This window comes from Streptomyces lincolnensis, assembly GCF_021173675.1.
Classification (GTDB): domain Bacteria; phylum Actinomycetota; class Actinomycetes; order Streptomycetales; family Streptomycetaceae; genus Streptomyces; species Streptomyces lincolnensis_B.
The window spans coordinates 333,815-564,500 of sequence record NZ_JAIHON010000006.1; the positions used below are offsets into that span (position 1 = coordinate 333,815).

The window sequence follows — 230,686 nt, forward strand, 5'->3', positions numbered from 1 at the left end:
CGCTGCTGCGGCTGGAGGTCGAGGGGCTCATCAAGCTGTACCCGAAAAAGGGAGCCCTCGTCCTGCCCGTCTCCGCCCAGGAGATCGCCGACGTCGTCGAGACCCGGCTACTGGTCGAGGAGCACGCGGCCCGCAAGGCGGTCCCCGCCCCCGCCGGGCTCGTCGAACGCCTGGAGGAACTGCTCGCCAAGCAGAAGCAGCAGGCCGCCGCCGGAGACCTCGCCGGAGCCGCCGTCACCGACCGCTGCTTCCACGCCGAGATCGTCCGCAGCGGCGGCAACGAGATCCTCTCCCGGCTCTACGACCAACTGCGCGACCGCCAGCTGCGCATGGGCGTCGCCGTCCTGCACTCCCACCCCGACCGGATCGCCAAGACCCTCACCGAGCACGAGGAGATCCTCCAGGCGCTGCGCTCCGGGGACGCGGAGGCCGCGGTGGGCATCGTCCACCGGCACGTCAGCTGGTTCTCCCACCTGGCACGGGGTGAGGTCCGATGAGCCGGACCGTGGGCACCACCCTCCCGGGCGACCCTCCGGGCGGACGGCGCGCGGCGGCCGTCTGGGGGATCGGCGTCTCCGTCTACTTCGTCGCGGTCATCTTCCGTACGTCCCTCGGCGTCGCCGGCCTCGACGCGGCCGACCGCTTCCATGTGAACGCCTCCGCGCTGTCGACCTTCTCGATCCTCCAGCTCCTCGTCTACGCCGGCATGCAGATACCCGTGGGCCTGCTGGTCGACCGGCTCGGCACGAAGAAGGTGCTGGGCCTGGGAGTGGTCCTCTTCACCGTGGGCCAGCTCGGCTTCGCCTTCTCCCCGTCGTACGGCATGGCCCTGGCCTCGCGCGCCCTGCTCGGCTGCGGCGACGCGATGACCTTCATCAGCGTGCTGCGGCTGGGCACCCGGTGGTTCCCGGCCCGGCGCGGCCCGCTGATCGCGCAGCTCGCCGGACTGGTCGGCATGGCGGGCAACCTGGTCTCCACCCTCGTCCTGGCCCGGCTGCTGCACGGCATCGGCTGGACGGCGGCCTTCGCGGGCAGCGCGCTCGCCGGTGTCGTCGTCTTCGTCCTGCTCCTGCTGTTCCTGAAGGACCACCCCGAGGGGCACGAACCGGAGCCCTTCCCGCACCGGGGCGCCGCCTACGTACGGCGTCAGATCGTCGCGTCCTGGCGCGAACCGGGGACCCGGCTCGGGCTCTGGGTGCACTTCACCACCCAGTTCCCGGCCATGGTGTTCCTGCTCCTGTGGGGCCTGCCCTTCCTGGTCGAGGCCCAGGGCCTGTCCCGGGCGACCGCGGGCGAACTCCTCACCCTCGTCGTCCTGTCCAACATGGTGATCGGCCTGGTCTACGGCCAGGTCGTCGCCCGGCACCACGAGGCGCGGCTGCCGCTCGCGCTGACCACCGTGGGGGCGACGGCACTGCTGTGGGGCGCCACGCTGGCCTACCCCGGCGACCACGCGCCGATGTGGCTGCTGGTCGTGCTGTGCGTGGTGCTCGGGGCGTGCGGGCCCGCCTCGATGCTCGGCTTCGACTTCGCCCGGCCGGCGAACCCGCCCGAGCGGCAGGGCACCGCCTCCGGCATCACCAACATGGGCGGGTTCGTCGCCTCGATGACCACGCTGTTCGCCGTCGGCGTGCTGCTCGACGCCACGGGCGACGACTACTCCGTCGCCTTCTCCTCCGTCTTCGTCCTCCAGGCCCTCGGGGTCAGCCAGATCCTGCGGCTGCGCAAGCGGGCGATCCGGCGGGAGCGGGAGCGACTGGTGGCGTCGCGGGTGGAGACGGTTCACGTCCCTGCGTGACGTCGCCGTGGGGTTGGGGCGCCGTCCCTGGGGGCTGCCGCCCCCAGACCCCCGCTTCGGCCCTGAAGGGGCCTCGTCCTCAATCGCCGGACGGGCTCAAAATACTCAGGCGACCGGGACCAGCGTGAGGTACGCGTAGCCCAGGACTCCCCGGTACGTCAGCCACTGGGCGCGGTGGCGGTCGAGGCGGGCGCGGGTCTCGGCGGCGAGGGGGTGGCCGGAGTTCGACGCGAGCCATACCTCGGTGTCGGCCTGGTAGCCGGACTCGAACTCCTCCCACTCGTCGAGGTTCGCCGTCTCGGTCCACTCGGGCCGGAAGCCCGCGGCCACGGCGGCGTCGACCAGACGGGCGAGGTCGTAGTGCTCGCCCGCCGAGGCGTCCGGCCACATGCCGGACAGCTCCGCCGGGGTCGGGGTGCGCTGCCAGAAGCCCTCGCCGAACAGGACACGGCCGCCGTCGGTCACCAGGCGGCGCAGCTCCCGCAGGGCCTCGTCGGTGTGGTGGGGCGGCTCGGCCGTGCTCAGGGCCTGGCCGGAGCCCAGGCACAGCACGAGGTCGGCGGGAGCGCGGGTCGTGCCCAGGGCCGACTCCGCCACGAAGTCCGCCCGGTCGGCGAGGCCCCGTGCCGTGGCGTCGCGGCGGCCCCGGGCCAGGTCCTCTTCCCTGAGGTCGAGACCGACGGCGGTCGCCTGCGGTACGGCCTCCAGGACGCGCAGCATGAACTCGCCCCAGCCGCAGCCGATGTCGAGCACGGTGGTGGGTTGTGTGGCCGCGAGTCTCTGGATGAGGGTGGTGGCTCGGGTCTCGGAGAGAGGGCCGTGGAAGGTGAGGCGGGTGAGGTGGGGTGGGGTGTCGGCGTGAGTGTCGGTATGAGTGTTGGTCATGCGGCGGACGGTAATGGGGGGTTGCCTGGGGCGACAGCGAATATCGGGTGCCGGGAGTTCTGGGCGCAGGTCCCTGGGGGCTTCGCCCCCAGACCCCCATCGGCCCTGAAGGGGCCTCGTCCTCAAACGCCGGACGGGCTGAAAGCCCGCCCCCTACCGCGTCACCGTGAAGTTGCGCAGGATCGCCGTCGTCAGGGTCGGGTCGCCCTCCGCCTTCACGCGGTCGGCGGCGGCGTCCACGGTCACGCGGCCGCAGGCGAGGCGGACGTAGGTCTCCCAGTCGAGGGTGAGGGTGGCGGCGGGGCCGAGGGCCGGGGCGGTTTCGAGGGTGCCGCGGCCCTGGATGTCGACGCGGATGGTGCGGAGGAACTCGATGGGGCCGTGCACGTCGAAGACGATCGCCGAGCTGCGCGGGGCGTCGGCCTTGACGGCCACGATCTCGGGGAGCGCGTCGAGCAGCACGTCACGGGCGACGTGCGCGCCGGGGGAGTCGAGGTTGCCGGGACGGCCGAGGGCGGTGCGCAGGTCCTGTTCGTGCACCCAGACGTCGAACGCGTGCTTGCGCATGGATTCCTCGAGCGTCAGTTCGCTGCCGAGCGGTCCGCGTACCTTCGTGCCCGGGTCCCGGGACTCGTTGCGCAGTTGGCGGTTGCGGCGGATGACCGTGTACTCCAGCTCGGAGGTCATCTCGGGCGCCGTGTGGTGGCGGCGGACGTCGACCTGCATCTCCATGTACCGCTGGTGGTCGTTGGTGACGTGGTACAGGTCGCGCGGGAGTGTGTGGATGGGGCGCGGGTCGCCGAGCATCTCGCAGTCCAGGCCGATGACATGGGACACGACGTCACGGACCGACCAGCCGGGGCACGGGGTACGCCGGTTCCACTCTCCCTCCACAAGCGGGGTCACCAGCTCGGATATCGCTTCGATGGAGTGGGTCCAGGCGTCGGCGTAGGGCTGGAGGGTGGGATGCAGACTCACGGAACGGGACCCCTCGGCGGTCGGTGCACGGGCAGGTGGTGGCGGCGTTGCCAGTGGGAGGCGGTGGCTGTCGGCGGGTGTCTTGGAACGCTAAGTTACGCTGCTGTGAGGCACCCCGGCAGTGCTTTCGTGTGACGATCGTAGGCCCGTGTGGACGGCTCGAATGCCAGGACGGTGGTAGTGTGCGCGCCTCTCTGATCCAGATCGCCGTGGAAGAGGGCGAATCCGTCGAATCCCGTCGGCCCCGCGTGGCCTCTCTGGTACGGGAACAGGCCGGTGCCGACCTGGTCGTCCTGCCGGAGTTGTGGACCACCGGAGCCTTCGCCTTCGAGGAGTTCGACGCCGAGGCCGAGCCGCTCCAGGGTCCGACGTACGAGGCGATGGCGAAGGCGGCGAGCGACGCGGGCGTCTGGCTGCACGCGGGCTCGATCCCCGAGCGCACCCCGGACGGGGCCCTCTACAACACCTCCCTCGTCTTCTCACCCTCCGGCGACCTGGCCGCCTCCTACCGCAAGATCCACCGCTTCGGCTTCGACAAGGGCGAGGCCGTGCTGATGGGCGCGGGGCACGAGCTGGTGACGGTCCGTCTGCCGCACACCACGGTGGGCGTGGCCACCTGCTACGACCTCCGTTTCCCCGAGCTGTTCCGCGGTCTCGTCGACGCCGGTGCCGAGACCCTCGTCGTCCCCGCGGGCTGGCCGGAGCGCCGCCGGGCGCACTGGACGCTGCTGGCCCAGGCGCGGGCGGTCGAGAACCAGGCGTTCGTGCTCGCCTGTGGAACGGCCGGGACGCACGCGGGAGTTCCGCAGGCCGGTCACTCGATCGTGGTCGATCCGTGGGGCGAGGTCCTGGCGGAGGCCGGCGCCGACGAGGAGGTCCTCACGGTCGAGTTCGACCCGTCGCGGGTGGCGACGACCCGCGAGCAGTTCCCGGCCCTGAAGGACCGGGTGCTGGGGCTGGAAGCGCCCCGCAGGCTCTAGTCCTCCCCAGTCCTCCCTAGCCATCCCTAGTCCTCCCGTTCCTTCTCCGCCAGGTGGATCACGCACACCGCCACCGCGATCAGCAGCGCCGGGTCCGCGTCCTCGCGGACGATGTCGACGCCGTAGGTCTCGCGGACGTGCAGCCAGCGGCGGGAGACGACGGCCAGCAGTTCGCCGTCGTACTCGACGGCGAACTCGCGGTCGAGGATCTTGCCGCTGACGTCGAGTTCGGTGCCGCCGTCGGCGAGGGAGACGCGGTAGTGGTTGCGCAGCAGCGACAGGCGTTTCCGCCTGATCGTCGCCAGGGGTTCGCCGTTCCGCTCGATGATCATCGTGTCGCGCAGGGCGAACATCTTCTGCCGGATGTCGATCAGGACCCGCCCCTGGCGGTCCTTGAGCTCGAAGGTGTCCCGCAGCCGCATCGCCTTGCCGTCGACGAGGAACACCTTCTCGCCCCGGTCGTCCTCGATCCAGTAGTCGTCACCGATGCCGAGGAGCCGGTCGCGTACGAGGAATCTCATACCCTCACCGCTTCCCCGGCGGCCGGTCCGAAACGCCGCCGGTAGGCCGACGGGCTGAGCCCGGTCTCGCGGCGCACACGCGCGCGGAGGTTCGCGGCCGTCCCCAGCCCGCTGCGGGCCGCCACCACGTCCAGGCGTTCCTCCCCGCGCTCGATCAGCCGGCACGCCAGCGCCACGCGCTCCCCCGTCAGCCAGGCCAGCGGGGTCGTCCCGAGCTGGACACGGAAGCGCCGGTGGAGCGTGGCGGGGGAGACGGCCGCGCGGGTCGCGAGATCGGCCACCGTCAGCGGCTCCCCCAGCCGTTCCTGGGCCCACGCGAGCAGTGGGCCCAGGGACTCGTCCCGTACGTCGGGCACCGGCCGTTCCACGAACTGGCGCTGCCCGCCGTCGCGATGGGCGGCGAACACCAGCCGCCGCGACACGGCGTTGGCGATCTCCGCGCCGTGGTCCCGCCGTACGACGTGCAGGCCGAGGTCGAGCGCGGCGGCGCTCCCGGCGGCGGTCAGGATGCCTCCCTCGTCGAGGAAGAGCACGTCGGCCTCCAGCCGGACCTTCGGGTGCAGCTCGCGGAAGAGGTCGGCCCACATCCAGTGCGTGGTGGCCCGCAGGCCGTCCAGCAGCCCGGCCTCGGCGAGGGCGAAGCTGCCGGTGCACAGGCTCATCACACGGGCCCCGCGCGCGTGGGTGCGCCGGATGGCCTCCAGGACGTCCTCACCGCGCGGGACGACGTTGTCGGGACGGCCCGGTACGACCAGGGTGTCGGCGTCGTCCACCGCCTCCAGACCGGGCACGCCGGACAGGGTGAAGAAGCCGTGGTTCATCCGCACCTCGGGCGTCGGCGTGCACAGCGTCACCTCGTACAGCGGCCCGGGCAGCCCGAGTTCGGGGCGCGGCAGCCCGAACAGCTCGGTGGCGACACCCACCTCGAAGGGGTTGGTGCCCTCGTCGACGATCACGGCGACCCTGTGAGGGCGATACTGAGAGGATCCTTGCGGCATGTGCGATTTCTAGCACTCGTCCGCCCTGTGCGGCGCCCCGCACGATGACCCCATGAATCCGATCTCCCTCTCCGCCGCCCTCGCCTCCTTCAGCGAGCAGTGGAGCCCCCGCATCGTCACCACCGTGAACGACTACGACGTCCGCGTCACGCACGTCGAGGGCGAGCACCTCTGGCACGTCCACGACGACACCGACGAGTTCTTCCTGGTGCTGGAGGGCGAGCTGCGGATCTCCCTGCGCGAGCCCGCGGGGGAGCGCACGGTCACCCTCCCCAAGGGCTCGGTCTTCACCGTCCCCCGCGGTGTCGAGCACAAGCCGTACGCGCCCGTCCCGACCGACATCCTCCTGCTGGAGCCGACCGGTACCTCCACCGTGGGCGATCGCCACGACGAGGTACCGGCCCATGTGGACGCCACGACGGGACACGCGCTGGCGTGACCGTCAGGGCGACCGGGGACGGACGTCAGATGCCGTAACCGTCGCTGTAGCCGTCCCTGCGTGTGGTGTGGCGCCGCTCCTCCTCGACCACCGGGGTGTTGGGCGGCATCACGACCCGCCTGCGCCGCGCGATGCTGCTGAATGTGCTCACGCCGATCAGTCCGACGACCATCAGGATGATGCCGACCAGGTCGAGATTGACCCCCTGCATGTCCCAGTCGGTCGCGAACGTGAGGATGGCTCCCACGGCGATGAGAATGATGCATCCGCCGAGGCCCATGAGTGTCGCCTCCTGTCCGGTCCGGTCGTTCCGGTCCGGAACTGCGGGTACCCCGGCTGTCAACCCCCATGCAGTGGCGGCCCGTTCCGGAACGGAAGCTACCCCTCCAGGAACGCCGTCAGGGCGTTCGCCAGCAGATAGGGGTCCTTGTCGCCGCACAACTCCCGCGCGCTGTGCATCGAAAGGATCGCCACGCCGATGTCGACGGTCCGGATGCCGTGGCGGGCCGCGGTGATCGGGCCGATCGTGGTGCCGCAGGGCATGGAGTTGTTGGAGACGAACGACTGGAAGGGCACGCCCGCCTTCTCGCAGGCGGCGGCGAAGACCGCCCGGCCCGAACCGTCCGTCGCGTAGCGGTTGTTGACGTTGACCTTGAGCAGGGGGCCGCCGTTGACGCGCGGGTGGTGCGTCGGGTCGTGCCGCTCCGCGTAGTTGGGGTGCACCGCGTGGCCGGTGTCGGAGGAGAGGCAGACGGTGCCGGCGAAGGCCCGCGCCCGGTCCTCGTACGCCCCTCCGCGTGCGAACACCGAACGCTCCAGCACGTCGCCGAGGAGCGGCCCGTCCGCGCCGGTGTCCGACTGCGAGCCGTTCTCCTCGTGGTCGAAGGCGGCGACCACGGGGACGTACGGCAGCTCACCGGTCGCGGCGACGGCGGTCAGCGCGGCCGTGGCCGCGTGCACGGACAGCAGGTTGTCCATGCGCGGCCCGGCCACCAGCTCCTGGTCGCGGCCCAGGTAGGCGGGCGGCTCCACGGAGTGCGTCATCAGGTCCCAGCCGGTGACCTGGCCCGCGCCTATCCCGGCCTCCTCCTCCAGGAAGGCGATCAGATCGCCCTCGCGGACGTCGTCGCCGAGTCCCCAGATGGGCTGGAGATGGCGCTGCTTGTCCAGCTTGAGACCCTCCGTGGAGACCGCGCGGTCCAGGTGGATGGCGAGCTGGGGCACCCTGAGCAGCGGCCGGTCCACGTTCACCAGGCGCGTGGAGCCGTCCCGCAGGGTCAGCCGGCCCGCGATGCCCAGGTCGCGGTCGAGCCAGGAGTTCATCAGCGGTCCGCCGTAGATCTCCACGGCGACCTGGCGCCAGCCGTGCGCCCCCGCGTCGGGCATCGGCTTGACCCGCAGGTTGGGCGAGTCGGTGTGGGCGCCCACGATCCGGAACGGGGTGTGCGGCGCGGCCCCCTCGGGGACGTACCAGGCCACGATCGCACCGCCGCGCAGCACGTACTTGCCGCCGGCCGTGCCCTCCCACGCGTCCGTCTCCGAGACCTGCCGGAAACCGGCCTTCTCCAGCCGCTCGGCGGCGCTCGCCACCGCGTGGTACGGCGACGGGCTGGCCGTCAGGAAGGTCATGAGGTCATCGGTGTGGCCGCGGTCGAAGCGGGAGGGTGCGCTCATGGGGTTCACCTTAACGACGTACGAGGGCCCGCTCCGTGTGATGCGGAGCGGGCCCAGGACGAGCGATGCGGGGCTGTACGGGTGTGTCCTAGAACGCGTCCTCGTCCAGCTCCATCACGTCCAGCTCGACACCCTCGGCGACCTTGCGGGCCATCGTCACGCCGGGCAGGACGGTGGCCGCGAAGAACTTCGCCGCCGCGATCTTGCCGGTGTAGAAGGCCTTGTCCTTGGCCGACGCGGTCTCCAGCTTCTCGGCGGCCACGGCGGCGCCCTTGAGCAGCAGGTAGCCGACGACGACGTCACCGGAGGCCATCAGCAGGCGAGTGGTGTTCAGGCCCACCTTGTAGATGTTCTTGACGTCCTGCTCGGTGGCCGCGAGGTCGGTCAGCATCAGGCCGACGATCGCCTCCAGCTCGACGGCCGCCTTGGCCAGGTGCTCACGGGCGCCGGCCAGCTCCTCGCCGCCGGTGCCGAGCGCCAGGAACTTCTTGATGTCCTCGGCGAGGGAGTTCAGCGCAGCACCCTGGTTGCGGACGATCTTCCGGAAGAAGAAGTCCTGGCCCTGGATCGCGGTGGTGCCCTCGTACAGGGTGTCGATCTTGGCGTCGCGGATGTACTGCTCGATCGGGTACTCCTGGAGGAACCCGGAGCCGCCGAAGGTCTGGAGCGACTGGGCGAGCTGCTCGTAGCCCTTCTCGGAGCCGTAGCCCTTGACGATCGGCAGGAGCAGGTCGTTCAGCGCCTCCAGGGCGGAGAAGTCCTCGCCCGCCGCCTCCTTGACCTGGATCTCGTCCTGGACGGACGCGGTGTAGAGGACGAGGGCGCGCATGCCCTCGGCGTACGCCTTCTGCGTCATCAACGAGCGGCGCACGTCGGGGTGGTGGGTGATGGTGACCTTGGGCGCGGTCTTGTCCATGAAGTTCGCCAGGTCCGGGCCCTGGACGCGCTCCTTGGCGTACTCAAGGGCGTTGAGGTAGCCGGTCGACAGCGTCGAGATCGCCTTCGTGCCGACCATCATGCGGGCGAACTCGATGATCCGGAACATCTGGCGGATGCCGTCGTGCTTGTCGCCGATCAGCCAGCCCTTGGCGGGGTGCCGGTCGCCGAAGGTCATCTCGCAGGTGTTGGAGGCCTTCAGGCCCATCTTGTGCTCGACGTTGGTGGCGTAGACGCCGTTGCGCTCGCCCAGCTCGCCGGTCTCGAAGTCGAAGAGGTACTTCGGGACCAGGAAGAGGGACAGGCCCTTGGTGCCGGGGCCGTGGCCCTCGGGGCGGGCGAGGACGTAGTGGAGGATGTTCTCCTCCATGTCGTGCTCACCGGAGGTGATGAAGCGCTTGACGCCCTCGATGTGCCAGGAGCCGTCCTCCTGCTGGACCGCCTTGGCGCGGCCGGCACCGACGTCGGAACCCGCGTCGGGCTCGGTGAGGACCATGGTGGAGCCCCAGGTCTTCTCCACGGCGATCTGGGCGATGCGCTTCTGCACGTCGTTGCCCTCGTCGTAGAGGATGCCGGCGAAGGCCGGGCCGGAGGAGTACATCCACACGGCCGGGTTCGAGCCGAGCAGCAGCTCCGCGTACGACCAGATCAGGGAGCGCGGGGCGGTGGTGCCGCCGATCTCCTCGGGCAGGCCAAGGCGCCAGTACTCCGAGTCCATGAAGGCTTTGTAGCTCTTCTTGAAGGAGGCCGGGACCGGCGCGGTGTTCGTCTCCGGGTCGAAGACCGGCGGGTTGCGGTCGGCGTCCGCGAAGGACTCCGCGAGTTCGTTCTCCGCGAGGCGCGTCAGCTCCTCCAGGATGCTCTTCGCGGTCTCGACGTCCATCTCCTCGAACGGGCCCGTGCCGTACAGCTTGTCGCGTCCGAGTACCTCGAAGAGGTTGAACTCGATGTCGCGGAGATTCGACTTGTAGTGCCCCATGGCGACGGCTCCGTAAGAAAGGGATCGGCGAGGCACTCGTTCCTCGCGCTGGTTCACGTACCAACAAGTAGCTACGATGATGCTACCCGTCGGTAATAAGTCGCAACCCCGATCCCCTCATCTGTGACAGGTCCCACCGGAACGGTTCACACCGGCACGGTCAGGCTCGCGGTGTACCCCCGCCCGACGTCACCGGTGACCTTCGCGAGCTGCTGGTCGTGGCCGTCGCGGAAGACCATGTCCGACTCCAGGGACAGCTCGCCGAGGTTGCGCACGCTCTCGCCGTAGCCGTCGGTGGCGTACACCGTCTCGCTCACGTCCTGCGGCAGCGCGAGCTGCGAGGTGTTCGTGATGGACCGGGCCGCCGTGGCGTCGGCCAGGCTGCCGAAGACCTCGAAGTGGACGTGCGGCCAGCGGCCCGGGTAGCAGCCCGGGAAGATGCTCTTGAACGTGACCCGCCCCTGGTCGTCCGCCTCCTGGACGCCGCGCAGATAGTTCTCGTCCGTCACGCCGTCGTTGTACAGGGAGTACCTGCCCTCCCGGTCGCACTGCCAGATGTAGACGGCGGCGCCCTTCTTGGGAGTGCCGCAGCCGGAGGCGGCGTCCACCACCGTGAGCGTGATCGTCAGCGGCACGCCCTCGGCGGTGCCGCCCGCGGAGTCGCCGAAGCTCCTGGTGACGTCGCTGCGGACGACACCGCTCTCCTTGAGGACGTTCACGCCGTTGGAACCGTCGCCGGGGAAGGGGCCCTCGGTCTCCTCGGGGATCGGAGCGCACTCGGCGGAGCCGGAGGCGGCCGGCGAGGAGGCGCCGCCCGGGGACGTCTGGGAGGAGGACGCCTGGGAGGAGGGCGCCGAAGCGGCCGGCCCGTCCTCCGATGAGCAGCCCACCAACGGAACCAGGCTCGCCCCCGCCATCAGCCGGATCATCCGGCGCCGGGCGAGGACGGGAAGGTCGTAGGAGAGTCCCCTGTCGTGCTCGTGGACCTCGTCGCCGTGATGTCCGTGCATGGCTGTCCCCTTGCCCGTGCGGTGCCGTTCCGGTGCGCTCGGTTCCGGTGCTGTTGTCTGACAACACAGACGTTATGAGCGGGGACGGCTAGAACACCAGGCCAGGGGCTGTCAAGTCACTGTCGATCCCCTGTCGGTTTGCCCGCCCACCCCGTAGCGGCCCGCCCCCCGGCCGCGGTCGGTACGCTTGCGCCCATGTACGGATACGGCCAGCCCATGGACGGTACTGCTGCGCAGCAGCAGTACGCCCCGCCGCAGCAGCCCATGTCCGGCGGCAACGGCTACGGCCAGCAGGCGCCGCTCTACCCCGAGCCGTCCCCGCCCTCGCTCGCGGACGCGGTGCGGGCCTTCACCACCGGGCAGATCACCGCCGAGGACTTCCAGCAGATCTTCGCCACCTCGAAGGTCTACTGCCCGCGCGGCGACAACCCCGGCTTCCTCGCCCTGCACAACACCCAGCAGCCGGTGATCCCCATGTTCACCTCGCTCAAGGAGCTGCGCCGGTACGCGGGCAAGGAGTCCAAGTACTTCGTCATCACCGGCGCCGAGGTCATCGACCTGCTCCCGACCGGCTACGGCTTCGTCCTCGACATGGAGGGCGAGCACCGCATGGTCTTCGACGCGAAGGCCGTGGAGCAGATGGTCGAGTTCGCGATGCGGCGGATGTACGGCTGAGAGCGGATGTACGGCTGAGGGGCCGCCGCTCGGCGGGTCACCGCGGGCGGCGCAGCGCGAGGCCGTCGAGGACGACCTCCAGGCCGTACGCGAACTTCATGTCCCGCAGCTCCGCGGGGTCCCCGGTCGCCTCCGCGTAGCCGGCGGCCAGGTGGGCGTGGCCCGCCGCGGCCTGCTGGGCGGCGGGCAGCAGACGGGCGACGAACTCGGCCTCGGTGGCGCCGGAGCGGGCGACCGTGGTGAGCCAGGCCGCCTCGGTGGTGCTCATGCCCGTGACGTACGCCAGCACCGTCTCGATCGCGCGTTCCGGCTCGGGGAACCCCGCGGCCGTGAACAGGGCGGCCAGGCGCTCGGAGAAGGACATCAGGTTCGGGCCGAGATAGGCGAGCCCGGCCTGCCCGAGCACCGAGGACAGCCAGGGGTGCCGTAGCGCCGTCGTACGGAACGAACCCGCGGCCTCGGTGACGGCGGCCCGCCAGTCGGCGCTGTCCGCGGGCGGTACGTGGATCTCGGCTGCCACCTCGTCCACCGCCAGCTCCATCAGCTCGTCCTTGGTGGCGACGTGCCGGTAGAGGGAGGCGGCGCCGGCGTTCAGCCGGGTCGCCAGCTTGCGCATGCTCAGCGCCTCGACGCCCTCGGCGTCCAGCGTGACGATCGCCTCCCGGACGATCGCGGCGCGGCTGAGGGTGGGCTGGCCGGGCTTGTGCTCCGGGCGGGCCCATACGGACGGAATCGGATGATGCTGTGCGGTCCTGTCTGCCATGACACTCCCCGGGTTCCGTGGTGCGTACGACATTGGTGCGTACGACGTTCGCATCCAGCGTACAGGGATGGCTACTTGCGAACGGTGTTCCGTCATGCGTACAGTGTTCGCATCGTCGGAACGGTGTTCTCGAAGGGGAGTCGAATGCATACCGAAGCGCGCAACCCACGACGTTGGTGGATCCTCGTCGTGCTCTGCCTGAGCACGCTGGTCCTGGTGGTCGACAACATGGCGCTGACCGTCGCGGTGCCCGCGATGACCGCCGACATCGGAGCGAGCGCCCAGGACACCCAGTGGATCCTCGACTCCTACATCCTGGTCTTCGCGGGCCTCCTGCTCACCTCGGGCAGCCTGGGCGACCGCTTCGGCCGGCGGAAGGTGATGCTGATCGGCCTGGTGCTCTTCGGAGCGGCCTCACTGGCCGCGTCCCTCTGCACCGGCCCCGGCGAGGTGATCGCCGTCCGCGTCGCGATGGGCGTCGGCGGCGCGCTGATCATGCCGTCGACCCTCTCGATCCTCATCACCGTCTTCGACGAGGACGAGCGCGGCAAGGCGATGGCGGCCTGGGGCTCGGTGTCGATGCTGGGACTGGTCGGCAGCCCGGTCCTGGGCGGTGTCCTGATCGAGCACTTCTCCTGGCAGGCGATCTTCTTCATCAACGTGCCCGTCGTCGTCCTGGCCCTGGTCGCCGGGGTGACCCTCATGCCGGAGTCGAAGGCGCCCTGGCAGAAGCCGGACCCGCTGGGCGCCGTGCTCTCCGCGGTGGGCATGACCGCGCTGGTGTGGTGGATCATCGAGCTCCCGCAGCACGGGGCCCTCGGCGGCCGTTCCACCCCCACCCTGGTCACCGCGGTGCTGGCTCTGGCCGGCTTCGTGATCTGGGAGAACGTCACCAAGTCGCCCATGGTCCCGCTGGTCCTCTTCAAGCACCGCAACTTCAGCGGGGGGTCGCTCTCGCTGGCCCTCGTCCAGATCGGCAACGGCGGGCTGCTGCTGGTCCTGACCCAGTACCTGCAGTTCGTGCTCGGCTACTCGGCGATCGAGGCGGGCCTGGCGTTCCTGCCGCTGGCGGTGGCGGCGCTGATCGGCAACGGGGTGGGCGTCAAGCTCGCGACCGCCTACGGCAACCGGTGGGTGATCTTCACGGGGATGCTGGTGATGGTGGCCTGCTTCGCCCTGATGACCACGGTCTCGGCCGACTCGGGCTTCACCGTCCCGGCGGTGGCCCTCGGGCTGCTCGGCCTCGGCGCGGGTCTCGCGATGCCGGCCGCGGTGAACGCGCTGATGGGCACGATCCCCGAGGACAAGGCGGGGGTCGGGTCTGCCCTGAACGACACCATCCAGCAGGCCGGTACCGCGCTGGGCATCGCGATCCTCGGCTCGCTGCTGTCGAGCGGCTACACCGCGCGGATGCCGGCGGGGGTGCCGGAGGAGGCGACGGGTTCGATCGCGGGGGCGCTGGCCGTCGCGAACGGTGACAGCGCTCTGGTGCGGGCGGCCCGGGACGCCTTCACCGCCTCGATGTCCACGACCTTCACGGTGAGCGCGATCGGTGTCCTGGTGGCGGCGGTGCTGGCGACGCTGGTGATGCGGGACGGGAAGGGTGGCGGGGGCGGGCGGAGCGAGGCTTCGGCCGACGAGATCGCGGCGAAGGAGCCGGAACTCGTCCCCTGATCCCGTCGGGTCCAGTTGGATGAAGGTCGGGGTTCCTGTGAGGGGGCCCTGACTTTTCTGTGGGAATGCCTCCCGGACTTTCGTCGTTGGGGGTGGCAGAAAGTTCAACGCTCAACTAAACTCGGAGCACGAGGAGGTACCGACATGCCTGCAGTGACCGTCGAGAACCCGCTGACGCTGCCGCGCGTCGCCGCACCCGCCGATGCCGTGGCCCGTCCCGTACTCGCCGTCACGACCGCTCCGAGCGGTTTTGAGGGCGAGGGCTTCCCGGTGCGCCGGGCGTTCGCCGGGATCAACTACCGGCATCTGGATCCGTTCATCATGATGGATCAGATGGGGGAGGTGGACTATGCGCCGGGAACCCCGAAGGGGACTCCGTGGCATCCGCACCGCGGCTTCGAAACCGTCACGTACATCATCGACGGGACCTTCATCCACCAGGACAGCAATGGTGGGGGCGGCACGATCACGAACGGGGATACGCAATGGATGACGGCAGGCTCCGGTCTGCTGCACATCGAGACGCCCCCCGAGTCGCTCGTGATGTCCGGCGGCCTCTTCCATGGCCTCCAGCTCTGGGTGAACCTGCCGGCCAAGGACAAGATGAAGGACCCGCGCTACCAGGACATCCGTGGTGGCCAGGTGCAGCTCCTCACGACACCGGACGGCGGCGCACTGCTGCGTGTGATCGCCGGTGAGTTGGACGGTCACCAGGGTCCTGGCGCCACGCACACACCGATCACGATGATCCACGCGACCGTGGCTCCCGGTGCCGAGATCACAGTCCCGTGGCGTGAGGACTTCAACGGGCTCGCGTACGTCCTGGCCGGCCGTGGTTCGGTGGGCGCCGAGCGGCGTCCCGTGCACCTGGGACAGACTGCGGTGTTCGGTGCGGGCTCCTCGCTGACCGTGCGAGCGGACGAGAAGCAGGACTCGAACGCGCCGGAGCTCGAGGTCGTACTGCTCGGCGGTCGGCCGATCCGTGAGCCAACGGCGCACTACGGCCCCTTCGTGATGAACACCCAGGAGGAACTGCAGCAGGCGTTCGAGGACTTCCAGAAGGGGCGGCTGGGGACGATCCCGGCGGTGCACGGGATGTCCGAGGGTGGACTGTAGTTACTTGGCAGATCGTCGGCCAGCTCGGAGGCCGGCCGACGATCTTCTGCTCTGGGCCGTTGTTCAGTCGGACTCGCGCAGCTTCACGCCGCCTGCCCAGGTGATGCTGACGCGCGACGCGGTGGGCACGCCTTGTCCGGCGTAGCGGTATGCCTTGCGGACCTCCACGTGGTTCAGGAAGATCCGGAAGAAGGCGCGTTTGTCGTCTCGGGTGGCCTGGTCCCACCAGGAGCCTGGACCGATGGGGTCCGAGCCGTCACGCGGTAGCCAGGTGGAGCAAGGTAGTTCGACTTGCCTGCTGTCCCCGAGCTCGGCGATACGGGCGTCAAGTACCTTCATGCGCTCGGCAAGGGCGCGGTCGGCCTTGTCCCACTCGTCTTGTGCCACGGCGTCGATGAATCCGCCTTTCAGCATGGTGCGTTGCTTGTCCGCATGGTGCTTCTGGCGGGAGTGCCGCAGGTTCGCGCGTTCGGTCAAGAGGAGATCCCGCTCTTGCGCGACCTGTGAGGACTCCTGCTGCTCCTGCGTGTGCGCATACCTTGCTGATGCGTGTGCGAGAACGGTCGTGGTCGCTTCATCGTCCTGCGCTGTCGCGATCACAGCGAGAACCCGGCGGGCTAGATACTCCTCGATGCCCTTCGAGCCGATGGACACCGTTCCCATGTGCTGACCCGGCTTCACGACCCGACGGCGGCACCGATAGTGCTTCTTGGAACCGGTTCCGCCGTGCGTCATGTATGACCCGCACTCGCAGTACAGGAGTTTCATCGCGGACAGAACTCCGGAGGGTGCGCCCTGCCAGCCCCCACCCCCGGGGTGACGGTCTGCGACCCACTTCTGAATGCGGTACCAACGCTCAGGGCTGACGATCGGCTCGTACGCCGGCACGGGGGCACCGTTGTCGTCCAGGACAATCCGGTACTCGGCGATGTTCTTGGTCGATGTGCCGTCACTGCGGACGCCATACACGCTTTCGCAAGCGAATCCTGCGATGCGCGGATCAATCAGAATGCGCTTCACGGTGCCCCTGTCCCAGGGCGCGTCTGCAAGCTGTTGCGCGGTCCTCTTGCCGCGCGTCAGGTGCCCTTCGGCTTCGAGATGGCGGGCGAGTTTCCAGCACGAGCCGGACATGCCGCCCGTCGCGATCCACTCTTCGACGATCTCCACCATGCGGCGGACGATCGGTGCTTCGTGCTCTTCGTCAGGTGTGAGGATCTTGAGGCTAATCGGCTTTCCGTCGGCGGACCTGCGTGTCTCGCGGACGAGGGTGAAGCCGAAGGGGGGCTTGCCTGTGTAACCGCCCAGGCTTGCTTCCAGGGCCTTGGCGGCCTTGATCGCGCGGCTCTTGTTCAGGCTCTCTTCGTGGTTGGCCTGAAGCTTGAACAAGAGCTCCATGAGAGCCAGAGGATTGTCGGTGTGGAACTCGCGGTGCTCGCCGACGCTGATGATGCGGACTCGGTTCGTGAGAAGCGGGCGCAGTTCGTCGTATGTCTCTGCGGCGTTCTTCCGGCTGAGCCGGGACATGTAATGCACCATGATCACGTTGATGCGACCGGCTCGTACGTCGCGCAGCAGCCGTTCGTAGGCGGGGCGTCTCACGTTCTTGAAGGCGCTGATTCCCAGGTCCTCGTACACCTCGACATGGGCCGGGGGGATGTCCCATCGGGCTAGGGCCTTCAGGCACTCTTCGTGTTGAGCTGCGGTGCTGGCTTCGCTGCCGGTGGTGCGACGCTCGGATTGGCGTAGGTACACACCCACGTGGGTTGCCATGCCGGTGACGGCTACAGGGCGTGCGGGGGTGGGCAGGGCAGCGCTAGAGTCGCTGTTATCCATGAGATCGGTCCGTTCGATCCTGTGGTGAGACCCCGGCGGGTGCTGGTAACACCCGGCCGGGGTTGTTTGTTACCGCGAACGCTATGTGATCGCAACGGAGTGTCGCAGGCGATTGCGAAAAGTGATCTGCGCTGGTGTATGAGGGAGTTGAAGCGTGGCCAGTGTGAACGGATGGGTGTGGATTGCCCGAACGTTCACCACCGCAGCTACGCGAATCGCCGCCTGGTGTGCCGTCATCTTGCTCGCGACCGAGGTCGCCTGATCAACACCGGGGATCAGATCAGCGCGTCGCTGAAGGACGCGGCGCAGGGAGCTGGCCGATCACTTCGGGTGGTGACCGCCCTCAACGAGCTGATCGACGCGCTGTGTATCACCGTCGGGTTGCTTGTCCTCGATGATCCGAGAGGCCGTGGTGCTGGAGGGGCATGTACTACGGCCTGTGATCCAGAGCCGGACAGTGCAGATGCACACGACGGTGGTCATGGTCGCCATCACCGCAGGGGCGTCGGTCGCGGGGATTCTGGGGATGCTGCTCGCCGTACCGCTCACCGCCGCGGCCTTCGAGGTGGTGCACGAGCGACGGGAGCATTACTCCGGCAGGGACAGGTCCGAAGGATCCGCCGTCGACTCGTAGAGCTCGAACCAGATGGACTTGCCCTCGCCGCGGGGGTCCACGCCCCACGCGTCCGCGAGGAGTTCGATGAGCATCAGACCGCGGCCGGAGGAGGCCAGTTCGCCGGGTCTGCGTTTGTGGGGGAGGTCGTCGCTGGTGTCGGTGACCTCGACGCGCAGGCGGCGGTCGCCGGGGACGCCGCCTCGGAGCTCGGCCAGGAGGAGGGCGTCGGCGTCGGTGTGGACGAGGACGTTGGTCAGGGTCTCGGAGAGGAGGAGGACCGCGGAGTCCACCTGGTCCGCGGAGGCCCAGTCGTGCAGCAGCTCGCGCAGTTGCTGTCGGGCCACCGCCACGCGTTCCGGCTCGGCCTGGGCCACGGAGAGCATCGTGCGGCGGACGGTCGGGCGGACCGTGACCGGCTCGCCGCAGCCGCAGCCCTCCCCCTCCCGGCACAGCAGCAGGACCGCTATGTCGTCCTCGCGGCGGTCCACGAGCGGGCCGGTGGTGTGGTGGGAGGAGGGGCCGTGCACGGCCTGGACCAGGGCGTCGGCCAGTTCCTCCAGATCGCCCTGGTGGTCCTCCAGGATCGCGCGGATGCGCTTCCAGCCGGTCTCGATGTCGTGGCCGCCGGTCTCGATGAGGCCGTCGGTGCACAGCAGGAGGGTCTCGCCGGGTTCGAGGGTGATCCGGGTGGTGGGGTAGTCGGCGTCCGGGTCGATGCCGAGGGGCAGGCCGCCGGCCGTCGGGCGGGTCAGGACCGTGCCGTCCGCCATCCGGATCGCGGGGTCGGGGTGGCCGGCGCGGGCGACGTCCAGGATGCCGGTGGCGGGGTCGGCCTCGATGTAGAGGCAGGTCGCGAAGCGGACGTCGGAGAAGAGGTTGTCCCTGGCGGCTGGGCCGGAGGCCGGGGTACCGGGGCCGGACGTCAGGGCGTCGGTTGCGCTCCGTTCCTTGCTGCCGCCCCGCCCCTCATTGCCGTCAGAGCTGGGAATCGCGGATCCGACGGCCTCCCCCTCCACATACCCGTCCGTCATCCCGTGCAGGAAGCGGGAGGCCCGGGAGAGGACCGCGTCGGGGCGGTGGCCCTCCGAGGCGTAGGCGCGCAGGGCGATGCGGAGCTGGCCCATCAGGCCGGCCGCCCGGACGTCGTGGCCCTGGACGTCGCCGATGACCAGGGCGAAGCGGCCGTTGGGCAGCGGGATCATGTCGTACCAGTCGCCGCCGACCTGGAGACCGCCGCCGGTGGGGACGTAGCGGGCGGCCACGCTCATGCCGGGTATGCGGGGGCCGAGCTTGGGGAGCATGGAGCGCTGGAGGCCGTCGGTCAGCTCCCGTTCCGACTCGGCGACGCCCGCGCGGGACAGGGCCTGCGCGAGCATCCGGGCGACGGTGGTCAGGACGGAGCGCTCGTCGGGGGTGAAGGCCACCGGGTAGGTGAAGGCCGCCATCCAGGCGCCCAGGGTGCGGCCGGCCACGATCAGGGGCAGGAACGCCCAGGACTGCCGGCCGAAGTCCTGGGCGAGGGGCCAGGCCGCCGGGTAGCGGGACTTGTACTCCTCGGGCGAGGAGAGATAGACGGCGCGGCCGGTGCGCACGACCTCGGCGGCCGGGTAGTCGGTGTCCAGCGCCATGTGGGAGAAGGGGCCCACGTCGCCGGGCCGGTGTCCGTGGTGGCCGATGATCGCCAGCCGGTCGCCCTCCAGGCCGAAGACGGCCAGGCCGTCCGGGGAGAACCCGGGCATGGACAGGCCGGCGGCGACCCGCAGCACCTCGGCGGTGGAGCGGGCCTCGGCCAGGGCGCGCCCCGCGTCCAGCAGGAACGCCTCGCGGGAGCGGCGCCAGTCGCCGGTGACCGGGGTGCGGGCCGCGCTGCCCGGGGAGGGCTCGGTGACCTCCTGGAGGGTGCCGAACAGGGCGTACATCCCACTGGCCGGGTCGACGACCGGCTTGGAGCGGCTGCGGACGGTGCGGATCACCCGGCCCCGCTCGTCCATGACCCGCAGCCGGGCCTCGGCGAGGGTGCCCTCGGCGACGGCCAGCTGGACGATGCCGTCGATCTCGTTCCAGTCGACGGGGTGGAAACGGGCGCGGGCCTGCGACTCGGTCAGGGTGGTCGGCTCGGCGGGCAGGCCCATGAGGCGCGCGGCCTCGGCGTCCAGCATGACGAGTTCCGCGTCGTTGTCCCAGCGCCACAGACCGGTCGCGAGGGCGGCGAGTACCTGCCCCACGGCGGGCAGGGGCTCACCAGTGCGCATTGGCCCACTGTAAGAAAGTCTTGTCAGGGACGGCCACCCATGCTCCTGGGGATTAATGGTGAGGACGGCCACCTCTGTTTCTGGAACCGCCCCCGGGATCAAGGGTGGGGAGTCCGGCTTGGGGCGGCCGGTACCCTTGGGAGCGCCGGGCACAGCGGCCCGTTCCCGTCGAGGTGAGCACCCTCGGCAGACCACAAAACGAAGGACGATGAACGACGATGCATCGGTACAGGTCCCACACCTGCGGCGAGCTCCGCGCCTCTGACGTCGGCACCGACGTCCGGCTGAGTGGCTGGCTGCACAATCGGCGCGACCTGGGCGGCATCCTCTTCATCGATCTGCGTGATCACTACGGCATCACGCAGCTGGTCGCCCGCCCCGGCACGCCCGCCTACGAGGCCCTCGACAAGCTCACCAAGGAGTCGACGGTCCGGGTGGACGGCAAGGTTGTTTCACGTGGAACCGAGAACGTGAACCCGGACCTGCCCACCGGTGAGGTCGAGGTCGAGGTCGGCGAGGTCGAGCTGCTCGGCGCCGCCGCCCCGCTGCCGTTCACGATCAACACCGAGGACGGGGTCAACGAGGAGCGGCGTCTGGAGTACCGCTTCCTGGACCTGCGCCGCGAGCGCATGCACCGCAACATCATGCTGCGTACGGCGGTCATCTCCGCGATCCGTCACAAGATGGTGGCCCTCGGCTTCAACGAGATGGCGACCCCGATCCTGACGGCGACCTCCCCCGAGGGCGCTCGTGACTTCGTGGTCCCCTCCCGTCTGCACGCGGGCCGCTTCTACGCGCTCCCCCAGGCCCCGCAGCAGTTCAAGCAGCTGCTGATGATCTCGGGCTTCGACCGCTACTTCCAGATCGCGCCCTGCTTCCGTGACGAGGACGCGCGCGCGGACCGGTCGCCGGGCGAGTTCTACCAGCTCGACGTCGAGATGAGCTTCGTCGAGCAGGAGGACGTCTTCCAGCCGATCGAGAAGCTCATGACCGAGCTGTTCACGGAGTTCGGCGGCGGCCGTGAGGTCACCTCGCCGTTCCCGCGGATCCCGTTCCGCGAGGCGATGCTGAAGTACGGCTCCGACAAGCCGGACCTGCGCGCCCAGCTGGAGCTGGTCGACATCACCGACATCTTCGAGGGCTCGGAGTTCAAGGCGTTCGCCGGCAAGCACGTGCGCGCGCTGCCGGTGCCGGACGTCTCCGGCCAGCCCCGCAAGTTCTTCGACCAGCTCGGCGAGTACGCGGTGGAGCAGGGTGCGAAGGGCCTGGCCTGGGTGCGGGTCGCCGAGGACGGTTCGCTCACCGGCCCGATCGCGAAGTTCCTCACCGAGGAGAACGTCGCCGAGCTGACCAAGCGGCTGTCCCTGACCGCCGGGCACGCCGTGTTCTTCGGCGCGGGCGAGTTCGACGAGGTCTCGAAGATCATGGGCGCGGTCCGGGTCGAGGCCGCCAAGCGCGCCGGGCACTTCGAGGAGAACGTCTTCCGGTTCTGCTGGATCGTCGACTTCCCGATGTTCGAGAAGGACGAGGAGACCGGGCGGATCGACTTCTCGCACAACCCGTTCTCGATGCCCCAGGGCGGCATGGACGCGCTGGAGAACAAGGACCCGCTGGACATCCTGGCCTGGCAGTACGACATCGTCTGCAACGGCGTCGAGCTGTCCTCCGGCGCGATCCGGAACCACGAGCCGGACATCATGCTCAAGGCCTTCGGCATCGCGGGCTACGACGAGGAGACCGTCGAGCGCGAGTTCGCCGGCATGCTGCGCGCCCTCCGCTTCGGCGCCCCGCCGCACGGCGGTATCGCCCCCGGCGTCGACCGCATCGTGATGCTGCTCGCCGACGAGCCGAACATCCGCGAGACCATCGCCTTCCCCCTCAACGGCAACGCCCAGGACCTGATGATGGGCGCCCCGACGGAGCTGGACGAGACCCGGCTCAGGGAGCTGCACCTGACGGTGCGCAAGCCGCAGCCGAAGTAGGCCGAGGCGTGGAGTAGGGCCCCGTACAAGGGAGTCGGCCCCCGGGACGCGGTTCGTCCCGGGGGCTCTCTGCGGTGTGCTCCGGGCCGCTCATTGTCATGTACCCGTTACCAGCGTGATTACGGGAGCGTGACCTTCCGCAAGCGAGGGTGTTCGTCGGCGTGATCACAAACAGAGATGTCGTGATCACAAACAGAGGTGGGGGGAACACCGTATGAACCGCATGACCCGTATGACTCGTATGAAGCGCGTGAAGACCACGGTCGGTCTGCTGACGGGCGCCGCGGCCGCCGTCGTCCTGGCCGCCGGGCCGGCCAACGCCATCAGCATCTGGATGTCCACCTCCGACAACGCGGGCTCGGGCTACTTCCAGAACTACGACGACACCATCGGGGTCTCGGACACGGAGGCCGACGGCATGAGCACGGTCACCCGCTGGGAGACCGACTACGGCCGCTCCGGCACCTGTGTGGACTCCAACGGCGCCGACAACGGCTACAAGGTGTGCGACTACGACTTCGACGAGGACGGCTACGGGCGCATCAAGGTGTGCCTGCGCGACTACAGCAACGACATCGGCTGGATCAACTGCTCCACCTGGAGCGACTGGCACCCGGTCCGCGGTCACGTCCGCTAGGACCCCATCCCGGTCACCTGTCAGGTCGCCTGTCCGCCGACGATTCCGAGCCACCTTCATATACAGGGCTCTTGCCCAGCTCTTACCCATCCCGCTGACAGGTGCCGTCCCTACCTTCGCTGTCCATGACGGAAAACCAGACGGCCGAAGGGCCGCAACACAAACGGGATCTGACGCGCCGCAAGGTCATCATGGCGGGCGGTGCGGCGGTGGCCGCCATGGGTGCCGGCGGTGCCCTGGCCATGACCGCCTCCGCGGACGAGGCGACCTCGACCGCCTCCACCGGCGCACAGGCCTCCGCGTCGAGCACCGCGGAGGTCTGTTACCGGCTCACCTCGGAGACCACCGAGGGCCCCTACTACATCGACGCGGACAAGATCCGCCGGGACATCACCGAGGACAGGGAGGGCATCCCGCTCGTCCTCGACCTCAAGGTCGTCGACTCGGAGACCTGCAAGCCGATCGCCGGTGCGGCCGTGGACATCTGGCACTGCGACGCGCTGGGCATCTACTCCGGCTACGAGGACGCCTCGACCGGAGGCGGCGGCACAGCCCCCACCGACGCTCCGTCGGGTACGCCCACGGGGACTCCCACGGGTGCGCCGCCGTCGGGCGGGCCGGGCGGGGGCACCGGCGGGGTGCACGAGGAGCCCACCGACGACGAGCGCTATCTGCGCGGTACCTGGAAGACCGACCGGCAGGGCCGGGTCTCCTTCAGGACGATCTTCCCGGGCTGGTACCGGGGCCGCTGCGTGCACATCCACACCAAGGTGCATGTGGACGGCGAGTGGACCGACGCCGGCTATGAGGGCGGGCACTCCTGCCACACCGGTCAGTTCTTCTTCGACGAGGCATCCGTGCTGGCCTCCGCCGAGGTCGCGCCGTACTCCACCAACACCACCGAGCGCACCACGCTCACCGAGGACGGCATCTACGACCAGACCGGCGCCACGGGCGGTCTCCTGAAGCTGAAGTACGACAAGAAGAACATCGCCAGGGGTGTCGTCGGCTCCCTCACGATGGGTGTCGACCCGGAGGCGACCAACACCGGCGGAGGCACCTGACCCCCTCCACACGTTCATATATGTGGAGCTTCGCTCAACCCATTGACCCGGAACTTAGGCCTCCGTAAGGTCCCGTGGAGCCCGCGTACGTGATCGCAGTTCACGTACGTGCACCACGAGGGAGACAACGATGTCAGAAGTCGTGATACCGGACGCCGAACGCCAGGCCGTCACCAAGTTCCTCCGCCGTATGCTGCCGATCCTCGTCCTGATGCTGCTGGTCAACCAGATGGACCGGACGAACGTCGGCTTCGTGCAGGACGAACTCAGGGCCGACGTCGGGGTGAGCGCCACCGCCTACGGCCTCGGCGCGGGTCTCTTCTTCATCGGCTACGCGTTGTTCGAGGTGCCGAGCAACATGCTCCTGGAGCGCTTCGGCGCCCGTGTGTGGCTGACCCGCATCATGATCACCTGGGGTCTGGTGATCGTGGCGATGTGCTTCATCCACAACGTCACGATGTTCTACGTCCTGCGCTTCCTGCTCGGTGTCGCGGAAGCCGGCTTCTTCCCCGGTGTGCTGCTCTACTTCACCCAGTGGCTGCCCGACTCCAGCCGCGGCCGGGCCAACGCGATCTTCCTCGGCGGCTCGGCGACGGCGTACATCGTGACGGGTCCCATCACGGGCGCGCTCCTGGAGATGCACGGCGTGGGCGGGTTCGCCGGCTGGCGCTGGATGTTCGTGCTGGAAGGCATCTTCTCGATCGTCGTCGGAGTCGTCGCCGGGTTCTTCCTGGTCTCGCGCATCGAGGAGGCGCGCTGGCTGACGCGGGAGGAGAAGGACGCGCTGACCTCGGCGGTCGCCCGGGACGAGGAGGCCCGCACCCGGGCGCCCAAGGTGTCCCGCCTCAAGCTCATCCTGCACCCGCAGGTCGCCCTGCTGACCGGCGTCTTCTTCGCGATGGCGCTCACCGGATACGCGATCACCTTCTGGCTGCCGAGCCTGGTCGACGACATCGGCGGGCTCTCCTCCTTCCAGGTCGGACTGCTCTCGGCCATCCCGTGGATCTGCGCGGTGATCGCGATGTACACGGTCAGCCACTACACCGACAAGGCCCCCGACCGCCGCCCCTACCTCGCGATCGCCCTGGTCCTGTCGGCCGTCGGCACCTTCCTGGCCACCCTGGGCTCCCCCTGGTTCGGCCTCGCCGCGCTCACCCTCGCCGCCGTAGGCGGAAAGTGCGCGGCCTCCCTGTACTGGCCGATGGCCCAGTCCGGCCTCGACCTCAAGATCGCCGCGCCGGGGCTGGCCGTGGTCAACTCCATAGGAAACCTGGGCGGTTTCGTCTCCCCCTTCCTCTTCGGCTACCTCCAGGACACGACCGGCAGCACCAAGGGGGGCCTGTACACCCTCTCCACCGCCTCGCTGCTCGCCGTCATCGGCGTGATCTACATCAGGAACACGCGGGGGAAGGCCGGGGGGCTGTCGCAGACCGCGGTGGAGGCCGGCGCCCAGCGGCCGGTCGCTTCCTGAAGGGCCTCCGGGGCCTTCTTAAGGGGGCGGCGCCGGTCCGTCAGGCGATCCAGAGGAGGCCGTTGCCGCCGAGGAGCGTGCTGTCGGCCTGTGTGAGCCCGACCGAGGCGGCCGTGAACAGGCGGCTGCCCGTGGCGGTCGGGCGGGAGGTCCCGCCGGGCAGGGCCCACACGGCACCGGTGTAGTTGTTCTCGCCGGGTGCGCCGACGAACAGCTCGGGCCGGCCGTCCTTGTTCACGTCCCCGGCCGAGACCGTCGCGCCGAAGGTGTCGTAGGCCTCGGAGGCGCCCGGGACGCCCGCGGTGTCCTGGGAGAAGGAGTAGGCGCCGGTGCCGAGGGCCCCCGAGCGGCGGCCCGGGACGACGGTCACCTGGCCGGCATCGGTCTTGGCGAGGTCCTCGTTCGGGGAGCCCACCACGATGTCGGCGAGGCCGTCCCGGTTCAGGTCCGTCACGGCCAGCGCGGCGCCGAAGTCGTCGCCCTTCTCGCTCGCGCCCGGGACGCCCGCGGTGTTCTGGGTGATCTGCACGGGCTTCGCGTCGGTCAGGACGCCGTTCCCCGAGCCGTACCAGACGAGGACACGGCCGCCCAGCGCGCCGTCCGCCCCGTCGGCGTCGGGCTCGTCGGGGTCGCCCGCCACGAGGTCGTGGTATCCGTCGCCGTTGATGTCGCCGGCGGCCGCGATCAGGCCGTTGCCCTGCCGGAGTTCGTTGCCGATGAGGGGATCCCCGTAGACCTGGCCGCCGCTCAGTCCGTCGAGACGGGTGGTGACGACGGCGGGATCGGGGACGCCCTGGCGGTCGAAGTCGCCCAGCGCGACGGACTCCACGGAGGGCGTGTTCCGGTTGTACTCGACGGAACCGTAGGAGCCCGTCCGGCGGAACGGCCCGCTGAAGAACACGGATCCGTCGTACCCGGCGACGGCGATCCGTGTCGCGGCGCCGGCACCGAGGCTGAGCGCGGAGACGTCGAGGCCGTAGTACGCGGGATCGTCGGCGGCCGTGGCGGGCGACGGCAGGTCCGTGCCGCTCGTCAGCCCGCTCCGGCTGCCCCAGAGGACCGTCACCGCACCGGAGTCCTTGCCCTTCGGGGTGTCCTCGTACGGCGACGTCACCACCAGGTCGGCGTACCCGTCCCGGTTCAGGTCGGCCGTGGCGGTCGCGGCGCCGAAGCGGTCGTAGGCCTCGGCCGTGCCCGGCACACCGGAGGTGTTCTGGGTGATGGTCTTGCGCCGGGACGCCGCGAGGCCGGACGACGATCCGTACAGCACGACGACGGCACCCGCCGCCTCCTTGCCGGCGACGTTCGCACCGGGCGCCGGCAGGACGGCGTCGCGGTAGCCGTCGCCGTTGAAGTCGCCCGGTACGGCACCGTGCACGGCGGACGCGGTGCCGGTCGGCAGCAGCACGCCCCCTATGAGGCCTACGGCCACGAGCGCGGCGGCGCCCCATCTGACGGTCATGTGCGTCCCCTCCACCCCAGGCGCACCCTTCGTGCGCCGACGTCACGCGGGCAGTGTACGGGCGCGTCCCCGCAGGTGGGGTGGGGATTTCGGCATGGGGTGCTCATGGTCGGCGCACGGGATTCCTGGTCGACGAACGGCTGGTCTACCGGCAGTGTGCGGCCTGCGCCAGCCGTATCCCCGACCTCCCCGCGCATCACGTCCCGACCGAGTGGACACCGTGCCGGACCTGGACCACCAAGAGCCGCGGCCGGAGCCGCCGCAGCCAGGTCCCTGTCGACCAGGGCCGCACCCCGTCGGCAGCCCGGCCTGCCTTGACTGCGACCCGCGCGGCCGCGGGGACCGGGTACCACCAGCAAGGCCCCAGCCGAGGCAGGGAACGCGGTGACGAGCGGAGAGGTACACCGCCGGGAGACGCTCGCTCGGCAGCGCAGGCAGTGGGAGACCGAGACAGCCCTGGACGCCGTGTTGTCGGACCCCGAGATTCAGCGCCTCAAGCAGGAGATCGAGGAGCTGGAGGCCTCCATGGCACGAAGCGGAGTACCCGCACCTGGGGACCAACTCCGAAGGTCAGCCTGTGGCGTGGGTGGGAACCGCTCCGGACGATGACTGCGGCGCTCCGCGGAGCGCCGCAGTGCGGCTGCCGGACTCCTCCCGTTCCCACAGCGGCGTCGAGATGCGTTTCAGCAACTCGTACAGGTCGCCGTCGACTTCGAGGTCTCCGGCCACCCAGGTGCGGGCAAGCCCCAGCTCGCCGGGCCGCCACAGCAGACGCCGCAGGGGCTTCGCGGTTGCCGCCCGCGACATCGCGGGCGGCCTGCTGTCGTCCGGGATCTACTGACTGTCAGCTCTCGTTGGTCGTACGGCGCCTGCGCGCGAAGTAGACCGCGGAGCTGCCGGCCGCCACGACGGCGAGACCGGCACCCGCGAGGACGGGGGTGCTGCTCGACGCGCCGGTTTCGGCGAGGTCTCCGTTCGTGGTCGGCTGGTTCGCCCCCGTGTCGCCGCCCGTGCTGGTGCCGGGCTCGGGCGTGGCCGAATCGTCAGGGGTGGGGGTAGGGGACGGACTCGCACCGGGCACGTCGGTGTCGGCGAGCTGCGCCGCGAAGGCGCCGGCGATCACCTTGTGGCCCTCGGCGTTGGGGTGCGGGTCCTTCATCGTGCACGCCCAGGTCAGCTGGCAGATCTTGGCCACGCTCAACGGCGCCTCGCCCGCGCCGGGCACGTTGACCTGGGTGGTGAAGTCGTCCGAGGAGAACGCACCGGCCACGTCCGCCACCTTGAAGCCGGTGGACTTGTACACCTGGGTGATCCCCGTGTTGGCGGCCCCGACCAGGGGTGCCGACTCCTTGGCGGCCTGCTGCCCCGCTGCGCCCAGCAGCCAGGTCGCCAGGAACGGGTTGTAGTACGTCGAGCCCACGAACTGGGTGTTCTTCGTGCCCGCCTCGCGGAGCGCGCCCGCGATCTGGGCGAGGTTCTTCGCCATGGTCTGGCTCCGGCTGTTCAGGCACGCCCCGTCGGGGGTGCCGGCCGGGCCGACGCAGTTGAGGAGGATGTCGTTCGCGCCCACGCTGAGGGTCACGTAGGCGACCTTGCCGCGGTGCTGGGCCAAGGCCTGCAGAGCGGCGTCCAGTTGGGACTTGGCGTTCGGGTAGTCGCACTTGCCGCCCTTGATCAGAGACTCGGTGGTCTCAGCGGTGCAGCCGAGGCGTATGTGCTTCAGTCCGGGGGTGCGCTGCTTGAGCTGCGCGTAGAGATCGTCGGTGTAGGCGAGGTCGGTGTCCTTGTCGACGTCCGGCTGGTAGCCCGTGGTCAGGGAGTCGCCGAGCGAGATGTAGTACGTGGTGTCCTTGCCGTTGGCCGCCTCGTCGGCGATGGCCGGTCCGGGCGTGCTCAACGCGATCGCCGCAGCAGAGATGGCCAGTCCGGGGCCGAAACGCTGGAGGAATCTCATCACTTGGTGCACTTTCAGTTGTTTGTGGGGGGCCGAAATGCCGAACGGCACGGGGGGAGAGATGGTGGGAAGCAGCGCAACTCAGCCGCCACGTTTCCGGGGCACCTGAAGAAGGCTTAGATGGGATGTATGCCGCCGATGAGATCACGGGTTCTGCCCGGATCCATTTCGGGTGCGGGCGTCAATCTAGGGGGCTGACCACCGGCTTGGCTGTGGGAAGGCCGACAAAGTGACGGGTCCTTTGACTCGTGTAACTGCCAAAATGATCCCACTAATTCGTACTTGGTGACGGGACCCGTTGGTAGCCTGTCTGCCGGTGATCGACTGGGGAGGAAATCTCCTCTCAGCACCAGGCGCCGAGGCTGCCTGGTGCTGGTGCTGGTGCTGGTGCTGGTGCTGCTCCTGGACTGAGAGTCGGCGACGACCACAGGGCCTGCACTACGTCCGCGGCGCCCGGACCGTCCTCGCGCTCGGCCGGCGGCAGCGGTGCCCGCCTGAACCGCCGCCACCGAGTCCCCCGGTTCTACTTCGCGACGTACTGCGTGAGGATCGCCTGCACCTCGTAGATGTCGACGCCCTTGGTGAAGGTCTTCTGGATCGGTACGGAGTTGCCCGAGATCCAGATCTTCAGCTCGGCGTCGAGGTCGAAGGTGCCGGCGGTCTCCACCGCGAAGTGGGTGATGCTGCGGTAGGGGACGGAGTGGTACTCCACCTTCTTGCCGGTGATGCCCTGCTTGTCGACCAGGATCAGGCGGCGGTCGGTGAACAGGATGACGTCGCGGACCAGTTGGTACGCGGCCTGCACCTGCTCGCCGTGGCCCAGCAGACGGGCGTAGTCCTGCTGCGCCTGACCCGGGTCGACGGTGTGCGCGTTGCCGAAAAGTGCCATGGTTGTGGATCCCCCCACTTGTGCCGGTAAGTCACCGGCTTCACATGATCTTCCGGATGTATACCGTCTGCGGGGGAAGTGTGTACAGGGTTGTAGGAGATGTGATCGAGAACGGCAACCCTTCGGTGCCCGGCGGCCACTGACGGGGCGACAGCACGTCACCCCAACACCGTAAGGACCCGTACGTGGCAACCCCCTCGCACCGCCGCTCCCTGCGCAAGCGCCGCGCTCTTCTCACCTCCGTCGCGGCCGTCGCGGTGACCGGACTCGGTGCCTCCTACTTAGTGATGAGCGCCAACGCGAACGCCGTCGACCTGTACCACCAGACGCTCGCCGCCAAGGACGGCTGGGCCTCCTCCGGCACCGGCACGACCGGCGGCGCGAAGGCCGACGCGGCGCACACCTTCACCGTCTCCACCCGCGCCCAGCTGGTGAAGGCCCTCGGCTCGGCCTCCGACACCACCCCGCGGATCATCAAGGTCAAGGGCACCATCGACGCCAACACCGACGACGCGGGCAAGAAGCTGACTTGCGCCAACTACGCGTCCGGGACCGGCTATTCGCTGACGTCGTACCTGAAGGCGTACGACCCGGCGGTCTACGGCCGCTCGAAGCTGCCGTCGGGCGGCCAGGAGACCGCGCGGGCCGCCGCGCAGAAGAAGCAGGCGGCGAACATCGTCTTCAAGGTGCCCGCCAACACCACGCTCGTGGGCGTCCCGGGGACCAAGGCCGGTATCACCGGCGGCATGCTCCAGATCCAGAACGTGGACAACGTCATCGTCCGCAACCTGACCTTCGCCGCCACCGAGGACTGCTTCCCGCAGTGGGACCCGACCGACGGCGACGAAGGCAACTGGAACTCCACCTACGACTCCGTCACCCTGCGCGGCGCGACCCACGTCTGGGCCGACCACAACACCTTCACCGACGCGCCCCGCTTCGACAGCGCCAACCCGGAGTACTTCGGCCGTGAGTACCAGGTCCACGACGGCTCCCTGGACATCACCAAGAGCTCCGACCTGGTGACCGTCTCCCGCAACCAGTTCACCAGCCACGACAAGACGATGCTCATCGGCAGCAGCGACAGCGAGCCCGCCGGGAAGCTGCGCGTCTCCATCCACCACAACGTGTGGAAGGGCATCGTCCAGCGGGCGCCGCTGGGCCGCGTCGGCCAGATCCACATCTACAACAACCTCTACGACGTGACGCCGCTCAACGGCTACGCCGTGCAGTACAGCATCAACTCCCGCGCCAAGGCCCAGGTCGTCGCGGAGAACAACCACTGGAAGGTCCCGGCCGGCGTGAAGGTCGCCAAGCTCCTCAGCGGTGACGGCACGGGTGCGATCAAGGGCACGGGCAATGCCGTCAACAGCACGGTGACGGACCTGGTCGCCGCGTACAACGCCGCGTCCTCCAAGGACCTGAAGACGACGGTCAACTGGACGCCCACCCTCACCGCGGGCATGGAGTCCTCGGCGAAGAACCTGCCGACGTCGCTGGGTACGACGACGGGGGCCGGGGTGCTGTCGTAACGCACACGGTGTGGGGCCGGGGCCCGGGGCTGAACGGTCCCCGGGCCCATGGCATCAGCGGCGTGGGGTCTCAGGCCGGGGCGTCGGTGAACAGGTCCTCCGCGCGCAAGACCGTACCGGCGCGCACGAGCCAGTCGTCCAGGCGGTCGAGGTCGGTGCAGGTGGTGATGCGTTCGCGGACGTCGTCGGAGATCGCCAGACCGCGGACCTCCAGAACACGCAGGACGCCCTTGGCCTCGCCCAGGGCCTTGCCCTCGGCCCTGCCCTCGGTCCTGCCCTCGGTCCTCCCCTCCAGGTACTTCTCCTCGAAGAGCGTCCTGTGCCCCGGGAAGTGGGTGATGACCTTCGACATCAGCTCTCTCCATTTCTCTTTGGCCGGAGTGTCCTCCAGTCCGATCTCCACCACCTCGAACCAGTACGCCGTGGTGGGCGGAGCGAATGACACGAGGCCGCGGGCCACAGCCTCCAGTATGGCGGCCGCCCTCCGGTCCTCGCTATGAACGATGGCCGAGAGCGCGGCCAGCCCCGGCTGCCGGGCCACCAGCGACTCGTCCGTGACCTTCGGAACGGTCTCCGGTCCCAGTACGAACGGACGCGTGACCTGGGTCGTCCAAGGACCCACGGCACACTCGAAGGGCCCGGCCGCCCAGGCCGCCGTATGCCGGTCCTTGCAGACGGCCACCAGCAGCACCGGCATGTCGTACTTCGCCCGCAGGTGTGCGACGTAGTACGCCCAGCTCTTCGCCTTGTCCGGGTGCTTCTTGGTCTGGGCCTCGATGGCGATGAGGAAGCTCTCCCCCATCTCGGGTTCGAACTTGAGCACCGTGTCCACACGACGCTCCAGCGGCCGGACTTCCGTGGCGTCCGGCGAGAGCGTGCCGAAGTCCGACTTCGACGGTGGTGGGATTCCCAGGGCCTCGAAGACGAGACTCAGGGTCTCCGGATGGTCCTGGAAGAGCCGGTGGGAGGCCTCGTGGGTTGATGTGACCATGTGCGCAACCTAGATGGATCAAAAGGCGGCGCCCGGGGTTGACTCGGGAGTGTCCACTCGTTCGGGGTGCGGAGAAACGTTCAGGGCGCGGTGATGCGGGTCAGGTGAGGTAGCGGCCGTCCCAGGGGTCGGCGAATTCGAGGCGGTCCGGGTAGAGCTCGGCCCAGGTCTCGCCCTCGTCCTCGCGGATCACCAGGCCGAACAGGACGTCGTCCACCGTCACTTGGAAGGGGCGGACGGTGATGTCGGTGTAGGCGCGGCGCGGCAGGCTGCGGAGCAGTTTGGCCAGGTGGACGCGGGCGCGGGCGAGGACCGACGCGTCGCCGTCGGGGCCGTGGAGCTGCTCGGCCCAGGTGCCGGCACACCAGATGTCCGAGTCGCGGTAGCGGCCCTCGGTGTCGAAGGTGTGGAGCACGACGTAGAGGCGTTTGTGCGCTTCCCAGCCCTCGTCGAGCTGGAAGCCTTCCGGGAAGGCGTACGTGATCGACGCCAGGAACTGACCGCCCGCATAGCGGCCGATGGTCTCGGTGCGATCCCTCGGCACGTAGGCGATCGGAATGACCTCGGGGACTGCCATGGCGAAAACCATACGGGTTGGCGGGGACATGTCTGTGGGGGGTATGGCAATGGCCGGGGAACCGGGCGCTCCTTACGTATCCGCTGCGCTGTGAGGCGTTGAGCCCAGGGCCCTTCGGTCGTGGGAACGTGTGTACGTATGAAGGTGAAGGTGTGGAGATTCAGTCGAACAGGGCTCCTGCGGAATTCAGCACATAGCTGATTCGGAGTCACATCGCCCCCTATGATGCTCTTCCGATATGCGCAACGGGGGCTCGATGACAGCGCAATCTTCTTCCGATCAGCATGTCTCCAACGAGCGCGAGCTCGTGCTGGACGCTGTTCTGGGGCCGGCGAGCGAGGCGTACTACGCCGAGCGTGTCCGGTCGGGAAGCGGAGCCCGGCTTCGGGCACAGGCGGCGCAATCGACGGTCACTTTGTTCGCCGGTGGTCTTGTCGCCGCGTTGACGTTCACTCAACTCGACAACCGGCCCGAGATCACGCGTTGGGCAGGCGTCGTGGCCGTCGGACTGTGGTTGCTGGCGGCGGTGTTGTATCTCCGCGCCGTGGCGCAGCCGGTGTCGGCTCTGGCCGGGCCGAGCCATGCGCGGGACCGCCTCGATCTGCTCAACGCGGTCCTGAAGCGGGCCGACGACGAGGCCGCTCAGATCGACCGAAGACAGCGGCACGCGAACTGGGTGGTCACGGCGGCGCTGATCGCCAGTCTCGGCACCGTCGTGCTGGCCACAGCCCTCGGTCCCGAGGAGAAGAGGCTCTCAGGTTCCGTTCTCCTGTCCCCCTCGTACGCGAAGAGCGCGCGGACGTTGTGCGGCCTGACCGGGGACCGGATAGCCGGGCGGATCGACAAGGCCTCCCTCTCCGCTGCGTTCGTGCGCATCACGGTCAGCGCCAGGAACTGCGGCGGCGGAACCGGTGAGAGGGAGCTGGCGGTTCCCAGGGCAGCAGTCCGGGCCATCACCATGGAAGGGAATTGATCATCAGAATGAGCGCGGCGTTTCACTTCCTATGCTTCACACCCCTTGTACAGCAGGACGCCGCGCTGCACAGCGTGCGGACACTGCTTGAGGCGGGACATCGGCTCGACGCCGTGTTCGTGCTCGGCACCAGTGCCGTCGAACCGAGACAGGTCACCGCCTCCGACATCGGGGACTTCCTCGACACGGTGATGCTGGAGGGTCTGGAGAGCGGAAACGAGCAACTGACACCCGTGGTGTCCGTTCCGTGGCGGCACGACGCCCATCCCGTCGGACCCGGCCAGGGCATGCTGGCCAAGGCGCTCACCCGCTACTGGGGGGACACCGAGCGAGGCCTGTGGCGAGGCGAGGAGGACGACATCGTCGCGGCCTTGCACGACACGTCCTTCAAGGACTTCGTCGCGTGGTCCGCCGCTCGCACGAACCTTCCGGGCTGGCGGGCGGGCGTACTGCCGGGTGAGGGAGCGGTACGGCTGGAAGGCGGCGGTGCGTCGCTGGGCATCGTCGCGGCGAACACCGTCTTCCGGATGACGGCGTCCGAGGGCATCGCCGATCTGGCGACGTGTACGGTCGACCAGTTGCACAGCGCGGTCGGTGGAGACTTCGTCGAGTGGGCGAGCGGGAACGACCTGTCGGTCGTCCTGGCGGGGCACACCGCCGCGCTGTCGACCTCGATCGCCTCCATACTGCCGCAGACCCTGCTGCTCGCCCCGGAAGGTGACTCCGCCCAGGTCGTGCCCGGTGAGCGGTGGCTCGTCCCGGCCCGTGGCACGACCCGACAGCACCGGCTCCTCCGCATGGAGGTCGGCGGCGGTACGACTCCCAAGATCCGGGACCTCGCGGCGCCCCCGGCCGAACAGCCGGTTCCCCTGCCCAGTCCGCGCAGAGCGGGCAGGGGCTCGGCCAGGCCGGCACTGCCACGGCAACTCGCTTCGGACGACTATGACGAGGCGACCGCAGTCGAGGCGTTCTACCAGCAGGTCAGCACCGGCCGAATGATTCTGGTGGCCGTTTCGGGCATCCACCCCGAGGGCGGGCCGATCGACACCGACGTCCTCACCCAACGGCTGATCGAGGACGTCTACGGTGAGGTGCTCGACCCACCGCCCACCACGTCCGAGATCTGGGACACCGCATCCGAGCGCCTGGGCCCCCGGGGGGTCGAGCCGTATCTCGCCGCACTGCGCATCGGTGAGCAGACATTCGCGCAGGCCGCACACCGCATGCTGCACGCCCCCTGGTGGCGCATCTACGATTTCACCGCCACGGACATCTTCTCCTCGGTCCTCCGGCACGACCCGAAGGTCGCGGACACCAACACGTTCGTCAACGCGATGCTGCGCAATCCCATGGGCGGAAACGCCACGGTGGAAGCCGTCGCGATGCATGGGGATCCCGGTTCCACCACCTCCCTCGCCTTCGGTGTGCCCGCCGATGACGACGTGGCCTCGCGGGCCCTGTGGTTTCGCAAGCTGAAGGCCGAACTGCTCTGCCATCCCACCGTCTTCATGGCCGCATCGCCGAGCAGCCGGTCCTTGTGGCAGGCGCTCGCCCTGGCGCAACCGCAGGCCGAATCGGAGCGTTTCCCCCGCTTCGTCGTCACCGGGCCGGGCAGCGCGGCGGATCGTGCCCGGATTCGCCAGGCGGGACTGATACACATCCAGGCGCTGCCGCACGAGTTCGCGTCCCGGCGACTGGTGCCGGGACTGGAGATCTTGCAGCAGGGCAGGAGACGGCTCGCGGACGTCCAGGTCGGCGCCCGCAAGAACTCGGGCATCAAACTCGTCTCGGCCCTCCTCGACAGTGCGCCTGCCGGCAGTGTCGAGTTCCTCAAGGGCCAGGACCCCACCTGGGGCGACGTCACAGACGGATACGCTGCGAAGCTGTCCATCACCGACCGTATGCGCGTGATGGCGCGACCGGCGGAGGACGGGAAGCACAGCATCGTTCTTGTCGAGGGCCGGGCGGGATCGGGCAAGACCACCGCCCTCATGCAGTACGCGTACGAACTGCACAAGGCCGGACGGACGGTGGCGTGGATCGATCGTGAGGCGACGGATCCTCTGCCGAACCTGAAGGCGCAGGCCCACAGCATGTCGGCCGAAGCCGTCTTCGTCGACGACGTCGACATCTTCGGCAGTCTCGGCGCCTCCCTGCTCAAGGAACTGAGCAACGGTGGGAAGACTCTGGTTGTCGCGGCCATCCGAACCACGCGGGCGGAAGAGCTGGACGCGTCGTTTCGGCCCAGAAACGTGTGGGCGGACGAGCCGCTGAAGGACGAAGACCTCGGGCACATCGTCGACGTCCTGCACGAACACGGCCTGCCCGGCATACTCAAGGGTCACAAACTGCGACAGCAGAAGATCGACAAGCTGCGGGAGCTGTGTGACCGCAGCCTGCTCGCGGCGATGATCCAGGTGGTCACGGGCAAGCGGTTCGAGGACAAGGTCGCCAGCGAGTACCACGACCTGAATGCCGAACAGGTCGCGGTCTACTCGACCGTGTGTGTCTTCGAGTCCGCCATCGTCTTCAAGAAACGCGGTATCGAGCAGGAGGATCTGCTTCAGATCGTCTCCGGGCCCTACGCGCCCAAGCCGTCCCTGCAAGAGGCGATCAACCGGTTGGTGGCCACGCGGTTCCTGACCCGCGCCGCGGACGGAACGATCCGATGCCGGCAGCGGACCATCGCGGACACCGTGGTCGAGACGGTACTGAGGAAGACCCCCGACCGTCTGGGCGACGTCATCGAGTACCTGCTGAACTTCTACGCCCAGTACGCGGCCGGGATCCGCGACAACAACGATCCGTACCGCCGGATCATGATCAGGCTGCTGAACCACTCACTGATGGTGTCGCTCCGACTGGCTCCCCGCCGGGTCCGCGACATCTACGCCACGGTGCACGAACTGTTGAAGGACAACTTCCACTACTGGCTGCAGCGGGGTGAGTTCGAGTTGGAGCGAGGCGATCTGGGTATCGCCGAGAATCACCTGGAGACCGCGCAGGGCTGTGACGGAGGCGGCACCGACCACTTCGTCCTGACGGCCTGGAGCGCCATACGACTGCGGCGCTCGACGATCAACCCCGGCGACGGCAATCTGCGCGACCGGGCGCTGGAAGCCATCGGAGTACTCGAAGGGGTGGCACTGCGCCACGGAGGCGCGTCTCCGCACTCGTACTCGGTGGTCGCCAGAAGGGGAACCGAGTGGGTGGAGGCATGCGAGGCGTCGCTCTCCGCGGATCAGATCGACGACATCCTCCGTCGCATTCTCGGACAGGTCGAGACCGGGCGGCGCTTCTGCCGAGACAATCACGAATTCATGCGCATCGCGGACGAGTTCGAACCACAGATCAAGCGGTTGCTGGAACGCAGCAAAGGGATTCCGCTGTAGCGACGTAAGTGCCTGCCCCGGACGATCGGCCGGGGCAGGCACCCGGGTCGTTTACCGTGATTCGCCGCCGAAGCGCTCCTTGTAGGTCTCCAGGTCCTCGTCCGTCAGCTTGGCGAAGAGGACCGGGGGGACCGTGAAGGGGGTGCCCACGGGGACCGTGGTGAGGGACCTGGCCTCGGTCGGGGAGATCCAGGTGGCGGTGTCGTCCTTGAGGGTGAAGGCCTGGCGCATGGCCGCCGAGGAGGACGGGATGAAGGGTTCCGAGACCACCGAGTAGAGGTGGATCAGGTTCATCGCGGTGCGCAGGGTGAGGGCCGCGCCGTCCTGGTCGGTCTTGATCTGGAGCCAGGGGGCCTTCTCCTCCAGGTAGGAGTTGCCGGCCGACCACAGGGCGCGCAGGGCCGCGGCCGCCTTGCGGAACTGTAGGGCCTCCATCTGGGACTCGTACTCGGCCAGGAGGGACGCGATCTGCTCGCCGAGCCTGGTCTCCGCCTCGCCCGGTTCGCCGCCCGCGGGGACCTCGTCGCCGAAGCGCTTCCTGGAGAAGGACAGCACGCGGTTGACGAAGTTGCCGAGGGTGTCGGCCAGGTCCTTGTTCACCGTGGCCGTGAAGTGCTCCCAGGTGAAGGACGAGTCGTCCGACTCGGGGGCGTTGGCGATGAGGAAGTAGCGCCAGTAGTCGGCCGGGAGGATGGCCAGGGCCTGGTCGGTGAAGACGCCCCGCTTCTGGGACGTGGAGAACTTCCCGCCGTAGTACGTCAGCCAGTTGAAGGCCTTGACGTAGTCGACCTTCTTCCACGGCTCGCGTACGCCGAGCTGCGTGGCCGGGAACATCACCGTGTGGAAGGGGACGTTGTCCTTCGCCATGAACTGGGTGTAGCGGACGGGGTTCTCACCCGCGTCCGCCTCGTACCACCAGGACTTCCAGTCGCGCGTCTCGTCGGCGGTGGCCGCGTCCGCCCACTCCTTCGTCGCGCCGATGTACTCGACCGGGGCGTCGAACCAGACGTAGAACACCTTGCCCTCGGCCGCGAGCTCCGGCCAGGTGTCGGACGGGACCGGGACGCCCCAGTCCAGGTCGCGGGTGATCGCGCGGTCGTGCAGACCTTCGTTCAGCCACTTGCGGGCGATCGAGGACGCCAGCTGCGGCCACTCCTCCTCGTGGGCCGCGACCCACGCCTCGACCTCGTGCTGCAGCGCGGACTGGAGGAGGAAGAGGTGCTTCGTCTCGCGGACCTCGAGGTCGGTGCTGCCCGAGATCGCCGAACGGGGGTTGATCAGGTCGGTCGGGTCCAGGACGCGGGTGCAGTTCTCGCACTGGTCGCCGCGGGCCTTGTCGTAACCGCAGTGGGGGCAGGTGCCCTCGACATAGCGGTCCGGGAGGAAGCGGCCGTCGGTGGGCGAGTAGACCTGGCGGATCGCTCGCTCTTCGATGAAGCCGTTCTCGTTCAGGCGGCGGGCGAAGTGCTGGGTGATCTCGACGTTCTGCGGGGAGGAGCTCCGGCCGAAGTAGTCGAAGGCCAGCGCGAAGCCGTCGTAGACCGCCTTCTGGGCGTCGTGCGCCTGTGCGCAGAAGTCCGCGACGGGGAGGCCCTGCTCCTTCGCCGCGAGTTCGGCCGGGGTGCCGTGTTCGTCCGTCGCGCAGATGTAGAGGACGTCGTGGCCGCGCTGGCGGAGGTACCGGGAGTACACGTCCGCCGGGAGCATGGACCCCACCATGTTGCCCAGGTGCTTGATCCCGTTGATGTACGGAAGGGCGCTGGTGATGAGGTGTCGAGCCATCGGGGGCTGCTCCCAGGTTGCTATGTACGGAACCTTGGAATCGTAGCCGACATGGGTACGCCGCCCGCCTCCCGTTTTACGGGGTGGGAAGCGGGCGGCGTCTTGTGCGGGGTGCGGGGGGTTACGCGGGGTTTACGGGCGCCAGGTCGCCAGGAGGCCCTCGTAGACCTCCGCGTCCGTGAGCTCGCGGGGGGTCTCGCCGGCGAGGAAGTGGGACGTGTTCGGGGTCTTCAGCTTGCGGAGGTAGTCGAATGCCTTGTTCTCCGGGTCGCCGAAGGCGATGAACGAGAAGAACACGTGGGGGTGGCTCTTCGCGGCGTCCGTGAGGGCCTGGGTGGCGGGGGTCTTCGCGTCGGGGGCGCCGTCCGTCTGGAAGACGACGAGTGCGGGGGTGTCGGGGGTGTCTGGGGTCGATGACTTCGTGTGGTGCGCGAGTACTTCTTCTACGGCTGCGTGGTAGCTGGTGCGGCCCATGCGGCCGAGGCCCGCGTGCAGGTCGTCGATCTTGGTGTCGTGGTCGGTGAGGGTGAGCTCGCCGGTGCCGTCCACTTCCGTGGAGAAGAAGACGACGTGGACCTTGGTGTTCTCGGGGCCGGACGGGTCGAGGTGGGCGGCGAGGGCGAGGGTCTGCTCGCCGAGGGCCTGGGCCGAGCCGTCCTTGTAGTACGGGCGCATGCTCGCGGAGCGGTCGAGGACGAGGTAGACCTTGGCGGGGGTGCCGGTGAGGTTCTTGGCGGTGAGGGTGGCTGCGGCGGCCTGGTAGGCGGTGCGGAGGGTTGCGGGGACGGTGTCGGTGTCCTCGGCGGCTGCGGCTGCGGCTGCGGCTGCGGCTGCGGCTGCGGGGGCGGTGGTCGGCTCGGGTGCCTTGGCCGGCTGCGGCTCGGCCGGGACGTCCTCGGCTTCGCCTTCGGACGAGGTGTTCCCACCCGCACCACCCGTGCTGGTTTCGTCGTCGGCTGCGGGTCGCCCCTGTGGGGCGTCCTCGCCGTCGGCGGCCGCGGGAGAGTCGGTCGGTTCGGCCGTCTCGGCCGACGGCTCCGGGCTCGGCTCCTCGGAGGTCGGCGACTCAGCCGCAGGTGCCTCCTCGGCGGCGGGCCTCTCGGCCGCCTCCGGCTCCTTGGCGGCAGGCTCCTTGGCCTCCGGCTCCTCGGCGGTCGGCGTCTCCGCCGTCGGCACCGTCTCCTCGACGACGTGCTCCTCAGCCGCTGCCTCGCTCGCGGGCGTCGGCGTCTTCGCCGCAGGGGCCTCTTCGGTGACGTCCGCCTCGGCCGCCTGATCGTCGGCCTTCGGCGTCTCGGCTACCGGGGTCTCAGCCTCTGGTGTCTCGACAACCGTGGCCTTAGCCTCAGCCTCCGGCGCCTCGGTAACCGCGGTTTCATCCTCCGGCGTCTCGACAACCGCGGCCTCGGCCTTCGGCGCCTCGGCCTTCGGCGCCTCGGCCTTCGGTGTCTCGCCAACCGCGGTTTCATCCTCCGGCGTCTCGACAACCGGGGTCTCGGCCTGCGGCGCCTCCCCCACCGAGGTCTGCGCAGCCGGGGTCTCGGCCTTCGGCGCCTCCCCCACCGAGGTCTGCGCAGCCGGAGTCTCGGCCTGCGGCGTCTCCTCCACCGAGGTCTCCGCAGCCGGGGTCTCCGCAGCCGGGGTCTCGGCCTCCCGAGTCTCGGTCACCGGGGTCTCAGCCTCCGGCGCCTCTCTCACCGGGGTCTCAGCCTCCGTGGCCTCAGCCACCGCCGTCTCCGCAGTCGCGCCCTCGGCGCCCCCGTCGCTCGACGGCGTCGGATCCTCCTTCACCGCACCCCCCACCGACATCGCCCCATCCGCCGGAGGCGACTGCTTGGGGACCGTGACGTTGTCGAAGGCGGCGGCGACGAGGTCGTGTTCCTCCTGGGGGGTGAGGGGGGTGGTGCGGGGTTCGGGGACCTGGGCCTTGGGGGCCGGGGTGGGGTCGGGGGAGGGGGAGGGGACCTTGGGGGTGGTCTCCGGGGTGGTCTCAGAGGAAGAGGAGATCTCCTGCGAAGGAGTCCGTTCCGCACCCTCTGCCTCGGCGGCACGTGCCTTGCGTGACCGGCCGAATGCGTTCCGCAGGAGAGTGAGAATGCCCATGTGCGCAACCCTTCGCGTGAGTTGAAGCCCGTCAATCCCTGGCCAGGACGGACACGTAAGGTTAGCGGCCCCGAATGGCGATCTTGGGCAGGGGCGGGGGAGGCGGGCTCCACAGGAGTCAAGGGCCACATCAGGACTTCGTCGGTGATCAAGGTGGCCGGAGGGTAATCGGCCTACATCCACCCCGGGTTCACCCTCCGTTCATCGGTGCGCTTCGCTCCCGCACAAACGTGCCCCTACCGTCCGTCACGCTGGACTCAAGGGGAAGCAAGGGGAGCGTAAAAGTGCGCAAGCAGTTGCCGTTGATCATGACGTCTTCGTCCGAAACCCATTCTGGCGGCCGGTCCGCCCTGACCTGCCGGTTCCGGTGTGGTGACGCCTGTTTCCACCCGGCGCCCAACACCTCTGACAACGAGTACGTCGGCGATGTCATCGCCGGGGCTCTCAGTCGTCGTTCGATGATGCGTGCCGCGGCCGTCGTCACCGTGGCCGCCGCGGCGGGTGGTGCGGTCGCCGCGCCCCGGGCGCAGGCAGCGGAGGCCGCCGAGCAGGGCGTACAGAAAGCCAAGGCCGGGGCGTCCAAGGGCGCCCGTGGGCTGCGGTTCGCCGCCGTCGCGCCGAACACCGCCGACACCGTGACCATCCCGGACGGGTACGCGCAGAACATCGTCATCCGCTGGGGCGAGCCCATCCTGCGGGGTGCGCCCGCCTTCGACCCGGAGAAGCAGACCGCCGCCGCGCAGGCCGGTCAGTTCGGGTACAACAACGACTTTCTGTCGCTCCTGCCGCTTCCGGGCGAACACAACCGGCAGATCCTCGTCGCCAATCACGAGTACACCGACGAAGTGCTGATGTTCCGGGGGTACGACGCCGCCAACCCGACGCGTGAGCAGGTCGAGATCGCCTGGGCCGCCCATGGGCTGTCCGCCGTGGTCGTGGAGGGGGACCGGAGGAGTGGGAAGCTCACCGCCGTTCCGCGGCATCGGCTGAACCGGCGCGTCACCGCCACCACCGCGTTCCGGCTGACCGGGCCCGCCGCCGGGTCGGACCTGGTCAGGACGTCGGCCGACCCTTCCGGGCGCAAGGTGCTGGGCACGCTCAACAACTGCTCCGGCGGCACCACCCCGTGGGGCACCACCCTGCACGGCGAGGAGAACTTCAACCAGTACTTCGCCAACGCGAGCCGGACCACCGACAAGCGGTACGGCATCGGGACCGGGGCGAGCGAGCGCAAGTGGGAGCGGTTCGACAAGCGGTTCGACGTCGCCCAGGAGCCCAATGAGGCCCATCGGTTCGGGTACGTCGTCGAGCTCGACCCCTACGACCCCGACTCCACGCCCCGCAAGCACACCGCGCTCGGCCGGTTCAAGCACGAGGGCGCGACCGTGCGGCTCACGCGCGACGGGCGGCCGGTCGTCTACACCGGTGACGACGAGCGGTTCGACTACTTCTACAAGTTCGTCGGCAGCAAGCGGATGAAGCACGGCAGCAGCCGGGCCGTGCGCGAGCACAACCTGTCGCTGCTCGACGAGGGCACGCTCTACGTCGCCAAGCTCACCGGCGACTCCCCCGCCATCGAGATCGACGGCACCGGCAAGCTGCCGAGTGACGGTGAGTTCGACGGCAGCGGCGAGTGGATCCCGCTGGTCACCGCGACCGCCAAGGGCGCCGTCTCGCACGTGGACGGGATGACGGCCGAGGAGGTCTGCGTCTTCACGCGGCTCGCCGGTGACAAGGTCGGGGCCACCAAGATGGACCGGCCCGAGGACATCGAGCCGAACCCGCACACCGGCAAGGTGTACGTCGCCCTCACCAACAACTCCAACCGCGGTGTCGGTACGAACGCCAAGGCCGACGAGGCCAACCCGCGCAACGCCAACAAGCACGGGCACGTCCTGGAGCTGACCGAGCGCTGGAACCGGGCCGACAGCACCCGGTTCGCGTGGTCGCTGTTCCTCGTCGCCGGTGACCCGAAGGACCCGGCGACCTACTTCGCCGGCTTCCCCAAGGACAAGGTCAGCCCGATCTCCTGCCCGGACAACGTGGCCTTCGACCCGTACGGCAACCTGTGGATCTCCACCGACGGCGCCCAGCTCGGCTACCACGACGGCCTGTTCGGCGTGGCCACCCGGGGCGAGCGGCGCGGTGAGCTCAAGCAGTTCCTGACCATGCCGAAGGGCGCGGAGACCTGCGGTCCGGTCATCCAGGACCGGCGCGTGCTCGTCGCCGTGCAGCACCCGGGCGAGATCGACGGCGCCACCGTCGAGAAGCCGGCCAGCGCCTGGCCCGACGGGCCGGGCACGTACGTCCGCCCGTCCGTCGTCGCCGTGTGGCGCGCGGACGGCGGTGACATCGGCGTCTGAGCCGGCCGGAAGGGGGCCGACAACAGGCCCTACGGGAGTGCTGGGACCGGTGGGCGGCTCGCCGCACCGTCGTGTTCCAGCCACTCCTGGTACGCCGGCGCCTGCCGCGCCGCCTCCCAGTACGCCTCCTCCAGCGCGGGGCAGACGCCGTCGAGGTCCGTCTCGGTACGGGCCGCGAGGAGCAGGCGGACGCCGAGCGGGTCGCCGTGCAGCCGTCGTACGGCCATGTCGGGGCGGGGCACCCGGGTCGGCTGGCAGACGGTGACGACCTCGCCGGTGGCGACCAGGGCGTCGGCGGTGTGGTAGTCGCCGTGCAGGACATGGGGGTGGACGTCGGCCGCGCGGAACATCCGCTGGACGGCGTCCCACTCCCCGTCGACCGTGGGGTCGATCATCCAGCGGTCACCGGCCAGGTCGGAGAGGTGGACCACCGGGCGGGCCGCCGCCGGGTGGTCGGCCGGCAGGGACACGAACTGCGGTTCGCGCTCGATCAGGACGCGCAGGCGCAGTTCCCGGGGGATGCGCAGGGGGCAGCCCTCGACCTCGTGCACGAAGGCGACGTCGAGCTGGCCGTCGGCGACCATGCGCAGCAGGGCGTTGGCCGAGACGTTCATGTGGAGGGTGGGGTCCTGGCCCCGGGCGCGCAGCCGCCGTAGCCAGCCCGCCAGGGCCTTGCTCGCGGTGGAGCCGACGCGGAGCTCCGGACCGCCGACCGCCGCCGCCCGGGCCTCCGCGACCAGGGAGCGCATGTCGGCCACCAGGGGGCGGGCGCGACTGAGGACGAGCCGCCCCAGGGGTGTGGGACGGCAGCCGGATCTCGCGCGCACGAACAGCGCGCCGCCCAGCTCCTGTTCGATGCGTCTGAGCTGCGTGCTCAACGACGGCTGGGCGACGCCCAGATGACGGGCCGCCCGGTGCAGGCTGCCGGTGTCCGCTATGGCGCACAGCGCGCGCAGGTGCCTCACCTCAAGCTCCATGCCGTCGGAGCGTAAAGCGGAACCCAAGCTTTCACCAGGTGTACAAATCGCACGCGGGCGCAGGCGAACGGGGGCGAACGGGGTGGTGATAGGGCCGGGCTATCACCGGTTGCCATCATCACAGCCGTCGTGCGGAGGCCGACACTCACCGTTGACGACTCACCCCCCACACCTGGAGTCATCGATGCGTCTGTCCAGCTCTCTGTCCTCCTCCGCCCTCGTGGCGGCCATCGGCCTCTCTCTCACAACGGTCGGCGTCGGCGCCGCGGTTCCCGCCGTGGCGGCGCCCGCGCACGCCGGGTACGTCGGCACGTCCGCGGAGTCCGAGGCGAACCGGGCCTTCTTCGAGGCCGTCCTGAAGTCCGTCGCCGAGAAGCGCGCCGCGCAGCCGCGCGCCGCCGCGGCCGTCACCGTCGTCTACGACGCCTCCCGCGCGCCCACGTTCGCCGCGCAGATCGCCCGCAGCACCCAGATATGGAACAGCTCGGTGTCGAACGTGAAGCTCCAGGAGGGCACCAACGCCGACTTCACCTACCGCGAGGGCAACGACTCGCGCGGGTCGTACGCCTCCACGGACGGGCACGGCGGCGGGTACATCTTCCTCGACTACCGGCAGAACCAGCAGTACGACTCCACGCGGGTCACCGCGCACGAGACGGGGCATGTGCTCGGGTTGCCGGACCACTATTCGGGGCCGTGCAGTGAGTTGATGTCCGGGGGCGGGCCGGGGACGTCCTGCACGAATGCCGTTCCGGATGCGAATGAGCGGGCGCGGGTTGATCGGCTGTGGGTGAACGGGTTCGCCGCGGCGATGGACAAGGCCCTGGAGAAAGCGGGCCGTTAGGAGCCACCACCCCCCACGCGGTGCGGCCGCCCCCTTATTTTTAGGGGGCGGCCGTGCCCATGTTCGCCTACTAGCTCGGGGGCTTGTGTTGTCGGGCGGGTGCGGGTTGTCCGTGGCTGGTCGCGCCCACGCGGCGGAGCCGCACATTGATACAGCCCCGCGCCCCTAAGGGGGCGGGGTGGTGATCGCCCTTGCCGCCGCCACCTCCTGCCGCAGCGGCTCCAGGACGCTGCCCGATGGGCCCGTGAGGTCGGTGCGGACCTCGTAGAGGGTGTCGATCTCTCGTAGGCCTTCGGCCAACTCCCTCAGTTGCAGGGCAACTTGGGAGACCTCGGCGTGGGACGGCGGGGGTGCGCCGTGTTTGACCCGTACGCGGGCCGCCGTCGTGGCGTCGACGATGCGTTCGACGGCGACGACCAGGGGCCACCAGGCGGCGGCGCGGCGGCCGGTGGGCGGGGGTTCGGTGAGGGCGCGCTGGAACTCCGTGCGGATGACGGAGAGGTCGCGGTAGAGGCGGCGGCGCATGCGGGCGCGGGCCGGGGGATCGACGGGGGCGGCGTCCGGGGAGCCGAAGGCGTACTCCACGTAGCGCGCGGTGTCGGCGACGGCGTCCGCGAGGCGGTCGCCGACGCGGGTGTGCCAGCTCTCGGGCCAGAGCAGGTAGCCCGCGACGAGGGCGATGGCGCAGCCGATGAGGGAGTCCAGCAGGCGGGGCAGCAGCAGGGCGGTGCCCTGGTGGTTCAGGACGTCGGACAGGAGCAGGATCACCGGGGTGATCGCGGCCGTCTGGTAGCCGTAGCCCCGCGGGGTGAGGGCCGGGATCAGCGGGGCGAGCAGCAGCATCACCGGGACGTCCCACCAGCCTCGGGGGACCTGGGAGAGGACGGCGGCGGCGACGACGAGGCCGGCGACCGTGCCGAGGGCGCGCAGCAGGGCGCGGGAGAAGACCGAGCCGAAGTCGGGCTTGAGGACGAAGGTGATGGTCAGGGCGACCCAGTAGGAGCGGGGCACGGAGACGATCGACACCAGGGCCTGGGCGAGGCCGATGCAGAGGGCGAGGCGCAGGCCGTAGCGCCAGGAGGCGGCGGTCAGGGCGACGTCGCGGGCGGCGCGGGCCGCCCGGCTGCCGAGCGAGGCCGGGCGGCCGAGCCGGTCGTCCAGGCCGCGCGGGTCGACGTCCGGGGAGGCGACCACCTCGGCCGCATGCCGCAGCGCGTGGTCGACGGCACGGGCGGTCTCCGTCACCGGCACGGGGACCTTGAGCCCTATGGGTCCGGTGTAGCCGGTCTCGATGGCCTCGGCGAGGTGGCGTACGGCCGCCGGGACCTCGTCGGGCAGCGGCCGGCCGGAGAGATGGGCGGCGGGGGCGGCCTCCACGACCGGGGTGATGGCGTTCAGCTGGGCCAGCAGCCGGGTCAGCTCGGGACTGCGGCCGTGGTGCCGGGCGCGCCGGGCGAGGACGAGGTCGTACGACTGGTTCAGGGACTGGGTGACGGCGTGCCGGGCGGCGTCGTACTCGTCCCGGCCGCACGCCGCCATCAGTTCCGCGACCGCCCGGTAGGCGTCCGCGACCGCCGTCCGCTCCGGCACCCCCGACCGCAGCGGCCAGGCCAGGAGCGCGAGGGTCAGGACGAGGAGCCCGCCGCCGGTCATCAGGAGCGGGGCGAGCCACCAGTCGCCGGGCATGGCGAGGCCCGCGCCGACCACGGAGTTCAGCAGGAGCAGCAGGCCGGAGACCGAGGCCACCGCGCCGATCGTCGAGATCATCCCGGAGATCAGCGCGATGCCGGTCACCGCCCAGACGGCGACCCAGCCGTGGCCGTGGACCGCCGCACCGACGGTGACCCCGACGGCGCCGAACAGCTGCGGGATCGCGATGTTGAGGATCCGCATGCGGTAGGCGTCGGCGGTGTCGCCGATGACACCGGACAGGGCGCCCATGGAGGCGAGGGCGCCGTAGGCGGTGTGGCCGGTGGCGAGACCGATCGCGAGGGGGATGGTCATCGCGAGGGCGGCCCGGGCCACGGCCGGACGGTTGACGGGCGCCTGCTGGGCCCGGAGGTTCCGGACCAGCCAGTCGGGGGGCGTGAGGCCGACGGGGAACTCGCGTGACATGCGCCTATTACACGGCATCCCCTTACATCGCCTTACGTCATCCCCGTGTCATGGGCGTCTGCCGTCTCATGGCCGCACGAGCCGCCCGGCGGGGTGCCACTGTTTCCGGGGGCTGCCGCCCCCCGGACCCCGGCTTCGGCCTGAACAGCCTCGTCCGCGATCGCCGGACGGGCTGAGATGTCACGGGCCCGCGATCACGCGTGCCCGTCCACCCGCGCCAGGAACTCCCCCAGCGCCGCGTTGAACTCCTCGGGCCGTTCCAGGTTCGGCATGTGGGCCGCCCCGTCGATCACCCGCAGGGTCGAGTCGGGGAGCAGCGCGTGCATGTCCTCGGCGTCGGAGACCGGGGTGAAGGCGTCGTCGGCGCCGACGACGACCAGGGCGGGGACGGTGACGCGGGTCAGCAGGCCGCGGTAGTCGGGGCGTTCGGCACGGCCGCGCAGGGCCGCCGCGGCGCCCTCGGGGGGTGCGGCCGTCATCATGCGGTGGACGTGGGCCCTGACCTCGGGGGCGGCGTAGGGGGCGACCATCCTGTCGAGGACCTCGTCGGCGTAACCGCGCATGCCTTCGCGCAGGAGCCGGTCGGCCATGTCGTTGCGGGCCCTCCTGCCCTCGGGGGTCTCCTCGGCGGGGAAGGTGTCGGCCAGGACGAGCCCGTGAACGCGGTCGCCGAACCGTCCGTAGCAGTCCATGGCGATCTGGCCGCCCATGGAGAGCCCGGCGAGGACGAAGGCGTCCACCTTCAGGTCGTCCAGCAGGGCCTCGATGTCCCGGGCGAAGTCGGAGAGGCGGGTGATGCCCGGGACGACCGGCGAGGCGCCGTATCCGCGCAGGTCGGGGGCTATCACCCGGCGGGCGGCGGAGAACTCCGCGAGCTGCGGGTCCCACATCGTGCGGTCGAAGGGGTGGCCGTGGACGAGGACGAGCGGCACGCGGGAGGTCTCGGTATCCGTGTCGATATCGGTGCCTTTGTCCTCGTACGCGAGAGATATCTCGGAACGGGTCATGTGAGTGACCTTAGATCGGCCCAACAGGTCGGTGCAATAAGATCTTTGCGCTCGGTGCAATGTGATGGGGGAGCTCGTGAACGACTACCGGCGGATCGCCGACCGTCTCGCCGACGACATCGCGGAGGGCCGGCTCAGACCGGGCGAACGGCTGCCGCCGCAAAGGGTGTTCGCCCGGCGGCGCGGGATCGCCGGCTCCACGGCGGGACGGGTCTACGCCGAACTCGTGCGGCGGGGACTGGTCGTCGGGGAGGTCGGCCGGGGAACCTTCGTACGGGCGAGCCCGGCGGGGCCGGGAGGCGGGCGGGGGATCGTGGAGTCGGCGACCGCCGCGCCCGTGAACCTGGAGCTCAACTACCCTTCCGCGCCCGGCCAGTCGGAGCTGCTCGCCCCGGCCCTCGCGCCGCTGCTGCGCCCCGACGTGCTCACCGTGGCGCTGCGCCCGGCCGCCGTCGCCGGCACCCCCGCCGCCCGGGAGGCCGCCGCCGGGCTGCTCGCCACCCCCGGCTGGCGACCGGCGCCCGAGCGGTTCCTGTTCGCGGGCAACGCCCGGCAGGCGATCGCCGCCGCCCTCGCCTCCCTGGTCCGGCCGGGCGGCCGGGTCGGCGTCGAGACGCTGACGTATCCCGTGGTCAAGGAGATCGCGGTCCGGCTCGGCATCACCCTCGTCCCGCTGGTCACCGACGAGGGCGGGGTGTGCCCGGAGGCGGTGGCCGCCGCCCACCGCGCGGCGCCGCTGTCCGCGCTCTACGTCCAGCCGACGCTGCACAACCCGACCTCCCTGACCATGACCGACGAGCGACGGCACCGACTCGCCCGCACGGTCGTGGAGTTGGACCTCCCCGTCGTGGAGGACCGCATCTGGTCCTTCCTCGCCGACCCGTCCGACGCCGAGCCGCTCGCCGCGCTCGCCCCCGGCCTCACCCATGTGGTCGACGGCCTCTCCAAGAGGGTCGCGCCCGGTCTCACCGTCGGGTTCCTCGTCGTACCGCCGCACCGGACCGACACCGTGGCCGCCGCGGTCCGCTCCGGCGGGTGGAGCGCGGGGCGGTTCGCACTGGAGGCGGCCGTGCGGTGGCTGGCGGACGGGACGGTGGACCGGCTGGTCGACGCGAAGCGGGCGGACGCCGGACGGCGGCAGCGGATCGTCGCCGAGGAACTGCACGGGTTCTCCGTACGGTCCGATCCGCGCGCCTACTACGCCTGGTGGGAGCTGCCCGCGCCCTGGCGCGCGGACACCTTCACGGCCGCCGCGGCGGCGCACGGCATCGCCCTCACCCCGGGTCCCGCCTTCGTGGTGGACCCGCACCGCACCCCGGACGCGGTCAGGCTCGGGCTCGCGTCGGTGCCGGAGACGGATCTGCGGCGGGCGCTGCGGACGCTCGCCGACGTAGCGACACGGGGAGCGGACGCCCGGGGCGGCCGGGGCGGTCCTGACGGCCTCGACGGCCTTGGCGGTCGGTGAGCCGGCAGGTCAGGGCCACCGCCAGGCCGAGGGCGACGAGTAGCCAGGAGACCGTGCGCAGGCCGGCCGTCAGGGCGTCGTAGATCGCCCCGGCGGCCGGCTGGTGGGCCGGGTCGGGCAGATCGGCCAGGGTGAGGTACCGGCCGACGGCGACCGCGACGCCGAGGAGCGCGCCGCCCAGCGCCGTGCCGAGCGCGGTCGCGGTGACCGCGCGGCGGCGGCAGGCGGCGACCGAGATCCCGGCGACCGCGAGGGCCGCGGCCGTGACGGGCAGCCAGAAACCGGCGACGTCCAGCACGTCGTACCCCTTCCTGAGCCGGGCCAGGTCCTCGGCCGGGAGCACCGCGACCTCGGTGTGCCGGACCGGGACGCGCCGCGCCAACGGCGCGTTGTCGTCGGCGAGTTCGTCCTTCAGATGTACGGCGACGGGTGCGAGGTCGACGGTCACCGCGTGCTCCCGGCCGCCGTCCCGCACCGCCCGCAGCACCGCGTCGTGGACGGCCCGGTTGCCCGTGTCCCAGGCCGTGCGGAAGGCCTCGGTGCGGGTGAACGAGCGCACGGCGTCGTCGACGAAGGGGCGCGTCGACCCCGGCATTCCGGTCTCGTCGGCGATGCCGGCCCCGACCCGGTCCGCGACCGCGTCCCGCACCGCCGGATCAGCGGCCAGCGGGGCCATCGCGCGGACGTAGCGGCCCGTGTCCGTGAGCCCGTACGACACCCAGGCCGCCAGCGCGCCGAACGGCACGAGGGCGCAGGCGAGGGCGATCAGTACGGCTGACAGGGCGTTTCTCGGGGCAGGGGACGCGAGGCGTGGGGACACCCCTCCAGGCAAGGGCCTGACGAGGGCGTGCGCGAGCCGTGGGAACCGGGGATTCCGCTCTCCGGTGGAGGGTTCACCCGAACGGGTGTTTCCTGGTGCTGGGGAGGTTTGTGGGGGTTCTGGGGGGCTCTGGGGAGAAGGAGGCCGATTTCATGCGCAGCACTCCGGCCCTGCGGATCCTGGCCGCGGCCCTGCTCACCGGCGGAACCCTCGCCGTATCGGCGCTGGGTGGTACGGCGGCGGCAGCCCCGCCCACGTATGCCGAGGGGCGCGGTGGCGGCCATCCGGTCTGGGGCACCATCGTCTCCGGCACCGCCCTCAACGTCAGAGCGGCGCCCACCACGCACTCCGCCGTCGTCGACCGGCTCTCGCCGGGCAGCCAGGACCGTGTCGAGTGCATGGTCCGCGGCCAGAGCGTCAACGGCAACCCGTACTGGTACTGGTTCGTCGGCGCCCGGGGATGGGTGAGCGCCGCGTTCGTCGACACCGGCGGACGCGGGGTGCCGACCTGTGCGGATCCCTGTCCGCAGTGGAAGAACGGCGACTGGCACAACGCCGACCCGAGCGACGCGAACTGGAGCAACGCCTGGGCCGTCTCGGGCGCCGGTTCCTGGAGCGCGTCGGGCTCCGCGTCCTGGAGCGCCTCCGGTTCCTGGAGTTTCAGTGCCTCCGGATCCTCATCGGGCGGCTGGGACTGGGTCCCCGTCGGCTGGTGAGTGGAGGGATGAGGGAGACGCGTGGGCCCCGGCGGTCGTGCCGGGGTCCACGCGCCGTGGTGCGCCTGCCGGTGCACGGCGTGTCGTGCCGCCGCCGATCGGTCAGCGAATGCGGTTTCCGGCGCCGTCCTCGCGCGTGTAGTAGCGGTAGAAGAACACCATGAAGATGCCTGCCGCGATCACCGCACCCATGACCGCCGAGCGCAGCACGCTGGTGCCGGTCTGGCTGTAGAGGAAACCGATCGCCACACCCGCGAACGCGGACTTCACGCCCGAGTGCAGTTCCCGCTGGAGCCGTGGGGCCAGCGTCGCCACGGCGATGCACAGCACGATGAACGCGACCGCGCACGAGAAGCCGAACAGCAGGTTCCAGCCGGTGATGGCCCCGCCGTCGCGCCGGTTGGCCGCGGCCCAGTAGCCGTACACGAGCCCCAGGACCACGGGGATCCCGAACCTCGCCATCCGGTGGGTCCGCTCGCTGAAGACGTCGGGCGTAAGGATCGGCCTGGCCGTCACACGGGTGGCGCGGGTTCGGCGGGTGCCGCGCATACCGCGCATGCCGCCCGGCGTGGGTGCCGCATGAGCCATGAGAGCACTCCTCTCTCCTCGCCCCCGACTACCAGAGCACACCCGGGGACGAGGGCCTGGCAAGTCGGAGTGGCGGAGGCTCGCCGCGGGGCGGGGGGAGAGGCGGGCCGGGACGCCGGCTGGGATACGGGCCGGGATGCGGGGCAGGCACGGGCGTGTTTCGCTGGGCGCGTGAGCGGCCGTGTGCTGAGACCGGTGGGTGGTCGCCGGAGAGGACTTGCCCGGTTGCCCCGGCTGCCCCGTCCCGGGACGCGGGACGTCCTGCAACGCCACCAGATGCTGCGGGTCCGCGGCCGCAGTGTCGCCTGGCTGGCACCGCTGCTCCTGCTGGCCGCCATCGTCGGCATCGACTTCAACACCACCGGCGAGTTCCGGATCATCTCCTGGATCGTGCTGGTGCCCGGCATCGCCGCCGCGATCTGCGGGGTGGGACTCACCGCCGCCTTCGCCGTCGTCTCGCTCGCCGCGTACTTCGTGGTGGACGGCGCCTGGCCGCACCAGTACCGGATCGGCCTCTCCGACTTCATCCTCGTCGGCATCGGCGGCCTCCTGGCCACCCTCGCCTGCGCGGTCCGGGTCCGCGGCGAGCGCCGCATGCTCCACATGCGGGACATCGCCGAGACCGTTCGCCGTACCGTGCTGCGCGAACTGCCGCCCGGCTGGGGCGGTCTCGACCACGCGGCCGTCTATCTCGCCGCCGACACCGAGGCCCGCGTCGGCGGCGACTTCTACGACATCCAGCCCGGCCTGCACGGCACCCGCGTCCTCCTCGGGGACGTCCAGGGCAAGGGGCTCGGCGCGGTCGAGGCGGCGGCCGCGCTGCTCGGCACGTTCCGGGAGGCCGCCTACCACGAGCCGGACCTCGCGACCGTCGCCGAACGCCTGGAGATCCGGATGCTCCGGCACGGCATCCACGGGGCCGCGCTCGGCCGCGAGGACGGCGACCGGTTCGCGACGGCGGTGCTGCTCGGCTTCCCCGCGGGGGAGCCGGACGTGGTGGAGGCCGCCGTCTTCGGCCACGAACCGGCGCTGGCGGTCGGCCCGTCGGGGGTGCGGCCGCTGCCGCCCGGGGACGGACTGCCGCTGGGGCTGGGGGAGTTGGCGGAGGGGCTGCTGCCGCGGGTGCACCGGGTCCGGCTGGGCGCGGACACCACCCTGCTGCTGACCACCGACGGTGTGACCGAGGCCCGGGACGGGGAAGGGTGCTTCTATCCGCTGGCCGAGGAGATCGCCCGGGCCGTCGCCGACGATCCGCGGGTCGCCGAACCCCGGCGGCTGGTCGGCTTCGTTCGCGACGGCACGCTGCGGCACTGCGGTGGGCGGCTGGCCGACGACACGACGGTGTTCGCGGTACGGCGGCTCGGCGGTCCGCTCGGCGGTTCTGACGGCCTGCCGGGTGCCGAAAGCGCCGGAAAGGGACGTTTGCAGTCCTGAGGCAGACCTTTGCAGCCGCAGCGGTTACCGTGCTGACGTACGTGATCGACGGGGGATGGGGAGGGACCGATGCCCGGGACCGTGCTGCTGCTCGCCGCGTCACCGGTGGGCAAGGGCTGTCTGGTGGACGCGGCGTCCGTACTTCCCGTGCTCGCGGCCGTGCCGCCCGCCGTGCTGTCCGGCACGGACACGGCCAACGTCGTCGAGCTCGCGGATCCCCTGGAACCGCAGGCCGTTCTCACGCGGTTGCGGGCCGCGGCGACCGCGCCGGGGCCGTTGACCGTGTACGTCACCGGGCAGTTGCTGCTCGACCGGCGCCAGCATCTGCCCCATCTCGCGCTGGCCCGCACCACGACGGCGACCGTCCGCTACACCGGGTTCCCCTGGCAGTGGATCCGCGAGGAGCTGCGGCTGCGCGCGCCCGGCACCACGACCCTCTTCCTAGACCTCCACGCCGACGCGGAGACCTGGCAGTGGCTGCGGACCCATCCCCTGGACTGCGGACGCAACACGGCCGTGTACGGACGCGTCTCCCCTCCCCCGTCCTCCCGCCGGGCCGTCGCCGTCCCCTCCTACATGAAGGCCGTCGCGACGATCCTCCGCAGCGGGTGGCGTCCGCCGGTGGAACAACTCCACCAACAGGCAGTGAGCCGCCTGGGCAACGAGGCGTACGGAGCGTTGCTGCTGTCGGCACCGGGGTCTGGGGTGCCGGGGGGCATGGTGTCCGGCGTCCCGGTGGCCGTCCCTGGGGGCGCTGCCCCCAGCCTCCCGTATCGGACCGAAGGGCCTCGTCCTCGAACGCCGGACGGGCTGAAGGAAGCCGCGGCTCCGACCCGAACCCCCACCTCGCCCCGGCCCACGGAAGCGCCCCTCCGAGCAGGCAAAGCCGACCCGCTCACCACAGGTACGCCCCTTCCGCCCGAGCCCGACGATTCCCCACTGCCGGAGCCGAGCGGGCCATTGCCTCCCGAGGTGAGCGAGCCCCTTCCGCCGGAGCCGAGGGAACTCCAACTGCCGGATCCGAGCGTGCCGTCGTCCCCCGAGCCCACCACCCCCCACTCACCCCAAACCCCCGCCCCCCGCGACCCCCACGACGACGACCCGCACACCTACATCACCGCAGCCGTTCAGGATGGGCGGCATCGGGACGCGGACGCGCTTGCGGCGGAGCATGAGCGGGCTGCTGTGCGGGCGCATGGGGTGGGGTCGGAGAAGGCGTTGCACTGGGCGGAGGTGCGGGCGGATCTGGCGATGTTCGCGGGGGACTCGGTGCGGAGTTGCCGTACGTGGCTGGCGGTGGCGGACGCGCGGCTGACCTCGGGGCAGGCGGCGGACTCGCCGGCGGTCGAGGCGGCCGTGGACCGGGCCCACCACCAGTGGGGGCAGATCCGGGACGTGGGCAGTGCCCGCGAACTCGGGGCGGTGCTGGCCGAGTTGAGGGGAAGGGTGCCCGGCCGCCGGGAGGGCGCGTTGGATGCCGTGCGGCGGCAACTGAGCGAGTTGTTGCAGACGCAGGGGTAGCCCCGCCACTGCAGGGGCCCCGCTACGACAGCAACGTCAGCGCCCCCGACACCAGCGTGCGCACGCCCGGCGCGACCGTGGACAGGTCCGGGGTGAAGCGGGGGCTGTGGTTGCTGGGGACGGCCGCGAGCTTCTGGTGGAGGTCGTCGCCGGGGGCCGCCGCCCACACGTCGGGCGGGGTGGCGGTGACGAACCAGTAGGCGTAGGGGAGGCCGCCGGTGGCCAGGTGGGAGAAGTCCTCGCTGCCCATCGCGGGCCCGGGGTCGAGAACCGTCGCGGCGCCGAAGACCTCGGCGTGCACCGAGGCCACCCGCCGGTCGGTCTCGGAGTCGTTGACGGTCGCCGGGAAGGTCGAGCCGACCGTGACCTCCGGCTCGCGCGGACAGCCCGCCGCCGCGCACTCACCGGCCGCGATCCGCCGTACCGCTTCGATCATGCGGGTGCGGACGTGCTCGGACTGGGTGCGGATGTTCAGCGACAGGCGCGCCTCGGTCGGGATGATGTTCGGGCGGCTGCCCGCCTCGACGCGGCCCACCGTCAGCACCGCCGACTCCCCCGCCGCCACCTCCCGGGAGACGATCGTCTGCAGGCGGGTGACCAGGAAGCAGGCCGTGACCACCGGGTCGACCGCCGTCTCGGGGCGTGAGCCGTGGCCGCCCACTCCGTGGACCACGATGTCGATGTCCGTGGAGGCGGAGAGGATCAGACCCGGCACGTGGGCGTACAGACCCGCGGGACCGGGCGCCGCGTGCTGGCCGAGCAGGACGTCCGGGCGCGGGACACGCTCGTAGAGGCCGTCGGCCACCATGCGGGCCGCGCCCAGGCCCGTCTCCTCGGCCGGCTGGCCCACCAGCAGCAGGGTCCCGGACCAGGCGTCCCGGCCCGCGGACAGCGCCTCGGCCGCCCCCACCAGCCAGGTCACGTGCAGATCGTGCCCGCAGGCGTGCATCACCCCGGGCGCCTCGGAGGCGTACGGCAGCCCGGTCTCCTCCTGGACCGGCAGCGCGTCCATGTCGGCGCGCAGGAGGACGACAGGCCCGTCGCCGTTGCGCAGGACGCCCGCCACCCCCGTGCCGCCGATGCCGTCGGTGGTCTCGTACCCGGCCCGGCGCAGCCGCTCGGTGAGCCTGGCCGCCGTGCGGTGTTCGTTCAGGGACAGCTCGGGGTGGCGGTGCAGGTCCCGGTAGAAGTCCTCCAGGGCGGACACCGGGAGGTCGGCGGTGAGGTCCAGCGCGGTACGGGCGGCGGGAGACGTCATGAGGGCCAGCGTGTCACCCGTACGGTCCCCTCCACCACGGTCCGCGCCCCGCGCCGCTGCTATCCACGAAGAAGGGGGACGCACACGACACAGCACTCGACGTAGCACTCGACGTAACCGACTAAGGAAGTGCCGCTGATGGCCGGCTCTGTCTCCACCCTCCCCGTCTCCACCCTCTCGATAGATTTCACCCAGGGACTGAACGACGCCTGGTCCAAGGTCGCCCAGTTCGTGCCGAAACTCGTCGCCTTCCTGATCGTCCTGGCCATCGGCTGGTTCGTCTCGAAGCTGATCGCCCGCGTCCTGGACCGGGTGCTCCGCAAGGTCGGCTCCGAACGCCTGTCGGAACGGGCGGGCACGGAGCGGATGCTGCGGGACTCGACGTACGACATGACGGGCATCATCTGCAAGATCGTCTACTACGCGCTGATGCTGATCACCCTCCAACTCGCGCTGGGCGTCTTCGGCACCAACCCCGTCTCCACGATGATCAACGGCATCGTCGCCTGGCTCCCGCGCGGCATCGTCGCCGTCGTGCTCGTCGTGGTCGCCATGGCGATCGCCAACGCGGTGCGGAACATCGTCGCCGGAGCGCTGTCGTCGACGTCGTACGGCCGTACGGTCGCCACCGTCATGTGGGCCTGCGTCCTCGCCCTCGGCGTCATCGCCGCCCTCGGCCAGGCGGGCATCGCCCGGGACGTCACCCGGCCCCTGCTGTACGCGGCGCTCGGCACCGTCGCGGGCATCCTGGTCGTCGGTGTCGGCGGCGGCATGATCCAGCCGATGCGGCAGCGCTGGGAGCGGATGCTGACCAGTGTGGAGACGGAGTCCACCCGCGCGAAGGGCAGCATGGCCGCCTACCAGGCGGGCCGCGAGGACGCGATGCGCAACCAGCCGGTACGGGAGCGGACGGACATGCCGGGCATGCAGGGCGGCACGGGCATGGGTACGGGTACGGGCACGGGCATGGGTACGGGCCCGGACACCGGGATGCCGCCGAGGCCGAACGACATGTGAACCCCGGGCAGGGAAAGGCGGCCGTCGGCGCCAAGGGGGGAGTGTGCGCCGACGGCCGCGTCAGGGGGTCTCACCGCCCGGGACGCCGGAGGGCTTGGCGCCGTCCAGGTAGTGCTGGAAGGTGCCGTCCTTGAGCGGGACGTCACAACGTCTTCCCCGTCCCGCGGGACGACACCCCCGAAGCCGTCTCGGGGACGGGCATCCCCGACGCGGGGTATCGGTAGATCCGCGGGGCCCGAGCGACTTGGTGGAACATTTACTTATGCCCGTCCGTTGGAGCCGGTGAGAGCACTCAGACGAGCACCGAGGTGACGCCACATGGCACTGTTCGACCGGCTCAAGGACCAGGCCAAGAACCTGCAGCAGCAGGCGCAGGGCGGGCGGGGTACGGCCGCGGGGCACGGGACCGCGGGGCACGGCACCACCGGCGGCCACGGCGGCGCGGGCGTCGGCGGCGGCTCGCGCGGCGGCTCCAAGGCCCAGCTGGTCGGGCTGCTGAAGACCCAGCTCGGCTCCCTGAAGACCGAGCTGAAGAGCGGCGCCTACCGGGATGCCAGCATGGCGATGTGCGCCCTGGTCGCGGCGGCCGACGGGCAGGTGGACCCGGCCGAGCGGCAGCAGATGGAGTCGATGATCCTCAGTAACGACGTGCTCCAGAACTTCCCGCCGGACCAGCTCCGCCAGCGCTTCAACAAGCACGCGGACCTGCTCACCCGCAACTTCCCGCAGGGCAAGGCCGAGGCGCTCCAGGAGATCGCCAAGGCCGCCAAGAAGCCCACCGAGGCCCGCGCGGTCGTCCAGACCGGCATCGTCATCGCCGGCGCCGACGGCTACTTCTCCCAGGCCGAGCAGTCGATCCTGCGGGAGGCCTGCGCGACGCTGGGGCTGAACCCCGCGGAGTTCCAGCTGTAGCAGGCGCTCGGCCCTCGGTCCTCGGCGCTCGCCGCGTGCCCCGACTCTCAGACGAGGTCGTGCCGTGTCACCAGCCAGCTGATGGCGGTGAGGCGGCACACCGCGTAGTCGTGCCCCACGGGCTCCCGCCAGTCCATCTCCTCCAGCGCGTCGAGGAAGCCGAGGGCGTAGTCGGCGAGGACCTCGCGGTGCGGGGGCCGGGGGATCAGCCCGGGGTGGTTGGCGTCCAGCCGCTCCCTGAGCTCGGCCACATGCTGGTCCACGGCGGCCAGGAAGGCGGGCTCGAACGCGAACTCCGCGAAGCGGGGCGCGTAGCCGCTGCTGATCCTGGCCAAAGGAGACATTCCTCCACGGTAAATGGGGCCCCTGTGAAGGTGGAGGGGTGCCGGGGATGGCTTCGGTCACACGCGGGCGCGTGAACGATCTTGTTCTAGTCCGCAGCGGTCCCGGCGGTCTCCGTGGCCCGGTGGGTCTGGGTCGTGCCCTCGGCGGGGTGGACCTCCGTGGCTCTGGCCGGTCCCGCGTTCGCCGCCAGGACCAGGGCGGAGACGGCGATGACGGCGGCGATGAGACTCCTGGCGTAACGCCCGGTGGTGCTGGTGCGTTCGAGCACGGCAACCTCGCAGCAGCAGCGGCTTAAACTTGCTTAATACGCGGTTTAACCTAGGGGCTGTCGGAGTCGAACGGCAAGAGGCACCAGGGGAGTTGGCGAATGCCGGAGCGCGACGACCCGGTGACCATCGGGCGCAGGGTGCAGCGACTGCGGGTCGAACGCGGGCTGACCCAGAAGCAGGTGGCCGAACCCGCCTACACCCCGGCCTACATCTCCACCCTGGAGGCCGGCCGCGTCCGCCCCTCCGACGACGCGCTGCGTCATCTGTCCGAACGGCTCGGCATCGGCTTCGAGGAGCTGGCCACCGGCCGCCCCGCCCGGCTCGTCACCGATCTGCGGCTCCGGCTCACCGAGGCCCAGCGCACCCTCGCCACCGGGGAGGCCGAGGCGGCGGCCGAGCAGTACACCCGGCTGCTGGCCGAGGCGGAGGGGCTCGACCTCGGCCAGGAGCGGGCCGCGGCCCTGCTCGGGCTCGGCGAATGCGCCGTGGACACCGGGGAGTTGGAGGAGGCCCGCCAGTACTTCGAGCGGGCGGAGACGGCGTACGGCGACGTGCCGCTGCCGGTCCGGGTGCCCGCCCGGCGCGGCCGCGCCCTGGCCCACTACCTGACGGGCGAACTCCGCTACTCCGTCTACCTGCTGGAATCCACGATCGACGAGCTCAACCGCGGCGGACTGCACGACCCCGACGCGCTGCTCCTGCTCTACGCCAGCGTCATCGCCCCCTACATGGACATGGGCGCGCACGCCCGCGCCGCCCAGGCCGCCGAGCTCGCCCTCGCCCTCGCCCCGCGGGCCGGCGACCCCGCCCTCGTCGCCCGCATGCACCGCTCCGTGGCCCGCACCCTCCTCGCCGAGGGCCGGGTCGCCGAGGCCGACGCCTCCCTGGCCAAGGCGGCCGAGCTCTACCGCCAGCTCCAGATCCGCACCGAACTGGCCAACTGCCACTGGATGCGCGGCTACGTCTACGCGCAGAACGGCGAACTCACCCGCGCCGAGGGCGAGTTGAGGCAGGCCCTGACCATGCTCTCCGCCAAGCGCGCCGCGCTCTACTCCAGCCAGGTCGCCGTCGAACTCGCCGACGTCCTGCACCGGCTCGGCAGATCCGAGGAGGCCGCGGCCCTGCTCCAGGACGTGCTCAGCGACCTCTCCCCCGAGCGCGGCGCCCTGCACTCCGCCGCCGCCCACCGCCTCCTGGGCATCATCGCCGAGGACGCCCGGGACACCGAGACCGCCGAGGAGCACTACGTCCGCGCCCTCAGCCTGCTGGAGCGCGCGGGCGCCGCCGGTGACCTGGCCGACCTGTGCCGGCTGCTGGGCGATCTGCTCCGCCGTACCGGACGGGTCGAGGCCGCGCTGGACGCGTACCGGACGGGCCTGGGCCACCGTACGGCCCCCGGCACCACCACCCTCGGCCCCGCACCCGCACAGCCTCCTCTGTGACGATTCCGGGCCTGCGCTCAGGGGCGTCCCGTTAGCCTGCCGGGAACACCGGAGAGCGGACGAGGCACGTGGAGAACCAGAGAACCGTCCGGAGGACCGTGGGCGACGGACTGCGGATCGCCGTACGCGCGCTCGTGTACGCCGTCCTCGGCGGCGCCGCGCTCCTCGCCCTCGCCACCGTCGCCTCCGTGCTCGGCCCGGTCCTCGCCCTCGACCTCTACACCCCGCCCGTCGCCGCCTGGTGGACGGTCTTCACGGCCGTCACGGTCCAGGGCGTACCGTTCCTGCTGCTCGGTACGGTCGTCTCGGCGGCGATCGGCGCCTTCGTGCCGGAGCGGGTGTTCCGCCGGCTGCTGCCCCGCAACCAGGCCCTCGCGGTGCCCGTGGCGGGCGCGGCGGGGGTCGTCCTGCCGGGGTGCGAGTGCGCGTCGGTGCCGGTGGCCGGGAGCCTGATGCGGCGCGGGGTCGCCCCGGCCGCCGCCCTCGCCTTCCTGCTCTCCGCGCCCGCCATCAACCCGGTGGTGCTGGTCGCGACCTCGGTCGCCTTCCCCGGACAGCCCGAGATGGTCCTCGGCCGGCTGCTCGCCTCCCTGGCGACCGCGGTGGTGATGGGCTGGCTGTGGGCCCGCTTCGGGCGCGAGAAGTGGCTGCGGCTGCCCGAGCGGCGCACCGGGCCCACCGGCTCGGGCCTCGGTGCCTTCGGCACCTTCGGTGCCGGACTCCAGCACGACTTCCTGCACGCGGGCGGCTTCCTCGTGCTCGGCGCGGCGGCCGCGGCGACCTTCGCCGTCGTCGTACCGCGATCCGTCCTGGACCTCTTCACCGGCTCGGCCTGGCTGTCGGTGCTGCTGCTGGCCCTGCTCGCGGTGGTGCTGTGCGTGTGCAGCGAGGCGGACGCGTTCGTCGCCGCCTCGCTCAGCGGCTTCTCGCCCACCGCCCGGCTGGCCTTCATGGTGGTCGGGCCGATGGTCGACCTGAAGCTGATCGCGCTCCAGACCGGCACCTTCGGCCGCGCCTTCGCCGTGCGCTTCTCCTCCGTGACCTGGGTGGTGGCCGTGCTGAGCAGCGTGCTCGTCGGGTGGTGGCTGCTGTGAGGCGCTACGGCCCCAGTCTCCTCCTCCTGTTCGTCGGCGCGGCGATCCTCCGCATCTCCCTCTTCGGCGAGCTGTACCTGCGGTACGTGAAGGAGGGGCTGCGGCCCTACCTGATCGTGTCCGGGGTCGCGCTCGTCCTGCTGGGCCTGGTCATGGCCGTCGTACGACGAACCGCCCACGGCGAGGGCGGGCACGGGCCCGGGGACGAGGCCGACGACGAGCACGGGCACAGTCACGCGCGCAGTCCCCGTGTCGCCTGGCTTCTCACCCTCCCCGCCGTCGCCCTGCTGCTCTTCCCGCCGCCCGCCCTCGGTTCCTACAGCGCCGAGCGCGAGGCCGCCCGGCAGGCCGCGCGGGGTGTGGGCGGCTTCCCGGCGCTGCCCGCCGGGGACCCCGTCGAGCTCACCGTCGCGGAGTTCGGCTCGCGGGCGGTCTACGACAGCGGACGGTCGCTGGAGGGCCGTACCGTCCGCCTGACCGGGTTCGTCACCCACGGCGACGACGGCACCTGGTACGTCACCCGGCTCTCCGTCACCTGCTGCGCCGCCGACGCCACGGCGGGCAAGGCCGAGGTGCGCGGCGCCCCGGACGGGGCCCCGCACGGCGCCCCGCCGGTCGACACCTGGATCACCGTCACCGGCACCTGGCACCCCAAGGGCACCCTCGGCACGGACTCGGCCTGGCCGCCCGTCCTGGACGCGGCGAGGGTCGAGCGGGTGAGGGAACCGGCGGACCCCTACGAACAGCGGTGACCGTCCCCTCGCGATCCCGTCCCCTCGCGATCCCGTCCCCGTCCCCTCGCGAGACCGTCGGCGCCGGAACCGTCTCGGTCCTCCGGGTCCGGGTACTCGGCGTCCGGCCCGCGATTCCGGACGAGGGAGGCTCGTCGTGACGGACGCACTGTCGGACACCACACCCCCCGAGCCGGGGCGCGGCGAGCAGGTCCTGGTCAGGTTGCAGCAGCTGCTGCTGGAGGCGGAGGGGCTGGACGACTTCCTCCGGTCACTGGTGCGCCTCGCCGCGACCGCCCTGCCCGTACCCGTGCACTGCTCGGTCACACTCAGCGCGGAGAACCGCGCGCACCCCTACACCGCGGCCGCCAGCGACGACCTGGTGGACCGGTTCGACCAGAAGCAGTACGAGGTGAACGAGGGCCCCTGCCTGGAGACCCTGCGGACGGGCGCGTCGCACCGCGTCGACGACATCGACGACGAGGAACGTTTCGGCGCCTTCCCCGAGCTGGCCCGGGAGCACGGGCTGCGCAGCGTGTTCGCGCTGCCCCTGGCCCCGCCCCGGCAGCATGTCGCCGGCGTCCTGAACATGTACTCCACCGAGAAGCACACCTTCATCCCGGCCGTACGGGAGGAGGCCGTGGTCTTCGCCGGATACGCCTCGGGCGCGCTCGGGGTCGCCCTGCGGTTCGCGGGAGAGCAGCGGTTCAGCCTGGACCTCCAGAGCGCGATCTCCTCGCGGACCGTCATCGACCAGGCGCTCGGCATCGTCATGGTCCAGCAGTCCTGCTCCTCCGACCGGGCCTTCGAGATCCTCACCCGGGCCTCGCAGCAGCGGAACGTCAAACTCCGTGACCTGGCCGCCGATCTCGTCACGAGGGTCGGCGGGCAGCCGCCCTCCGTACGCCCGCTGTGGCCCCGTCGATCGCCGCTCTCCGGGGAACGGGCGAGCGCGTTTCGCCGGACCGACGAGGGGTAGTCGGGCGGGGCTCGCGGGCGGGCCCGCCATGAGGTGCGACTAGGTGCGACCGAGGTGCGACTGAGTGCGCCGAGTGCCACCGAAGTGCGACTTCTGTGCGAGGCGAGGCCGGCACGAGAGCCCGAGGACGACGATGGCCGCGCTGCGATCGAAGGAGGCGGTGGCCGTGCGGCGGAGGGACGACGGCGAGGGGGTCTCCGGCGGTGCCCCCGGTCCCCCCGATCCCCCCGGCCCGGCCGGTTCTGCCGGTTCGGCCGGTGACGACGTACGCCTGTCCGGACGGGACGCCGAACGCGACAGGGCGCGGGCGACGGATCTGATCACCGAGGGAATTCAGGGCGCCGGGCCCGCGGAGGTGCCCGGGCGGCTGTGCGCGGTGGCGGTGAAACTGCTTCCGGTGACCGGTGCGAGCGTCTCCCTGCGCAGCGACGGCATGCCGGTGCAGCTGACCGCCAGCAACGAGCAGGCCGCTCACGTGGCGGAGATCCAGGCCACCTTGGGCGACGGCCCCTGTATGGAAGCCGCCCACACCGGCGCCCCCGTCCTCGCCGGCGACCTCGACGGCGACCGGGACGCCGGCCGCTGGCCGGTCTTCGCCCAGCAGGCCACGGAAGCCGGGGTGCGGGCGCTCTACTCCATCCCGCTGGGCAGCGACACCGTGTGCGTGGGCACGCTCGACCTGTGCAGCGACACCCCCGGCGACCTCACCAGCGGCGAGCTGAGTACCGCCCGGCTGGTGGCCGGCGTCATGACGGTGGCCCTCATGGCCCTGCCGCGCGAGGAGGAGAACGGCCTGACGGGGAACGGGCCCTGGCTCAGCGGCCTGGCGAGCGACCACGACGAGGTCTACCAGGCGGTCGGCATGATCATGGTCCAACTCGGCGTCGGCGCGGACGAGGCGCTGGCCCGGCTGCGCGGCCATGCCTTCGCCCACGGCCGCACCGCCCTGGAGGTGGCGCACGAGGTGGTCTCCCACCGGAAGAGGTTCGGCCGCGACCGGTGACCCGCCGGGGCTGCCACACTCCCCCTCGTTGAGTCCCGTCCCCTGGGATCTCCGTCAGACCTGCACCCGACCCGTCCTGCGGACCTCCGTCAGCCGCTGTGCTCCCAGCTGTACCGCGGCCTGCGTGATCTCGGGCGAGACCTCGCCCAGGCCGCCGTGGGTGAGGCCGAGCGCGTCGTCGCCGACGCGGACGACCGCGAGATCCATGGTCAGCACGGTGGGTTCGCCGTCCGGTGTCTCACCGGTCAGCACCACCCGCAGACCCTGCCGGGCGTCCCCCACCTCCGGCAGACCCGCGTCGACGACCTGGACGCCCTGCACATAGCCGGGCCCGGTGGTCGCCGTGAACCGCGCGCACTTCTCCGGCAGGGTCCGCAGCCAGGCCAGCGTGCGGTCCAGCTCCGCCGACGGGCGGGTGATGACCTGGTAGCGCAGCTGGGACTCGTTCCACAGGTCGTCGAGGCCGATCACCGCCCTCGCCGGGGCGTCCGCGCCGAAGGGTTCCTCGGCGTAGAGGGTGTCCAGCAGCCGCCGGCAGTCCGGCTTGTCCGTCGTCGCCTTCAGGAGCCCGTCGTGCCAGGTCGCGGCACCCTGCGTCGGCATCCACGGCTCGCCCAGGTCGGCCTCCGTGACGAGCGCGGCCTGCGCCTGCGCGGTGGTCAGGGCGGCGGGGCCGGCCGGAGTGGCGGGCGCCCGCTTGGTGGGCGTGGGCGCGGCGGTCGTCGGGGCGTAGTCCGGTTTGCGGGCGGTGGGCGGGGTGGAGAGGGCGGAGCAGGCGGTGGTGGTGAGCAGGGCGCACAGGGCGAGGCCGGCGGCGAGGGCGGGACCGGCGACGGAGGAGGCGGTGCGGGCGCGGGGCGGGGTCATCGAGGGGGCCTCCTGGAGGTGCTTCAAGGCGGGAGGGTGCTTCAAGGCTGGAGGTGCTCAAGGCTGGAAGGTGCTTCAAGATCGGTGCGCTCTTTTACGGCACCACCGGGACGGGGCCTCCACCAGCGCTCCGGGCCGTCCGGGTTACCCGGGCCCCCGCAAAAGCGTTCGCGCCCGGCCGCGCGCCTCCGCTACCGTCCCCTCCATGCAGCGCGTGCCGTCACCCCACCCGTCTCTCACGACGACGCCGGAGAGTGTCCCGGCGCGCTGACAGCTGACGCAGTCCGAAGCCCCGGGGCGAGTGCCCCGGGGCTTCGTCGTTCCCGCTGCGGTCCCTCGCCCCCGTCATCGAGGAGACCCGCATGAACCCGAACCCCCGGCACGACCACCGCCGGCTCGGCCGAGAACTCGACCTGTTCGACACCGACCCGCTGATGGGAGCGGGGCTGCCGTACTGGCTCCCGGACGGGGCCGTCGTACGCCATGAGCTGGAGGAGTACGTCCGGGAGGCGGAGCGCGCGGCCGGCTACCGGCACGTGTACTCGCCGGTCCTCGGCAAGCGGGAGCTGTACGAGATCTCGGGCCACTGGTCCCACTACAGCGACGACATGTTCCCGCCGATGAAGCTGGGCGCGGAGGAGGTCGTCCTGCGCCCCAGCCTCTGCCCCCACCACGCCCTGATCTACCGCTCCCGCTCCCACAGCTACCGCGAACTACCCCTCCGTATGGCCGAGTTGGGCGGCATGTACCGCTCGGAGCTGTCGGGCGTGCTGGGTGGCCTCACCCGCGTCCGGTCGATCCAGCTCAACGACGCGCACATCTTCTGCACCCTGGAGCAGGCGGTCGAGGAGGCCCGCGCCGCCCTGGACCTCATCCGTCGCGCCTACGACGATCTCGGCATCCGCGCCGCCCGGTACCGCCTGTCGCTGCCGGGCGAGGGCGGCAAGTACGTGGCCGACCCCGAGCTGTGGCGCCGGGCCACCGCGCTGCTCGAAGACGTGCTCCGGGGCGACGTGCTCCAGGGAGTGCCGTACGAGGCCGTCGAGGGCGAGGCCGCCTTCTACGGCCCCAAGATCGACGTACAGATCACCGACCCCGCCGGACGCGAGTCCACCCTGTCCACCGTCCAGATCGACTTCCACCAGCCCGAACGCTTCGACCTGCACTACATCGGCGCCGACGGGGCCAAGCACCGCCCGGTCATGGTGCACCGCAGCATCATCGGCAGCGTCGAGCGGGCGGTGGCGCACCTCATCGAGGAACACGGCGGCGCGTTCCCGGCCTGGCTCGCCCCCGTCCAACTGGTGGTGCTGCCGGTGGCGGACGCCCAGGTGGAACAGGCGGACGAGGTCGTACGGCGGGCTCTGGCGCGCGGGCTGCGGGCGGAACTGCGCACCCCCGGTGACGGCACCCTCGGCGCCCGGATCCGCGCCGCCCGGCTCGTGCCGTACCAGGCGGTGATCGGGGAGCGGGAGGCCGAGGGCGACCAGGCGGCGCTGCGGCTGCGGGACGGTCGTAGGCCGGGAGCGGTCGCCGTGGACGAGCTGCTGCGGCGGATCTCGGCCGTCGCCGGGGCCCGCGGGGCCGAACTGTGGGCGGCTGCGTAAGGTCGCCGGCGGGTCGCCGGCGAAGGTTGTTGAGATGCTTGCCGTGCTTGTTGAGACGCTTGCCGTGCTGTTGAGAGAGGAGCGTGGCCGTGACCGGTCAGCCCATCCCGGTGATCATCGACTGCGACACCGGTGTCGACGACGCCCTGGCCCTGCTGTTCGCCGTACGCCACCCCGGTCTCGACGTGCGCGCGGTGACCTGCGTGGCCGGGAACACCGACGTGGACGGCGTCGTCCGCAACACCCTGACCGTGCTGGAGCAGGCCGGGGCCGGTGACATCCCGGTCGCGCGGGGCGCCGAGCGGCCGTTGATCGAGCCGGTGCGCACCGCGCAGCACGTGCACGGGCGGGACGGGATGGGCGACCTGGGCCTGCCCGCGCCGACCCGGGTGCCGGTCGACGTGGACGCGGTGACCCTGCTGCGGCGCGAGATCCTCGCCTCGCCGCGCCCGGTCACGCTCATCCCCACCGCGCCCCTGACGAACATCGCCCTGCTGCTCCGTACGCACCCCGAGGTCGTACGGAACATCGAGCGGATCGTGTTCATGGGCGGCGCGGTGGCCGTCGGGAACGCCACGCCGGTCGCCGAGTTCAACGTCTGGCACGACCCGGAGGCGGCCGCCGTACTGCTCACCGCCGGCGTGCCGATCACCATGTACGGCCTGGACGTCTTCCAGCGGGTCCTGGTCCCGGCCGCCGACGTCCAGCGGCTGCGCGCCAGTTCGGAACCCGCCCTGCGCATGGCCGGCGAACTCCTCGCCCACCGCGACCCGGCGACCTCCGGCGACCCGACCCCCATGGGCGGTCTCGGCGACGCGGGCGCGGTCTGCGCGGTCGTCGACCCGGAGGGCATCACCACCGAACTGCTGCCGGTCGAGGTCGCCCTCGCCCCCGGCCCGACCCGCGGCCAGACCATCGTCGACCGCCGCCCCGTCCCCGGCGAGTCCGAGATCCACGAGGGCACGCGTGAACAGCCGCTGGTGGATGTGGCGTTGGACGTCGATGTGGAGCGGTACGTGAAGCTGTGGCTGACGGTGGTGGAGGGGGCGTAGGGAGGTGGGGAGCTCTGGCGCCGAGTGCACCGGGGCTCCCTCTTGCACGGGCGGGGCGGGTCGGCCACTGTCAGGGGTGCTGCCACCCACCGATGACTGACCACCATCGGAGCCCCCCGCCCCCCTCGGAGACCCCCCATGCTGCGGGTGCACTTCACCACCGACGACATCGCGCGTGTCCGCGTAGCCGCCGCTCCCGACCCCCTGTGGGAGATAGCCAACAGCGTCCAGGCCCTCGTAGGGGAGGACGGGCCGCTGATGTTCGGGGACTGGCGTCGCCTGGTACGGCCGCGGCTACGCCCGGAACACGGCCTGCTCACCACACTCCTGCCGCCGCGCGGCTACTCACCGGACTTCCTGACCCCGGATCCGGGCGGCGGCGCCGAGGCCGGTCTGGAGGGAGCGGTGGACACCGTGCTCAGCACCCCTCGCACCGTCCTGCGCCGGGACCTGACCAGGTTCGCCGCGTCGCCGCGCCGCTCACGGGCGCCGTTGTCCGGCATCGGGGCGCTGGCGGAGGGCGAGCGGGAGGCCCTGTCCCGCCTGGGCACCGCCCTGCACGACTACCACCGCCAGGCCCTCGCCCCGTTCTGGCCGCACATCAGGGCGCAGGTGGACGCGGACCGTGCCGTGCGCGTCCGGGCGGTCCTCAAGGGCGGCACGGAGGGCCTGCTGGCGAGCTTCCGCCCGGTTCTGCGCTGGCGGCCCCCGGTCCTGGAGGCGGACTACCCGGTGGACCGCGAACTCCACCTCGGCGGCCGCGGCCTGCTCCTCCAACCGTCCTTCTTCTGCTTCCGAAGACCGGTCACGCTCGCGGCCTCCGACCTGCCGCCCGTCCTCGTCTACCCCATCCAGCACACCCTGGGCTGGGCCCGACCTCGGAACGCCTCCGAGGTCGGCCGTCCCACGGGGTTGGGTGCCCTCATCGGCCGCACCCGGGCGGCGATCCTCCAGGAGGCGGTCACCGGCCGCACCACGGGCGAACTCTCCCTCCGCCTGGGCATCTCGGGCGCCGCCGTCAGCCAGCACACCGCGGTCCTGCGCCGGGCGGGCCTGCTGCTGAGCGTCCGCCGCAGCAGGCACGTCCTGCACACGATCACCCCGGCGGGCCTGGCGCTTCTGGAAGGCGCGGCTTCCGTTTAAGCCAGGACTTCAACGTGTGGCGGGGCGCGGAGGGCGCCGACACTGTGGGTCCCGACCAAGGCGCCATCGCTCTCAGGGGGTTGAAAGAATGCGCGACAAACGCTCCGTACGCTCCGTGTTCGGCACGATCGGCACACTGGCCTGTCTGACGGCGGCCATGTTCGCCACGACGGCCCCGGCCCAGGCGGCCACCCCCGCCCCCGCCTCCGTCCAGGCGGCCGCGGCGGAACCGCCCACGATCTTCCCCAAGCCCAACAAGATCGTCCACGTCCCCAACGCCGCCGACATCACCTGCGAGAGCGGCAACCTGTGCGTCGCCGCCTACGACGCCACACAGGGCGACTACGTCGTCTACTACCTCTACTACTGCACCACCTACGAACTCTCCAACTTCGTGGGCAACGGCTCCTACCGCAACCAGCAGACCGGCGGCGCCACCGCCCGCTTCTACGGCCAGACCGGCAACCTCCTGACCTCCGTCCCCGCGGGCGGCAGCAGCAACTCGTACAACTGGAACCCGGTCTGGTCCATCCGGAACTGCTGACACCCTCCTCTTGCCTGCCTGCGCCCTCACCACCATGAACCGCATGGGTGGTGAGGGCGCAGGAGTACCCACCGGCGCGGCCACGAGATGTGGGCCGCGCCGCAGGCATGTCCACACACCGAGCGCGGCTACGGATCGTAGGATCATCGTGACAACGTGAGACTCGCGGTGCCGCAGTGACGTGGCGGAGGTACGGCATGGGCGTGAGCGGAGGCGGTGCGGGCCGGAGCGGTGGCCCGGACCTGCGCGTGTCCGCCGAGGACCTGACCAAGCTCGCCGGTGACCTCGACGACATGCAGGATCACCTGGACAAGCAGGTCAGACGCATGGACGCGATCGTCGACCGGATCGAGACGGGCTGGCGTGGCCCGGCGGCGACGGCGTACCGCGCCTTCCATCGCGCTGCCGCCGAGGACGCCGTACGCATCCGCGAAGTGATGAAGCTTCTGGAGGAGGCCGTCCGCCTCAGCCGGGACGGCTTCAGCCAGGACGATCTGGATGTCCTGGACCGGATGCGGTCGATCCGAGTGAACATCGACAGTGAGGTCGACAGGCTGTCCACGCCCACCACGGATGCCGGAGCGGGGAGCGCCGGGGCCACGTCCCGCAGCAGCCTCGACTCGTTCTGACTGAACCCGAGGCACCAAGCAGACGTCCCACAGCCTCAGTTGCCGACAGTTGCCGTCAGTTGCCGACCCAAGGGGGATCATGTCGACCGGGCCCGCTTCCGCCGACGACCACATATCCGTGTCCTTCTCCACGCTCCAGGAACTCGCCGCCGAGCTGGAGGACATCCTCAAGCACCTGAACGGCAAGCTCGACGACCTCCACGACCGTGCCGTACCCGTCGTCCTCTCCTGGAAGGGCGAGGCCCGCGACGTCTTCGTCGACAAACTCGACGAGTGGGACCGCTCGGCCCAGGACCTCCAGGCTGCCCAGAAGTGGCTGCACGAGTACGTCACCAATGGGCACGCCAACTATGCGGCGGCGCACAAGGCCGTGCTGAGGGGCTGGGGAGCCGGCTGATGGCAGACCGCCCCAGTGACGCCGAGCGCAAGCAGGAACGAGATCAGCTGAGGCCGACGGCGCCCGACGCCAACGGCGGGTTCGACGTACAACCGACGCACTTGTACTACGCGTCGGTGGTGATTCGCGACGGGCAGTTCGACTACGACAAGGGCGCGACCAGACTGGTGAGCGCGCTCAACCAGTACAGCCAGTCGGCGGGCACGGGATGGGGCCCCGACTCCTTCGCCAAGGTCTACATGCAGATCGCCGAGAAGTTCGTCCAGGCCTGGGCGGCCAGCGTGGTGAGCGTCGGCGGTGTGGCGGTCGGCCTGACCACCACCGCCAACAACTATCAAGCGGCGGACTGGGCGGCGCGACGCATGCAGGGACCGACACCCCGCCGTACGCCTCCCGCCGTGATCGACAGGAAGCCGGATTACGGGAAGATCAACGACATCAAGTGGTCGGGGACCGGCGAGGACGCGGACTCGTGGGCCATCTCAGGTGCGCTCGGCGAGATCCCGGACTTCCTTGCGGACGTCGTACGACCGGCCATCGAGTACGGCCTGAATCTGGGTAAGACCCACGAAATCACACCGGGCGCTCGCGATGACGACCTCAAGGGAATGGCCATCGCATGGAGAGAGGCCGCGAGCACCGCGTTGAAGGCCGGGGACGAGTTCACTTCCGCCATCCGCTACATGACGGACCCCAACGGAAACAACGAATGGCAGAGCGCGATGAAGTCGTTCTGCCAGTCGATCTGGGGGACCACGGCCTGGGGCCGTAGTCGAGACGCGCAGGGACAGATCTCCCCGCCCCATCAGGGCGGACGTAGTTGGAAGACCTCGGGGAACGTCGCGCCCGCGCAGCGTCGCCCGATCCTGGAGGTGCTGCACCACACCGCTGACACCATGCAGAAGACCTGTGACGATCTGGCCCAGGTGGCGCGGACCTGCCGGGACACCACCACTGCCCTGGCCAAGGAGGCGGCCAGGGGGATGGTGGTGGACCTGACAGCAGGGCTTGGGGCGTTGGAACTGCTCAAGGGCGGTAGCACCGGCGCATTCTCCACATTGGTGATGACCTTCCGCGAGCACATGGATCGAGAAGCGGCGGACAAGGCTGTCGAGATCTACCAGCAGAAGTTCAGCGATGCCGCCACCGCACTCCTCGCACTGGACTGGGAACTGGACGAGGCACTCAGAAGCGCTCCCACGTTCCTCGCGGAGGAGGCCCGGGCCGAGGCATTCGGCGGACGGTCGATGAACGAGTTCAAGAAGGAGCACAAGCTCCTGAACGGGGAAAACCCGATTCCGTACAAGTACACGATCGACCTCGCGATGGCCGAGGACCTCGGTGGCGGCCACACCATCGACAAACACGTCGGCAAGACCGACGCTCAACTGCTCCAGCGCCTCCGGGACCAGGCCAACAGCTCCGGCGTCCCCAGCATCCCGGCGGCCTCCAGCTTCCCTGACCTGGCTTCCGCCCAGAGATACACCCAGTACTGCATCCGGCAGAGAAGCGCGGAGATCGATGCCTGGCTGGCGACCGGCCGGCCGCCCACTCCGCCATCACCGGTCTTCGAGGTCTCCTCGGTGCGTGCGGACCCGAACAATCCTCTGGCCCCCTCTCAGGTGACGGGTCGTACCTCCGTGGTGGTCAACGGTCAAGCGATCCCGGTGACCGACGCCTACGGCGTGCAGACCCGTCTCAGATACGACGACAGTCTGAATCCGCCCTTCGCCGTGGTCACCTCCATGCCGAAATAGGCTGGAGCTCCGCGATGCTCACGACGCCGACTGATCCACCCTCCCCGGAAGAGCCGATGACAGCACCAGACCCCGCCTCCTGGGCAGACGCCCTGACCATGTACGAGCGGCGGTACTCGATCGTCACTGTGGGACCCCGCCGCCACCAGGACTGGGTGCTGGACGCCGCCGCGATCCTCCGCAAGGAGACGTCGGATCCGCGTTCCTGGAAGTCGCAGGAGTTCTACCAGGAGGACGACGAGGAATGGAGGCCTGACAGGCTTGTGCCCTTCTTGCCGACGGACTCCGGTTGGCGGGCCAGGCTCACAGAGATTCCTCGCTCCTCGGCGGAGCGTCTCCTGGTCGCGATCTCGACCAACTGGCTGGATGTCACCAAAGAGCCCGACTTCGAAGCCCGTCGCCCCGCGCTCGAGGAGAAGGCTCGGGTGCTGCTGGCCCGATTCCCTGCTCCCACAGCCCAGTTCTTCACCAACGGGTCGTACGGGCCAGGTGACCCGCCGGACTTCTACCACCCCATCACCGGCTGTGACCCGTTCAGCGAACATGACTGGGACGTAGGTCTGCTCGCGGTGTCCAAGACCGAACTCGGCATCTTCTGGTCCTTCGACGCCACCTGAGGGGGCTCTCTTGAACAACACTGATGGTACGGAGTCCACCCCGCCCGCCCTCGTCCGTACCCGAGCCGCCACCTACCCCGACCGCGAAACCGCCCAATGGGCCACCCAACAGGTCGTCACCGCCAACGAGCACGTCATCCACCGCTGGCTGGCACAGTCCACTCGCCCCCGTCTGACCATCGAGGCGTCCTGGCCGTCCCGGTCCGAGCCGGTGGGCCGGGTGCTGTTGCAGGCGATGATGCTGGCCGGGCGGGAGCCGGTGGACGTCCGGGCGGCGAGGGTGGTCCTGAGGCGGGACGCTTCCCGGCCGCACGGGTTCGTCGTCCACGCCACCTTCCCCGTCTACTTGTAGAAGGCCGACCGCTGTGCCTCTGAACCCTCTCGAACACGACCGCCGTTACGGCGAGCTGGACCAGGTGCTGCGCGCCTACGCGGGGCAGCCGGCGGACGACACCCCGGACAAGCCGAGCCAAGCCCTGGTCGCCTACCTGCGGCAGACCTGGCACAGCCGCCCCTGGGCGCTCGCCGTCGCCGAACGGCAGGTGCGCCAGTACGCCGACCATCCACCGGGACGGCTGCGGCTGAAGCTGGGCGAGTTCTACGCGATCCCGGACGTCGGCCTGCCCGAGCACGAGATCCAGCAGTGGCTGTACTGCCTCGCCGACCACATCAAACACAGCGTGGAGGAGGGCGAGGTCCCACCTCCGGCCACCCCGGCCACCCACTGGGAGTGGCACGCCCGCTTCCCCGAACTCGGCCAGTTCCTCGGCGGCTGGTTCTCCCAGGACATGCCGGACGAGTTCGACGACCACGAGGCCGCCGTGGCGGACTACCAGGACACCACCGACCCGCACGTCGTCGCGCGGCTGGTCGGCGAGCTGCGTGAGCTCCTCGCCCTGGACATCGATGAGTCCGACTACGCCCTGGCCATCGCCGAACTGGGCACGGAGGTCGACCCGCCGGCGCCGTATTCACCGAGCGGCTGGCTCGCCGTCGTAGCCGACAGCCTGACGACACCGCGCACCGCCCGGTAACTGATGCTGATATCGGTGACGGTTGAGGTGCAACGGGCGGGAGCGAAGCGTCATCGCATCCGCACATCCCGACGGGGCGGTGGAGGAGGCTGAGTCTCACTTCACACGGCCGCGGTGGCCGCATTCTCGTCTCAGCGGGCTCCTTCGATGTGGCCACCGATCAGCGGCCGGTCCGCTCGCCGCAAGGAGCGTGGCCCCCTGGGCTGTTGATCGACATGCACCACGTCTCAATCACCGTGCTCGGGAGCCTCGTTCGGGTCGAGGCCGACCTCGGCCCAGACCGTCAGCCCGCCGCCCGCCTGCTGTGTCCCCCACCGGTCGGCGAGCGCTCCGGTGATCAGCAGTCCGCGTCCGCGTTCCTGCTCCGGTCGTGGTGGTACGGCAGATGCCACCGGCTTGCATGGCCCGGTCCCTGCGTCGGTCACACTGATCACGACCGCATGTGCGGAGAGCGCGCAGCTGACGGTGACGGTCGGACTCCCGCTGTGCTCCAAGGCGTTGGCGACAAGCTCCCCGGTGATCGTTTCCAGGTCGTCCGTCGTGCTGGATGGCAGGCCCCAGGCCCGCGTGGTGTCGCGGACGTGGCGACGGGCGATGCTGGCGGAGGCGCGGTCGTCTCCGGGGAGGGTGAGCAAGGTGAAGGGGCACGCACGGTCACGGTCCTGGAGTGGCTCCCCTTGGTTCTTTCGCCCTCCGCCGGGTCGGAGGACGGGGCGTTCTCCAGTCCTTAGGCGGGTTCTCCGGCAATCGGCGATGAGCAGCGCGTCGTGCAGCGCATCAGCCAACTGCCACGCGAAAACGCCGAGTTCGCCGACGGTCCTTCCGCGCGCCGGAAGCACGTTCCCTACCTGCCCCAGGAGCCGTTCCGCCAGTCCGAGTTGCACGTCCTCGATCCGGTCCGCCAGCCGGGAGACGGTTCCGTCCCCATCGGTGAGAAGCAGGCTGGGTTGCCCCTGACTGCCGGTCCAGGGCAGGAGCCGTACGTGATTCACCTCGCCGCTCACGTGGTTCATGATGCCCCTCCGAGGACGGCATGGATGTCACGGGTGTCGAGGTCGACGCCGTACGCCGCACACCAGAGGGTGTCTCGACGCAGGCGCTGGAGACGGGCCTTCTCCTCATGCTCGTACGCGGTGAGGTAGGGGCGGACGAGGGGGCTTTCCGCGCCGTCGATGGGCTCGTACCAAGGGCGAACCGTTGGGGCGATGGCGGGTGTTCGGCGCGAAGTGGGTGCGGTGCGGTGGACGGAATCCGCAAGTTCTCTCAGCGGCTTCACGCGTGACGGCAGTGCCCTGATGCGGTGCTTTCCGCGTGGGGTGAAGAGGGCGCGGATGCGGTGGAGTACACGACTGATCGCGTAGGACATGTGGTCAACTCCGATCCCGACAGGCTGTTGTCGGCTCTTGTGCCACTCCGGCTCCAACGTCGACTTCGGCCCAGACGGCCGAGCGCTCCATGGTCACGTCATGGCCGTACCGGTCGGCCTCGGCGAGCGCGACGAGGAGGGCGCGTCGGCAGGTGTCAGTGAGGTGGGCGGGAAGGGCGGTCCGGACGCGGATCCGGTCGGTGAACTCTTCGATGAGCGCTGTGTGCCCTGTCAGAACGCTGAGTTGGGCGGCCAATGTGACCGCTTTGGACTTCGCAGAACACACGAAGAAGTCCCCCTGTGACGCGATGAGCACGGAGAGTGGTTCTACTTCAGTAGCTTCCACCTGATGCAGTAGCTTGTCAATGTTGTTGGAAACCCCTGCCGCATCGCCGGAGGAACCGGAGGGCCGCCCATGCCCCGAGAGGCGCCATACCTTGAAGTGGCCGACTCCCTGCGCGCTCGGATCCTTGCGGGAGAGTGGACGGTGGGGTCTCGCCTCCCCTCCAGGGCACAGCTCGCCGATGAGTACGGCGTAGGCCGCAACGTGACACAGCGAGCCATGGATCGCTTGATCATCGAAGGGTTGCTCGAAGGGCGCGCCGGATCAGGTACGTATGTCCGAAAGCCGCGCGAGCGGATGCGCATGGTCCGCTCACGGCACCGCGAACGCCGAGGCGGATCCCCCTTCCGTGCCGACATGAAGGAGAGGGGGCAGGCCGGGACCTGGGAATCACACAGTCAGGCCCGCGTCCCCGCCCCGGCACACATCGCGGAACGACTCGCCATCCGCTCGGGGGACCTCTGCGTAACCACTCGGTACGAGTTCCTGTCGGACGGCAGGCCGGTCCAACTCTCCGAATCCTGGGAGCCGATGGCCATCACGGACGGAACCCCTATCGTGCTGCCCGAAATGGGCCCCCTGGCCGGCATGGGCGTGGTCGAGCGCATGCAGTCCATCGGCGTGCGGGTCGAAACGGCGGTCGAAGTACCGCGCCCTGCCAGGGCAACTCAGGCTCAGGCCAATCTGCTGGGCGTCAGCGTGGGGGCCCTGGTGCTGGAGATCGAGCGGACGTACTACGACACGGATGGCCGTCCCGTGGAAACCGCGGACATCGTGGTGCCGGACGTGCGCTGGGAAGTGGCGTATGAGTTCGGTGTCGACGACGCTTAGGGATCTGAGAGGAGGCCTGTGTGAACGACGACGACATACGCGCGAGTTTTGACGGCCGTGGCCGCGTCGAACTACTGCCCGGCCTGACAACGGCCGCGAGGCAACGCCGGATCGAGGAGATCGGCCACGCTCTCGGCTACCGCCTGCTCGCCACCCAGAACCTCGGCCGCTCCGGCGTCCGGCTCCTCTTCGAACGCGACGACCTCCCGCACGCACGCCGCCGCGCCGAACTGAGCGTTGCCCGGTTGAGGGCGGGCGGTCCCTTGCTGCCAGTGATGGAACCGCCCCCACCCCCTCCACTGGGTCCGCCGCCCCCGGTCTCGTCCCAGCCCCGTCCGCGACAGCCCAGCCGCCCGCCGACACCACCCCCACCACCTTCCCCGGTGGCTCCGCCCCGGCCCCGGGTTCCGCCCCGCCCGGTGGTCCCGCCGCCTCCGCCCCCACCACCCCATGGGGCGACTCAGGAGGACTGAGACTGTGCCGCAGACTCACGACAAGTGTCGGCCTGTTCGCGGGCGCCCGATGGCTTCAGCTGTCGCTTTCATCACAGGCATCACTTCGGCACAGTGAGCCTTCGGCCCAACCTACTGCAGCGACATGGTTCAAGAGCAGATGCAGCGGCGGCGAGAGTAACGAGTGTGCGGGGTGTCATTCGGAAGCCATCCACTTCAGCGCGGGACTCGAAGGTTTATGAGCGCTGCGCTGTGTCGGTGTCTTCCAAGACTTCGTTGCCGGCCTACGCGATGTTCGGGGTAGCTTCGATCTCGTGATCACCTGGCCCATGAGATCACCTAGTGCGACACTTGCCGACTTTGTACGCATGGTCTGTCAGCTGAACCGCAAAATCGGTCAGTGCCTTCCGCAGATCGTTCCCATGTACCCGACTGCCGCCGACGACCCTGACTTCCGTGATCAACGCGTAGCGTTGTAGTGCGTCATCGGCGTTAGCGTCGGGCGGTGTGCAGGCGACGTAGACGGAGGCCAGCCGGTCAAGTGTGAGGGTCTCCATATCGTCCTTGGAGCCTCGCCGGATTTCACCGTAAGTCTCTCCAGACTCCTGCTCGTATCCCGAGAACCAGGTCTCAGTGCTCGCGTCCTGCACATCTGATTCCCCCGAAACGATGTGATCGTCGCTCGTCAACACTCGACAAAAGAAGGTGAAGTCCTTGCCCGGGCTGGTGCCTGTGCCTCGGTCCTTGGCTGATCGTGCGTCAGGAAGGATACTCTTCACTGTGCTTCGCGCCACGGCACCGTCGCAAGGCCGTTCCGGTAGTCGATCGAGCCCCTTCGTGAAGATTTCAAGGTAACCAAGGGCTCCTCCAACTGCAAGAGCGAACGCAGCGGTGGTGACGATCAATGTACGCTTCCCTACGGGAATCTTCTCTCTCACCACGTCATCCATTTCAGATTAAGCGCTCGGCCTTGCGTGAATATCTTCCAAAATCTGATCACTGCGTGACCATCCAGAATTTAGTGACTCGCGAATCAGATTCTGCGTCGCCTCTTCCTTGAGATCTGAATTATGTGCGGCGATTGCATCAGTGGCAGCCCACTGAGTCTGCTGAAGTGCGGAATCCTGGGCTTTGTTGAGGTCTTGGCCGGTCCGGTAAAGTGCGTCATCCAGTGCGCCATCGATCTCTTTCCCTTCCATTAGTCGGTCAATCGCCATTCCTGAAACTCCCCCGAAGAAGCCGCCGACCGCAGCGCTGGTAATGGCACCCGCCGGTGTGGCGGGAACGAGGGCCACGGAGCCGACACCGACACCGGTAGAAATGACAGTTTTGAAGAAATCTCCCTGACTTTTGATCGAGTCGTTGTAGTCTTTTTCTGCCTGTGTAGAATTTTCAATTTCGGCGTCTGCTACTGAATGGCCGACGACACCTTCGATGACGCCAGCATTTTCTGCGACAGCGCGGATAGCATCGGAAGTATTGCCGTCGTAGAGCGAAGGATCGGCGATATGAGCTTCGAGGAGGCTGCTGGTGTAGATACTCTCTCCATAGATGATGGCTGCTCTTCCATCATTGTCTCTGGATACTTCGTACAAGAACCTTGTGACGTCAGCCTTATTCAAGCCGTCAGGGGCTGCACTATCAGTGATAAAGATCGATTCTGCGCCCTTGCCGGCCATCTCAAGGCTGATCTCCGGCATATACGAAGCCGCCATGTGCCCGAAGCTCTCACCCATCCCCTTGGTCACGAGTCCTGCACCCCCGTCGGGCTGTGCGATCGCGTGTGTAATGTTCGCCATGATCGCAACTTGCTCTTCGCTGTGCGGTAGCGCAACGGCCGTCGAGTCGCCCACTACCACACCAGTAACTGCGGCTTCCAGAGCGTGCCCCAATGCTGGACCTCGATCCGTGTACTTGGTAGTTTCCAGCATGTGGTCCAGATCTGACTTGGACTCGAAGGCGTGCACCGCAGCCTCAGGATTATGGGAAAGCCCAACGAAGAGCCCTTCCAGTGGATCTCGTCCGTTGCCATCACCGAAAACGAGGTCCACACCATCGTATCCCTTCACCCACAGGGCATCGGTGTTTGATTCCCCTGCACCCTTGTCGGCTTTGAAGAGCTTATCTCGGTAGTTGTCAAGGAACTCGGTGTCGTACTGGCCCTGGCGCATGAGGCTACTTATCACCTGGGAGCCAAGGGCGCCGATCGGGCTGAGTGACGTGCTGGCGCGGAAGTTTGTATTGCTCTCTGCAATAAGGTTCTTCTTCCACTCTTGCATTGCCTCTGAATCCGAGAAGGATGCGGTCGCCAAGGTTAGACCCAGGTTTTTCTGCAAGCTCTTCATCGCCTCAAGCTCCGAGCCACGGGCGCCGGCGTGCGCGTGGGCCATCTCGGTCCAGAACTGGAGCGTCCCCTTGGGTCCGAGCCCTCTCGCGAACTGCTCTGAGAACAGAGAGTCGTCGCGGTACATCGCCATCGTCCGGTTAAAGTCGGCGATCTCGTCGAGGGTCATCTTGTCCGGATCCTTGGCCATCTTCGCCAGCTTCTCTGCGGCTGCAACTGCCCTGGCCGCAGAGTCGCGATCCCCATACTTGGCATCAGAGAAACCGTACTTGGCCTGGTCGACGAGCAGTTTGAGAACTTTCGCCGCGCTATTGTCACTCTCGGTAGCCTTGCCAAGGATGCGAGTGATGTCGTCGCGGAGTGTCTCGGCCGCCCTCTGATCTCCGGCCATGGTGTTTCCGCTGGGATCGGACGACCAGTCAGGGCGGTGGCTCGTGCTGACCATGAACGTGCCATCGCCGGTGTCCACCACTGTCAGTTGATGCCTAGCACCGCGCTCGATGGCGTCGTTCAACTGCGTGCGGTAGTCGATGAGCTCGCTTCGGGTGTCCTTGAGGATCTTAGCGATGGAGTCGGCCTGGGTATGAGCGTCAGCGAACTCTGCCGCAGTCTTGTCGACGAATTCGCGAGTGACGTTGGCGTTTACCCCGGACCACTTGGCCCTAACTGCCTTGTTCTTCAGGTTGTTCTCCGCGTCCCTCTTAAGGTCGGCGAGTTTCTTCGTCATCTGCTCCCAGTCGGTGATCGCCTCACCCAGCCTGGAGAAGTTGCCGAATCGGAGTGCGTCGAGGTCCATCGGAGTCAGTTGTCCTTCCGGTCGTCGAAGCCGGAATCCAGCAAGGCAATCTTGCTGACAGCACCGGCGATGTACGTCTCGTCGGCCGCATGCTGGTTCTTGGTGAATCGCAGGTGGTTCGAGATGTGTGCGCAGGCGTCCAACAGAGTCTTTGTCTGCTCGCTCCACCGTTCAGCGACGTGCTCAAGAGCGGCTCCCAGCGCGAAGCCCTCACCCTTCAGCCCGCCAGCAGCTGACACCGATGCGACACGTGCGTGACCGCTGTGGTGTTGGAAATCGTCGAACAGGTCATGGGCTGCTTTGCCAACTGCCTCAAGGTCCGCGTGGTCAGCCGTGAGATCACCTTGAGTTGCGTTTCCTCCCTGATCAGCTGGGAGCTGATTGAGCTGCATCTGCGTGGAATGCCGCTCCGCCGCCGATGCTTTGAGCTCGTCCCACTCCTCCCACGCCATGCGTGTTTCCTCCCCGTGTTGGTTTTTACGTCGTGAGGTGGTTGCCAAGCGTCAGGCCATCCTCCTGGGAGGATCAACGTGTGCCACTTAGCCTCTGCCAGGTTTTCTCGTCGCTTTCATATGGCACTGAAGAACCGTGTGCTCGCTTCACCCGGCACCTGGCCCTTGACGGGGCGGGTATCCACCACCCGGCGGGTCAGGGGGTGGGATGAATCCTGGTCCTGGGTAGCCGAATTGACCTGAAGTAGCTGGCGGCAGCGGAGCGCTTGATGGTCTACGGCGGCTGCGCACAAGCAGTGCGATTGTTCCTCCGGCCAGGGCGATACCGCCTGAACCCAGCGCGATCCAGAGAGTGCTGCTGCCGTCCTTCGACGAGGAGACCGTGGCATCTGGGCTTTCCTGACTTCCCGCAGTTTCCGTGCCGTCTGAGCGCTCATTCGCGGAGGTCGCTGGGGTCGGCACGCGTGAGGAGTCGGCCTTCAGGTCGGGAAGGGGATAGACATCAGCCGGGCCGGGATCGCCCGGGTTCTGCAAGGCGATGCGGGGGCGGACGATGCCGTAGCCGATGGCGTCGTTGCGCTTCTTGCCGTCCGTGGGGGCGCCGATGGTGTTCAGCATGACGCGGAGGACCTGGTTGTTGGTCCAGGTGGGGTGCTTGGACCAGATGAGGGCGGCGCTGGCGGAGGCGAGGGCGGTGGCGTCGCTGGTGCCGTGACTCTCACACAGACCGGTCTTGCTTCCGCAGGCGTGGAGCATGTCCTCGCCGGGTGCGGCCATGTCGACCTGGGGCCCGTACTCCGACTCGGCGGTTCTGCGGAGGTCTCTGCCGACCGCTGCCACACCTACTACTCCTGGTGTGGCGGCCGGGTACTCGACCTGATTGGTGGTGGTTCCGCTGTTTCCGACAGCCGCGAAGATCAGTGAGCCTTTGGTCAGGGCGTACTTGACCGCATCTGTCAGCTGAGGTGAACCCGTCGTGTGTCCCAGGGAGATGTTGATGACCTGTGCGCCCGCGTCTGCGGCATAGCGGATGGCTTCCGGGGCGACTTTGTCGAACTGCTTGTCCGCTTCCGCTTGGTTGGCCGAACTATCGGAATCGGGCATGCGGATCGGGAGGATCTTCACGCCGGGGGCGAGACCGAAGGCGCCCTGACCGCCACCGTACGCGCCGGTACCGGCGATCAGACCGGCCATGCCTGTGCCGTGGCCGTCGTAGTCGGTGTGCTCATCGCCCGGCTGGTCCGGTGCGAAGTTCTTGCCGGACAGGACGCGCCCCTTCAGATCGGGGTTGTCCGGGTCGACGCCGCTGTCGACGACGGCGACCGTGATGCCCTCGCCGGTGCTGGTCTTCCACATTTGCTCGGCCTTCATGGCGTCGAGGAACCACTGCTCCTCGCGGGTCGACGCCTGGGCCGGTGTGCCCGAGCCCACCAGCAGCAGGCCGAGGGCCGCCGCTGCCGCGGCACGGCGGCCTCCGTATCGAGTGCTGCTGGTGCGCATGAACGTCGCTCTCTCTGATCCTGCTGTTCCTGGGTGGACCTATTCCTGAGTACGACGGTCGATGACCGGTGGTACAGCTGGGCGCGTGCCCTGCCGCCAGGTCTCCTCGTCCTCGACCACGCCATAGGGGCGCCCGTTGCCGCCGCTTGTTCTCCTCGCGGGGTTCTGGTGAGAGGCCCCGGTTCCGCCGGTACCGTGTCCCTCGCTGTGGCGTCCCGTGCCGGGCGTACTGCCTACGACACCTCGGCCCGCCGTGCCGGGTCCGGCCGCGGTGCCGGGGGCCCCGGGGGTGCCGGGTCTGGCTCCTGTTGCTCCCGTACGTCCCGGCTGCTGGGGGCGGGCATTGGCCACGCCGTCGTTCGGGAGTGGTCGGCCGCCGACGACGCCACCGTTCGAGACCGAAGGCCGACGACCAGGCGTTTGGCCCGTCTGGCCCATCACCCGGCCGCCTGGATTGGTTGATCCGGCGGTCTGGCCCATCGGGCCGCGTGGGGCTGTCCCTTCGCCGCCTACGACGGTTCCGCGCGGGATGCCCATCGACTTGCCCGGGGACTGGGGTACAGGGCGGCCACCGACGATGCCGTTGCCGCTTCCGCCGCCAACCGCGGGCATGCGTGAGGGGTTGGACGTCGCGCTTTGCCCGGGTGGGAAGGGCATCCGTCCCGTGGCAGGGGAACGACCCTGCCCCGCCGGGCCGTTGACCGGGGTGCCGAACACGGGAGGAGCAGTGCCGGTCTGAGGCGTCGGACCGCCTTTCAGCTGGTCCGGGCCAGGCAGGGGGTCCGCCACGGCATGCGGGCCCGGCGCACGGGGAAGCAACGTGTCGACCGAGTCGATGCTCATCCGCGTGGGTTGGTCCACGTCCACCTGCGGACGGCGTTCAGGTGAGGGCACGCCTGACGACTGCCGAGGGTCGGGAACGCCGGACCGTGTGTGCGAGATCGGAGCGTTTACCGATGGGGATGCCTGCTGCCCTGAGACGCCTGGGCGGGCTGTGGCCTCCATCCCGCTGCGTCTATCGCCCCCCGACGGGACGAACGCCGCCGGCGGCGGCGGAAACTTAGGCCTCTCCAGCGCCCCCATCTGCGCAGACGACACCTGATACGACTGCCCCAGCTTCCGCATCTGCGCGGCAGCCTCCAGACGCACCTTCTCCCGGTTCGCCGCCAGGGCTTCCAGTTCGCTACGGGACTTGGCGCTCACCGCTGCCGCGTCCGGATCGTTGCGGGCGGAGTTCGCGGCGGCGAGGTTGGCTGTCGCGCTCGGCATGTCGCGGGGAATGGATGCCTGGGCCGCCGCGATCGCTCCCGATGCCTGGCCCAGCCACTTCGCCGCGTCCTCGCTGAAGTCGCCGAGGCGCAACGTGGAGTTGGCGAGGTCGCCGGTCCAGGTGCGGAAGGCGTCGGCGCCGTCGCCCTTCCATTCCACGTACTGGGGGCGGACCTTCAGCTCGTCGGCGATCTTGCGGATCTCCTTGGCTGCCGCGATCAGGCGGTCGGCCGCGGCCTGGACCGTGCCCGCGTTGGCCTGGTCGAGCCACGCCAGCATCTGTTCGTGGCTCATGTTCTCGAAGGAGGTGCTGCCACCGGGGCCTTGGGTCGGCATCAGATCGAGCCTCCCGCGTCGCCACCGGACGGGGCCTTCGGCGCATCCGCCGTACCGGGTGTACCCGCCGTACCGGCGCCGTTCGCGCTGCCTGTGCGCGCGACCTCGGGGTCGTACGCCCCGCCGTAGTGCTTGGTCGTCTCGGTACTGATCGCGACCATGCGGTCGCGAACGTCCGTGTCGATGTTCTGGTAGCCCTTGTGGGAGGCGAGGACGGCGATGCTCATGCCCTCCATGGAGTCGGACAGGAGCTTCGAGAGCGTCTCCAGTTCCGTGATCACCGTCTCGTACGCGCCGTGCAGGCCGGCCGCCTCCGCCCACGCGCCCTCGCCGCCGCCGAGCTGGTGGCGGACGAGCTGCTCCTGGCCGAGCTTGTCGGGGCCCGCGGGAGAGCCCTTGAGGTCACGGATCAGTTCGTCGACGCGGGCCTGGAACTTGGTGAAGGACGCGTACTCCACCGCGACTTCGTTGGCGGCCGCGGCAGCGGTCCGAGCCGCGTCGAAGATCCCGGACATCCACGACGACGTGTCCGACGACGATCCGTCCTCGCTCGGTAGCACGCTGACCCTCCCCGTACATCATCAGCAGTCGACGATTCAGGGGTAACTGTAGCTAGCAGCTGTGACAGCGAACATTCCGTCCGCCGACAGGTAGGGGACGGATCCAGCCAACCGTGACACCGAAGGGGCCGCCCGCATCACGATCGGCGGGTGGCCCCCAGGGCTAGGAAGACTCAGTACGCGTCAGTCAGGGCTACGGCCGTCAGGACCGCGTCGCCTTCCGGCGTCGCGTCATCACCACGATGCCCGCGCCGCCCGCGAGGAGCACGGCCGCGCCGATGGCGATCGGGCCGGTGGAGCTGTTGGCGCCGGTTTCGGCGAGGTCGCCGCCGCCGCCGTTCGGGCCGGGGGCCGGCGGGGTGGTGGAGGGGGTCGGGGTGGAGGGGGTCTCCGAGGCCGGCGGGGTGGTCTCGTCGGCCGGGGGCGTGGTTTCGGAGGCGGGCGGGGGCGTTTCCGAGGCCGGCGGGGTGGTCTCCGAGGCGGGCGGCGGGGTCGTGGCCGGCGGGGTGGAGGCCGGGGGCGTCTCCGCGGGGGCGCAGAACTTGGTTCCGCCGTTCCAGGCCGCGATCAGCTTGTCCTTGATGACCGGGCGGTCCGGGCCCTTGGGGAGGTCGCCGTGCTGGAAGCCGTCCTGCGCGTCGAGCTTGCCGTCGAACTTCACGGCGCCGCGGTAGAGGTCGATCTGCGCGTAGCAGCCGGCGTCGGGGACGGAGATGTCGAGCGAGTCGGTCTGGCCGGGCTTGACGGTCACGGTGTCGAAGTCGACGAAGACCTGCTCGCCCGAGGTGGCGAAGGTCGGGCCGTGGGCGATGTAGGAGGCGAGCGAGGCGGTGCAGGTGGAGGCGTCACCGGCGGTGCGGACCTTGATGTGGACCTTGCCGTCGTCGGTGGGCTTCAGGTTCTGGTCGTCGACCTTGACCGAGTCGTAGAAGTTCGAGCCGTCCAGGGAGAACTGGCAGCGGTCGGTCACGGTCTCCGTGCCCGCGCCCGTTCCCGGCTTGTAGTGGCCGCCCGACTTCCAGCCGTCGCCGCCTGGGGTGCCGGTCGCCCAGGAGGTGGGGGCGGAGACGGCACAGAGGACGAGTGCCGCGGCGCCCGTCCCCAGCAGGCGGCGCGCGGTGACACGTCTAGCTATGGACATGCGGATCCCATTCGGAGGTGTGAGGGGTGGCGAGGGTGCCACAGAAACACGTGGCTCATTGGTCACATGCGCCACAGTGTTCCGACATCGTGGATCTTTGGTCAGAACACTGTCAACCTGCGGAGATACAGAGGGAGTTCAAGACTCCATCACAATTTCGTCACATGGGGAATGAACCGCTCCGGACGGCGTTCGAGTTCGCTTTCCCGGCAAGGTGGACAGATACCGATGTGGACAGATACCTGACTGCCTTCGATCGCAGCTCCGAGGGAGACCCGTGACCGACCCGCACCCCGACCTCCCCTCCCCCGACCTCTCCTCCCCCGACCTCTCCTCCCGCGACCCCAACTGGTGGCGCCAGGCCGTCGTCTACCAGGTCTACCCCCGCAGCTTCGCCGACGCCGACGGTGACGGACTGGGGGACATCAAGGGGATCACCGCGCGGCTGAGCCATCTCGCCGCCCTCGGCGTGGACGCCCTGTGGCTCAGCCCGTTCTATCCGTCCGAGCTCGCCGACGGCGGGTACGACGTCGCCGACTACCGGGACGTGGACCCACGGCTGGGTACGCTCGGCGACTTCGACGCGATGGTCGTGGAGGCGCACCGGCTGGGGCTGAAGGTGATCGTCGACCTGGTGCCCAACCACACCTCGCACCAGCACGCGTGGTTCCAGGAGGCCCTCGCCGCCGGGCCCGGATCGGCCGCGCGCGAGCGGTACGTCTTCCGTGACGGCCGGGGCGCGCACGGTGAACTGCCGCCCACCGACTGGCAGTCCGTCTTCGGCGGCAGCGCCTGGCGGCGGGTGCCGGACGGGCAGTGGTACCTGCACCTCTTCGCCCCCGAGCAGCCCGACCTGAACTGGGCGCACGAGGAGGTCCGCGCCGACTTCCGCACCACCCTGCGCTTCTGGTCCGACCGTGGCGTCGACGGCTTCCGGGTCGACGTGGCGCACGCGCTCGCCAAGGACCTGAGCGAGCCGCTGCGCGACCTCGGCGACCTCCCGGGCGTGGCGGAGGAGGCCCTGCGGCACCTGCCGCCGGGCAGCCATCCCTTCTACGACCGTGACGAGGTCCACGAGATCTACCGCGACTGGCGCCGGATCCTCGACTCCTACCGCCCACCGCGTACGGCGGTCGCCGAGGCCTGGGTGCCGGGCGCCCGGCGCGCGCTGTACGCCCGCCCGGACGAGCTCGGCCAGGCCTTCAACTTCGAGTATCTGGAGGCTGGTTGGGACGCGGCCGAACTGCGCCAGGTGATCGTCGACTCGCTCGCCACCGCCCGCGCGGCCGGCGCCTCCGCGACCTGGGTGCTGTCCAACCACGACGTCGTACGGCACACCTCCCGGCTCATGCTCCCGCCGGGCACGGACCAGAACGCCTGGCTGCTGTCCGGCGGCCACGCCCCGGCCGTGGACGAGGAAGCGGGGCTACGGCGGGCCCGCGCCGCCACGCTGCTCATGCTGGCGCTGCCGGGATCGTCGTACGTCTATCAGGGCGAGGAGCTGGGTCTGCCCGAGGTCGCCGATCTGCCCGTGGAGGTGCTTCAGGATCCGATCTGGGAGCAGACGGGGCGGGTGCGCAAGGGGCGCGACGGGTGCCGGGTGCCGCTGCCGTGGACGAGCACGGGGCCGTCGTACGGCTTCGGGGCGGCGGGGGCGTGGCTGCCGCAGCCGGAGAGCTTCGCGGGGTACGCCGTCCAGGCCCAGGACGGGGTGGCGGGCTCGACCCTGGAGTTCTACCGCACGGCCCTGCGGCTGCGCCGGAAGCTGTTGGAGGGGGAGTCCCTGACCTGGGCGGACGGCAGCCCGGACGGCGTTCTGGACTTCAGCCGGCACGACGGCTGGCGGTGTGTGGCCAACCTGTCGGGGACGGCCGTACCGCTGCCGGCGGGTGAAGTGCTGCTGACCAGCCGCCCGTTGGAGGACGGGCGGCTCGGGGCGGACACCACCGTGTGGCTGGCGCCCTGACGCCTACGGCGTGATGGTGGGCGTCGCGGTCGCGGTCGGCGGCGGGGTGAGGACGACCATCGGCTCGCCGGGCTGCGGCGGGGGCGGGGTCATGTCCTCCTTGGGCAGCTTCGGCGGGGTGGTCTGCTGGAAGAGGGCCTGGTCGAAGTTGACCAGGCCGGTCTTCTCCATGACCGTGATGTGGTCCAGCACCGTGTTGTTGGCCTGGTCGGCCAGTTGCCGCACCAGCGAGTTCTTGGTGGTGGAGCGGATCTTCGCGATCGTGTTGAAGATCGAACCGTGCGTCACACGCAGGATGTTGGCGAAGTTGGAGTCGAAGGCGTTGCCGGTCGGCGAGGAGTCGATCTGGTTCACGAAGGCCAGCTGCTGCGGGCTCGCCACGTTCGGCAGGGTGATGTTCAGCATCGGGGCGACCTTCCGGCAGCTGGCGTCCAGTGCCGCGTGTCCGTCGACGAGGTGCTCGGAGGCGGTCTTGACCTCCGGGGCCGTCCCCTTCTTCAGACCGATCTGGCCCAGGGGGTACTCCCACAGCCCGGCCGCGCGCACAGCGACCACGAAGGCACGGTCCTGCTCGGTCAGCGGCCCCCACTGCGTCTGGGCGATCACTCTGTCCTGCGCGTTGGAGACGGTGTCCAGCCCGAGCATCGATGGGTAGGCGAGCGCGCCCAGCGTCAGCGTGAGGGCCCCGCCCACGAAAAGGGTTCCCATCGCGTTCCGTGAAAAGCGCACCTTGCCTCCTGCCCGGTCGGGGGTCCGCCGGCTCGGCGGGTCTGACGGACAGGAGTACGGATGAGAGGGCCGTGGGACTCGATGACTTCGGTAAAAAATCCGCCGACCCGGGCGTCACCACCTGAGTTCCTCTCCCAGACTCAAGAAAATCGGGGACGTTGGGGACTCGGAGAACCCGGGGGAGTCGGGGAGCTCGGGGGAGTCGGGGAGCTCGGGGGAATTGGGGAGCCCGGGGGACTCGGGGAAGAGATGTGTCCGGTGACGAGGGGGGGCGGCGTGGCCGCAGTCGTGGAGTTGACGTACTACCCGGTGAAGGGGTGCGCGGGGATCACGGTCGTGGAGGCGGAGGTCGGGGCCGCGGGCCTGGCGCACGACCGGAGCTTCATGGTCGTGAGCGAGGACGGGGTCTACCGCACCCAGCGTCGGCACCCTCGGCTGGCGCTGATCGCGCCGGAGGTGGAGGAGGACGGCGGGCGGCTGGTGCTGCGGGCGCCGGGGGCGGGCGAGGTGTCCGTGACGGTGGACGTCAGCGGGGCGCGGCGGGACGTGACGCTGTTCGGGAACCCGTTCCGGGGCATCGACCAGGGCGACGAGGTGGCCGCGTGGCTGACGGACGTGCTGGGGGAGCCGAGCCGGCTGGTGCGGGTGCCGCCGGAGCACCACCGGGTCACCGACGGCCGCACCCCCGGCACCTCCGGCTACGCCGACAGCTGTCCGCTGCTCGTCGTCTCCCGTGCCAGCCTCGACCTGCTGAACCTGCGGCTCGGCGAGCAGGGCGCGCCCGCGCTCCCCATGGACCGCTTCCGCCCCAACATCGTCATCGGCGGCTGGGACGAGCCCCACACCGAGGACCGCGCCCTCCACCTCACCCTCGGCGGCGCCGAACTCGGCTACGCCAAGCTCGCCGTGCGCTGCGCGGTCACCGTCGTCGACCAGGAGACCGGCCTGCGGACCGGCCCCGAGCCGCTGCGCACCCTGGCGCGCTACCGGCGCTCGCGCGAGAGCGGCGGTGTCGTCTTCGGCGCGAAGTTCGCGGTCCTGCGGTCCGGCAAGGTGTCGGTGGGCGACGAGGCGGTGGTGGGGGAGTGGGGCACCGCCGAGTTGTGACGGGGCTACGGCCGGCCTCGTGTGACGGGGCTACGGCCGGCCTCGGCGGGGTCAGCGCTACGAGCGAGCGCGTTGAGCCCCGGGAAGCCGTGACGGCGGTTCCCGGGGCGGGAGTTGCGGCCGCCGGGGGAGGCGGCGGGGTGTGGGTCAGCCGAATTGGCCGGGCTGGTAGTCGCCGGCGGGCTGCTGGATGGCGACGTTCATGCGGTTGAAGGCGTTGATGAGGGCGATCGTGGTCACCAGGGCGACGAGCTGGTCCTCGTCGTAGTGCTTGGCGGCCCGCTCCCACACCTCGTCCGGGACACCGCCGGCGCCGTCGGCGATACGGGTGGCCTCTTCCGTCAGTTCCAGCGCGGCGCGTTCGGCGTCGGTGAAGACCGTGGCCTCCCGCCAGGCCGCGACCAGGTGCAGACGCTGGTGGGACTCGCCCGCGGCCACCGCGTCCTTGGTGTGCATGTCCGTGCAGAAGCCGCAGCCGTTGATCTGGCTGGCCCGCAGCTTCACCAACTCCTGGGTCGAGACCGGAAGTTCCGATTCGAGGACCGCCCGGCCCGCGCCCACGAGGTGCTTGACGATCTTGCCGGCGAGCGGGTTGCCGAGGAGGTTCAGGCGAGCTTCCATCGTGGACTCCTGTGTCGTCGTTGCTGTTCGCTACACCCCTTTGACGGAATGGCGGGGGGCCGTTGTGACAGGGGCCGAATGTGGCCTGTGTCACACCAGGCTCCCCGACGTGGCGGAAGCCCAGAGCAGGACGGCTCTCGCCCAGAGCAGGACGGCTCTCGCCCAGAGCAGGGCGGCTCTCGCCCAGAGCAGGACGGCTCTCGCTCCGAGCAGTGATGACGCGAGGGTGACCGCCGAGGGCTCAGGTAACGATCGCCATCTGCCGCGAGGCGCCGTTCAGGCGCCGTCCGCCCGTCTCCGTGCACGTCACGACGTCCTCGACGCGGACGCCGAAGCGGCCGGGGAGGTGGATGCCCGCCCCGACGGCGAAGCACATGCCGGGCAGGAGGGGCAGGTCCTCGGCGTCGGTCAGGTCGGGCGGCTCGTGGGTGGTGACGCCGATGCCGTGCCCGGTGCGGGGGTCGGCGCGGTCGCCGTACCCGGCGTCGGTGATCACCGCGCGGGCCGCCCGGTCGATGTCCCGGCACGGCACGTCGGGACGCACCGCCTCGAACGCCGCCTGCTGGGCGTCCTGGACGACCTCGTGCACCCGGCGCTCCTCGGCGGTGGGCTCGCCCACGTGGACCGTGCGGGCGGTGCGGGAGCCGTAGCCGTCCTGCAGGCCGCCGAAGGCCAGGACGACCATGTCGCCGACGGCGATGGCGCGTTCGCCGGTGCGGTGGTGCGGGTCCGCGCCGTCGGGACCGGAGCCGACCACCGTGAAGTCGACCCGGCTGTGGCCGTGTTCGCGCAGCAGCCGGTCGAGGTCGGCGGCCACGTCCGTCTCACGGCGCCCGGCGAACCGTACGGAGAGGATGTCGTCGTACGTCGCGTCCGCCGCCGCTCCGGCCGCCGCGAGCCGGGCCACCTCGTGCTCGTCCTTGACCACCCGGAGCAACGGCAGCGCGGTGCTCAGCGGCCGGTACGTGGTCAGCGGCAGCGCCTCCTGGAGGCCCAGCAGATGCAGCGCCCAGGTCGAGTCGGAGACGCCGTAGCGGCCGTGCGGGCGGAGCAGGCCCGCGGCCGCCGCGTAGGGATCCTGGCCGTCCTTCCACGCGGAGATCCGCACCGCGCCCGGCGCCTCCTCCGCGTCCGGGCGCTCCGACGCGGGGACGAGCAGCCGGGGCTCGGAGTCGGCGGTCAGGACGAGCAGGGTGAGGTGTTCGGTGGCCGCCGCCGGCCGGTAGCCGCACAGCCACACCAGGTCGGGGCCGGGTGTCGCCAGCAGCCCCGCCAGCCCCACGACGGCCGCCTCCCGGGCGGCGCGGTCCATTCGTACGGCGTGGTCCTGCTCGGTGCAGGCGGGTGGTGTCTCAGTCATCGCTCTCACCCATCAGGCCCGCCCCTCGTCTCGTCCGTGGCGTCGTCCCGGTGCCCTCCCCGCTCCTTCCAGTGAAGGACCGCGAGCGGACCCCCGCATGCCGAGCGCTCCCCGTCACCCGAACGGGTCACTCTCCTGGCGAGGGCCCCCACCCCGCCCGAAGGTCGAAGCGCATCTCCGGCCACATGCACCACACACAGGAACGGGATCCGCGATGACCCAGCAGCCGCACGCCACACCGCCGCACGCCACGCCGCCGCACGCCACGCCGCCGCCGACCCAGGACGACACCCGCCGGACGCCCGGCCGGGAGTCCGGGAGGAGCGAGTACGGCTACGCGCCCACGCCCACCGAGACCGCCTGGGCCGCGGGCGGAGTCGTCTTCGCCGGGGTGCTGATGCTGATGAACGGCGTCCTGGCGATCTTCCAGGGGATCTCCGCGCTCGCCGAGGACGACGTCTGGGCCAGTGTCGGGGACTACGTCTACAAGATCAACCTCACCGGGCGGGGCGTCATCCTGCTCTGCCTGGGCGTGGTCGCCGCCGTCACCGGAGCGGGCATCCTCAAGGGCGCCGACTGGGCCCGGACGACCGGTATCTTCCTGGCCTCGCTGAGCATGGTCGCCCAGTTCCTGTTCCTGCCCTACGAACCGGTCTGGTCGGTGATCATGATCGCCGTCAACTTCTTCGTGATCTGGTCCCTCGCCGTGTACCACCCGGCGGACCGGCGACCCTGACGGCGTACGCCACGACCCCGGCGTTTTCCCCGAAGGGCTGGCGTGGGAATCGTGTGTGATACACGCTGGGGAGTCGTATGGCTACGCTGTGCTGATGGCGGGGGCGGCGACGGGGTACGACGGGGGTGCCATGGGATTCGGCTTCGGGTTCGGGCAGCGGCGCGGGGGACAACTCCCCGTGGAACTCACCAGCTTCGTCGGACGGACCGGCGAACTCGCCGTGGTCCATGACGCGTTGGAACGTTCCAGACTGGTCACCCTGGCCGGTCCGGGCGGGGTCGGCAAGAGCCGGCTGGCGCTGCGGGCGGCCGCCGGACTCGCCGGCCGGTTCGAGGACGGCGTCCGGCTGGTGGAGCTCTCCGCGCTGCACGACCCGGAGTTGATCCCGGCGACCCTCGCGGGCGTGCTGGAGCTGCCCGAGCAGTCCGGGATGACACCGCTGGACGCCGTCGTCGAACACCTGCGGACACGGCGGCTGTTGCTCGTGCTCGACACCTGCGAGCACCTCGTCGACGCGTGCGCGATGCTCTGCGACATCCTGCTGCGCGAGGCCGCCGGGCTCAGCGTCCTCGCCACGAGCAGGCAGCCGCTGGACGTCCCCGGCGAGCGCTGCGTGCCGATCGCCCCGCTGCCGACCGAGGACGCCGTGGACCTGTTCGTCCAGCGCGCCTCGGCCGTGAGCACCGGCTTCACCGCCACCGCCGGCGCGACCGTCACGGACGCCGACCGCGAGCGGACCCGGGCCCTGGTCGAGCGCCTCGACGGCATCCCGCTCGCCCTGGAACTGGCCGCCGTACGGCTGCGCGCGGTGCCCCTCGCCGAGCTCGTCGCCCGTCTCGACCGCCGTTTCGAGGTCCTCACCGGCGGTCGGCGCACCGCTCTCACCCGCCACCAGACCCTGCGGACGGCCATCGACTGGTCCCACGACTTGTGCACACCGCGGGAACGGCTGCTGTGGGCGCGGCTGTCGGTGTTCGCCGGCGCCTTCGACCTGCCGGCGGTGGAGCGGGTCTGCGCGGGCGGCGACCTCGTCGGCGAGCAGGTGGTCGAGGCACTGATCGGCCTGGTGGACAAGTCGGTCGTCCAGCGCATCGGCGAGGACGGCGCCCGCTACCGGCTGCTGGACACGATCCGGGAGTACGGCGCCGAGCGGCTGCCCGGCACGGGCGCCGACGCCACCGCCGTACGAGAGCGGCATTTCGCGTACTACGAGGCGCTCGCCGGGCGGTTCTGGGACGAGTTCCTGAGCCCGGCGCAGGTCGGGCTGCACCGGGCGGTCCGGGACGACGTGGCCGATGTGCGGGCCGCGTTGGAGTACGGCCTGGGGGCCGGGGGCCGGACCACCGCCAAGGCGCTGTGGCTGGCGGCGCGGCTCGGGGCGTACTGGCGGGCCGCGGGCACGCTCTCCGAGGGCCGGTACTGGATCGACAAGGGGCTCGACCGCGTCCCGCAGCCCTGTCCCGAGCGGGCCTGGGGCCTGTTCATGACCGGCGTCTTCGCGGTGTGGACGGGTGACCTCGACACCGCGCTGGAACGCTTTCCGCAGGCCAGGGAGGTGGCGCGGGCCGCCGGGGAGAGCCGGGTGGAGGTGTTCGCGGAGGCCTACGTCGGGGCGCTGTCCGCGCTGTGCGGGGCCGTCGAGGAGGGGCTCGCGCAGCTGGAGAGCGCCCGGCTGCGGATCGTCGCCTCCGGGGACGGGCTCGGCATCGGCGTCGTCCACTACGAGGGCGCCCTGCTGCGGGCCGTCCTCGGTGACACGGACGGGGCGCTCCAGCTGTGCGAGACCGGCCTCGCGTTCCTGGAGGGCACCGGCGAGCGCCAGCTGTACGGTTCCACGCTGACCGTCCAGGGCGTGATCCTCTCGCTCGCCAAGGAGCACGGCAGGAGCGAGGCGTTGTTCCGCCGGGGGCTGGAGGCCGCGAGCGAGGTCGGCGAGGTGCTGGTGGCCGCGCTGGCCTGTATGGGGCTGGCCTGGAACGCGGCCCGTCAGGAGCGTTTCGTACGGGCCTGCTGGCTGCTGGGGTACGCCGAACACGCGCGCCGGCTCGGCGGGGATCCGGTGGCGATGCTGCCCCGGCTGCTGGAGGAACAGGAGGCGGTGCAGAAGCGGGTGCGTGCGGAACTGGGCGCGGAGACCTTCACGCGGTGGCACGAGTGGGGGGCCCGGATGTCCGGCCGCGCGGTCCTGGAGGCCGTCCGCGCCGACCTGGACGAACCCCCCTCCCGCGCCCGCCCGTCCGACACCCGGCTGCCCGGGCCCCGGGCCACGGCGAACGCCCTCACCCGCCGCGAGCGCGAGGTCGCCGCGCTGGTGGCGCAAGGGCTGTCCAACCGGGAGATCGCCGAACGCCTGGTGATCTCCAAGCGCACGGTGGACGCCCACGTGGAGCACATCCTCGCCAAGCTGCGGATCACCTCCCGCACGGAGATCCCGGCGGTGGCGGGGCCGTCGTAGAGCGAAGTGATCGTGGAGCGGGGCCGTCGTAGGTACGGCCCTCCGTACGCGGAGTCCCCGGGTGGCGCTCCCGCTAGGTGTACCGATCTTCGTCGAAGCCCGATGCGTGGGTGGTCGCCGGGCGGCAGGCTGATGGGGTCGCCGGGGCGAGGTCGTGCCGGGCGCCGGCAGTGCTGGTCCAACCCCACGGCTGTCATGGCAAGGCGTCCGTCCCGGCGCCCCGGCGACATCCAGTACGGGACCGTTCCCCTCACGGCCCCGTCGCGGGGCTGCCCTGTCGGTGGGGCAGCCCCGCGACTTGTCCGGGCTACGTGTGACCGAGGCCGCCGCTGCCGAAGGAGCCGCTGGAGCCCGGCAGCCAGCGGTGTCGGTGCTGGTCCTTTCCCGTCCTGCTGCCCTGGTGGTGGAGCTGGTACGGCATGAGCCGCTCCCGCCCCACCGCGGAGGGGATCTCGTCCGGCTCCCGCATCTCCCGGATCTCGTGCACCGCGCCCGTCACGGGCAGCTTCGGCTGCTCGTCCGGGCGGGGGTGCGGAAGTTCCTGGTCGAGGACCCGCATGCCCAGTCGCACGGCCCAGATGAGGGCTCCCGCGATGAACAGACCACCCGCGAAGGCGGCGAGCACGTTGAGTACCTCGCCCGACGTGGCCGCCTGTACAAACATCGCCGTACTCATGGTCCCAGTATGGCCGAAATTCGCCGGGGTGAGTGGCTTGAGTCACATGGTCCTGTGACCGGCGGGCGAAGCGAACGGAAGGACCCCCGGGCGGGGTGCGGGGGCGGGCCGTCTCCACGCCGGCCACGCTGTGTACGTTGGCCGATGGTCGGCGCCACCCGTCGAGGCGCCGGCAACGGCCGAGGGAAACGAGCACATGGCACGCGTCGCCGTCATCACCGCGCCCAACATCGGATACCGCAACACCGGAATGCTGACCGTCGACCTGGCCTTCGAGTCCCTGCGACGGCGCATGGGCCCCGGGATCGACCCGACCTGGTACACCCTGCACACACCGGAGACCGTGCCGCTCAGGGAGTGCGCGCGCGGCACGGACCTCCCCTTCCGGTTCCGTTCGCTGATCGAGCACGTCGACGAGCTCCGCGACCACGACGCGGTCGTCTTCTGGGGCGACTTCCTCCACACCCGGCACTATCTGGCCCAGGACGCCACGAACCGCCTGCTCGACTTCGGCTTCGCCGAGGACCGCGCCGCCGCCCGCGCCCTGCTGAACCGCACCCTGCTGCTGTCGGAGCAGCCGGAGGACCTCCTCCCGCGGACCCTCAGCTACGGCGGGACGATCCTGCACAACACCCAGTCCGACTACGAGGACAAGGAGTTCGGGCCCCTCTTCTCCCGGCTCATGACCCGCAGCCACCGCGTCTGGATGCGTGACCCGGTGTCGGCCGCCAGGATCGCGCAGCTGCGCGGGGACCGTACGAACGAGTACTTCGGCTCGGACGCGGCCCTGCTGTCCCGCCCCGGTGACCTGGACCACCTCCCGACCACCGCCTGGTCCGAGGACCTCCCGGACGGCGGCGCGATCGGCGTCTTCCTCGGCGCCCGCACCCGGATTCCCGCCTGGCTCCCCGACTTCTGCCAGGGCCTCGCCGACCGCTTCGGCGCCCCCCTCGAATGGCTCCCCTGGTTCGACCGCGACATCCCCTCCCCGGTCGCCCACATTCCCACCCGCCCCGGTGACCACACCATCGGCGACCTGGTGAACGTCCTGCCGCGCTACCGCCTGGTCATCACCGACACCTACCACCTCTGCGTCAACGCCTGGGGCGCCGGCACCCCGGTGGTCTGCGTCGGCGACCCCGAGCCGGTCCCGACGACCCAGGACGACTACCTCACCCTGAGCGACGTCAAGAAGCACGTCTTCCACATGTCCTACGACGCCGCCGACTTCTACCTCTCCACCCTCCCCGACACCCCCGCCTCCCTCACCCACCGCACCGACCGCCTCGCCCACCTCGTCGACGGCGACGGAGCCACCGCCATCACCACCCGCATCCGCACCCACGCCGACCACTCGGCCACGGCCTTCACCCGGACCCTCACATCGCTCCTGGACGGGTCGCGCGGCTGACGGATGCCGGTCCTGGTGGGGAGGGGGCTCGGAGAGCTGTGTTCGCCGTGGCAGGTATTCCGGTCGGGCCACTAGAGTTACCGTGCGGGCGACCAGGCCTGTGGCGGGCCGTGTTTCGGCGGTTCGCGGGAAGGTGACATGGGCTCGGGAGAGCAGCCGTACGGCGGCGACCGGCTGGACGACGACCACTATCCGGCGTACACGATGGGGCGGGCGGCCGAGTTGGTCGGTGCGACGCCGGGGTTTCTGCGGGCGCTCGGTGACGCGGGTCTGATCGCCCCGACACGTTCCGGCGGGCGGCACCGCCGGTATTCGCGGCACCAGTTGCGGCTGGCCGCGCGTGCCCGGGAGCTGGTCGGGCAGGGGACGCCGATCGAGGCCGCGTGCCGCATCATCGGTCTGGAGGACCAGCTGGAGGAGATGCTCAGCGACAACGAGGAGCTCCGCCGCCCGTCCGAGGAAAACTGACACCGCCGGAACAGAAAAAAGGGCCGGGCCGGGAAATGGTTCCTGGGTGATTCCCCGGGGCTTTTTGCGGCGCCGTTTTCCTTCAATTCGCATCTTGCTGTTTCGTGCTACGGTCGACGTCGTTGCAGTTGTGGTTGCCATTTTGCTGCCGGGGTTTCCGGGCAGGTGATCATCACAGCGATGAAGGGGGCTCACGAAGTGTGGGTCTCCAGCACTGCCTCAGGAGATATGACATGGCCACCGGTACCGTGAAGTGGTTCAACGCGGAAAAGGGCTTCGGCTTCATCGAGCAGGACGGCGGCGGCGCCGACGTCTTCGCCCACTACTCGAACATCGCCACCCAGGGCTTCCGTGAGCTCCAGGAGGGCCAGAAGGTGACGTTCGACGTCACGCAGGGCCAGAAGGGCCCGCAGGCGGAGAACATCGTTCCCGCGTAACCGTCTGACGGTTTCGACAGGGCCCGCACCTTGGGTGCGGGCCCTGTTCGTTTATCCACATTCTTCTCGGACCCTGGTGAGGCACCATGCGCTGTGTGATCGCCCGTTACCCCTTCGACCTGGTCAAATCCGAGGTCGAGTCACAGATGCAGGGTGTACGGCCGGAACCCCTCAGCGGAGCGTGCGTGGTCATCGGGCGCAAGATCTACCCGGTCAAGCAGGTCGGCGAGGTCATCACCCGCCAGGACCGCCGGGACTTCACCGCCTTCGAGGTCACCAGGGCCCTCACCCGCCTCGGCTTCACCTGTCACGAGACGCCGCCCGAGGCCGCGTCGGCGTAGTGTGCCCCGTCCTGCGGGCGTAGGCGCGCGCGGCACGGGCCCGGTCGCCGCAGCGCGTGGAACACCACTGACGTCGGCCGTGCCGGAGCAGGAAACGGTTGCACGGGGGTGACCCGCAGGCCGTGAGCCGCTCGGCGTCCGGACCGGTCAGCAGATCGGCGGCGTCCGCGGCGAGAATCGCCAGCGCGTGGTCCACGATCTGGGTGACGGGATGGGAGGTCGCCCGGTACAGACCCCGCGCCGAGTCCCAGTACAGCAGGGACGCCGAAGGGGCCTTCGTCAGCGCGTCATTGACCGCCGCGAGTGCCTCCGCCGGCGCCGGCAGCCCCTCCATGTGGCAGCCGAGCAGCGCCCTCACCTGTTCGCGCAGAGCCCGCAACCGGGCCGCGCACATCTCCCTGATCCCGGCGTCCGCCGGAGCGAGGCCGCGGTCTGCCAGCCACTGTCCCGCCGCCGCGGGGCTCCCGAGGTAGTCCAGGAACTGGCCCCCGGGCAGCGCGGGCGCACTGTTGGCGAGATCCAGCGCGAGATACCGCTCGGCGCCCGGCGCGGGCTCGATGGGTGCGTCGGGTGAGGGTGCGGTGGGTGCGTCCGGCGCGGGTGCCATGGATGCGTCCGGCGGGGGTGCCATGAGGGCCTCCGGTGCGGGTCGGGGTGCCTCCAGTGTGGGTCGGGCGAGCGTGTCTTTCGGCGATCCGGTCGCCTTCGGGGCCGCGTAGGGCGCGTCGGCCGGATCCGTCGCCGTCGCCGTCTCGGTCCCGGTCCCGGGCTTGGTCCCACTCACCGTCTCGGTCTCTCTCACGGTTCTCATGGTAGGGCTTGCTCTCATCCGTGAGAACTGTGCTAGTTTTTCTCACGGATAGCCATCAACTCATCCGTGAGGTGAATCTTCCCGTGTCCACGATCCCCGTCCGGGTCCTCGGCGGCCCCACCGCCCTCATCGAGTACGGCGGGCTCCGGCTTCTCACCGACCCGACCTTCGACGCCCCCGGCGACTACCCGCGCCCCGGCGGCCCGACCCTGACCAAGACGGCGCCGTCCCAGGTCGCCCCGGCCGAGCTGGGGCCGATCGACGCGGTGCTGCTCTCCCATGACGAGCACGCCGACAACCTCGACGACTCGGGCCGGGCCCTCCTCGCCGACGTACCCCTCACCCTCACCACGCCCGGCGGCGCCGACCGCCTCGGCGGTACCGCGCGCCCGCTGCCGCCCTGGACCTCGGTGCGTCTGGACCGCCCCGACGGCGGCACGCTGACGGTGACCGGCGCGCCCGCCCTGCACGGGCCCGACGACGTCGAGGGGGTGGAGGAGATCACCGGCGAGGTCATCGGTTTCGTCCTGACCTCCGACGACCTGCCCACGGTCTACGTCAGCGGCGACAACGCCTCGCTCACCTTGGTCGGGGAGATCGCCGAGCGGTTCGGGCCGGTCGACACCGCCGTGCTCTTCGCGGGAGCCCCCCGCTTCCCCGTCCTCTTCGACGGGGCGCCGCTCGTCCTCGACAGCGCCCAGGCCGCCGAGGCCGCCAGGATTCTCGGCGCCCGCCGGGTCGTCGCCGCCCACTGCGACAGCTGGGCCCACTTCACCGAGGGCCGGGAGGAGTTCGCGGCCGCGTTCCGCAAGGCGGGGCTGGACGACCGTATCGAGGTGGACGTGTAGGCGCCGGGCCTGCCGTGCTGGGCCCACCGTGCCGTGCCTACCGTTCGAACTTCCAGGTGATCCGGGTGTCCGTCGCGCTGATCACCGTCACCGGGATGTCGATGGTCGCACCGCCGCGTTTGCGGCCCGTGCAGGTCAGGGTGGCACCGGCGACCGCCTTCAGGCCGGTGGGGCAGGACACGTCCACCTCCGTGCCGACCCAGGGCAGCGGGTGGTACAGGGACTCGGTCCGGCCGGCGACGATCCGGGGGGCGAGGGCCTTGTGGCCGTCCACCATCACGGTGTCGAACCGGTCGAGCCGGGTGGTCGACTCCGTGGTGGAGGCCAGCCGGGTGCCGACACCGCCGAGGACCAGCACGGCGGCCGCGCCGGCCACGACACCGGCGAGGAACCTGCTGTCCGGCATGATCCGCTCCTCGTCCGCAGGGCACCCGGGACACGTGTCGCGTCCGGGGGCGGAAAATACCAGGCGGGCCGCGTGCCTCGGCCGTTCGGCCGATCCCGTGGGCGCCGGCGGCGACCTACCGTGATCCCCATGCGATCCCCTTCCCCACGAGGCCTGGCACGCGGTCTCGCCGTGGGTGCCCTCGTCGGGGCGACCTTGCTGGACCTCGATGTCGTGCGGGACGGGGGCTACTCCCCGTGGGCCACGGTGGCCGTCCTCGCGGCCGGCCTGGCCGCCGTGCTGTGGCCCGCCGGGCGCCGGCCCGCCTGGCTGACCCCGCAGCTGCGCACCGGTGTCCCGGCACTGCTGTCGCTGCTGTTCACGCTGTCCGCGGTCGTGCTGAACCGGGACGCCCCGTTCGGGCTCGGTGAGGCCGTGCTCCTGCTGTGCCTGCTCTTCGTGGCGGTACGGAACTGTCCGCCGCGCTGGGCCGTGCTGTGCGGGGTGCTGGACGGGGGCGCCCTGCTGGCCACGCCCGCCCGGTACTACGGGGGACACTCGGACGAGGTGTACGTCTTCAGCCTCGCGGGTCTGGTCCTGGTCGGGGTGGTCGCCGGGCTGGCGGCCTACCTGCGTGCCCTGGACTACCGCCGTACCGTCGCCGTCGCCGAGACCCGGCGGGAGGAGCGGCTGGCGATCGCCGCCGACCTGCACGACTTCGTCGCCCACCACGTCACCGGGATCCTGGTGCAGACGCAGATGGCCCGCATGATGGCGGCGGGACAGGCCCCCCACACCTCTCAGACCGCGCCCGCCCCCACCCCCACGCAGGAACTCGACCCCGTCCTGGCCGGCATCGAACGCGCCGCCACCGAGGCCCTGGCCTCCATGCGCCGCACGGTCGGCGTCCTGCGCGACACCGGCCCCGGCCCCGACACCGAGGCGGCCGACCGGCGTCCCGTCGGCGACCTGGCCGCCCTCACCGAACTGACCGAGGGATTCGCGAGCCCGGGGCAGCAGGTCACGCTGCGCCGCGATCCCGCCGTGACGGACGACCTGCCGCACGAGGTGCAGGCCGCCGCCTTCCGGGTCGTCCAGGAGGCGCTGACGAACGTACGGCGGCACGCGGCCGACGCCACCGAGATCGTCGTAGCCCTGCGGTGTGACGGGAACCGCCTGGAGGTGACGGTGTCCGACGACGGGCGCGGCGGCACCCAGCTCCCGGCCGCCGCGCACGGCGGCGGCTTCGGCCTCGTCGGTCTGACGGAACGCGTCACCGCGCTGGGCGGCCGCCTGCACACGGGGCCCCGGGCCGAACACGGGTGGGAGGTACGGGCGGTGTTCCCGACGCCGTAGACATCCCGGACCGCGGCCGTGCCCCGCGCCTACCATGACGGCATGACGGTCGACCTCTTCGCGGGCATTCCGGTCAACGACTACCGGGCGGCCCTCACCTGGTACGAGCGCCTCCTCGGCGCCCCGCCGGTCTTCTTCCCGAACGACAAGGAAGCGGTGTGGGAACTGGCGGAACACCGGTACGTCTACATCGAGCACCGGCCCGGTCACGGCGGCCACGCCCTGCAGACGCTCTTCGTCGACGACCTGGACGCGCGGATCGCCGCCATCGGCGAGCGGGGGCTGACACCGACCCGGCGGGAGACGTACGCGAACGGCGTCCGCAAGGTCACGTACCACGACCCCGACGGCAACGAGATCGGCTTCGGCGGCGGCCCCGCCTGACGGAAAGGCAACCCCCATGCTGATCGAGCACCGCGGACAGGCACCCGCCGTCCCGGACTCCGCCTATGTCGCTCCCTCCGCCACCCTGTGCGGTGCCGTCGCCCTCGGTGAGGGCGCGCGCGTGCTCCACGGGGCAGTGCTGACGGCCGAGGACGGGGAGGTCCGGGTCGGGGAGAACACGGTCGTCATGGAGCACGCCCTGGTGCGCGGACGCGCGGGACATCCCGCGGTCATCGGCGACGCGGTCATGGTCGGCCCGCACGCCCACGTCAACGGGGCGAGGGTCGAGAGCGAGGCCTTCGTCGCCACCGGTGCCTCCCTGTTCCCCGGCGCGGTCGTCGGCACGGGCGCCGAAGTCCGGATCAACGCCGTCGTCCAGGTCAACTCGCGCCTCGCCCCCGGCGCCGTCGTACCCATCTCCTGGATCGCGGTCGGTGACCCGGCCCGGCTCTTCTCCCCCGACCGCCACGACGAGATCTGGGCCGTGCAAAGGGAGTTGGACTTCCCCGGGACGGTCTACGGGGTTTCCCGCGGTACGCCGATGCGCGAGATCATGGCACGCCAGAGCGAGTTCTTCGGCGCGCACCGTGACGACATCGTCCTGGGGGACCTCCGCCGCAGGTGAGCCGGGGCAGGGGCGTCCTTGGCGTTGCTGTTGCTATCTCGTTAACAAGAACCCTTGACGCTGAACGCGCTTACCGCGTTGGCTTTCACCACCTGGTTGCCAGGTTGCTCTGTTGCCCCGGAAGGCACCTGTTGTGAACGTTTTCCCCCCGCTCAGCTCGGCCGCGCGACGTCTCCCCCACATCGTCGCCGTCTCCCTGTCGACGCTGTTGCTCACCTCGTGCGGCGTCATCGAGGGTGTCGGCGACAGCAGCAGTTCCGCCAGCCCCAAGAAGGGCGACGACATCACGGTCGGTCTGCTCCTGCCCGACCGGGAGACCGGTCGCTTCGAGAGATTCGACTACCCGCTCATCAAGAAGCGCGTCGAGGCCCTGACGAACAACAAGGGCAAGGTCCGTTACGCCAACGCCGGTGCCAGCGCCAAGAAGCAGAGCACGCAGTTCGAGCAGATGATCGCCGCGAAGGTGGACGTGATCCTGGTGGACGCGGTCGACGCCAAGGCGATCGCGAAGGACGTCCAGAAGGCGAAGGACGCGTCCATACCCGTCATCGCCTACGACCGTCTCGCCCAGGGCCCGATCGACGCCTATGTCTCCCACGACAACGAGCTGGTGGGTCAGGTGCAGGGCCGCGCGATCGTCGGCGCCCTCGGCGACAAGGCCAAGACCAGCAAGATCGTCATGATGAACGGCTCGGTCGCCGACCCCAACACGGCCCTGTTCAAGCAGGGCGCGCTCAGCGAGCTGAACGGCAACGTCATCATCGCCAAGCAGTACGACACCCGGGAGTGGCTGCCCCAGGTCGCCAAGGCCAACATGGAGAAGGCGATCAAGGCGATCGGGCTCAGCAACATCGCCGCCGTCTACTCGGCGAACGACGGCATGGCGGGGGCCGTCATCGAGGCGCTCAAGGAGGCGGGGGCCTCCAAGATCCCGCCGGTGACCGGGCAGGACGCGGACCTGGCAGCGCTCCAGCGGATCGTCTCCGGCGAGCAGTACATGACGGTGTACAAGTCGTTCCTGCTGGAGGCGGACAACGCCGCCGAACTGGCCGTCGCCAAGGTCCAGGACCACGGGATCGAGTTCGACGCGCTGACCCCGGACACCATCGACAGCCCGACGCAGCAGGACATCCCCGCCAGCCTGGTGCCGGTGGTCGCCGTCAGGCAGGACAACATCAAGGAGACGGTGATCCAGGACGGCGTCTACACCGTCAAGGAGATCTGCACCCCCGAGTACGCGGCGGACTGCGCGGCCATCGGGCTGAAGTAGGGCGCTCCGGCAGGGAATTCGGGCCCCGCGGCTGTCGCGTCAGTGGCCCAGTCCCGCGCCCCCGTCCACCGGGAGCACCGCTCCCCGCACGTATCCGGCCCCCGCGAGGAACGCCACCGCCTCGGCGACCTCGTCGGGGTGGGCGGCGCGGCCGGCCGGGGCGTGCCGGAGGAGCTCGGACCGCTGGCGGGGGGTGAGGGCGCGGGCCATGTCGGTGTCGGTCAGGCCCGGTGCCACGACGTTGCAGGTGATGTCACGGGGGCCGAACTCCCGGGTGAGGGAGCGGGCCAGGCCCGTCAGCCCGGCCTTCGCGGCGGCGTAGTTGCTCTGCCCGGAGGCGCCGTGCAGGGCGGCCGTGGAGGAGACCAGCACGATACGGCCGTGGCCGCGGTCGAGCATCGCGGGCACCGCGCGCCGGGCGACCCGGAAGGCGCCCGTGAGGTTGGTGTCGACGACCGAGGTGAAGTCCTCCTCGCTCATCAGCGGCAGCAACCGGTCCTGCGTGACGCCCGCGTTGGCGACCAGCACGGTGACCGGCCCGTGGGCCGCCTCGGCCTCCTTGAACGCCCGGTCCACCTGCTGACTGTCCGTCACATCACAGCGTACGGCGAGGAATCCGGCGTCGGCGGGCGGTTCAGCGCCCCGGTGGGTCACCGTGACCCGGTCGCCCGCCCTCGCGAAGCGGCGGGCCGTGGCCAGCCCGATCCCCCGGTTCCCGCCGGTCACGAGCACCGAGCGGGGTGTCGTCGGCGGCGTCCGGTCCATGGTCGACTCCCTTGTCGCTGTCCGGGTTTCGGGTGCGCAGGCCCACGACACACACCGCGAACCCGACGAGGGCGAGGACGGCGGTCCAGAACGTGGCCGCGTACATCGCGTCGAGGAAGGCGCGGTCGGCGGTGGCCGCCAGGTCCGGCAGGCGCAGCGAGTCGGCCAGGGCGCGGGCCGACTCCGCCGAGGTGCGGGCCCGTTCCTCGGCGTCGGGCTGCAGGGATCCGGGGACGGGGGCGTCCGCCATGCGGCCGCGGTAGACCCCGGAGAGGATCGAACCGGCCATCGCCACGCCCAGCGTTCCGCCCACCTGCCGGGTGACGCTGTTGACGGCCGAACCGGCGCCCGCGAGATGCGGGGGCACCGCGCGCATCATCGCCGCCGTGACCGGGGTGCCGACCAGGCCCATGCCGAAGCCCTGGATCCACAGCAGGGCGGCGATGAGCACGAGAGGGGTGCCGGCGTCGAACCACAGGTAGCCGAGGTAGGTGGCCGCCGTGGCCAGCACGCCGGCGGCGACCGTCCACCGGGCCGTCAGGAGCCTGCTCGTGGCCGGGGACAGCTGACTGCCCAGGACGATGCCGACCGCGGCGGCGATCATCACCGTTCCGGCGTCGGCGGGGGAGAGACCGCGCGGGCCCTGGAGGTAGAAGGCCGCGTAGAACAGGTGGCCGGCCAGCGCCATGAACGCGATCAGCAGCACCACGCTGCCCGCCGCGAACCCCGGTTGCCGGAACAGGCGCAGGTCCAGGCTGGGGGTGGGGGATCTGCGCTGGCCCGCCACGAAGGCGGTGAGGAGGGCGGCGCCGAGCGTGAGCGGGAGCAGGACGTGGGGGCCGTACCAGGGCTTTCCGCCGCCGAGTTCGATGATGCCGTAGACCACCGCGCCGAGGCCGAGTACGGAGAGGGTGAGGCCGGGGAGGTCCAGGACGCGGCGGTGCGAGGGGGGCAGCCGGGGGACGACGGCCAGGACGCCGGCCAGGCACAGGGCGACGATCGGCACGTTCACCAGGAACACCGAGCCCCACCAGAAGTGGCTGAGCAGGGCGCCGCCCGCGACGGGGCCGATCGCCACGCCGAGTCCGCTGGAGGAGCTCCAGATGGCTATCGCCCGGGTGCGTTTGTCCTCCGGGGTGCTCTGGACGATGACCGTCAGCGTGGCCGGCATCAGCAGGGCGCTGCCCGCGCCCATGAACGCCCTCGCCGTCACCAGGGCGGGCGGGTTCGGGGCGAACGCGGCCACGGCGGAGGCCGCGCCGAAGAGGGCGAGGCCTGCCAGGAGGGTGGTGCGGGGGCCGTAGCGGTCGGCTAGGGCGCCGCCCGCGAAGAGGGTGCCGGCGAAGACCAGGGTGTAGGCGCTGGAGATCCATTCCAGGTCGGTGGGGGTCGCGCCCAGGCCTTCGGCCGGATCGGCGAGGGTGGTGACGGCGACGTTCAGGATCGAGGTGTCCAGCCAGATCAGCATCTGGGCGGAGACGATGACGAGGAGGGTGGGCCAGGTTCGGGTCGCGTTCATGGTGCGGCTCCGTCGGGGCCGGGGTGGGGGTGGGGACGCTCACCGGCGCCGGCGGGGTGCCGCGCCTTTCTTTGGGCCGGGCGCCGCCCTGGCGGCACGATTGCCCGCAGCTGGGCGGGACGAGGTGCCCGCAGGTGAGGGCGTGGCTCATTCCTTGCCCAGCCCTTCCCGCCAGCTCGGGCGCGCCGGTTTCCAGCCCAGTTCCGTGCGGGCCCTCGCGTTGGACGCGCCGTGGGCCGTGGTGAGTTGGTGGGTGGGGTACCAGCCGAGGAGGCGGGGGGCCAGGGCGGCCGGGATGCGGCGTGGGGGTGGGGCGCCGAGGGTGTGGGCGTAGTGGGGGAGCCAGTGGGCGGCGGGGGCGGGGTCGTCGTCGGTGATGTGGAGGATGCCCGTGGCGGTGGACTCCACGGCCGTCACCGCCGCGCCCACGGCGTCCTCGACGTGCAGGAACGAGGTGATGCCGGTGCCGTCGCCGGGGAGGGGCAGGCGTCCGGCCAGGACCCGCCCGGCCGTCGAGCCGGTACGGGCGTACGCCGTGCCGGGGCCGTACAGGGTGCCGTAGCGCAGGACCAGGCCGCCGTCGGTGGCCGTCACCTGGCGTTCCAGGTCGGCCACCGCGCCCACCGTGGCGGCCCAGCCGGGGTCCGGGGCGTCGACGTACAGCGGCGCGTCCTCGTCGAGGACGGGGGTGGCCGCCGGTGCGCCGGCGAAGGCGATGGACTGGGCGACCAGGCGCCGCGCCCCGGCCGCGCGGGCGGCGGCGACGAGGTTGGCGGTGCCCTCGGTGCGCAGGCGTGCCGTCTGTGCGAAGGCCCCGGCGGGGTCGTCGCGCAGGAGGCGCAGCGCCGACATCTGGTGGACCACGACCTCGGGGCGGGCGGCCGACACCGCCGACAGCAGCGCCTGGCGGTCCAGGGCGTCGGCCACGACGACCGCGTCCGGGTCGGCGGGGCCGGCGGTGTCCCGGACCAGCGCGGTCACCTCGTGTCCCCGTGCCCGCAGTGCTGCCACCAGCGGGCGTCCGATCACGCCGGTGGCTCCGGCGACGAGTACGCGCATGGTCAGGCCTCCCCGTCCGTCGCGACCCGCAGGAGCAGGCGGCAGGCCGGGTCGCCGTCGCGCAGACAGGCGGCGGCCCGGTTCTCCGTGAGGCGGACGCCCAGGCCCTCGGACCAGCCGGCGTGGATGTCGGTGCAGGGGCAGCGGTAGCCGTCCAGGGAGCCGGCCATGCGGACCATGGTGACGGCGAAGTTCCGGCGGAGGGTGAGGACGACGAGGTCGTCGGCCTCGACCTCGGTGGAGGCGTTGCGCAGTTCGCCGGGGAACATGCGCTCGCCGCAGTCGTCGTAGCGGCGGCGGAGCTCGTCCAGGTCCTTGCGGGGGTCGCCGGTGCCGGGCAGGGGGCCGGAGAGGCGGGCGACGCGTCGGCCGACGTGGAGGGCGATCTTGCGCAGGGCCTCGGCGTTGATCTCGTTCGCGACGGACTGCCCGAAGCGGGCGGCCACGCCCTGGTACCAGTGGGCGTCGTGCTGCCACCACAGGCGGTAGGCCTCGACGGTCTTCGCCCGCTCGCCGCCGCTCATGACCGCTCCTCGACCAGGAGGGCGGCGAAGCGGTCCCGCATCACCCGCTTGAGCACCTTGCCGGTGGCGCCCTTGGCCACGTCGTCGGGCGCCATGGGCAGGGCGCGGGCGACCGGGGGGAAGCCGGCGCCGGCCAGGACCGTGTTGACGCGGTCGGTCCAGGACGCCCCCGCGACCTCCACCGGCCCGGCGCTGTCGGTGAGTTGGAGCAGGACGTACGCCTGCGCCACCCCGTCGCCGTCCCAGTCCGCGCGGACCCCGTCGGGGGCGACCGCGACGACCGTGCAGTCCGTGAGCTCGGGCAGCTCGCGCAAAAGCAGCTCCTCGGTGCGCGTGCTGAAGAGGATGCCGTCGGGGGTGCGGATGGCGTCCGGGGCCCGGTCGAGGTGGTAGAAGTTGCCGTCCTCGTCCTGGTGGGCCAGGTCGCCGGTGAGCCAGTAGCCGCCCAGGCGCATCCGGTTCCAGGTCAGGGAGTCGTTCCAGTAACCCGGCGTCAGGGTCGGTGACTTCAGGCCCAGGCGGCCGATCCGGCCGGGCGGCAGCGGGGTGCCGTCCTCGGCGAGCACGGCGGCCTCGGCGAAGCCGATCGGCCGGCCGACGCAGCGGGAGTAGGCGGAGGTGTCCTTGGTGTGCCGGTTGTGGAAGACGGAGTAGCCGGCCTCGGAGGAGCCGAGCCCGTCGACGAACACCGAGCCCTCGACGCGGGTCCGGCGCAGGTCGGCGCCGATCTCGATGTGGTTGCCGTGCCGGACCAGGGCCCGGATGTGCGCCTCGTGGGCCGCGTCGCCGGTGTTGAACCACGCCTGCACACTGGAGAGGTCGCGGGCGGTCAGGTCCTCGGCGGCCATCTCGCCGAACGTGCCGGAGAAGGCGAGCACGGTCGTCGCCCGGAATTCCTCGACGGCGTCCAGGACATCGGTGCCGCGCCGGCTGGAGAGCAGCTTGATGTCGGTGCGCAGCAGCAGGCAGTACAGCAGTGTCGCCACCATCGCGTTGTGCGCGCCGGGCAGCGCCACCAGGGTGCGTGCCATGTCGGTGCCGGTGGAGTAGCGCAGCCGGTGCAACTGCGCGTACATCAGCGTCCGGTGGGTGTGCGGCACCCCCTTGGGCATGCCGGTGGTGCCGGAGGAGTGGGAGATCAGCACCGGGTCGCTGGGGTCGTGGCGGTAGGGGTACGACGGCGGCAGCGCCGCGCGGTGCTCCGGGCGGATGTCGGCGGCGGTGACGTGGAAGCCGAGTTCGGACCCGGGGCCCGCGAGCACCTCGTGGTGCTCCCGGTCGGTGAAGGCGCCGACCGCGCCCTGCCGGCGTACGTACTCCCGGGCGGTCTCGGGCGGGAGGTGGCCGTTGACGAACGACGGGATCGCGCCGAGGTGGGTCAGCGCGAGGAAGTTCAGCGCGAACTCGGTGCTGGAGTGGGAGTGGATCGCGACCGGGTCGCGGGGGCGCACGCCGTGGGCCGCGTACCAGCCCGCGTAGGTCTCGACGGCCTCGGTGAGCGCGCCGAGGGTCAGGGTCGCGGGGTGGTCGCCGTCGGGGGCCCGCCAGGTGCCGTCGGTGTGCAGGACCACCTCGTCGCGGGGGCGGTCGTAGGCCGTGAGGCGGTGCAGGACGTTGCCGGCGCCGAGTTCGGGGTCGGAGCAGATGCGGGCCCGCTCCTGCCTACTGATGCGCATGGGTCTCCGTCATGTCTTGGGTCGAGGGCTCGTTCCGGTGGGCGGCGGCCAGGTCGAAGAGGTGCTGGATGCTGCCGGGGGGCGCGGGTGGGGCGGGGGTGTGCGGTAGGGGGGTGCCGGTGCGGCCGAGCAGCAGGGCCGCCGACCGTCCCGACCCCGCGGGCAGCACCGGGACCGGCAGGCCGCCGTCGGTGGCGAGGTCGCGGTACACGGCGGCCAGCCGCTCGCCGCCGCCCAGCTCCACTCCCACCGCCAGCACGTGCTCCACCTCCGGGTCCTCCAGCAACAGGTCGGCCATGTCGAGGAGTTCGGCCGCCGCGTCGCGGAGGGTGGAGAGGCTGAGCGTCTGGGCGGTGATGCCGAACTCGCGGCTCAGGTGTCCCAGTACGGAGTTGGCGGTGGCCTGCATGAACAGCAGCGGGTTGTGGACCCGTCCGGAGACCATGCGGCGGCTGGCCAGGTCGGCGGTGGTGGTGTCGCCGGTCAGGGCGGCCAGCACCACGGCGGTGCGGGAGCCGTCGCGGGGCCGTGCGGTCAGGCAGCGCGCGGCGACCTCGAAGACCAGCGGGCTGAAGGCCGACTCGACGAAGCCGGGGAGCCGGGGCAGCGGGATGTCGTCGTCCCGGCCGGTGCCGTGGGTCGCGGTGGCGGCGGCGAGGACGGCCAGGGGCGCGCGCGGTGCGGTCCGTTCGCCCGTCGTCATGGCCGCTCCAGGACGAGTGCGGTGTTGGCGCCCCCGAAGGCGGCGTTGATGGTGAGGGCCCGGCGCAGGTCGGCCCGGCGGGGCCGGTTGGGGACGTAGTCGAGGTCGCACTCCGGGTCGGGGTGGTCGTAGCCGGCGGTCGGCGGCAGGACGCCGTCCATCAGGGCCAGCGTCGTGATGACGAACTCCACGACCCCCGCCGCCTCCAGGAGGTGGCCGGTGGTGCTCTTGGTGGAGCTGACCGGGATCTCCTCCGCCCGCCTCGGGAAGGCGGCCCGCAGACCGCGGGTCTCGGCGCCGTCGTTGTACTTCGTGCCGGTGCCGTGCGCGTTGACGTAGCCGACGGCGTCCCCGTCGGGGTCGCCCGCCAGCCGCAGCGCCTGCCGTGCCGCCCGGGTCAGGCCGACGCCCTCGGGGTGCGGCTGGGCGATGTGGTGGGCGTCGGTGGCCGCGCCCCAGCCCGTCACCGCCACCAGCGGCCGGACCCCGCGGCGCCGGGCGTGCCCCGCGGACTCCAGCACCACGGCCGCCACGCCGTCGCCCAGCAGCAGCCCCGTGCGGTGCGCGCTGAACGGCCGCACCCGCCCGTCCCGCGACAGCGCCCGCCCCGAGTCGAACTTGCCGAACGTCTCCTCCTCCACGAGGTAGCCGCCCGCGCACACCGCCAGCTCCGTCCGGCCGGACGCGATCAGCCGGCAGCCGTGGATGATCGCGGCGGCGGACGCGACACAGGCGTTGGTGAAGGCGAGGCGGGGGCCGGTCGACTTCAGCCGCTCGGCGAGGAGTTCGGCGAGATGCGCGGGTACGGCGTCGGCGGCGCGGTGGGTGTCGGGGGCGGGGTGGGTGTCACCGGGCCGGGCGTCCGGGGCGTCCCCGCCGGGACCGGCGCTCCGCCAGTACCGGGTCACGCTCGTGCAGTCCCCGGCCACCCCCAGCAGGACCGCCGCCTCGGTGCCCGGGCCCAGCCCTGCCATGTCGAGGGCCTCGGTGCCGCACTGGGCGAGCGCGTGCCGCAGGGCCCAGTCCTCGACCGCGTCCGGGCCGTCCGGGGCTGCGGCCGCCATCGGGGTGCGGTACGGGCCGGTGTCGAAGCGGGTGGTGGGGGCGAAGGCGGGGACGCCGGAGAAGACCCCGCGCCGGAGCGGCTCGGCCCCCGTCCCGAACGCGGTACGGACACCGAACCCGGTGACCAGGACGTCGGGGCTCATCGCGCCGCCTCCTCCTGGACCCCGCGCAGGTACGCGGTCAGCCGGCGCAGCGAGGTGAGGCCCGCGATGTCCTCGTCGGAGGGCTCGACGATCAGGCCGTGCCGCTCCTCCAGGACGTGCAGCAGCCACACCAACCCCAGGGAGTCCAGGACGAGTTCGGCGTCCTCGTCGAGGTCCTCGGGGACCCCGGGGAAGACCTTGCGGTCGGACAGCAGGGCGCGGACGGTGTCGGTGGTGATGAGGGGGGTGGCCTGGGTGCTCATGCCTTGGCACCGCGCCGGACGACCTCGGTGACCAGCCCGCCGAGGGTCAGCGAGGCCAGGGGCTCGATGTCGGTGTCGGGGATCTCGACGCCGAACCGGGTCTCCAGCCGCAGGGTGAGTTCGATGAGGCTGAGGGAGTCCACCTCCAGACCGCCGACGGTGACGGGGCTGTCGTCGGTGATGCCGTCGCGGTCGGTGAGGATGTTCATCTCGTCGACGACCGAGGTCAGGACGAACTCGCGGATCTCGTCTTCCAGCGAAGTCGAGGTGCTCATGGTCAGGACACTCCCGTTGCAGAGTCGTGGGACAGATGGGCCGCCTGGAGGGCCGCCGCCTGGCGCAGCAGCTTCCCGTTGGAGGTGCGGGGCAGACTCCGGAGCAGCCGGATCACGCGGGGCAGCTTGTAGTCGGCCAGCCGCTCCCGGCACCAGCGCAGCAACTCCTCCGCGCCCGGGCTCTCGACACCGGCGGTGAGCGCGACGTACGCCTCGGTGACGCCGTCGTGGACCAGCACCGCCTGCTCCACCGCCGGGTGCCGGCGCAGCACCTGTTCGACCTCGGTGAGGTCGACCTTCAGGCCGCCGACGACGACCAGGGAGTCGGCGCGGCCGTGCAGGCGTACGGCTCCGTCGGCGTCGACGGTGGCGCGGTCCCGGGTGTGCAGCCAGCCGTCCGTGTACTGGGTGCCGCCCGAGTCGAAGAGGTACGGCGACTCGTCGAGGGCGACGTCGAGTTCGCCGTGGTGGACGCGCAGGACGACCCCGGGGGCGGCCCGTCCGACGGAGGGCCGCAGGGCGCCGCCGACGTCCATGGCGACCACTCCGGACTCGGTGGTGCCGTAGGACTCGCCGACCGGGACGCCGTAGCGCTCGGTGAAGCGGGCGGCGGTCTCCGGGGGCATCAGCTCGCCGCCGGACACGGCGAGGCGGAGGTCGGGCAGGGCGGGCGGGTCGAGGGCGGAGGCGAGCAGGTCGTAGTGCATGGGCACCCCGAACAGGGCGGTGACCCGGTGTTCCACGGCGGTCCGCAGGATGTCGCGGGCGGTGACGCGGGGGGCGAAGACGACGGAGACGCCGGTGGCGAGGGCGTGCAGCAGGCCGCCGATCAGGCCGAAGCTGTGCGCGGTGGAGCTGAGCAGCAGCACCCGGTCGCCCGCGCCCGGCATCCCGGGCACCGCGGCGAACCGGTCCACCTCGGCGGCGAGCGAGCCGACGGTCCGGCCGATCACCTTCGGGCGCCCGGTGGAGCCGGAGCTGAACTGCACCAGCCGGTGCCCGGTGGCGGCCGGGCGCCCGGTCCTGCGGACCTCGGTGGCGACCTCGTACTCGGGCCGGAAACCGAAGGCCGCCCGGACGTTGGTCCCGGCGCCGACCATGAACCGGGGCCGGCAGGTGGCGCACAGGGCCTTCACCTCGGCCGGTTTCAGCCGGAAGTCGAACAGCAGCACCTGCGCGCCGAGCCGCCAGAGCGCGAGCAGCACCTCGACCTGGGTGAAGCTGGGCGGGGTGCGCAGGCCCACCGTGCTGCCGGGGCCGATGCCGTACCCGGCGAACACGGCGGCCTGTCCGGCCACCCGCTCCCGTAACTCGCCCCGGGTGACGGTCTCCTGGCGGTGTGTCAGATACGGCAGGCGGTCGTCCCGCGCGTCGAACCACCGCTGGACGAGCGAGGCCAGATCGTCCTCCATCAGACCTCCTTGCAGAACTCGCCGATGGGCAGGCCCACATGGCGTTTGTCCGCGGCGAGGTAGCCGAGCAGCTCGTCGCCCGTCTGGAGTTCGGTGACGTTGAGGACCTTGCCGCCGGGGCCGAGCACCCGGACGTGCCAGTCGTCCTGCACGGTCAGGCTGACCAGCCGCCCGTCCTCGGCGTGGGTGCGGATCTCCAGCAGCGGCCGGGACTCCAGCTTGGCCCGCCCGACCACCACCCGCCGGGTGCGCCCGTCGGCGCCGACCGCGAGCAGGGGCATGCCGGAGCCCACCTCGCTGAGGTAGTGGGTGCGGTTGTCGGGGCCGAGCGTGTACGAGTGCAGGGCACCGGCGTTGACGCGGAACGGCCTGGTCGGCATGTACGGCAGGGGGTGGGTCTCGGAGCAGCACAGCACGAACCCGGAGGAGTAGGAGCCGACGAGGATGCCCTCGTCCTCCTCGAAGTGGGAGCAGGTGTCCACGCAGACCCGGTCGCCCAGCCCGACGTGCCGGATGCTCTCCACCGTCAGCGTGGACAGGGCGAGTTGGGGCGTCGTGGCCTCCAGCAGGCGGGCCAGCGCGAACACCTCGTCGGCGTTGCGCGGGCCGTAGAGGATGCCGTCCGAGCCGCGTTCCAGCACGTCGAAGACGATCGCCGCCTCCTCCAGGCTCTCCACGACGGTCACCAGCTTGCCCTCGGCCGGTTCGGCCGCCGCGAGCACGATCTCCAGCGGGATCTTGGTCGGGTCGGCGAAGTGGATCACGGTGTACGGCAGCGCGAGGGCGCCCGCGCAGGAGAGCTGGAGGGTGCGGTCGTCCCGTACGTCGATGTGGCCGGCGACGGGGGTGCCGGGGGTGTTGGTGGGGGCGCGGTGGTGGGCGGCGAGGGTGTCGAGGTCGTCCTGGGTGGTGAAGGTGTGCAGGAGGACGTCGGGGGCGGGGTTGGGGGCCTTGGCCTGGGGGGAGTCCTTGGCCTCCTTCTTCGGGGCGGGGGCTGGCGCTGGTCCCGGTGTCGACGCCGGACCCCCGGCCACCAGCACCCGCGTGATCGTCGGCGGCAGCGTCCCCAGCAGGTCCGCGTCCGCGGAGACCACCCCGGCCATCCGGGTGTGGACGGCCGCGTCGACCACCGACTGGAGCTGGGGGCGGGGAACTTCACGGAGATCGATCCACGCGAACCTCATGCGACACCTGCCACGATCGTCGTCGAGTAGGGGGAGCCGACTGCGTCGTCGGTCATGCTCATGTCACCAGAAGAGTCTGTCGGTGGCCCGTGCACCACCGCCGCCAGCCGGGACACCAGCGCCGCGGGGGAGGGCGCCGAGAAGATCCGGCGGCCGACGGCCAGTCCGCGGCAGCCGGAGGCCATCACCGCCGTGCCGTACTCGACGAGGTCGGAGCCGTCGGGCGGGCCGCCGGCCGCGAGGACGGGGATGGGGCTGTGGGCGACCACCTCGGCCATCCGGTCCAGCGGCAGGGCGACGGAGGTCTTCACCATGTCGGCGCCCAGGTCCGCGGCCACGTTGACCAGGTGCGAGAGGAGGACGGGATCGCGCGGGTTGTCGACGCGCGGGCCGCGCGGATAGACCATCGCGATCAGCGGCATCCCCCAGGTGTCGCAGGAACGGGCCACCGCCCCGAGGTCGGCGAGCTGCTGCCGTTCGGTGTCCGAGCCGAGGTTCACATGGACGCTGACCGCGTCCGCGCCGAGGGCGAGGGCCTCCTCGACGTCACCGACCAGCACCTTGGCGTCGGCGTCGGCGGAGCACGCCGTACTGGCGCTCAGGTGCACCACCAGCGCGCAGCCCTTCAGGATCTCCGGGGCCAGGGCGCGGGCGCGGCCCTTGTGGACGATGATCCCGTCGGCGCCCCCGGTCACCAGGGCGCGCAGCAGGTCCTCCCACCGTCCCGGCGGGGTGACCGGGCCGTCCGACACGGTGTGGTCGAGGGGGACGAACAGATGCCGGCCGTCCCCCGCCAGCGAAAGCCTTCGTGAACGTAATAACTTGCCGGTTCTCAGCACCGTCAATGCGCCTTCCCAGCCGAAAAACGATGGTCGTAGAACTTTCAAGTGAGGGCGCGCATCAGCATTCTGGGGTTATTTGTTGCTTGGCAAGGTGGCATCGTCGGGAAATTTTTATGCGTCGCGCCACATGAATATTGACAGCGCTTCGACAGGAACAACCGCCTTGACTCCGGCGGGGATTGAGGGCGGAACAATGGACGCCGTCCCCGTATGCCATCCCGAATTATGACGTGGCCGAAAGTGGGTTCCCCCATGCCCGATTCACCGCCGAAAACCCTCCCCGAGAGCGTCGGCCCGATATCCGGCGGCTTATCGGAAAAGGCCGGGAAGAGCACCGCTCCGAAGGTCGCCGCGGCGAGTCTGATCGGCACCACGATCGAGTACTACGACTTCGCCGTGTACGGGACCGCCTCCGCGCTCGTCCTCGGTCCCGCGTTCTTCCCCTCCGGGAACCCCACCGTCTCCTCGCTGGCCGCGTTCCTCACCTTCACCGCGGCCTTCCTGTCCCGGCCCCTAGGGGTCGTGCTGTTCGGGACGATCGGCGACCGGCTGGGCCGGCGGCGGGCCCTGGTCGCCTCCCTGATGCTGATGGGCGTGGCCACGGCCGGTGTCGGACTGCTGCCGACGTACGAGAGCGCGGGGCTGTTCGCTCCCGTCCTGCTGGTGACGCTCCGGCTGCTCCAGGGCGTGAGCATGGGCGGCGAGTGGGGCGGGGCGGTACTGCTGGCCGCCGAGCACGCGCCGCCCGGCCGCCGGGCGCTGTACGCGGCCGTCCCCAACGTCGGTCCCTCGCTGGGCTTCCTGCTCTCCAGCGCGGTCATCCTGCCCACCCTGCACTACGCCGGCCGCGACGGCTTCGCCGAGGGCGCCTGGCGGATCCCGTTCCTGCTCAGCACCGTGCTCGTGGTGATCGGGCTGTGGGTGCGGTCGACGGTCTCGGAGTCACCGCTGTTCACCGCTCAGCGGCGCGCCCGGACACCGGCGTCCCGCTTCCCGCTCGGCACGCTGGTCACCCGTCATCCCCGGCGGCTGCTGCTCGGCATCGGCGCCGCGATCGGCGGCTCGGCCGTCTACTACCTGACGATCGTCTACAGCCTGTCCTACGGTCCGAAGGAACTCGGCATCCCGCAGAACACCATGCTCACCGCCGCGAGCATCGGCGCGGGCGCCGGGATCCTGCTCACCCTGCCGGTGGCCCGGCTCGCCGACCGGATCGGCCGCCGCCCGGTGATGCTGGCCGGAGCCGCCGGGTCCGTCCTGTGGGCCGTCCCCATGTACGCCTCCCTCGACACCCGCGACGGCGTGGTGATCACCGGCGCCTACACCGTCGGGCTGCTGCTGCTCGCCCTGATGTTCTCCCCGGCGGCGGCCTTCCTGGCCGAGCTGTTCCCCGGGCCGCTGCGCTACTCCGGTGCCTCCACGACGTTCATCCTCGCCAACACCCTCGGCGGCGGCCTCGCCCCGCTCACCGCCACCTGGCTCCACAGCCACTGGGACTCCCCGCTCGTCCTCGGCTTCTACACCGGCGGACTGTGCCTGGTGAGCCTGCTGTGCCTGCTCGCCCTGCCGGAGACCCGGGACGTCGACTTCGACACCTGACGCGCGAGGCGGATCCGTGCGGGTGGAGGCCCGGTGTCAGTCCTGCCTCGGTGCCGCCTGCTGGACCACCTCGAAGGACCACAGCGTCGAGTCCGTCGCGGCCGGCTTCGGGCGCTCGCCCTCCGCGGAGCCACCGCGGTGGGCGGACTGGCCGCGGCCGGTCATCCAGTTCTGGAAGTCCTCCTCCGAGCGCCAGCGCGTGTAGACGAGGTAGGTGTCGGTGCCCTCCACCGGGCGCAGCAGCTCGAACCACTCGAAGCCGTCCGAGCTCTCCACCGCGCCCGCACGGGCGGCGAACCGCTTCTCCAGCGTCTCGCGCTGGTCCTCCGGAACGGTGAGTACGTTGATCTTCACGATAGACATGCGCCCATTGTCCTCACCGGGCCCCGCTCCACGCCCGCCGGGCCCCACGCCCGCCGGGTCCCTCGCTCGCGTCGGTACGGTGGGGCCGTGAGCAACTCCCTCTTCGTCAAGATCTGCGGTCTGAAGACCGAGCGGGACGTCGACACGGCCGTCGAGGCGGGCGCCGACGCGATCGGGTTCGTCTTCTCCGCCAGCCCCCGCCGGATCGACGCCGCCACCGCGGCGCGGCTGGCCCGCCGGGTGCCCGAGCACGTCCTGACCGTCGGCGTCTTCCGCGCCGAACCCCTGGACGAGGTGCGGTCCGTGGCCGAGGCCGCCGGCATCCGCGCCGTCCAGCTGCACGGGCCGGAGGACCGGGACTACTACGACGAGCTCGCCACGGGCGGCTGGACGCTGATCCGTGCCGCCGCCTTCGGCGACGCGGTGCCGCGCTGCGGGGAGCTGGGCGAGGACATGCTCCTCATCGACGCCCCCGTGCCGGGCTCCGGCGTCGCCTGGGACTGGACCGTCAAGCCGCTGGTCGGCCCCGGGGAGAAGTGGCTCCTGGCCGGCGGCCTCACGCCGGACAACGTGCGGGACGCCGTCGACGCCACCCGGCCGTGGGGCGTCGACGTGTCCAGCGGCGTGGAACGCAGCCGGGGGGTCAAGGACCCCGCCCTGATCACCGCGTTCGTCGAGGCCGCCCGCGCCGGGTCCTGACGCGGGCCGCCGCTACGCAGGTACCGCTACGCCGGTCCCTCTCAGCCGGTGCTCGTCCAGCTGTGCGCCACGTCGACCACCAGGCGGTCGGGCAGCTGGATCACCCGGAACGGCAGCCGGGCCCGGACGCCCAGCCCGATCTGGGTCTCGCCCTCGAAGCTGGCGCCGAACCGGGTGTCCCGGAAGGTGGTGTATCCGCTGACGTCCACACCCGGCAGGGGCTGGCCCGCCCGGCCCGGGTACACGGCCCCGCCGCCGTGCGGGTCGTAACTCGGCGCGGCGACCCGCACCTCCAGGATGGCCCCGCCGGCCACGGGTATCTGCTTCCCCGAGGCGAGCTGGTGGAACTCGTCGACGTATCCGACGTAGTGGCCGATCTCGCTGCCGCCGCCGGGAACGTCGAACACCAGGCGGTCGTAGCACTCGTGCTGCCCGGCCCTGACGTCGGTCAGCGGGATGATGCTCGATCCCACCGTGCCCTTGTCCCCGCTGCCCCAGCCCGTCGGGCAGGCGGCCGCGGCCGGTGCGGCGGCGGCGGCGGTGGTCGCCGCCGCGCCCAGTCCGGCTCCCGCCAGAACCAGTGCCGCCAGCGCGGCTGAGATGCGTCGCATGATTCCCCCATGGTGTGTGTGCAGCTGATGTCCGTGCTGCTCCTGTCCGGTGAGACGGCCCGAGGTGCGGGAAGGTTGTGTGTCGGCAGCGTGACCGGCCCCGAGGCTGCCGGATTCCGCACAAGCCGCGGCGGGCCCGGCGGTGACACGATCCGCGCATGACCGAAGTCGGGGAAGCGGGGGAAGCCGGGGGAGTCCGGGAAACCGGGGCAGCCGGGGAAGTCGCGTGCCGTCCCCCGTACGAGCGCGCCCTGTGGTGCTTCGTCGCGCTGGGGACGGCCGGGGCGGGCGCGGGTCTGGTGGGTGCGGCGTACGGGGGCGGGCCCGCGGCCCTGTCCCTGTGGGCGGGCGCCGGGCTGGTGGGCGCCCTGGTGGCGCTGGCGGCTCTGCACGCCGCCAGCGCCCGGGTGTACGCCGACGCCCACGGCCTGCGCTCCCGCACGGTGCTGCGCCGCCGGAGCGTGCCCTGGTCCGGGATCGCCGAGCTGCGCGTACGCCTGACGTACACGCACGGGGCCAGGGCGCGGCAGAGCCGGCGGGTCGTGGTCGTGCCGCGCGACGGACGCCCGTGGCCGTTGCCCCTGCCACGGGACTGGTCCGGCGCGGACTCCGGCTTCGACGCGCGGTTGACCGCCCTGCGGGCGCTGCACCGCCGGTACGGCGACCCGGAGCCGGGTCACCTCGCCGTCGTCTCGTCCCGCACCGCCGGGCGCGGCTGGGCCTGGCCGCTCGCCCTGTGCGCGCTGCTGCTCGCGGGCGCCGGTACGGCCGCCGCGTTCGTGCCGCACACCGCGTCGGACCGGCGGGCGTGGGAAGCGGCCACCCCGTGCGCCGCCGGGGAACACGGGGACTGCCTGAGCACCGTCGAGGCCGTCGTCGCGCGGACCGACGCCCAACGGCCCAAGAAGACCAGCTGGTTGTACTTCACCGACGGCCGGCCCCTGGAGCGCCTCGCCGTCTCCTTCGAGGCCGCGCGGGGCTTCCGTGCCGGTGACGCTGTACGGCTGACCGTGTGGCGGGGCGAGGTGCGGGAGGTCGCCGGGGACCGCCATGTGTGGCGCGAGCACATCCCCGCCGCCGGAGAGGTGGCCGTCCTCGCCGCCGGTCTCGGTCTCGCCGCGGGCTACCCCGGTGCCCGGGTGCTGCTGCGCCTGCGCGGCCGCCGGCTGCCCGACGACGAGGTCCTGCCCTCCGCCCTGCCCTTCGCCGCCGCGCTCACCGGCACGGCCCTGTGGCTGCTGCCCCTGTGCTACGTCCACCCCACGGCCCTGTTCGGCTCGGCGGGTTCGGTCGTCTGGGTGGCGGTGGGCGCGCATGTCACCGTAGGCCTGCTGGTGTGGGCGTGGCGGGCCACCCGGGTGCGTACGCCGGAGGAGACCGGGCGGGTCCGGGACGCCCTGCGCGAGGCCGCGGCCGACGACGACGCCGACGAGGACGTCTTCCTGCCCGCCCGCTTCCTGGACCACACCGACTACAACCCGCACGGCTTCGGCACCCACGTCGTCCTCGGCGGCGGCGCGCTCGCGGTGACCCCCGGGCCGGACCGGTTCGCGGCGCGGGCGGTTCCCGCGGAGCGGCTCACCGTCACGGAGGTGCGGCGCCCCCGGGGCGCGGACGGCGACACCGTCCCCCGCGGCTGGCACATCGCCGAACTCTCCGACGCGGACCGCCCGGACCGCCCGGTCCGCCTGGCGGCGGCCCCGGACGACCTGGCCCGCATCCTGCGGGCCCTGGAGGCGGCGAGGAGCCCGGCCGGGGCCTGACTGCGGTGTCGTCAGCTCTTCGCCCGGGCGGGCTCCTCCCCGCGCCGGTCGACGACCGCTCGCCGCATGATGGCCGTGCTGCCGTAGAGGGTGTCGGACGTGATGCCCTTCGTCGGGTCGTGGGTGATGTAGGAGCGTGAGCCGAGGAAGGCGAGGGTGTCCCGGTCGAAGATCCACTCGTTGCGGGTGGCCGAGCGGGCATCCTCGCGGGTGATGGCGATGCCGTGCCGCCCGGCGGTGTCGACGGCGTCGGAGATCTGCGTCACGCCGGGGATCCGCGCGGCCGCCCGGTACAACGCGGCGGCGTTCGCGGGCGGCATGACCGTCTCGCTCACCAGGTCGCCGATCGTGGTGAAGACGGCCTGTTCCCTGGACTCGCCGTCGGCCACCTTCACCTGGTCGTACAGCAGGTCGAGCAGCGCGCCGGGGTCGGTCGGCAGCGAGGCCAGCCATTTGTAGGTGGGATGGAAGATCCCCGCCGGGACGGCGTCGGTGGTCTCGATGGGGATCGTCTGGCCCGGCATCACCGCGCCCTCGCCGGTCTCCAGGATCCACCCGACCGTCTTGAGGGGGCCCGGGTCCTGCGGCGTCCAGATCCGCCGCTCGTGCGGGGCCTTGGCGAGTCGCACCGGGCCGTCGAAGGTGCCCTCGTTGCCGAGGGTCAGGCTCCTGACGTACACGAACTGGTCGTCGCGCACCGGGGTCGCGTCGGACGCCATGGCCGCGACGGCGATCCGGTCGAGCGTGACGGAGGCGCCGCTCGCGGTGGTGGAGGGAGCGCTCGCCCCGGCCGTCCCGCCCGACCTCGCCCCGGTCGCCGGCGCGGAGCCTTGGCCGCCGCCGGAGAGGGTGACGACCAGCGCCCCGGCCAGCGCCATCGACGCGACGGGCACCAGCACGGCGGGCCGCAGAAGCCGGCGGCGGGGGGCCCGCGGTGCCGGGGCCGCCTCTTCGCCGGTGGCGGGGACATGGACCTGGTCGCGGTCCTGGTCGATCTGCTGCATCAGAACGTCCTTGAAGTGGAGGTGGCGCTCCGGCGGGAGGTCCCACTCCTGGTCCCACCGGGACGGGTGGTCCCACCGGGACGGGTGGTCCCACCGGGACTTGTCGGCGTTCATGAGGTCTCCTCCCGCAGGAACAGGGCCGCGAGCGCGGCCTCACTCTCCTTCTCTCCGTGGCCCGCCGGGGGTTCCGCACCGGCCGGCCCCGATCCCTGCTCCGCGAGCCGGGCCAGCCGGGCCCGGGCGCGCGAGAGCCGGGAGCGCACGGTGCCGACCGGGATGCCGAGCGCCTCGGCGGCCTGCCGGTAGTCCAGGCCGGCCGCCACGCACAGGGCGAACACCTCACGGTCCTGGCGGCGCAGCCTGCCCAACGCCTCATGGACCAGGGCCAGTCGGCGGGCGTCGTCGATCCGGCCGGCCGTCTCCTCCGCGAAGTCCTCCACCGGACGCGGCTTCGGGCTGCGGGCCAGGAAGGCGAGCCGGCGGCGCCGGCCGCGGTTGGCGTTGTGCGCCTTGTGCGTGGCGATGCCGAGCAGCCAGGGCTTGAGCGAGCCGCCCTCCGGATCCACCGACTCCCGGGTGCGCCAGGCGGCGAGGAAGGTCTCGGACATCGCCTCCTCGGCCTCCGACCAGTCGCCGGTCAGCCGCAGGGCGTGGTTGTGGACCGCCCGCGCGTACGCGTCGTACAGGTCGGCGAAGGCCGCGCGGTCCCCGGCCCGGATGCGGGCCCGTAGCGACTCCGCCGGATCTGTGTCCGTCGCTGGTTCTGTCTCCGTCACACCCGTAACTCCCCGCGGGCCGACCGCGGTTCCTGTGGCCTGCGCCACAACCGCCTTCCACGCCTTCAGTCGGGCGCACGACGAAGGCCCGGGCCGATGACGGCCCGGGCCTTCCTCTGTACAGGGGCGGAGTGGATCAGCGCACGCGGCCGACCTTCTCCAGACGGTCGTTCACACCGTTCAGCAGCTCGCCCAGGGTCGTGCCGGACGGCGCCGTCGTCGGCGTCTTGGACGGCGGCTGGGTCTCGTCCGCGCAGGTCGTGCCGCGCGCCGGGACCTTCAGGTCCACCAGGTAGTTCACCACCGCGTCCGTGGCGCAGGCGCTGCGCCCGAAGGCGGTGTGGCCCTCGGCCTTGAACGTCACCAGCCGCCCGTTGTCCAGCTGCCGGGACAGGGCCACCGCGTCCTTGTACGGGGTGTCCGGGTCACCGGTGGTGCCGAGCACCAGGATCGGCGCCGAACCCTTGGCGCGGAAGGAGCCGTCGTAGCGGCTGGTGTGCTCGCCGGTCCACTGGACGCAGGCCGTGGCGTGCTGGTGGTCGTAGGTCGGCGGGCCGTAGGCCATGGCCGGGCCGAGCAGCGGGGCCAGCCGGGCGTTGGTGGTGACCTCGCGCTTCAGCCGCGCCGGGTCGCTCGGGTAGTCCTTGTCGACGCACTCGACGGCCACGTTCGGGTTGAGGAAGTCGAAGCTCGCCGGGGACGGCGGACGCAGCAGGAAGGAGGTGTTGTCCCGCGCCTGCGCCTTGGCCAGCGCCTCACCGAGCGAGGGCCAGATGACCTTGCCCTCGTTGATGTTGAACATCAGCCGGTAGACGAGGGTGTAGCCGTTGGCCTTGCCGCCGCCGGCGGTCGTCACCGGGTTGGCGTCCAGGTCGGCCTTCAGCTTCTGGAACGCGCCCCGGGGGTCGTCGCCGCCGAATCCGCAGGTCGCCTGGTCGGCCTTGCACCAGTCCAGGAAGCGGCTCATCGCGCCGTCCAGCGCCAGGTACTGCGGACGGTCGTAGGCGTAGGGCTGGTTGGTGTAGTGCTGCGGGTCGTACGCCCCGTCGAGCACCAGCGCGCGCACCCGGTCCGGGAACATCGCGGCGTAGACGGTGCCGATGTAGCTGCCGAACGACCGGCCGTAGTACGTCAGTTGGTCCTCGCCCAGCGCCTGCCGCAGCAGGTCGATGTCGCGGGCGACATAGGCGGTGCCGACGTACGGCAGGATCTCACCGGAGTTGGTCTGGCAGGCCTGGTCGAAGTCGGCGGCCTGCTTGACGGCGGGTTCGTAGGCGTCCGGACCGGGCACACCCTTGGCGTTGGTCACCGCCTGGGTGTACGTCGGGTCGTCCCAGCACTGGACCTGGGAACTGCGCCCGACGCCGCGCACGTCGTAGCCGAAGACGTCGAAGCCGTCGCGCATCGCGGCCGGCAGGTCGGCGTAGTTGTTGCGGACGAAGTCCACACCGGAGTTGCCGGGGCCGCCGGGCTGCATGAAGAGCGTGCCCTTGCGCTTCGACGCGTCCGGGGCCTGCTTGCGGATGACCGCCAGCGTGATGGTCCTGCCCTCGGGGTCCCGGTAGTCCAGCGGGACCTGGGCGTTGGCGCACTGGAAGCCGCCCTGACAGTCGGACCAGTCGAGCGTCGGCACGGGCGGCGAGCCCGCCGCGTCCGCCGGCGACTGCGCGGCCCACACCTGGGCCCCCGTCCAGGTGACCGCGAGCGCTGCCACCGCGGCTCCGGCGATTCTCAGTCGCCCGAAGCCCTTTCGTGCGCGTCTGCCGGAACGGCGCGCGACCTGATCTTCCGTACTCACTGCGTGCTCCCCCTCGGGCTGGTGTGCCACATCGACCCCACCGGATCGGACTCGAACTGTCAGATGCCTGTGAAGCGTATGGGGTTCTACGAGGTCCGAGGATTCTCGTGTCGTCCGGAGGGGTGAACGTGTCGATAGGAGCCGTTGTGTCGGTCCTTCCACAAGACCTCTCCACTACCCGGCAGTAGTTGTTCCGCGGGTCATGTCGACTGGTTGCGTCGGCCGAAGGCCGAGCGGAACCCCCCACCGAGAACGAACTCGAAGGAACAACGAACGTGTCGTCGAAGAACCGTCTCCGGGTCGCCCTGGTGGCCCTTGTCGTCGGCCTCACCGGCCTGGCCACGGCGGGCCCCGCCATGGCGGCGACCCAGCCGGCCACCTCGGTGGCCGCCCGCGCCCAGCAGGATCAGGCGCCCCTCATCCCCACCGCTTTCGTGGACCTGCCGACGAGCGACCTCCAGGCCCACTCCGACCGGCACAAGATCAAGGTCACCTACACCAACGACACCGCGGCCGACCTCACGGTCGCCCCCCAGCTCCTGGTCTCGTCCCCGGACGCGGGCCCCTTCCTGGAGCCCACGGACGTCACCGTCCAGCACCGCACCGCCGACGGCTGCTGGGAAACCGTCCAGCTCGGCACCCAGACCGGCACCCTCTTCACCGACCTCCCCACCGCCCAGCGCACCCTGCACCCGGGCGAGACCCTCACCGAGGTCTACCGCCTCACGGTTCTCGACTCGGCGGCGAAGGGCACGGTGCAGCCGCGGATCGCGCTGTACGGCTGAGCATGGGCAGGCCCCGGGGTGGTGGTGCCCCGGGGCCCGTTGCGGGTGATTCCCGTGTTTACGAGGACCTCCCGTTATGAGGATCTCCCGTTATGAGGACAGCCACTCGGTCGCGTTGAGGGCGAGGGCCGCGTTCGTGGCGCCGGTGTCGTTCCAGCCGTCGTAGAGGGTGTTGCCGGACTGGCCGGTGCCGTCGTCGATCGGGGAGCTGTCGCCCCAGAAGGCGATCTTGCCGCTGCCGTAGGTGCTGGTGGCGAAGAAGGCGCCGGTGTTCCCGGAGTAACCGCTGCGGTAGAGCAGGCCCTTGACGGCGGAGTTGTCGGCGGGCTTGAGGGTGGCGGTCGTCCCGCTGGCGATCAGGCTCTTGGTGACCGTGCCGAAGGAGCCGTGCAGCACCGGGTTCGTGCTGTCGCTGATGGCCGCCGGGTAGTCGGAGCTGATGCTGAGCGCGTCGATGGAGAGGCCGAACGGGTCGGTGCTGTCGACGCTGTTGTTCGTCATCAGGTCGTTGAGGATCTCGACCGCGTCCTCGCCGTCGTTGTTGCGGTCGGCGCCGGTGTGGTCGGAGATCATGAACAGCCCGCCGCCGTTCTTCACGAAGTTCATGATCGCGGTCTTCTCGGCGGCGGAGAACAGGGTGTTGGGCTCGGGCAGCACCAGCGTGTCGAACTTCGACAGGTCGGTCGCCGAGGTGCCGCCGTAGGTGAGGCTCGACCCCGAGGGCAGGGTGTCGAGCGCGTAGTCGCCGGTCTTTTGGAGGGCCACGCCCCACGAGGAGAGCGCCCCCGTCCAGTCGGTCTCGGCGGAGGGCGAGGCGTCCTCGCCGGTCGGGTCGGGCTGGCTGGTGGAGACGATCCAGTCCGCGTTGCCCGCCGTCTCGGCGTGGGCGTTGTCGAACAGCACGCGGTGCGTTGTCGCCGCGACGGCCGGGACCGCGGTGGACGCCTGCACGACGGCGCCCGTGGTGAGCAGGCCGAGGACGGTGAGGGTGGTGGTGAGTCTGCGGGGGGACGTGCCGATGCCGAGCATGGGGGAAACCTCCGGATGGTGGGGGTGGGGAGGCGGTGCGGGTGCCGGATCTTCGCGCGTAGAGCGGTGATGGTGATTGGACGGTACATGTCATGCCTGAACCCCCGGGAGGGGCTCCCGGGGGTTCACGTAGTTCTCTTACTCGGGTTCCGGAGGGTGTCCGGCAGGTGCCCGGCTAGAGGGTGACCTGCTTCCCCCCGAGCGTCACGACCAGGCGCCCGTCCGAGGCGAAGGACCAGCCCAGGGCACCGGAGTAGGCGGAGCACCGCGACCCGTTGCTGCCCGACCAGAACTGGTTGGAGCTGTCGGAGTTGCCGATGATCCGGTCGTTCGTCCCGCTCCCGCTGCGGCAGGAGGTGTTGTTGCGGAACACCGACGTACCGCCGTCGAAGGTGAAGTTGCGCTCGGTGTTGTTGATGCTCAGGTTGTTGGAGATCGTCATCGTGCCCGGGTTGCTGTTCCAGGTGAACCCGTGCTTGCCGTTGTGGTACGCGATGCTGCGCCGCACCACGTGGTTGACCGCGATGTCGTCCCCGCCGAGCTTGTAGCCGTTGCGGTCGCCGTTGCCGGCCTGGCCGCCGTTGCTGAGGGTGCCGTTGTCGTAGGCGAGCGAGTCCTCGATGGTCACGGGGCCGATGGCGCCCGTGTCCGGCTTGGTGTACAGATCCCACCCGTCGTCGATGTTGTTGTGCGCGACCGCGTACCGGAAGACGTTGCCCTTCCCGGTCGTCAGCTTCGCCGCGAACCCGTCCGCGTCCTCCCCGTCCGAGTCCACGTTGTCGTGCGACTCCGCGCTCAGGACCAGGTTGTTCGCCGGCCACGCGCTGCTCGGCGTGGAGGAGGAGATCCGGCCGAGCTGGAGCCCGGTGTCCCGGTTGTGGCGGGTCACCGTCCGCTCGATGACGTTGTTGCTGCCGCCGACGTAGATCCCGTTGTCCCCGGCCCGCTCCACGGTGAACCCGCGCAAGTGCCAGTACGAGCCGTACAGCTGGAGCCCCCGGTTCGACGAACTCTCGCTCTGCGCCGAGAAGTTGAGCACCGGCTTCTCGCTGCCGTAGGCGGCCAGCGTGGTGCGCGCGGCGGAGGTCCCGTTGCTGGTCTGCGGGATCGTCACGGTCGAGGAGAAGGAGTACGTCCCTCCGCGCAGGTAGATCGTGTCGCCGGCGGCGGCCCTGCTGATCGCCGTGGTCAGTGTCGTCGGCGCGGAGATGGTGCCGGCCGCGCTCGCGCCGCCGTTCGGCGCCACGTAGATCGTGGTGGCCGTGGGCGCGGCCTGCGCGGCGGGCCCCGACAGCGCGACGAGGGTGCCGGCGACGAGGCCGGCTGCCGCGAGGGCTGTTTCCAGGTGGTTCCGGTGCATGGTGCGTCTCCAAATGGTTTGCGTGCGGGCTGGCCAAGGAGGTTCGCGTGCATGAACATGAAGCCCTGATGGGCATCAGGGGGCGTGCGGGGAAAGCGCTTGCTTCCGGAAGGTAAGCGCTTGCCATGGCCGCGTCAACGTTTATGTACGTGTTGGTTGTCTGTGAATATGAACGACCTTGATCGAGTCGAGCGAGGGGCGGAGCAAGGGTCGGTACACGCGGCCGGGTGAGCTTGCCGTTTCCCTGCCGGGCGGCGACGCCCGTCGGTAGCGTTGTCCCGAGGCGGCGGGGAACGTGCTGAAACACAGCATGGCCGCACGGGGGAGGCCCTCATGGATCCGGCAAGCCTGAGTCTGCTGGCGGTGACGCTGCTCGCGACGAAGTTCGGGGAAGGGATCGCCGTTCAGGCGGGGCAGAACGCCTGGGCGAAGATCCAGGGCGTCACCCAGGCGGTGCGGGAGCGGCTGAGCCGGTCCGAGCCGCAGCGTGAGGCCCTGGCGCAGCTTGACGCGAGCCCCGAGGACAAGGACCGGCGGGCCGCCGTGGCCGCGCACCTGCGGCACGAGCTGGAGCACGACGAGGAGTTCGCGGCCACGATCGAAGCCCTGGTGGCGTCCGCCGACCGCGAGCCCGGAGCGCAGACCCTGATCGCCACCGCCAGGGACAACGCCAGGCAGGCTGTCATCGGGAGAGACAACTTTGGCCCGATCACGTTTTCTTAGGCGGCGGCTGCAGGGGTCCTGGACCTTCGCCGACGCCTCGGGAAACGCCCGGCAGGTCGTCATCCAGGGCGACAATTACGCGTCGGTGTACTTCGAGTCCACCCCCGGTGCGGACCGTCCCGTTCACCAACTCCCGGCCGCCGCACGCGATTTCAGCGGTCGCGACGCCGATGTCGACGAGATCGAGAGCCTGGCCGGTGTCGGTGTGGTGCCCTCCGTCATCGACATCTACGGGGCGCCGGGCGTGGGGAAGTCCGCCCTGGCCGTGCACGTCGCCCACCGGCTCACCCCCTGGTTCGGCGAGGTCCAGCTCTACGCGGACCTGGGCGAGCAGAACGGCGAAGTGCCCACCGCGGCACAGATCCAGCAGCGGTTCGTCGCGGACCTGGACCCGACCACCGCCGCCGTTCCGGTCGGCGCCGGGGAACTCCCGCAGCGCTACCGTTCGCTGCTCTCCCGGAAGAAGTGCCTCATCCTGCTGGACAACGCCCAGAGCGCGGAGCAGGTGGCCGATCTGGTCCCCGGCTCAGGCAGTTGCGCCGTGCTCATCACCTCCCGGGTCCCGCTGGCGACGCTGGACGGGGTGGTCCTGCACCACCTGGACCTGATGAGCCAGGAGGAGGCGCTGACTCTGCTGTCCCAGGTCTCTCGGCGTAACTGGTCCGGTGCGGCTGCGGCTGCGGGTGTCGGCGCTGGTGCCGATGCCGGTGCCGGTGCCGAGGACCTGGAACTGGCCCGGACCCTGGCCGACCAGTGCGGTCGCCTTCCCCTCGCGCTGCGGATCGCGGGCGCCATCCTCAAGAAGAAGCACTACTGGCCCCTGAGCAGACTCGTGGCCGAGTTCGCCGACGAACGAACCAGGCTGGCCAGGCTCGCCGAGGGCTCGCTCGACGTCCGCGGCAGCTTCGAGATCAGCTACCGCGACCTGCCGACGGAGGAGGCGCAGGCGTTCCGCCTCCTGGCCCTCCTCCCGCTCACCCGCTTCGAGGCCCGGCACGCGGCCATCTTCCTGCGGATCCCCGAGGAACGGGCCCTGCGGATCCTGGAGGCGCTGGCCGACGTGCAACTCGTCGAGACGACCGACGGAATCCACTTCAGATATCACGACCTGCTCAGGCTGTTCGCCCGCGAGCACTGCGAGTCGGCGGGCGACGATCCCGACGGAGCGCGCATGGCGCGCTTCCTGGAGATCTTCACCAGTGACTTCCTGGAGTCCTATCGTGCCCGGTTGCTCAACAGCCAGTGGTCCGAGTCGAGCCTGACGGGCTACGAGGCGGGCCTGCCCGGGTCCTCCCACGCCACTCGGCGGATCGCCGGTCCCGACGCCCTCTACGTGCCGCAGTGGCTGACGCGGCAGGACCTACGGCTCACCTGGCAGGACGCCCTCTCCGAGCAGGCTCGGGTTCTCGTGCTCGGCGGGGCGGGCACCGGCAAGACCATCCTGGCGGACCGGATCTGCTACGAGGTCGCCACCCGACGGGAGGACGGCCGGTTCGACGCGGCGTTCACGGCCGCGCTCCGGCGGCGAAGCGACCGACGGCAGAGCCTTGAGCAACTGGTCAGGGACTCGGTCCGGGTCCGTCACGACCTGGAGATGCCCTACGAGACACTCGAACTCCTGCTCCATCAGCGCCGTACGCTGATCGTCTTCGACGGACTCGACGAGCTGACCGTCCCCGAACGCGACCAGGTCCGCACGGACGTGGTCGCGTTCTGCGCCGCCTACCCGCTGGCCACGGTCGTCGTCACCAGCCGGCCCGGCGTGTCCACGGACGGCTTCGACGCGAGCGGGTTCAGCCGTTACGAGATGGCTCGGTTCTCCGGTGCGGACATCCACGCGTACCTGGCCAAATGGGTGGCGGCGATCGACATGCCCGCCCCCATGGGCGACGCGTTCATCGCCGAGGTCATGGCGTCGGCCGCCACCGCCGACTGGCTCTCCACTCCCCTGCTCGTGGCCCAACTGGCCATCATGTACGAGGAGTACGGCTTCCTGCCGCGCACGGTGGGCGAACTGTACGGGCGAACCTTCGAGTTGCTCTTCGAGAGCCGTGACTCGGCCCGTGGCATCGTGCGTTCGGCCGTGCCGTCCCATCTGGTCGGTGAAGTCGTGTGTGCCCTCGCCTTCGAGTTCGTCACCCGGTGGAGCGGCAGGGGGGACATCTCGAGCGAGCAGCTCCTCGACGGCATCCGCTCGGCGGCGCTCCGGTCCGACAGGGAGTGGATGGCCGAGAAGGCGTTCGTACAGGATGTGATCCGCTTGCTGGCCGAGTCGGACTACCCCGTCCGCCCGGTGAAGGACGACAGCGACGGGCAGCTCCGATGGACCTTGGTGCGTGATCCCTTCGGCCAGTACCTGGCCGCACGCTGGATCGTGGGCTACGGCGACGCGGTGGAGGACGTGGTGGAGGCGGTGCACGCATCGGGATTCGTCGAGGGGGCCGTTTTCGTGGCCGAACTGCGGGGGCCGAGGGGTACGGCGGGGCTCGTCGCCGCGTTGCGCAGTGTGCTCGACGGGCGGACGGATCCCGTTGTGCGGGGGAATGTCCTGCAGATCCTCCGGTCGCTGGAGAACGACCGGAGAGCCTGACCGCCCCTACACGCCGCTCGGCCGCAGCAGGATCGCCTGTCCGCCCGCGGTGGCCATCGCCATCTCCAGGACGGTCGACGCGGTGACGTCCCGAGTGCTGACCAGCACCGGAGTTCGGAAGGGGCTGGTGCCCGGTGTGCCGTCGGCGTACACCGTCGCCGTGTAGGTGATGCCGTCGTCCAGGAAGCTCAGCGGAAGCGACAGTGTCCGGGCCGTCTCGTTGGTCATGGCACCGAGGTACCAGGTGTCCCCACTCCGCCGCGCGACCGCGACGTACTCCCCGATCGCGCCGGCGAGGGTCCTGCTCTCGTCCCAGCTCACGGGGACGTCGTTGAACCAGGGGAGACCCGGCCAGTTCGCCGTGTTGGCGTACTTGGACGGCTTGTCGTACCAGAAGAGGAAGTTGAGGGGCTGGTAGTACACCGCCGCCATCGCCATCTGGTGGGCGTTGGTCGTCTTGTCGCGCGACTGGCCGTAGCAGATCGTGTAGTCCATCGGGCCACCGATGTTGCGGGCGAACGGCAGCGTCACGTTGTGCGTGGCGGTCGGGAACTGCTCGTTGCCCCGGACGCCTTCGAGGCTGATGTAGTTCGGGTACGTCCGCTCGAAGCCGAACGGCCGGACGTCGTCGTGCATGTCGATGAGGAGCCGGTGGTGGGCCGCCGTGGCCGCCCACTCGATGATCCGGTCCGTCATCGACCGCGTGCCGTCGTTGATGAACCCGAGCTTGATGCCCGCCGCTCCCCAGCTCCTGTAAAGGGCGAACAGCGCGTCCGCGTCGGTCAGGGCGAGCCGGTTGACGTACAGGAAGACCCCGATGCCCTTGCTCGCGGCGTACGAGATGACCGACGGCATGTCGATCGCGGCGATGGGGCTCGTGGCGTCGACAGTGGTGAACTCCGGGCCGTACCAGCCGGCGTCGTACTCGATGTACTGAAGGCCCCGGGCCACCGCGAAGTCGACTCCCGCCAGTCCGGCGGCGGTGGTGAGTTCACAGCGGAAGACCTTGCCGGGCTTGATCCAGGATGTGTCGTCGAGGACGTTCTCCGGCGCCAGATTGAGGATCAGCTCGGCGTTGTCGACCAGTTCGGCGTGCGTGGAGCCGATGACGACCGCGCGCCAGGGTGTGGCGAAGGGGGTGGTGACGGTCGTGGTCGTCTCGACCGGGCCGGTGCCGCGGGCGGTGTGCTCCATGAGGAAGGCGGAGAGGGTGTTGGGCTGCCCCTCGACCGAACTGAGCATCAGGCGGGGGAAGTTGACCCGGGACGACTCGCAGACGCAGGCGATGAGGCCGCCGGTGCGTTCGTCGGCGAGGGTGGCCGTGAGCGGCAGGTCGGTGAGCGGGCCGTTGTCCGTGGTGGACGTGCCGGTGACGGGGATGGCGTGGGGGGCGACGAGCTCGTAGGCGTTCTCGTCGCGGGCGCTGTAGACGGTGGTGTCGGCAGGGAAGGTGAAGGTGGTCAGTTCGTCGGCGATGGCGACAGTGGTGGGGGTGCCCTTGTCGAGGAGGACGTAGCGCAGGGCGACGCCGGTCCGGTAGGCGCGGATGCGGACGCCGAAGCGGATGCCGGTCGCGTTGTCGCGGAGGTTCCAGCGGTGTTCCTGGTAGTGGTCGGTGACGCGGGCGTTGCGGCCGTACACGGGTTTCCAGGTGCGGTGGATCGTGCCGCGGTGGGTGCTGGTGAGGGTGACGTCGGTGCCGAGGACGGTGCCGTCGGCGAGGCGGAGGCCGAGGGCCGATGTGTCGATCACCGTCCTGCCGTTGCGGTGGGCGGACCAGTGGAGGGTGCCGTCGCGGAGGGTGAGGGTGACGGAGGTGGTGGCGATGCGGGCGGTGGCGCGGGCCGTGGTGGTGGCTGTCGCGTGGGCCGGTCGTGCGGCGCCGAGGCCGGCGGCTGCGGTGAGGGCGCCGGTGAGGGCGGCGTGCTTGAGGATCTTGCGGCGGGATATCGGGCGTTGGTCTCCTACGGCTCTCATGGTGATCGGGCTCCTGGTGATCGGCCTCGGTGGGCGTACGGAATTAGGTAGTAACCGTTTTCTCCGATGGAGAACGCCTGGGAACATACGGTCCGGGGATGCAGGATTCAAGATCCCGGAAAGCCCGAAAACTGTCGGTCGGGATTGCGGTCGTCAGGAGAGCTCAGACGGTTGAGCGGGCCGCGAGCGGAAGGTGCGGCGGTAGGCGTCGGGAGGCACGCCGACCGTGCGGTTGAAGTGCCGCCGCAGGGTGGTCGCCGTACCCATGCCGGTGGCGGCCGCGATGGCGTCGATGCCGCGGTCGGTGTTCTCCAGCAACTCCTGGGCGCGCCGGATCCGTTGGATCAGCAGCCACTGCAAGGGGGTCGTACCGGTGGCCGCCTTGAAGTGCCGGGTCAGGTGCCGCGAACTCATCCCCGCCTGCCGCGCCAGATCCTCCACGGTCAACGGCTGATCGAGGCGCCGCACCGCCCACGGCAGCAGCGCCCCCAGCGGATGGTCGTCCCGCTCGGGCACCGGCGTGGCGACGAACTGCGCCTGCCCGCCGCTCCGATGAGGCGGTACGACGAGCCGCCGCGCGACGGCGTTCGCGACCGAGGACCCGTGATCGAGCCGTACGAGATGCAGGCACAGGTCGAGCGCGGCGGCCTTCCCGGCGGAGGTGAGCACGCTGCCGTTGTCGACGTAGAGCACGTCGGGGTCGACCTCGGTCCCGGGATGACGCTCGGCGAGGACGGCCGTGTGCGCCCAGTGCGTGGTGGCCCGCTTCCCGTCCAGCAACCCGGCCGCGGCCAGTACGAACGCCCCCGTGCAGAGCGAGGCGACCCGGGCCCCGGCCGCGTGGGCCGCGCGCACGGCGTCGACGAGCTCGGTGGGCGGCTCCTCGTCCACGTCCGCCCAGCCCGGGACGACCACGGTGTCGGCGCGGGGGAGCTGGTCGAGCCCGCGATCGGGCTCCAGCCGAAATCGCCCGACCCGCACCGGTCCTGACCCGCACAGGACGAAGTCGTACCAGCTCCGGACGCCGACGCCGTCCGGGGGAGGGGTGCCGAACACCTCGTACGCCACGGAGAGTTCGAAGTGCAGCATGCCGGGGGTGAGGGCGAGGGCGACGGTGGTCATGTCCGGAACTGTATGGGGTGCGTCGTTTCCGACACTCACGGCGGGGTGGGGTGGCTGGCGAGGATGGTGCCGACCGAGCAAGCGGATGGTTGGACTGTGGGGGACTGATGAGCATGGCACCGGGATCGAGAGACCAGGCGGCGACGGCAGGGGAGGTGGTGGCTGTCTTCGGCGCGTACGGCCACACCGGCCGTTTCGTGGTGAGGGAGCTGCTGGACCGGGGCTTGGTCCCGGTGGCAGTAGGCCGAGACGTGGACAAGTTGCGCGAACTCGCGGTGGCTGATGGACCGTTGGAGACGCGCCAGGCATCGGTGGACGATCCGGCGTCGCTCGACCAGGCCCTGTCCGGCGTATCGGCAGTGATCAACTGCGCGGGCCCCTTCGCGACGACGGCAGCGCCGGTCATCGAGGCGGCTCTCCGCGCTCGCATCCCGTACGTCGACGTGGCGGCGGAGATCGAGGCGAACGCCGACACGTTCGCGCACTACACGGACCGGGCCCGCGAGGCCGGAGCGCTGATCGTCCCGGCGATGGCCTTCTACGGCGGCCTCGGCGACCTGCTGACCACGGCCGCGCTGGGCGACTGGACCAAGGCCGACGAGGTCCACATCGCCTACGCCCTGAGCCACTGGCACCCCACGGAGGGCACTCGTGCGGCGGGCCGGATCTCCCGCTCCCGCCGATCAGGCCGCCGAGTCCGCTTCACCCAGGGCCGGTTGGAGTACCGCGACGACGCCCCACCCACGGCCGACTGGACCTTCCCCGACCCGCTGGGCACGCAGCCCGTCATCGCCGAGTTCACGATGGCCGACGTCGTGACGGTCCCCAGCCATGTGCCGGTCCCCGAAGTCCGCACCTACATGACGGCCACGGCCGCCAGGGACGTCGTCTCCTCGGACGCCCCGCCCCCGTCCCCGGTCGACGAGCGGGGCCGCTCCGACCAGACCTTCGTCGTCGACGTCGTAGTCCGCACCGGCGACGAGGAACGACGCGCGTCGGCCAGGGGCCAGGACATCTACGCGGTGACCGCACCGCTCGTCGTCGAGGCGGTCGAGCGCATCCTCTCCGGCCGGGTCCGCGGGGATGCGGTCGGTGTCGTGTCGGCGGGCGCGCTCTTCGACGCGGCGGACTTCCTGTCTGCGCTGAAGGCGAGCGACTGCCTGGAGCTGCTCCAGTGACTGGGGCCTGACCCGGCGGCTGTCACAACTCCCGGGCGGTGGCGTGGCGGCGCTCGTGCTCGGCGTCGAGATCCGCCAGATCCTTCAACGCTTCCGCGCGCTCGTCATCGGTGACAGGACTGTGTTTCTCCTGGGGCTGGTCCACGAGTTCCCGCATACAGCCCCGATCCCGGTCCCGCTTGGAGCGCAGCGCCTCAACGACGTACGCCGACAGGCCCCGCTCAGCTGCTTCGGCGCGGATCTCGTCGAGGAGCTCTTCGGGGAGGGACACCGTCACCCTCTTGGTCGCCATACAAGTCACCATGCTCCTGGTCTCGAGCTTGCTGCCGGTCGGTCGCTGGTCGCGGTCGCCGGTCAAACGACGGTGGCAGGGCGTGCGCTGCCGTGGAACACCTGGCTCGTGTGCCAGGCGCGATGGGCCGACGCTATGGAGGGGATGCCCGGCTGAGGGCCGACGAGCGGACGGCCCGAGAGCGCTATGACCTGCTCCCGGGCGGCAGTGCTGTGGCCGACGAATCGCTGGGAGACCAGGATGCGATGACCGTCGCCGACCCCGAGGACGCCCTTGTCGAAGAGCTTGTGGTGCAGGGAGCACAGGCACAGTCCGTTGTCGACGTCGTCGGGTCCGTCGAACGCCCACCACCGCACGTGCGCGGCCTCCAGCCCGACCGGCGTCGCGCCGATCCGGCCGTCGTAGCCGCAGAAGGCGCACCGGTACTCGTAGGCGGTGAGCACCAGCTCCCGCATCCGACGGTCCCGGCGCCGCCGTACGGCCGAGACCTGCGCGGTCTCGGCCTCCTCCAGCTCCAGGCCGACGGCTTCGCACAGCTCGTCGTGGAGCGAGGACGGGAAGTTCAGATCGAGCAACACCCGCGCCATCCGCCCGAGCAACGACGGCTCCCGCCGCAGCGCCGCCCGCAGCTCGGGCACCAGCCGCCCCGCCGCTCCCGCGTCCCGCAACTCCCGCACCCCGCTCCCAGGACTGCCCGGTCCGCGCTCGGTACGCACCTCCCACACCCCGTCACTCACCAGGTGATGGAACGGGTAGGCCGGCGTCGTCCTGTTGGACGGCCCGTACTCGGACAGCAGCCGCTTGAGGTCCTCCTCCACCGCGCTGTACCGCAGCTCGTCATCCCCACCCTGCTGAAACCGGCCGAGGGCATACAGCAACAGCAGCGGCTTATGCGGAGCACGCGCCCCACTCCTGGCCCACTGCCTCAACTTCGCGGTGCGCTCCAGCCAGTCCATGACGGGATCGTAGTGGCGCGCTCGGACACTGCCCGGGGATCTTCGCGTTGGGAGCGGCAGGCGCTTGGCGATGTGTCCCCCGTAGGGATCGACCTTCCTACAGCACCGGCCACTCCGCCGCGTCAGGCCGCGGCTCCAACTCCGCAGGGGCTCCCGGCATTCGCTCAGGGCCACTTTGATGAACACTCCAGTCCAGAAGCCAGGCGCTTACTCTGTGCCATGCCCACTAGTTGGAAACGCGTGCCAGCGCTTCCTCCAGCTCCTCTCGAAACGAACGCCAAGAAGGTACGTCAGTGACCCGCCCGTTTCTATCCAACTGCTCCAAAAGGCGTTTGCGGTTCTGAGAGAATCTCTTTTGAAAGTCTTTGAGGCGTCGCCCGCTCAGATCGCTAGCTAGGGCTAGGACCTCTTTCAGTTTCTGTTTTGGGTCGGCAATATTCTCTACATGTGCGGCTCGTGGAAGTGAAAGAGGCATTTTGCCCCTCGGGTTCTCCGCCACTTGCCGAATTGCATCCTCGTCAAGGAGTAGCCACGCTTCAGTCATTGTCACCGGGATGAGGCAGACGAAATCCATCTCGGGGCATACCTGGCTAATCGCCTTCTTTATTTCACCTCGTCGTGCATCGGTACCATCTCTGTCTGCGTCTCGATGAATGATTGCGAGATCATAATTTCCGCCAAGCTTTTGAACTGCTTCTAGCTTTCCTGTGACTGTCTTCTCGAATGGCTCGGGGAGGAGGCGGAAATCTGGGATTGACAATACGATGTCAATACCGCACTCGGCAGCGATTTGCTCGATGTGGAAAGAGATGCCCTCATCGCTGGACCCTTCGCACAGATAGACGATGCGGACGGTCACATCGCCTCCCATTGCAGCGTCAACTGCGCGTCCGCAGGAGTAGTCAGATATGGAAGAATATCTGCCTTGGTGACGTAGTTTCCGTTTGCCCTCTCGGCGCGCCACGTTCCGACCAGTGGCCTCAGCCGCAAGCCTCGGGCGATAGTGCCGTCCGATGTGCGGAATGCGGATGTGTCAGCGAAAAGAAGGTCATTTGGGTCGACGAGTTGCACCACGCCTGGGGAATGGGTGTTGATTAGTACCTGTCGAAGCGGGTTATCTTCGTCAGCCTCCTCTGTTGGGTCGACGGCGAGGCCTTGAACCAGCTCCACCATGGGCGGAAGGTTGGCAGGGTGAATTCCATTCTCAGGTTCTTCCATGCACATGAGACCCTGAAATTCTGGATCCTCGAGCAGTACGCAAAGTGCCAGGAAGCGCAGAGTTCCCTCGGACAGGCTGCGGGCTGGCAATGCCAGGCCGCTGGTTTCGTGCAACCTAACGGTCAGCATTTCTCGAACGTCATCTTCGATTACTTCTAGAGTTCTTACTCCGATGCCTGCCAAGTCTGAGAGTCGGCCGGCAACCCTGGCGTAGGTCCGACTTGGATCATCTGGATGCAGACGATGGGCAATTCGGAAGAGGGTGGCTGGGAGATGAAGGCCATCTGGTGTCAGAGACCTAGGCCCGACATATCGGTCACTGCTCCGCAGTGCCGAGGGCTCCAGAGCAATTCTGCGCCATGACTGCATTTCTCGCCGAGCGGCAAGAATGGTTGGGTCATCGCTACTGGTGACAGTGGAAACAACCGTAGCTGGCGCGCGCGACGCGGCCGCAGGCTTTGGTTGGCCGCGGCTCCCGCCATCCTGATGAATGCTGATAATCGGCTCACCATTTTGGTCCGCAGCCGTGGAGATGAAGGCGATCCCGCTGCGCCGCCCCTGGACCACCTTATCTCTGAAGTTCTTCGCGCTGTGTGGGAAGTTCATATGGGCGCGCGCGTCACCCTTGTTAATGTGGCGCAGGCTTTCCGCTAGAAGTGTGAGGCGACCAATCTTCTCAATTCCGGACGGGGGCTGATAGCCCAATTCCAGCTCGTACCTAAGAAACGTAGTCGTAGGCTTGGCTTGCCGTCCGAAATCGTCCTCAACGGCACGTGGCACGATCATTTCGGCGGCGAAGTTCATTCGGTGCGTACCTTGAGAGTATCCATCCCAAAATAGGTCTCGTGGGTCTCCGGTGCGCTCGTCGTGAACACCTCGTACCTGCTGTGCTGCGTCCATCATCGACTTGTCGGCGAGTAGACTAAGGAACTGAATGGCGTCGAAGACGTTCGACTTTCCTGTTCCATTGGTTCCCGCGATGCATGTGAACGGTCCGAGCTCGATGCTCAGGTCGATCAAATTCTTGAATCCAGTGACCTCAAGCTTGGTGAGCATTCATCCTCCTCAGGTGTAGGGTCCCACAGTCCCATCTTCTAGGTCAGGCGACCTACTTGCGTTTTTTGCTTACCTGCTTCAGGAGGAAGGCTGCGAGGGTGGCGGGGTTGGTTGGGTGACACCCTGTTGGGCCGGGGTGAGGCAGGATCAGGTTGCGTCCGCTGGTTGGCAGGTGGGGCATTCCGTGGAGCTGGCCAGCTCATGTCATGGTGTATCCCTCTCTGATATCAGGCGGCTGGCTGCTGTGCGCGGCAGGAGCGCAGGCCCGCCCGGAGTCCGTTCCGTGCAGGGAGCGGAGCGAGCCACCTTGAAATCAGGGAAGAAAGTTGCAAATCGGGCGGCGGCGGGAGCTTCGGCTGAGTAGCCTGCCCCTCATGGGGTGGGGTGAGCTGATCACGGCTGTCGTAGGAGTGTTGCTCGGTGTGGGGGCGACGGAGGCCGTCCACGTGTGGCGGGCTCGGGTTGAGAACCCGGCCATACGACTCACGGTGCGTGCCAGCAGCGGTGAGGGGACATGTGTGCTGAACAACCTTGGTTATGCCAGCGCGCACAAGGTCGGTGTGACAGCGGGTTGGGTCTCACAGCACGGGCGTTATCGGGTCACGCATCCCGTCAAGGCGTGGAACGAGGTGCCTCCCGGTGCGGAGTTGCACTTCACCTTGCCGCAGGATGTCAGTCGTGCCGGCAGCACTGTGCTGATGGTCGCGTGGTACGAGGGTCTCAAGTCGACGGCTCGTCGGCGGCAGCAGCAATGGCCAATTGAGTGAGGCCGGAAGAGCGGAGCGGCCCGTGGATGGTTCCCCCTGCTACCCGAGACGCCACAACGGGGCCTTGATCGTCCCAGTGGAGAATGTTGCAAGTCAGTCCGTCGCGTGGAGACCGTAGGCTGCCCGAGATGATTCAGACCATCGTTCTCGACGTGGGCGAGACCATCACCCGCGATGACCGGTACTGGCACGCGTGGGCCGACTGGCTCGGTATCCCGCGTCACACGCTCTCTGCTCTCGTCGGTGCCGTGGTCGCTCAGGGCCGCGACAACGCCGACGCCGTACGGCTGGCTCGTCCTGGCATTGACGTTGCCGCCGAGTATCACGCTCGCGAGGCGGCCGGGCGCGGGGAGTCTCTTGACGAGACGGATCTGTACGACGACGTTCGCCCCGCGCTGTCCGAACTCCGCAAGCTCGGGGTCCGTGTTGTCATCGCCGGGAACCAGACCTCCCGTGTCGGCGAGCTGCTTCGCGATCTCGACCTGCCCGCGGACCTGATCGTGACGTCGGGGGACTGGGGTGTGGCCAAGCCACAGGCGGAGTTCTTCGAGCGGGTGTTGGAGGTGGCGCGGGCCGTTCCGGAGGCGACGCTGTACGTCGGGGATCACCCGGCCAACGACATCTACCCTGCCAAGGCTGCCGGGCTGCGCACGGCGCACATCCGGCGGGGCCCCTGGGGGCATCTGTGGGCGGACGATCAGGGCGTAAAGGCTGCCGCGGACTGGAGGATCGACAGCCTCACCCAGCTCACGTCGATCATCGTCGGCTGACGGCAGTGCAACGGGTGCACACGGAAGACCCATTGGGCCGTTCTCGTACTCCCGCCGACACGACGCCGGTAGGGTTCATCGTGGATGCCCTGAACTGGAGCCCACATGTCCGCTCTCACCCACGGCGGCTTAGGCAGGCGTATCGCCTACTACCGCAGTGTCGTACGCCCGAAGATGACACAACGGCAGTTGGCCGAGGCCGCCTGTGTCTCGCTCGGCACCATCCGCAAGATCGAACGTGGTGAGCGTGGTGTCACCGATGCCACCCTTGAGGCCATCGCGGGCGCTCTCGGTGTCGATCCCGGTCGGCTCCGAACCGACCGGGGCTCCTCCCACACCGCCGTTCAGGACGCGCTGCCCGCGTTGTCCGCCGCGATCGCGGCCTACGACGTTCCCGACGAGGGGCCGATCCAGCCCCTCTCGGATCTCCGCACGGCCGTAGAGGAAGTCGTGCGCTGGCGACTGGCAGCCCAGTACACGCGCATTGCGCGTAGGGTTCCAGACCTGCTCGTCGAGTTGGCTCGCGCTTACCATCAGTGCCCCGCACATGAACGGCCGGAGCTGGCCCAACTCCTTGTCAGTGCCTACCGATCAGCGGATGCAGTCGCCTACAAGTACGGTGCTTTCGACCTGTCCGCGCGTTTGGTCGAGCTCATGCGATGGGCCGTCCCCGAGGCTGGCGATCCGCTGCTCACTTCCTCTGTCGCCTACGTGAGGACAGAAACGTTCTTCGCCGCGCGCTCCCACGTGTCTGGACTGCGTGCCCTGGAGCAGGCCCTCGACACCGGTCCCTCTCCCGACACTCCGCTCAACGCGGCGATGAGGGGAGCGCTCCACATGCGGGCAGCGGTAATCGCCGGACGAGCATGTGATGTCTCGGCCGCTCGGACTCACCTGGCAGAGGCGCGTACTCTCGCCGATCAAGCGCCCGAAGGCGTCTACTACGGGACAGCCTTCGGGCCCGATTCCGTCCGCATCCACGAGGTGTCGGTTGCGGTGAGTCTCGGAGACGACCATGTGGGCCATGCCCTCGGCATCGCTCGTGAGTGGAAGCCCCCAGGGGATCTGCCGGCCGAGCGGCGCAGTGGCTTCTACATCGAACTCGCTCGTGCCCAGCTCTGGTCCGGGCGCGCGGACCACGCGTTCGAGTCGCTGAAGGTCGCTCGCCGGATCGCACCGCAGCACACTCGCGAGCACCCTTGGGTTCGAGAGGACGCCGCGACGCTGCGTAGGTTGAAGCGCGCCGACTCCGAGAGCCTCACGAATTTCGCCGAGTGGTGTGCGGCCACCTGAGCGAACAACGCCGAGTACCCCTTGCCGGGGTACTTGTGGCCCTTGCTCGCCCTCACCATCTCTCCCACGTGCAGGAATGAGGAGATGGGAGAGAGATGCCGGGCATACTCCCGCTTGGTCCGACGGTCATCAACGTCAGTGTGAGCATCGCTCGGCTGCATGGCGAGGCCTGCTTCGACTGCGGGGCCGTCAGCAAGCCTCTGCGGATAACAGGCGACGTCAACCTCCGGGGCAGTGACCGTGTTTGGAGGATCGCCACATGTGGGTGCCGAGCAGCGGTAGCTGCGACCTGCATGTCGATGACAGCAACGGACACCAATGGACCAGAACCGACCCTGCCGACCGCTGACGGCGGTCCCGGGGCACGGCCAACGCCCGAAGCAGAGAGAAAGAGTGGAGATCATGCAAGTCGCAGCTCCCACAGAATCCGGGACCAGCATGCCGACGGGAGTGCATCGACCGCACCGCGAAGCATGGTCCCCAAGGACCGAGCCAAGGTGAGCGTCCTCCACGGCCAGGAGCCGCTGCCGGACACGCCGAGCGAGACGCCGACCCTCCGTACCGTCTCGATGCGCGCCTCGGCGACCTGGTTCCTCGATCAGCGGACGTTGCCGCGTCACGAGACCGCGAATCGGTTCGCCCAGGACTTCGGCAGGTTCCTCAATCTGCTGATCCCGCACATCGAATGGCTCGCGGGTGGCCGACCCGAGGACGACGTACCCGCGAAGGTGGCCCTGGCCGGGGTTGGGGAGGCGCGTCGGCGTCTCGCTGAAGCCGAGAGTGCGGGGCTGCACGGCGAGGTCGAGCGGGTCAAGCGGCTGGCCCGGTCCGTCGTTGGATTGTGCGACCACTTCGACGCGCTCGCCGGCGTCACGATGTGCCTGGCCTGCGACAAGCGGATCGAGGACGGCGAGGTACTGATGCCGTACGCCTCGGTCAGTCCTTGGAGAGGCGCAGGGTCGGGTCGTATCCACGCCCGGTGCGCGGACGCTGTGCGCCGCTGCTGAATCGGCGTCCCGAGCCCCGGTGAGAAGGGGCCCCATGGCGACCGCAGGGTCAGGGTCGCACTCCGAGCGCTTTTCTCCTCGCGCTTCCCAAAAACGTGCGGCGGGACGGCTCCCCCGAGGTTCCCAGCTCGATCGGGCCCGGAGTACGCCGCTCAGCCGCGAACCAGCCATCTCTGGCCAAGGTCAAGGAGCCACCATGCAGAAAACGACCCCCTCTCCGACCCCCTGGGGCATCCGCCGCATGACCCCCCTACGCAACGCCGAGCCATCGCCCTGGCAGTACGCCGGACTTGACCCGGATACCCAGACCGGCCGTTGGATCGGCGACGACGGGCGGATGACCCCGGCGGAACTGGGCAAGCACGGGACGTCCGTCAATACCTACCCGGCCACGCAGGTCAGCAAGGACGGGCAGATGGATGGCGACTCCGGTCACGATGCCACCCAGGACTAGAAGGGACCTGCTCATGGACGGACGCCCGGTGCTTGTCTCGACGCAGGACGAGGACGCGACCGCGGATCTGGTCATCGCGGAACTGAACCGGCGCCGGGTGCCCGTCCTGCGCCTCGATCCTGGGCGGGATTTTCCCGACTCCGCGGTTCTGGCGGCCCGGTTGTGCCCGGACGGGTGGGGCGGCACGCTCACGGTCGCGGAGCGCACGGCCGATCTGAACGCCGTACGCGCGATCTACCACCGGCGCCCCAACGCGTACACCCGAAGGACCACACGCAGGAAGCGCGTTTCGCCGCACAGGAGAATCGACGTGGTCTGGGTGGGGTTCTCGGGGCATTGCCCTGCTGTCTTTATCTCAGCCATCCGCAGGCCGTCGCACGCGCCGAATACAAGCCCGCGCAGTTGGCTACCGCGCAGCGCGTCGGCCTTGCCGTCCCCGCCACCCTGATCACCAACGATCCGCAAGAGGCCAAGGCCTTCGCGGCCGAACAGCCCACGCTCTACAAGCCGTTGCACGCCGGCCCGTACGACGTGGACGGCGAACCGGCAGGCATCTGGGCCGCCCCGGTCGGGCCGGGGGAGATCGACGGGTCGGTGGGCCGGTGTGCCCATCTCCTCCAGGCCCTCGTGCCCAAGGCGCACGACGTGCGCGTCGTGGTCGTCGGTGAGCGCGTCTTCTGCGCCCGCACCACCGCGCCCACGGGTGTGGTGGACTGGCGGGCCGAGTACCGGAATCTGCGCTACGAGGCGGTGGAGTGCCCGGATGCACATCGCGGGCCGCTCCTGGCCTTCCTGGCGGACTTCGGGCTTCACTTCGGTGCCTTCGACTTCGCTGTGGCCGCCGATGGGACCTGGTGGTTCCTTGAGTGCAACCCCAATGGTCAGTGGGCTTGGCTGGAAGCGGCGGTCGGTCTTCCCATCACCGGGGCGATCGCCGATCTACTGGAGAACGGAGAGTCCTCGCGTGGCTGACACCACCTCCACCGAGCACCTGCGCGCCGACCTCGTCCGGCGGCTCATCAAGGGTGGAGTCCTCCGTACCGCCGTATGGGAAGAGGCTGTGGGGGCGGTGCCTCGGGAGGCGTTCCTGTCGCGGGGCTGGTTCGAGTACGACGGTGACGGCTGGTATCGGCCCGCTTCACCCGGGGACGGGCGGCTGTCGCGGATCTACGAGGACGACAGTCTGGTGACCCAGATCGCCGGGGCCGTGTTTCCCGAGCAGGTCGACGGACGTATCTCCGGCGTCCCGTCCTCGTCCTCGACGTTGCCGAGCCTCGTCGTACGGATGCTGGAGGAGCTGAAGGTCGAGGACGGAAACCGGGTCCTGGAGATCGGTACGGGCACGGGCTACTCGACGGCCCTCCTCGCGCACGTCGTCGGCGACGACAACGTGACGACGGTGGACGTCGATCCGGAGGTGTCAACCCGTGCGGGAGTCGCGCTGGCCGGGTTGGGCTGTCGTCCCTCGCTGGTGGTCGGGGACGGTTTGGACGGGCATCCTGCCGACGCGCCCTACGACCGTGTGATCGCCACCTGTGGTGTGCGCACCATCCCGTCGGCCTGGATCGGGCAGACCCGTCCGGGCGGCACGATCCTCGCCACGGTGGGTGGTTGGATGAACGCCTCCGAACTGGTCTGTCTCACCGTGCACGGCGACGGCACGGCCGGCGGCCCGGTCCTCGGCGGACAGGTCTCCTTCATGCTTGCCCGTCCCCACACCTCACCGTCGCCCGTCCTCCTGCCCGACTTCAAAATGGCAGAAGCGGAGCCCACGGCACTGGGCGCCGACGTGTTGGAGGACTGGCCGGTCCGGTTCGTCGCGCAGTTCGCCGTACCGGACGCCCAGTGGCTCGTCCTCACCCGCAGGGACGGGACCGATCACGTCCTCATCGACAGGGAGACCCGGGCGTGGGCCTGTGTCTCCGAGGAGGGTGGGCATTGGATGGTCCGGCAGGGAGGGCGCGAACGTCTGTGGGACAGGGGCAGGGGGCAGATCACCGGATGGCGGGACGCCGGTGAACCGACCGGTGAAGGGCTGATCCTTCGTGCCACCGCCGAGAAGCAGTCGCTGTCGTGGGACTGAAGCCGACAGTGTCCACGGCAAGTGTGTCGGGTTTCCGTTGAGAGGCAGGCGCGAGCTGTGCTGCGCGTACCCCGTGTCATCTCACCGCATCGACAGCGGCGTGCCGCCTAACCCCCCGACACCGCCCGCAGGTCAAGGTCGGAACCCTCCGTGTCCTCGAACAGGTAGGACTCGTCGTCGCCGAAGTCCGGGGCCTGGAAGGGGTTGGTCGTGGGGGGTGGCAGTTCCGCGCTGGAAGAACGGGTGTGTCCTTCCGGCGCGGAGAACAGCGATGTCGAGTCGATGGGAGGGTCTGCCTTTCGTTACAGGTCGCTGGAGGCGCCGGTGTGCCGTGAGCGGGCACGGCGGTGCTTACAGCTTGGTCATCTTGGTGTACGGGCTCAGGATCCGCATACGCGAGGAACCGAAGTCCACGAGCGCGGCGATTCCGTCCTCGATGCCGATGACCCGGCCGAGGCCGTACATGTCGTGGGTGACCTGGTCGCCCACCGCGAAGTGCTTCGGGGGCGGTGCGACCGGGGCCTTGAAGGGGCTGGTGGGCAGATGGCGCTTCGGAGCAGCGGGCTTAGTCATTGCCTCCAGTATGCGGCCACAACCATCCCGTTCGCTGCGCCCGTCCACAACCGTTGCCCTGTCGGGATCTGGACGGTCACGGCCACTCGGCGGGCCGCGCCGGGCCTCGTGGCGTTGACCAGGGGTTTCGGGGCCGGTTGGGGCGGGCAGTGGTGAAGCTGCGCCGGAGGGGGACAGCACGCCTGACCTGGGCCTCGGCAGGCCGAGCGGCCCTCAGCGATCCGGGGTCGGCTCGGCCGGGGGCGTCCCGGGCTTCGTGTAGAGGACGTCACGGGCCTGTTCCGCGGCCCGCATGATGCTCTCGCCGACGAAGTCCATGAAGCGGGCGATGTTCTCCAGGCGGACGGCTGCCGGGGTGCCGGTGCCGAGGACGCCGATGCCCTGCCGGGCGGTGTCGGCGAGCTGGGTGTTGGAACGGGCGGCGGCGACCATCGAGTCGTACCAGACACCGTCGTTGACGAGGTAGCGCTCGCGGCGGCCCTCGCCGCGCTCCCGGGCGACGAGGCCCTGGGCTTCGAGGAACGCGATCGCCTTGGAGATGGACGCCGGGCTGACCTGGAGATGCCGGACGAGTTCGGCCGCGGTGAGACTGCCCGCGTCGGTCGTCAGCAGGCAGGTCAGCACCTGGGACATCATCTTGGGCAGGCCCTGCTGCATGAGCAGGGTGGTGAACGCCTCCTCGTACTCGCGTACGGCCTCCGCGTCGCGTCCGTGGGGCTGCGGGGGTGCTTCCGCCCCCCGGGGCGCGACCTGCCTGCGCCGGTGGCTACGGCGTTCGGTGGCGCGGTGGGCCAGGTCGGCGCGGTAGGCGGTGGGGCCGCCGTTGCGCATGACCTCGCGCGTGATCGTCGAGGTCGGGCGGTCGAGGCGTCTGGCGATCTCCGCGTAGGCGAGGCCGTCGGCCAGGCCCAGCGCGATCTGCCGGCGTTCCTGCTGGGTGAGTCTGCCTCCCGGCACCGTGATCTCCCTCCGTGCTTCCTTGCTGCCTCCGCAGCATAGCTTTCAGTTCTAGTTCATTGCAACGAGGCGGCTGACTGGTGTTGCGTTAGGTTCACATCCATTGCAATGAAATGCATGCATCTACCTGCTTGAACGTAAGTAGAGTGCAATGAAAGCGTTGAAGGATCTGTGAATGCAACGTAGCTTTTCCAATGTCAGAAACGACGACGAGCAGATGAGCACAGGAGAGAACCATGCAGACCTTCCAGACCCCCGCCCCGATCGCCACCGTCCTCGACATCCCCGCCGGGAGCATCCGGTTCATCGCCGCCGACCGGGCCGACACCACCGTCGAGGTCCGGCCGGCGAACCCCGCCAAGAGCCGTGACGTGAAGGCCGCGGAGGGGATCGAGATCGCCTTCGGCGACGGTGTCCTGCGGATCGCGGCCCCGGCGGCGAAGAACCAGTACTTCGGTCCGTCCGGCTCCGTCGAGGTCACCGTGCAGCTGCCGGCCGGCTCCGGTGTCGAGGCGACGTCGGCCGCCGCCGGGTTCCGGGCCGTCGGGCGCCTCGGTGACGTCGTCTTCGAGGGCGCCTCCGGTCCCGTGAAGATCGACGAGGCCGCGAGCGTCCGGCTCACCGCCGCCGACGGCGACGTCACGGTCGGACGCCTGACCGGACCCGCCGAGATCAGCACGCAGAGGGGTGACATCCGGATCGCCGAGGCGGTCGGCGGCGCGGTCGTGCTGACCACCCAGATGGGCGACATCTCCATCGACGCCGCCCCCGACGCCTCCGCCTCCCTGGACGCCAGCACCTCGTACGGCCGGATCCACAACGCGCTGAAGAACACCGAGGGCGCCGCCGCCGGTCTGGCCATCCGGGCCACCACCTCCCACGGTGACATCACCGCCCGCAGCCTCTGACCCCGTACGCCGACTCTCCACAGGAGCGACCACCATGACCACCTGGGCCATCGCGGCGAACGGGCTGCGCAAGTCCTACGGCGACAAGACCGTCCTCGACGGCATCGACCTGCACGTCCCGGAAGGCACGGTCTTCTCCCTGCTCGGCCCGAACGGGGCCGGCAAGACCACCGCCGTGAAGATCCTGTCCACGCTCATCACCGCCGACGGGGGACAGGCCCGGGTCGCCGGCCACGACCTGGCCGCCGACGCGCAGGCGGTGCGCGCCGCGATCGGTGTCACCGGGCAGTTCTCCGCCGTGGACGGGCTGATCACCGGCGAGGAGAACATGCTGCTCATGGCCGACCTGCACCATCTGTCCCGGCGGGACGGGCGGCGCGTGGCGGCCGAGCTGCTGGAGCGCTTCGACCTGACCGAGGCCGCGAGGAAGCCCGCCTCGACCTACTCCGGCGGTATGAAGCGGCGGCTGGACATCGCCATGACGCTGGTGGGTGATCCGCGGATCATCTTCCTCGACGAGCCGACCACCGGTCTGGACCCGCGTTCCCGGCACACCATGTGGGGCATCATCCGGGAGCTGGTCACCGGCGGGGTCTCGGTCTTCCTCACCACGCAGTATCTGGAGGAGGCCGACGAACTCGCCGACCGGATCGCCGTGCTGAACGACGGGAAGATCGCCGCCGAGGGCACGGCCGAGGAGCTCAAGCGGCTGATCCCGGGCGGGCATGTGCGGTTGCGGTTCACCGACCCGGCCGCCTACCGGGCCGCCGCCTCCGCCCTGGCGGCGGCCTCCCGGGACGACGAGGCCCTCGCCCTGCAGATCCCCAGCGACGGCAGCCAGCGCGAACTGCGCGCCCTCCTGGACTGGCTGGACGCCGCCGGCGTCGAGGCGGACGAGCTGACCGTGCACACCCCCGACCTCGACGACGTCTTCTTCGCCCTGACCGGCCACACCGACCACGCCCCCGGCCAGACCCTCAGCGACACCGACCACACCCCCGGCCACACCCCCGGCCAGACCCCCGACCAGCCCAAGGAGACCATCCGATGAGCTCCCTCGCCCTCGCGGCCCGCGACTCCGCCACAATGCTGCGCCGCAACCTCCTGCACGCCCGGCGCTACCCCTCCCTCACCCTGAACCTGCTGCTCACACCGATCATGCTGTTGCTGCTCTTCGTCTACGTCTTCGGCGGCACCATGAGCGCGGGCATCGGCGGCGGGAGCCGCTCCGACTATGTGGCCTATCTCGTCCCGGGTCTGCTGCTGATGACGATCGGCTCGACCACGATCGGGACGGCGGTGTCCGTCTCCAACGACATGACCGAGGGCATCATCGCCCGCTTCCGCACGATGGCGATCCACCGCGGGTCGGTGCTCATCGGGCACGTGATCGGCAGCGTGCTCCAGTCGATCGTCAGCGTGGTCCTCGTCGGTGCCGTCGGTGTGGCCATCGGCTTCCGCTCCACCGACGCCACCGTCCTGGAGTGGCTGGCGGCGTTCGGACTGCTCGCGCTGTTCGCCCTGGCGCTCACCTGGATCGCCGTCGGGATGGGCCTGGTCAGTCCCAACGCCGAGGCAGCCAGCAACAACGCGATGCCGCTGATCTTCCTGCCGCTCATCTCCAGCGCCTTCGTGCCGATCGACGCGATGCCGGGCTGGTTCCAGCCGATCGCCGAGTACCAGCCCTTCACCCCGGCCATCGAGACCCTGCGCGGGCTGCTCCTCGGCACCGAGATCGGCCACAACGGCTGGCTCGCCCTCGCCTGGTGCCTCGGCCTCGCGGTCCTCGGCTACTTCTGGTCGACCTCCGAGTTCAACGCCGACCCGAAGTAACCGCCGTGACAGCGCGGGCCGTCCCCGCAACGCGTCCCATCCCAGGGCGGCGTACACCGACATCCCGTCGGAGTGCGCCGCCCTGTTCGATCCCCGGGTTCGCGACGACCCCACCACGACGATCCCACCGCGCCTGCTTCCCAGCCCGCCGTTCCGACGGCAAACCGGCCCACGGCCAGTGCAGGCCGACGCCGGGAAGCGCGAAGGCGAGTCGGCACGTGGGCGCTGGCCGTGAGGAGGGGAAGCGGGAGCCGCGTCGACGATTCTCCCCCCGGCGGGCCGGAGTTGCCGGCGTGCTGGTCCTGGGCGTCCAGCGGTCCCGGGCCGCGTCGTCGTCGCGCATCACCCCGGACGCCCGCACCGTGCGCCGCGGAACGCTCCGCCCTTTGGCAGCTTCCTGCCAGTGATTCGGCCTGTGTGGCGGAAAGTTGCAGCGATTCACGAGTGCGGACGCCTCGGCAAACGCTTGCCGCACCGGTTGCGGTCATGTTCAACACCAGGCACGCCCCGGCCTCTTAGGTTCGGCTGGGCGGTGACCGACCGGTCGCCGCGCATCGGACACGAGGGAGGACGAATGGCCAGGATCGCGTCGAGGGGCAGAGCCGTGGCGACCGTCGCGGCGACGCTCGTTCTGGGAGCGGCGGGGGCGACGCAGGCGCACGCGGCGCCGACGGCGGGTCAGGACCGGTCGGCGGTCGTGCGGACCCAGGCCGCCGCGGCGGAGGTGGACTACGACACCTGGCAGAGCGATGTGCGCAAGGTGATCGACGAGGCCCGCCCCTACGTGCAGAAGCGGCTCGACAACAGCGCCGGGCAGAAGCCGGCGATCGTGCTCGACATCGACAACACCTCGCTGGAGACGCACTTCCAGGTGTTCCCGCCGACCCCGGCGGTCAAGCCGACCCTCGAACTGGCCCAGTACGCCCACAGCAGGGGCGCGGCCATATTCTTCGTCACCGCGCGGCCCGACCTGATCGGCTTCGTCACCCGGTCGAACCTCGAGTCGGTGGGGTATCCGGTGACCGGTCTGTACCAGCGCGGTCTCGGTGATCTCTTCGGTGACAAGGCCGAGTTCAAGACGGCGAAGCGCGCCGAGATCGAGGGCCGGGGATACACGATCATCGCCAACATCGGGAACAACACGTCGGATCTCGTGGGAGGCCACGCGGAGCGGACCTTCAAGCTGCCCGACTACGACGGGGCCCTCGACTGACCGAACCCGCACCCGCACCCGCCTCGCCCCCGCCCCCGAAGGTGGGGTGACGGGCGTGACGCCTCCGGTCGGCCCCTGCGCGGGGCGGGCCGGAGGCGCTCGCATGCAAATGAGCAGGTGGGCTCATAAGGGGGCGTCTCGTCCTCACAATGAGGTTTTCCGTAATTGTTTCAGACAGGGGTATTTGACGTTACGAACCTGTCCTGGGTACGGTCGGGACAACGGGAATGGCACAGGCGGTTGATGGCAGGCTCCTCGAGCGGATGTCCAGTTTGTCACCTGTGTCTATTTAGCGGGGGTGAAGGTCTAGATGCGGAACGTCTGCCGCATTGCAAGTGTGGCTCGTCGTGTGCCTGTCTGTGGGCCCTGTCCGGCGCCTCGCTAGGTTTTTCTCTGGCTGTTCGCACGAGTTTCACCCCGTGCCGGGGGCCTTTGGTGTGCAAGGGCGCCCGGGCAGGTTGACGGGGACTCCTATTGGTCAAGCTTCAGGGGGAGCTGTGCCCAGTACGTCAGTCAATTCCGAGATAGCCCAGGATTCCGGGATCAGGGTCGGCCGTTCTGAAACGAGGCCGTCCAGCGACGAAATCGAAGGCATGCTGCTGCAGGCCCGGAAACTCGTCGAAATCGCGGTCGACCGCCACCGGAACGTGGAGCGGCTGGTGGCCTCGCTGGAGCCGGACGAGAATTCGGTGGGGATCGCCGCGGAGGAGATGATCGGCTCGGCCCGTCATCATCTGGCCGTGGTGCTCTCCGGGGAGGGCGAGGACGAGACCCATCAGCTCGTCGACCAGCTGGGCCGGGCCAGTGCCCGCGGAGTGAACGTCAAGCTGCTCGGCCGGGTCGGCCTGCTGCGGGACCGCCGCTTCCTGGAGCACCTGGACAAGTACGCGCCCGGCGTGGACACCCGCCTGGTCAGGGCCCCGCTCCAGGAGATGGTCCTCGCCGACAGCGTTGTCGGCGCGGTGTGGATCCGCAACGGCGTCGCCGTGCGGGAGGCGGTGGTCGTCCGGGCCCCGGCCGTCCTGCGCAATCTGCGCACCCTGTTCACCGTCTCCTGGTCCAGCAGCGCGGCGCTCGCCGACCACCGGCGGCTGAGCGAACGCTCGCGCAGCGCGCTCGGCCGGCGCATCCTCCAGGCCCTCAGTTCGGGGCGCACCGACGAGGCCGCCGCCCGCGAACTCGGGGTGTCGGTCCGCACGTACAGACGCAACGTCGCCGAAATCACGCGTGAACTGGGGGCCAACTCCAGATTCCAGGCCGGTGCCCGTGCCGTCGAGCTCGGACTTCTGTCCCCCTCCGCCGAGCTGATGCCTTCCGGCACCGGCCAGTTGGCGGGGTAAGAACTTGTCAGCCTGAGCTTTGACCATGCGGAAAGCCTCAGGTCCCTGGCAGCTTGCTGTAGTTCTCCTTGTGGTGCGGACAGTGCGGAATGCAGGATCTTCCTGCCTCCACAAAAGGCTTCTCAGCCGCTATCTGCGAGGAACGGCATCGATGAGTGACGTGATGATCGAAGCGAGGGAGCTGGGCAGAACGTTCGGTGCCACCCGGGCGCTCGACGACATCAGCTTCCGCATGGAAAAAGGGCGCGTGCTCTGTCTGCTCGGTCATAACGGAGCGGGTAAAAGCACACTGGTGAGCATTCTCGCCACCGTGCTGCCACCCACGAAAGGCAGTGCGCGGGTCGCGGGATTCGACGTGGTGCGCGAGGCGCGTGACGTACGCCGCCGCATCGGCCTGACGGGCCAGTTCGCGGCGGTGGACGAGAGCCTCACCGGCCGCGCCAACCTGCTGCTCGTGGCCCGTCTGCTCGGCGCCGGCAAGAAGGAGGCGGCGGCACGTGCCGAGCAGTTGCTGGAGATGTTCGCGCTGACCGACGCGGCCGACCGGGCGGCGGGCACCTACTCGGGAGGGATGCGCCGACGGCTCGACCTCGCCAGCAGTTTCGTGGGCCGGCCCCAGGTGCTGTTCCTGGACGAGCCCACCACGGGGCTCGACCCGGTCAGCCGCGGCGCCCTGTGGGACCTGGTCCGTGAGGTGGTGGGCGCCGGTACCACCCTGCTGCTGACCACCCAGTACCTGGAGGAGGCCGACCAGTTGGCCGACCGGGTCATGGTGCTCTCCCGGGGCACGTGCATCGCGGACGGCTCGGTCGCACAGCTCAAGGAACAACTGGGCGGCAGCACCGTCCAGGCCACGCTCGCCGACCCCCGCGCCACCACGGCCGCCCTCAACGCCCTCAGGGCGGCGGGACTCGACCCCTGTCCGGGCGGATCCGCGGGCACGGTCACCGCCGCCGTCGAGGGGTCCATCGGACTGGCCGCGGCGGTCCGGGCCTTCGACGCCGCGGGAGTGGAGATCACCGGCATCTCGCTGTCCGAACCGACGCTGGACGACGTCTATCTGGCACTCGCCGCCCCGCGGACCGGCGTTCCGGTCCCGTCCTGAGGCCGCCCCGGCCCCGGACACCCCGCCGCACCCATGAACCTGTGGATCATCAGCCGGCTGACCGACGCCGGCCCGGCCCCCGCCGTCACCGCGCGCGAGCCCCGGGCACACACCCCGTGGCGGACGCGGACCCGGCGGTGGATCCGGGGGCGTCGCCCGCGCCGCGCCCCCACCCCGCACCACCATCGACGGTCCTGAACCTCCAGGGAGCCCTTCATGACGGCGATCACGCCGACGTACCACTCGATCACCGAGGCGACGATGATGCCGCGTCTCGTCCGCCTCGGCCCCAACCTGTACGGCGCGGTCTTCTCCCTCATGAAGCTGCTGCCCGCGCGCTACATCCTGCGGCGCGCCCACAGCCGCGGCGAACTGGACGCCGGGACGGTGGTCGTCGAGACCACGTCGGGCACCTTCGGCCTGGCGCTGGCGATGCAGTCGGCCCTCATGGAACGGGAGCTGATCCTGGTCAGCGACCCGGCGATCGACGCCAACCTGTACCGAAGACTGACCGATCTCGGCGCCAGGGTGGAGATCTGCCAGGAGCCGGCACCGGTCGGCGGCTACCAGGAGGCCCGGCTGCGCAGACTCGCCGAGATCCGCGCCGAACTCCCCTCGACCTTCTGCCCCGAGCAGTACAGCAACCCCGACAACCCGCGCTCCTACGGGGTGGTCGCCGAGCAGATCGCCCGCTCGCTCGGCACGGTGGACTGCCTGGTCGGGCCCGTCGGCTCGGGCGGCTCGATGTGCGGCACCACCCGCGGGCTGCGCGAGGCGACCCCGCACACCCGGGCCATCGGTGTCGACAGCCACCGCAGCGTCCTGTTCGGGCAGCCCGACGGCCCCCGGGCCCTGCGCGGACTCGGCAACAGCCTGTGGCCGGCGAACCTCGACCACTCCACCTTCGACGAGGTGCACTGGTGCTCGGCACCCGAGGCGTACGCCTACACCCGGCAACTGCACGCCACCCACGCCCTCTTCCAGGGACCCACCAGCGGTGCCGCCTACCTGGTCGCCCAGTGGTGGGCGGCGCGCAACCCGGACGGGCTGTGTGTCGTGATGCTGCCCGACGAGGGCTACCGCTACATGGCGACGGTCTACGACGACGCCTGGCTCGCCGAGAACGGCCACACCCTGCCCAGCCCGCCCGCCGAGCCGCTCCTGATCGACTCACCGGCCGACGCCGGTGACGCCTGGACCCGGATGGCCTGGGGACGGCGTACCTACGAGGACGTGCACGGCACCGTGCCCCGCTCCGGCGGGCCCGTCCCGGATCCGGTGCTGTCATGACCGGCACGGGCCGGCTCACCCGCACCCTCGGCGCCCGAACCGCCAAGGTCGTCTACGGCGAACCCGGCCCCGACGACATCCGCCGGGAGCTGGGCCACACCTCGACCATCGACCTCGCGCACGTGGTGATGCTCACCGAGTGCGGGCTGCTGCCCCGGCCCGCGGCCGCCGCCCTGCTGCGGACCATCACGTCCCTGCGCGCCGACGGCTTCGCGGAGTTGTACGACCGTCCGGCGCCGCGCGGCCTGTACCTGATGTACGAGAGCCATCTGATCGAGCGGCTCGGCACGGACGTCGGCGGCAAACTGCACACCGGCCGCTCCCGCAACGACATCAAGGCGACCATCACCGCGATACGGCTGCGCGAGGACCTGACGGACCTGCTCGGCGAACTGCTGCGGCTCCAGGCCGTACTGCTCTCCCGGGCCCGCGCCCACCAGGACGTGGTCATGCCCGTCTACACCCACTTCCAGCCCGCGATGCCCGTCACCTACGGCTACTACCTCGCCGGGATCGCGACGGCGCTGGACCGGGACATCGTCGCCCTCGGGCAGGTGGCCGACGAACAGCGCCGCTGCCCCCTCGGCGCGGGAGCCGTCTCCGGCACGGACCTGCCCATCGACCCGTCCCGCACGGCCGGCCTGCTCGGCTTCGACGGGCCGCCGCTGCACGCCGTCGACGCGGTGGCCAGCCGGGACACCCTGCTGCGGGCCCTCGCGGCGGCGGCCGGGGCGGGCCTCACGCTGAGCCGGCTCGCCACCGATCTCCAGCTGTGGAGCACCCAGGAGTTCGGCTTCGTGGAGTTCCCCGAGCGGCTGGTGGGCGGCAGTTCGGCCATGCCGCAGAAGCGCAACGCGTTCCTGCTGGAGCATGTGAAGGCCAAGTCGGCCGCCGCCGTGGGCGCGTGGACCGCCTCGGCCGCCGCCATGAAGTCGACACCGTTCACCAACTCCATCGAGGTCGGCACCGAGGCGGTCGGCGGCGCCTGGTCGGCGCTGGCCACCGTGCGGGACTGTGTGCTGCTGGCCCAGGTCCTGGTCAGTGGCGCCCGCCCGGACGGCGGGCGGATGGAACGGCGGGCCCGGGAGGGCTTCGTGACGGCGACCGTGATCGCCAACCGGCTGGTGCGGCAGGGCGTTCCGTTCCGTACCGCGCACCACGTGGTGGGCGCCGCCGTACGCGAGGCGGTGGAGGCCGGTGAGTCCGAGCTGACGAAGGTCGCGCTGCCGGACGGCCTGCGGGCCGACGTGAGCGCGGAGATACCGCCGCTGCCGGAGCTCGTCGCCGCGCACGACCGGGGTGGTGGCCCCGGGGTCTGCGAGGACGTCGTCCACGAGCTGCGGCAGCGGCTCGCCGGTCACGGTGAACGGCTCGGCGGGCGCCGGGCCCGGACGGCGCGGGCGCACAGGGACCTCGACGCGGCGGTCGCCGCGCTGACGGGCGGTCCGGACCTGGGAGACAAGCGATGAACAGCGGTACGGCGAGGCAGTGGTTCGCCTTCCTGGAGAGCAACACGACCGGTACGGGACGGGAGTTCTGCGCGGCCGCCCGGGCCCGCGGGCTGCGGCCGGTGCTGCTGACCCGGGACCCGGACCGGTACCCCTACGTCGTCGAGGACGCCGTCGACACCCGGGTGCTGGACACCTCCGACCTGACGGCCGTGGTGGAGGCGTGCGCCGGTCTGGCCGGGGGTGCCGGCCTGGCCGGGATCACCTCCAGCTCCGAGTACTTCGTGGCGGACGCCGCCCGGGCCGCCGCCCGGCTCGCGCTGCCCGCTCCCGACGGTGACGCGATCGCCCAGTGCCGGGCCAAGGACCTCCAGCGCGCGGCGCTCGCCGCCCACGGGGTGCCCGTCCCGGCCTGGACGGCGGTCTCCGAGGTGGCCGAGGCGGTGCGGGCGGCCGAGGCCATCGGCCATCCGGTGGTGCTCAAGCCGGTCAGCGGTTCCGGCTCGAACGGCGTACGGCTGTGCGCCGACCGGGCGGAGACCGAGGACTGGGCCCGACGGCTCCTGGACCGGGCGACGGACGAGCGGGGCAACCCGGTGCCCTCCCACATCCTGGTGGAGGCGGCCGTGGACGGACCGGAGTTCTCGGTCGAGACCTTCGACGGCGATGTCGTCACCGTCGTCGGCAAACACACCGGCCCCGAGCCGCACTTCGTGGAGACGGGCCACGACATTCCCGCTCCCGTGGACCCCGGGACCGTCGCCGAACTCGCCGACACGGCCCTGCGGGCCCTGAAGGCCCTGGGGCTGGGCTGGGGTGCCGCCCACACCGAGATCCGCCGGTCGGCCGAGGGCCCGGTGGTCATCGAGGTCAACCCGAGGCTGGCCGGCGGCATGATCCCGGTCGCCGTGCGGGCCGCGACCGGGACGGACCTGGTGGACGCCGTCATCGCCCGCGCCGCGGGCCAGGACCCGACACCGCCGGAAGGCCGCGCCCCGCGGGCCGCCGGGCACGCCGCCGTGCGTTTCGTGATGGCCGCGGCCGAGGGACGGGTCACGGCCGTCGGCGGCGTCCAGGACGCGGCGGCGGCCCCGGGGGTCGTGGCGGCCACGACCGGCACGGCCGTCGGCCGGCGGGTGCGGATCACGCACTCCTTCCAGGACCGACTGGGCTGTGTGGTCGCCACGGGCGCGGACACCGCGCAGGCGGGCTCCCGCGCGGAGTCCGCCGCACGACTGATCAGGATCGAGCTGGACGAACCGGTGACGCCGGAAGAAGGGAACGGGGGCCGATGAGCGAGCAGCAGCGCGCGCAGCACACGTACACCAGAATTCCCAGATGGACCATGCCGCTGAGCGAGGAGCGGGGCGTGGCGGAGCACCGCGAGGAGCTGCCCGCGTCGCTCACGCACGCGCTGGAGGACCGCGCCGGCGGCCCGGGGCCCGCACTGGCCGCCCTGTTGCTCGCCGCGCACGCCCGGGTCCTGGCGACCCTGGTGTCGGAGCCCGACCTGCTCATCGGCGTGGTCCCGGGCGCCGGGCGGGACGAGGTGCCGCTGCGCCTGACGGTCGCGGACTCCGCGTGGGCGGAACTGGCCGTCCGGGCCGGTCGGGCACTGGCCGCCCCGCACCGCACGGAGGCCCGGCCCGAGGTGGTGTTCGACCTGTCGGCCGTCGCGGCACCCGCCGCCGACGCGCCGGACGCGGACGCCCGGACCGGCGGCCTCGACGAGGGAGTCGTCCTGCGGGTGGCCGTCGCCCGGGACACCGCCGGGCTGTCGCTGCGCCTGGTGTACGACCGCGCGCACATCGACGCGGAGTACGTCGCCCGCCTGGCCGGCTACCACCTGCGCGCCCTGCACCTGCTCGCGACGGATCCCGGCGCGCCCCACCACCGGCAGAGCCTGCTGTCCGACGAGGAGGTGGACACCCAGCTCCACGGCCTCGCCGGCCCCCGCGCCGAACTGTCCGAGCGGACCTTCGTGGACCACTTCGAGGAGCGGGTGCGCGAGGTGCCGGACGCGGTGGCCGCCGTCCACGGAACCGTCCGCCGCACTTACCGGGAACTCGACCGGGAGGCCAACAGGATCGCCAACGCGCTGCTCGCGGCGGGGGTCCGCGCCGAGGACGTCGTCGCGGTGGTCATGGACCGCACCCTCGACTGGATCGCCGCGGCGCTCGGCGTGTTCAAGGCGGGCGGCGTCTATCTGCCGGTGCGTCCCGACTTCCCCGCCGACCGGGTCGCCGCCCAACTGCGGCGCAGCGACTGCGTGTTCGTGCTCACCGAGCCGGACAGCGCGGAGCTGGTGGCCCGGGCGGGCGAGCTCGCCGGGCGCGGGCCGCGCGTCCTGGCCGTACCGGAGATCCTGGCCTCCGACGTCTCCGCCGAGGCCCCCGGCCGCCCGGTCGCCCCCGGACAGGCCGCCTACATCTACTTCACCTCCGGCTCCACCGGCGCTCCCAAGGGCGCCCTGTGCGAGCACGTCGGCATGCTCAACCACCTCCAGATGAAGATCGACGACATGGAGATGACCCACGGCACCGCGGAGGTCGTCACCCAGACCGCCTCGCAGTGCTTCGACATCTCCCTGTGGCAGTTCGCGGCTCCGCTGCTGGTCGGCGGCAGCGTCCGGATCGTCGACACCGACGTCCTGCTCGACGTCGCCGGTTTCGTGGACGAGATCGTCACGGGCCGGGTGACCGTCACCCAGATCGTGCCCAGCTACCTGGAGGTGCTCCTCACCCACCTGGAACAGCACCCCCGGCCGCTCGGGGCGCTGCGCACGGTGTCGGTCACCGGGGAGGCCCTCAAGTACGAACTGGTGCAGCGGTGGTTCGCCCTGTACCCGGACATCAAGCTGGTCAACGCCTACGGCGCCACCGAGGTGTCCGACGACACCATGCACGAGGTCCTTGACCGGGTGCCGGACCGCGACTTCGTGACCGTCGGCCGCTCCCTGCGCAACGTCAACACCTATGTGCTGGACGAGAACCTCGCCCTGGTGCCGCTCGGCTCGCCCGGTGAGATCGCGTTCTCCGGCGTCTGCGTGGGCCGGGGCTACATCAACGACGAGGAGCGCACCCGGGAGGCCTTCGTCCCCGACCCCTTCCGGCCCGACACCCGGATGTACCGCACCGGGGACTTCGGGCGCTGGCTGCCCGAGGGCCGTATCGAGTACCTGGGGCGCCGGGACGAGCAGGTGAAGATCCGGGGCTTCAGGATCGAGATCGGCGAGATCGAGAACAAGCTGCTGGGCATGCGGGGCATCCGCGAGGCCGCGGTCGTCATCGACGGCGCGGGCGACGGCCCGCGCAACCTCGTCGCGTTCTTCAGCGGTGGGGACGGCGGTACCGGGCCGGCCACCGAGCGGGCCCGGGACTTCCTCGCCGGGCTGCTGCCCGAGTACATGGTCCCCACCTACTTCCACCAGCTGGAGCGGCTGCCGCTCACCGAGAACGGCAAGATCGACAAGAAGGCCCTGGTCCGGCTCGCCGGCACCCTGGGGCACGGCGGCGCCGCGTACGCGGCCCCCAGCACGCCCGCCGAACAGCGGCTGGCCATGCTCTGGGCCCAGGTGCTCGGCGTGCCGCTGGAGCGCATCGGCCGGGACGACAACTTCTTCGACCTCGGCGGCACCTCGCTGGCCGCGGTGCGCCTGCTGGTCCAGCTGGACCGGGCGCTGTCCCTGAAGGACCTGGTGGCCCACCCCGTGCTCGCCGCTCTCGCGGGCGTCCTCACCGAGCGCGGCCGGGGCGGTGAACGGGCGGCGACGGACAGCCTGTTGCAGCCGCTGGCGTCCGCCCGGCAGCCGCACCGGACCCTGGTGTGCTTCCCCTACGCGGGCGGGAACGCGGTCAACTTCCGTTCCCTCGCCGCGGAGTTGGAGCGCGACGGCATCGCCGTCCTCGGCGTCGAGCTGCCGGGTCACGACTTCGCCGGCGGCGAGGAACCGATGGCGGACATCCCCGAGATCGCCCGGCGGGTACGGGACGAGATCGCCGAACGGGTCACCACACCCGTCCTGCTGTGGGGCCACTGCGCCGGCGCGGCCGCCGCCCTGGAGACCGCCCGGCTGCTCCAGGAGGCGGGCCGCCCCGTCGAGCGCGTCTTCGTGGGCGCGCTGCTGCTGGAGGACACCGAGACACTGCGCGCGGAGATGGCGGACGTCTCCGAGGCGGACAACCGGACCCTGCTCTCCCGGCTCCGCGCCGACCACGCCTACGTCGAACTCGACGAGCTGAAGCCGGAGCGGGCGGACGTGGTGGGGCGGGCCTACCGGCACGACGTCCTCACCGCCGACAGCCATCTCCTCCGCATCCGTCAGGACGCGGAGAGCCACCGCATCGACGCCCCGGTCGAGGTCGTCGTCGCCCAGGACGACCCCTCCACGGCACGCTTCGCCGAGGGCCACGGAGACTGGAAGGCGGTCTCCGACCGGGTGACCCTCCACGAACTGGGCCAGGGCGGTCACTACTTCGTCAGCACCCGGCCCGCGGACACCGCCGCGCTGGTGCGGGCCGGCTGCCCCAGACCCGAGCACCGGAACTAGGAGGACCACGGTGACGACGATCGACACGACGACGCTCCACGCGGACTACCGCCGGGTGGCCGCCACCGGGGTCAGCTCGGCCTTCGGCACGTTCGGCGAGCTCCTCCAGGGCGTCCTGCCGGAGACGGACGGCGACTTCCTGGTCACCCTGCCCGTGGCCCGGTGGGCGGTGGCCCGGTTCGAGGTGGACCCGCACACCGAGGTGCTCCAGGTGTGGCCTCCGCACAAGAAGAAGGCCCTGAGGCTCACCTCCATGATCATGGAGGACGCGCGGCGGCCCGCGGGCGGTGTGCTGAGGATCGACAGCACCCTGCCCGAGGGCAAGGGGCTGGCCAGTTCGTCCGCGGACCTGGTGGCGACGGCACGGGCCGTCGCCAACGCCCTGGAGGAGCCGATGCCGCCGCGGCGCATCGAGTCGTATCTCGCCAGGATCGAACCCACCGACGGGGTTCTGTACCCGTCGGTGGTCGCCTTCCACCACCGCAGCGTGCGGCTGCGCGCCCGGCTCGGCTCCCTGCCCTCGATGGCGGTGGTCAGCGTCGACGAGGGCGGCGCCGTGGACACCGTCGACTTCAACAGCATCCCCAAGCCGTTCACGGCCGCGGACAAGCGGGAGTACGTCCGGCTCCTGGACCGGATCGGCGACGCTGTGGCCCGGCGGGACCTGGACGAGGTCGGCGCGGTGGCCACCGCGAGCGCGAGGATGAACCAGGTGCTGCGGCACAAGTGGTCCCTGGAGCCGATGATCGCGATCTGCCGCGAGGTGGGCGGTCTGGGCGTGGTCGTCGGGCACAGCGGCACCACGCTCGGGATCCTGCTGGACACCGCGGCGCCGGACTGCCACAGCCGGCTCACCGCCGCCGCGCAGGCCTGCCAGCAACTCGTCGGCAACGTGACGGTGTACCGCACGCTCAGCTTCCACTGAGCCCACGGCGACGACAGGGGCCGCACCCGGGATCCGGGTGCGGCCCCTTCGGGGTGCTCGCGGGCCGGGCCTACGGCCGGAACGGCTCTCCCATGCCCACGACGATCTCCCGCTCGCCCCGGTGGGGTTCACGGCTGTGCGCCGTGCGCACGTTGTCGATGACGAGGAGGTCGCCGTGGAGCCACGGCTCGCGGACGGTGTGCCGCTCGTACACGTCGTTGATCAGGTCGACGGTCGCGCGGTCGAGCGGGGTGCCGTCGCCGCAGAACGTGTTGAAGGGCAGCCCCTGGGGGCCGAACTCGGCCGTCAGGAACTCGCGGACGTCGGGCGCCATCGTCCACTCGTTGAGGAACGCGATCTGGTTGAACCAGCACCGCTCACCGGTCGCCGGATGCCGTACGACGGCCGGGCGGGTCTGGGTGGTGTGCAGCGCGCCGTCGGCGTCCCAGCGCGCCTCGATGCCGTGCGCGGCGCAGTGGCGGTCCACCTCGGCGCTGTCGTCGGTGCCGAAGGCGTCCTGCCAGGAGATGCCGACGAAGGGGTTGTAGTGGCGGGTGAGCCGCCAGCCGTGGAGCTCGAAACGGGCCACCAGGTCCGGGGGCAGGTCCCGCAGGACGGCCCGGCTGTCGGCGATCGCGGTGATCCCGCCGTCGGCCGGCGGGGTGAGGCAGGCGAACGCCATCAGCCGGGGGGCCGACGGCGCGTAACTGAGCTCGTGGTGCATGCACATGGGCTGGTCGGCCGGCCAGTGCGAGGAGGAGTACACGCCCTGTCCGTAGGTGTCGCGCGGCGCGAACCCCTCGCGCTCGGTCAGCGGGTCGCCGATCATCCGGCCGACGGCCGCGACGGCGGTCGCCCGGTTCTCCAGGCGCAGTCCGCGGACCAGGACGGCTCCGCTGCGGGCGACCTCCTCCCTGATCGCCGGGCGGTGTTCGGTGAGCCAGTCGACGGCGGCGCCGGGCGGCGCCGCCGTCGCGTCGAACCGGACGAGCGGGCCGGTTTCGGTTCCGGGCATGATGCGATGCCTCTTTCGTCTCGGATGTGGTCTCGGATTTCGTCTGGGATGTCGTCTGGGATGTCGTCTCGGAGGGGTGCGGGCGGTGCGGATCAGGCCGGTGGACGCCGGAACGCCCGTACGGCGGCGGCGGATCCGACGACGGCGACCAGGACACTGGCGCCGAGCGCGGACCACACATGGGTGCCCAGCGGCTGGTCGAGGGCGAGTGCGCGATTGGCGTCCATGGCGTACGACAGCGGGTTGACCGTCGCCAGCACCTGGAGCCAGTCCGGGAGCCGGTCCCGGGGGACGAAGGCGCTGGAGGCGAACATCAGCGGGAACGTGACCAGATAGCCGGCGCTCTGCATGGCCTCCGGGTTGCGCAGCCACGCCCCCAGCGCGAGGAAGATCCAGGTCATCGCCCAGACGACCGCGCAGGTGAGCAGGACCGCCGCCAGCAGACCGGGCAGGCCCCCGGCCGGGTCGGCGTCCAGGAACACCACCGCCACCACGACGAGGATCACCAACTGGGCGGTGGTGCGCAGCAGATCGGCGAGGCTGCGGGCGAACAGCAGCAGCGGGGCGTGGATCGGCAGGGTGCGCAGCCGGGCCACGGCACCGTTGTCCATGTCCCGGACCAGGCCGATGCCCGAGGCCACCGCGGGCCCGATACCGGTGGTCACCAGCAGGGCGGGAAGCAGGAAGTCCAGGTAGGCCACGCCGTCGGGCAGGTGCTCGCGGTCCACGATGGCCCCGAAGACCTGGCTGAGCAGGAGCAGCATGAACACCGGCTGCAGCATGCTGAGCACCACGACCTTGACGTGCGTGAAGTTCGCCCTGACCGACCGGCCGGTGAGGATGAGCAGCTGCGCCGTGGGACTGCTGCCCCGCCAGATCGGCCCCGACCCGGCCGTGCCGGGAGCGGCGGGCGCCGGCGAGATGCTGGTCATGGGGTTCCTCCCAAGTCGTAGGCCCGTTGCACGTGGGACAGCGCCGAGAGCAGGTCGGCGGACGTGACCTTGCGGGCGGCCGACACGGCGGCCGTGGGCAGGGGGAGCGCCCCGGTGTCCGCCCAGCGCAGCCAGCCGTCGCGGTCGATGAAGCTCCTGGCCCGCCCCGCGTTGTCGGGGTGCAGGCAGTAGGGGATGTCGAGCAGGCCGCGCCGGAAGGCCGTCACCAGGGCGGTGCCCACGTCGTCGTCGAGCTCCAGCACGGTGTGCACGAGGGTGCGGGCCTCCGCGTAGACCTCGGAGTCGGCGGCGGGCGGGCCGGGCGGCGGTGCGGGGGCGTCGGCCGCGGCGCGCGCGGCGGTCTCCAGGGCCTCCACGTTGTCCGCGACGGTCGGGATGCGGTGCGCCTCGGCGGCGGTCTTCACGATCAGCCGGGAGGCCCCCGAGGTGACGGCGAGCCGGGCCGCCGCCTCCAGGAGGGTCAGCGCGCCGCCGCGCGAGTGCGGATACACGCCCATGTAGGCGTAGAGCACGACATGCCGGTCGACGTGCCCCAGGAGCTCGTCGGAGAGGAGCCGCAGCGCGGCCACCGCCTCCAGGTCCTGCTGTCGGCTGGTCTGCTGGGCATAGCTCAACGACACGCTGCGCAGCCCGTGCTGGGCGAAGAACAGGCCCTCCAGGACGCTCACCGCGACCAGGACGGCCGGCGGGCACAGCTGCCCGAGCAGACAGCCGCCGAAGCTCTCCAGATGCGGTACCCGGCCGTCGCCGGTGTGGCGGGCGAGCATCCCGCAGGCCGTGCGCCAGCTCTTCACCGCGTCCCGCAACGGGGTCCGGCTGTAGGGCAGGCAGTACGAGACGGGCCCGCCCTCGGTGGCGTCCAGGCCGAGGTCGAGCAGCGCCGAGACGATGTGCTCGGGCCGGGCGGAGCCGTGTCTGACCTGGACGGGGAAGGAGGCGTCGTGGATGCCGTCCAGCACCGCCCGCGAGGTGTGCGGGGGATGGGTGCAGATCGGGTAGCCGTTGAGCGGGACGCCGTCGGCCACCGCCCGGCGGGCGGCCGCCAGGTCACGGACCCGGGTGTAGCTGTCCAGGGTCAGCGTCCCCACCGTGACGGCGTCCGCGGCCCGGGTGCGGGCCAGCCCCTCGCGCATCCGGCCGGGATCGCTGAACCCCATCCGCGGCTGTACGACGAGTCTGCCGCGGGCCCGGGCCCCGGCCACGAAGTCGCCGAAGGGCACCCGCGTCACGACACCGCTCGGACGGGCAACCGGGACACCAGCTCGCGGAACGCGGCCACGTCCCCGTCGTCGAAGACCCGGTCGTAGCCCGCTTCGAGCAGTCGGCGCACCTGCCCGACGTTGCGCAGTCCGTCGGTGCCGAGCTTGCCGCCGATCACCATCGTGGTGGCGGCCAGTTCGGGGTGGGAGCGCAGGCGGCGCACGAGCCGTAGACCGTCCTGGTGGCCGTGGCCGTTCACGCTGCTGACGACGAGCAGCGCGGGCCGGTGCTCCAGGGCGGCGCCCAGCACCAGGTCGTCGGGTGCGCACGGGCCGAGATTGGTGACGTCGTGGCCCCATTCCTCCAGCAGTAACTGGAGATAGACGAGATTCCAGGTGTGGGCGTCGGAAGACGTGCCGGTGACCAGCACGGAGGGCAGCTGGATGCCATGCATGGAATTCATCGGAATCCCGGAGTCGGGGAGTGCCGGAAGTCTCGGGAAGGAGTCCAGGAAACGCGGCGCACTCGGCGGCTGAAAGGTTCTTCGGCAATGCGGTCGAATCTTGACTCTACTGTCGCGAAGGGCCCCGCGACCGGGGTGCCGCTGGCCGGTACTGGCCTCGTCGCCCCCGAACTGCCTGCCTCTACGGGTGATTTGTCCCTGTTGCTGAGGGGTGGCAGGGCACCGCGTGCAGTTTGCTGTCAGCCGTCTTCCCCGGCCCCGGGCCAGCCGGTAGAAAGTCACGGCAGTGCCGGTCCGGCACTCGGAAATCCCCGTTCTCGACCACGAAGGGCAGGGCCACGAATATGGCGGGAATCGTCACCGCCCCCAGTGTCACCGCAATGCTCAGGCAGCATGCGGAAAACCGGCCGGAAAAGCAGGCGGCGGCATTTGTGACGGATCCCGTTCGTGAGGACGGGGCGCAGTGGCTCACGTATGCCGAACTGGACGCGCGGGCCCGGAGCCTGGCCGTACGGCTGCACCGGACCGGCGTCCGGCCCGGTGACCGTGCCCTCCTGCTCCACCCCGCCGGGCTCGACTTCCTGACCGCGTTCTTCGGCTGCCTGTACGCCGGCGTCGTCGCGGTCCCCTCCTCGCTCCCCGGTCGCTACCGCCACGAGCGGCACCGGGTCCGGCGCATCGCGGACGACGCGGGCGCGGCGGCGATCCTGACCGACACCCCCACCCGGGGCGACGTCGAGGAATGGCTCGCCGAGGAGGGGCTCGGCCATCTCCCCCTGATGGTCACCGACGACGGCGCCGGACCCGGCCCCGACGGCTGGACGATGCCGCTCACCGACCACGCGACCCTCGCGGTGCTCCAGTACACCTCCGGCTCCACCGGAGACCCCAAGGGCGTGATGATCAGCCACGGCAACCTGCTGCACAACACCGCCCACATCGCCGAGGTCCTGGACCTGGACGACACCAAGCGCGGCGGCGGCTGGATCCCGCACTTCCACGACATGGGCCTGATGGGCCTGATGGTGCCGCCGCTGATGACCGGCTCCACCACGGTGCTGATGAGCCCCAGCACCTTCCTGAAGCGGCCCCACCTGTGGCTGCACATGATCGACCGGTTCGACATCCACTACTCCGCCGCCCCCGACTTCGCCTACGAGGTGTGCAGCCGGCGCGTCACCGACGCCCACATCGAGGGACTCGACCTGTCCCGCTGGCGGCACGCCGTCGACGGCTCGGAGCCCGTGCGGGCCGCCGTCCTGGACCGCTTCCACCAGCGGTTCGCGGGCCACGGACTGCGCGCCGACGCCCTCGCCCCGTGCTACGGCATGGCCGAGGCGACCCTCTTCGTCTCCGGTGCGGTCGATGTCCCGCCGAGCAGCCTGCGGGTCAGCGCGGCTCAGCTGGAACGCAACGAGTTCCGGCCCGTCTCCGACGCCGACGAGCCCGGCCGGGACGTGGTCAGCTGCGGGCCGCCGCGCGGCGCCGAGGTACGCGTCGTCGACCCGCAGACCCTGCGCACGCTGCCCGAGGGCGGCGTCGGGGAACTCTGGCTGCGCGGACCGGTCGTCGGACACGGCTACTGGGGACGTGAGGAGACCAACGAGGCCGACTTCCGGGCCACCACCGCCGAGGGCGACACCGGATATCTGCGCACCGGCGACCTCGGCACCCTGCACGAGGGCGAGATCTACATCACGGGCCGCATCAAGGACGTCCTCAACCTGCGCGGGCGCAACCTCTACCCGCAGGACATCGAGCACGAACTGCGGGTCCAGCGACCGGAACTGGGCAACCTCGCCGGCGCCTGCTTCGCCGTGCCCGGCGCGGGCGGACACGGCCAGGACGACGTCCTGGTGGTCACACACGAGGTCCGCGGCATCAAGGACGAGGAACGGCTCAGGGAACTCGCCACCGGCATGCGGCTCACCGTCGCCCGCGAGTTCGGCGCCCCCGTCGGAGCGGTCCTGCTGCTGCGGCCCGGCGGAGTGCGCCGCACCACCAGCGGCAAGATCCAGCGCTCCGCGATGCGCGAGCTCTTCCGGGCCGGGGCCCTCCAGCCGACCTACGCCGACTACCAGCCCCACCTGCTCCCCACCGCCCCGGCCGGACAGCAGGCCCCGGCATGACGACCACGATCCCGTCCACCCCGGACGGCACCGCGGTCGACGCCGCCCCCCTGCCGGACCCGCGGGCACTGGACCGCCTGCTCGCCGAGTCGGCCGTGCCCGGCGGGGCGTTCTCCCCGGCGGTGCTCGCCGACCTCGACGCACGGGAGGCGTTCCCCGCCGAGGCGTGCCGCACGCTCGACGCGTTCGGCCTGCCCCGGTACTACGTGCCGGTCGAACACGGCGGCGCCCTGGACGACTTCAGCACCGTCCTGCGGCTGCTGCGCGCGGTCTCCCGGGTGGACCTGACGGTGGCGGCCGCCCACGGCAAGACCTACCTCGGGGCCATCTCCACCTGGATCGCCGGTGACCCGGACCGGGCGGCGCGCCTGGGCCGCCGTATCGGCGAGGGAGCCGTCGTCTCCTGCGCGCTGACCGAACGCCACCACGGCAGCGATCTGCTGGCCGGCGAGGTCACCGCGCGGGAGACCGACCGCGGCTGGCGGATCACCGGCGAGAAATGGCTGATCAACAACATCACCCGGGCCGACCTGATCACCGTCCTGGCCCGCACCGACCCGGCCGGCGGCCCGCGCGGCTTCAGCCTCTTCCTGGTCGACAAGAGCCGGCTGGCCCCCGGCGCGCTGACCCCGCTGCCCAAGGTGCCCACCTACGGAATCCGCGGCGCGGACATCAGCGGCATGGTCTTCCACGACACGCTCGTGCCGTCCGACGCGCTCATCGGCGAGGTCGGCAGGGGCATCGAGATCATCCTCAAGGCCCTGCACGTCACCCGCACCGGCTGTGTGGCCATGTCCCTCGGCGCGGGCGACCACGCCCTGGACCTGGCCGCCCGGTTCACCACCGCCGCCACCGACCACGAGGGCGTACCGCTCGCCGAACTCCCTCACGTCCGACGCGAGGTGGGCGAGGCGACGGCCGCCCTGCTGCTCGCGGAGGCCACCGGGCTGGTCGCGGCGCGTGCCGTCCACGCCCTGACACCGGAGATGAGCGTCGTCTCGGCCGTCGCCAAGGCGTACGTGCCCGCCCAGGTGGACGACCTGGTGGCCCGGCTCCTGCACACGCTCGGCCCGTACGGCCTGCTGGAGGCCGACACGCACGGCAGCTTCGCCAAACTGGAGCGCGACCACCGCATCATCGGCATCTTCGACGGCAGCAGCCTGGTCAACCGCAACGCCCTGGTCGACCAGTTCGCCCGGCTGGCCCGCGGCTACCGCAAGGGCCGCCTGGACGAGGAGGGCCTCGCCGAGGCGACCGACGTCCGGGCACCCCTGCGGCCCTTCCGCCCCCAGGCACTCAGCCTGCTCTCCGGCACCGGCGCCTCCGTCCTCGCCGGACTGCCGGCGGCCGTGGACCGCGTCCACGACCTGGCGGCGGCCGGCGCCGCCTCCGACGGGCTGGCCCGCCTCGCCGGACGCCTGCGACAGGCCACCGACCGGCTCCACGAGGAGATGGCGGCCGTGCGCTTCACACCGCGTGCCGTGCCCGGCCACGCCTTCGAGCTCGCCGAGCGGTTCGAGCTGTGCTTCGCCGCGGCCGCGGCGCTCCACCTGTGGCTGCACCGCCCGGACCGCGTCGAGGAGGCCTGGCTGCGGGGCTGCCTGGTCAAGGCGCTCACCGATCTCGGCGAGCCGGTCGAGGACAGCGCACGCGAGGACCTCGACACCCTCGCCGACGCCCTGCTGTCCGCGGCCCCCGGCACGGTCCCCTCACTCCTCGACTCCCTGGAGGGCACGGTCCGATGACCACGGCCACCGCCCCCGTCACCCTCGCCGAGGCGGTCGAACAGCACCTCGGCGACCCGTACGACACGACGAGCCCCACCGGCTTCCGGGCGATCCTGACCGAGGGCCAGGTGGGCGGCCGGACGGGCGGCCAGGCGGGCCGGGCGAGTCGGCCCCTGACCCCGGAGCGCCTCACCGCCGCTCTCAAGGACGGCGCGAACGCCACCCCCGAGGCCTGGCTGCACGCGCTGCGCGCCCTGTACCGCCGCTCGCCCCGCCTCGGCCGGACCGTCCGCCCCGACCTCCCCGACAACGGCCCGCGCACCACCGCCCTGCACATCGGGGCGAGCGTCGGCGCCCTCGACTCCGCACTCCGCGTCACCGTCCGCCACCTGCGCGGCCGCCACCTCTACGGAGCGCCCGCCGTCGACATCCCGCACCTGCGCGCCGTGCTCTGCGGAGTCCACGCCGACCTGCTGCTGTGCGACCTCCTGACGACCCTCGCGGTCCGGGGCGAGGACGCGCTGCCCGCCCGCGCGGGCGCCCACGAGCAGGCCGTACGGCATCTGGTGCCGCGCGTGATCCAGGGCGCCCTGGACCGGCTGTCGGTCCTGATGGGGTCGCGCTTCTACATCAGGGAGGGCGAAACCGCTGTCTTCCAGCTGCTGTTGAACGAGACCCAGCGGGAGCTGTTCGCACCGGCCCGCCCGCCGCACCGGGCCCCCGGCCCCCTGCCGTACGACGAGTTGATCACCGCCCCGGGGGCCGTCGCACTCCTGTCCCCCGACCTCACGGCGGCCGCTCCCGGCCGGACCCTCGCGACCCACGGCCGGCGCGTCCGGCAGCCCTCCGGCACCGTCCAGGAGCGCCTGTACGCGGACCTGGTCCGCCGCTACGACACCGCGCGCTCCTTCGACCTGGCGGAACGCCGGCTGCCCGACCGCCCCTGACACGCCCCGACCGACCTGCTGAAAAGGACCCTCCCATGCCCGAGTCCGCCGAAGTCGAGACCCACACCGCCGAGAGCCTCGGCCGCTGGCTCACCGAGTGCGTGGCCAGCCATCTGGAGCGCCCCGCCGACACGATCGACGCCTCCGTACCGCTCTCCGACTACGGCCTCGACTCGCTGTACGCCCTGTCGGTCGCCGCCGAACTGGAGGACCACCTCGACATCTCCCTCGACCCGACGGTCATGTGGGACAACCCCACGATCGACGCCCTCAGCAAGGCCCTGGTCGAGGAACTGGCCCTGAACAACTGACAGTTCCAGCCCCCTCAGCTCTCCCTCCCCCCGCAGTCCGCCACCTCCGCAGAATCGAGAGGACCGCACCTCCATGTCCGAAGCCCGTCTGCTCCGTCGACCCGTCTCGGCCGCCCAGTCCGGCATCTGGGTCGCCCAGCACCTGCACGCGGACAGTCCCCTCTACAACTGCGGCGGCTACTACGAGATCCGCGGCCCGCTCGACACCGCGGTCCTCGCCGAGGCCGTACGGCGCGGCGTCGCGGAGACCGAGGCCCTGCGCTCGTACTTCGTCCAGGACGAACAGGACACCGGCGGCGGCCGGGAGGTGACGCTCCACCAGATCGTCGAACCGGCGGAACCGGACCCGCTCCGCCTCCTCGACCTGCGCACGGCCCCCGACCCGGAGGCCGCCGCGCACCGCTGGATGAACGACCGCATGGCCAGGCCCTTCGACCTGGACCGCGGACCCCTGAGCGAACAGGCCCTGCTCACCCTCGCCGAGGACCGGCACTGGTACTTCCACGGCTACCACCACGCCGTCCTCGACGGCTTCGGCCACTCCGTCTACGCCGCCCGCGTCGCCGCCCTCTACTCGGCCCTGTTGGCCGGCGAGACCCCCGCGCCCACCGGTTTCGCGTCTCTCGACAAGGTCGTCGCGGACGAGGTGTCCTACACCGGTTCGCGCCGGCACGGCCAGGACCGCGCCCACTGGCGGGAGGTCTTCACCGACCTGCCCGACCCGGTGTCCCTGGCGGGCCGCCCGTCCGCCGCCACGCACAGCCTGCGCCGCCACGTCCACACCCTGCCGGCCCCGCTGGCCCACGGGCTCGTCAAGACGGCCGCCGACCTCGGTGTGCGGTGGCCCGACCTGGCGCTCGCCGCCACCGCGGCCTTCTTCCACCGGATGACCGGCCGCACCGACTTCACGTTCTCGCTGCCGCTCGCGGGCCGCACCGGGCGGACGTCCCTGACCACCCCGAGCGCCATGGTCAACGTGCTGCCCCTGCGTGTCACGACCACCCCGGACACCCCCTTCGCGGACCTCGCCGCCCAGGTGTCCCGCTCCCTCGCCGACATGATCCGCCACCAGCGCTTCCGCGGCGAGGAACTCATCCACGAACTGGGCCTCTCCGGCGCCGGGCAGACCCGCCTAGGCCCGACCGTCAACATCATGGCCTTCGCCAACGAGCCCCACTTCGGCCCCACCCCGGCCGTCGCCCATCCCCTGTCCACCGGCCCCGTCAACGACCTGAAGATCAACTTCTACGGCACGGCCGACTCGCGCGGCGGCATCCGCATCGAACTCGACGCCCACCCCGAGCTGTACGGGGAGTCCGAACTCGCCTCCCACATGCGCCGGTTGGTGCGGGTGTTGGAGTGGGTGGTCGGGGGTGGGGGTGCTTCTCGTGTGTCCGAGGTGGAGGTGCTGGGGGCCGGTGAGCGGGAGGCGCTTCTTGGTGGGTGGCAGGGGGCTTCGCGTGGGGTGCGTGGGGTGTCGTTGCCGGAGTTGTTCGGTGAGCAGGCCGAGAGGTCGCCGGACGCGGTTGCCGTGGTGTGCGGTGAGCGGTCGCTGACGTATGCGGAGTTGGATGCGTGGTCGGGGCGGGTTGCGGGTTGGTTGCGGTCGCGTGGTGTGGGCCGTGGTTCGTTCGTCGCGGTGAAGCTGCCGCGGTCGGTGGAGCTGGTGGTGGCGCTGCTGGGGGTGGTGAAGGCCGGGGGCGCGTATGTGCCCGTCGATCCGGAGTATCCGGCGGAGCGGGTGGCGCACATTCTCGGCGATGCGCGGCCGGTGCTGGTCATCGATGACGTGGCGATGCTGGATCAGGCGGGCGAGCCGTTTGAAGGTGTCCGTGTCAGTCCCCGGGATCCGGTCTATGTGATCTACACGTCGGGGTCGACGGGCCGTCCGAAGGGTGTGGTGGTCGAGCATGCTTCCGTCGGTGCGTATTTGGAGCGGGCGCGTGAGGTGTATGGGGATGCGTCGGGGACGGCGGTGCTGCATTCCTCGGTGGCCTTCGACCTGACCGTGACGGCCCTGTACACGCCGTTGGTCAGTGGTGGCCGGGTGGTGCTGACCGAACTCGATGAGCATGCCGGTGCTGCGGGTCGGCCGTCGTTCATGAAGGTCACCCCCTCCCATCTGGGCCTGCTGGAGGCGCTGCCGGAGGAGGTGTCGCCGTCGGGGACGCTGATCACGGGTGGTGAGGCCCTGCTGGGCGAGGCGCTGGCGTCTTGGCGGGCGGCGCATCCGGACGTGACCGTGGTCAATGCTTATGGTCCGACGGAGGCGACGGTCAACTGCACGGACTTCCGGATCGCCCCCGGTGATGCGGTGGGTTCGGGTCCGGTGCCGATCGGGCGGCCGTTCTGGAACACCCGGGCCTATGTGCTGGACGAGCGGCTGCGGCCGGTCCCCCCAGGCGTCGCGGGCGAGCTGTACGTGGCCGGCATTGTGCTGGCGCGCGGCTATCACGGCCGTCCGGACCTGACGTCAGAGCGTTTCGTCGCCGACCCCTACGGCCCCTCCGGGGCGCGGATGTATCGCACCGGCGATGTGGCCCGCTGGACCACTGACGGCCAGCTGGTCTATGTCGGCCGGGTCGACGACCAGGTCAAGGTGCGTGGTTTCCGGATCGAACTGGGCGAGATCCAGGCCGTGTTGATGTCCCACCCCGGCGTCACGCAGGCCGCGGTGATCGTGCGGGAGGACCGTCCCGGTGACCAGCGCCTGACCGCGTACATCGTGGGCGGCGAAGCAGACGACCTGCACGACCTGCACACGCACGCGGCGGCCCACCTGCCCGCCTACATGGTGCCGTCCGCGTTCGTCCCCTTGGACGCCCTCCCCCTCACCCCGAACGGCAAGCTCGACCGCCGCGCCCTCCCCGCCCCCGCACACGACGGCGAGCGGGCCAAGGGCCGATCCCCCCGCACCCCCCAGGAAGAAGTCCTGTGCACGCTCGTCACCGAAGTACTCGGCGTCGACGCGGTCACGATCGACGACGACTTCTTCGCGCTGGGCGGCCACTCCCTGCTGGCGACCAAGCTGGTCAGCCGCATCCGTACCGTCCTGGGTGCCGAACTGCCCATCCGGCAGCTGTTCGAGACGCCCACGGTCGCCGGGATCACCGCCGCGCTGGAGCAGGGATCGGTGCCGGTACGGCGTCCCGGTGTCACGGTCGGAGTGCGGCCGGAGCGTGTCCCCGTGTCGTACGCGCAGCAGCGGCTGCGTTTTCTGAGCCTGTTGGAGGACGGCAGCACCGCGTACAACGCGCCGGGCGCGCTGCGGCTGACGGGGCCGCTGGACCGGGAGGCGTTGCGGCGGGCGCTGGCGGACGTGGTCGGGCGGCACGAGAGTCTGCGGACGGTTTTCGCCGAGGACGAGGGCGGCTTCACGCAGGTGATCCTGGAGCCGTACGAGGCGGTCGTGGAGCTCGACGTGGTGGCCGTGGACGAGGAGCGGCTCGGTGAGCGGCTCGTGGCCGCGGCCCGGTACCCCTTCGACCTGGCCGTGGAACCGCCGGTGCGGGCCACGCTGTTCGAGGTCGGCGAGGACGAGCACGTCCTGCTGCTGCTTCTGCACCACATCGCGGGAGACGGCTGGTCGATGCGCCCGCTGGCCCGCGACCTGGCGACGGCGTACGCGGCCCGGATCACCGGGGAGGAGCCGCGATGGGAGCCGCTGCCGGTGCAGTACGCCGACTACAGCCTGTGGCAGCGGGAGGTGCTCGGCTCCGAGGACGACCCGGACAGCGAGATCGCGCGCCAGCTCGCCTACTGGACCGAGACGTTGGCCGGGCTCCCCGACCAGCTGGAACTGCCCTACGACCGGCCGCGCAGCGAGGTCGTGACCCAGCGCGGCGGGCAGGTCTGTCTGCGGCTGTCCGCCGAACTGCACGAGGCGCTCACCGAGGTGGCCCGCCGCACCCGGTCCAGCCTGTTCATGGTGCTCCAGGCGGGTCTTGCCGCGCTGCTGACCCGGCTGGGCGCCGGTACGGACATCCCGATCGGTTCGCCGGTCGCCGGCCGTACCGACGTGGCGGTGGAGGAACTGGTCGGGTTCTTCGCCAACACGCTGGTGCTGCGTGCCGACACCTCGGGCGACCCGACGTTCACGGAGCTCGTGGAACGCGTACGGGCCCGGAACCTGGCGGCGTACGCGCACCAGGACCTGCCGTTCGAGCGGCTGGTGGAGGCGGTCAACCCGGAGCGCTCGCTCACCCGGCACCCCCTCTTCCAGGTGTGTCTCACCCTGCACAACACGGACCCGCGGGCCACCGTCGCCGAGGTGGCGAAGCTGCCCGGGCTGGCCGTGGAGCTGGAGCGGCTGCCGATCGAGGACACCAAGTTCGACCTCAACTGGGAGCTGACGGAACGCTTCGACGGCGCGGGCCGGCCCGCCGGTGTGACGGGGGACCTGGAGTTCGCCGTGGAGCTGTTCGACCGGAACACGGCCCGTTCGGTGGCCGATCGCTTCGTCCGCCTGCTCACCGCCCTGGCGCAGGACGCCGACCGGACCGTGGGCGCGGTCGACCTGCTCGGCCCGGCCGAGCGGACCGCCGTGCTCGACGAGTGGAGCGATGCCGAACGGCCCGCGGTGGCCGCCGCGCTGGCCGGGCTGTCCCTGCCCGCGGCGACGCGCGGGGCGCGCGCGTACGTCCTCGACGACTCCCTGGGCCCGGTGCCGCCCGGGGTGCCCGGGACCCTGCACGTGACGGCGCCCGGTCCGGCCGGGGAGGCGGCGGAGCAGGAGCGGTGGCTGCCGTGTCCGTTCGGGCGCGCGGGCTGGATGTACCGTACGGGCCGCTCGGCGCGCTGGTCGGCCGACGGTGAGCTGCGGCTCGTCGACACCTCCGACGGGGCCGCGGCGGGCGGGGCGGTCGTGTGGCCGGCCCGGTCCAGGGGGCCGCGCAGCCCGCGGGAGCAGATCCTGTGCACGGTCTTCGCCGAGATGCTGGGCGTCGCCTCGGTGGACATCGACGACAACTTCTTCGAGCACGGCGGGCATTCACTGTCCGCGGTACGGCTGCTCAGCAGGATCCGCGCGGTCCTGGGCGTGGAGCTGTCCATCCGCCGGCTCTTCGAGAACCCCACCGTCGCCGGCGTCGTCGACGCCCTCGACGAGGCCGAGGGCGCCCGCCCTCCGATCACGCCGCTGGAGCGTCCGGCCCGGATCCCGCTGTCGTACGCGCAACAGCGGCTGTGGTTCCTGAACCACCTGGAGGGGCCGAGCGCCACCTACAACATCCCGGTGGCGCTGCGGCTGAAGGGCGCGCTGGACCGGGCCGCCCTGCGGCAGGCGCTCACCGACGTCGTCGCCCGGCACGAGTCGCTGCGCACCCTGTTCGCCGAGGAGGCGGGGGAGGCGCGGCAGATCGTCCTGCCCGCCCCGCACGCGGTCCCGGAACTGACCGAGGTCGACGTCGCCCGCGGCGAGATGGAGGACCGGGTGCGGGCCACCGCGGCGCACCCCTTCGACCTGAGCGCCGAACTGCCCGTCCGCGCCTGGCTGTTCTCCGCACGGGACGGGGAACGCGTCCTGGTCCTGGTGGTGCACCACATCGCCGGCGACGGCTGGTCCATGGGCCCCCTGGCCCGTGACCTGTCCCTCGCCTACACCGCCCGCACCCGGGGCGAGGCCCCCGCGTGGACGCCGCTGCCGGTGCAGTACGCCGACTACACCCTGTGGCAGCGGGAGGTGCTCGGCTCCGAGGACGACCCGGACAGCGAGATCTCCCGGCAGCTCGCCCACTGGAAGGACGCGCTGGCCGGCCTGCCGGAGGAACTGGAACTGCCCGTCGACCGGCCCCGCCCGGCCCGGCAGTCCCACCGCGGTGGCCGGGTGCCGTTCGAGGTGCCCGCCGCCCTGCACGCGCGGCTGGCCGCGTTCGCCCGGGAGACCGGCACCAGTCTGTTCATGGTGACGCAGGCCGCCCTCGCCACGCTGCTCACCCGGCTCGGCGCGGGCACCGACATCCCCATCGGCAGTCCCGTCGCGGGCCGTACCGACGCCGCCGTCGAGGACCTCGTCGGGTTCTTCGTGAACACTCTGGTGCTGCGCACCGACACCTCCGGCGACCCGACGTTCACCGAACTCGTCGCCCGGGTCCGGGAGACCAACCTCGCCGCCTACGGGCACCAGGACGTGCCGTTCGAGCGGCTCGTGGAAGTGCTCAGCCCGGCCCGGTCGCTGGCCCGCCATCCCCTCTTCCAGGTGCTGCTCGGCTTCGACAACAACCAGGAGGCGCTCGACGTCCTGCGCCTGCCCGGCCTCACCGTCGACGTCCAGGCACCGGAGACCGGCCGCGCCAAGTTCGACCTGGCGTTCTTCTTCGACGAGCGGTACGGCCCGCAGGGCGAGCCCGAGGGGCTGCGCGCGGCCGTCGAGTACAACGCCGACCTGTTCGACCACGGCACCGCCCAGGAGTTCGCCGACCGGCTGCTGCGCGTCCTGGCCGGGGTCGTCGACGACCCCGGGCGGCCCATCGGCCGGCTGGACGTGATGGCGGCCGCCGAACGGTGGCGGGTCCTGGAGGAGTGGAACCGCACCGCGCGCCCCGTGCCCGCGGACCCGGTCCCGGTGCTCTTCCAGCGGCAGGTCTCCGCCGAGCCCCGGGCGACCGCGCTGGTCGGCGAGGACACGACCCTGTCGTACGCCGAGCTGAACGCCCGTGCCAACCGGCTCGCGCACCTGCTGGCCGCCTCGGGTGTGGGCGCCGAGGACGTGGTGGCGATCGCCCTGCCCAGGTCGCCCGACCTGGTGGTCGCCCTGCTCGCCACGCTGAAGGCCGGGGCCGCCTACCTCACCCTCGACGTCACGGCCCCCGAACAGCGGCTGCGGGCGATCCTGGGCGACTGCGCGCCCCGGGCCGTCGTCACCGACACGGCCACCGGCCCGGCACTGGGCGAGGTCCCGGCCGGCACCGTCGTGCTCGACGCCCCGGAGACGGTCCGGGCGCTCGCCGCGGCCCCGGACACCGACCCGACGGACAGCGACCGGGTCCGCCCGACGGACCTGCGCCACCCCGCCTACGTCGTCTACACCTCCGGCTCCACCGGCGCCCCCAAGGGCGTGATGATGCCGATGAGTTCGCTGGTCAACCTGCTCGCCTGGCACACCGGCACCTACAGCGGGGGCGTCGGCACCCGGACCGCGCAGTTCCTCGCGGTCTCCTTCGACTTCGCGGTGCAGGAGATCCTCCAGGCACTGGTCGCCGGCAAGACCCTGGTGATCCCCGAGGAGCACGTCCGCCGGGACGCCTACGAACTGGCCCGCTGGATCACCCGGCACGGCATCAACGAACTGTTCGCGCCGACGCTCGTCATCGACGCCGTGCTCGCGGCGGCCGCCGACACCGGCGAGCGCCTGGACTCCCTCACCGACCTCTTCCAGGGCGGCGAGCAGTTCCGGCTGAGCCAGGAGCTGCGCGCGTTCTGCGCGAGCAGCTGGCGGCGGATGGCGCACAACATCTACGGCCCGGCCGAGACCCACGCGGCCACCACCGCGACCCTCCCCGACGACATCGACGAGTGGCCCTCCGCCGCCTCCATCGGCCAGCCCCTGTGGAACGCGTCGGTGTACGTGCTCGACGCCGGGCTGAGCCCGGTGCCGCCCGGCGTGCGCGGCGAGCTGTACATCGGCGGCGCCCAGCTGGCCCGCGGCTACCTCGGCCGCCCCGACCGGACGGCGGAACGCTTCGTCGCCTCGCCGTTCGGGCAGCCCGGCAACCGGCTCTACCGCACCGGCGACATCGTGCGCTGGAACCACCGCGGCGAGCTGGAGTTCCTGGGCCGGGCCGACCACCAGGTCAAGATCGGCGGGTTCCGTGTCGAGCCCGGCGAGGTGGAGGCCGTACTCGGCGACCACCCGGCCGTCGACACCGCGGTCGTCGTCACCCGCGAGGACCTCGGCGGACCCACCCGGCTGGTGGCGTACGTCGTCCCGGAGGGCCGGGACCACGACGCGGGCCTTGGCCGCGCGCTGCGCGCGCACCTCGAACAGCAGCTGCCCCACTACATGGTCCCCTCGTTCGTGGTGGTGCTCGACGACCTGCCCCTGACCGCCAACGGCAAGCTGGACCGGCGGGCCCTGCCCGCCCCCGACACCGGCACCGACCCGGCGTCCGCGGCACCGCGCACCGAGCGGGAGAAGGTGCTGTGCGGGCTGTTCGCGGACGTCCTCGGCCTGGCCGAGGTCGGCGTGGAGGACGGCTTCTTCGACCTGGGCGGCGACAGCATCATGTCGATCCAGCTGGTCAGCAGGGCGCGCCGGGCCGGTCTGGAGCTGTCGGTGCGCGACGTGTTCGAGCAGCGGACCGTGGCCGCGCTGGCCGAGGTCGTCACCGAGGCCGGCGGGGTGCTGGCGGAGGAGCCGGGTGCGGGCATCGGCGAGGTGCCCCTGACCCCGGTCAAGCACTGGCTGCTGGCCCGCACCGACGACCTCGACGCGTTCAACATGTCCGCGGTCCTGCGGGTACCGGCGGGGCTCGACGCCGACTCCCTCACCGGGGCCGTACAGACGCTGCTCGACCACCACGACGCCCTGCGCGCGCGTCTCACGCCGGCTCCCGGCCGGCGGCTGGAGATCCGGGAGGCGGGATCCGTCGACGCGGGCACCCTCGTCACGCGCGTGGACGCCGCGGACGTCGACGGTGACGCGCTCGACGCCCTGGTGCGGACCGCGGGCGAGGCCGCGCGCGACCGGCTCCACCTGGCCGAGGGACGGCTCGTGCAGGCCGTGTGGTTCGACCGCGGCCCGGACCGCCCCGGGATGCTGCTCCTGATCGTCCACCACCTGGTCGTCGACGGAGTCTCCTGGCGCATCCTCATCCCGGACCTCGCCGAGGCGTACGAGGCGCTCGCCGCCGGCCGGGAACCGCGGCTGCAGCCGGTGGGCACCTCGCTGCGCCGCTGGGCCACGGGCCTGACCGAGGAGGCCACCAAGGCCGCGTGGCTCGCCGACGCGAGCTGGTGGCAGAGCGTCCTGCGCGCGGACGGCCCCCCGCTGGGCCGGCGTCCCCTGGAACCGTCCCGGGACACCCAGGCGACGGCCGGACGGCTGTCCCTCACCCTGCCCGCCGACATCACCGAAGCCGTGCTCACCCGCGTCCCGGCGGCCTTCAACGCGGAGATCAACGACGTCCTGCTGGCCGCGTTCACCCTGGCCTGGGCGCGCTGGCGGCACGGCGGGCCGAGCGTGCTGCTGGACCTGGAGGGCCACGGCCGGGAGGAACACCTCGTCGAGGGCGCCGACCTGTCCCGCACCGTCGGCTGGTTCACCAACCTGTACCCCGTACGCCTCGACACGGGCGGCGCGGACCTCGCCCGGGCCTTCGCGGGCGGCCCCGCGGCCGGCGCCGTGACCAAACGGGTCAAGGAACACCTCAGGTCCATCCCCGACAAGGGCATGGGCTACGGCCTGGTCCGCCACCTCAACCCGGCCACCGCCCCCGGCTTCGACGGCCTGGCCGTGCCCCACGTCGCGTTCAACTACCTGGGCCGCTTCACCGCCACCACCGGCGAGAGGGCCGCCGACTGGACCCCGGTCACCGGTGTCGACGCCGTCGCCGGGGACCCCCCGCACCTGCCGCTCGCCCACCCGCTGGAGCTCAACGCCCGCACCCACGACGGCCCGGACGGCTCCGAGCTCGTCGCCTTCTGGACCTGGGCCGACGGCATCCTCGACGAGGCCGAGGTGCGCGAGCTGGCCGACCTGTGGTTCCAGGCGCTACGAGCCCTGGTCACCCACGCGGAGAACCCGCACGCGGGCGGCCTCACCCCGTCCGACGTCTCACTGTCCTCGATCGGACAGGACGAGATCGAGGCGTTCGAAGAGGAGCTGGACGACCTGTTCGACGACTTCGACGACTTCGACGACGAACCGCACGACTTCGAGAAGGAAGAAGAGGCCAGCAAGTGAGTCGCACCGCGCGGAAGATCGAGGACATCCTGCCGCTGGCCCCGCTCCAGGAGGGCCTGCTCTTCCACAGCGTCTACGACGAGGGCGAACTCGACCCCTACGTCGTCCAGATGTCGTTCGACATCGACGGCGCCCTGGACACCGCCGCCCTGCGCACCGCCGCCGAGAAGCTGCTGGCCCGGCACGCCAACCTGCGGGTCGCCTTCCGCCAGCGCAAGAACGGCGACTGGGCACAGCTGGTGATGCGGGAGGTACGGCTGCCCTGGACCGAGCGGGACCTGACCGGGCTCCCGGAGGCCGAACGCGCCGAAGCCGCCGACGCCCTCATCGCCGCCGAGCGGGCCACCCGCTTCGACGTGACCCGGCCCCCGCTGCTGCGCTTCACCCTGCTCCGGCTCGGCGCCGACCGCCACCGCCTCGTCCTGACCAACCACCACCTCCTGCTCGACGGCTGGTCCCTGCCCGTCCTCATGGGCGACCTCTTCGCGCTCTACGACGCCTCGGGCGACGACAGCGCCCTGCCCCGGGTCCGCCCGTACCGCGACTACCTCAAGTGGCTTGGGGACCAGGACCGGGAGGCCGCCCGCACCGCCTGGCGCGACACCTTCGCCGACCTCGCCGAGCCCACCCTCGTGGCACCGGACGCCGACCACACCGCCGTGGCCGGCGCCGAGGTCCGGGCGGCCCTGTCCCAGGAGGAGACCGCGGCCCTCACCGAGATCGCCCGCGGCCGCGGGGTCACCCTCAACACCGTGGTGCAGACCGCCTGGGCGGCGGCCCTCGGCAAGCACCTCGGACGCGACGACATCGTCTTCGGCACCACCGTCTCCGGGCGCCCGCCCGAGATCGACGGCGTCGAACGCATGGTGGGCCTGTTCATCAACACGCTGCCCTCACGGGTGCGGCTGCGGGCCGCCGAATCGCTCGCCGACCTCGTCGTCCGCGTCCAGCACGAGCAGGCCGCGCTCACCCCGCACCAGCACCTCGGCCTCGCCGAGATCCAGCGCGCCGCCGGACACGGTGAACTCTTCGACACCTCCATGGTGTTCCAGAACTACCCGGTGAACCGTTCCGGCACGGCCGGTACCGGCATCGGCGCGGCCATCAGCCTGGCCCCCGGCAAGAACCGCGAGGCCACCCACTACCCGCTGCTGCTGATCGCGTCCGCCCGCGACACCATGACGTTCCGGCTGAACCACCGCCCCGACGTCTTCGACGAGGCCGCCGCCCAGCGGATCCTGGACCGCTTCGTCCGCGTGCTGCGCGCCCTCGTCGCCGACCCCGACCAGCCCGTCGGACGCCTCGACGTGCTCACCGACGAGGAACGGCAACGCGTCCTGCGGGACGGCAACGACACCGCGCGCGAGGTGGCCGGCACCACGGTCCTCGACCTGTTCCGCGCCCAGGCCGCCCGCACCCCGCACGCCCCCGCCGTCACCAGCGGCGGCCACACCCTCACCTACGCCGAACTCGACGCCCGCTCCAGCCGCCTGGCCCGGCTGCTCGCCGAACACGGCGCGGCCCCCGAGCGGTTCGTCGCGCTCGCCCTGCCCCGCGACCACGACACGGTCGTCGCGCTGCTCGCCGTCCTCAAGACGGGCGCCGCCTACGTGCCCGTCGACCCCGACCACCCGGCGGACCGCATCGCGTTCGTGCTCGCCGACACCGAGCCCGCGCTGCTGCTCACCACCCGCGCCCTCAGCGCCGGCATCCCGGACTGCGCCGCGCCGCGCCTCCTCCTCGACGACCCCGCCCTCACCGCGGACCTCGCCACCCGGCCCGACACCGCACCGCGGGTGACACCGCTGCCCGCCCACCCCGCGTACGTCATCTACACCTCGGGCTCCACCGGACGCCCCAAGGGCGTGGTGATCGAACACCGGTCGCTCGGCGCCTATCTGCAGTGGGCCCGGCACGCCTACCCGGAGATGACCGGCACGTCCCTGCTGCACTCGCCGATCTCCTTCGACCTCACCGTCACGGCCCTCTACACGACCCTCGTCTCCGGCGGCCTGGTACACGTCGCGGACCTCGACGAGCGGGCCGCCGAGGGCCCCGAGGCCACCTTCCTCAAGGGCACCCCCAGCGTCCTCGCCCTGCTGGAGGCGCTGCCCGCCGAGGCCTCCCCGAGCCGGCTGATCATGCTCGGCGGCGAACTCCTCCTCGGCGAGGTCGCCGACCGCTGGCGGGCCCGCCGCCCCGACGCCGGCGTCCTCAACGTGTACGGAGCCACCGAGGCCACCGTCAACAGCGTCCAGTACCGCATCCCCGCCGGCGCTCCCGCGCCCGAGGGGCCGGTCCCCGTCGGCCGCCCCTTCTGGAACACCCAGGTGTACGTCCTCGACAGTGGACTGCGCCCCGTACCGCCCGGCGTCCCCGGCGAGGCGTACATCGCGGGCACCGGCCTCGCCCGCGGATACTGGCGGCGCGCGGGCCTGACCTCCGAGCGTTTCGTCGCCAACCCCTACGGACCGCCCGGCTCCCGCATGTACCGCACCGGCGACGTCCTGCGCTGGAACCACGACGGCGACCTGGAGTTCGTCGGCCGCGGCGACGGACAGGTCAAGCTGCGCGGCTACCGCATCGAACTGGGCGAGATCGAGGCCGTACTCGCCGGCCACGAGCAGGTCACCCAGGCCGCCGTCCTGCTCCGCGAGGACCAGCCCGGCGACAAACGGCTCGTCGCCTACGCGGCCACCGCCGGCGCCTCGGTGACGCCCGACGACCTGCGCTCCCTCACCGCCGAGCGCCTCCCCGACTACATGGTGCCGTCGGCGTTCGTGACCCTGGACGCCTTCCCGCTCACCCCGAACGGGAAGCTGGACCGCCGGGCCCTGCCCGCTCCCGACTACGGCTCCCGCGGCGAGGACGGCCGGGCGCCGCGCTCGCCGCGCGAGGAGATCCTGTGCACGCTGTTCGCCGAGGTCCTCGGCCTGGACAACGTGACCATCGACGACGACTTCTTCGCGCTGGGCGGCCACTCCCTGCTCGCCACCAAGCTCGTCAGCCGCATCCGCACCGTTCTCGGCGCGGAACTGGCCATCCGCCAGCTCTTCGAGACCCCCACCGTCGCCGGCCTCTCCGGCGCCCTCGACACCGGCAACGGCCCCGCCCGCACCCCCGTCATCGCGGTGCGGCCCCGCCCCGACCGGCTCCCCCTGTCCCACGCCCAGCGCCGCCTGTGGTTCCTGCACCGCTTCGAGGGCCCCAGCGCCGCCTACAACTCACCCGTCGCCCTGCGCCTGTCCGGCACCCTCGACCGCGCGGCCCTGCGGAACGCCCTCGCCGACCTCACCGCACGCCACGAAACCCTGCGGACCGTCTTCGCCGAGGACGCCGAGGGCCCGTACCAGGTCGTGCTCGACGAGGCCCGTCCGGACCTCACCGTCGTCCGCACCGACCCGGCCCGGCTGCACGCCGACCTCGCCGACGCGGCGAGCCACCCCTTCGACCTCGCCACCGAACCGCCCCTGCGGGCCGCCCTGTTCGAGGTCGCCGCCGACGAACACGTCCTGCTGCTCCTCACCCACCACGTGGCCACCGACGCCTGGTCCCGGGCCCCGTTGGCCCGCGACCTGACGGCGGCGTACGCGGCCCGGGTCGCGGGTGCGGCGCCGGAGTGGTCGCCGTTGCCGGTGCAGTACGCGGACTACAGCCTGTGGCAGCGGGAGGTCCTCGGCGCCGAGGACGACCCGGCGAGCGAGGCCGGGCGCCAACTGGCGTACTGGAAGCAGGCGTTGGACGGTCTTCCGGAGGAACTGCCCCTGCCCTACGACCGCCCCCGGCCCGCCGTGGCCACCTACCAGGGCGACGTCGTCCCCTTCGAGCTCCCGCCCGAGCTGCACGCCGGCCTCACCCGCATGGCCCGCGACAACCGCACGAGCCTGTTCATGGTGCTTCAGGCGGGTCTGGCGGCGTTGTTGTCGCGGTTGGGTGCGGGGTCGGACATTCCGTTGGGTACGCCGATCGCTGGGCGTACGGATGAGGCGTTGGACGAGCTGGTCGGGTTCTTCGTGAACACGCTGGTGCTGCGCACGGATGTGTCGGGTGATCCGACGTTCGTGGAGTTGCTGGAGCGGGTGCGGGCCGCGGACCTGGCGGCGTACGCGCATCAGGATCTGCCGTTCGAGCGGTTGGTGGAGGCAGTCAACCCGGAGCGCTCACTCTCCCGGCACCCCCTCTTCCAGACCATGCTGAACCTCAACAACGCCGGTCCCGTCGAGGCACTGGACGAGATCGCCAAGCTCCCCGGCCTCACCGTCCACCACGAGCCGGTCGAGACCCACCGCGTCAAGTTCGACCTCGGCTTCTCCTTCGCCGAGTCCCACAGCACGACCGGCACGCCGGGGGGTCTCCGAGGAGCCCTCCAGTACAGCACCGACGTCTTCGACCGGGCCACGGCGGAGTCCCTCGTCCAGCGCCTGGTGCGGGTGTTGGAGTGGGTGGTCGGGGGTGGGGGTGCTTCTCGTGTGTCCGAGGTGGAGGTGCTGGGGGCTGGTGAGCGGGAGGCGCTTCTGGGTGGGTGGCAGGGGGCTTCGCGTGGGGTGCGTGGGGTGTCGTTGCCGGAGTTGTTCGGTGAGCAGGCCGTGCGGTCGCCGGACGCGGTTGCCGTGGTGTGTGGTGAGCGGTCGCTGACGTATGCGGAGTTGGAGGCGTGGTCGGGGCGGGTTGCGGGTTGGTTGCGGTCGCGGGGAGTGGGCCGTGGTTCGTTCGTCGCGGTGAAGCTGCCGCGGTCGGTGGAGCTGGTGGTCGCGCTCTTGGGCGTGGTGAAGGCCGGGGGCGCGTATGCGCCCGTCGACCCGGAGTATCCCGCCGAGCGGGTGGCGCACATCCTGTCCGATGCGCGGCCGGTGCTGGTCATCGATGACGTGGCGATGCTGGATCAGGCGGGGGAGCCGTTCGAGGGGGTGACGGTTGACCACAGGGATCCGGTCTACGTCATCTACACGTCCGGGTCGACGGGCCGTCCGAAGGGTGTGGTGGTCGAACACGCGTCGGTGGGTGCGTATTTGGAGCGGGCGCGTGAGGTGTATGGGGATGCGTCGGGGACGGCGGTGTTGCACTCCTCGGTGGCCTTCGACCTGACCGTCACAGCCCTGTACACCCCGCTGGTGAGCGGTGGCCGGGTGGTGCTGACCGAACTCGATGAGCATGCCGGTTCGTGGGGTCGGCCGTCGTTCATGAAGGTCACCCCCTCTCACCTGGGGCTGTTGGAGGCGCTGCCGGAGGAGGTGTCCCCGTCCGGGACGCTGATCACGGGTGGGGAAGCCCTGCTGGGCGAGGCGCTCGCGAACTGGCGGGCCGAGCACCCGGACGTGACCGTGATCAATGCCTATGGTCCGACGGAGGCGACGGTCAACTGCACCGACTTCCGGATCGCCCCCGGTGATGCGGTGGGTTCGGGTCCGGTGCCGATCGGGCGGCCGTTCTGGAACACCCGCGCCTATGTGCTGGACGAGCGGCTGCGCCCGGTCCCCCCAGGCGTGGCAGGCGAGCTGTACGTGGCCGGCATTGTCCTGGCGCGCGGCTATCACGGCCGTCCGGACCTGACGTCAGAGCGTTTCGTCGCCGACCCCTACGGCCCCTCCGGGGCGCGGATGTATCGCACCGGGGACGTGGCCCGCTGGACCACTGACGGCCAGCTGGTCTATGTCGGCCGGGTCGACGACCAGGTCAAGGTGCGTGGTTTCCGGATCGAACTGGGTGAGATTCAGGCGGTGTTGATGTCCCACCCCGGCGTCACCCAGGCCGCGGTGATCGTGCGGGAGGACCGTCCCGGTGACCAGCGCCTGACCGCGTACATCGTGGGCGGCGAAGCAGACGACCTGCACGACCTGCACACGCACGCGGCGGCCCACCTGCCCGCCTACATGGTGCCGTCCGCGTTCGTCCCCCTGGACGCCCTCCCCCTCACCCCGAACGGCAAGCTCGACCGCCGCGCCCTCCCCGCCCCCGCACACGACAGTGACGCGGCCGAGGGCCGAGCCCCGCGTTCGCCGCGCGAGGAGATCCTTTGCGGGCTGTTCGCGGAGGTGCTGGGCGTCGACGCGGTGACGATCGATGACGACTTCTTCCGACTGGGCGGGCACTCCTTGCTCGCCACCAAGCTGGTCAGCCGTATCCGTACCGCTGTCGGGGCGGAACTGCCCATCCGGCAGCTGTTCGAGACGCCCACGGTGGCCGGGATCAGTGCCGCGCTCGCGGACGAGGCCGGTGCGGTGCGCCGTACCGTGACGGCGGTGGATCCGCGTCCGGCGCGGGTTCCGTTGTCGTACGCGCAGCAGCGGCTGTGGTTCCTCAACCGGTTCGAGGGACCGAGCGCGACATACAACGCGCCGGTGGCCCTGCGGCTGACCGGTGCGCTGGACCGGGAGGCGTTGCGGCGGGCGTTGGAGGACGTGGTCGGGCGGCACGAGAGCCTGCGGACGGTGTTCGCGGAGGATGCCGAGGGCGCGTACCAGGTGGTCCGGGACGCGGCCGAGGCCCGGCCGGTGTTCACGGTCGTGGAGACGGACGAGGCGCGCCTGCGGGACGACCTGGCGGGAGAGGCCGGCCATGCCTTCGACCTCGCCACCGAGATTCCCTTCCGGGCCGCACTGTTCACGCTGTCCGGGAACGACCACGTGCTCCTCCTGCTCACCCACCACATCGTGAGTGACGCGTGGTCCCGGGCCCCGCTGGCCCGTGATCTGACCAGGGCGTATGCCGCCCGGGTCACCGGCGGAGCGCCGGAGTGGGAGCCGCTGCCGGTGCAGTACGCCGACTACAGCCTGTGGCAGCGCGAGGTGCTCGGCGCCGAGGACGACCCGGACAGCGAGATCGCACGCCAACTCTCCTACTGGACCGAGACCCTGGCCGGGCTGCCGGACCAGCTGGAGCTGCCGTACGACCGGCCGCGTCCGTCGGTGGCCACCTACCGTGGCGACCGCATCCCGTTCCAGCTGTCCGAGAACCTCTACGCCCGCATCAGCTCGGTGGCCCGGCGTGTCCAGGCCAGCCCGTTCATGGTGCTCCAGGCGGGTCTTGCCGCACTGCTGACCCGGCTCGGCGGAGGAACGGACATCCCGCTGGGCACACCGATCGCGGGCCGCACCGACGAGGCCCTGGACGACCTGATCGGCGTCTTCCTGAACACGCTGGTCCTGCGCACGGACACCTCGGGCAGCCCGACGTTCGCCGAGCTGGTGAACCGCGTCCGCGAGGGGAACCTCGGTGCCTACGCACACCAGGATCTGCCGTTCGAGCGGCTGGTGGAGGCGGTCAACCCGGAGCGTTCGCTCGCCCGGCACCCCCTCTTCCAGGTGCTCCTGACCCTCAACAACACGGACTACCAGGGCGCGTTGGACTCTCTGGACGCCCTGCCGGGTCTCAGGGCCGACCGCGAGCCCGTCGAGTCGTCCGTCGCCAAGTTCGACCTGGCCTTCGGCTTCACGGAGCGCCGCGACACGCACGGTCGAGTGAGCTCCCTCGACGGTGTGCTGGAGTTCAGCACCGACCTGTTCGACCGGGGCACCGCCGGCACGTTCGTCGACCGGCTGCTCCGTCTCCTGGAGCACGCGGTCACCGCCCCGGACGCCCGCGTGGGTGACATCGACGTCCTCGCCGCACCGGAGCGGGGCCGCATCCTCGAACTGTGGAACGACACGGCGTGTGAGGTGCCGGGGCGTTCGGTGGTGGAGTTGTTCGAGGAGCGGGTGGCTTCGGTGCCGGATGCGGAGGCCGTGGTCGCGGGTCAAGTGACCTTGACCTACCGGGAGTTGGATGCGCGGGCCGAGCGGTTGGCGGGTGTGCTGGCCGAGCGGGGTGCGGGTCCGGAGCGGTTCGTGGCGGTGGCTCTGCCGCGGTCGGTGGATCTGGTGGTGGCGTTGCTGGCGGTGTGGAAGGCGGGTGCCGCTTATCTGCCGCTGGACACCGAGTACCCGGCCGATCGGTTGGCGTACATGCTCCAGGACGCCGACCCGGTCCTCCTGCTCACCACGAGTGAGCTGACCTCCGTCCTGCCCGAGGAACTCGCCGTGCCGCGTGTTCTGTTGGACGAGCCCGAGATCGTTGACGCGCTTTCCCGGCCCGCGGCCGACCGGACACCGACCCGCCCGGCTCTCGCGAACCCGGCCTATGTGATCTATACGTCGGGTTCGACGGGGCGGCCGAAGGGTGTGGTGGTGCCGCAGGCGCCGTTGGTCAACTTCCTGGTCTCGATGCGCGACCGCTTCGAACTCGCGGCGGGCGAGCGGTTGTTGGCGGTCACGACGGTCGGCTTCGACATCGCCGGTCTGGAGCTGTTCGTGCCGTTGCTGTCGGGCGCGTCGGTTGTCGTGGCCGAGCGGGATGTGGTGCGGGATCCGGCCGCCCTGTGCGCCCTGGTGCGCGGGGCGGGGGTGTCGGTGATGCAGGCGACGCCGAGTCTGTGGCGGGCGGTGCTGGCGCAGGACGCGTCGGTGCTGGACGGGGTGCGGGTGCTGGTCGGTGGTGAGGCGTTGCCGGCGGATCTGGCCGAGGCGCTGGTGCGACGGGCCGGCTCGGTGACCAACCTGTATGGCCCGACCGAGACGACCATCTGGTCGACGGTGTGGCCGGTGACGGCTGAGCGGGCGGGGCGTCCGCGCATCGGCCGGCCGATCGCGAACACGCGGGTGTACGTCCTGGACGGCACACTGCGGCCGGTCCCGGCCGGGGTGCCGGGCGAGCTCTACATCGCGGGTGAGGGCGTGGTGCGCGGCTATCACGGGCGCTTCGGTCTGACCTCGGAGCGGTTTGTCGCCGACCCGTACGGTCCGGCAGGCAGCCGGATGTATCGCACCGGTGACCTGGTCCGTTGGACGCCCGACGGCGAGCTGGAGTACCTCTCCCGGGTCGACGACCAGGTCAAGCTGCGCGGCTTCCGGATCGAACTCGGCGAGATCGAGGCCGTACTCGCCGCGCATGACGACATTGCGCAGGCCGCAGTGCTGGTACGCGAAGACCGCCCCGGTGACAAACGCCTGGTGGGGTACTTCGTCCCGGAGGCGGAGAAGCAGGTCGACGCGGCAGAGGTGCGGGAACGGCTCGCCGAGCGCCTCCCCGACTACATGGTGCCGTCGGCGTTCGTGACGCTGGACGCCTTCCCGCTCACCCCGAACGGGAAGTTGGACCGCCGGGCACTGCCCGCTCCCGACTACGGGTCGCGGGGCGACCACGGCCGGGCGCCGCGCTCGCCGCGCGAGGAGATCCTGTGCACGCTGTTCGCCGAGGTCCTCGGCCTGGACAACGTGACCATCGACGACGACTTCTTCGCGCTGGGCGGCCACTCCCTGCTCGCCACCAAGCTCGTCAGCCGCATCCGTGGCGCCCTCGACGTCGAAGTCGCCGTGCGCCGGCTGTTCGAGGCGCCCACGGTCGCCGAACTCGCGGCCGGCCTGGACACCTCGTCCGGCGGCAGGGCCCCTCTGCGTGCCGTGCTGTCCCGGCCCGAGCGACTTCCGCTGTCGCTGGCCCAGCGCCGCCTGTGGTTCCTGCACCGCTTCGAGGGCCCCAGCGCGACGTACAACCTTCCCGTCGCACTGCGCCTGAAGGGAACGCTGGACCAGGAGGCCCTTCACCAGGCCCTGAACGACGTGGCCGCCCGGCACGAGAGCCTGCGGACGGTCTTCGGCGAGGACGCGGAGGGCCCGTACCAGATCGTCGGGGACGCCGCCGAGGTGAACCTCACGGTGACGGCCACGGACGCCGAGCACGTGCACGACGCACTGGACCACGCCTCCCGCGCCCCGTTCGACCTGACCGAGGAACTCCCGCTGCGCGCCAGGCTGTTCGAGCTGGGCGACGAGGAGTACATCCTGCTCGTCGTCGTCCACCACATCGCGGGCGACGCCTGGTCGATGGGCCCGTTGGCCCGCGACCTGACGGCGGCGTACGCGGCCCGGGTCGCGGGTGCGGCGCCGGAGTGGTCGCCGTTGCCGGTGCAGTACGCGGACTACAGCCTGTGGCAGCGTGCGGTGCTCGGCGCTGAGGACGACCCGGACAGCGAGTCCGGGCGCCAACTCGCCTACTGGACCTCCGCGTTGGCCGACCTGCCCGCCGAACTGCCCCTGCCGTACGACCGAAGCCGCCCCGCCGCCGCCTCGTACGAGGGCGACCGCGTCACCTTCGAACTGCCGCAGGACGTCTACGACGGTCTGACACGCCTCGCCCGCGAGGGCCGATCCAGCCTGTTCATGGTGCTTCAGGCGGGTCTGGCGGCGTTGTTGTCGCGGTTGGGTGCGGGGTCGGACATTCCGTTGGGTACGCCGATCGCTGGGCGTACGGATGAGGCGTTGGACGAGCTGGTCGGGTTCTTCGTGAACACGCTGGTGTTGCGTACGGATGTGTCGGGTGATCCGACGTTCGTGGAGTTGCTGGAGCGGGTGCGGGCCGCGGACCTGGCGGCGTACGCGCATCAGGATCTGCCGTTCGAGCGGCTGGTGGAGGCGGTCAACCCGGAGCGTTCGCTGTCCCGGCACCCCCTCTTCCAGACCATGCTCACCCTGAACAACACGGACCAGGGCGCGGCCGCCGCCCTCACCTCCCTGCCCGGACTGGAGGTCAGCAGCCGGCCGGTCGGCCTCGGGGCCGCCAAGTTCGACCTGTCCTTCCGCCTCGCGGAACGCCGTCCCACGGCGGAGACGGAGTCCGCCGCGCTGGCCGGTGCGCTGGACTACAGCACCGACCTGTTCGACCGCACCACCGCACAGAGCATCGCCGACCGCTACGTCCGACTCCTCACCGCCCTGGCCCAGGAACCGGGTCGCCGTGTGTCCGAGGTGGAGGTGCTCGGGGCTGGTGAGCGGGAGGCGCTTCTGGGTGGGTGGCAGGGGGCTTCGCGTGGGGTGCGTGGGGTGTCGTTGCCGGAGTTGTTCACCGAGCAGGCCGTGCGGTCGCCGGCCGCGGTGGCGGTGGTGTGCGGCCAGGAGTCGCTGACGTATGCGGAGTTGGAGGCGTGGTCGGGGCGGGTTGCGGGTTGGTTGCGGTCGCGTGGTGTGGGGCGTGGGTCGTTTGTCGCGGTGAAGTTGCCGCGGTCGGTGGAGCTGGTGGTGGCGCTGCTGGGGGTGGTGAAGGCCGGGGGCGCGTATGTGCCCGTCGATCCGGAGTATCCGGCGGAGCGGGTGGCGCACATTCTCGGCGATGCGCGGCCGGTGCTGGTCATCGATGACGTGGCGATGCTTGCGAACGACGGGCCGTTCGAAGAGGTGACGGTCGATCCCCGGGACCCGGTCTACGTCATTTACACATCGGGCTCGACGGGCCGTCCGAAGGGTGTGGTGGTCGAGCACGCCTCCGTCGGTGCGTATTTGGAGCGGGCGCGTGAGGTGTATGGGGATGCGTCGGGGACGGCGGTGTTGCACTCCTCGGTGGCCTTCGACCTGACCGTCACGGCCCTGTACACGCCGTTGGTGAGCGGTGGCCGGGTGGTGCTCAGCGAACTGGATGAGCATGCCGGTGCTGCGGGTCGGCCGTCGTTCATGAAGGTCACCCCCTCTCACCTGGGGCTGCTGGAGGCGCTGCCGGAGGAGGTGTCGCCGTCGGGGACGCTGATCACGGGTGGGGAAGCCCTGCTGGGCGAGGCGCTCGCGAACTGGCGGGCCGAGCACCCGGACGTGACCGTGATCAATGCCTATGGTCCGACGGAGGCGACGGTCAACTGCACCGACTTCCGGATCGCCCCCGGTGATGCGGTGGGTTCGGGTCCGGTGCCGATCGGGCGGCCGTTCTGGAACACCCGCGCCTATGTGCTGGACGAGCGGCTGCGGCCGGTCCCCCCAGGCGTCGCGGGCGAGCTGTACGTGGCCGGCATTGTCCTGGCGCGCGGCTATCACGGCCGTCCGGACCTGACGTCGGAGCGCTTCGTCGCCGACCCCTACGGCCCCTCCGGGGCGCGGATGTATCGCACCGGGGACGTGGCCCGCTGGACCGCCGAGGGCCAGCTGGTCTATGTCGGCCGGGTCGATGACCAGGTCAAGGTGCGTGGCTTCCGGATCGAACTGGGCGAGATCCAGGCCGTGTTGATGTCCCACCCCGGCGTCACGCAGGCCGCGGTGATCGTGCGCGAGGACCGCCCGGGTGACCAGCGCCTGACCGCGTACATCGTGGGCGGCGAAGCAGACGACCTGCACGACCTGCACACTCACGCGGCGGCCCACCTGCCCGCCTACATGGTGCCGTCCGCGTTCGTCCCCCTGGACGCCCTTCCCCTCACCCCGAACGGCAAGCTCGACCGCCGCGCCCTCCCCGCCCCCGCACACGACAGTGACGGGGGTGCCGAGGGCCGAGCCCCCCGCACCCCCCGGGAAGAAGCCCTGTGCACCCTGTTCGCCGAGGTCCTCGGCCTGGACAGCGTGACCATCGACGACGACTTCTTCGCCCTGGGCGGCCACTCCCTGCTCGCCACCAAACTCGTCAGCCGCATCCGCACCGTCCTGACCGTCGAACTCCCCATCCGCCAGCTCTTCGAGACCCCCACCATCGCGGCTCTCGCGACGGCGATGGGGGCAGGGACGGAGACGGGCCGCCGTACCGTGACGGCGGTGGATCCGCGTCCGGCGCGGGTTCCGTTGTCGTACGCGCAGCAGCGGCTGTGGTTCCTCAACCGGTTCGAGGGACCGAGCGCCACGTACAACATCCCGGTGGCCCTGCGGCTCACGGGCGCGCTGGACCGGGAAGCGCTGCGGAGGGCGCTCTCGGATCTGGTGGCACGGCACGAGAGTCTGCGGACGGTGTTCGCGGAGGATGCCGAGGGCGCGTACCAGGTGGTCCGGGACGCGGCCGAGGCCCGGCCGGAGCTGACCGTGGTCGAGGCCGGTCCGCGGGAGATCGAGGAGCGTCTGCGCGAGGCCGCCCGGCGCGGCTTCGACCTCTCCGCCGAGTCCGGCGAACTCCCGCTGCGGGCAACGCTGTTCGAGGTCGGCGAGGACGAGCACGTCCTGCTGCTGCTTCTCCACCACATCGTGAGTGACGCGTGGTCGCGGGCCCCGCTGGCCCGCGACCTGGCGACGGCGTACGCGGCCCGGGTCACCGGCGCGGCGCCGGAGTGGGCGCCGCTGCCGGTGCAGTACGCCGACTACAGCCTGTGGCAGCGTGACGTGCTCGGCGCCGAGGACGACCCGGACAGCGAGATCGCGCGCCAACTCTCCTACTGGACCGAGACGTTGGCCGGGCTCCCCGACCAGCTGGAGCTGCCGTACGACCGCCCGCGCCCCTCCATCGCCTCCTATCGCGGCGACCGCATCCCCTTCGAGGTGCCGTCGGAGCTCTACGAGCGGGTCGTCGCCCTGGCACGGGAGACGCGGACCAGCCCGTTCATGGTGCTCCAGGCGGGTCTTGCCGCACTGCTGACCCGGCTGGGCGCCGGCACGGACATCCCCATCGGCACGCCGATCGCGGGCCGTACCGACGGAGCGCTGGACGACCTGATCGGCGTCTTCATCAACACGCTGGTGCTGCGTACGGACACCTCGGGCCGGCCCTCGGCGCGCACGCTCATCGAGCGGGTACGGGACCGGAACCTGGCGGCGTACGCACACCAGGACCTGCCGTTCGAGCGGCTGGTGGAGGCGGTCAACCCGGAGCGTTCGCTCGCCCGGCACCCCCTCTTCCAGGTGCTCCTGGCCTTCAACAACACCGACTCGGCCACCGTGGACGACGCCGTGACCCGGCTTCCGGGCCTGACCGTCTCGCGCGCCACGGCCGACACCGGCGTGGGCAAGTTCGACCTCTCCTTCGCGTTCGCCGAGCAGGCGGCCGACGGCGCCGGACTTCAGGGCGTGCTCGAATACAGCACCGACCTTTTCGACCGGACCACCGTCGAGACCTTCGGCCTGCGCTACCTGCGCCTGCTCCAGGCCATGGTCGACGCCCCGGACGCGCCCGTCGACCAGGCGGACGTGCTGGACCCGACCGAGGCCCACACCCTCCTCACCGACTGGAACGACACGGTGTGTGAGGTGCCGGGGCGTTCGGTGGTGGAGTTGTTCGAGGAGCGGGTGGCTTCGGTGCCGGATGCGGAGGCCGTGGTCGCGGGTCAAGTGACCTTGACCTACCGGGAGTTGGATGCGCGGGCCGAGCGGTTGGCGGGTGTGCTGGCCGAGCGGGGTGCGGGTCCGGAGCGGTTCGTGGCGGTGGCTCTGCCGCGGTCGGTGGATCTGGTGGTGGCGTTGCTGGCGGTGTGGAAGGCGGGTGCCGCCTATCTGCCGCTGGACACCGAGTACCCGGCCGATCGGCTGGCGTACATGCTCCAGGACGCCGACCCGGTCCTCCTGCTCACCACGACCGAACTGACCTCCGTCCTGCCGAGCGAGCCGACCGTCCCGAGCGTCCTCCTCGACACCCCGGACCTTCAGGCACACCTGGCCCTGCGGACGGACTCCGACCACAGCCCCCGCGCCCGCCACCACGACCTGAACGGCTCCGCCTACGTGATCTATACGTCGGGGTCGACGGGGCGGCCGAAGGGTGTGGTGGTGCCGCAGGCGCCGTTGGTCAACTTCCTGGTCTCGATGCGCGACCGCTTCGAACTCGCGGCGGGCGAGCGGTTGTTGGCGGTCACGACGGTCGGCTTCGACATCGCCGGTCTGGAGCTGTTCGTGCCGTTGCTGTCGGGTGCGTCGGTGGTCGTGGCCGAGCGGGATGTGGTGCGCGATCCGGCTGCCCTGTGCGCCCTGGTGCGCGGCGCGGACGTATCCGTCATGCAGGCCACGCCGAGCCTGTGGCGGGCGGTGCTGGCGCAGGACGCGACCGCACTGGACGGGGTACGGGTGCTGGTCGGGGGTGAAGCCTTGCCGTCCGACCTGGCCGAGGCGCTGGTGCAGCAGGCCGCGTCGGTGACCAACCTGTACGGCCCGACCGAGACCACCATCTGGTCCACCCTGTGGGCGGTCACGGGCGAGCGGGCGGGTCGCCCGCGGATCGGCCGCCCGATCGCGAACACGCGGGTGTACGTCCTGGACGGCACACTGCGGCCGGTCCCGGCCGGGGTGCCGGGCGAGCTCTACATCGCGGGCGACGGGGTGGTGCGCGGCTATCACGGGCGCCCCTCCCTGACCTCGGAGCGGTTTGTCGCCGACCCGTACGGTCCGGCAGGCGCGCGCATGTACCGCACCGGTGACCTGGCCCGCTGGACGCCCGACGGCGAGCTGGAGTACCTCTCCCGGGTCGACGACCAGGTCAAGCTGCGCGGCTTCCGGATCGAACTGGGCGAGATCGAGGCCGTACTCGCCGGACATGAGCAGGTCACCCAGGCAGCCGTCCTGGTACGCGAAGACCGCCCCGGCGACAAACGCCTCGTCGCCTATCTCGTCCCGAGCGCCGGGCACCGGCAGCCGACCGTGTCCGCGCTGCGCGAGCACACGTCAGCCGCGTTGCCGGACTACATGGTGCCGTCGGCGTTCGTGACCCTGGACGCCTTCCCGCTCACCCCGAACGGGAAGCTGGACCGCCGGGCCCTGCCCGCTCCCGACTATGGGCCGGGGGCAGGCGGCGGCCGGGCTCCTCGCAGCCCTCGGGAAGAAGTCCTGTGCACGCTGTTCGCCGAGGTCCTCGGCCTGGACAGTGTGACGATCGACGACGACTTCTTCGCGCTGGGCGGGCACTCCCTGCTCGCCACCAAGCTGGTCAGCCGTGTCCGTACCGTGCTGGGTGCGGAGCTGGCCGTCCGGCAGCTCTTCGAGGCGTCCACGGTCGCGCGGCTCGCCGCCGCCCTCGACACGTCGGCCGCCGTGCGCGGCCGGGTGGTGCCCGCGGTGCGGCCGGCTCGTGTGCCGCTCTCGCACGCGCAGCAGCGGTTGTGGTTCCTGCAGCACCTGGAGGGGCCGAGCGACGCGTACAACGTGCCGATCTCGCTGGACCTGACGGGACCGCTCGACAAGGAGGCCCTTCACCGGGCCCTGAACGACGTGGCCGTCCGGCACGAGAGCCTGCGCACGGTCGTCGCCGAGGACGGTGCGGGCACCGCCCACCAGGTGGTGCTGAGCCCGGACCAGGCCCGGGTGCCGCTGACCGTGGAGAGCCTCGCGTCGGACGAGGAGTTCGACGGGCGGATGCGGCGGGCCGCCGGGTATGTCTTCGACCTCGGTTCCGAAGTCCCCCTGAGGGCCTCGCTGTTCGAGGTCGAGGGGGACACCGACCGCAGGGCCCTGCTGCTGCTCACCCATCACATCGCCAGTGACGCCTGGTCGCGGGGCATCCTGATCCGCGACCTGACGGCGGCGTACGCGGCCCGGGTCGCGGGTGCGGCGCCGGAGTGGTCGCCGTTGCCGGTGCAGTACGCGGACTACAGCCTGTGGCAGCGTGCGGTGCTCGGCGCCGAGGACGACCCGGCGAGCGAGGCCGGGCGCCAACTGGCGTACTGGAAGCAGGCGTTGGACGGCCTTCCGGAGGAGCTGTCGCTGCCGTTCGACCGGCCTAGGCCGGCGGTGGCCTCGTACCGGGGCGACCGGGTCGACTTCGACCTGCCGCAGGAGGTGTACGAGCGGCTCGTGCGGGTCGGCCGCGACCACGGGGCCAGCCTCTTCATGGTGCTCCAGGCCGGGTTGGCGGCGCTGCTGACGCGGCTGGGCGCGGGGACGGACATCCCGTTGGGCACGCCGATCGCGGGGCGTACGGACGACGCGCTGGACGAGCTGGTCGGGTTCTTCGTGAACACGCTGGTGCTGCGCACGGACACCTCGGGCGACCCGACGTACGGCGAGGTCATCGACCGGGTCCGGGCCGAGAGCCTGGCGGCATACGCGCATCAGGACCTGCCGTTCGAGCGGCTGGTGGAGGCGGTCAACCCGGAGCGTTCGCTGTCCCGGCACCCCCTCTTCCAGACCATGCTGAGCTTCGACAACGCGGGCCGGGCCGAGAACCGCGCCGAGTTGGACGGGCTCACGGTCGGCGGGCGGCCCCTGGGGGCTCCGGCGGCGAAGTTCGACCTCTCCTTCGAACTCGCCGAGCGTCCCGCCGGGCCCTCGCGCGCGGCCGGTCTGAGCTGTGCGCTCGACTACAGCACCGACCTGTTCGACCGCGCCACCGCGCGGAGCATCGCCGACCGCTACGTCCGCGTCCTGACCGCCCTCGCCGAGGATCCGCGGCGGCGCGTGGGCGAGACGGAGATCCTCGACGCGGACGAGCGGCGGCGGATGCTGGTCGACTGGAACGACACCGCGGTCGACCACCGGGACCGCACGCCGGTGCACGTCCTGGTCCAGGAGCGGGCCGCCGCCGACCCGGACGCCCTCGCCGTCGTCGCGGGCGAGGAGCGGCTCACCTACGGCGAACTGAACGCGCGGGCCAACCGGCTGGCGCACCGGCTGCTGCGGCACGGCGTGGGCCGGGAGAGCCGGGTCGCCATCCTCCAGGAGCGCTCCGCCGGCCTGGTGGTCTCCACGCTGGCCGTGCTCAAGGCGGGCGGCGCGTACGTGCCGATCGACCCGCAGCAGCCCGCGTCCCGCTCCGAGTTCATCCTGCGGGACACCGGTGCCGTGGCCCTGCTCACCGACCGTGAGCCGGAAGCGGTGCCCTTCGCCGTGGACGCCCCGGTGCTGCGGGTGAGCCCGGACATGGACCTGTCCGGCGAGGCGGACGGCGACCCGGACAGCGACCCCGAGGTGCCGACGGACGCCGGGCAGCTGGTGTACGTGATGTACACCTCGGGCTCCACCGGCACCCCCAAGGGCGTCGCCAACACCCACCACAACGTGGTCCATCTGGCGGCGGACCGCTACTGGCGCGAGGGCCGGCACGAGCGGGTGCTGATGCACTCGCCGTACGCCTTCGACGCCTCCACGTTCGAGATCTGGACGCCGCTGCTGACCGGCGGCACCGTCGTGGCCGCGCCGGCCGGGCGGCTGGACGCGGCCGACCTGGCCGCCGTCATCTCCGAGCACCGGGTCACCGGGCTGTTCGTGAGCGCCGGTCTGTTCCGGGTGCTCGCCGAGGAGCGGCCCGAGTGCTTCCGCGGGGTGCGCGAGATCTGGGCCGGCGGTGACGTGGTCTCGCCGACCGCCGTCCGCCGGGTCCTCCGTGCCTGCCCCGGCACGGTCGTGGCCAACGAGTACGGGCCGACGGAGACCACGGTGTTCTCCACCGTGAACCCGCTGCGGGACCCGGAGGAGGTGCCCGACGCGGTCGTACCGATCGGCCGGCCCCTGTGGAACACCCGGGTGTACGCCCTCGACGAGCGGCTGCGGCCGGTGCCCGTGGGCGTGCCCGGCGAGCTGTACATCGCGGGCGCCGGTGTGGCCCGCGGCTATCTGGGCCGGGCGGAGCTGACCGCGCAGCGCTTCGTGGCCGACCCGTTCGCGGGCGCCGGCGAGCGCATGTACCGGACCGGTGACGTCGTACGGTGGCTGTCCGACGGCCGTCTGGAGTTCCTCGGCCGGGTCGACGACCAGGTCAAGCTGCGGGGCTTCCGGATCGAGCCGGGCGAGGTGGAGGCGGTCCTCGCGGGCCGGCCCGAGGTGAGCCAGGCCGCGGTGGTGCTGCGGGAGGACCGGCCGGGCGACAAGCGGCTCGTGGCCTACGTCGTCGCGGCCGCCGGCGGTACCGCCGACCCGGACGCGCTGCGCGCCCATGTGGCGGCCACCCTGCCCGAGTACATGGTCCCGTCGGCCGTCGTGCCCCTGGACGCGCTGCCGCTCACCCTGAACGGCAAGCTGGACCGGCGGGCCCTGCCCGCCCCCGACCACGGCTCCGACGTCGGCCGCCGCGGACCGCGCACCGAGCGGGAGAAGGTGCTGTGCGGGCTGTTCGCGGACGTCCTCGGCCTGGCCGAGGTCGGCGTCGACGACGGCTTCTTCGACCTGGGCGGCGACAGCATCATGTCGATCCAGCTGGTCAGCAGGGCGCGCCGGGCCGGTCTGGAGCTGTCGGTGCGCGACGTGTTCGAGCAGCGGACCGTGGCCGCGCTGGCCGAGGTCGTCACCGAGGCCGGCGGGGAGGCGGTGGAGGAGCCGGGTGCGGGCATCGGCGACATGCCGCTGACCCCGATCATGCGCTGGTTCCTCGAACGCGGCGGCCCCGCCGACCAGTTCAACCAGTCCCGGCTGGTCCAGGTGCCCGCCGCCCTGCGCCACGAGGACCTCACGGCCGCGCTGCGGGCCGTCCTGGACCATCACGACGCGCTGCGCGCCCGGCTCACGGCCGCTCCGGACCAGCGGCTGGAGATCCGCGCGCCGGGCGCCGTCGACGCGGGCGCGATCCTGCGCCGCGTGGACGCGGCCGGGCTCGACGAGCGGGCCAGGCAGGACCTGGTACGGGCCGAGACGGCCGCCGCCCGCGAGCGCCTGGACCTCGCCGCGGGACGGCTCGTGCAGGCGGTGTGGTTCGACCGGGGCGAGAGGGAACCCGGCCTGCTCCTGCTGATCGTCCACCACCTGGTGGTCGACGGGGTGTCCTGGCGGATCCTCGTCCCGGACCTCGCCGAGGCCCACCGGGCCGTGGCCGCGGGCCGGCCGGCCGAACTCCAGCCGGTGGGCACCTCGTTGCGGCGCTGGGCGCGGCGGCTGACCGAGGTGGCGGCCGAGCCCGCGCGCGCAGCGGAGGCCGACTGGTGGCGTTCGGTGCTGCGGCCCGGCGACCCGCTGCTCGGGCGGCGGCCGCTGGACACGTCCCGCGACAGCTACGCCTCGGCCCGCCACCTCACCCTGACCCTGCCCGCGGCGGTGACCGAACGGGTGCTGACCCGGGTGCCGTCCGCGTTCCGGGCCGAGGTCAACGACGTCCTGCTGGCGGCGTTCGCCCTCGCCTGGGCCCGCCGCGGCGGCGCCCGCGGTGCCGGGGTGCTGCTGGACCTGGAGGGGCACGGACGGGAGGAGGAACTCGTCGGCCGGGCGGACCTGTCCCGGACGGTCGGCTGGTTCACCAGCCTGCATCCCGTACGGCTGGACGCCTCCGGCGTCGACGTGTCCGACGCGTTCGCGGGCGGCCCGGCCGCCGGTGCCGTCGTCAAGCAGATCAAGGAGCAGTTGCGGGAGGTGCCCGACAAGGGCATCGGCTACGGCCTCGTCCGGCATCTGAACCCGCGGACCGCGGAGATGTTCGACGGACTGCCCACCCCGCAGGTCGCCTTCAACTACCTGGGCCGGTTCACCACCGCCGGGGTGGAGAACGCCGGCAGCGCGGCCGTCCCCGACTGGACGGTGCTGGCCACCGCGGCCGGGGTCGGCGGCACCGACCCCAGGGTGGCGCTCGCCCACCCGCTGGAGCTCAACGCCCGTACCAACGACGGCCCGCGCGGCCCCGAGCTGGCGGCCACCTGGTCCTGGGCCGACGGGATCCTCGACGAGAGCGAGGTGCGGGAGCTGGCCGAGCTGTGGTTCCGGGCGCTGGAGGCGCTCGCGGAGCACGCGGAGGACCCCGAAGCGGGCGGGCTGACCGTCTCGGACGTGTCGCTGAGCCTGCTGGACCAGAGCGAGATCGACCTGCTGGAAGACGAGTGGAGGAACTCCTGATGGTGAAGCAGTCCGGACTTCAGGACATCCTGCCCCTGGCACCGCTCCAGGAAGGCCTGCTCTTCCACAGCGTGTACGACGAGCAGGCGCCCGACGTCTACCTGGTGCAGCAGGCCATCGACCTGGAGGGCGACCTGGACACGGCCGCGCTGGGCGCCGCCTGCCGGACCCTGCTGCGGCGCCACGCCAACCTGCGCGCGGCCTTCCGCTACCAGGGCCTCAAGCGGCCCGTCCAGCTGATCCCGCACCAGGTCGAGCTGGACTGGCAGGAGACGGACCTCTCGCACCTGCCCGAGCCGGAGCGCACCGCCACCGCGGACCGGCTGCTGGAGGAGGACCGGCTGCGCCGCTTCGACCTGGGCCGGCCCCCGCTGATGCGGTTCACCCTGATGCGGCTGGGCGCCCGCCGGTACCGGTTCGTGCTGACCAACCACCACATCCTGCTCGACGGCTGGTCGCGTCCGATGCTGGTGCGCGAACTCCTCGCGCTGTACCGGACGAAGGGCGACGACAGCGCGCTGCCCCGGGTGCGGCCCTTCAGGGACTACCTCCAGTGGCTCGCCGCGCAGGACCGGGACACCGCCGTCGCCGCCTGGCGGGAGGCGCTCGCCGGACTCGACGGCCCGACCCTGGTCGCCCCGAAGGACGCCGAGCGGACCCCGGTCGTGCCCGGCCGGCTGGAGACCGCGCTGGACGCCGCCGACCACGCGGCGCTCGTCGCGCTGGCCCGCGAGCGGTCCCTCACCCTCAACTCCCTGGTGCAGGGCGCCTGGGCGGTGGTGCTGGGCGGACTCACCGGACGCGACGACGTGGTGTTCGGTACGACGGTCTCCGGCCGGCCGCCGGAGATCGCCGGGATCGAGACCATGGTGGGACTGTTCATCAACACCCTGCCCGTGCGGATGCGGCTGCGGCCCGACGAGGCGTTCGTGGACGCGGTGCGCCGCGTCCAGGACGAGCAGACCCGGCTCCAGGCCCACCAGCAGCTCGGGCTCGCCGAGGTCCAGCGTCTCGCGGGGGCCGGCGAACTCTTCGACACCACCATGGTGTTCGAGAACTACCCGGTCGACATCGGCGCCGAGCGGGACGAGCCGGGCGGCTTCCGCGGGGTGACCGTCACCGGCACCCGCAACCGGGACGCCACGCACTACCCGCTGGCCCTGGTCGCCGTCGGCCGGGACGGCCTGCGGCTGCGCCTGGACCACCAGCCCGACCTGATCCCGCCGGACCTGGCCGGTGCCGTCCTGGACCGGCTGGTGCGCGTCCTGCGGTCCGTGGCCGCCGACCCCGGACGCCTGGTCGGCCGGCTCGGGCTGCTCACCGACGAGGAGCGGGACACCGTCCTGGCCCTGGGCCGCGGCACGGACACCGCACCCGTCGAGGAGAGCCTGCCCGGGGCGTTCCGCGCCCAGGTGGCGCGCACCCCGCACGCCCCGGCCGTCCGCTGCGGCACGACCGTCCTTCAGTACGCCGAACTCGACGCCCGCTCCGACGCGCTGGCCCGGCGGCTCGTCGCGCTCGGGGTGGCGGCCGAGACCCCGGTGGGACTGCTCATGGACCGCTCCGAGCACCTCGTCGTGTCGGTCCTCGCCGTCCTCAAGGCGGGCGGTGCCTATGTGCCGCTGCGGCAGGGCGACCCGCTGGACCGGCTGCGCCGGGTCGCCGGCCTGGCGGGCGTCTCGGTCGTCCTCGCCGACGCCGAACACGCGGGGCGTGGCGCCGAGGCGGGCCTGACCGTCGTACGGGCCGACGACGGCGGCGCGCACCCGGACGCGCCGGTGCCGCCCGGCGCGGACCTGCCCGCCGGGCCTGTGCCCGCCGACCGGCTCGCCTACGTCATGCACACTTCCGGATCGACCGGGACGCCCAAGGGGGTCGCCGTCACCCACCGGGACGTGGTCGCGCTGGCCCGGGACCGGTCCTTCGCCGGGGGCGCCCACACCCGGGTGCTGGTCCACTCGCCGCACGCCTTCGACGCCTCCACCTACGAGCTGTGGGTGCCGCTGCTGTCCGGCGGCACCGCCGTCGTCGCCCCGCCGGGGGACCTGGACGCGGACACCCTCGGCAAGCTGCTCGGCGAGTTCGAGGTGACCGCGCTCTGGCTCACCTCCGGGCTCTTCCAGCTCCTCGCGGACGAGGCACCCCACCACCTCGCGGGCGTACGGGAGGTGTGGACGGGCGGCGACGTCGTGCCGGCCGCCGCGGTCCGCCGCGTTCGGGAGGCCTGCCCCGGGACGGTCGTCGTCGACGGGTACGGCCCCACCGAGACGACCACCTTCGCGGTCCGTCACCGGATCCCCGCGACCGCGCCGGTTCCGGAGACGGTCCCCATCGGCACGCCCCTGGACGGCACCCGCCTGCTCGTCCTCGACTCCGCGCTGCGGCCGGTGGCCCGAGGGGTCGCGGGCGAGCTGTACATCGCGGGAGCGGGACTGGCCCGCGGCTACTGGCGGCGTCCGGGGTTGACCGCCGAACGGTTCGTCGCCGACCCCCACGGCCCGGCCGGCGCCCGTATGTACCGCACCGGCGACCTCGTCCGCTGGACCCCGGACGGCACCCTCGCCTACCTGGGGCGGGCCGACGAGCAGGTCAAGATCCGCGGCTTCCGCATCGAACTCGGCGAGATCGAGTCGGTGCTGGGCCGCCACCCGCAGGTCGCCCAGGCCGTCGTCACCCAGGCGGAGCCGCGCCCCGGCGACAAACGGCTGGTGGCCCACTTCGTCGCGGAGGACGGCGCCGCCCCGACACCGGCCGCGCTGCGCGCCCACCTCGCCGCCGAACTGCCCGACTACATGGTCCCGTCGGCCTTCGTCGCCCTCGACGCGCTGCCGCTCACCGGCAACGGCAAGGTCGACCGCCGGGCCCTGCCCGTGCCCGACACCGCGCCCGCCGCCGACGCGGGCCGGGCCCCGCGCACCCCGCGGGAGGACATCCTGTGCGGGCTGTTCGCCGAACTCCTCGGCGTCGAACGGGTCGGCATCGACGACGACTTCTTCGCACTCGGCGGCCACTCGCTGCTCGCCACCCGGCTGGTGGGCCGGATCCGTTCGGTCCTCGGCGCCGAACTGACCGTACGGCGGCTCTTCGAGGCGCCCACCGTGGCGGCGCTCTCCCGCGCCCTGGACACCGCGGACACGGCCCGTCCCGCGCTGCGGCCCGCCGAGCCGCGCCCCGAGCGGATCCCCGCCTCCCACGCCCAGCGCAGACTGTGGTTCCTGCACCGCTTCGAGGGGCCGAGCCCGACGTACAACATCCCCTTCGCGCTGCGGCTGACCGGCGATCTGGACCGGTCGGCGCTGCGGGAGGCGCTCGCCGATCTCGCCGGCCGCCACGAGACGCTGCGCACGGTCTTCGCCGAGGACGCGGAGGGCCCCCGGCAGGTCGTGCGGGACGCCCGCGAGGCGCGGCCCGAGCTGACCGTCGTGGCGGCGGTGGAGCCCGGGCGGCTGGAGCGCCGGATCGCGGACGCGGCGGCGTACTCCTTCGACCTGGAGAACGAACTCCCCCTGCGCGCCTGGCTGTTCGAGACGGGGGAACGGGACCGGGTGCTGCTCCTGCTGGTCCACCACATCGCGGGCGACGGCTGGTCGGTGCCCCTGCTCGCCCGTGACCTCACCACCGCGTACACGGCACGCCTGGACGGCCGCGCCCCCGACTGGCCCGACCTGCCCGTCCAGTACCCCGACTACACCCTGTGGCAGCGGGACGCGCTGGGGTCCGAGGACGACCCGGACAGCCCGGCGGCCCGGCAGCTCGGCTACTGGAAACAGGCCTTGGCCGGGCTGCCGGAAGAGCTTCCGCTGCCCGCCGACCGGCCGCGTCCGGCCGCCGCCGGAGGGCGCGGCGGGCGCGTGCTGTACGAGGTGCCGAAGCCGCTGCACGAGCGGATCACCGCCGTCGCCCGCGCCTGCCAGGCCAGCCCCTTCATGGTGGTCCAGGCCGCCGTCGCAGCCCTGCTCACCCGGCTCGGCGCCGGCGAGGACATCCCGCTGGGCACCCCCGTGGCCGGACGCACGGACGAGGCCCTGGACGACCTCGTCGGATTCTTCGTCAACACCCTGGTGCTGCGCACCGACACCTCCGGCAACCCCGCCTTCCGTGAGCTGGTCGCCCGGGTCCGCGAGACGGACCTGGCGGCCTACGCCCACCAGGACGTGCCTTTCGAGCGGCTCGTGGAGGTGCTCAACCCCAGGCGCTCGCCCGCCCGCCACCCGGTCTTCCAGACCATGCTCACCTTCAACAACACCGACCGGCGGCCCGCCGACGGACTCCGGCTGCCCGGACTGACCGCCCAGGCCCTGCCCGCCGACACCGGCACCGCCAAGTTCGACCTGCTGTTCTCCTTCGCGGAGCGGCACGACGCCGACGGGCGGCCCGCGGGCCTGGGCGCGGGGCTGGAGTTCGCCGCCGACCTGTTCGACCAGGACACCGCCGAGGCGCTCGTCGCCCGGCTGCTGCTCCTGCTGGAGGCGGTCACCGCCGCACCGGAGCGCGCCATCGGGGACGTCCCCCTCATGGACGACCAGGAGCGCGCCCGCGTCCTGGCCGCCGCCCACGGCCCCACGCGGGAGACGGACGCCGCCCGGCTGCCCGACCGGTTCGCCGCGGCGGTCGCCCGCGCCCCGCACGCCGTGGCCGTGGAGACACCCGAGGCCACCCTGACCTACGCCGAGGCGGACGCCCGCGCCAACCGGCTGGCCCGGCTGCTCGCCGAGCGGGGCGTGGGCCCGGAGAGCCTGGTCGCGGTGGCCATGCACCGGTCGGCCGACCTGGTCACCGCGTGCCTGGCGGCCTTGAAGGCCGGCGCCGGCTATCTGCCCGTCGACCCCGAGTACCCGGCCGAGCGCATCGCGTACATGCTGGACGACGCCCGCCCGGCCGTCGTCCTGACCACCCGGGACCTCGTCGGCGCCCTGCCCCGGCCGCCCGCCGGGCCGCCGGTCGTGGTGGACGACCCCGCCGTCGCCGCACGGCTCGCGTCCCTCCCGGCGACCGACCCGACCGACGCGGAACGGACCGCGCCCCTCGACCCGGCGCACCCCGCGTACGTGATCTACACCTCCGGTTCCACCGGCCGCCCCAAGGGCATCACGATGCCGGTCCGGGCGCTGGCCAACCTCCTCGACTGGCACGAGCGCACGCTGCCCGGCGGTCCGGGCACCCGGGTCGCGCAGTTCACCGCGGTGAGCTTCGACGTCTCCGTGCAGGAGATCCTGTCCGCGCTGCTGGCGGGCAAGACGCTGGTGGTCTGCCCCGAGGAGATCAGGCGCGACCCGCACCGGCTGGCCCGCTGGCTGGGGGAGCGGCGGATCCAGGAGCTGTACGCGCCCAACCTCGTCATCGACGCGGTCTGCGAGGCGGCCACCGCCGCCCGGCTCGACCTGCCCGACCTCACCGACCTGGTGCAGGCCGGCGAGGCGCTGACCCCGCACGGCGCCATGCGCGCCTTCTGCGCCGCCCGCCCCGGCCTCAGGCTGCACAACCACTACGGTCCCGCCGAGACCCATGTGGTGACGGCCCATCGGCTGCCCGCGGACACCGCCGCGTGGGGGCCCTCGGCCCCGCCGATCGGCCGACCCGTCGACAACACCGCGGTACGGCTGCTGGACGCGTGGCTGAACCCGGTGCCCACCGGCGTCCCGGGCGAGCTGTACATCGCCGGGGACGCGCTCGCCCGCGGTTACCTCGGCCGCGCCGACCGCACCGCGGAACGGTTCGTCGCCGACCCGCACGGGCCGCGCGGCGCCCGTATGTACCGCACCGGCGACCTCGCCCGCCGGACCACCGACGGGCTGCTGGTCTACCTGGGGCGCGCCGACGCGCAGGTCAAGATCCGCGGCTTCCGCGTGGAGCCGGGCGAGATCGAGGCCGCCCTGACCGCCCACCCGGACGTGGCCCGGGCCGCGGTCGTCGTCCGCGAGGACCGCCCGGGGGACCGGCGTCTGGTCGGGTACGTCGTGGCCGCGCACCCGGAGGGCCCCGGGCCGGCCGGGCTGCGCGAGCACCTCGCCGGACGGCTGCCCGGCCACATGGTCCCGGCCGCGTTCGTCACCCTCGACCGGCTCCCGCTGACCCCCAACGGGAAGCTGGACAGGTCCGCGCTGCCCGCGCCCGAGTACGCCGCGGGACGCGAGGCCAGGCCGCCGAGGACGCCCGCGGAGCACACCGTGTGCGCGCTGTTCGCCGAGGTGCTCGGCGTCGAACGGGCGGGCGCGGACGACGACTTCTTCGAACTCGGCGGGCACTCCTTCCTGGCCGCCCGCCTGGTGGCCCGCCTGCGCGAGGAGTTCGACCAGGACCTCCCGGTCCGCACGGTCTTCGACGCCCCCACGCCGGAGGGCCTTGCCGCGGTCCTGACCGGCACCGCCGGCACCGCCGCCGGCCGTTCCTCGGACGGCCTGCTCCCGCTGCGGGCGCGCGGCACGGAAGCCCCCCTGTTCTGTCTGCACCCGGGCGGCGGGTTCAGCTGGTGCTACGCCGGACTCGTCCGCCATCTCGGCCCCGAGGTGCCGGTCTACGGCGTCCAGGCCCGCGGTCTGGACGGCGGCGGCCCGCTGCCGTCGTCCATGGCGGAGATGACCGAGGACTATCTCGCGCGGATCCGCTCCGTGCAGCCGTCCGGCCCCTACCGGCTGGCCGGCTGGTCCTTCGGCGGTCTCGCCGCGCACGCCCTGGCCACCCGGCTGCGCGCCGCGGGGGAGGAGGTCTCCCTGCTCGCCCTGCTCGACGCCTATCCGCCGGGACAGAACGCGGACACCTCGGAACCGGTCGAGCACGAGGTGGTCGCGCACAATCTCCAGGCCATGGGCTTCGAGTTCGACATGGCCGAGCTCATAGCAGACCAGGAAGGGGTGCTGCGACGCTTTCGGGAGTTCCTGCAGTCCGGGGACCAGGCGCTGGCGCAGCTGGAGGCCCGGGACATGCTCGCGCTCAAGGACGTCTACGTGAACAACGTCCGGCTCATGCGCCGGTTCAGGCCCGAATTCTTCGACGGGGACGTCGTTTTCGTCTCCGCGGAACGGAAATCGGAGGCCGACCGGAAGGACCGGCTGAATGTCAACTTGTGGCAACCCTTCACGGGTGGATCACTCGATGTGTGCGCCATAGACTCGACGCACGGAAATCTGATGACGGATGCCCGTCACCTGGCCCGGATCGGCCAATTCCTCGCGGACCGTCTGTGAAACGACATCCCCGTCGGCAGTAATTCACCCGTCGGTAGTCATTCAAGAGAACCGAAGCACGCTGAGAAGGAGCGATCGAATGAGCAGCAATCCCTTCGAGGACCCCGAGGGCACCTACCTGGTCGTCGTCAACGACGAGGGGCAGCACTCGCTGTGGCCGGCGTTCGTCGAGGTGCCCGCCGGCTGGCGGACCGCCCTCGGGGAGACCACCCGCGACGCGGCGCTCGAGTACGTCAACACGCACTGGACCGACATGCGTCCCAAGAGCCTCGTCGACGCCATGGACGGCACCGCCTGATCCGAGCACCACGAGAGGGGAGAGCCACCATGCCGGTCATTCCCGTGAACGGGATTCGGCTCAGTTACGAGGAGGCCGGCACCGGCGACCCGGTGGTGATGATCCAGGGCACCGGCGGCGGCCGTACCGTGTGGCAGCTGCATCAGGTGCCCGCGCTCACCGCCGCCGGACTCCGGGTGATCACCTTCGACAACCGTGGGATCCCCCCGTCCTCGGAGTGCCCCGAGGGGTTCACTCTTGAGGACATGGTCCAGGACGTGGCCGGTCTCATCGAACGGCTGGACCTCGGGCCGTGTGCCGTCGTCGGCACCTCCATGGGCGCGTTCGTCGCCCAGGAGCTGGCGCTGGCCCGGCCCGAGCTGGTCGGCCGGGCCGTCCTCATGGCGACCCGCGGCCGCACCGACTTCCTGCGCGCGGCGCTCACCCAGGCGGAGATCGACCTGCACGACTCCGGCGTCCGGCTCCCGGACCGGTACGCGGCCGTCCTGCGGGCCCTGAAGTCGCTGTCCCCGCGGACCCTGGACGACGACACGGCGATGGCCGACTGGCTCGACCTGTTCGAGCTGAGCTCCGTGCCCGGTCCCGGACAGCGGGCCCAGATGGAGGTCAGCAGGCTGGCGGACCGGCTCGCCGCCTACCGGGACATCCGCGTCCCCTGCCAGGTCATCGCCTTCGCCGACGACCTGATCACCCCGCCCCGGCTGGGCCGGGAGGTCGCCGACGCCATCCCGGGCGCCCGCTACGAACTCCTGGAGGGCTGCGGACACTACGGCTACCTGGAGGACCCCGCCGCGGTGAACAAGGTGCTGGTGGAGTTCCTCACCGACCCCCTGCACTGACCGGCCGCGGTGCGCGGTGAGGTGAGAGGCCCGGCGCCCGCAGGCGCCGGGCCTCTCACCGTTCAGCGGGCGCCGGGGGCCAGGGAGGCCGCGTAGCCCTTCAGGTAGGCGCGGGGGTGGACCAGGCCGTTCGCCCACAGGGTGCCGTCCGCGGTGGGGTACAGCGCCGTCACCTCCGAGCCCCGGGTGGTTCCGGGGGCCGCGACCGGCTCCCACGCGGAGCCGTTCCAGCGGGCCAGCCCCTGGTCCTTGGCGCGGTCCGCGTACAGGCCCGCCCAGAGCGTTCCGTCGTGGTGAGCGAGGGCCTGCACGGACAGCCGGTCCGTGTCCTCGTCGCCCGTCGGGGCGAGCACCGGCACATACGTCACCCGCCAGGACGTGCCCTCCCGGCGCAGCGCGAACGCCCGGGGCGCGCCGGTTCCGTCGTCGGACCAGATGTTGCGGTCGATGCCGCCGATCCACACCTCGCCGCCGCGCGCGACCACCGCGTTGGCGCTCGCCGACAGCCCGGACGACACCGGGGGCAGCGCCACCTCGCGCCACGACGTGCCGTCGTAGTGCGCCGCGTAGGGGCGTGAGGTGTCGTCGCCGGTCGAGCCGACGGCCCAGACGTCGTTCGCGGAGCCGACGTGCACGGCCTTCAGGTTGGTCCAGTGGCCCGGTGTCCCCAGCTTCGTCAGCGTCCACGCCGAGCCGTTCCAGCGGGCGACCGCGCCCCGGGTGTCCCCGACGCCCTCGCGGTAGTTGCCGACCGCCCAGACCTCGCCACGGGCGACCGACCGGGCCGCCAGCACCTCGAAGTCGGGGATGCTCCGGTCGGTCCACGAGGAACCGTTCCAGTGGTACTGGTCGAAGTGGCCCCGCACGCTGCGCCCGAGGGCCCACACGTCGTCGGGGGCGGTGCCGGTGAGGACGTCGGTGGAGGCGTCGTTCGGGGGCAGCGGCAGGCCGCGCCAGGTGCCGGCCTGCCGGGTCCACAGCGTGTGCTCGTACTCGCAGGGCAGGCAGGTGAAGCTCGTCTGCACGCTGCTGCGCGCCACGGCCGACGAGGCGTCGAAGGGCACGTAGGAGCTGAGTCCGGCGGTCGTCGGGGGCGGCACGGCCTGCCATCCGGCGGCGGCCTGCGGCTGTGTCCGCGGTTGTGCCTGAGGCTGTGCCTGCGGTTGTGCCTGTGCCGCCGGGGCGGGGGCGGCCACCAGCGCCAGGAGCAGGGCTCCCGCCGCGTACCGAGCGAGGCGCGATCGGCGTACCGGTCTGTGTGCGATCCGCATGCTGACTCCCGTTCAGGTCTGTTGGACAGGGGGGCAGAGGGGCAGGGGACAGGGGACAGGGGAGAACAGGGAAGAGGAGGGAGGGTCTTCGTCCGGGGGTGACGTAAGACCCTCCCTCCTCGGCTGAGGGACCTGGAGCTACGGCTGGCGGTAGTCAGGTCGCGAGGGGTCGCGGCGGTGCTGGCCACCGCCCCGCGGGTACGGCTGCGGGTGCGTGCCCTGCTGGTACGGCTGCTGGTAGGCGCCCTGGTCGTACTGCTGCTGCGGGGCGTCCTGCCGGTACTGCTGCGGCGCGGTGAACCCCGCGTACTGCGGCTGCTCCTCGGCGCGGTGGCGCGCGGGCTCGGCCTGGTCCGGGAGCGGGGCCGAGGGGCCGCGGCGGTCTCCGGAGACCTTGCCGGGCCACCAGTTCCACTTGCCGAGCGCGGTCATCAGCGCCGGCAGGACGTAGATCCGGATGATGACGGCGTCCAGCAGGATGGCCGCCGCGAGGCCCACGCCGAGCTGCTTGAACTCGACCATGCTCAGCGTGCCGAAGATCGCGAACACCCCGACCATGACGATCGCGGCGCTGGTCACCACGCCCGCCGAGCGGGTGATGCCCTCGCGGACGGCGTCCTTCGTCGAGGCGCCCTCGGCGGCGGCCTCACGGATCCGGCTGACCACGAAGACGTGGTAGTCCATCGACAGGCCGAACAGCACCACGAACAGGAAGAGCGGCAGCCAGGAGACGACCGCCCCCGAGCTGTGGAAGTCGAGGACGCCCTCGGCCCAGGTGTGCTGGAAGACGGCCACCAGCACACCGAACGCGGCGGCCGCGGAGAGCAGGTTCAGCAGGATCGCGGAGACGGCCACGGCCAGCGACCGGAAGATCAGCACCATGGTGACGAAGGTCAGCAGCAGGACGAAGCCCACCACCCAGGGCATCCGCTCCTCCAGGTGACCGGTGAAGTCCACACCCTGGGCCACCTTGCCGCCGACCGCGCTCTCGGCGTCCGGCACGTCGGCCATGGCCTGCGGCACCCACTGGCGCAGCAGGTCCAGGGACTCACGGGCCCCGTCGCTCTTGGGCGCGTACGGCGTGCCCACGTCGACGGTGTGGACCCGGCGGTCCGCCGACTCCTTGATCGTCGGGGTCGCGTCGTGCGCGAACAGCTTGTCGTCCGCCGTGCGTTCGAGCAGGCCCTTCAGCGCTCGTTGCACCTCCTCGGCCTCCCCGGCGGGCGCCCGGACGGCGACCTGGTGCACGGTGCCCTTGCTGGGGAAGGCGCCGGTCAGCCGGTCCATCGCCTGGACGACGGGGATGTCCCGGGACAGGTCGTCGGAGCCCGGCTGCTTGAGCTTCATGTCGAGGGCCGGAGCGGCCAGCAGGAGCAGCGCGCCCACGGACACCACGAGCGTGATGAGCGGCTTGGACAGCGCGGGGCGCAGCAGCGCGGGCCACACCCGTGACTCGCCGGAGCGCATGGTCAGCCGCCACAGGAAGGGCACCTTCGGCTTGTCGACCCAGCGGCCCAGCTTGGCGAGCAGGGCGGGCAGCACGGTCAGCGAGGCCAGCACGGCGACCGCCACGACGATGATGGAGCCGGTGGCCAGGGAGGCGAAGGTCGCCTCGTTGGCCAGGTAGAGGCCGGCCATCGCCACGATCACGGTGGTGCCGGAGACCACGACGGTGTGCCCGGAGGTCTCCGCGGCGATCTCGATCGCGTCGACGTGGGACTTGCCCGCGCGCCGTTCCTCACGTTCGCGCTTGAGGTAGAAGAGCGAGTAGTCCACGCCCACGGCCATGCCCATGAGCAGGATGACGTTGCTCACCGCGCTGGTCTCGGGCAGCACGTGGGAGGCGAGCGTGGACAGTCCGATGGCCGCGCCGACGCAGGACAGCGCGAGGACCACGGGGACGCCCGCGGCGATGACCGTGCCGAAGACGACGAGCAGGATCAGCAGGGTCAGCGGCAGGCTGATGAGCTCGGCCTTCTTGAAGTCCTCGCCGAGCGTCTCCGACAGCCCCTTGGCCGTCGATCCGGTGCCCACCTCGTCGACCCGCAGGCCCTCGTGGGCGTCCTGGACGGCGGCGCTGACGTCGAGCAGCGGCTGGACCCGCTGGTCGGCGTTCTCCGTGTCGCCCTTCATGGTCACCGGGACCAGCAGCGCCCTGCCGTTCGGCGAGGCGACCGGCTCGCCCACGCTCTCCACCCCGGACAGCGCCTTCATCCGCTTGACGACGTCCGCCGCGGCGGCCCGGCCGTCCGCCGGGTCGAGCCTCCCGCCGTCCGCGGCGGTGATCAGTACGTTCTCCTCGGCCTTCTCGGGGAAGTCGCCGGAGTGCACGATCTTGCCGGCGCGGCCCGACTCGCGGACCCCCGACTCCTCGTCGCTGATCGCGTTCGTGCCGGCCGCTCCGCCCAGGAAGAGGCACGCGGCGACGAACACGACCCACAGACCGATGGCGGACCACGGATGAGTGGCACTCCATCGCGCAATCCGTACCGTTGCCGGTTTCTTTCGCACCTTGCTTCCTTCCGTTGCTGCAGGCCCGGCCCAGGAAGCCGGTCGGATCTCGACGGGAAGAAATCTAGGTCCGCCGACATGGGGGTGGATACGAGGTAAACCGTCGTGGTGATCGTTGCTTTCCGCAGGTTCGACATACGGAAAACCGCAGGTGCGGCCCTGTGGGAAACCGCAGTGAGAAACCTGCGGAAAACCGTACCGACTTGGGAAGTCCTTGACCAGTAAAACCCGGCCCGTTACGTTCGAAGCGCGAATCTGCGGTCCCCGGAAAGGACGCGCAATGGCTTTCCGGGTTTAATTTTCCGCAGATCGCGGAGTGTAGCTCGTTACATGACCTGCGTACATTCCTTGGCATTTTGTTGCCGAGGTGTGAAGAAACTCGAGGGGAGAAAATGGAGACCACGGTCCTCACCCGGCAGCATGTTGCCAAACTCGTCAAGGAGAGCGGTAACGATCGCTTCATGGACCGGATGATCGTCCGACTCAGGGAGGCGTTCACCGCGTCGGACACCGGTGTGACCCCGGCCCGGGACGGATTTCTCCGCGGCCCCGGAGACACGGCCATCCTCGAGTGGATGCCGCACCATGATCCGGGCCGTTCCATAACGATCAAGACGGTGGCCTACACGCCGTCGAACCCCACCACGTACCAGCTGCCCACCATCATCGGATCCCTCACCCGCTACGACGACGTGACGGGCCGTCTGCTGGCGCTGTGCGACGGCATCCTGCCCACCGCGATCCGCACCGGCGCGGCCTCGGCGATCGCCAGCGAGCTGCTGGCCCGCCCGGACAGCAAGGTCCTGGGGCTGGTGGGCGCGGGCGCCCAGGCGGTGACCCAGGCGCACGCGCTCAGCCGGGTCTTCCCGCTGGAGCGGATCCTCGTGCACGACATCGAGCCGGCCCACGCGCGTTCCTTCGCCGACCGCGTGGACTTCCTCGGCCTCGACGTACGGGTCGCGGACCTCGCCGAGCTGGAGGCGGCGTCGGACATCATCTGCACCGTCACCTCGGTCGGCGTCGGCGGGGGACCCGTGCTCAGCGGCGAGAACCTGCGGCCGCACGTGCACATCAACGCCATCGGCGCCGACCTGATCGGCAAGTTCGAGGTGCCCCGCGCGGTCCTGAAGTCGGCGTTCGTGACGCCGGACCACGTGGAGCAGGCGCTGCGCGAGGGGGAGTGCCAGCAGCTCGGGGCGGACGACCTCGGCCCCGACCTGATGACCCTGTGCGCCGACCCCCGGGCGGCGGCCCGCCACCGCGAGGGGGTGACCGTCTTCGACTCCACCGGCTTCGCGCTGGAGGATCATGTCGCCCTCGACGTCCTGCTCGAACTCGCAGAGGAGGCGGGCATCGGTGACCGGATCCAGGTGGAGCACCTGCCGGACGACGCCCTGAACCCGTACTCGTTCCAGTGACCGAGACGACGTGCCGGGCGGCTGCCACGCCGTCCGGCACGTCGTCCGGTACGTCGTCCGTCAGGACTCCAGATACCGCAGTACGGCGAGGATCCGGCGGTTGTAGCCGGTGGTGTGCGCGAGTTCGAGCTTGTCGAAGATCATGTTGAGGTTCTTCTCGACCGTGCTCATGGAGATGTGCAGCTTCTCGGAGATGGCCGCGTTGGTGTGCCCCTGGGCCAGCGTCTCCAGGACGCTGCGCTCGCGCGGGGTCAGCCGGGCCAGCGGGTCGCTGTGCGTCGTACGGATCACCAACTGCCGTACGACCTCCGGGTCGATGGCCGCGCCGCCGGCCTGGATGCGCTCCAGCGCGTCGAGGAACTCCTCCACCTGGGCGACCCGGTCCTTGAGGAGATAGCCGACCCGCTCCGCGTTGGAGGTCAGCAGCTGGGCCGCGTAGTTGCGCTCTATGTGCTGGGACAGCACCAGGACCCCGACGCCGGGCCACCGCTTGCGGATCTCCAGCGCCGCCCGCAGCCCCTCGTCCGTGTGGGTGGGGGGCATCCGGATGTCGACGACGACCATGTCGGGGGTCCGGGCCTCGACCTCCCGCATCAGGGCGACGGCGTCCCCCACCGCGGCCAGGACCTCGTGCCCCTCCTCGGTGAGCAGCCGGACCAGCCCCTCTCGCAGCAGGGTCGAGTCCTCGGCCAGCATTACGCGCACGGCAGCTCCGCGGTGATCGTGGTGGGCCCCCCGAGGGGGCTGTGGACGTGCAGTCGGCCGTCCAGGGCGCCGACCCGGCTGTGCAGACCGGTCAGTCCGCTGCCGGTGGGATGCGCGCCGCCGACGCCGTTGTCCTCGATCCGGACGACGAGGACGGGGCCGTAGGCGCGGACGCTCACCAGGATCTGGGTGGCGGCCGAGTGCTTGGCGGCGTTGGTCACGGCCTCGGACACGACGAAGTACGCGGCCGTCTCGACGGAGGCGGGCAACGGGTCGGTGAGGGCGAAGTCCATCCGGATGGGGATGCTGCACCGCTCGGACACCCCGGCCAGCGCCTCCTGCAGGCCCAGGTTGTCCAGCGCCGTCGGATACACCCGCCAGGCCACTTCCCGCAGTTCGGTCAGCACGTCCTGCGACTCCTTGTGGGCCTGGGCCAGCAGGCTGTCCGCCTGCTCGGGCGTGCGGCCCCGGCGGGCGCGTCCCAGGAGCATCGCCAGCGCCACCAGACGCTGCTGCACCCCGTCGTGCAGGTCCCGCTCGATGCGCCGGCGCTCGGTGTCCACGGCCTGCAGCACCGCCGCCCGGCTGGTGGCCAGTTCGTCGATGCGCCGCTGCATCAGCTCGCGTTCCGACGGACCGAAGTACTCGCGGGCCAGCCGCGCGTCGAACGCCTCCAGCGACACCAGGCCCTGGACGTCCAGGAAGAGCAGCACCCCGCCGAGCAGTCCCTGGGTGAGCAGCTCCCGCCACTCCAGGGTGCCCCGCGCGAGACTGGCGACGAGCAGACCCGCCAGCACGGCACCGAAGCCGAGCAGACCGAGCACGACGGCGGTGATCAGACCGGCGTAGGTACGGGTGGCGAGGTAGCGCAGGATGCGGTGGTCGGGGACCGGGCGGTCGGGGAAGCTGTCCCCGAAGAAGAGCGAGCGGCGCCGGCGTTCGAGCCGGGTCAGTCGGCGGGCTCCGGCGGTCAGCACCACGAGGGCCTGGCGCCGGGTGCGCGGCCACAGCAGCAGCGGGCCGAGGAGGGTGCCGACGACGGCGAAGTACAGCAGCCCCAGAAGCGCGGTCGCACAGCCGGACAGGAGACCGGCGGCCCGCCGGGGCAACGCGGGCTGCGGCGTCGACGGAGGATCTCCTCCCGGTTGCGCGGGTCCGAGCGCCGTCGGGAGGGGCCGGGTGGTGAAGTCCGCCGAGTCCCCCTGCACGGTCGCCGAGACTAGTCGGGCGGCGCAGCCGGGGCAAGATCGCTCGACCGGGACGAGAAGGGGACCGGTCACGACGTACGGCGGTGCTGGGCGGAGCCGCGGGAGCGCAGGCGGATCACGACGTAGAGGGCCACGGCCACCACGACCAGGACGAGGACGACCTTGCTGATGACGCCGACGTAGGTCTCGACGAGGTCCCACTGGTCGCCCAGCCAGTAACCGGACAGCACGAGCACGGAGTTCCAGATCAGGCTGCCCAGGGTGGTGAGCAGCAGGAAGATCGGCATCGGCATGCGTTCCAGGCCGGCCGGCACGGAGATGAGGCTGCGGAAGATCGGCACCATGCGGCCGAAGAAGACGGCCTTGGTGCCGTGCTTGCGGAACCACTCCTCCGTCCGCTCCAGGTCGGAGACCTTCACCAGCGGCAGCCTGCCCCAGATCGCGTACATGCGGTCACGGCCGAACACCATGCCGATCCAGTAGAGGACGGCGGCGCCGACCACGGAGCCGAGCGTGGTCCAGAACAGGGCCGAGAACAGGCTGATGACACCCTGGCCGGCCGCGAAGCCGGTCAGCGGGAGGATGACCTCGCTGGGCAGCGGCGGGAAGAGGTTCTCCAGGGCGATGGCGAGACCCGCCCCGGGGCCGCCCATGGTGTCCACGAGGTCGGCTGCCCATCCCGCGATTCCGCCGGCGGGCTCCTGGGGCAGAGCCAGGGTCATGAGGTCCATTCGAAGTCTCCAGGCTGCGGGACGTTCGCCGCGGACAGGTGCCGCGATCCATGGACCACGCTAGGAACCGGCAGATCAGCCCCGGTATGAGGATTGCCGTCGAACTTGTGCGGTTCTCCGCACCCCGCACCCTGCGGTTTTCCGCAGGGTGCGGGGCGGCGGCGGTGGCACGTTCCTGCGGGGCGGGCGGCCCGGGAGGCCCGCGGTGGCAGCAACGTGCCAGCGGCCGGATTTCGTTGGCGCCCGAATTCCGGGCCCGGTTAGCCTCGCTCCATCGACCGTCAAGTGCCTTGGTACGAACGGCACTTGGCCCATGGGGAGAACCATGTGGAGACAGGATCACCCGGTGGTCGGTGAACTGGTCGGTGAACTGGTCGTGGCACCGGTGACCATCACGCCCACGAAGCCGCTCACCCCCACCCACGTCAAGGGCCTGCTGTGGACGGACGTCCTGCTGAAGGCGAGCGCCCGGGTCGGCGGCGTACGCCTGGTCTGGAACAACCGCATGGCCACCGTCACCACCCAGGCGACGGCCTTCTGGCACCACCTGGAGCTGACCGAGCCGGACACCGACTGGAGCCGCGAGTCGGACACCCGGATCGGCGAGCGGTACGTCCGCTTCCACGCCGAGCGTCGCGCGCCCGACCGCCGGGCCGTCCGGGAACGGCTGAGAAGGGCCGACGAGGACGGCTGGATCCATCCCGCCGGCCGGCGCATGCTCGACCTGTGGCGGGCCCAGCTGGACCACCTGGGCGTCGGGGACCTCGGGCTGGCCGCCGACCGCCCGCTGGCCACCGGCGCGCGGGCCATGATCGACACACTGGCCGAGCGGCGGCTGCTCGTGGACCACCGGCGCTTCGGCGGACCCGTCCATCTCGACGGCCCCCGCTGGGGGCTGCCGCTGCGTCAACTGGTCGACGGCGACGGGCACCCCAACTACCTGCTGCCGATCCTGCGCGAGCTGATCCCGCTGATCCGCCCCGACCGGCTGTTCCTGCTCGTCCACGACGACGGCATCGCCGCCGACTATCTGCTGCTCGACCGCGTCCTGACCGAGTTCGGCGCCCGCACCCTGCGCCTCCCGCTGAGCCGGGTGCCCGTGGACGGCGCGTCGCGCTCCAGCCGGTACGGCGGCTGGCGGGGCGCGACCCTCGGCGAACTCGCCGCCACCTCCGGCACCGCGGACCGGGCCGCCTACCGGCTCGGGATGCGGCTGTACTTCGCCGGCACACTGCACCGGCGCTCGGCCCAGCCGTTCCGCATGCACCTGCTGCGCCGCTGTGTGGGGCGCGCCGCCCGCCTGCTCGACAGGGCACCGGCCGGCCGCACGGACCCCGCGCCGCCCCAGCTCACGGCGACCCTCGCCCGGCTGCGGGCCCAGCAGGGCTACGTCGACCCGTACCGCCTGACCGCCGCCCTGCTGGGCAGGCGCTCCGGCCCGCCGGCCCCCGAACTGCGGGGGATCTACACATGAGCGGGGCACCGGGCACGCGGTGGCCCGACGGGGAGGCGATCCGGCCGGGCGGGCCCGAAGCGCGCGGGAAGCCGTCGCCGCGGGCGCGGTGGTCCGACGCCGAGGTGCTGGCCGCGGCGGCGCGGGCGCGTGCCGAGTCGGTCCGGGGCGGACTGCGTGGCGGGGCCGCTTCGGCCGACCCGGCTGCTTCGATCGTCCCGGCCGTCCCGGCCGTCCCGGCCGTCCCGGCCGTCCCGGCCGTCCCGGCCGTCCCGGCCGTCCCGGCCGTCCCGGCCGTCCCGGCCGTCCCGGCCGTCCCGGCTGCTCCGGCCGCCCCGGCTGCTCCGGCCGCCCCGGCCGGGACGACGGTCGCGGTCGTCGTCGCCGACCTCGACCCGATCGCGTTCCTGCGGGGGGCGGCCGACTTCGCGCTGGGGATTCCGGGCGACCTGAGGGACGGCTGGTACCGCACCTTCACCAGGACCGTCTTCCTCGCCGGCCGGCCCACGAGCGTCGCCCTCCGCCACCCGCACCGCCACCTCACCCCGACGGCGGACCTGGCCTGGTACGGCCCGGCGCCGCGCCGCCGACTCGACCCGCTGTCACGGCTGTTGCGGGCCTTCCAGGGCCCCGCTCCGGTGGCGGCGCCCGCCGGACCGCTGAGCGTGCCCGTCGCGGGCCCGTCCTCGGGGCACGTCGTGGACGTGGCCCTCGCGACGGGCGGCGTCAGCAACGGCGCCTACCTCGTGCACGCCCACCACCTGATCGCCGAGGCGGTGCTGCGCGGCCTGGTCGGACCGGGCGACACCCTGCGCGTCGAGCACACCGACACCCTCGACGTCGCCGACTTCCCCGCCCTGCGCGATCCGGCCCGCGGGGCCTCGGTCCAGACCCGGATCGCCCCCGACGACTCCGGCACCGGCACAGCCACCGGCTCCGGCCGTGACCCCGACCGGCTGCGCCTGTACGGCGTGCTCACCCCGACCCCCGACGAAGGAGGCCGCTGAATGGAGGCCGCACGTGTGCTGGCGGAGCACCGCCGGTTCCTGGAGAGCCTGGACCGGCCCGAGGAGGTGCAACGCGACCTGCTCACCCGCGTCCTGGAGCAGAACGCGGACACCGCGTTCGGCCGCGAGCACGGACTGGCCGGCGTCCGCACCGTCGACGACCTGCGCCGGGCGGTGCCCATCCGCACCCACGAGGCCCTCATGCCCTGGATCGAGCGGGCCATGGACGGCGAGCCGAGGGTGCTCACCGCGGACGACCCGGTCGTCTACTTCTCGTCCAGCGGCAGCACCGGCCGGGAGAAGCACATCCCGGTGACACCCACGTACATGCGGTCGACCTTCCTGCCCTTCTACCACGCCGCCTTCGCCCCGCTGCTGCGCACGGTGCCCGAGGCGGCGGTGCCGAACGGTGTGCTGAACCTGTGGCAGGACCCGACCGCGCCCCGGGCCACGACCCGCGCGGGGCAGCCGCACATCGGCGCCAGCCAGGTCGACTACCGCCGGTTCGGCGAGACGTCGGCCGTCGGTCCGGGCAACGACGCCCCGTGGAGCCGCATACCCGACGAACTGGCCACCGCCGACCCGTGGGACCGCGGCTACTTCAAGCTGCGCCTCGCCGCCGAACAGGACATCCGTGTCGTCGTCGGAGTCAACCCGGCGATGGTCGCCGGACTGCCCTACCAGCTGCGCACCCTGTGGCCCCGGCTCGTCGAGGACATCAGGGCCGGCACGCTCGGCGGACGCCCGCACACCACACCGAACCCGGAGCGCGCCGACGACATCGCGCGGTACGCCAAGACGTTCGGCACGGTCCTGCCGTACCACCTCTGGCCGCGCCTGAGCGCCGTCCTGGTCTGGAACAGCGCGCTCGCCTCGCTCTACCTGCCCCGGGTGCGGGAGACGTACGGTCCCGGCGTCCGGACGTTCGCCGCGCCCATCGCGTCCTGCGAGGGACCGGCCGGCGTGCCCGTCGACCGGCACCCCACCGGGGCGCCGCTGTATCTGCCGGGCTGCGTCTACGAGTTCGTCCCCGCGGACGGGCCCGTCACCGCCGACAGCGAGACGCTGCTCGCCACCGAGATCGAGGAGGGGCACGACTACCACCTCGTCTTCAGCCACATCGGCGGCATGTACCGGTGCGCCGTCACGGACGTGGTCCGGGTCGTCGGCCGGGTCGGCCGCACCCCGCGGATCGAGTACGCCGGACGCGACATCGTCCGCTCCGCCGCCGGCGAGCGGCTCACCGAGGCCATGGCCGTCCGCGCCCTGCGCGCCGCCTGCCACGACACCGGGGCGGAGATCCGCAACGCCACCTACCGCCTGGACACCGGGACAGGCGAGACGGGCGGGACAGGCGAGACGGGCGGGACCGCCGGGCACTACCAGGTCGCCGTGGCCTTCGACGGCCCGCCGGTCCCGGAACTGGCCGACGCCCTGGACGCGCGGCTGGCCCAGCAGTGCCCCGGCTACCTCGCCGGCCGCCGGTCGGGACGGACCGGCCCGGTCGAGGTGATCACCGTGCACGCGGACGCCTTCCTGCGGGAGTGGGAGCGCACCGTGCGCGGCGGCCAGCGCCCGCCCCGGGTCAAGGACCGGGTCTTCGTGCCCGCCGACGACACCTGGGCGAGGATCGTCGCCGCCCGGCCCGGGGGTGCCGTCTGATGCCGACGCCACGTCACGAAACGAGGGACGCATGACCGACACCATTCCGGGCCGCGGCCAGTACACCGAGGACGCCCGCAGACAGCGGCTGGACTGGCTGCGCGAACGCAGCGGCACTCCGCTCGCGTCGCTGGACAGCACCGCGCTGGACGCCCCGAACCTGGTCGGCAACGTGGAGAACTTCCTCGGCTCCGTCGAGGTGCCGGTGGGCCTCGCCGGGCCGCTGCTGTTCGACGGGGACACCGTGCGCGACAGTGTCGTCGCCCCGCTGGCCACCACGGAGGGCGCGCTCGTCGCGTCGGCGTCCCGGGGCGCCCGGGCCATCACCGCCTCGGGCGGCGTCCGCACGAAGGTGCTGTCGCAGCGGATGACCCGCGCACCCGTGCTGGAGTTCGCCGACCTCACCGCCGCGCACCGGTTCACCGGCTGGCTGCTCGACCGGCGCGACACGCTGGACGAGCAGGTCGGCCTGGTGTCCCGGCACACCCGTCTGACCGACGTCGACCCCCACCAGATCGGCCGCTATCTGCACCTGCGCTTCGTCTTCGAGACGGCCGACGCCGCCGGCCAGAACATGACCACGGCGGTGACCTGGCAGATCTGCCGCTGGCTGACCGAGGCCCTCGCCGACGAGGAGGAGCTGCGCCCGCGCAACCTGCTCCTGGAGGGCAATCTCAGCGGCGACAAGAAGGCGACCTTCGGCTCCATGCTGGCCGGCCGGGGCACCCGGGTCACCGCCGAGTGCCGGCTCCACCGCGATGTCGTGGCCGCCGTCCTGAAGACCACCCCCGAGGCCATGGTCAGAAGCCACACCGCGACGGTCCTCGGGTCCCAGCAGGCCGGCATGCTCGGGCACGGCGTCAACGCCGCGAACATCGTGGCGGCGCTGTTCGTGGCCACGGGCCAGGACGTGGCCTGCGTCCACGAGTCGGGGGTGTCCGTCTTCTCGGTGGAGACGGACGGCGACGACCTGGTCGCCACGATCCTGCTGCCCAACCTGGTGGTGGGCACCGTCGGCGGCGGCACGGGGCTGCCGCACCAGCGCGAGCTGCTCACCCTCCTGGGCTGCGCGGGCGCGGGCGGGGCCCGCCGGTTCGCCGAGATCGTCGCCGGGTTCGCCCTGGCCCTCGACCTCTCGACCCTGGCGGCGGTGGTCAGCGGTCAGTTCGCCGACGCGCACCAGCGGCTCGGCCGGGCCCGTCGCGTGGACTGGCTGCGGCCCGGCGACCTCGACGCGGCCCTGCTCCAGCCGGTCCTGGCCCAAGGGCTCGGCGACTCCCGGCTGCACGTCACCCGGGTGGTGCCGGGCCCCCGACTGCACGGCGACGGAATCACCAGCGAACTCGGTGCGCTCGGCGAACGCCGCAAGCTGACGGGGCTGCATCCGCTGACGGTGACCTGGACGGACGGCTCGGGAACGGCCACGACGGCCGAGCTGGTCGCGAAGGTCAAGTCACGCGGGGAGGAGGTCGTCGCCGGTATCGCGAAGCTGTTCTCCCTCAGCGGCGAGGGCCTGGCCACGGCCTGGGACCGCTGGGGCGCCGACACCGGGTTCGCCGACGCGCACCGGCGTGAACTGGCGGTGTACCGGCGCACGGAGCCCGCGCTGACGGATCTGCTGCCGCGCTGCCACGGCCTGATCGAGGACGACGAGCGCGAGGCCCACGTCGTCCTCATGGAACGGCTGCGGGACGAGGGCGGCCCGTGGGACGGCGACCGTATCGAGGACGCCCTGCGCGCCGTGGCCCGGGTCCACGGGCACTGGCTCGGCCGCGACCAGGAGCTGCTGGCCGAGGGCTGGTTGCACCACGTACCGGAGCCGGCCCACCTGGCGAAGGCACACGAACTGTGGGGGGAACTCGTCCGGCACGCCGCCGCGGAGTCGCCCGAGGTGCTGGACCCCCGCCGCCGGGACATCCTGCTCGGCATCGTCGAGGACGCCGGGTACTGGACGCAGGACCTGCACGCGCAGCCCCGGACCCTGGTCCACAACGACTTCAATCCGCGCAACCTCGCGGTGCGGGACGGCCGGGTGGTGGCCTACGACTGGGAACTCGCCACGATCGACGTGCCGCAGCGTGATCTCGTGGAGCTGCTGGCGTTCACGGTCGGCCCGCGGGTGACGCGGGCCGAGGTCGACCGGCTGCTCAGCGCGCACGCGCGGGCGGTGGCCGGGGTGTCGCCGCGGGCGGCGGAACTCGTGGCCGGCTGCGACTGGCGGCACGGCTACCGGCTGGCGCTGCGGACGTTCCTGATGACCCGGCTGGCGCTGTACGCGGCGGGCCACGCCCAGCGCGAGTTCGCGTTCCTGCCCCGGGTGACGCGGACCGCCTTCCGGCTGTGGGACCTCGAACGGACCCGGGACGGTGGGTGAGGTGCGGGTCGCCCTGGTCGGCATCGACGGTGTCGGCAAGACCACGGTGCTGCACCGCCTCCGCGAGCGGGACGACGTCGCCGTCGTGCACGCGGTGCGCGGCCACGAGGACCCGGACAGCCCTTTCTCGGACCTGTCCGCGGCGCTCGCCGAGGCCTCGTCCGCGGCGGACGCCCTCGGCCGGGTGCAGCTCAAGGTCGCCGTGCTCTGCCTCCAGTTGTGCCTGTTCGGCCCGGCGGAACGGCGGGCCGCCGGCCGGAGCCCGACGCTGCTCGCCGACCGCCATCCCCTCGTCGACCCCCTGGTGTACCTGCCGATGTTCGCGTCCGTCGCGCGGGACGCCGGGCCCGGCGGCGATGTGGAGGCGTGGTGGCACAAGCAGGAGCCGGGCGCCGCGCGGGCGGTGGGTGACTGGCTGCGGACGTGTGCGGGGACCTCGGACCCCTGGGAGCTGGGCACGGAGGTCCTGCGCTGGGGCACGCTGCCGCCGCACGAGATGCTCGACGTGCTCGGCCGCACCTTCGGGGTCACGCTGCCGGACGGTGTGCTCCTGCTCGACCTGCCCGTGGACCAGGCCCTGCGGCGCACCCGGGAACGCGCCCGGGGCAGCGAACTGCACGAGACCCGGGCCTTCCTGTCGGCCACGCGGCAGCGCTACGACGAGGTGCTGGACCGGCTGGCCCGGTCCCGGCCGGAGCTTGCCGTGCGGCGCGTCGACTGCGCCGACCGTTCCGTCGACGACGTGACCGCGCTCGTGCGGAGCGCGGTCGCGGGCATCGGGAACGGGACCGTGCCTACCGGGTGAGGCGTTCCTCCAGGTCGGCCAGCACCTCGTGGGCGGCCGTGACGCCGAGGCCGAGGTACCAGGTCTCGTCCGGGACGTCGTAGGCGTGGCCGGCCTTGACGGCGGCGAGGTTCTTCCACAGCGGGTTGCCCTGGGCCTTGGACTTGTCCGTGGCCTTGGGGTTGCCGTAGACGCCGGTGAAGATGTAGTCGCCGTCGGCCTGGTCGATGTTCTCGGCGCTGATCTCGGTGGCGAGGTCGTTGACCTGCTGGTTCTTGGGCCGCGGGATACCGGCGTCCTTGAGGATGGTGCCGATGAACGAGGCGCCCGCGTACAGGCGGATGACGCCGTCCGGCATGAAGCGGACCATCGACACGGTCGGCTTGTCGGCACCGAGCTTCTCGCCCAGCGCCTTGGCCTCGGCCTGGTAGGCGGCGAGCTTCCGCTTCGCCTCGGCGGTCCTGTCGAGGGCGGCCGCGTTGAGGAGGTAGTTCTCCTTCCAGGTGAAGCCGGGGCGCAGGGAGAACACGGTCGGCGCGATCTTCGACAGCTCGTCGTACTTGTCGGCGGCGCGCAGCTGGCTGCCCAGGATCAGGTCGGGCTTGAGCTCGGCGATCGCCTCCAGGTTGAGGTTGTTGATCGTGCCGACGTTCTTCGGGGTGCCCGCGTCCTTCTTCAGGTAGGAGGGCAGTTCGGGGGAGCCCTCGGTGGGGGCGAGGCCGACCGGCTTGATCCCCAGCGACACCACGTTGTCCAGCTCGCCGACGTCGAGGACGACGACCCGCTTGGGCCGGGCCTTGATCTCCGTCTTGCCCATGGCGTGGGTGAGGGTACGGGGCCACTGGCCGGGCTTGGCGTCGGTGCCCATCGCGGCGGTCTTCTTCGCCGCGTCGGCGAACTCGTCCCCGCCCTGCGCGACCGCCTTCTTGCCGCCGGCTCCGGTGGAGGCCTCGGCGGACGTGCCGTTCCCGTCGGACGAGCCGCCGCACGCCGTCAGGGCGAGGGCGGCGGCGAGGGCGAGGGCTGCTGCGGCGGTGCCGCGGCGGCGGACGGACACGGACATGGGAGGGCTCCCGTCGTACGGTGGCAACTGGGTAAAAATTAGGCAAGGCTCACCTTATGGGAACCATAGGGGAACCCTGTGGGCCGGCCAGGTCTGGAGTGTGTGGTTCCGGTCACGCCCCGGGGCGGGGGCCCGCCTGGCGCGGGGGCCCCGGGACCACCAGCGGGTCGCCCGTCACCGGGTCCGGTACGACGACCGACGCCAGTCCGAAGACGTCCTGGACCAACTCGGCGGTGACGATGTCGGCGGGCGGGCCCTGCGCCACGATGCGTCCGGCCCGCATGGCGATCAGATGGTCGGCGTAGCGGGCGGCCTGGTTCAGGTCGTGCAGCACCGCCACCACCGTCCGGCCGCGCTCGCGGTTCAACTGCCGCACCAGATCCAGGACTTCCACCTGGTGGGCGATGTCCAGATAGGTCGTCGGCTCGTCGAGCAGCAGCAGGTCGGTGTCCTGGGCGAGGGCCATCGCGATCCACACGCGCTGGCGCTGGCCGCCCGACAGTTCGTCCACCGGCCGCTCGGCGAGGTCGGCGGTCCCGGTCCGCTCCATCGCCTCGCCGACGTGCGTCTCGTCCGCGTCGGACCACTGCCGCCACCACTTCTGGTGCGGCTGGCGCCCGCGCGAGACCAGGTCCAGGGCGGTGATCCCCTCCGGCGCCACCGGAGTCTGCGGCAACAGCCCGACCACCTGGGCGATCCGCCGCGAGGGGATCCGGGCCAGATCGACGCCGTCGAGCAGCACGGCACCCCCGCGCGGCTTCAGCAGCCGCCCCAGAGCACGCAACAGCGTCGACTTCCCGCACGCGTTGGGACCGACGATAACGGTGACCCGCCCGTCGGGAATCTCCACGTCCAGGTCCTCTACGACCACACGGTCGTCGTAGGCGAGGGTGAGCGCGCGGGCGGCGAGGCGCGTGCCGGACGCGGGGGCGGGGGCGGGGGCCGCGGCGGGACGGTCTTCCGTCGCGTCCGGGGTCGGGTGGGTGCCGGTCACGCGGTTCCTCCGGAACGGCTGCTGCGGGTGCGGACGATCAGCCACATCAGATAGGGGGCGCCCACGAGGGCGGTGAACACGCCCACCGGGAGCTCCAGCGGCGAGAAGAGCCGGCGGGCCAGCAGATCCGCGGCGACCACGATCAGCGCGCCCATGAGCGCCGAGGACAGCAGCGGGATGTGCGGGGTGCGGGTGAGCCGGCGGGCGATCTGCGGGGCGAGCAGGGCGACGAAGTCGACGGGCCCCGCCGCACCGGTCGCCACGGACGCGAGGACCACCCCGAGCAGGCTCAGCCCGAGGCGGGTCCGGCCGAGCCGGATGCCGAGCGCGGTCGCCGTGTCCTCGTCGAACGCCGACCCGCGCTGCGCCCGCGCCGCCCACAGCAGGAACGGCACGAGGAGCACCAGGACCGTCGCGAGGGGCGCCGCCTGGTCGTAGCCGCGGCCGTTGAGGGAGCCGGTGAGCCAGGTCTTGGCCTGCTGGGCGACGAGGTAGTCGCCCTTCGTCACGAACAGCCGGGTCAGCGAACCGAGCGCCACCGAGATGCCGATGCCGATCAGCACGAAGCGGGACGCGGCGAGCCCGCCCCGCCACGCGAGCACGTAGACCAGCAGGGCGGCGAGGAGACCGCCGACGACGGACACGTACGGCAGGAGGGTGTACGAGGTCAGCCCGAACGTCATCGCGGCGACCGTCACCGCGCCCGCGCCGTGCGTGACGCCGATGACGTCCGGGCTGGCGAGCGGGTTGCGGGCCACGGTCTGGATCAGCGCCCCGGAGACCCCGAAGGCGGCGCCCACCAGCAGCCCGGTCACCAGCCGCGGCAACCGCAGGGTGCCCACGACCAGTTCGTCCGGGCTGGGCAGGCCGAGCAGCACGCGGACGACCTCGCCGGGAGAGACGTACGACTCACCCACGCACAGGGACGCCACCACGGCGGCCGCCAGGAGGACGGTGAGGGCGACGGCCACGAGCAGGGCCCGGCGGTGCAGCAGGAAGCTGCTGCCGCGCCCGGCCCGCAGGACGGTGTGGCCGGGCGGACGGACCGGCGCGCGCTCGGGGGTGTACGTCATACCGCCACCGCCTTCTTCCGCCGCACCAGGACGACCAGGAACGGCACCCCGGTCAGCGCGGTCATCACGGCCACCGGCACCTCCGAGGGCGGTACGACGATCCGGCCGAGGACGTCCGCCAGGAGCAGCATCACCGGCCCGAGCAGCGCGGCCATGGGCAGCAGGGTCCGGTGCTGCGGGCCCACCAGGGCGCGGGCGATGTGCGGTACGGCGAGCCCGACGAAGGCGATGGGCCCCGCGGCGGCGACCGCGGCACCCGTCAGCACGGTCGCGCCCAGGGCGCCGGCCGCCCGCAGCAGGGCGACGTTGCGGCCGAGGCCGCGCGCGATGTCGTCGCCGAGCGCGAGCGCGTCCAGACCGCGGGCCATGCTCAGCACCAGCAGCAGTCCGGCGAGCAGGAAGGGCCACACCTGGCCCGCGATGGACGCGTCCCGGCCGCTGATGGAGCCGACGTCCCAGAAGCGGAACTCGTCCAGGGCGCGGGCGTTCGTCGTGAGGATCGCCGAGACGACGGAGGCGAGGAAGGCGTTCATCGCGGCACCGGCCAGGGCCAGCTTCACCGGCGAGGCACCTCCGCGCCCGCCGCCGGCGACGGCGTAGATGCACACCGCGGCGACACCGGCGCCGACGAAGGCGTACCAGACGTACCCGGTCAGCGAGTGCACCCCGAGGAAGGCGATCGCGCAGACGACGCCCAGCGAGGCGCCCTGGCTGATGCCCAGGATGCCGGGCTCGGCGATGGGGTTGCGGGTGATGCCCTGAAGAACCGTTCCGGCAATGGCGAGGGCGACGCCGACCAGTACGCCGATGACGGTCCGCGGCAGCCGCAGCGACCGTACGACCTGCGCGTCGTCGCTCGTCCCGCCGTGCACCAGGGCGTCCCACACCACCGTGGGGGCGATCGCGCGGCTGCCCACCGCGAGACTCAGCGTCACCGCCAGCAGCAGCAACAGGAGCCCGACGGCCATCCACCCCACCCGCCGGCTCGCGGCTCCCGACATCCGCCCTCTCCCAGTTTCTTAGCCAAGGCTGGCCTAAGAGTACGGGGTGGGGGAGGCGGGGCTTCCGCTCGTGCCGGGCGGGGCCGCCGCGCGCAGGTGGGCGATGCCGGTGTCGAGAGCCGCCCTGAGGTGGGCCGAGTCCCCGGTGACAGCAGCCGGTGCCGGAGGGACGACACCGCCCAACCAGCGGTCGAGCGTCCGTGAACCTCAACCCACCTGGGTTGGAATCCCCCTCTTTTAAGAGGGGGAGGATGTCAAATGCTGCTCACGGTGACGGAGATGGACGACGCCATCATATGGTGACCCGCCCCGGGGCACCCGGTCACGACGGCCCCATCGGTCACGACGGCTTGCGGAACTGCTCGATCAGCGCCGCGTAGCCGTCGTCGCCGTGTCCGGCGGCCAGGGCGCGGTCGGCCATGGCCTTGACGAACCGGGGGAGTTCGGCGTTGACCCCGAGGAACTCGCTCTCGTGGACGAGGTGTTCCATCGCGGCCAGGTGGGTGTGCAGCGTGGCGTCCAGGGCCGGGTACGCGCCCTCGTCGACCTGCCGGGCGTAGTCGGCCAGCCAGCCGGCCGTGATCTCGACCCCCTGCCGGGCGAGCGGCGCGAAGGCCTCGGCCTTCACACCGGCCGCGCCGAGCAGGGCGGCGGCCTGCAGGAAGCCGTTCCCGACGCTCCACATGAGGGTCAGCACCGCCACCTCGTACAGCGAGGACAGGCCGGGGTCCTCGCCGAGATGCGCCGTGGTTCCGGCGAGGGCTCGCAGCACCGGTTCGTACCGGTCGAAGGCCGCCTCGGGCCCGCTGTAGTGGACGGCCGCGTCCGCCGTCCCGACGGCCTGCGGTACGGCCATGATGGCGCCGTCCAGATAGGCGGTGCCCTTCCGCCGTCCCGCCCACCGCGCGAGCTCGCGGGCCTCGCGCGAGGTGCCGGAGGTGAGGTTCACCAGCACCCGGCCGTCCAGGACGTCGCCCAGCGGGTCGAGCAGTTCGCGCACGCTGTGCTGGTCCGAGACGCACACCACCACGAGCGGACCGGCCGCGACGGCGTCGTGGACCGAGGCGGCGAGCCGCGCGCCCCGGGCGACGAGTTCCCCGGCCTTGTCGGGCGTGCGGTTCCACACGGTCGTCGGATGCCCGGCGCGCAGGAACGCACCGGCGAGCGCACGGCCCATCAGCCCCAGACCGATGACGGTGACGGGAACAGGGGTGGGGGCGGGGTTCGTGTCATGAGTTTCCATCTCGTGTTCCTTCCAAGGCGGTTGGCCGCTGTGGAAGGATCCTGAACGTTGAGACCGGTATGAAGGTCAAGGGGGAACCTGCCGTGCTGATCGGGGAGTTGAGCCGGAGGACCGGAGTCCGTACCCACCAACTGCGTTACTACGAGGCCCAGGGTTTGCTGGAGCCCCGGCGGGGCACCAGCGGCTATCGCGAGTACGGCGAGGACGCCGTGCTGGCCGTGCGCCAGATCAGGAACCTGCTCGGCGCCGGGCTGTCGACGGAGGAGATCTCCTACCTGCTGCCCTGCCTCTCGGGCCCGGCCCCCGAGATGAAGCCCTGCCCCGAGCTCCTGGACACCCTGCGCGCCCGGCTGACGGGCATGGACGAGCACATCGACACGCTCGTCCGCTCCCGTCAGGTCCTGCGCACCTACATCGAGGCCACGGAACGGCTGGTGCCGCGGGCGGAAGTCGTGGCGGGCCCGCCGGACCGGACCTAGGATCCCGACCATGACGATGACCAGGAACGACGTGGACCGGTTCGAGGCGGCCAGACCCCGTCTGGAGGCCATCGCCTACCGCCTGCTCGGCTCGGCGAGCGAGGCGGAGGACGCCGTACAGGAGACGTTCCTGCGCTGGCAGGGCGCCGATGCCGACCGTGTCGAGGTCCCCGAGGCCTGGCTGACGAAGGTGCTCACCAACCTGTGCCTCAACCAGCTGACCTCGGCCCGCGCCCGCCGCGAGACCTACGTCGGCCAGTGGCTGCCCGAGCCGCTGCTCGCCGGGGACCCCATGCTCGGCCCCGCCGACACCGCCGAACGGCGCGAGTCGGTCTCGTACGCCGTACTCGTCCTCCTGGAGCGGCTGTCCCCGAACGAGCGGGCGGTGTACGTGCTGCGGGAGGCCTTCGACTACCCGCACCGGGAGATCGCCGAGATCCTCGACATCAGCGAGGCCGCCAGCCAGCAGATCCTGCACCGGGCGAAGAAGCACGTCGCGGCCGGCAAGGCCCGCACCGAGATCGACGAGGCGGCCGCCCGGCGGATCGTCGACGAGTTCCTCGCGGCGGCCACCAGCGGCCGGACCGAGCCGCTGGTACGGCTGCTCACCCAGGACGCGATCGCGGTCGGCGACGGCGGCGGCAAGGTGCCGGCGCGGGCGAGGGCGTTCGAGGGCGCGCTCGCGGTCGCGAAGTTCATGCGGGGCCTGTTCAAGCCCGCCAAGGCCAAGCGCGACCTGATCGGCGGCCGGGCCGAGATCCACGCCACGCTCGCCAACGGCGAGCCCGCCCTGGTGGCGGTCGTCGACGGCCGGGTCGTGGGCATCACCTGCCTGGAGGTCACCGCCGAGGGCATCACCGCGCTCCGCAGCCAGGTCAACCCCGACAAGCTGGAGCGCGCGACCCGGCTGTGGGCGGCCACCGACCACGGAGAACCCCTGATGCAGGCCTTCTGACACCGTCCGACTCCGGTGTGACGTGCTTCACATCTCGTTCCTGTCAGGAAACGGCGGGCTGCCCGGTTCAAGGGGCGAACCAGCCGAAGAGCAGCAGACAGGGGAGTCGGACATGCAGCACCGCATCGTCGTTCTCGGAGCCGGATACACCGGAGCCATCGCCGCCGGGCGTCTGGCCAGGCGGCTGCGTCCGGAGGACGTCGCCATCACCCTCGTCAACGCCGAGCCCGACTTCGTGGAGCGCGTCCGCATGCACCAGCTCGCGGCCGGCCAGGAGCTCAAGGCCCGGCCCTTCGAGGAGATGTTCGCCGGCACCGGGGTCGCGCTGAAGCTCGCACGGGTCACCGGCGTGGACGTGGACCGCAGGACGGTCGCCGTCACCGGCGTGGACGGCACCGGCGGGCAGGAGGAGGAACTGGAGTACGACACCCTGGTGTACGCGCTCGGCAGTGGCTGGCACGACGCGGGTGTCCCCGGTGCCGCCGAGCACGCCCACGAGGTCGCCTCCCGCCCCGGAGCGCTCCGGCTGCGCGAGCGTCTGGCCGGCCTGGACGCCGGACAGAGCGTGGTCGTGGTCGGCGGTGGTCTCACCGGCCTGGAGGCCGCGACCGAGATCGCCGAGGCCCGCCCGGACCTCGACGTCTCCCTCGCCGCGAGCGGCGCCCTCGGCGACTGGCTCTCGCCCAAGGGCCGCCGGCATCTGCGCGGGGTCTTCGACGGGCTCGGCATCACCGCGCACGAGCACACCGCCGTCACCGCCGTGGAGGCCGACCGCGTCACCACCGCCGACGGCACGGAGATCCCCGCCGCGGTCACCGTGTGGACCACCGGCTTCGCGGTCCACCCGATCGCGAGGGCCACCAGCCTGGAGGTGACCGACAGGGGGCAGATCGTGGTCGACGCGACCATGCGCTCGGTCTCCCACCCCGACGTCTACGCCGTCGGCGACGCGGCCATGGCGATGGGCCCCGGCGACAAGCCGCTGCGGATGTCGTGCGCCTCCGGCACCCCCATGGCATGGCAGGCCGCCGACGCCATCGCGGCCCGGCTGACCGGCCGGAAGCTCCCCCACGCGCCGCTGCGCTACTTCAACCAGTGCATCTCGCTGGGCCGCAGGGAAGGGCTGATCCAGTTCGTCACCGCCGACGACCGCGCCGTCCCGTCGGCCCTGACCGGACGTCTCGCCGCCGGCTACAAGGAACTGGTCTGCAAGGGCGCGGCCTGGGGCGTCGCCCACCCGATGCTCGGGATGCCGGCCCGCCGCCGTCCCGTCGTACAGCGGCAGGACGCCGGCGAGGCGCTCCCCCGGCTCTCCTCGCCGGTGTCCCGCTGACGCCGCGCGACCAGCACCCGCAGGTGTCGCCAGGACCGAGACCGCCCGGCGCGAGAAGGCGGTGACCGCCACCACGACGAACCGGTACGGCCCGATGGATTCGGGCCGTACCGGTTCGTCGTACTGAAGTCGTACGGGAGTCGTACGGGAGTCGCGCTGGAGCCGTGGTGGCTCAGCGGGCGAGGTGTCAGGCGGCCGAGCCGAAGCGGGACCGTCGCTGCGTCCGGCGGCGCGCGGCGTCGCCGGAGGACTGGCCCTGACCGCCACCGCCCTGACGGGACTGACCGCCCTGACCGGACTGACGGGACTG

General features: G+C 71.2%; 177 protein-coding genes and 1 pseudogene (2 of these 178 cut by a window edge). 95 read left to right on the forward strand and 83 right to left on the reverse strand.

Annotated elements, in window-relative coordinates; translation table 11 throughout:
• Together K4B79_RS19340 and K4B79_RS19345 are read left to right on the forward strand one after the other, a co-directional pair.
• On the forward strand, nt 1–497 hold the 3' portion of the coding sequence (locus tag K4B79_RS19340; RefSeq protein ID WP_232028033.1) for a GntR family transcriptional regulator. 154 nt of this gene lie to the left of the window's left edge; only the last 497 of its 651 coding nucleotides appear in the window; the start codon falls outside the window, past its left edge; the stop codon is at nt 495–497.
• On the forward strand, nt 494–1,798 hold the full coding sequence (locus K4B79_RS19345; protein ID WP_232028035.1) for an MFS transporter: 1,305 nt from the start codon (nt 494–496) through the stop codon (nt 1,796–1,798). Before K4B79_RS19340 ends, K4B79_RS19345 begins: the two co-directional genes overlap by 4 nt.
• A gap of 105 nt (nt 1,799–1,903) precedes the next feature.
• On the opposite strand, the gene K4B79_RS19350 is transcribed toward K4B79_RS19345, so the two are convergent.
• Both K4B79_RS19350 and K4B79_RS19355 read right to left on the reverse strand, forming a co-directional pair.
• Complete coding sequence (locus K4B79_RS19350) at nt 1,904–2,683, reverse strand: SAM-dependent methyltransferase (RefSeq protein ID WP_232028037.1); 780 nt, start codon at nt 2,681–2,683, stop codon at nt 1,904–1,906.
• Between the two features lie 153 nt (nt 2,684–2,836).
• The gene (locus K4B79_RS19355; RefSeq protein ID WP_232028038.1) at nt 2,837–3,661 is read right to left on the reverse strand and encodes a maleylpyruvate isomerase family mycothiol-dependent enzyme; all 825 of its coding nucleotides are present in this window, start codon (nt 3,659–3,661) and stop codon (nt 2,837–2,839) included.
• Between the two features lie 182 nt (nt 3,662–3,843).
• Between K4B79_RS19355 and K4B79_RS19360 the strand changes: the two genes are divergently transcribed.
• Entirely contained in the window at nt 3,844–4,641 is a 798-nt protein-coding gene (locus K4B79_RS19360) for a carbon-nitrogen family hydrolase (RefSeq protein WP_232028039.1), read from the forward strand.
• 26 nt (nt 4,642–4,667) lie between these two features.
• On the opposite strand, the gene K4B79_RS19365 is transcribed toward K4B79_RS19360, so the two are convergent.
• Both K4B79_RS19365 and K4B79_RS19370 read right to left on the reverse strand, forming a co-directional pair.
• The gene (locus K4B79_RS19365; protein WP_232028040.1) at nt 4,668–5,162 is read right to left on the reverse strand and encodes an LURP-one-related/scramblase family protein; all 495 of its coding nucleotides are present in this window, start codon (nt 5,160–5,162) and stop codon (nt 4,668–4,670) included.
• Nucleotides 5,159–6,160, reverse strand: coding sequence for a GlxA family transcriptional regulator (locus K4B79_RS19370; RefSeq protein WP_232028041.1), 1,002 nt, complete (start codon nt 6,158–6,160; stop codon nt 5,159–5,161). The genes K4B79_RS19365 and K4B79_RS19370 overlap by 4 nt, the downstream gene beginning before the upstream one ends.
• A 52-nt stretch (nt 6,161–6,212) precedes the next feature.
• Here K4B79_RS19370 and K4B79_RS19375 point away from each other — a divergent pair, with 52 nt between their 5' ends.
• A complete protein-coding gene (locus tag K4B79_RS19375; RefSeq protein ID WP_232028042.1) occupies nt 6,213–6,599 on the forward strand; it encodes a cupin domain-containing protein in 387 nt (128 codons plus the stop codon).
• Between the two features lie 25 nt (nt 6,600–6,624).
• Here K4B79_RS19375 and K4B79_RS19380 read toward each other — a convergent pair whose 3' ends face one another.
• From K4B79_RS19380 to K4B79_RS19395, 4 genes are all read right to left on the reverse strand, one after another.
• A complete protein-coding gene (locus K4B79_RS19380; protein WP_232028043.1) occupies nt 6,625–6,879 on the reverse strand; it encodes a DUF6458 family protein in 255 nt (84 codons plus the stop codon).
• Nucleotides 6,880–6,977: 98 nt separating this feature from the next.
• On the reverse strand, nt 6,978–8,273 hold the full coding sequence (locus tag K4B79_RS19385) for a M18 family aminopeptidase (RefSeq protein WP_232028044.1): 1,296 nt from the start codon (nt 8,271–8,273) through the stop codon (nt 6,978–6,980).
• A gap of 88 nt (nt 8,274–8,361) precedes the next feature.
• Nucleotides 8,362–10,188: an acyl-CoA dehydrogenase gene (locus K4B79_RS19390; RefSeq protein WP_232028045.1), complete on the reverse strand. Its 1,827-nt coding sequence runs from the start codon at nt 10,186–10,188 to the stop codon at nt 8,362–8,364.
• Between the two features lie 146 nt (nt 10,189–10,334).
• On the reverse strand, nt 10,335–11,198 hold the full coding sequence (locus tag K4B79_RS19395; protein WP_232028046.1) for an intradiol ring-cleavage dioxygenase: 864 nt from the start codon (nt 11,196–11,198) through the stop codon (nt 10,335–10,337).
• Nucleotides 11,199–11,393: 195 nt separating this feature from the next.
• On the opposite strand from K4B79_RS19395, the gene K4B79_RS19400 reads away from it, so the two are divergent.
• A complete protein-coding gene (locus K4B79_RS19400) occupies nt 11,394–11,873 on the forward strand; it encodes an SseB family protein (protein WP_232028047.1) in 480 nt (159 codons plus the stop codon).
• A 37-nt stretch (nt 11,874–11,910) separates the two neighbouring features.
• Here the strand turns inward: K4B79_RS19400 and K4B79_RS19405 are convergent, their stop codons facing one another.
• Nucleotides 11,911–12,636, reverse strand: coding sequence for a TetR/AcrR family transcriptional regulator C-terminal domain-containing protein (locus K4B79_RS19405; RefSeq protein WP_232028048.1), 726 nt, complete (start codon nt 12,634–12,636; stop codon nt 11,911–11,913).
• A gap of 144 nt (nt 12,637–12,780) precedes the next feature.
• Between K4B79_RS19405 and K4B79_RS19410 the strand changes: the two genes are divergently transcribed.
• Both K4B79_RS19410 and K4B79_RS19415 read left to right on the forward strand, forming a co-directional pair.
• A complete protein-coding gene (locus K4B79_RS19410; RefSeq protein ID WP_232028049.1) occupies nt 12,781–14,310 on the forward strand; it encodes an MFS transporter in 1,530 nt (509 codons plus the stop codon).
• 144 nt (nt 14,311–14,454) lie between these two features.
• Nucleotides 14,455–15,426 carry a pirin family protein gene (locus K4B79_RS19415; RefSeq protein ID WP_232028050.1) on the forward strand — a complete coding sequence of 324 codons (972 nt, stop codon included), beginning with the start codon at nt 14,455–14,457 and terminating at the stop codon, nt 15,424–15,426.
• A gap of 63 nt (nt 15,427–15,489) precedes the next feature.
• Here K4B79_RS19415 and K4B79_RS19420 read toward each other — a convergent pair whose 3' ends face one another.
• Nucleotides 15,490–17,196 carry a recombinase family protein gene (locus K4B79_RS19420; RefSeq protein ID WP_232028051.1) on the reverse strand — a complete coding sequence of 569 codons (1,707 nt, stop codon included), beginning with the start codon at nt 17,194–17,196 and terminating at the stop codon, nt 15,490–15,492.
• Nucleotides 17,197–17,671: 475 nt separating this feature from the next.
• Between K4B79_RS19420 and K4B79_RS19425 the strand changes: the two are divergent.
• A pseudogene (locus K4B79_RS19425) lies at nt 17,672–17,893 on the forward strand (AI-2E family transporter); the annotation flags it as partial.
• On the opposite strand, the gene K4B79_RS19430 reads toward K4B79_RS19425, so the two are convergent.
• Nucleotides 17,848–20,127 carry an ATP-binding SpoIIE family protein phosphatase gene (locus K4B79_RS19430; RefSeq protein ID WP_232028052.1) on the reverse strand — a complete coding sequence of 760 codons (2,280 nt, stop codon included), beginning with the start codon at nt 20,125–20,127 and terminating at the stop codon, nt 17,848–17,850. The pseudogene K4B79_RS19425 and the gene K4B79_RS19430 overlap by 46 nt on opposite strands.
• Before the next feature lie 218 nt (nt 20,128–20,345).
• On the opposite strand from K4B79_RS19430, the gene aspS reads away from it, so the two are divergent.
• The 4 genes from aspS (at nt 20,346) to K4B79_RS19450 (ending at nt 25,281) form a co-directional block, all read left to right on the forward strand.
• On the forward strand, nt 20,346–22,109 hold the full coding sequence (gene aspS / locus K4B79_RS19435) for an aspartate--tRNA ligase (protein WP_232028053.1): 1,764 nt from the start codon (nt 20,346–20,348) through the stop codon (nt 22,107–22,109).
• Between the two features lie 214 nt (nt 22,110–22,323).
• Nucleotides 22,324–22,746, forward strand: a complete 423-nt coding sequence (locus tag K4B79_RS19440) for a hypothetical protein (protein WP_232028054.1) — start codon at nt 22,324–22,326, stop codon at nt 22,744–22,746.
• A gap of 125 nt (nt 22,747–22,871) precedes the next feature.
• Complete coding sequence (locus K4B79_RS19445) at nt 22,872–23,810, forward strand: intradiol ring-cleavage dioxygenase (protein ID WP_232028055.1); 939 nt, start codon at nt 22,872–22,874, stop codon at nt 23,808–23,810.
• A gap of 130 nt (nt 23,811–23,940) precedes the next feature.
• Nucleotides 23,941–25,281, forward strand: a complete 1,341-nt coding sequence (locus tag K4B79_RS19450) for an MFS transporter (protein ID WP_232028056.1) — start codon at nt 23,941–23,943, stop codon at nt 25,279–25,281.
• Nucleotides 25,282–25,321: 40 nt separating this feature from the next.
• Here K4B79_RS19450 and K4B79_RS19455 read toward each other — a convergent pair whose 3' ends face one another.
• From K4B79_RS19455 to K4B79_RS19470, 4 genes are all read right to left on the reverse strand, one after another.
• Nucleotides 25,322–26,743: an FG-GAP-like repeat-containing protein gene (locus K4B79_RS19455; RefSeq protein WP_232028057.1), complete on the reverse strand. Its 1,422-nt coding sequence runs from the start codon at nt 26,741–26,743 to the stop codon at nt 25,322–25,324.
• 570 nt (nt 26,744–27,313) lie between these two features.
• The gene (locus K4B79_RS48635; protein WP_374208493.1) at nt 27,314–27,550 is read right to left on the reverse strand and encodes a hypothetical protein; all 237 of its coding nucleotides are present in this window, start codon (nt 27,548–27,550) and stop codon (nt 27,314–27,316) included.
• 37 nt (nt 27,551–27,587) lie between these two features.
• Nucleotides 27,588–28,697 carry an SGNH/GDSL hydrolase family protein gene (locus K4B79_RS19465; RefSeq protein ID WP_232028058.1) on the reverse strand — a complete coding sequence of 370 codons (1,110 nt, stop codon included), beginning with the start codon at nt 28,695–28,697 and terminating at the stop codon, nt 27,588–27,590.
• A gap of 523 nt (nt 28,698–29,220) precedes the next feature.
• Complete coding sequence (locus tag K4B79_RS19470) at nt 29,221–29,586, reverse strand: PH domain-containing protein (RefSeq protein ID WP_232028059.1); 366 nt, start codon at nt 29,584–29,586, stop codon at nt 29,221–29,223.
• 185 nt (nt 29,587–29,771) lie between these two features.
• Between K4B79_RS19470 and K4B79_RS19475 the strand changes: the two genes are divergently transcribed.
• Complete coding sequence (locus K4B79_RS19475) at nt 29,772–31,118, forward strand: pectate lyase family protein (RefSeq protein ID WP_232028060.1); 1,347 nt, start codon at nt 29,772–29,774, stop codon at nt 31,116–31,118.
• 70 nt (nt 31,119–31,188) lie between these two features.
• Here K4B79_RS19475 and K4B79_RS19480 read toward each other — a convergent pair whose 3' ends face one another.
• The gene (locus tag K4B79_RS19480; RefSeq protein WP_232028061.1) at nt 31,189–32,109 is read right to left on the reverse strand and encodes a hypothetical protein; all 921 of its coding nucleotides are present in this window, start codon (nt 32,107–32,109) and stop codon (nt 31,189–31,191) included.
• A gap of 100 nt (nt 32,110–32,209) precedes the next feature.
• Complete coding sequence (locus K4B79_RS19485; protein WP_232028062.1) at nt 32,210–32,686, reverse strand: hypothetical protein; 477 nt, start codon at nt 32,684–32,686, stop codon at nt 32,210–32,212.
• Between the two features lie 238 nt (nt 32,687–32,924).
• On the opposite strand from K4B79_RS19485, the gene K4B79_RS19490 reads away from it, so the two are divergent.
• Together K4B79_RS19490 and K4B79_RS19495 are read left to right on the forward strand one after the other, a co-directional pair.
• Entirely contained in the window at nt 32,925–33,659 is a 735-nt protein-coding gene (locus K4B79_RS19490; protein WP_232028063.1) for a hypothetical protein, read from the forward strand.
• A 74-nt stretch (nt 33,660–33,733) separates the two neighbouring features.
• Nucleotides 33,734–37,051 carry a P-loop NTPase gene (locus K4B79_RS19495; protein ID WP_232028064.1) on the forward strand — a complete coding sequence of 1,106 codons (3,318 nt, stop codon included), beginning with the start codon at nt 33,734–33,736 and terminating at the stop codon, nt 37,049–37,051.
• Between the two features lie 51 nt (nt 37,052–37,102).
• Here the strand turns inward: K4B79_RS19495 and metG are convergent, their stop codons facing one another.
• The gene (gene metG / locus K4B79_RS19500; protein WP_232028065.1) at nt 37,103–38,833 is read right to left on the reverse strand and encodes a methionine--tRNA ligase; all 1,731 of its coding nucleotides are present in this window, start codon (nt 38,831–38,833) and stop codon (nt 37,103–37,105) included.
• 132 nt (nt 38,834–38,965) lie between these two features.
• Nucleotides 38,966–40,936 (reverse strand): VWA domain-containing protein, encoded by a 1,971-nt coding sequence (locus tag K4B79_RS19505; protein WP_232028066.1) that lies wholly within the window; start codon nt 40,934–40,936, stop codon nt 38,966–38,968.
• A gap of 284 nt (nt 40,937–41,220) precedes the next feature.
• Here K4B79_RS19505 and K4B79_RS19510 point away from each other — a divergent pair, with 284 nt between their 5' ends.
• Nucleotides 41,221–43,299, forward strand: coding sequence for a PhoX family protein (locus K4B79_RS19510; protein WP_232028067.1), 2,079 nt, complete (start codon nt 41,221–41,223; stop codon nt 43,297–43,299).
• A 29-nt stretch (nt 43,300–43,328) separates the two neighbouring features.
• On the opposite strand, the gene K4B79_RS19515 is transcribed toward K4B79_RS19510, so the two are convergent.
• Nucleotides 43,329–44,276, reverse strand: a complete 948-nt coding sequence (locus K4B79_RS19515) for a LysR family transcriptional regulator (RefSeq protein ID WP_232028068.1) — start codon at nt 44,274–44,276, stop codon at nt 43,329–43,331.
• A gap of 184 nt (nt 44,277–44,460) precedes the next feature.
• Here K4B79_RS19515 and snpA point away from each other — a divergent pair, with 184 nt between their 5' ends.
• Nucleotides 44,461–45,120: a snapalysin gene (snpA, locus tag K4B79_RS19520; RefSeq protein WP_232028069.1), complete on the forward strand. Its 660-nt coding sequence runs from the start codon at nt 44,461–44,463 to the stop codon at nt 45,118–45,120.
• Nucleotides 45,121–45,285: 165 nt separating this feature from the next.
• Here the strand turns inward: snpA and K4B79_RS19525 are convergent, their stop codons facing one another.
• A complete protein-coding gene (locus tag K4B79_RS19525; RefSeq protein WP_232028070.1) occupies nt 45,286–47,235 on the reverse strand; it encodes an FUSC family protein in 1,950 nt (649 codons plus the stop codon).
• Nucleotides 47,236–47,429: 194 nt separating this feature from the next.
• Nucleotides 47,430–48,242 carry an alpha/beta fold hydrolase gene (locus K4B79_RS19530; protein WP_232028071.1) on the reverse strand — a complete coding sequence of 271 codons (813 nt, stop codon included), beginning with the start codon at nt 48,240–48,242 and terminating at the stop codon, nt 47,430–47,432.
• Between the two features lie 76 nt (nt 48,243–48,318).
• Between K4B79_RS19530 and K4B79_RS19535 the strand changes: the two genes are divergently transcribed.
• Both K4B79_RS19535 and K4B79_RS19545 read left to right on the forward strand, forming a co-directional pair.
• Nucleotides 48,319–49,707, forward strand: coding sequence for an aminotransferase-like domain-containing protein (locus K4B79_RS19535; RefSeq protein WP_308280454.1), 1,389 nt, complete (start codon nt 48,319–48,321; stop codon nt 49,705–49,707).
• A gap of 972 nt (nt 49,708–50,679) precedes the next feature.
• Nucleotides 50,680–51,243, forward strand: a complete 564-nt coding sequence (locus tag K4B79_RS19545; protein ID WP_232028073.1) for an SH3 domain-containing protein — start codon at nt 50,680–50,682, stop codon at nt 51,241–51,243.
• Between the two features lie 102 nt (nt 51,244–51,345).
• Here K4B79_RS19545 and K4B79_RS19550 read toward each other — a convergent pair whose 3' ends face one another.
• A complete protein-coding gene (locus tag K4B79_RS19550; protein ID WP_232028074.1) occupies nt 51,346–51,831 on the reverse strand; it encodes a hypothetical protein in 486 nt (161 codons plus the stop codon).
• 276 nt (nt 51,832–52,107) lie between these two features.
• On the opposite strand from K4B79_RS19550, the gene K4B79_RS19555 reads away from it, so the two are divergent.
• Complete coding sequence (locus tag K4B79_RS19555) at nt 52,108–53,265, forward strand: PP2C family protein-serine/threonine phosphatase (protein ID WP_232028347.1); 1,158 nt, start codon at nt 52,108–52,110, stop codon at nt 53,263–53,265.
• A 69-nt stretch (nt 53,266–53,334) separates the two neighbouring features.
• Nucleotides 53,335–54,786, forward strand: a complete 1,452-nt coding sequence (locus K4B79_RS19560) for a hypothetical protein (RefSeq protein WP_232028075.1) — start codon at nt 53,335–53,337, stop codon at nt 54,784–54,786.
• A 22-nt stretch (nt 54,787–54,808) separates the two neighbouring features.
• On the opposite strand, the gene K4B79_RS19565 is transcribed toward K4B79_RS19560, so the two are convergent.
• Nucleotides 54,809–56,044, reverse strand: a complete 1,236-nt coding sequence (locus tag K4B79_RS19565) for an amidohydrolase (protein ID WP_232028076.1) — start codon at nt 56,042–56,044, stop codon at nt 54,809–54,811.
• Between the two features lie 138 nt (nt 56,045–56,182).
• Between K4B79_RS19565 and K4B79_RS19570 the strand changes: the two genes are divergently transcribed.
• Both K4B79_RS19570 and K4B79_RS19575 read left to right on the forward strand, forming a co-directional pair.
• Entirely contained in the window at nt 56,183–57,061 is an 879-nt protein-coding gene (locus tag K4B79_RS19570; RefSeq protein ID WP_232028077.1) for a mechanosensitive ion channel family protein, read from the forward strand.
• 318 nt (nt 57,062–57,379) lie between these two features.
• Nucleotides 57,380–57,973, forward strand: coding sequence for a tellurite resistance TerB family protein (locus K4B79_RS19575; protein WP_232028078.1), 594 nt, complete (start codon nt 57,380–57,382; stop codon nt 57,971–57,973).
• A gap of 47 nt (nt 57,974–58,020) precedes the next feature.
• Here the strand turns inward: K4B79_RS19575 and K4B79_RS19580 are convergent, their stop codons facing one another.
• Both K4B79_RS19580 and K4B79_RS19585 read right to left on the reverse strand, forming a co-directional pair.
• Nucleotides 58,021–58,317: a DUF6401 family natural product biosynthesis protein gene (locus K4B79_RS19580; protein ID WP_232028079.1), complete on the reverse strand. Its 297-nt coding sequence runs from the start codon at nt 58,315–58,317 to the stop codon at nt 58,021–58,023.
• An 86-nt stretch (nt 58,318–58,403) separates the two neighbouring features.
• A complete protein-coding gene (locus K4B79_RS19585; protein WP_232028080.1) occupies nt 58,404–58,586 on the reverse strand; it encodes a hypothetical protein in 183 nt (60 codons plus the stop codon).
• Between the two features lie 99 nt (nt 58,587–58,685).
• On the opposite strand from K4B79_RS19585, the gene K4B79_RS19590 reads away from it, so the two are divergent.
• From K4B79_RS19590 to K4B79_RS19610, 5 genes are all read left to right on the forward strand, one after another.
• Nucleotides 58,686–60,029 carry a helix-turn-helix domain-containing protein gene (locus tag K4B79_RS19590; RefSeq protein ID WP_232028081.1) on the forward strand — a complete coding sequence of 448 codons (1,344 nt, stop codon included), beginning with the start codon at nt 58,686–58,688 and terminating at the stop codon, nt 60,027–60,029.
• 68 nt (nt 60,030–60,097) lie between these two features.
• The gene (locus K4B79_RS19595) at nt 60,098–61,123 is read left to right on the forward strand and encodes a permease (protein WP_232028082.1); all 1,026 of its coding nucleotides are present in this window, start codon (nt 60,098–60,100) and stop codon (nt 61,121–61,123) included.
• A complete protein-coding gene (locus K4B79_RS19600) occupies nt 61,120–61,875 on the forward strand; it encodes a TIGR03943 family putative permease subunit (protein ID WP_232028348.1) in 756 nt (251 codons plus the stop codon). The genes K4B79_RS19595 and K4B79_RS19600 overlap by 4 nt, the downstream gene beginning before the upstream one ends.
• A 136-nt stretch (nt 61,876–62,011) precedes the next feature.
• Nucleotides 62,012–62,833, forward strand: coding sequence for a GAF and ANTAR domain-containing protein (locus K4B79_RS19605; protein ID WP_232028083.1), 822 nt, complete (start codon nt 62,012–62,014; stop codon nt 62,831–62,833).
• A 133-nt stretch (nt 62,834–62,966) separates the two neighbouring features.
• Complete coding sequence (locus K4B79_RS19610) at nt 62,967–63,836, forward strand: GAF and ANTAR domain-containing protein (RefSeq protein WP_232028084.1); 870 nt, start codon at nt 62,967–62,969, stop codon at nt 63,834–63,836.
• Between the two features lie 54 nt (nt 63,837–63,890).
• Here the strand turns inward: K4B79_RS19610 and K4B79_RS19615 are convergent, their stop codons facing one another.
• On the reverse strand, nt 63,891–64,703 hold the full coding sequence (locus tag K4B79_RS19615; protein WP_232028349.1) for a hypothetical protein: 813 nt from the start codon (nt 64,701–64,703) through the stop codon (nt 63,891–63,893).
• Between the two features lie 362 nt (nt 64,704–65,065).
• Between K4B79_RS19615 and thrS the strand changes: the two genes are divergently transcribed.
• From thrS to K4B79_RS19665, 10 genes are all read left to right on the forward strand, one after another.
• Complete coding sequence (gene thrS, locus K4B79_RS19620; RefSeq protein ID WP_232028085.1) at nt 65,066–66,310, forward strand: threonine--tRNA ligase; 1,245 nt, start codon at nt 65,066–65,068, stop codon at nt 66,308–66,310.
• Between the two features lie 89 nt (nt 66,311–66,399).
• Nucleotides 66,400–67,362 (forward strand): nucleoside hydrolase, encoded by a 963-nt coding sequence (locus tag K4B79_RS19625; RefSeq protein WP_232028086.1) that lies wholly within the window; start codon nt 66,400–66,402, stop codon nt 67,360–67,362.
• A gap of 138 nt (nt 67,363–67,500) precedes the next feature.
• On the forward strand, nt 67,501–68,505 hold the full coding sequence (locus K4B79_RS19630; protein ID WP_232028087.1) for an ArsR/SmtB family transcription factor: 1,005 nt from the start codon (nt 67,501–67,503) through the stop codon (nt 68,503–68,505).
• Nucleotides 68,506–68,593: 88 nt separating this feature from the next.
• Nucleotides 68,594–69,049 (forward strand): hypothetical protein, encoded by a 456-nt coding sequence (locus K4B79_RS19635; RefSeq protein WP_232028088.1) that lies wholly within the window; start codon nt 68,594–68,596, stop codon nt 69,047–69,049.
• A 197-nt stretch (nt 69,050–69,246) separates the two neighbouring features.
• Complete coding sequence (locus K4B79_RS19640) at nt 69,247–69,678, forward strand: WXG100 family type VII secretion target (protein WP_232028089.1); 432 nt, start codon at nt 69,247–69,249, stop codon at nt 69,676–69,678.
• Nucleotides 69,679–69,757: 79 nt separating this feature from the next.
• Nucleotides 69,758–70,075 (forward strand): WXG100 family type VII secretion target, encoded by a 318-nt coding sequence (locus tag K4B79_RS19645; RefSeq protein WP_232028090.1) that lies wholly within the window; start codon nt 69,758–69,760, stop codon nt 70,073–70,075.
• A gap of 101 nt (nt 70,076–70,176) precedes the next feature.
• On the forward strand, nt 70,177–71,832 hold the full coding sequence (locus K4B79_RS19650) for an RNase A-like domain-containing protein (protein ID WP_232028091.1): 1,656 nt from the start codon (nt 70,177–70,179) through the stop codon (nt 71,830–71,832).
• A 56-nt stretch (nt 71,833–71,888) separates the two neighbouring features.
• Entirely contained in the window at nt 71,889–72,449 is a 561-nt protein-coding gene (locus tag K4B79_RS19655) for a hypothetical protein (protein ID WP_232028092.1), read from the forward strand.
• A 10-nt stretch (nt 72,450–72,459) separates the two neighbouring features.
• On the forward strand, nt 72,460–72,801 hold the full coding sequence (locus K4B79_RS19660) for an RNase A-like domain-containing protein (RefSeq protein ID WP_232028093.1): 342 nt from the start codon (nt 72,460–72,462) through the stop codon (nt 72,799–72,801).
• Between the two features lie 13 nt (nt 72,802–72,814).
• Nucleotides 72,815–73,483 (forward strand): contact-dependent growth inhibition system immunity protein, encoded by a 669-nt coding sequence (locus K4B79_RS19665; RefSeq protein ID WP_232028094.1) that lies wholly within the window; start codon nt 72,815–72,817, stop codon nt 73,481–73,483.
• Between the two features lie 227 nt (nt 73,484–73,710).
• On the opposite strand, the gene K4B79_RS19670 is transcribed toward K4B79_RS19665, so the two are convergent.
• Nucleotides 73,711–74,487, reverse strand: coding sequence for an ATP-binding protein (locus K4B79_RS19670; RefSeq protein ID WP_232028095.1), 777 nt, complete (start codon nt 74,485–74,487; stop codon nt 73,711–73,713).
• 777 nt (nt 74,488–75,264) lie between these two features.
• Between K4B79_RS19670 and K4B79_RS19675 the strand changes: the two genes are divergently transcribed.
• The gene (locus tag K4B79_RS19675; RefSeq protein WP_232028096.1) at nt 75,265–76,023 is read left to right on the forward strand and encodes a GntR family transcriptional regulator; all 759 of its coding nucleotides are present in this window, start codon (nt 75,265–75,267) and stop codon (nt 76,021–76,023) included.
• 787 nt (nt 76,024–76,810) lie between these two features.
• Here K4B79_RS19675 and K4B79_RS19680 read toward each other — a convergent pair.
• The 7 genes from K4B79_RS19680 to K4B79_RS19710 form a co-directional block, all read right to left on the reverse strand.
• On the reverse strand, nt 76,811–77,413 hold the full coding sequence (locus K4B79_RS19680; RefSeq protein ID WP_232028097.1) for a hypothetical protein: 603 nt from the start codon (nt 77,411–77,413) through the stop codon (nt 76,811–76,813).
• A gap of 18 nt (nt 77,414–77,431) precedes the next feature.
• On the reverse strand, nt 77,432–79,615 hold the full coding sequence (locus K4B79_RS19685) for a hypothetical protein (protein WP_232028098.1): 2,184 nt from the start codon (nt 79,613–79,615) through the stop codon (nt 77,432–77,434).
• Nucleotides 79,616–79,620: 5 nt separating this feature from the next.
• The gene (locus K4B79_RS19690) at nt 79,621–80,067 is read right to left on the reverse strand and encodes a hypothetical protein (protein ID WP_232028099.1); all 447 of its coding nucleotides are present in this window, start codon (nt 80,065–80,067) and stop codon (nt 79,621–79,623) included.
• A 147-nt stretch (nt 80,068–80,214) separates the two neighbouring features.
• Nucleotides 80,215–81,567 carry a type VII secretion-associated serine protease mycosin gene (gene mycP, locus K4B79_RS19695; RefSeq protein ID WP_232028100.1) on the reverse strand — a complete coding sequence of 451 codons (1,353 nt, stop codon included), beginning with the start codon at nt 81,565–81,567 and terminating at the stop codon, nt 80,215–80,217.
• Between the two features lie 39 nt (nt 81,568–81,606).
• The gene (locus tag K4B79_RS19700) at nt 81,607–83,172 is read right to left on the reverse strand and encodes a translation initiation factor IF-2 (protein WP_232028101.1); all 1,566 of its coding nucleotides are present in this window, start codon (nt 83,170–83,172) and stop codon (nt 81,607–81,609) included.
• Nucleotides 83,172–83,732, reverse strand: coding sequence for a hypothetical protein (locus K4B79_RS19705; RefSeq protein WP_232028102.1), 561 nt, complete (start codon nt 83,730–83,732; stop codon nt 83,172–83,174). The genes K4B79_RS19700 and K4B79_RS19705 overlap by 1 nt, the downstream gene beginning before the upstream one ends.
• A gap of 202 nt (nt 83,733–83,934) precedes the next feature.
• Nucleotides 83,935–84,873 carry an LAETG motif-containing sortase-dependent surface protein gene (locus tag K4B79_RS19710; RefSeq protein ID WP_232028103.1) on the reverse strand — a complete coding sequence of 313 codons (939 nt, stop codon included), beginning with the start codon at nt 84,871–84,873 and terminating at the stop codon, nt 83,935–83,937.
• Between the two features lie 277 nt (nt 84,874–85,150).
• On the opposite strand from K4B79_RS19710, the gene K4B79_RS19715 reads away from it, so the two are divergent.
• Nucleotides 85,151–86,839 (forward strand): glycoside hydrolase family 13 protein, encoded by a 1,689-nt coding sequence (locus K4B79_RS19715; RefSeq protein WP_232028104.1) that lies wholly within the window; start codon nt 85,151–85,153, stop codon nt 86,837–86,839.
• Between the two features lie 3 nt (nt 86,840–86,842).
• Here K4B79_RS19715 and K4B79_RS19720 read toward each other — a convergent pair whose 3' ends face one another.
• Nucleotides 86,843–87,547: a DUF4142 domain-containing protein gene (locus tag K4B79_RS19720; protein ID WP_232028105.1), complete on the reverse strand. Its 705-nt coding sequence runs from the start codon at nt 87,545–87,547 to the stop codon at nt 86,843–86,845.
• Between the two features lie 297 nt (nt 87,548–87,844).
• Between K4B79_RS19720 and K4B79_RS19725 the strand changes: the two genes are divergently transcribed.
• Nucleotides 87,845–88,675 carry an MOSC domain-containing protein gene (locus K4B79_RS19725; protein WP_232028106.1) on the forward strand — a complete coding sequence of 277 codons (831 nt, stop codon included), beginning with the start codon at nt 87,845–87,847 and terminating at the stop codon, nt 88,673–88,675.
• Nucleotides 88,676–88,822: 147 nt separating this feature from the next.
• On the opposite strand, the gene K4B79_RS19730 is transcribed toward K4B79_RS19725, so the two are convergent.
• Together K4B79_RS19730 and K4B79_RS19735 are read right to left on the reverse strand one after the other, a co-directional pair.
• Entirely contained in the window at nt 88,823–89,296 is a 474-nt protein-coding gene (locus K4B79_RS19730) for a carboxymuconolactone decarboxylase family protein (protein WP_232028107.1), read from the reverse strand.
• Nucleotides 89,297–89,537: 241 nt separating this feature from the next.
• Nucleotides 89,538–90,656 (reverse strand): M24 family metallopeptidase, encoded by a 1,119-nt coding sequence (locus K4B79_RS19735; RefSeq protein ID WP_232028108.1) that lies wholly within the window; start codon nt 90,654–90,656, stop codon nt 89,538–89,540.
• Between the two features lie 214 nt (nt 90,657–90,870).
• Between K4B79_RS19735 and K4B79_RS19740 the strand changes: the two genes are divergently transcribed.
• Nucleotides 90,871–91,392: a DUF7144 family membrane protein gene (locus K4B79_RS19740; protein ID WP_232028109.1), complete on the forward strand. Its 522-nt coding sequence runs from the start codon at nt 90,871–90,873 to the stop codon at nt 91,390–91,392.
• Nucleotides 91,393–91,486: 94 nt separating this feature from the next.
• Nucleotides 91,487–93,847 (forward strand): ATP-binding protein, encoded by a 2,361-nt coding sequence (locus K4B79_RS19745; RefSeq protein ID WP_232028110.1) that lies wholly within the window; start codon nt 91,487–91,489, stop codon nt 93,845–93,847.
• Between the two features lie 307 nt (nt 93,848–94,154).
• Here the strand turns inward: K4B79_RS19745 and K4B79_RS19750 are convergent, their stop codons facing one another.
• Nucleotides 94,155–94,523 carry a DUF6479 family protein gene (locus K4B79_RS19750; RefSeq protein WP_232028111.1) on the reverse strand — a complete coding sequence of 123 codons (369 nt, stop codon included), beginning with the start codon at nt 94,521–94,523 and terminating at the stop codon, nt 94,155–94,157.
• 196 nt (nt 94,524–94,719) lie between these two features.
• Here K4B79_RS19750 and K4B79_RS19755 point away from each other — a divergent pair, with 196 nt between their 5' ends.
• The 4 genes from K4B79_RS19755 to K4B79_RS19770 all read left to right on the forward strand — a co-directional run bounded on the left by K4B79_RS19755 (nt 94,720) and on the right by K4B79_RS19770 (nt 97,180).
• Entirely contained in the window at nt 94,720–95,934 is a 1,215-nt protein-coding gene (locus K4B79_RS19755; protein WP_232028112.1) for a polysaccharide pyruvyl transferase family protein, read from the forward strand.
• Nucleotides 95,935–96,072: 138 nt separating this feature from the next.
• Nucleotides 96,073–96,402: a MerR family transcriptional regulator gene (locus K4B79_RS19760; RefSeq protein WP_232028113.1), complete on the forward strand. Its 330-nt coding sequence runs from the start codon at nt 96,073–96,075 to the stop codon at nt 96,400–96,402.
• Nucleotides 96,403–96,635: 233 nt separating this feature from the next.
• On the forward strand, nt 96,636–96,839 hold the full coding sequence (locus tag K4B79_RS19765; RefSeq protein ID WP_010986199.1) for a cold-shock protein: 204 nt from the start codon (nt 96,636–96,638) through the stop codon (nt 96,837–96,839).
• An 86-nt stretch (nt 96,840–96,925) separates the two neighbouring features.
• Entirely contained in the window at nt 96,926–97,180 is a 255-nt protein-coding gene (locus K4B79_RS19770; protein WP_232028114.1) for an SCO5918 family protein, read from the forward strand.
• On the opposite strand, the gene K4B79_RS19775 is transcribed toward K4B79_RS19770, so the two are convergent.
• On the reverse strand, nt 97,140–97,787 hold the full coding sequence (locus K4B79_RS19775; RefSeq protein ID WP_232028350.1) for an ABATE domain-containing protein: 648 nt from the start codon (nt 97,785–97,787) through the stop codon (nt 97,140–97,142). The two genes, K4B79_RS19770 and K4B79_RS19775, sit on opposite strands and share 41 nt — an antisense overlap.
• A gap of 287 nt (nt 97,788–98,074) precedes the next feature.
• Between K4B79_RS19775 and K4B79_RS19780 the strand changes: the two genes are divergently transcribed.
• Nucleotides 98,075–98,839, forward strand: a complete 765-nt coding sequence (locus K4B79_RS19780; protein ID WP_232028115.1) for an MBL fold metallo-hydrolase — start codon at nt 98,075–98,077, stop codon at nt 98,837–98,839.
• Between the two features lie 37 nt (nt 98,840–98,876).
• On the opposite strand, the gene K4B79_RS19785 is transcribed toward K4B79_RS19780, so the two are convergent.
• Entirely contained in the window at nt 98,877–99,245 is a 369-nt protein-coding gene (locus tag K4B79_RS19785; RefSeq protein ID WP_232028116.1) for a DUF4333 domain-containing protein, read from the reverse strand.
• A 129-nt stretch (nt 99,246–99,374) separates the two neighbouring features.
• On the opposite strand from K4B79_RS19785, the gene K4B79_RS19790 reads away from it, so the two are divergent.
• The 4 genes from K4B79_RS19790 (at nt 99,375) to K4B79_RS19805 (ending at nt 102,859) form a co-directional block, all read left to right on the forward strand.
• On the forward strand, nt 99,375–100,580 hold the full coding sequence (locus K4B79_RS19790) for a sensor histidine kinase (protein WP_232028117.1): 1,206 nt from the start codon (nt 99,375–99,377) through the stop codon (nt 100,578–100,580).
• 42 nt (nt 100,581–100,622) lie between these two features.
• Nucleotides 100,623–100,964 carry a VOC family protein gene (locus K4B79_RS19795; protein WP_232028118.1) on the forward strand — a complete coding sequence of 114 codons (342 nt, stop codon included), beginning with the start codon at nt 100,623–100,625 and terminating at the stop codon, nt 100,962–100,964.
• Nucleotides 100,965–100,980: 16 nt separating this feature from the next.
• Entirely contained in the window at nt 100,981–101,589 is a 609-nt protein-coding gene (locus K4B79_RS19800) for a gamma carbonic anhydrase family protein (protein ID WP_232028119.1), read from the forward strand.
• A 133-nt stretch (nt 101,590–101,722) separates the two neighbouring features.
• Nucleotides 101,723–102,859, forward strand: coding sequence for a sugar ABC transporter substrate-binding protein (locus tag K4B79_RS19805; RefSeq protein WP_232028120.1), 1,137 nt, complete (start codon nt 101,723–101,725; stop codon nt 102,857–102,859).
• Between the two features lie 39 nt (nt 102,860–102,898).
• Here K4B79_RS19805 and fabG read toward each other — a convergent pair whose 3' ends face one another.
• The 12 genes from fabG to K4B79_RS19865 all read right to left on the reverse strand — a co-directional run bounded on the left by fabG (nt 102,899) and on the right by K4B79_RS19865 (nt 114,286).
• Nucleotides 102,899–103,591, reverse strand: coding sequence for a 3-oxoacyl-ACP reductase FabG (fabG, locus tag K4B79_RS19810; protein WP_232028351.1), 693 nt, complete (start codon nt 103,589–103,591; stop codon nt 102,899–102,901).
• Nucleotides 103,494–105,143 (reverse strand): MFS transporter, encoded by a 1,650-nt coding sequence (locus tag K4B79_RS19815; RefSeq protein ID WP_232028121.1) that lies wholly within the window; start codon nt 105,141–105,143, stop codon nt 103,494–103,496. Before K4B79_RS19815 ends, fabG begins: the two co-directional genes overlap by 98 nt.
• Before the next feature lie 147 nt (nt 105,144–105,290).
• Entirely contained in the window at nt 105,291–106,202 is a 912-nt protein-coding gene (locus tag K4B79_RS19820) for an NAD-dependent epimerase/dehydratase family protein (protein WP_232028122.1), read from the reverse strand.
• 2 nt (nt 106,203–106,204) lie between these two features.
• Nucleotides 106,205–106,726, reverse strand: coding sequence for a hypothetical protein (locus K4B79_RS19825; RefSeq protein WP_232028123.1), 522 nt, complete (start codon nt 106,724–106,726; stop codon nt 106,205–106,207).
• Entirely contained in the window at nt 106,723–108,402 is a 1,680-nt protein-coding gene (locus K4B79_RS19830; RefSeq protein ID WP_232028124.1) for a class I adenylate-forming enzyme family protein, read from the reverse strand. Before K4B79_RS19830 ends, K4B79_RS19825 begins: the two co-directional genes overlap by 4 nt.
• Entirely contained in the window at nt 108,389–109,105 is a 717-nt protein-coding gene (locus tag K4B79_RS19835; RefSeq protein WP_232028125.1) for a hypothetical protein, read from the reverse strand. Before K4B79_RS19835 ends, K4B79_RS19830 begins: the two co-directional genes overlap by 14 nt.
• The gene (locus K4B79_RS19840) at nt 109,102–110,313 is read right to left on the reverse strand and encodes a beta-ketoacyl-[acyl-carrier-protein] synthase family protein (RefSeq protein ID WP_232028126.1); all 1,212 of its coding nucleotides are present in this window, start codon (nt 110,311–110,313) and stop codon (nt 109,102–109,104) included. Before K4B79_RS19840 ends, K4B79_RS19835 begins: the two co-directional genes overlap by 4 nt.
• On the reverse strand, nt 110,310–110,576 hold the full coding sequence (locus K4B79_RS19845) for an acyl carrier protein (RefSeq protein WP_232028127.1): 267 nt from the start codon (nt 110,574–110,576) through the stop codon (nt 110,310–110,312). The genes K4B79_RS19840 and K4B79_RS19845 overlap by 4 nt, the downstream gene beginning before the upstream one ends.
• On the reverse strand, nt 110,573–110,851 hold the full coding sequence (locus K4B79_RS19850) for an acyl carrier protein (protein ID WP_232028128.1): 279 nt from the start codon (nt 110,849–110,851) through the stop codon (nt 110,573–110,575). The genes K4B79_RS19845 and K4B79_RS19850 overlap by 4 nt, the downstream gene beginning before the upstream one ends.
• Nucleotides 110,852–110,853: 2 nt before the next feature.
• Nucleotides 110,854–112,263, reverse strand: coding sequence for a class I adenylate-forming enzyme family protein (locus K4B79_RS19855; protein ID WP_232028129.1), 1,410 nt, complete (start codon nt 112,261–112,263; stop codon nt 110,854–110,856).
• Entirely contained in the window at nt 112,263–113,447 is a 1,185-nt protein-coding gene (locus K4B79_RS19860; RefSeq protein WP_232028130.1) for a 3-dehydroquinate synthase II family protein, read from the reverse strand. Before K4B79_RS19860 ends, K4B79_RS19855 begins: the two co-directional genes overlap by 1 nt.
• Nucleotides 113,444–114,286, reverse strand: a complete 843-nt coding sequence (locus K4B79_RS19865; RefSeq protein ID WP_232028352.1) for a 2-amino-3,7-dideoxy-D-threo-hept-6-ulosonate synthase — start codon at nt 114,284–114,286, stop codon at nt 113,444–113,446. The genes K4B79_RS19860 and K4B79_RS19865 overlap by 4 nt, the downstream gene beginning before the upstream one ends.
• Nucleotides 114,287–114,541: 255 nt before the next feature.
• Here K4B79_RS19865 and K4B79_RS19870 point away from each other — a divergent pair, with 255 nt between their 5' ends.
• Nucleotides 114,542–115,888, forward strand: a complete 1,347-nt coding sequence (locus K4B79_RS19870) for an MFS transporter (RefSeq protein WP_232028131.1) — start codon at nt 114,542–114,544, stop codon at nt 115,886–115,888.
• A gap of 36 nt (nt 115,889–115,924) precedes the next feature.
• Here K4B79_RS19870 and K4B79_RS19875 read toward each other — a convergent pair whose 3' ends face one another.
• Nucleotides 115,925–116,251 carry an antibiotic biosynthesis monooxygenase family protein gene (locus K4B79_RS19875; RefSeq protein WP_232028132.1) on the reverse strand — a complete coding sequence of 109 codons (327 nt, stop codon included), beginning with the start codon at nt 116,249–116,251 and terminating at the stop codon, nt 115,925–115,927.
• Nucleotides 116,252–116,338: 87 nt separating this feature from the next.
• On the opposite strand from K4B79_RS19875, the gene K4B79_RS19880 reads away from it, so the two are divergent.
• Nucleotides 116,339–116,950 (forward strand): phosphoribosylanthranilate isomerase, encoded by a 612-nt coding sequence (locus K4B79_RS19880; protein WP_232028133.1) that lies wholly within the window; start codon nt 116,339–116,341, stop codon nt 116,948–116,950.
• 41 nt (nt 116,951–116,991) lie between these two features.
• Here the strand turns inward: K4B79_RS19880 and K4B79_RS19885 are convergent, their stop codons facing one another.
• On the reverse strand, nt 116,992–117,561 hold the full coding sequence (locus tag K4B79_RS19885) for an AMIN-like domain-containing (lipo)protein (RefSeq protein WP_232028134.1): 570 nt from the start codon (nt 117,559–117,561) through the stop codon (nt 116,992–116,994).
• Nucleotides 117,562–117,719: 158 nt separating this feature from the next.
• On the opposite strand from K4B79_RS19885, the gene K4B79_RS19890 reads away from it, so the two are divergent.
• Nucleotides 117,720–119,324 carry a PH domain-containing protein gene (locus tag K4B79_RS19890; RefSeq protein ID WP_232028135.1) on the forward strand — a complete coding sequence of 535 codons (1,605 nt, stop codon included), beginning with the start codon at nt 117,720–117,722 and terminating at the stop codon, nt 119,322–119,324.
• Between the two features lie 11 nt (nt 119,325–119,335).
• On the opposite strand, the gene K4B79_RS19895 is transcribed toward K4B79_RS19890, so the two are convergent.
• The 3 genes from K4B79_RS19895 to K4B79_RS19905 all read right to left on the reverse strand — a co-directional run bounded on the left by K4B79_RS19895 (nt 119,336) and on the right by K4B79_RS19905 (nt 122,818).
• Nucleotides 119,336–120,442, reverse strand: coding sequence for a CU044_5270 family protein (locus K4B79_RS19895; protein WP_232028136.1), 1,107 nt, complete (start codon nt 120,440–120,442; stop codon nt 119,336–119,338).
• Nucleotides 120,439–121,104, reverse strand: a complete 666-nt coding sequence (locus K4B79_RS19900; RefSeq protein ID WP_232028137.1) for an RNA polymerase sigma factor — start codon at nt 121,102–121,104, stop codon at nt 120,439–120,441. Before K4B79_RS19900 ends, K4B79_RS19895 begins: the two co-directional genes overlap by 4 nt.
• A 136-nt stretch (nt 121,105–121,240) precedes the next feature.
• Nucleotides 121,241–122,818: an alpha/beta hydrolase gene (locus tag K4B79_RS19905; protein WP_232028138.1), complete on the reverse strand. Its 1,578-nt coding sequence runs from the start codon at nt 122,816–122,818 to the stop codon at nt 121,241–121,243.
• 359 nt (nt 122,819–123,177) lie between these two features.
• Here K4B79_RS19905 and K4B79_RS19910 point away from each other — a divergent pair, with 359 nt between their 5' ends.
• A complete protein-coding gene (locus K4B79_RS19910) occupies nt 123,178–123,687 on the forward strand; it encodes a hypothetical protein (RefSeq protein ID WP_232028139.1) in 510 nt (169 codons plus the stop codon).
• 90 nt (nt 123,688–123,777) lie between these two features.
• On the opposite strand, the gene K4B79_RS19915 is transcribed toward K4B79_RS19910, so the two are convergent.
• Nucleotides 123,778–124,716, reverse strand: a complete 939-nt coding sequence (locus K4B79_RS19915) for a hydrolase (RefSeq protein WP_232028140.1) — start codon at nt 124,714–124,716, stop codon at nt 123,778–123,780.
• Between the two features lie 175 nt (nt 124,717–124,891).
• On the reverse strand, nt 124,892–126,091 hold the full coding sequence (locus K4B79_RS19920) for a right-handed parallel beta-helix repeat-containing protein (RefSeq protein WP_374208497.1): 1,200 nt from the start codon (nt 126,089–126,091) through the stop codon (nt 124,892–124,894).
• A 318-nt stretch (nt 126,092–126,409) separates the two neighbouring features.
• On the opposite strand from K4B79_RS19920, the gene K4B79_RS19925 reads away from it, so the two are divergent.
• A complete protein-coding gene (locus K4B79_RS19925) occupies nt 126,410–126,799 on the forward strand; it encodes a hypothetical protein (RefSeq protein WP_232028141.1) in 390 nt (129 codons plus the stop codon).
• Complete coding sequence (locus K4B79_RS19930; protein ID WP_232028142.1) at nt 126,777–129,389, forward strand: NACHT domain-containing protein; 2,613 nt, start codon at nt 126,777–126,779, stop codon at nt 129,387–129,389. Before K4B79_RS19925 ends, K4B79_RS19930 begins: the two co-directional genes overlap by 23 nt.
• 6 nt (nt 129,390–129,395) lie before the next feature.
• Here the strand turns inward: K4B79_RS19930 and K4B79_RS19935 are convergent, their stop codons facing one another.
• Together K4B79_RS19935 and K4B79_RS19940 are read right to left on the reverse strand one after the other, a co-directional pair.
• Nucleotides 129,396–131,366: a glycoside hydrolase family 97 protein gene (locus tag K4B79_RS19935; RefSeq protein WP_232028143.1), complete on the reverse strand. Its 1,971-nt coding sequence runs from the start codon at nt 131,364–131,366 to the stop codon at nt 129,396–129,398.
• Between the two features lie 153 nt (nt 131,367–131,519).
• Nucleotides 131,520–132,488 (reverse strand): helix-turn-helix domain-containing protein, encoded by a 969-nt coding sequence (locus K4B79_RS19940; RefSeq protein WP_232028144.1) that lies wholly within the window; start codon nt 132,486–132,488, stop codon nt 131,520–131,522.
• A 107-nt stretch (nt 132,489–132,595) separates the two neighbouring features.
• On the opposite strand from K4B79_RS19940, the gene K4B79_RS19945 reads away from it, so the two are divergent.
• Nucleotides 132,596–133,666 carry a saccharopine dehydrogenase family protein gene (locus K4B79_RS19945; RefSeq protein WP_232028145.1) on the forward strand — a complete coding sequence of 357 codons (1,071 nt, stop codon included), beginning with the start codon at nt 132,596–132,598 and terminating at the stop codon, nt 133,664–133,666.
• A 22-nt stretch (nt 133,667–133,688) separates the two neighbouring features.
• Here K4B79_RS19945 and K4B79_RS19950 read toward each other — a convergent pair whose 3' ends face one another.
• The 4 genes from K4B79_RS19950 to K4B79_RS19965 all read right to left on the reverse strand — a co-directional run bounded on the left by K4B79_RS19950 (nt 133,689) and on the right by K4B79_RS19965 (nt 137,188).
• Nucleotides 133,689–133,958, reverse strand: a complete 270-nt coding sequence (locus K4B79_RS19950) for a ribbon-helix-helix domain-containing protein (protein WP_232028146.1) — start codon at nt 133,956–133,958, stop codon at nt 133,689–133,691.
• Between the two features lie 62 nt (nt 133,959–134,020).
• Nucleotides 134,021–134,914, reverse strand: coding sequence for a phosphorothioated DNA-binding restriction endonuclease (locus tag K4B79_RS19955; RefSeq protein ID WP_232028147.1), 894 nt, complete (start codon nt 134,912–134,914; stop codon nt 134,021–134,023).
• Between the two features lie 226 nt (nt 134,915–135,140).
• Nucleotides 135,141–135,773: a DUF4276 family protein gene (locus tag K4B79_RS19960; protein WP_232028148.1), complete on the reverse strand. Its 633-nt coding sequence runs from the start codon at nt 135,771–135,773 to the stop codon at nt 135,141–135,143.
• Nucleotides 135,770–137,188 carry an AAA family ATPase gene (locus K4B79_RS19965; RefSeq protein WP_232028149.1) on the reverse strand — a complete coding sequence of 473 codons (1,419 nt, stop codon included), beginning with the start codon at nt 137,186–137,188 and terminating at the stop codon, nt 135,770–135,772. The genes K4B79_RS19960 and K4B79_RS19965 overlap by 4 nt, the downstream gene beginning before the upstream one ends.
• 518 nt (nt 137,189–137,706) lie before the next feature.
• On the opposite strand from K4B79_RS19965, the gene K4B79_RS19970 reads away from it, so the two are divergent.
• The 7 genes from K4B79_RS19970 (at nt 137,707) to tgmC (ending at nt 143,562) form a co-directional block, all read left to right on the forward strand.
• The gene (locus K4B79_RS19970; RefSeq protein ID WP_232028150.1) at nt 137,707–137,955 is read left to right on the forward strand and encodes a hypothetical protein; all 249 of its coding nucleotides are present in this window, start codon (nt 137,707–137,709) and stop codon (nt 137,953–137,955) included.
• A 128-nt stretch (nt 137,956–138,083) separates the two neighbouring features.
• Complete coding sequence (locus K4B79_RS19975) at nt 138,084–138,725, forward strand: HAD family hydrolase (RefSeq protein WP_232028151.1); 642 nt, start codon at nt 138,084–138,086, stop codon at nt 138,723–138,725.
• A 105-nt stretch (nt 138,726–138,830) separates the two neighbouring features.
• Nucleotides 138,831–140,018 (forward strand): helix-turn-helix domain-containing protein, encoded by a 1,188-nt coding sequence (locus K4B79_RS19980; RefSeq protein WP_232028152.1) that lies wholly within the window; start codon nt 138,831–138,833, stop codon nt 140,016–140,018.
• 497 nt (nt 140,019–140,515) lie between these two features.
• Nucleotides 140,516–141,025 (forward strand): DUF6415 family natural product biosynthesis protein, encoded by a 510-nt coding sequence (locus K4B79_RS19985; RefSeq protein ID WP_232028153.1) that lies wholly within the window; start codon nt 140,516–140,518, stop codon nt 141,023–141,025.
• A 196-nt stretch (nt 141,026–141,221) separates the two neighbouring features.
• Entirely contained in the window at nt 141,222–141,479 is a 258-nt protein-coding gene (gene tgmA, locus K4B79_RS19990) for a putative ATP-grasp-modified RiPP (protein ID WP_232028154.1), read from the forward strand.
• Nucleotides 141,480–141,881: 402 nt separating this feature from the next.
• A complete protein-coding gene (locus tag K4B79_RS48305; protein ID WP_306500187.1) occupies nt 141,882–142,451 on the forward strand; it encodes a hypothetical protein in 570 nt (189 codons plus the stop codon).
• Nucleotides 142,444–143,562, forward strand: a complete 1,119-nt coding sequence (gene tgmC, locus K4B79_RS20000) for an ATP-grasp peptide maturase system methyltransferase (RefSeq protein ID WP_232028155.1) — start codon at nt 142,444–142,446, stop codon at nt 143,560–143,562. Before K4B79_RS48305 ends, tgmC begins: the two co-directional genes overlap by 8 nt.
• Nucleotides 143,563–143,913: 351 nt before the next feature.
• Here the strand turns inward: tgmC and K4B79_RS20005 are convergent, their stop codons facing one another.
• Together K4B79_RS20005 and K4B79_RS48640 are read right to left on the reverse strand one after the other, a co-directional pair.
• Nucleotides 143,914–144,135 carry a CarD family transcriptional regulator gene (locus K4B79_RS20005; RefSeq protein WP_232028156.1) on the reverse strand — a complete coding sequence of 74 codons (222 nt, stop codon included), beginning with the start codon at nt 144,133–144,135 and terminating at the stop codon, nt 143,914–143,916.
• Nucleotides 144,136–144,348: 213 nt separating this feature from the next.
• The gene (locus K4B79_RS48640; RefSeq protein WP_374208494.1) at nt 144,349–145,092 is read right to left on the reverse strand and encodes a helix-turn-helix domain-containing protein; all 744 of its coding nucleotides are present in this window, start codon (nt 145,090–145,092) and stop codon (nt 144,349–144,351) included.
• 236 nt (nt 145,093–145,328) lie between these two features.
• On the opposite strand from K4B79_RS48640, the gene K4B79_RS20020 reads away from it, so the two are divergent.
• From K4B79_RS20020 to K4B79_RS20070, 11 genes are all read left to right on the forward strand, one after another.
• Nucleotides 145,329–146,000 (forward strand): DUF4097 family beta strand repeat-containing protein, encoded by a 672-nt coding sequence (locus K4B79_RS20020; RefSeq protein ID WP_232028157.1) that lies wholly within the window; start codon nt 145,329–145,331, stop codon nt 145,998–146,000.
• A gap of 34 nt (nt 146,001–146,034) precedes the next feature.
• Nucleotides 146,035–147,051: an ATP-binding cassette domain-containing protein gene (locus K4B79_RS20025; protein WP_232028158.1), complete on the forward strand. Its 1,017-nt coding sequence runs from the start codon at nt 146,035–146,037 to the stop codon at nt 147,049–147,051.
• Nucleotides 147,048–147,833 carry an ABC transporter permease gene (locus K4B79_RS20030; RefSeq protein WP_232028159.1) on the forward strand — a complete coding sequence of 262 codons (786 nt, stop codon included), beginning with the start codon at nt 147,048–147,050 and terminating at the stop codon, nt 147,831–147,833. The genes K4B79_RS20025 and K4B79_RS20030 overlap by 4 nt, the downstream gene beginning before the upstream one ends.
• A 574-nt stretch (nt 147,834–148,407) precedes the next feature.
• Nucleotides 148,408–149,046, forward strand: a complete 639-nt coding sequence (locus K4B79_RS20035; protein WP_232028160.1) for an HAD family acid phosphatase — start codon at nt 148,408–148,410, stop codon at nt 149,044–149,046.
• Between the two features lie 593 nt (nt 149,047–149,639).
• Nucleotides 149,640–150,386: a helix-turn-helix transcriptional regulator gene (locus tag K4B79_RS20040; RefSeq protein ID WP_232028161.1), complete on the forward strand. Its 747-nt coding sequence runs from the start codon at nt 149,640–149,642 to the stop codon at nt 150,384–150,386.
• A 151-nt stretch (nt 150,387–150,537) separates the two neighbouring features.
• Entirely contained in the window at nt 150,538–151,491 is a 954-nt protein-coding gene (locus K4B79_RS20045; RefSeq protein WP_232028162.1) for an ATP-binding cassette domain-containing protein, read from the forward strand.
• A 216-nt stretch (nt 151,492–151,707) separates the two neighbouring features.
• Nucleotides 151,708–152,781, forward strand: a complete 1,074-nt coding sequence (locus K4B79_RS20050) for a cysteine synthase family protein (RefSeq protein ID WP_232028163.1) — start codon at nt 151,708–151,710, stop codon at nt 152,779–152,781.
• Complete coding sequence (gene argH / locus K4B79_RS20055) at nt 152,778–154,250, forward strand: argininosuccinate lyase (RefSeq protein ID WP_232028164.1); 1,473 nt, start codon at nt 152,778–152,780, stop codon at nt 154,248–154,250. Before K4B79_RS20050 ends, argH begins: the two co-directional genes overlap by 4 nt.
• Entirely contained in the window at nt 154,247–155,524 is a 1,278-nt protein-coding gene (locus K4B79_RS20060) for an ATP-grasp domain-containing protein (protein WP_232028165.1), read from the forward strand. Before argH ends, K4B79_RS20060 begins: the two co-directional genes overlap by 4 nt.
• Nucleotides 155,521–158,778: a non-ribosomal peptide synthetase gene (locus K4B79_RS20065; protein WP_232028166.1), complete on the forward strand. Its 3,258-nt coding sequence runs from the start codon at nt 155,521–155,523 to the stop codon at nt 158,776–158,778. The genes K4B79_RS20060 and K4B79_RS20065 overlap by 4 nt, the downstream gene beginning before the upstream one ends.
• A 10-nt stretch (nt 158,779–158,788) precedes the next feature.
• A complete protein-coding gene (locus K4B79_RS20070) occupies nt 158,789–159,703 on the forward strand; it encodes a GHMP family kinase ATP-binding protein (protein WP_232028167.1) in 915 nt (304 codons plus the stop codon).
• A 70-nt stretch (nt 159,704–159,773) separates the two neighbouring features.
• Here K4B79_RS20070 and K4B79_RS20075 read toward each other — a convergent pair whose 3' ends face one another.
• The 4 genes from K4B79_RS20075 to K4B79_RS20090 form a co-directional block, all read right to left on the reverse strand.
• Complete coding sequence (locus K4B79_RS20075; protein ID WP_232028168.1) at nt 159,774–160,718, reverse strand: TauD/TfdA family dioxygenase; 945 nt, start codon at nt 160,716–160,718, stop codon at nt 159,774–159,776.
• A gap of 92 nt (nt 160,719–160,810) precedes the next feature.
• Nucleotides 160,811–161,650, reverse strand: coding sequence for an ABC transporter permease (locus K4B79_RS20080; protein WP_232028169.1), 840 nt, complete (start codon nt 161,648–161,650; stop codon nt 160,811–160,813).
• Nucleotides 161,647–162,900 (reverse strand): methylaspartate mutase, encoded by a 1,254-nt coding sequence (locus tag K4B79_RS20085; RefSeq protein ID WP_232028170.1) that lies wholly within the window; start codon nt 162,898–162,900, stop codon nt 161,647–161,649. The genes K4B79_RS20080 and K4B79_RS20085 overlap by 4 nt, the downstream gene beginning before the upstream one ends.
• Complete coding sequence (locus tag K4B79_RS20090; RefSeq protein WP_232028171.1) at nt 162,897–163,325, reverse strand: cobalamin B12-binding domain-containing protein; 429 nt, start codon at nt 163,323–163,325, stop codon at nt 162,897–162,899. Before K4B79_RS20090 ends, K4B79_RS20085 begins: the two co-directional genes overlap by 4 nt.
• Before the next feature lie 389 nt (nt 163,326–163,714).
• Here K4B79_RS20090 and K4B79_RS20095 point away from each other — a divergent pair, with 389 nt between their 5' ends.
• The 9 genes from K4B79_RS20095 to K4B79_RS20135 all read left to right on the forward strand — a co-directional run bounded on the left by K4B79_RS20095 (nt 163,715) and on the right by K4B79_RS20135 (nt 207,111).
• Nucleotides 163,715–165,463, forward strand: coding sequence for a fatty acyl-AMP ligase (locus K4B79_RS20095; protein WP_269463652.1), 1,749 nt, complete (start codon nt 163,715–163,717; stop codon nt 165,461–165,463).
• Nucleotides 165,460–167,208: an acyl-CoA dehydrogenase family protein gene (locus K4B79_RS20100; RefSeq protein WP_232028173.1), complete on the forward strand. Its 1,749-nt coding sequence runs from the start codon at nt 165,460–165,462 to the stop codon at nt 167,206–167,208. The genes K4B79_RS20095 and K4B79_RS20100 overlap by 4 nt, the downstream gene beginning before the upstream one ends.
• Nucleotides 167,205–168,137, forward strand: coding sequence for a hypothetical protein (locus tag K4B79_RS20105; RefSeq protein WP_232028174.1), 933 nt, complete (start codon nt 167,205–167,207; stop codon nt 168,135–168,137). Before K4B79_RS20100 ends, K4B79_RS20105 begins: the two co-directional genes overlap by 4 nt.
• A 35-nt stretch (nt 168,138–168,172) precedes the next feature.
• Entirely contained in the window at nt 168,173–168,448 is a 276-nt protein-coding gene (locus K4B79_RS20110) for an acyl carrier protein (protein ID WP_232028175.1), read from the forward strand.
• A 73-nt stretch (nt 168,449–168,521) separates the two neighbouring features.
• Entirely contained in the window at nt 168,522–178,349 is a 9,828-nt protein-coding gene (locus tag K4B79_RS20115) for a non-ribosomal peptide synthetase (protein ID WP_232028176.1), read from the forward strand.
• Entirely contained in the window at nt 178,346–198,790 is a 20,445-nt protein-coding gene (locus K4B79_RS48310) for a non-ribosomal peptide synthase/polyketide synthase (protein WP_232028177.1), read from the forward strand. The genes K4B79_RS20115 and K4B79_RS48310 overlap by 4 nt, the downstream gene beginning before the upstream one ends.
• A complete protein-coding gene (locus K4B79_RS20125; RefSeq protein WP_232028178.1) occupies nt 198,790–205,974 on the forward strand; it encodes an amino acid adenylation domain-containing protein in 7,185 nt (2,394 codons plus the stop codon). Before K4B79_RS48310 ends, K4B79_RS20125 begins: the two co-directional genes overlap by 1 nt.
• A 79-nt stretch (nt 205,975–206,053) precedes the next feature.
• Entirely contained in the window at nt 206,054–206,272 is a 219-nt protein-coding gene (locus K4B79_RS20130) for an MbtH family protein (protein ID WP_232028179.1), read from the forward strand.
• Nucleotides 206,273–206,301: 29 nt separating this feature from the next.
• Complete coding sequence (locus K4B79_RS20135; protein WP_232028180.1) at nt 206,302–207,111, forward strand: alpha/beta fold hydrolase; 810 nt, start codon at nt 206,302–206,304, stop codon at nt 207,109–207,111.
• Between the two features lie 62 nt (nt 207,112–207,173).
• On the opposite strand, the gene K4B79_RS20140 is transcribed toward K4B79_RS20135, so the two are convergent.
• Together K4B79_RS20140 and K4B79_RS20145 are read right to left on the reverse strand one after the other, a co-directional pair.
• Nucleotides 207,174–208,382, reverse strand: a complete 1,209-nt coding sequence (locus K4B79_RS20140; RefSeq protein WP_232028181.1) for a hypothetical protein — start codon at nt 208,380–208,382, stop codon at nt 207,174–207,176.
• Nucleotides 208,383–208,520: 138 nt separating this feature from the next.
• Nucleotides 208,521–210,815 (reverse strand): MMPL family transporter, encoded by a 2,295-nt coding sequence (locus K4B79_RS20145; protein WP_232028182.1) that lies wholly within the window; start codon nt 210,813–210,815, stop codon nt 208,521–208,523.
• 470 nt (nt 210,816–211,285) lie between these two features.
• Here K4B79_RS20145 and K4B79_RS20150 point away from each other — a divergent pair, with 470 nt between their 5' ends.
• Nucleotides 211,286–212,311 (forward strand): ornithine cyclodeaminase family protein, encoded by a 1,026-nt coding sequence (locus K4B79_RS20150; RefSeq protein ID WP_232028183.1) that lies wholly within the window; start codon nt 211,286–211,288, stop codon nt 212,309–212,311.
• A 60-nt stretch (nt 212,312–212,371) separates the two neighbouring features.
• Here K4B79_RS20150 and K4B79_RS20155 read toward each other — a convergent pair whose 3' ends face one another.
• The 3 genes from K4B79_RS20155 to K4B79_RS20165 form a co-directional block, all read right to left on the reverse strand.
• Complete coding sequence (locus tag K4B79_RS20155; RefSeq protein ID WP_232028354.1) at nt 212,372–213,007, reverse strand: response regulator; 636 nt, start codon at nt 213,005–213,007, stop codon at nt 212,372–212,374.
• Nucleotides 213,007–214,224 carry a sensor histidine kinase gene (locus tag K4B79_RS20160; RefSeq protein ID WP_374208498.1) on the reverse strand — a complete coding sequence of 406 codons (1,218 nt, stop codon included), beginning with the start codon at nt 214,222–214,224 and terminating at the stop codon, nt 213,007–213,009. The genes K4B79_RS20155 and K4B79_RS20160 overlap by 1 nt, the downstream gene beginning before the upstream one ends.
• Nucleotides 214,225–214,292: 68 nt before the next feature.
• Nucleotides 214,293–214,955 (reverse strand): DedA family protein, encoded by a 663-nt coding sequence (locus K4B79_RS20165; RefSeq protein ID WP_232028184.1) that lies wholly within the window; start codon nt 214,953–214,955, stop codon nt 214,293–214,295.
• A gap of 325 nt (nt 214,956–215,280) precedes the next feature.
• On the opposite strand from K4B79_RS20165, the gene K4B79_RS20170 reads away from it, so the two are divergent.
• Genes K4B79_RS20170 through K4B79_RS48315 form a run of 5 tightly spaced genes read left to right on the forward strand, consistent with a single transcriptional unit; the run spans nt 215,281 to nt 222,256 of the window.
• Nucleotides 215,281–216,429 carry a hypothetical protein gene (locus K4B79_RS20170; protein WP_232028185.1) on the forward strand — a complete coding sequence of 383 codons (1,149 nt, stop codon included), beginning with the start codon at nt 215,281–215,283 and terminating at the stop codon, nt 216,427–216,429.
• Nucleotides 216,426–217,415 (forward strand): DUF6182 family protein, encoded by a 990-nt coding sequence (locus K4B79_RS20175; protein WP_232028186.1) that lies wholly within the window; start codon nt 216,426–216,428, stop codon nt 217,413–217,415. The genes K4B79_RS20170 and K4B79_RS20175 overlap by 4 nt, the downstream gene beginning before the upstream one ends.
• Nucleotides 217,416–219,077 carry a GH3 family domain-containing protein gene (locus tag K4B79_RS20180; protein ID WP_232028187.1) on the forward strand — a complete coding sequence of 554 codons (1,662 nt, stop codon included), beginning with the start codon at nt 217,416–217,418 and terminating at the stop codon, nt 219,075–219,077.
• A 31-nt stretch (nt 219,078–219,108) separates the two neighbouring features.
• The gene (locus K4B79_RS20185) at nt 219,109–221,451 is read left to right on the forward strand and encodes a hypothetical protein (RefSeq protein WP_232028188.1); all 2,343 of its coding nucleotides are present in this window, start codon (nt 219,109–219,111) and stop codon (nt 221,449–221,451) included.
• The gene (locus K4B79_RS48315) at nt 221,444–222,256 is read left to right on the forward strand and encodes a dTMP kinase (RefSeq protein ID WP_232028189.1); all 813 of its coding nucleotides are present in this window, start codon (nt 221,444–221,446) and stop codon (nt 222,254–222,256) included. Before K4B79_RS20185 ends, K4B79_RS48315 begins: the two co-directional genes overlap by 8 nt.
• On the opposite strand, the gene K4B79_RS20195 is transcribed toward K4B79_RS48315, so the two are convergent.
• The 5 genes from K4B79_RS20195 to K4B79_RS20215 form a co-directional block, all read right to left on the reverse strand.
• Nucleotides 222,246–223,292: an ABC transporter substrate-binding protein gene (locus K4B79_RS20195; RefSeq protein ID WP_232028356.1), complete on the reverse strand. Its 1,047-nt coding sequence runs from the start codon at nt 223,290–223,292 to the stop codon at nt 222,246–222,248. The two genes, K4B79_RS48315 and K4B79_RS20195, sit on opposite strands and share 11 nt — an antisense overlap.
• A 118-nt stretch (nt 223,293–223,410) precedes the next feature.
• The gene (locus tag K4B79_RS20200) at nt 223,411–224,169 is read right to left on the reverse strand and encodes an ABC transporter ATP-binding protein (protein ID WP_232028357.1); all 759 of its coding nucleotides are present in this window, start codon (nt 224,167–224,169) and stop codon (nt 223,411–223,413) included.
• Between the two features lie 119 nt (nt 224,170–224,288).
• A complete protein-coding gene (locus tag K4B79_RS20205) occupies nt 224,289–225,365 on the reverse strand; it encodes a FecCD family ABC transporter permease (RefSeq protein WP_232028190.1) in 1,077 nt (358 codons plus the stop codon).
• Nucleotides 225,362–226,366: a FecCD family ABC transporter permease gene (locus K4B79_RS20210; RefSeq protein ID WP_374208495.1), complete on the reverse strand. Its 1,005-nt coding sequence runs from the start codon at nt 226,364–226,366 to the stop codon at nt 225,362–225,364. Before K4B79_RS20210 ends, K4B79_RS20205 begins: the two co-directional genes overlap by 4 nt.
• Before the next feature lie 340 nt (nt 226,367–226,706).
• A complete protein-coding gene (locus tag K4B79_RS20215; protein WP_232028192.1) occupies nt 226,707–227,609 on the reverse strand; it encodes an NAD(P)-dependent oxidoreductase in 903 nt (300 codons plus the stop codon).
• An 83-nt stretch (nt 227,610–227,692) separates the two neighbouring features.
• Here K4B79_RS20215 and K4B79_RS20220 point away from each other — a divergent pair, with 83 nt between their 5' ends.
• The 3 genes from K4B79_RS20220 to K4B79_RS20230 all read left to right on the forward strand — a co-directional run bounded on the left by K4B79_RS20220 (nt 227,693) and on the right by K4B79_RS20230 (nt 230,376).
• Nucleotides 227,693–228,088, forward strand: a complete 396-nt coding sequence (locus tag K4B79_RS20220) for a MerR family transcriptional regulator (protein ID WP_232028358.1) — start codon at nt 227,693–227,695, stop codon at nt 228,086–228,088.
• 10 nt (nt 228,089–228,098) lie between these two features.
• The gene (locus K4B79_RS20225) at nt 228,099–229,043 is read left to right on the forward strand and encodes an RNA polymerase sigma-70 factor (protein WP_232028193.1); all 945 of its coding nucleotides are present in this window, start codon (nt 228,099–228,101) and stop codon (nt 229,041–229,043) included.
• 112 nt (nt 229,044–229,155) lie between these two features.
• Nucleotides 229,156–230,376, forward strand: coding sequence for an NAD(P)/FAD-dependent oxidoreductase (locus tag K4B79_RS20230; RefSeq protein ID WP_232028194.1), 1,221 nt, complete (start codon nt 229,156–229,158; stop codon nt 230,374–230,376).
• Between the two features lie 187 nt (nt 230,377–230,563).
• Here K4B79_RS20230 and K4B79_RS20235 read toward each other — a convergent pair whose 3' ends face one another.
• On the reverse strand, nt 230,564–230,686 hold the end of the coding sequence (locus K4B79_RS20235) for a DEAD/DEAH box helicase (RefSeq protein ID WP_232028195.1). 1,530 nt of this gene lie beyond the right edge of the window; the window shows 123 of its 1,653 coding nt (coding positions 1,531–1,653); its start codon lies beyond the right edge, outside the window; it ends in the stop codon at nt 230,564–230,566.

Bases quoted from the DNA above. Each gene is read 5' to 3' on its own strand.
- K4B79_RS19345 (WP_232028035.1), top strand. From the start codon at position 494: ATGAGCCGGACCGTGGGCACCACCCTCCCGGGCGACCCTCCGGGCGGA.
- K4B79_RS19350 (WP_232028037.1), bottom strand. From the start codon at position 2,683: ATGACCAACACTCATACCGACACTCACGCCGACACCCCACCCCACCTC.
- K4B79_RS19365 (WP_232028040.1), bottom strand. From the start codon at position 5,162: ATGAGATTCCTCGTACGCGACCGGCTCCTCGGCATCGGTGACGACTAC.
- K4B79_RS19370 (WP_232028041.1), bottom strand. From the start codon at position 6,160: ATGCCGCAAGGATCCTCTCAGTATCGCCCTCACAGGGTCGCCGTGATC.
- K4B79_RS19375 (WP_232028042.1), top strand. From the start codon at position 6,213: ATGAATCCGATCTCCCTCTCCGCCGCCCTCGCCTCCTTCAGCGAGCAG.
- K4B79_RS19380 (WP_232028043.1), bottom strand. From the start codon at position 6,879: ATGGGCCTCGGCGGATGCATCATTCTCATCGCCGTGGGAGCCATCCTC.
- K4B79_RS19385 (WP_232028044.1), bottom strand. From the start codon at position 8,273: ATGAGCGCACCCTCCCGCTTCGACCGCGGCCACACCGATGACCTCATG.
- K4B79_RS19390 (WP_232028045.1), bottom strand. From the start codon at position 10,188: ATGGGGCACTACAAGTCGAATCTCCGCGACATCGAGTTCAACCTCTTC.
- K4B79_RS19395 (WP_232028046.1), bottom strand. From the start codon at position 11,198: ATGCACGGACATCACGGCGACGAGGTCCACGAGCACGACAGGGGACTC.
- K4B79_RS19400 (WP_232028047.1), top strand. From the start codon at position 11,394: ATGTACGGATACGGCCAGCCCATGGACGGTACTGCTGCGCAGCAGCAG.
- K4B79_RS19405 (WP_232028048.1), bottom strand. From the start codon at position 12,636: ATGGCAGACAGGACCGCACAGCATCATCCGATTCCGTCCGTATGGGCC.
- K4B79_RS19410 (WP_232028049.1), top strand. From the start codon at position 12,781: ATGCATACCGAAGCGCGCAACCCACGACGTTGGTGGATCCTCGTCGTG.
- K4B79_RS19415 (WP_232028050.1), top strand. From the start codon at position 14,455: ATGCCTGCAGTGACCGTCGAGAACCCGCTGACGCTGCCGCGCGTCGCC.
- K4B79_RS19420 (WP_232028051.1), bottom strand. From the start codon at position 17,196: ATGGCAACCCACGTGGGTGTGTACCTACGCCAATCCGAGCGTCGCACC.
- K4B79_RS19430 (WP_232028052.1), bottom strand. From the start codon at position 20,127: ATGCGCACTGGTGAGCCCCTGCCCGCCGTGGGGCAGGTACTCGCCGCC.
- aspS (WP_232028053.1), top strand. From the start codon at position 20,346: ATGCATCGGTACAGGTCCCACACCTGCGGCGAGCTCCGCGCCTCTGAC.
- K4B79_RS19440 (WP_232028054.1), top strand. From the start codon at position 22,324: ATGAACCGCATGACCCGTATGACTCGTATGAAGCGCGTGAAGACCACG.
- K4B79_RS19445 (WP_232028055.1), top strand. From the start codon at position 22,872: ATGACGGAAAACCAGACGGCCGAAGGGCCGCAACACAAACGGGATCTG.
- K4B79_RS19450 (WP_232028056.1), top strand. From the start codon at position 23,941: ATGTCAGAAGTCGTGATACCGGACGCCGAACGCCAGGCCGTCACCAAG.
- K4B79_RS19455 (WP_232028057.1), bottom strand. From the start codon at position 26,743: ATGACCGTCAGATGGGGCGCCGCCGCGCTCGTGGCCGTAGGCCTCATA.
- K4B79_RS48635 (WP_374208493.1), bottom strand. From the start codon at position 27,550: ATGTCGCGGGCGGCAACCGCGAAGCCCCTGCGGCGTCTGCTGTGGCGG.
- K4B79_RS19465 (WP_232028058.1), bottom strand. From the start codon at position 28,697: ATGAGATTCCTCCAGCGTTTCGGCCCCGGACTGGCCATCTCTGCTGCG.
- K4B79_RS19470 (WP_232028059.1), bottom strand. From the start codon at position 29,586: ATGGCACTTTTCGGCAACGCGCACACCGTCGACCCGGGTCAGGCGCAG.
- K4B79_RS19480 (WP_232028061.1), bottom strand. From the start codon at position 32,109: ATGGTCACATCAACCCACGAGGCCTCCCACCGGCTCTTCCAGGACCAT.
- K4B79_RS19485 (WP_232028062.1), bottom strand. From the start codon at position 32,686: ATGGCAGTCCCCGAGGTCATTCCGATCGCCTACGTGCCGAGGGATCGC.
- K4B79_RS19490 (WP_232028063.1), top strand. From the start codon at position 32,925: ATGCGCAACGGGGGCTCGATGACAGCGCAATCTTCTTCCGATCAGCAT.
- metG (WP_232028065.1), bottom strand. From the start codon at position 38,833: ATGGCTCGACACCTCATCACCAGCGCCCTTCCGTACATCAACGGGATC.
- K4B79_RS19505 (WP_232028066.1), bottom strand. From the start codon at position 40,936: ATGGGCATTCTCACTCTCCTGCGGAACGCATTCGGCCGGTCACGCAAG.
- K4B79_RS19515 (WP_232028068.1), bottom strand. From the start codon at position 44,276: ATGGAGCTTGAGGTGAGGCACCTGCGCGCGCTGTGCGCCATAGCGGAC.
- snpA (WP_232028069.1), top strand. From the start codon at position 44,461: ATGCGTCTGTCCAGCTCTCTGTCCTCCTCCGCCCTCGTGGCGGCCATC.
- K4B79_RS19525 (WP_232028070.1), bottom strand. From the start codon at position 47,235: ATGTCACGCGAGTTCCCCGTCGGCCTCACGCCCCCCGACTGGCTGGTC.
- K4B79_RS19530 (WP_232028071.1), bottom strand. From the start codon at position 48,242: ATGACCCGTTCCGAGATATCTCTCGCGTACGAGGACAAAGGCACCGAT.
- K4B79_RS19545 (WP_232028073.1), top strand. From the start codon at position 50,680: ATGCGCAGCACTCCGGCCCTGCGGATCCTGGCCGCGGCCCTGCTCACC.
- K4B79_RS19550 (WP_232028074.1), bottom strand. From the start codon at position 51,831: ATGGCTCATGCGGCACCCACGCCGGGCGGCATGCGCGGTATGCGCGGC.
- K4B79_RS19555 (WP_232028347.1), top strand. From the start codon at position 52,108: ATGCTGCGGGTCCGCGGCCGCAGTGTCGCCTGGCTGGCACCGCTGCTC.
- K4B79_RS19560 (WP_232028075.1), top strand. From the start codon at position 53,335: ATGCCCGGGACCGTGCTGCTGCTCGCCGCGTCACCGGTGGGCAAGGGC.
- K4B79_RS19565 (WP_232028076.1), bottom strand. From the start codon at position 56,044: ATGACGTCTCCCGCCGCCCGTACCGCGCTGGACCTCACCGCCGACCTC.
- K4B79_RS19570 (WP_232028077.1), top strand. From the start codon at position 56,183: ATGGCCGGCTCTGTCTCCACCCTCCCCGTCTCCACCCTCTCGATAGAT.
- K4B79_RS19575 (WP_232028078.1), top strand. From the start codon at position 57,380: ATGGCACTGTTCGACCGGCTCAAGGACCAGGCCAAGAACCTGCAGCAG.
- K4B79_RS19580 (WP_232028079.1), bottom strand. From the start codon at position 58,317: ATGTCTCCTTTGGCCAGGATCAGCAGCGGCTACGCGCCCCGCTTCGCG.
- K4B79_RS19590 (WP_232028081.1), top strand. From the start codon at position 58,686: ATGCCGGAGCGCGACGACCCGGTGACCATCGGGCGCAGGGTGCAGCGA.
- K4B79_RS19610 (WP_232028084.1), top strand. From the start codon at position 62,967: ATGGCCGCGCTGCGATCGAAGGAGGCGGTGGCCGTGCGGCGGAGGGAC.
- K4B79_RS19615 (WP_232028349.1), bottom strand. From the start codon at position 64,703: ATGACCCCGCCCCGCGCCCGCACCGCCTCCTCCGTCGCCGGTCCCGCC.
- thrS (WP_232028085.1), top strand. From the start codon at position 65,066: ATGAACCCGAACCCCCGGCACGACCACCGCCGGCTCGGCCGAGAACTC.
- K4B79_RS19630 (WP_232028087.1), top strand. From the start codon at position 67,501: ATGCTGCGGGTGCACTTCACCACCGACGACATCGCGCGTGTCCGCGTA.
- K4B79_RS19635 (WP_232028088.1), top strand. From the start codon at position 68,594: ATGCGCGACAAACGCTCCGTACGCTCCGTGTTCGGCACGATCGGCACA.
- K4B79_RS19640 (WP_232028089.1), top strand. From the start codon at position 69,247: ATGGGCGTGAGCGGAGGCGGTGCGGGCCGGAGCGGTGGCCCGGACCTG.
- K4B79_RS19645 (WP_232028090.1), top strand. From the start codon at position 69,758: ATGTCGACCGGGCCCGCTTCCGCCGACGACCACATATCCGTGTCCTTC.
- K4B79_RS19655 (WP_232028092.1), top strand. From the start codon at position 71,889: ATGACAGCACCAGACCCCGCCTCCTGGGCAGACGCCCTGACCATGTAC.
- K4B79_RS19675 (WP_232028096.1), top strand. From the start codon at position 75,265: ATGCCCCGAGAGGCGCCATACCTTGAAGTGGCCGACTCCCTGCGCGCT.
- K4B79_RS19685 (WP_232028098.1), bottom strand. From the start codon at position 79,615: ATGGACCTCGACGCACTCCGATTCGGCAACTTCTCCAGGCTGGGTGAG.
- K4B79_RS19690 (WP_232028099.1), bottom strand. From the start codon at position 80,067: ATGGCGTGGGAGGAGTGGGACGAGCTCAAAGCATCGGCGGCGGAGCGG.
- mycP (WP_232028100.1), bottom strand. From the start codon at position 81,567: ATGCGCACCAGCAGCACTCGATACGGAGGCCGCCGTGCCGCGGCAGCG.
- K4B79_RS19700 (WP_232028101.1), bottom strand. From the start codon at position 83,172: ATGCCGACCCAAGGCCCCGGTGGCAGCACCTCCTTCGAGAACATGAGC.
- K4B79_RS19710 (WP_232028103.1), bottom strand. From the start codon at position 84,873: ATGTCCATAGCTAGACGTGTCACCGCGCGCCGCCTGCTGGGGACGGGC.
- K4B79_RS19720 (WP_232028105.1), bottom strand. From the start codon at position 87,547: ATGGGAACCCTTTTCGTGGGCGGGGCCCTCACGCTGACGCTGGGCGCG.
- K4B79_RS19730 (WP_232028107.1), bottom strand. From the start codon at position 89,296: ATGGAAGCTCGCCTGAACCTCCTCGGCAACCCGCTCGCCGGCAAGATC.
- K4B79_RS19735 (WP_232028108.1), bottom strand. From the start codon at position 90,656: ATGACTGAGACACCACCCGCCTGCACCGAGCAGGACCACGCCGTACGA.
- K4B79_RS19740 (WP_232028109.1), top strand. From the start codon at position 90,871: ATGACCCAGCAGCCGCACGCCACACCGCCGCACGCCACGCCGCCGCAC.
- K4B79_RS19745 (WP_232028110.1), top strand. From the start codon at position 91,487: ATGGCGGGGGCGGCGACGGGGTACGACGGGGGTGCCATGGGATTCGGC.
- K4B79_RS19750 (WP_232028111.1), bottom strand. From the start codon at position 94,523: ATGAGTACGGCGATGTTTGTACAGGCGGCCACGTCGGGCGAGGTACTC.
- K4B79_RS19755 (WP_232028112.1), top strand. From the start codon at position 94,720: ATGGCACGCGTCGCCGTCATCACCGCGCCCAACATCGGATACCGCAAC.
- K4B79_RS19760 (WP_232028113.1), top strand. From the start codon at position 96,073: ATGGGCTCGGGAGAGCAGCCGTACGGCGGCGACCGGCTGGACGACGAC.
- K4B79_RS19765 (WP_010986199.1), top strand. From the start codon at position 96,636: ATGGCCACCGGTACCGTGAAGTGGTTCAACGCGGAAAAGGGCTTCGGC.
- K4B79_RS19770 (WP_232028114.1), top strand. From the start codon at position 96,926: ATGCGCTGTGTGATCGCCCGTTACCCCTTCGACCTGGTCAAATCCGAG.
- K4B79_RS19775 (WP_232028350.1), bottom strand. From the start codon at position 97,787: ATGGCACCCGCGCCGGACGCACCCACCGCACCCTCACCCGACGCACCC.
- K4B79_RS19785 (WP_232028116.1), bottom strand. From the start codon at position 99,245: ATGCCGGACAGCAGGTTCCTCGCCGGTGTCGTGGCCGGCGCGGCCGCC.
- K4B79_RS19790 (WP_232028117.1), top strand. From the start codon at position 99,375: ATGCGATCCCCTTCCCCACGAGGCCTGGCACGCGGTCTCGCCGTGGGT.
- K4B79_RS19795 (WP_232028118.1), top strand. From the start codon at position 100,623: ATGACGGTCGACCTCTTCGCGGGCATTCCGGTCAACGACTACCGGGCG.
- K4B79_RS19800 (WP_232028119.1), top strand. From the start codon at position 100,981: ATGCTGATCGAGCACCGCGGACAGGCACCCGCCGTCCCGGACTCCGCC.
- K4B79_RS19815 (WP_232028121.1), bottom strand. From the start codon at position 105,143: ATGAACGCGACCCGAACCTGGCCCACCCTCCTCGTCATCGTCTCCGCC.
- K4B79_RS19820 (WP_232028122.1), bottom strand. From the start codon at position 106,202: ATGCGCGTACTCGTCGCCGGAGCCACCGGCGTGATCGGACGCCCGCTG.
- K4B79_RS19825 (WP_232028123.1), bottom strand. From the start codon at position 106,726: ATGAGCGGCGGCGAGCGGGCGAAGACCGTCGAGGCCTACCGCCTGTGG.
- K4B79_RS19830 (WP_232028124.1), bottom strand. From the start codon at position 108,402: ATGCGCATCAGTAGGCAGGAGCGGGCCCGCATCTGCTCCGACCCCGAA.
- K4B79_RS19835 (WP_232028125.1), bottom strand. From the start codon at position 109,105: ATGACGACGGGCGAACGGACCGCACCGCGCGCGCCCCTGGCCGTCCTC.
- K4B79_RS19840 (WP_232028126.1), bottom strand. From the start codon at position 110,313: ATGAGCCCCGACGTCCTGGTCACCGGGTTCGGTGTCCGTACCGCGTTC.
- K4B79_RS19845 (WP_232028127.1), bottom strand. From the start codon at position 110,576: ATGAGCACCCAGGCCACCCCCCTCATCACCACCGACACCGTCCGCGCC.
- K4B79_RS19850 (WP_232028128.1), bottom strand. From the start codon at position 110,851: ATGAGCACCTCGACTTCGCTGGAAGACGAGATCCGCGAGTTCGTCCTG.
- K4B79_RS19855 (WP_232028129.1), bottom strand. From the start codon at position 112,263: ATGGAGGACGATCTGGCCTCGCTCGTCCAGCGGTGGTTCGACGCGCGG.
- K4B79_RS19860 (WP_232028130.1), bottom strand. From the start codon at position 113,447: ATGAGGTTCGCGTGGATCGATCTCCGTGAAGTTCCCCGCCCCCAGCTC.
- K4B79_RS19870 (WP_232028131.1), top strand. From the start codon at position 114,542: ATGCCCGATTCACCGCCGAAAACCCTCCCCGAGAGCGTCGGCCCGATA.
- K4B79_RS19875 (WP_232028132.1), bottom strand. From the start codon at position 116,251: ATGTCTATCGTGAAGATCAACGTACTCACCGTTCCGGAGGACCAGCGC.
- K4B79_RS19885 (WP_232028134.1), bottom strand. From the start codon at position 117,561: ATGCGACGCATCTCAGCCGCGCTGGCGGCACTGGTTCTGGCGGGAGCC.
- K4B79_RS19890 (WP_232028135.1), top strand. From the start codon at position 117,720: ATGACCGAAGTCGGGGAAGCGGGGGAAGCCGGGGGAGTCCGGGAAACC.
- K4B79_RS19895 (WP_232028136.1), bottom strand. From the start codon at position 120,442: ATGAACGCCGACAAGTCCCGGTGGGACCACCCGTCCCGGTGGGACCAC.
- K4B79_RS19915 (WP_232028140.1), bottom strand. From the start codon at position 124,716: ATGCTCGGCATCGGCACGTCCCCCCGCAGACTCACCACCACCCTCACC.
- K4B79_RS19925 (WP_232028141.1), top strand. From the start codon at position 126,410: ATGGATCCGGCAAGCCTGAGTCTGCTGGCGGTGACGCTGCTCGCGACG.
- K4B79_RS19935 (WP_232028143.1), bottom strand. From the start codon at position 131,366: ATGAGAGCCGTAGGAGACCAACGCCCGATATCCCGCCGCAAGATCCTC.
- K4B79_RS19940 (WP_232028144.1), bottom strand. From the start codon at position 132,488: ATGACCACCGTCGCCCTCGCCCTCACCCCCGGCATGCTGCACTTCGAA.
- K4B79_RS19945 (WP_232028145.1), top strand. From the start codon at position 132,596: ATGAGCATGGCACCGGGATCGAGAGACCAGGCGGCGACGGCAGGGGAG.
- K4B79_RS19950 (WP_232028146.1), bottom strand. From the start codon at position 133,958: ATGGCGACCAAGAGGGTGACGGTGTCCCTCCCCGAAGAGCTCCTCGAC.
- K4B79_RS19955 (WP_232028147.1), bottom strand. From the start codon at position 134,914: ATGGACTGGCTGGAGCGCACCGCGAAGTTGAGGCAGTGGGCCAGGAGT.
- K4B79_RS19965 (WP_232028149.1), bottom strand. From the start codon at position 137,188: ATGCTCACCAAGCTTGAGGTCACTGGATTCAAGAATTTGATCGACCTG.
- K4B79_RS19975 (WP_232028151.1), top strand. From the start codon at position 138,084: ATGATTCAGACCATCGTTCTCGACGTGGGCGAGACCATCACCCGCGAT.
- K4B79_RS19980 (WP_232028152.1), top strand. From the start codon at position 138,831: ATGTCCGCTCTCACCCACGGCGGCTTAGGCAGGCGTATCGCCTACTAC.
- tgmA (WP_232028154.1), top strand. From the start codon at position 141,222: ATGCAGAAAACGACCCCCTCTCCGACCCCCTGGGGCATCCGCCGCATG.
- K4B79_RS20005 (WP_232028156.1), bottom strand. From the start codon at position 144,135: ATGACTAAGCCCGCTGCTCCGAAGCGCCATCTGCCCACCAGCCCCTTC.
- K4B79_RS20020 (WP_232028157.1), top strand. From the start codon at position 145,329: ATGCAGACCTTCCAGACCCCCGCCCCGATCGCCACCGTCCTCGACATC.
- K4B79_RS20025 (WP_232028158.1), top strand. From the start codon at position 146,035: ATGACCACCTGGGCCATCGCGGCGAACGGGCTGCGCAAGTCCTACGGC.
- K4B79_RS20030 (WP_232028159.1), top strand. From the start codon at position 147,048: ATGAGCTCCCTCGCCCTCGCGGCCCGCGACTCCGCCACAATGCTGCGC.
- K4B79_RS20035 (WP_232028160.1), top strand. From the start codon at position 148,408: ATGGCCAGGATCGCGTCGAGGGGCAGAGCCGTGGCGACCGTCGCGGCG.
- K4B79_RS20040 (WP_232028161.1), top strand. From the start codon at position 149,640: ATGCTGCTGCAGGCCCGGAAACTCGTCGAAATCGCGGTCGACCGCCAC.
- K4B79_RS20045 (WP_232028162.1), top strand. From the start codon at position 150,538: ATGAGTGACGTGATGATCGAAGCGAGGGAGCTGGGCAGAACGTTCGGT.
- K4B79_RS20050 (WP_232028163.1), top strand. From the start codon at position 151,708: ATGACGGCGATCACGCCGACGTACCACTCGATCACCGAGGCGACGATG.
- argH (WP_232028164.1), top strand. From the start codon at position 152,778: ATGACCGGCACGGGCCGGCTCACCCGCACCCTCGGCGCCCGAACCGCC.
- K4B79_RS20060 (WP_232028165.1), top strand. From the start codon at position 154,247: ATGAACAGCGGTACGGCGAGGCAGTGGTTCGCCTTCCTGGAGAGCAAC.
- K4B79_RS20065 (WP_232028166.1), top strand. From the start codon at position 155,521: ATGAGCGAGCAGCAGCGCGCGCAGCACACGTACACCAGAATTCCCAGA.
- K4B79_RS20075 (WP_232028168.1), bottom strand. From the start codon at position 160,718: ATGCCCGGAACCGAAACCGGCCCGCTCGTCCGGTTCGACGCGACGGCG.
- K4B79_RS20080 (WP_232028169.1), bottom strand. From the start codon at position 161,650: ATGACCAGCATCTCGCCGGCGCCCGCCGCTCCCGGCACGGCCGGGTCG.
- K4B79_RS20090 (WP_232028171.1), bottom strand. From the start codon at position 163,325: ATGCATGGCATCCAGCTGCCCTCCGTGCTGGTCACCGGCACGTCTTCC.
- K4B79_RS20095 (WP_269463652.1), top strand. From the start codon at position 163,715: ATGCTCAGGCAGCATGCGGAAAACCGGCCGGAAAAGCAGGCGGCGGCA.
- K4B79_RS20100 (WP_232028173.1), top strand. From the start codon at position 165,460: ATGACGACCACGATCCCGTCCACCCCGGACGGCACCGCGGTCGACGCC.
- K4B79_RS20105 (WP_232028174.1), top strand. From the start codon at position 167,205: ATGACCACGGCCACCGCCCCCGTCACCCTCGCCGAGGCGGTCGAACAG.
- K4B79_RS20110 (WP_232028175.1), top strand. From the start codon at position 168,173: ATGCCCGAGTCCGCCGAAGTCGAGACCCACACCGCCGAGAGCCTCGGC.
- K4B79_RS20115 (WP_232028176.1), top strand. From the start codon at position 168,522: ATGTCCGAAGCCCGTCTGCTCCGTCGACCCGTCTCGGCCGCCCAGTCC.
- K4B79_RS20125 (WP_232028178.1), top strand. From the start codon at position 198,790: ATGGTGAAGCAGTCCGGACTTCAGGACATCCTGCCCCTGGCACCGCTC.
- K4B79_RS20130 (WP_232028179.1), top strand. From the start codon at position 206,054: ATGAGCAGCAATCCCTTCGAGGACCCCGAGGGCACCTACCTGGTCGTC.
- K4B79_RS20135 (WP_232028180.1), top strand. From the start codon at position 206,302: ATGCCGGTCATTCCCGTGAACGGGATTCGGCTCAGTTACGAGGAGGCC.
- K4B79_RS20140 (WP_232028181.1), bottom strand. From the start codon at position 208,382: ATGCGGATCGCACACAGACCGGTACGCCGATCGCGCCTCGCTCGGTAC.
- K4B79_RS20150 (WP_232028183.1), top strand. From the start codon at position 211,286: ATGGAGACCACGGTCCTCACCCGGCAGCATGTTGCCAAACTCGTCAAG.
- K4B79_RS20155 (WP_232028354.1), bottom strand. From the start codon at position 213,007: ATGCTGGCCGAGGACTCGACCCTGCTGCGAGAGGGGCTGGTCCGGCTG.
- K4B79_RS20165 (WP_232028184.1), bottom strand. From the start codon at position 214,955: ATGGACCTCATGACCCTGGCTCTGCCCCAGGAGCCCGCCGGCGGAATC.
- K4B79_RS20170 (WP_232028185.1), top strand. From the start codon at position 215,281: ATGTGGAGACAGGATCACCCGGTGGTCGGTGAACTGGTCGGTGAACTG.
- K4B79_RS20175 (WP_232028186.1), top strand. From the start codon at position 216,426: ATGAGCGGGGCACCGGGCACGCGGTGGCCCGACGGGGAGGCGATCCGG.
- K4B79_RS20180 (WP_232028187.1), top strand. From the start codon at position 217,416: ATGGAGGCCGCACGTGTGCTGGCGGAGCACCGCCGGTTCCTGGAGAGC.
- K4B79_RS20185 (WP_232028188.1), top strand. From the start codon at position 219,109: ATGACCGACACCATTCCGGGCCGCGGCCAGTACACCGAGGACGCCCGC.
- K4B79_RS20205 (WP_232028190.1), bottom strand. From the start codon at position 225,365: ATGACGTACACCCCCGAGCGCGCGCCGGTCCGTCCGCCCGGCCACACC.
- K4B79_RS20210 (WP_374208495.1), bottom strand. From the start codon at position 226,366: ATGTCGGGAGCCGCGAGCCGGCGGGTGGGGTGGATGGCCGTCGGGCTC.
- K4B79_RS20215 (WP_232028192.1), bottom strand. From the start codon at position 227,609: ATGGAAACTCATGACACGAACCCCGCCCCCACCCCTGTTCCCGTCACC.
- K4B79_RS20225 (WP_232028193.1), top strand. From the start codon at position 228,099: ATGACGATGACCAGGAACGACGTGGACCGGTTCGAGGCGGCCAGACCC.
- K4B79_RS20230 (WP_232028194.1), top strand. From the start codon at position 229,156: ATGCAGCACCGCATCGTCGTTCTCGGAGCCGGATACACCGGAGCCATC.